The following is a 230,686-nucleotide window of genomic DNA, read 5'->3' on the forward strand; positions in this document are numbered from 1 at the left end:
CGTCGCGATCGTCCTGGCCGACCTGATGAACAGGCGCGGGCTGCGCGGCGTCCCGGTGTACCGGACCTTGTACTTCATGCCGTTCGTGACGATGCCGGCGGCCGTGGGCCTGGTGTGGAACTGGCTGTACAACGGCGACTTCGGGATGGTCAACGAGGCGCTGTCGTGGATCGGCGTCGACGGCCGCTACTGGATCTCCGATCCCTCGACCGCGGTGTACGCGATCGGCGTCGTGATGATCTGGTCCCACGTCGGCTACTACCTGATCATTTTCACCGCGGGCATCAAGGCCATACCCCGTGACTACTACGAGGCCGCCGAGATCGACGGGGCCGGGCCCGTACGGCGCTTCTTCCGGATCACGCTGCCGCTGCTGAGCCCGAGCATCTTCTTCGCGTCCGTGATCTGCGTGATCAACTCCCTTCAGCAGTTCGACCTGATCTTCGTGATGATGAGCCCCGAGAACCCGGCGCTCGGCGAGACGCAGTCGATCGTGACGCTCTTCTTCAAGTGGGCCTTCGACGAGAACTCCCAGGGGGCCGCCGCGGCGCTCGCCTTCCTGCTGATGCTGCTCATCGCGGCGCTTACGTACGTGCAGTTCCGGTTGCAGAAGAGGTGGGTGCACTATGCCTGAACCGGCCCCCGGCACACGGGACTCGGGCGCACGGGACTCGGGCGCACGGGACTCGGGCGCACGAGACCTCGCTGCGCAGGACATCGCGGCCACGCCCTCCGCCGTGCCGTCCGGCCCCGGCGCACGCCGCGGGCGGCCCCGGCCTTTCGGCGGGCGCTCCCGTCGTATCGACCCCGGTGCCCTCGCCACGCACGCGGTGCTTTCGCTGGGCGCGGTCGCCATGGTCTTCCCGTTCGTATGGCAGGTCATGACCGCGTTCAAGACGCTGCCCGAGGCTGTGCGCGTACCGCCCTCGGTGCTGCCCGAGACCTGGAACTGGGCGGGGTTCGCCCAGGTCTTCACGGCCGTGCCGTTCGGGGAGATGCTCACCAACAGCCTCCTGAACACAGCGGGCCGCACCCTGGGCCAGCTCGTCTTCTGCTCGCTGGCCGCCTACGCGTTCGCACGGCTGCGATTCCGCGGCAAGAACGTGCTGTTCGCGGTCTTCCTCTCCGTACTGATGGTGCCGCCGCAGCTCCTCGTGCTGCCGCAGCACGAGATCATGCAGAAGCTGGGGCTGCTCAACAGCGTCCCCGCGCTCTTCCTGCCGGGCATGTTCAGCGCGTTCGGCACCTTCCTGCTGCGGCAGTTCTTCCTCGCGATGCCCAGGGAGCTGGAGGAGGCCGCCCGCATCGACGGGGCCGGGCCGCTGCGGATCTTCTGGAGCATCATGCTGCCGCTCGTACGTCCCGCGCTGGCCGCGCTCGCCGTCATCACGGCCATGTGGTCGTGGAACGACCTGCTGTGGCCGCTGGTGGTCAACACCGACCCGGCGAAGGCGCCGGTGAGCGCGGGCCTGATCTCCCTTGAAGGGCAGTTCATGACGAACTGGCCGGTGCTGATGGCCGGTTCGGTGATCGCCAGTCTGCCGATGCTGCTCCTCTACGTGCTGCTTCAGCGCCACTTCGTCCAGGGCATCGCGCTCAGCGGCTCCAAGGGCTGAGCGCCGTGCGCCGAGGGGCGAGGACCGAGGGCCCGAGCACGCAGAACCCGGACCGACGACTGAGATCCAGCCACCCCTACCGGAAGGCGGTCACACATCAATGCCGGAACTCGCAGTGGGCCTGATCGGCGCGGGCGGCATCGCCCGCGCCCATCTGCCCGCCTGGCTCGCGCTGGGAGCGCGCGTCACCGTGTTCACGACCGACGACAGCGGACAGCGGCTCGCCGCCCAGTACGAGGACCGGGGCGTACGGACGGCGGGCGGCCTCGCCGAACTCCTCGACGCCGCCGAGGCCGTCGACGTCTGCACCCCCACCCACACCCACCGGGACGTCGCGCTCGCGGCGCTCCGCGCGGGCCGTCACGTCGCATGCGAGAAGCCGCTGGCGCTCACGGCCGAGGACGTGGAGGAGCTGATCGCGGCGGCGGAAAGCGCAGGTGTACTGCTCTTCCCGGCCCATGTCGTGCGCTACTTCCCGGAGTACGCGGCGATGGCGGAGGCCGTCGCCGGCGGTGCGGTGGGCGAGCCGGCGGTGCTGCGCTTCACCCGTACCGGCACCTATCCGGTGTGGTCGCCGTGGTTCGCCGATCCGGCGCTCTCCGGCGGGCTGCTCGTCGACCAGATGATCCACGACTTCGACTTCGCGAGGCTGCTCGCCGGAGAGGTGGCCCGCGTGCACGCGTGCGTACGCGGCCACCAGGAGGCGCCCGCGACAGCCGGATGCGTCGCCGCGGCCACCGCGGTGCTCACCCACGACTCCGGGGCGATCAGCCATGTGCACGGGGTGTGGGGGCTGCCGGACTCGCAGTTCCGCACGACGTTCCGCATCGCCGGGCGCGGCGGCGTGCTGCACCACGACTCCGCGCAGACGAAGGCGTTCCGGGTGATCTCCCAGGGCACGGCCGCCGAGGGCGAGGGCATTCCGTCGACGGGCCTCACCGAGAGCCCGTTCCTCACGGAGCTACGGGAGTTCGCGGAGGCGGTACGTGGCGGCCCGGCACCGCGAGTCACGGCACGGGACGGGCTCGCGGCCGTACGCATCGCGCTCGCGGCGGCCGAATCGGCCCGTACGGGGCTGGCGGTGGAACCGGAGCGCCCCGCGGGGCCCGTGGAGGCGGCAGGCGCGGCGGGGGCCCGTGGTGCCCGGCAGTCCCAGGAGGTGACCCGATGAAGGTCGGAGTGCTCTCGTTCGCCCACGTACACGCGGCGGGCTACGCGGGGCTGCTGCGCCGCATGGAGGGCGTGGAGGTCCTCACCAGCGACCCGGACGCCCACTCGGCGCCGCCGGGCGAGGAGCGGGGCGCGGAGCTGGCCGGGCGGCTCGGCGTCGAACACGTAGACAGCTACCGGGAGTTGTTCGACTGGGGCCCGGACGCGGTGGTCGTGGCCGCCGAGAACTCCCGGCACCGGCCGCTCGTCGAACTCGCCGCCAAGCACGGCGTCGACGTGCTGTGCGAGAAGCCTCTGGCCACCACGGCGGAGGACGGCGAGGCGATGGTCGCCGCCTGCCGTGAGGCGGGCGTACGGCTGGGCGTCGCCTACCCGGTGCGCTTCAGTCCGGCCTACGCGGCGCTGCGCGAGGCGGTGCGCGGCGGAGGCACCGGCCCGGTGCTGACAGTCGCCGGTGCGAACAACGGGCGGCTCCCGGCGGACGCCCGCGCCTGGTTCACGGACGCCGAACTCGCGGGCGGCGGCGCCCTGATGGACCACACGGTGCATATCGCCGACCTCCTCGACGAACTCTTCGGCGACGCGACCCGCGCCGTCGAGGTCTATGCGCAGACGAACAACCTCATGTACGGGGAGGGGAGTCCGGGCGGCGTTCCCGGCGCCGGTCCGGGCGGCGAGGGCCGGGACGACCGCCGCCCCGTGGAGGTGGAGACCGCCGGGCTCGTCACCGTCCGCTACGACAACGGCGCGGTCGCCACCATCGACTGCTCATGGAGCCACCCCGACCACCACCCCACGTGGGGCGGCCTGGAGCTCCAACTCGTGGGCGAGCGCGCCACGGTGGAGATGGACGCCTTCGGCCAGGTCGTCTCCGGCTTCGACGACAGACGCCGCGAGGGCGTGCTCCTTCCATGGGGCACGGACCTGGACGAAGCGATGATGCGGTCGTTCCTCTACGGCACCGACGACGAGAACGCGGTGCGTGTGGCCGACGGCGAGGCCGGTCTGCGCTCCCTCCGCATCGCCCTGGCGGGCTACGCCTCGGCCCGCTCGGGCCAGCCGGTACGGCTCGGGGACTGAGCCCTTGGGCCGAGGGCGTGCACGCGGTCCGGACACTGCGGGGCGACGGGGCGGCGAGCCGCATGAGGCTTGGGGGCTCGCCGCCGGTCACCAGGGGGCCGCGCCCGGCCGCCCCGTAGCGTCTTCGGCGACGACCCGCGCGACGTCCTCCGGCTGCCGTCCCGTCGTGTCCACGAGCTGCCCCGCGCCCGCCAGCCACGCCCCCAACGCGGCCTCGTACGCGGGGAGATGACGCAGGCGCCAGCCGTGGTCCGTATGAGTGCCGTCGTGCACGATCCGCCGGGTGAGCGTGTCGCGATCGGCGTGGAGCACGTAGTGGTGCACCTCGATGTCCACCGCCGCCAGGCCGGCGGCGATCTCGTCCCAGTACCGCTGCACCAGAACCGACTGGGGTACGACGAGGGTCCCGCCCACGTAGCCGAGGAGCTGGGCGGCCGTCTCGACGACGAGGTGCCGCCACGGCGGCCAGTGCTGGAAGTCACCCAGATCCGGCAGGCCCGGGATCTTGGCGAGCATCTCGCCCACAAGCTCGGTGTCGAACACCCGGGCACCCGGCACGAGCCGGGCGACCCGGACCGCGGTGGTGGTCTTCCCCGCCCCGAACGTCCCGTTCAGCCAGACGACCGCCCTGCCGACCGGACCGGGGGCCGCGCCCGGCCCCCGCCTCACTTCGCTCCGCAGGACTTCTCCTCGTACGCCTTGAACTCGCTCTCCGTCGGCTTGTAGTGCTGCTCGAAGCCCGCGTCCTCGTCCGCCAGCCTCGGGAACTGCTCGCTGAAGGCGTCGCGCCAGGTCTCGCGGAGGAACTCCTTCAGCTTGTGGTTGATCCGGCGGCAGTCCTTCTCGTGGCCCTCCGGTACGCCGACCCCGTAGAACTGGCGGTTCTCGATGTTGATGTCCTCGACCACCTCGACGTCCCCGCCGGAGTCCGACTGCGCGAAGCCCTCCAGCAGCACCCTGTCGGTCCACACCGCGTCGAACTCCCCGTCACGCAGGCCCTTGACGCATGCACCGTGGTCGCTGCGCAGTGCGATCCTCGCGTCCCGTCCGACGGCCTTGACGATCTGCTCCCGCTCCTGCCCGCCAGGGGCGCTGCCCGGGTCCGAGGTGCTGCCGACCGCCGTGCAGAGCCGCTTGCCGCCGAGGTCGTCGAGCTGCTTGATGTCCTTCTCGCCCTTGCGTACGAGGACGCCCTGGTACGTCTTGAGGTACGGCGCCGTGAAGTCGATCTTCTTGTCGCGGATGTCGGTGATGGTGTACGTGGCCACCGCGAGGTCGCCGGTGCCCTGTCTCAGCATCCGCTCACGCTCGCTGCCCGGGGCGCCCACGAGCCTTTCGCCGAAGCCGAGTTCGCGGGCGAGGAAGCGTGACAGGGCGACGTCGAAGCCCCTGTAGCCGTGCTTGCCTTCGCGGGTGCTGAAGCCGGGCTGGTCGTTCTTCACCAGCACCCTGACCTGGCCGCTCCCCAACAGCGACCCTCCGGGGGCGCCGCCTTGTGAGGAGCGCGCGGACCCGGCGTCGCCGGGGTCCGGCTTCGAATCGCCGGAGCCCGTGCACGAGGCGCAGAGTCCGAGCACCGCCGGCACTGCGAGGGCCCGCAGCACCAGCACCGAACGCCTGAACCGTGCGTTCATGTCGGCTGTCTCCTTGTGAGGTGGGTCCGCCGTGGGCGGCGCGTTCCCGCAACCCGGCGGTGTCGAGGGGGAGTTCACGGGAGTTCGGCACCCTTCAGCGTGAGCCTGACGCGGCATCCCTCGTCGCCGCTGGTGTTGAGGGTGACGTCCACCCGCAACTTCGGGCCGCCGCCCCTCAGCGGCAGGGTCGCCGACACCTCGCTGTCGAGGTTCACGTCGCTCTCGTCGGCGAGGTCGGCGCCGCTGAAGTGGAGCGAGGCCAGGGGCAGGCAGGAGGTGTGGAAGCCGTCGGCCTTGTCCTCCGCCCCGAGCTTCAACTTCAGCTCGTCGCCCTCGGATTCGGCGTTCACCGTCAGCCGCGCCACGGAACCGTCCGCCATGGCCTCGGCGTGCCGCAGCCTGGACCGGGTGGTGACGTCCTCGGACTGCGAACTCATCCAGACCACCGCGGCGGCACCGAGCAGCAGCGCGGTCACCAGAGCGCCCAGGAAGACCTTCCAGTTGCGGACCACTTCGACGCGGTCGTTCCGCTGCCCCACGGCCACCATCACGGGCACGAGCGCCAGCAGTCCGCCGACGACCGAGGCGGCGGGGCCGGGACCGTCGTCCGCGTAGACGGACCAGAGCACGACGGCCGTCGCGATGCCCAGCAGCGCCAGATAGACCGAGAAGAGAACGCAGAGGTAGCGCTTCTCCTCCGGCCCGAGCGGCGTCGCTTCTCTGCGGCCGGTTCGTCCCGCCGCGGCCATATGAGCCCCCGTTGAATCGAGTCGCGTTGAATCGGATCTCGTGCTGGAACCGGATCGGGTGCTAGAACCGGATCGGGTGCTGGAACCGGATCGCCCGGCGGCGGACGTGCTCCGCCCGGATGTCTGTCCGGTCCCCGTGCGCCGGGCTCGCACCGTCATCTGACTCCCCGCCGCCGGTCAGTCGCTGCTACAGGACTTGGCCTCGTACCGCTTGAACTCGTCCTCCGACGGCTTGTACTGCTGCTCGAAGTTCTGGTCGCTCTCGGCGAGCTTCGGAAAGTGGCTGCTGAAGGTGTTGCGCCAGGCTTCCGCGCGGAACTCCTTGAGCTTCTCGTTGATCCGGCGGCAGTCCTTCTCGTGGCCTTCCCGGATGCCGATGCCGTAGAACTGCGGGTTCTCGATCTTGATATCCCTGACCACCTTGACGTCCTTGCTGTACGGCTCGGTCTCGGCGAATCCCTCAAGCAGAACCTTGTCCGTCCATACGGCCTGGACATTGCCGTTCTGGAGTTCCTTCACGCACGTCTTGTAGTCCTTGCGCAGGCTGATCTTGGCGCTCGCGCCGAGCGCCTCCTTGAGCTGGTCCTTCTTCTTGGCGGTGTTCGGGTCGGAAGTGGAACCCGCCGCGCTGCACACGCGCCTGTCCTCCAGGTCCTCGACCTTCTCGATCGAGTTCTCGTCCCTGCGTACGAGGACTCCCTGGTACGTCTTGAGATAGGGCGCCGTGAAGTCGATCTTCTCGTCGCGTGCGTCTGTGATGGTGTACGTGGCCACCGCCAGGTCGGCGTCGTGGTCGATCAGCCGCTGCTCGCGGTCACCGGCGGGAACGTCGTGCGCGTACTTGTCGAAGTGCATCCGATTGGCGAGGAAGTCGATCAACGCGATGTCGAAACCGGCGTATTCGTATTCCGAGCTGCTGCGCGTGCTGAAGCCCGGCAGCCCCTTCATTACCTCGATGGACACCGAGGGCTGCTCGAAGATGGATTTCCGTGCGGAACCGGAACCCGAATCTCCCGGCCGGTCGCCCCCCTCTGACGAACCGCACGCAGGAGCGAGCAGACCGAGTACGGGCAGGCAGAGGACCGCCCCGAGACGTAAGCGCCGAACTCCGGCGATCATGGTTCTCCTTGGGTCGCGAACAGTGAACGGTCCTCGCAACGGGCGAGGGTGCCGCATTGGGGAGACAGGCGCGGAACAACCCCTGACGCCCGTCTTCGCGCCCGAAAGGGCAGTTGCCTCCGGCACTCACACCGGCCCGTCGCACAGGGCGCGCGCGTGCAGGGCGCCAAGAATGCCACAAAGCAACGTTGAAGCGCGTCAAAAAGGGCGCACAGCAAAGGAGTTACGTATTCGTGGCGGAGCGGTTGCATGGACGTGTCGCTACCGCCGCGTTGCTCCTTTGTCTCTTCACCCGTCCTCGGCAAGACCCGCCTCGGCTCTTCACGTGGCCCGCCCCATTCCTGAGCATTCCAAGCAGCCGGGGAGACTTCACCGGCAGACTTCATCGGGGGTTTCCCGAACGCCCGCGCTCCGGCACGCGCCCCGGAATGCCTTCACTCACTTTCGCGGCTCGTCCGGAGACGAACTCGCCGTCCCCTCCGGCCACTTGTCGCGGTAGTGCCGGATCAGCCACACGCCGGTCACTACCCCGAGCACCGCCGCGGCCCACTCGAACCAGCCCGGGTCACTCCAGTCGGCGTCGACGACGCAGATCACACAGAGCACGAAGAAGCCCGCCTCGCCCTGCCAGCGCAGCGCCTCCTTCGTGGGCCTGGGGGCGCGTCCCTCCTCCACGAGGGTCAGCGCGTACTCCTCGGCGTCGCCGAACTCCTCCTCGGGCAGCGCACCCGTCGACTCCAGATGCGCCTCCGTCTCGGCGACGATGCGCCGGGCGACCCGTCGGGAGACGCGGTGACGCCCACGCAGAAGCCCTTCGAGACGGCGAAGCCAGTCGGCGGTGTCCGTGCCGCCTCCGTCCGTGCTGCTGCCGTCCGCGTCGCCGCCGCGCCGCGACCGGCCGTGAGCGCGGCCGCCCGTCAGCAGGCGTTCGTACACCGACCCCAACCGCCCCGGTTCCGCCGGGCGTTCGGTGCGCCAGCCCAGCCAGAGCAGCAGGAACCCGCAGAGGACGACGGTCGCCGACGGCACCCGTACCAGTTCCGTACGCGGCAGATACTGCGTCGACAGGGCCACCGGAATCCCCATCGCGGCGGCACCGGCGAGCGTCGCCGTCGCCGCGCGGGGGCGGCCCGCGGTGCGCAGCGTGTAGCCCACCGCCGCGATGGAGAAGACCACGGCGAGGAGGGCCATGCCGGTAAGCCTCGCCGCGTCCACATCGACCCACAGTCCGTTGCGTATCCACACCAGGACCCCGCCGACTGCGGCGACAAGGCCGGGCGCGACGAGCGGGAGCCCCCAGTAGTCGTCGACGGAGAGGTCGTGCGGGTAGTCCCGCTGGGCACGCCGCGCGGCCGGTGTACGGGCGGCGGCCAGGCTGTCCGCGTACTGCTCCGGGGTGCCGAAGGCCTGCTCGGGACTCTCGCCGGACTCGGCGCAGTGGGCCAGGGCCTCCGCCACGGCGCTCTCGGCCGTCTCCAGCTCCACGCCCCGGTACAGCAGACACCAGGTGACCCGCTCTCCCCAGGACTCCGCTTCTTCTGTCGACGATCCGGCCTGCGGCTCGGACTGCGGCGCCGACGTCTCGGGCGGTGTCCCGGTCCGGGGTCCTGTCTGTGTCCCCGCCTGTGTCCCGGGTTCGTGCTTCGCCGTCTCACTCATCGGATGCCGCCTTCCTCGACGCTTCTCGTGGTGCGCGTGCGGTGCCTGGTGTCCGCCGCGCTCGCGGCGTTCTCGCTACGTGTGCTACGTGTCGTCGCCCCGGTGCCCACGGCGCCCGTACTGCTCAGCAGCCGGTCCATGCGCTCGGCGAACTCGCCCCAGCGGACGCCCTGTTCGGCCAGCCAGCGGGCGCCGCGCCCCGTGAGCGAATAGACCTTGCGCCCCGGGCCGCCCGCTCCCGCCGCCCATGTCGAGCTGAGAATCCCGTCCGACTCCAGCCGCGCCAGCACGGGGTAGAGCACCCCGCCCTTCAGCCGTCCGAAGCCCGCCTCGTTCAGGCGCTGCGCAACGGCGTAGCCGTGGTTGTCGCCCTCTGCCAGCACCGCGGCGGCGGCCAGTTCGATCACGCCGCGCAGCCAGGCGGCGGGCTCCTCGTTCGTCGCTCCGGTGGTCACGAGTAGAGAGTAGACCAGATTCGGCACTAGTCAATTTTCTGACTAGTGCCCGTCCGTTCAGGGTCTCCCGCGCTTCGCCCGCGAGGCATACGGCCACCCGGCCCTTCGCCCGATGCCGTACATACGCCGCGGAGCCCACAATCAGAGAGGAAGTCGGAGTGAACGGACCGGAGAGGAGAGCCCCATGTCGTACCCGGAGCCCCGCTATCTCGGCGAGGGAGGCGAGGCCACCGCACTGTTCCGCCCCGCGAGCACCGGCCCCGACCTCACGAGCGGGACGGGCAACCGAACGCACTACCTCGCCACCGGCGCCGGCACGGAAGGCGAATTCGGGCTCTACAAGGTGGAGTTGGGGCCGCGCTCACCCGGCCCGAGCACCCACTTCCACCGGGCGATCTCGGAGTCCTTCTACGTACTGTCCGGGGAGCTTCAGCTCTTCGACGGCGAACGATCGGCCACGGGCCGCGAGGGCGACTTCCTCTACGTACCGCCCGGCGGACTCCACGCGTTCAAGAACACCGCCGACGAGCCGGTGTCGATGCTGCTGCTCTTCACGCCGGGCGCGCCCCGCGAGGAGTACTTCGAGCGGATCGGCGAGATGACGCAGCGCGGCGGCAAGGAGCTGGAGGACTTCCTCGTGAAGCACGACAGCTTCTTCGTCGGCGACGACGGATGAGCTCCGCGCCCAGCGCCCAGCGCCCAGCGCACGGCCACGGCTCAGGCTCCCGGCCCCGGGGGTGAGCCACCCGGGGCCGTCATGGGGGCCCACGCGGTGACGCTCGCCGTGGAGCTGCACGCCGGGAGCGAAAGCGTGCGCCAAGTGACCGCTGCCGACGCCCGGTTGATCCCTTCGCGTCCGCGCCGGGCACGGCATCGCATCGAAGAGGCCCGCGCGTACCAGCTCGACGGAAAGCCCGAGACGGCGCTGGAGACGCTGGACAAGGCTCACGCCAACGCGCCCGAAACGATCCGGTACAACGGGTACGCGCGCCGCATCATCCTTGAGGAGACCGAGGCGAAGGCACCCGAGCGCAGGCGCCGCGCCTCCGAACTCGCAGTGAAGGTCGGTCTGTTGGCGGCCTGACCACGCAGGGGCAGAAATCCTGCCCCTGCTCCCCGGCGAGCGTTTCTACGGTCGGTGAGTGGCCTCAGGCCGCATGACCCTTCAGGTTGGCGACCTCCCGTGCCCGCTCGTTCAGCTCACGCACCGCGCGCACCCTGCCGTACGGACGGACCCGGCTCCGCATCGTGTCGAAGTGCTCGTCGCCTCTCGACGTGCTCAACTGCACGTAATCGTCGAGGAAGGCGTGCCAGGTCGCACAGGCGGCGTCCACGTGTCCGAGCTCGAACTGCCGTTGTGCGAGCAGCGCGTTGGAGTGGACGCGTCCCTGGCGCTCCTGCCTGGGCTGGACGCGCAGGCACTCCTTCATGGCCGCGATCGACCCGGCGAGGTCCTTGAACTCGTAGAGCACGTGCGAGACATGGAACTGGTACGCGCTCGCGTCGTATCCACCGACGGCTTCGCGTCGGCTGTCCGCCTTGGACAGCGCCGTCTCGGCTTCCCTCAGCCGAGCCATCGCGCGTTGCCTGCTGCCCGTCATCGACTCGGCGTGCGCCTGCTGCCCGGCGAGGAACGCCTTCAGCCGCGGGCCCGCCTTGGGCGATGCCGCGGCGGCCGAGTTCGCCAGTTCCAACGCCTTCGTGCCGTAGCCCAAGTTGGACGCCTGGAGACTCATCCCCCGGAGGGTGCGGCAGTACGTCACGTGATCCTCCGCGGCACCGGCCAGCCTCAGAGCACGCACGTAATACCGCTGCCCAAGCCCGTGGCGACGCTCGTACATCGCCATCCACCCTGTGAGGTACACGAGATCGGAGGCGGCGGCGAGCATGTCCTTGCGCACTTCCTCGCTCGCGGACGCCTTCAGATAGGGCGCTACGGTGTTCACCAGGAAGGCCGCAGCCATAGGCCGCGCGTGCCCGCCACCGAGTTCGTCGAGGATGTCGGCGATCTTCTCGGTCATCGACCGTACGGTTGCCACCTCGCCCTCACCGATGCGGGCCGCGCGCATCGTGGTCGCGGTCGCCGAACGGCCGTGCACTTCGGCGAACCCCGGGACCGGGACTGCGGCCGAATAGACCCCTGCGGCGAGCACACTTCGGCGAGACGGGTCCATGTCCTGCCTTCCGACGTCGAGGAGTTCAGAGACAGTGTCGCCGTCGCTTCCCGTGCCGTCGGACTCCTTCGAGGCGAATCCGGCTTCCCGCAGGGTCACGGGCCGTTTCAGCTTGCGCGATAACGCTTCCACGATGATGGGCCTGACCTGTGCCTTTGGCATGGTGCCCCTGACCCAGTGCGACACGGCCGTCTGGTCGTAGCGAAGTTGCAAACCTGCCTCCGCACCGGTCCGGTTCACGGCTGAGGCCATCTGCGTCCGCGACCATCCAGCCTGGTCAAGCAGGGTGGCAAGAGCGGAGTTACGGGTGCGTGCCATGGTCAACTCCCGACAGCTTTCATGGCTTTCATGCTTTGCCCACTCGCCAACGCTACCCGCCTGGTAGCGCTGTGCAGTTACCTCGTCGCAGGCAATCACGCGATCAGGACGAGGAATTCATGGCCGCCGTCACTTTGAACCGGACATCGCCGCCCGGAGGGCTCGACGTCGAGTTGCGGGACGCAGGAGCGTTCCGGGGCGCGGCCGGACTCCCGGTCGTCCCGACGTCGCCTGCCGCGACGCAGGCGCCCACTACCGAAGACCGTTCGGGGAGTGCGCGGTGATGCCCGAGGAACTCACCCAGGCGTGCGGTGGCCACAGCAGCCCGGTTCGCCGCCCCGCGATGGTGCCCTACATCACCCAGTGGAGCGGCGAAGAAGTCGCCCCGCGTCCCAAGATGGTCATGCGCAGAGGCCGTATCGCCTTCGCCGACGAGCGTCCCTACGACCGCGACTCCCGCGGCGTCCTGTGGGCCCGCACCCCGTGCCAACCGGGCAAGGGCAGGCCGCAGTTCGGCCTCGTACACCCCCTGCGGCAGCGCAACGCCGTGGAACGCCTTCTCTGCCAGGTGTGCGGCGGTCCGGCCGACCGCGACGCCGACGGCGTCCTCTGGCTCCTCACCGATGAACCCACCGATGAACCCACCGAAGAACCGGGCACCCCCGCCGACGCGGGGTCCGAAGACGTCGTCACGGAGCACCCGCCGCTCTGTCTGCCCTGCGCCCGCATCGCCGTCACCGCGTGCCCCCGACTGCGGCGCGACTTCACCGCCGTACGCGTCCGCGCCCTCGAACAAGCCGGGGTTCGCGGAGCCCTCTACCGGCCCGCCGCTCCGCGTCCGGTCCCGGTCGACGCGGTCTCCGTCGCCTTCGACGACCCCGTCGTCGACTGGGTACGCGCAGGCAAACTCCTGCTCCGCCTCACCGAGTTCCGGCCCGTGTCCCTCGATACGGCGGTCCCCGCCACCGGGACGTGAGGCCGCTTCCCCAAGGGCCGCTCGGAGCCCGGGACCGGAAACGGCACGGCGGCCCAAGTGCCCCGCCGTGCCGTTCCGTTGCGTCGCGTCACGCGTCAGCCGTCGTGCGGGCCGTCACGCGCCGACCCGCCGCGAGCGGCGGCGGTCAGCCGTCCGCCGCACCGTCCCGCAGCCACACCGTCGTCTCGCCCGGGAGCCCCTCCCCGTTCAACGGGCCGCTGCTCAGCAGCACTTCACCCTCCGGCAGCGGCCTGGTCTCCGTACCGAAGTTGGTCAGGCAGTGCCAGCCGTCGGGCCGTACGAAGTGCAGCACGCCGTCCGAGGCCGTCTCCTCGTCGCTTAGCCACGTCAGCGACTCGTCCGTGCCGACGAGCTTGTGGCGCAGCCGCAGCGCCTCCCGGTACAGCTCCAGCGTGGAGTCCTCCTCGCCCTCCTGTGCCTCGGCCGACAGCTCGCCGAAGTACGCGGGCTGCGGCAGCCAAGGGCTCTCGCCGTCCTCCGTGCCGAAGCCGAACGACGGGCCCGTACGCGTCCAGGGCAGCGGTACGCGGCAGCCGTCGCGCCCCTTGCGGGTGTGCGAGCTGCGTTCCCACACCGGGTCCTGGAGCTCGTCCTCCGTGAGGCTCGCGACCTCCGGCAGGCCCAGCTCCTCGCCCTGGTACATGTACGCGGACCCCGGCAGCGCCAGCTCCAGCATCGTCGCCGCACGGGCCCGGCGCAGGCCGCGCTCCGCGTCCGCCTCAGGGCGGGTGCCGCCGCTCAGCAGCCACTCGTCGGTGTCGGCGCCCTCGGGGAGCGCGAAGCGCGAGGCGTGCCTGATCACGTCGTGGTTGGAGAGCACCCAGGTCGCGGAGGCGCCCGCGTCCTGAGCCGTACGCAGGGATTCGTCGATCACGGAGCGCAGCTCCCGCGCGTCCCAACCGGTCTTCAGATACTCGAAGTTGAACGCCTGGCCCAGCCCCTCGGGACGTGCGTAGAGCACCAGGCGGTGCCGCTTCACCCACGCCTCGGCGATGCCGACGCGGGGCGGGTCGTACTCGTTGAAGACCTCGCGCCACTCGCGGTATATCTCGTGCACCTCGTCGCGGTCCCAGAACGGGTGGGTGCCGTCCTCGATCTCCGCCATCTGCTCGTCGTAGGAGCGGGGCCCCATGTCGCGCAGCGGTTCGTCGAGGTCCTTCATCAGGGCGTTGGCCACGTCGATGCGGTAGCCGTCCACTCCTCTGTCCGACCAGAAGCGGAGCGTCTTGCGGAAGTCGGCGCGCACCTCGGGGTTCTCCCAGTTGAGGTCCGGCTGCTCCGGGGCGAACAGATGCATGTACCACCAGCCGTCGGGAAGCCGGCTCCAGGCGGGCCCGCCGAAGGCGGACTCCCAGTCGGCGGGCGGCAGTTCGCCGTTCTCGCCCCTGCCCTGGCGGAAGATGTAGCGGTCGCGCTCGGGCGATCCGGGCTCGGCGCGCAGCGCCGCCTGGAACCACTCGTGGTCATTGGACGTGTGGTTGGGGACGATGTCGATGATGACCTTGATGCCGAAGCGGTGCGCCTCGGCGACCATCTCGTCGAAGTCGTCGAGCGTGCCGAGCCGGGGGTCGACGTCGCGGTAGTCGGCCACGTCGTAGCCCCCGTCGGCCAGTGCCGACGGGTAGAAGGGGCTCAACCAGACGGCGTCGACGCCCAGTTCGGCGAGGTAGGGCAGCCGCGAGGTGATGCCCCGGATGTCGCCGAGCCCGTCGCCGTCGGAGTCGGCGAAGCTGCGGGGGTAGATCTGGTAGACGGCGGCCTGGCGCCACCAGTCGGGGCCGTCCTGGCGGTGCGGTGCTGTGGTGTCGGTCACGTCGATTCCTCGCAGTGCGGTGCGGGTCCGGTCATGGTCGTTACTCGTTGCTGGTGTTACTCGGTCGTGCTCTCCGCATGGCTTCCGTGCGTGCCGTATGCGGAACGTGCGTTCCGCTCGCGGTGCGTACGGCTGCCGTACGGTTCTTGGGATTCGTACTCAGCGGTCCTGCTCTGTATTCGGTTGTTGTCCGGGCACGCGTGGTTCGGCATGCGGAGGCCCGGAGTCCAGGTGGCCGCGGTGGGGGACGCGGCGGCCGTACGGGCGCGCGCCGATGAGGCGCGCTCCCGGCGACTGCGGTGCGGGATGCGGCGGGACGTGGTCGTGGGTGTGGTGAGTACGGACGGCCTTCGGGGGACGGCCGCGCCTTTGCGGCCCGTCCCGGCGTCCGGGCGGCTGTGCGGTTCTGCGGTTCTGCGGTTCTGGGCTACGGGTTCTGCGGCCTTCGGACCGCGTGGCTCCCGCCGGACCCTGTCCGGCCAGGCCCGCCGCGTACCGGCCGTACAGGCAGACGCGTCAGCGGCGCGGCGGGGCGATCGAGTCTCTGCGGCGTACCGGCATGGGAATCCGGTGTACCGCCGGCACCGGTTCGGGCGACAACAGTAACGACACCGCCGCCCGGCCCATCTCCCGGTGGGGCAGTGCGACGGATGTGAGAGCGGGACGCAGCCACGACGCCAGCTCGGAGTCGTCGAACGAGAGCACCGACACATCCTGCGGCACGGACAGCCCGGACTCGTCGGCGGCCTGGTAGACGCCGAACGCCAGCCGGTCGTTGCAGCAGACGACGGCCGTCGGCCGCGGCCCGGCTGCCAGCAGCGAACGGGCCGCGCGATAGCCGTACTCGGGCGCCGACCAGTCGCATTCGGAGACGCCCGACAGCCGCACGCCCGCCTCCGCCAGGCCCCGTTCGAGACCGCGCATCCGCTCACGGCCCGCGTACACACCGTCCGGGGTGCGGCGGGTGAAGTGACGACCGCCCACGACATGGATGCCCTCGCGGTGCCCGGCCTCCAGCAGCAGCTTCGCCGCCTGCCGCCCCGCCGCCTCCTCGTCCGGCACGACGGACGTGAACTCACCGCTCTCGTCGAGGCAGTTGAGCAGCACCGACGGATGGGAGCGCACCTGGTCCGGCAGCCTGCGGACACGGGTCGACATGGCCGCATGGATCAGGCCGTCGACCTGCCGGTCGAGCATCCCCTGGAGCAGCCTGCGTTCCGCCTCCGGGTCGTCGCCGCTCTCCGCGAAGTAGAGCAGATGGTTCCGCTCCAGCGCGGCCTCCAGGGCCCCCTGGATCATCTCGCCCGCGTAGTGGGTGCTGGCGACTATGTCCGAGACCAGGCCGACGGTGTGGGTCTTGCGGGTGCGCAGGCTCTGCGCCGTGAGGTTCGGCCGGTAGCCCAACTCCTCGGCCGCGCCCAGGATTCGCTGCCGCGCCTCGATGGAGATGCGGGTGTCCTCGCGGCCGGAGAGCACGAAGGAGACCGTCGTACGCGAGACCCCGGCACGGCGTGCGACATCGGCCTGGGTGACGCGCGATGGCGACGGCGGCATGTACCCCTCCAGGTAACTCGATCTAGCTTGAGCATCACCTGGGCTTCGTCGAAGTGTCAACGGTTTTTCGAGCCGGTCGGGCCGCCTCGGCGCCGGGCCGCAGTCACGGTTCGTGCCGGAGGTCTTGACAGGGGTGCTTCAAGGGAAACATCCTCCTGCTCACTCGATTTAACCTCGCGGTTCCTCAACTGCCGCGGTTCGAGTGTGCCTTGCGGGGACCGGTGGCCGAACGGCCCTCCGTGCCCCCGGGCGGGAAGCGCGGCAGGTACTCGCAGGACCGGCTCACAGCTTCACTGCGATACGGCGACAAGGGAGTCGGCGTAGTCGGCGGCGTCACAGCGACCACAGCGAACCACACAAGGCCCCAGCGGGCCACAGCCAAGACAGCCACAGCCAAGAGGAGATCACGTGCGTGCCATTCCGCGACGACTGCTGCCGTGCACCGCCGTCACCGCCGCACTCACGCTCGTCGGCGGCTGCGGGCTCGCGTCCTCGAACGTCGAGAGCGCGGTGGACGCCGAGGAACGCGGCCCGATCACCTTCGCCACTAGCGACACCTCCGGCGTCGTACCGAGCCTGATCAAGAGGTGGAACGACAGGCACCCCGACGAGAAGGCCACCTTCATCGAGCTGCCCGAGGACGCCGACCAGCAGCGGCAGATGATGATCCAGAACGCCCAGCTCAAGACCGACACGTACACGGTGCTCAACCTCGACGTCGTGTGGACCTCCGAGTTCGCCTCGCACCGCTGGATCGACCAACTGCCCGCCGACTCCTTCCCGTTCGACCAGACCCTCGGCTCGATCAACGCCACCGCGAAGTACCGCGGCAAGTGGTTCGCGATGCCGTACGCCTCCGACGGAGGGATGCTCTACTACCGCAAGGACCTGCTGGAGAAGGCCGGCGTGGAGGACCCGCCGGAGACCTGGGACGAGATGCGCGAGATCTGCGACAAGGTCCTGGGCGAGCAGAAGTCCAAGATGTCCTGCTACGGCGGTCAGTTCGAGAAGTACGAGGGCCTGACCGTGAACTTCTCCGAGGCGATCAACTCGGCCGGCGGCGAGGTCACCGACGCCAAGGGCATACCGCACCTGGACACCCCCGAGGCCAGGCGCGGCATGGACCACCTGGTCAAGAGCTTCAAGGACGGCACGATCCCCAAGAGCGGCATCACGTACATGGAGGAGCAGGGCCGCCGCGCCTTCGAGAAGGGCGACCTGCTCTTCTACCGCAACTGGCCCTACCAGTACGCGATCTCCGACAAGAAGGCGAAGAACAACGAGGTCGCGGGCAAGTTCTCCGTAGCGCCGCTGCCAGGGGAGAAGGGGCCCGGCGCCTCCTCGCTCGGCGGGCACAACCTCGCCCTGTCCTCCTCCGCGCGCAACAAGGCCACCGCGCTGGACTTCATGCGCTTCATGACGAACGAGCAGAGCTCACGCCTGAAGCTGGAGAAGGCCTCCCTCGCACCCGTCTTCGCCAAGCTCTACGACGAGCCGGAGTACGTACGGAAGTTCCCGTATCTGCCGGTGCTGAAGAAGTCGATCCTCGGCGCCGAACCGAGGCCCCGCGTCGTGCAGTACGGAGACGCCACCAAGGCCGTGCAGAACGAGGCGTACAACGCGCTCACCGGAAAGAAGACCTCGCAAGCCGCCCTCCGGGGCCTGCAACGGCAGTTGCGCGCCCTGGCCCCGTGACGCCCGTGACCCCTCCCCGCAGCCCCCAGGCCGGGCTGCGCTCGCGGGCCGCCGCCCGCGCGCAGTGGCGCCGGCCGAGAAAGGAAGAGATCGACCCATGTCGCTGACACCTCCATGGCGCCGCGGTAGCGGGCCCACCGCGCGAGCCGGCCTGCACGGTGAGGGGCGAATGGCCGCTCTTCTCGTCTCACCGACGCTGCTGGTACTCGGTCTCGTCATCGCCTATCCGGTGCTCTCGGCGGTGCACTCCTCGCTCTACAGCGTCCCGGACATCGATCCCAAGACGGGCTTCATCGAGAAGGGCGACCCCTTCGTCGGCCTGGACAACTTCACGACGATCTTCACCGGGGCGGGCGACCGCTTCTGGAACGCCTTCTGGAACACCTCGTTCCTGACGGTCACTTCGGTGATCCTGGAGACCGTCATCGGGCTGGCCATGGCGCTGATCATGCATCAGGGGATGCGCGGACGCGCATGGGTGCGGGCCAGCATCCTCGTCCCCTGGGCGATACCCACGGCCATATCGGCGCTGCTGTGGCGCTGGATCTTCGACAGCGAGGGCATCGCCAACTCCCTGCTGAACACGAAGGTGTTGTGGACCACCGAGGGCTTCCAGGCGCAGATCGCGGTCATCATCGCCGAGGTGTGGAAGACGGCGCCGTTCGTCGGCATCCTCGTGCTCGCCGGACTCCAGATCATCTCCCAGGAGGTCTACGAGGCGGCCCGCGTCGACGGTGCGGGGCCCATACGCCGCCTGTGGAGCATCACGCTTCCGCTGGTCAAGCCCGCGCTGCTGGTGGCCGTGCTGTTCCGGCTGCTGGACGCGCTGCGGATGTTCGACCTGCCCTACATCCTCATCGGCGCCGGCAAGGAGTCCGTCGAGACGCTCTCGATGCTGGCCCAGGACGAGGCTTCCAACGTCCGCTTCGGACCGGCGTCCGCGTACTCGGTGGTGCTGTTCCTCTACGTCTTCCTCATCGCCTTCGCGTTCATCAAGCTGCTGGGCGCGGACCTGCTCGGTGCCCGTGACGAGGCGGGCGGCAAGAAGGGCAAGGGGGGCGGCGCCAGGAAGGGCCACGACGGCGGCGAGCAGGGCGCCCGTAAGAGCTTGCGTCCGGTGGCCGGCGACGACCGGAACCGGCAGAAGGAGGCCACCGCATGACCGGCACCACGCCCACGGCGACCACAAAGGCATCCCCGTCGGGGAGCGGCGCCTCGACCGCACCGGGGTCGCCGCCGGAGAGCACCGGCCGCTCCGCCCCCGCCAAGGCGCCGGGCACGCCCTGGCGTACGGCGCTGCGCACCACGGGCGTTCTGGCGGTGGCCGGGTGGTGTCTGGCGCCCTTCTACTGGATGCTCGTCTCCAGCCTGCGCCGCCCCGCGGACATCTTCGACGTCTCGCTGTGGCCCGCGCCGCTGTCCTTCACCAACTACGCGAACGTCCTCGACCCTTCGCTGGGCTTCGTACGGTCGCTGGGCAACAGCTTCGTCGTCGCCGGTACGACGACGGTGCTGGCGCTGACCGTCGGCGTCACCACCGCCTACGCCCTCGCCAGGCTCGACTTCCGCTTCAAGCGGCTGGTGCTCACCGGCATCATCGCCACGTCGATGTTCCCAGTCGTCTCGATCACGATTCCGCTGCTGAAGCTGTTCGTGGGCATCGGCTGGATCAACACCTACCAGGCGATGGTCGTGCCCAGCATGTCCTTCGCGCTGCCGCTCGCAGTGTGGAACCTGACGTCGTTCTTCCGTCAGATGCCCACACAGCTTGAGGAGTCGGCGAGGGTCGACGGCTGCACCCGCGGCCAGGCTTTCCGGAAGGTGATCCTCCCGCTGGCGGCACCCGGCCTGTTCACCACCGCGATCCTGACCTTCGTGATGGCCTGGAACGAGTTCCTCATCGCGGTCTCGATGGTCAACAAGGAATCCATGCAGACCGCTCCGGTCTCCGTCTCGAAGTTCACCGGCGCCTCGCAGTTCGTGGCACCGCACGGCAGCCAGATGGCCGCCGGGATCATCGTGACCGTGCCGCTGGTCGTCCTAGTGCTCTTCTTCCAGCGGCGCATCGTCGCCGGACTCACCGCCGGGGCGGTCAAGTAGGCCGCGCGGCAAGGGCGTTGCAGACGGCTGGGGGTGCGGGCGGAACTTCCGCCCGCACCCCCTTCGCCGTTTCCCCGTGACCCCGTCGAGTCAGTCGGCCTGACAACCGTCAGCCGCAGGCCTGTCGCGGCCCGTCAGTCGTCGTCGTTGTGGAACTTCACGCCCCGCCAGTCGGTGACGCAGTCGCGGTCCATGAAGACCCAGCCCAGGTTCGAGTCGCGCACGACGACCGCCGGGTTGGAGCCGTTCGTCGTGTACCGGTACTGCACCTGAGCGGCGGGGGTCCCGGCCGGGTCGCGCAGCGAACCGCTGCTGTAGTCGCTGGAGTCGAAGTAGTTGAGGAACGCGCCGCCCCCGCAGGCCGGGTCGACCGTGACGGCGCTGCCGTCCTCCGCGTCATGGGCCTTCGCGTTGAAGTCGGAGCCGAAGGAGCGGCGGTGGCCGATCCTTTCCTTCGTCTGGGCGCTGCACGACTCGTCGGCCTTGCCGCTGGGCGAGCCGCTGAGCGCACCCGGCGGCACCCAGGCGCAGAGGTTGTTGCCGCCGTAGTTGTGCCCGTAGTGGTAGTCGCTCTGCGCGGTCTCGTGTACGTCGAAGGCGCTGCCCGCCATGGCCGTACCGACGAAGTAGCCGCACACCTTGTTCTGGAGCCAGGAGCCGGCCGGGACGGTGCCGTGGTTGTTGCAGGCCTCCGGCTTGGGGGAGTTGGCCTGGATCGTGTAGCGGTTCACGGCGGCCTCGGCGTCCGCCGACCAGAACGTGAGCGTGCTGCCGAGGGCGGCGATGAGTGCGCCCGCGAAGGCGAGTTGGAGCTTCCTCTTCATGGTCATCGGTCTCTCTGCGAGTCGTTCGCTGGTGGGGTCGGCCCGGGTACGCCGAGGCGTTCGGGGCGCGCGGGATCTCGCGCGGGCCCGTCCGGCCCCGGGCGTACGGTTCCGGCAACGCTCCCGCCCGCCACGTGAGAACATGCGGGCGCTCCCGGAGCGCGGCGTCCGTACGGCGGTAAGCCGAAGTGCCCGGAACGCGAGCCGGATTGAATCTTCGGTCCCCGTCCCCCGCACCGCCACGGGCAGCGCGCATCGAGGGACGCCGGGAGGACCGCAGGGCGCTGACCTGCGGAGAGGGACGTCGATGAGGGAGGCAGGGACGTGTCCGAGCCAGGCAGACGCCCGCTGAAGCCGCTGCCGCAGGAGCTGAGCGGCCCCGTCAGGGAGTTCACCGAGCAGTTGCGCGCCGTCTACCGGGACAGGACGGAGCTGAACCAGCGCGAGCTGGCGCAGGCGCTGCACCTCACCAAGTCGCCCGTCTCCCGCTATCTCAACGGGCAGGAGGTCGTCCCGGCCGAGACGTTCGCGGCGCTGTGCGAGCTCACCGGGCTGACCCCGAGGGAGCGGCAGCGGCTGGGCAGGCTGCGCCAGGAGGCGGCCGAAGCGGCGGAGCGCGAGCGGAGATCCGCGGAAGGGGACGACCCACGCGGCGCCGCGCCCGCGGCGGCGCGGACGGAGGCGGGCACCCCCGGTGGCGCCGGAGCATCCGCCGCCCGTGTGCGACCGGCCGTACGGGCCCGGTCGGCCCGGCCGGTCGCGCTGCTCCGCTCGCCCACCGGGCTGGGGGCGCTGGCCGCGGCGGTCGCGGTCTGCGCGGGGGCGTTCGCGCTGGTCCCGGAGATCTCCGGGGGCTCCGCGAACACGGACACGAACATGACGGCCGACAGGCCCGACGACAAGCCGAGTTGCCGAACGACCCGTGTGTACAGGGTGATCGAGGACGGCGACATCCTCGACGGCCGCCGCAACGACATCGGCGACGTCCACGCCGACGACGTCTTCCGCCTCGACAAGGCACCCACGGGCCGCCCGTACCGCTTCCGCGACTACGGCCACGTGACCGGCAGCCGTACGAAGGGATACGTCGACCAGGCCAAGCTCAAGGCGCTGGGAAGCCGCTGCGTCGAGGAGGAAGGCTGACGGGACGCGGGCGAGCGGAGGCGCGGGCGCGGGCGCGAGGCTGCTGAGAAGCCCACGGCCGGGACCTCAACGCGCCCCGCGACCAGGCACGTTCGAAGTTCCGGCGGGCAGCGGGCGGGCAGAAAGCGCACGGACCGAAGGGCTTGAGGCCGACCGAAGAGCTTGAAGCCCGGAGGCCGGCGGACGCCCCTGCGTCCGTGACCACCGCGAAGATCGGCGATCCGGACGGGCGAAAGGCCCGGGTGTGCGGCGAGCCTGAGCGGTGCCATCGCTCCCGACCCCTTCACTCGGCCTCATGTGGCATAAGAATCACATCATTCGCAGAGCTGCCGTCTCGCTCGCCTCCCTCACCGTGCTCGCCGCGATCGTCGGCGCCGACGCCGCAAACGCGTCGGCCACCGCTGCCCAGCCGGCTGCCGAAGTCCCGTCTGCCGCAGGCGACTCGGCGGCTGGCCCCGCCGCGGGCGCCCCCTCGGGCCCCGCCTCCGGTGCCCGGGCCCGCCCGGCGGGATACGAGCGCCGGCCGTCCGGCTCCGAGACCTTCCGTGGGCAGGCGTTCGACACCTGCCACACCCCGTCGCTCTCCACGATGCGCGCCTGGGACGGCAGATCACCGTTCGGCGGCGTCGGCGTCTACATCGGCGGCCGTGCCCGCGCCTGCCCGAACGAGCCGAATCTGACGGCCTCCTGGGTGCGCGGCGTCGACCGCATGGGCTGGAAGGTGCTGCCCGTGTACGTCGGCTCGCAGTCACCCTGCGTCGAATCGCCGCGCAAGCGCCGCTACGCCATGAACCACACGGCGCCCGCACAGCGCGGCAAGCGCGAGGGACGCGACGCCGTCGCCGCAGCCAAGCGCCTCGCGATGGCGAAGCACAGCGCCGTCTATCTCGACATGGAGGCCTACGACAACTCCTCGACCCGCTGCGCCGCCACCACCCTCTCCTTCATCCAGGGCTGGAACCGCGCGGTGCGCGCCGCCGGTTACCACCCCGGCTTCTACAGCAGCGCCGACTCCGGCATCGAGCACATGGACGGCGCACGCAAGGCGGGCAGGAAAGACCTCCCCGAGGCGCTGTGGTTCGCGCGCTGGAGGACGGCGCCCTCCGTGAGGAACACCCCGTACATCAGCAGGGGCGCCTGGGAGCCGCACCGCCGCATCCACCAGTACGACGGCAACATCACCCGCACCTACGGCGGCCATCGGCTGAGCATCGACCGCAATCTGGTCGACGCCCCCGTCGCCGTCGTCCCCTGACCCTCGGCGCGGACTCCCTCACGCCCGCCGGCCCGGTCACATGCGTACGGCAGGCGGGAGACCCGGACCCGGCGCCCCGGGGTCACCCTGACCCCGGGGCGTGCCGTGTCCACCTCACGTAGGTGGGGCCCGCACCACCTCTCCCCCCACAGGGGGAGGCGCCTTCGGGACCTCGGGGCGATCCGCGGCCGTGCGCCCGCTCCTAGCGTTGAGCCATGACCACGCCTGGGACAGCCGGGAGAGCCCGCACCGCCGGTCCGGCCGTGCAGCCGCTGACGTTCACGTCGTACGTACGGGCGCGCGGGCCGGTGCTGCTGCGCACCGCGCGCTCCCTCACCGCCAACCCCTGCGACGCCGAGGACCTGCTCCAGACGGCGCTCACCAAGACGTATCTGGCCTGGGAGCGCATCGAGGACCACCGCGCGCTCGACGGCTACGTACGCAAGGCGCTGCTGAACACCCGCACCTCGCAGTGGCGCAAGCGCCGTGTCGACGAGTTCGTGTGCGACGAACTGCCCGAGCCCGAGCCGCAGCAAGGCCCGGACCCCGCGGAGGCGCAGGCCGTCCGCGACGCGCTGTGGCACGCGGTGCTGAAGCTTCCCGACCGGCAGCGCGCGATGGTCGTGCTGCGCTTCTACGAGGATCTCAGCGAGGTGCAGACCGCAGCGGTGCTCGGGGTCTCCGTGGGCACCGTCAAGAGTGCCGTCTCCAGAGCCCTGGTGAAGCTCCGCGAGGACCCGCAGCTCGCGTCCGACGTACAGGGCTCGTCCGAACTGGGCTCGGACGTACCGGACTCGGACGTACGGGGCGGCACGCAGCGCGCCCCCGCGCAGGGAGCGCCGGTGCCGGAGGGCGGCACCGTGCGAGAGGCGAGCGAGGAGCTGACCGCCGCCTGACGTCCGCCGGCGGGTGACCGCACTCCCGGCCGCGCTCGCGATCGCCCCCGCGTCCACGGTGAGCGACGCTCCGCCCCGGCCATGCCGGGCCCGTGAGCCGGCGCCGAATCGTGGACGGGGTAGTGACATACCGCCCGGTACGGAAGCAGAATCGGCGCCACGATTACCCAGGCGTAACCGGCCCCGGGAGGCATCCCCGATGCAGAGCACCATGCAGGACGTACCCCTGCTCGTTTCGCGCATCCTCCGTCATGGCTCGACCGTTCATGCGGACTCGCGGATCACCACGTGGACGGGGGAGGGCCAGCCGAGGAGGCAGAGCTTCGGGGAGACGGGCGAGCGCGCCGCCCGGCTCGCCAACGCGCTCCGCGACGAGCTGGGCGTGCGGCGCGACGACCGCATCGGCACCCTGATGTGGAACAACGCGGAGCACGTCGAGGCGTACTTCGCCGTCCCGTCGATGGGCGCGATCCTGCACACCCTCAATCTGCGGCTTCCCACCGACCAGTTGGTGTGGATCGTCAACCACGCCGCGGACCGGGTGATCCTCGTCAACGGTTCGCTGCTGCCGCTGCTAGCTCCGCTGCTGCCGTCCCTGGAAACGGTCGAGCACATCGTGGTCGTAGGCGAAGGCGACACCTCTCTTCTGGACGGCTGCCGCCAGACCGTGCACGACTACGAGCAGTTGCTCGAAGGCCGCCCCACCGCCTACGACTGGCCCGAGCTGGACGAGCGCGACGCCGCGGCCATGTGCTACACGTCCGGCACCACCGGCGACCCCAAGGGCGTGGTCTTCTCCCACCGCTCCATGTACCTGCACAGCATGCAGGTCAACATGACGCAGTCGATGGGCCTCACCGACGCGGACACGGCGCTGCCCGTGGTGCCGATGTTCCACGTCAACGCCTGGGGCCTGCCCCACGCCACCTTCATGACCGGCGTCAACCTCCTGATGCCCGACCGGTTCCTGCACCCCGGGCCCCTCGCCGAGATGATCGACGCCGAGCGCCCGACGTACGCGGCGGCCGTCCCCACCATCTGGCAGGGCCTGCTGACCGAACTCGCCGAGAAACCGCGGGACATATCGTGCCTGCGCCTGGTCACCATCGGCGGCTCCGCCTGCCCGCCCGCGATGATGCGGGCCTTCGAGGAGGACCACGGCGTACGCGTCTGCCACGCCTGGGGCATGACGGAGACCTCGCCGCTCGGCAGCTTCGCCCACCCGCCGGCCGGACTCAGCGCCGAGGACGAGTGGCCGTACCGCATCAGCCAGGGCCGCTTCCCCGCGTCCGTCGAGGCCAGGCTCGCGGCGCCGGACGGCACGTTCGCCCCGTGGGACGGACGGTCGGCGGGCGAGCTTGAGGTACGCGGCCCGTGGATCGCCAAGGCGTACTACGGGGGCTCCGACAGCGAACCCCTGTGTCCCGAGGACAAGTTCAGCCCCGACGGCTGGCTGCGCACCGGCGACGTCGGCGTGATCACCCCCGACGGCTATCTGACGCTCACCGACCGCGCCAAGGACGTCATCAAGTCCGGCGGCGAATGGATCTCCTCCGTGGAGCTGGAGAACGCGCTCATGGCACACGAGGCCGTCGCCGAGGCGGCGGTCGTGGCGGTGCCGGACGAGAAGTGGGGCGAGCGTCCGCTGGCCACCGTTGTCCTCAAGGAGGGCGCGGAAGACGTCGGTTACGAGGAGCTGCGGGCCTTCCTCGCCGAGCGGATCGCCCGCTGGCAGCTTCCCGAACGCTGGGCGGTCGTGCCCTCGGTGCCCAAGACGAGCGTGGGGAAGTTCGACAAGAAGGTGCTGCGCGGGCAGTACGCGGCGGGGGAGCTGGACGTCACCAAGCTCTGAGAAGGCCGCGCGGGGCGGCGGGGTGACCGACCGGTTCGCCGGGGGTGTCGCCCCGCCGCCCGCACAGTTCAACGCGCGGAGATCAAGTCCCCGTCCGCGAGGCTCAGTTGGCGCCGATCTTCGTCAGCATGTCCACGATGCGCTGCTGCACCTCCTGGCTCGTCGAACGCTCGGCGAGGAAGAGAACCGTCTCTCCGGTCGCCAGCCGCGGCAGGTCCGCGGGGTTCATGCCTTCGGAGGTGTAGACGACGAACGGGGTGCGGCTCAGCAGCCCGTTCACCCGCAGCCAGTCGATGATGCCCGTACGCCGAGTACGTACCTGCATCAGATCCATCACCACGAGATTCGGCCGCATCTGCGCCGCGACGTTCACCGCCGCCTCGTCCGTCGGCGCATGCGCGACCTGGATGCCGCGACGCTCCAGCGACGCCGCCATCGCGCCCGCGATCGGCGGACGCTCCTCGATCAGCAGCACACGCGGAGGGTGCTGCTCGCTGTCGCGCGGCGCCAGCGCCTTGAGGAGCACCGCCGGGTCGGCTCCGTAAGCCGCCTCACGCGTCGCCTGTCCCAGCCCCGAGGTGACCATCACCGGAACCTCGGCCGCCACGGCCGCCGAACGCAGCGACTGAAGCGCGGTGCGGGTGATCGGGCCGGTGAGCGGATCGACGAAGAGCGCCGCGGGATACGACGAGATCTGGGAGTCGACCTCCTCCCGCGAGTGCACGATGACGGGACGGTAGCCGTGCGCGGACAGCGCCTGCTGCGTGGCGGGGTCCGGTTCGGGCCACACCAGCAGCCGCCGCGGATTGTCCAGCGGCTCGGGCGGCAGCTCGTCGTCGACGGCCTGCGGCGGTACGGGCACGCCTCGGCCGTTGCTCATCTCCACCGGGCTGTTCGGTCCGTCGAGCGGCTCGGGTCCCTCGGCCGTGCCCGCCGCGGGCGCCCCGATGCTGAACTCCCGTGCGGGGGGCGGAGTCCCGGCCCCGCCGCCGGAGCCTCCACCGGTTCCAGGACCGCCGCCGGGCGCATGCCCCGGGGCCGCGGGGGCGGCGCGTCCCTGCGCCTGAGCCTTGCGGCTGCCGGGACGACCCGCCGCGGGGCCGCCGTCCTGCGCGGGCGCGGCCAGCTTGCGGCGCCTTCCGGAGCCGGGCGGCGTGGACGGAGTGGACGGTATGGCCGTCGCAGGCGCCGGAGCGTGTGCCTGACGAGGCGAGGGCGTAGGCGCATGGGTGGCCGAGTGGCCGTATGAGTGCTGACCGCCCGGCCGTTCCGTCATCCCCGGCGTGACCGGAATGCCCTGGCCGAGGGTCTGCACCCGGTGGTGGCCCGTCTCGTAGGAGGCCTGCTCCTCGGCGGTGGGGGCGCCGGGCATCGGCAGCCCGCGCGGCTGCGGCATGTTCTGCGGCAGCGGGCCGCCGCCCAGGATGGGGCTGGCGGCGACCACCGTGTGCTCCACCGCCTGGGGCTCTTCCTGCTGTTCGGCCTCCTGCGGCACCTCTTCGCTCTGCGCGGGCTGCGGGGGCTGGGCCGGCACGGGCTGTGCCGGTACGGGCTGGGCGGGCACCTGCTGGGGGTGTGCGCCGTTCTGCTGGACGGGCTGCGCGCCGGGCGCCGCGTCCTCGGCGACGGCTCCAGGGAGGGCCGCGCCGTTGCCGGTGGTGGCCGCGCCGTTCTGCACGGCCTGCGCTTCGGCCGGCTGCGGCTGACCGGGCGGTGCCGCGAACTGCACGCCCTGCGGCGTCTGTTCGCCCTCCGCCTGGCCTCCCGCCTGGCCTCCCGCCTGGCCCTGCGCCTGCGCGAGTCTGCGTGCTCTGCGCCCGCCGGGCTGCCCGCCGCCGGTGCCGTCGTCGCCCGACCCGGGCTGTGCGGACTGCGCCGCCACGGGTTCTGACTGCGCGGGCTGTCCCTGCTGGCCCTGTACGGGCCGGCGTGCTCTGCGGCCCGTACCGGGCTGCGCCTGCGGCTGCTGTCCGCCCCCGGTCTCCTCGGCCTCCGCGCCCTGCGTCGGCGACGCGAGCGCACGCCGCGACCGGCGTCCCGCGCCCGCCTGCTGGGGAACGGTCACACCGGCCGCGTCCACGTCCCCTTGCTGCTGCTCCTGCGGAACCTGCCCCGCCTGGGTCTGCCCCGCCTGACTCTGCTGGGCCTGAGCCTGCTGCGCCTCGGCCGGGCTCGGACGCCCACGACGGCGTCCCGTCGGCGCCGCCGCCTGCTCCTCCTGCCCGGACGGCGACTGCTCGGCCTGCTGCTCCTGCTGCACGGGTGTCTGCCCCTGCGCATGTGCGGCCCCCTGCGCGTGCGCGGGAGCCGGACCCCGCGCATGCCGCGCCTGGAACTGGTCCGGAATGCCCGCGGCAGGCGCCGCCCCCGACACATCGCCCGTACCGGTCCACGCCCCGGCCGCCCCCGAGCCCTGCGCCTCGGCCGCCGCCTCCGTACCGCGCACCGGCTGCGCGGGCACGGGCATCACCGTCGTCTCGTTCTCCCGGCCCTCGCGGCCCCGCTGACCGGCGGCCGTGTCACCGGCACCGCCCGCCGCGCCGCCCGAGGCACCGGCGCCGTCCGCGCCCCCGGCCGTGTCCGCCTTGAGCGGCACCTCCAGTACATACGCACTGCCGCCCGCCCCCGGCACCTCATGCGTCTGAAGCACACCGCCGTGCCGCTCCACCGTGCCGCGCACGATCGGCAGATGCACCGGGTCGCCGCCGTCGTAGGGCCCGCGCACCTCGATCCGTACGACATCGCCGCGCTGCGCCGCCGCGACCACGATCGTCGTGTCCAGGCCGGGCGCCGCCACGGGTGCGTTGCCCGTCGCGTCCACGCCCGCCACGTCCGCGATCAGATGCGCCAGCGCCGTCGTCAGGCGCTCGCCGTCGACCTCCGCCTCGATCGGCGGCGCGTGCACCGCGAACTGCGCCCGCCCGGGCCCGATCAGCTCCACCGCGCCCTCGACGCCGTTCGCCACGACCGAGTCCAGCGACGTCATCTCGCGTCGCAGCTTCTCGCGCCCCGCGTCGAGCCGTTGATAGCCGAGCACGTTGTCCACGAGCGTCGTCATACGTGTGTAACCGGCCGCCAGGTGGTGCAGGATCTGGTTGGCCTCGGGCCAGAGCTGCCCCGCCGGGTCGGCGGCCAGCCCCGACAGCTCGTCCCGCAACTGATCCAGCGGCCCGCGCAGCGAATCCTGAAGCACGGCCAGCAACTGCTCGTGCCGTGCGGCAAGCGACTCGTGCGCCCGCCGGTCGCTGAAGGTCACCACCGCGCCGACCAGTTGCTCACCGTCGCGCACCGGCGCCGTCGTGATGTCGACGGGCACCGCCTGCCCGTCCTTCGCCCACAGCACGGTGCCCGCCCGCACCCGGTGCTTGCGCCCCGACTTCAGGGTGTCGCTGAGGGTCGTCTCCTCGAACGGCAGGGCGTTGCCGTCCGGACGTGAGTGCAGCACCAGCGAGTGCAGCTCCTGACCGCCTAGCTCACCCGCCCGGTATCCGAGGATCTGCGCCGCCGCCGGATTGACGAGGACGATCACACCGTCGGTGTCCACGCCGATGACGCCCTCGGACGCGGCCCGCAGGATCATCTCCGTCTGCCGCTGCTGGCGCGCCAGTTCGGCCTCGGTGTCGAGCGTGCCCGTGAGATCCCGTACGACGAGCATCAGCAACTCGTCGCCCGTGTAGGAGTTTCCGCTGCCGGGACCGTGATCCGCGAAGGCGGCCTCGAACGCGGAGGCGTAAGGCGTGCGCCCGTCCTCCAGATTGGCGCTCGTGACCTCGACGTAGAACTCGCTGCCGTCGGTACGCCTGGCCACCATGCGGGTCGGCCGCTGGCGCTGTTCGAGCTCGGCGGCGGCCTCGTCCGGCCTGCGCATCGAACCCGGAATCCGCTTCGAATCGAACTCGGGCAGCAGATCGAGCAGCCCTCGTCCCACCAATGCGGTGCCGGGGGCCTCGAACGCTTCGAGCGCGATGGTGTTGGCGTTCACCACCGTGCCGTTGCAGTTGACCAGCAGCAACGCATCGGGCAGCGCGTCGAGTATGGCGGCGAGACGAGCAGCGCCTCGGGATGGCCTGCTCACGACGGAAATTCCTCCCTGCTAACACGATGCCGGTGACCGATCGCCCGGTCCTGTGCGTCCGGTCACGGCTGCCAGTGTGCCGCTGACCCCGGGCATGCCACCAGAGGGGAGTCTACGGTGAGCGCCCGATCCGGCGGCCTGTGCTGTGCGTAGCGCACAAGAGACGCACGGGACACCGCACGGACGACGCCCGGACGACGACGCCGGACGCCTGCCCGCCCCGGCGGCCCCCATGCCCGGCCGCCCGCTTTGCACGGCACGTCCCCTCTGTCCCTCGCGGCCGACGGACTGGCGCCGTCGGTGCGCCCCCGACGGGCGCGGGAGCCGCACGGCCGCATCGCACCGGCCATGACCCGCGGCGGAAACACCCCCGGTCATGGCCTCCCGACACCGCGAACCGCTTTGCCGGGCGCTACCGGGACCGAGTACGGTAGGGGTCGATTGGAGACAGCCCCCGAGGCTGTGCCATCATCAGCACGCACGGCTCCGTCAAGCGACGGTCGCGCGGGGAGGCTTCGCCTAGTCTGGTCTATGGCGCCGCACTGCTAATGCGGTTTGGGGATAACCCCCCATCGAGGGTTCAAATCCCTCAGCCTCCGCTCCCGGTCTTCAAGATCGCATTCGATCCGCAAGATCGCCTGAACCCCGGCTCCCGCGGCCGGGGTTTCGCATGTGTCCGCAGAGGGCTCTCCGAGGGCGTTTACGCAGCTCAGACCGGGTGCGGGTAACAGATTTCGCCTCTGGGCGCCGTTCATGTAATGTTGTTCCCGCAACATCGCAGGGTTGATCAACAGCCCCCGCGTAAAGCGCTCGTAGCTTAACGGATAGAGCATCTGACTACGGATCAGAAGGTTGCAGGTTCGAATCCTGCCGAGCGCGCAGCAGATCAGGGCCCGTTTCCCAAGTTTGGGAGACGGGCCCTTCGTTGTGCTTGCCAACGCAGTGCGACAGGTGCCCTCGTCGCCGTCGTTCAGTCGCTGCTCGAAGGCGACGCGACGGCGACAGCGCCGGTCACGGTCGTAAGCACGCGTATGGAACGCGATGGCCAGGCATGACCGGCGCCGCACTCGGCGGTCGGCCCAGCCCGCGCCCGCAGAGTCGGCGAGGAATGAAGCTCCCTGGCCTCGCTGGGTGGCGTTCGACGAGCGCTTCGCGGGGCCTGGGAATGCTGAGAGGAGTCCGCTGCAACTGCACTGAGGAGGACACAGTGAGCACGGTTCCGGAGCCTCGCATGGATCATGGGCACGAAGCGGGGGCTGACGAGACGGGGGCTGGGGCACGTCTTCGCCGCCGGTGGTTCGGCCACGTGAACTTAGCCGCGACCACGATCGCCACAATCCTTACGGCCTTGGCCACGGCCGCCACCGTCGCCGTCTCCTACTGGGTGGGGAAGGTGACCTATGTCGCCCAGGAGCACTCCAACGACATCCAGCACGAGGCCGTCAATCGCCAGGCGATGCGCGACTACTTCGACATGCGCGACCAGGCCGCCACTGTGAGCTTCGTACGGTTGGGGCCTTCCGGTCCCGACGCCGGAGCGGCGGTCATCACCAACCGCTCCGCCGATCCGCTGCCCCACTGGGGCCTCGTCTACAAGGCCGGCGGCGGCGACCGTCTTCTCTTACAGAGCCACACGGCCATCCGCCCCTGCAACTCCCTCAAGCTGAACAACACTTCGGCATCCGAGGACGCGGCTCGTGCCGCCGGCGCAGGCAACACGGGCGGTTCCGTCAAGCTCCGGGCCTTCTACTTCCAGGACCGCTACGGGCGCATCTGGGAGCGCAATACCAACGGGCGGATCATTAACCGCGACAAGAGGCTTCCCGAAGGGCGTGTGACCGACGTCGACCCGAATAGGTCGGTGACGCCGGAACCTGATGTGGCGAACTGCGGGAACGAGGAGTAGTCGCCGTCGCACCGGTCCTGCCGTCCAGATGCGGCACCGTGACCGTTTTCGCCAGGTCAGTCGCACAATGAGGGGCCCGTTCGCTCGCATCTCGATCAGGGCGTGTGCGCATCCGCGGCACGGGTTCGCGGTCGTACGCATCGGCGCCCCCCGAAATCGCAACGGCCCGCAGCGGCGGGGGAATGCACCACCGCGGGCCGTCATCCGGCGAAGTGAACACGCGGTAGAGGTGGACTCGCTCAATGTTCACCGATTCCGTGCGCGGTTCTTGAGTGCGATGACTTCGGTCACCCTTGCCGAATCTTCGCGGCGATGCCATGGCCGATGAAGAGGTAAACGACGGCGGGAAGTCCGTAATTGAGAGCGAAGCGAACGTGTTCGTTCTCCATCGTGAAGATGTCCTGCGACCAGCCGGCGAGCCAGTCCGCCATGCCTTGCACGAACTGGACGAAGACATTGGCCTGGTTGGCGCCGAGCAGGTAGAAGACGATCCACAGGCCCAGGATCGCGGCGGCGACGTCGGCGATCGTGTGGACGATCAGGGCTGTTCGCTTCGATGCCGACTCATCATCGACGTTGCTGCCGCGACGGCTTGATTGAGCAGGCTCGTGAGTGTGGCTCATGACGGTCCTATCTGTGGTGGTGCGGTTGCCGGAGGCAGAGGAAAGGCGCTGCGGCGACATTGCCGCGTCCCTGTGAGGGACTTCGAAACTGCCCTCTTGGGAACGCGTACGGGCGCCGGGCGGCGGCCCATGTCGCTCTCTGCGAAGCGTGAGAGGAAGGCGTTACGTAATTCCCGGGCAGCGCGTTCGCGGCGCCGTTTCTGAATACCCACATGCGTTTCACAAGAGCGGTGTGACGGCAGCGTCGCGAATGGCGCAGAAGGTTATGCGGCTGGCTGGTCCCGGTCGTATGCGGAGCAAGGGGGCATCTCCGTCTCCTCGTTCTGCGCCCCGCGGCGTGCGGCGGTTCAGGGCCCCAGGGCCTGGCCTGCACCCGGCCCCGTCGGCGCCGCGGGTTGCCGCAGGCTTCGAGCGAAGAAGCCCGCGCTGGAAGATCGCTCTTGCGCACACGCGGAGTCGGAGGATCGCGCGGGGCGTTGGAGGAGGTGAGTTCATGCCCGCAGCAGGGCGGTACCGGCTGCTGGAGTCGCCGGGGCGCGGCGCCATGGGAGAGATGTGGCGGGCCCAGGACACCGCCCTCGGACGCGCCGCCGCCGCCCGCTGAGAAGGAGCCGTCGCCCGACGAGGCACACCGTCCCGGCGGTGAGGGGCCGAAGGCAGCGGAGGAAGAGCGCAGGCGGCAAGAAAGCCGCCGAGAAGGTGGAAGAGGAAGCCCGCAAAGCAGCGGAAGAGAAGCGCGAGCAGCAGGAAGAGGCTGCGAAGAAGGAAGCCGGACTGCACAAGAAGCAGTGACCACGCATGAGTTCGTGCGGAGCTTTGGGCCAGCCGACCCGGGTGGCTGTGTGTGGGGGCTGCGATGAGTGGGGGCTGCGATCGTCGAGTTGGGCGGCTCATTGCGCTTCCGCTGCCGTCGCTCGCTGCTGCGTCGTGCGGCTCCGCTCCAGCTCCCGAGGGCCCAAGCGTTCCGACCCGTTCCACGGAGGCTTCGGCTTGGCCCTCCGGTGCGTTCGAGTCACGTATTCATCCCAGCGATTGGAGCTTCATGAGTCATGCCCATGAACCCGTCCCGACGAGCCATCGACAGGGCGGACCCCGCAGTGAGGCGCCGTCGAAATGGACAGCCTTCGTGCTCCACACGATCGCCGACATCGCAGCCGCCTTCGTGGGTCTGTGGATCGTGCTCTACCTGCTCGGCGTCGATCAAGACAACTTGTTCGTTCAGTATGTGCGGGACATGGCGTACTGGCTCGCCGGCTGGTCTCAGCACGTTGCGACGGTCGAGGACGAACACCTGCGCCTCGTCCTCAATTACGTACTTCCCGCCGCCGTATACCTCTTCATCGGCCACGGCGTCGCCGCGAAGATGCGGCACACGAATCGACGCGGGTCCCCGTCTACCGTCGCCGCTCGAAGAGATCCGCGACCACCGGTGCGTACGCCCGGAGCGTGACCGAGGGCGTCAGTGGTGCGCCGGTCCGGCGTCCGGGATCACGACCAGCTTGCCGAAGAAGTGCTTCTCGGCGAACTCCTCCTGTGCGGCTCGCAGTTCGTGCAGCGGGCAGGTGCATGCGAGCAGCGGACGCAGTTCGCCTGCCTGGATGTGACGGAGGACCTGGGCGAAGTCCTCGTGAGTACCGAAGGACCAGCCGATGAGTTCGAGCTGAGTTGGATCAGTGCGGAGCCCACTCCGTCTGAGGCTGGCCGCCCGTATAGATCACGGGGTCGACGAGGACCCGGTCACCGATTCGCGCCTCGGTGACCCCTGCGCCGACGAGGTCGATCCGGGCGGCGACGTCGGCGCCCTGGATACGTGGGAAGGCCAGCGGCTCTCTGCGCCAGCCCGCGCCTGAACCGGGGGAGTCGTGGGAACCGTCGGCGCCTTCCCTCGTCCAGATGTCGGTTGTTGATCGCGGTGGCGCCGACCCGCACCCGCACCTCGCCCGGGCCCGGTCGCGGGTCTGGCACGTCGTCGGTACGCGGGCTTCTCCGGACCGCCGAAGCCCGTGAGCAGTACGGCACGCATTCTTCTCTCGCCTTCTGAGGACCGTCGCCGGTACGGCCTTTGCTGACCCTGACCTGTTCCTCGCTTGAGGCAACGCAGTGAGTGGGTGTCCCCGCGGCGGATGCGGCGTGATGTCTCAGGAGCCTCGCGTTGAGCCCGTCGCCCTGGACGACACCGATACGCCCACGGCCGCCCTTAGAGCCTTGTTGGACCAGGGCAATTGTCATACAGTTTTTCTCGTTAGACAAGGGAAGGGTCTGGGGCTGTGGAGTCGTCGTCGCCTTTGCGCGCAGTGTCGGTCGTGGACGCGCTGGTGGGTGAGCTGCGGGAGCTGGTCTTCCGCGGTGACCTGGCAGCGGGTACGCGGGTGTCGGAAGCGGCGCTTGCCGAGAGGTTCCAGGTCGCGCGGCCGAGCGTGCGGGCGGCGTTGCAGGCGCTGGTCCAGAGCGGGCTGCTCTACCGGGAGCCCAACCGCAGTGTGTATGTGCCGCGACTCGGTCCCGAGGACGTACGGGACCTGTTCGCGGTGCGGACGCTGCTGGAGGTCGACGCGGTGCACACCCTCGCCCGCCGTGGGATTCGCCCGGCGCCGGCCATGCGGGCGCTGCGGCAGCTCGAAGCGCTGACCGACGACGACGGGTGGCATGAGGTCGTCGCACACGACCTGGCCCTGCATCGGGCACTCGTGGACGGCGTCGGGAGTCCGCGGATGAGCCGCGTCTACGCCGGCATCACCGATGAGATCCGCCTGTGCATCACGCAGCTTCGGTTCTCGTACCAGTCGCCGCGTCAGATCGCCGAAGAACACCGGGAACTCGTCGAAGAAGTCTGTTCCGGGGATGCCGACCGGGCGGTCGCCGCCTGCCGCGGCCACCTGGAGGCGTCCGAACGAATCCTGCTGACCGGCCATGCCTGACCCGTCCCCATGCCTGACCCGTCCCCGTGCCCGAACCGAGCTCTGACAGGTGGTCGAAGCCATGTCGTTGCGTGACGCGCGCATCCTGACGTTCGACGTCGTGGGCACTCTGATCGACTTCGAGGCCGGAATCCTCGCCTGTGTCCATGCTCTCGACCCAGCCGTGGGCGAGCGCGTGGACGACGCCGAGATCCTCGCCCGCTTCGCGCGGGCGGAAGACGCACAGCAACGACGCACGCCTGAACTGCCGTTCACGCAGATGCTGGCACCGATCTACACGGAGCTCGCCGGGGATCTCGGTCTGCCCGATCCAGGTGCCCACGGCGCCGCGCTTCGCGCCTCGATCCCGCGCTGGCCGGCCTTTCCCGACGCGGTCCGCTCGCTCGCGTGGCTGCGGGAACGGTTCCGTCTGGTGGCGTTGACCAACGCCGACAACTGGGCCACGCGACACATGGCCACCACCCTCGGCGAGCCTTTTCACGACACCGTCACCGCCGAAGACGTGGGCGTGAACAAGCCCGACTCCGATGTGTTCGCATACTGCCTCGGCCGGCAAAGCGTGCATGGCTACGTCCGTACCGACTACCTGCATGTGGCGCAGAGCCAGTACCACGACATCGGTGCCGCCAAGCGCCTCGGCTACCGGGTCTGCTGGATCGAACGCCGACGCGGCCGGGCCGGGACTGGCGCCACCCCGGCTACGGCCACGATCACCACCCCCGACTACCACTACTCGTCGTTGGCCGAACTCGCCGAGGCGGTCGCAGACGAGGCGCAGGGCCGACCTGAGCCGTAGGGGTGGACCGTCGGCCGTCACTCGCGACCCTCACCGGCTGGCCGGCGGATGCGGTGGCGGTGTGCGGCGGCGCAGGACGGCCCAGCGCCCGGTGAGGCCGACGGCGAACATGGCGACACCGACCACCACGGACTGCCACGGCAGGGTGCTCACCAGGATCAGGCAGCCGCCGAGGCCGAGCATGTTGAGCCAGCGTGGCCAGCGCCGTTGGCCCGGGGATTGCGTGAACGCGGAGGCGTTGGCGACGGCGTAGTAGATCAGCACGCCGAAGGACGAGAAGCCGATCACCCCGCGCAGGTCGACGGTGGCGACCAGCGCGCTCACCACGAACGCGAGCGCGATCTCGGCGCGGTGCGGTACGCGGAAACGAACGTGGACTCCGGCCAGCCAGCCGGGCAGGTCGCGTTGCCGGGCCATGGCCAGGCTGGTGCGGCCGATGCCCGCGAGCAGGGCGAGCAGAGCGCCGAGCGCGGCGAGCGCTCCACCGATGCGGACGACGGGAGCGACGGTATCGGCGCCTGCGGCTTGCACGGCCGCGGTCAGCGGTGCCACGGCTGTGGCGAGCCGATGGGGGCCTGCGGCCAGCAGAGCCGTGACCGCTACGACCAGGTAGACGGCGACGGTGATGAACAGAGCCAGGGGGATGGCTCGGGGGATGGTGCGCTGGGGGTCGCGGACCTCCTCGCCCATGGTGGCGATGCGGGCGTACCCGGCGAAGGCGAAGAACAGCAGGCCCGCGGCCTGAAGGATGCCGTAGGCACCGCCGGTGCCCATCGCTGACCAGCCGTCGAGATTCGCCGAACTCGCGTGCCCGCCAACGCCGATGCTCACCACCACGACGACCAGGGCTGTCAGACTCGTGGCGACCAACACCCGGGTCAGCAGCGCGGTCTTGGTCACGCCGCGGTAGTTGAGCGCGGCCAGGCCCAGCACGCACGCGACCGCCGCCGCGCGTTGCTTCCACTCCGGACCGGGCACCGCGTAGGACGCGAAGGTGAGCGCCATCGCCGCACACGAGGCGGTCTTGCCCACCACGAAGCCCCAGCCTGCCGTGAATCCCCACCAGTGCCCGAGGCGCTCCCGCCCGTAGACGTACGTGCCGCCGGAGGTCGGGTACGCCGCCGCAAGCTGGGCGGAGGCCACCGCGTTGCAGTAGGCGATCACCGCCGCGATCAGCAGCCCGATCAGCAGGCCGGTCCCGGCCGCGCGGGCCGCCGGACCGAACACCGCGAACACACCGGCTCCGATCATCGAGCCCAGCCCGATGACCACCGCGTCTGCGGTCCCCAACTGCCGTGCCAAGGGCCCTGAGCCCACCGGCGCGGACCGGTCCGGTCCCGGTCCGCCACGGGGCTGCGGCTCGGACGCCACGGGCCACCTCCTCAGCACGCGGTAATACGCATCAAATGGGCTTGATGTATTCTGCCTTTCATGGCGTCGTCGAATCAAGACACCCCGGCGTTCGTGCGGTTGGCCTCCCATCCGCTGCGATGGCGGCTGCTCGCCGAACTCGCGGAAAGCGACTATCGGGTCCGGGAGTTGGTGAGGCTGGTCGGGGAGCCGCAGAACCTGGTCTCCTACCACCTGCGGCTGCTGCGTGACGGCGGGCTGGTCACCGCCAGGCGCAGCAGCTTCGACGGCCGCGACAGCTACTACCACCTGGATCTGGACCGCTGCGCCGATGCGCTGACCGACGCCGGAGCCGCGCTGCACCCGGCTCTGCACCGGGAGTCCGCACCGCACCCACGCCCAGCGGACCTGCGGCGCTCGCCCCGCGTAGGCGTCCTGTTCGTATGCACAGGCAACAGCGCCCGCTCTCCGATGGCCGAGGCCCTGCTGAACCGCCGGACCGGTGGCCGAGTGGAGGTGGCCAGCGCCGGCAGCCGGCCGAAGTCCCGCCTCCATGCCAAGGCCGTACGGGTGCTGCACGACGAATTCGGCGTCGACATCACGGACCGGCGGCCCCGGCACTGGGAGACCCTGACCGGCCGCCGCTTCGATCACGTGATCAGCCTGTGCGACAGAGCCCGCGAGGTCTGCCCTGACTTTCGGGGCCATCCCCGGCGGGCGCACTGGAGCATCCCCGACCCCGCCGCGGCCGGTGACGCCGACCGGATCGGCTACGCCGCCTTCCAGCGCACCGCGGCCGAGATCGACACCCGCATCACACATCTGCTGCCCGTCCTCACAGCCACCCGCTCCTGAAGGAGATTCAGCCGTGCCCGCACCCGAGCAGTACGCAAGTGTCCGCTACCTCGTCGACGACGTTCAGCGGGCGGTCGACTTCTACACCGCCCATCTCGGATTCACCCTCAACACCAGCGCCGCGCCCGCCTTCGCCGACGTCGTACGCGGCCCGATGCGGCTGCTGCTGTCCGGGCCGACCAGCTCGGGCGCCCGCGCCACCCCCGAGGACGCCGCCATGGCCGGACGCAACCGCATCCATCTGACCGTCGACGACCTGGATGCCGAGATCGACCGGCTGCGCAGCGCAGGACTGTCTTTTCAGAGCGAGATGGTCGCCGGTCCGGGCGGACGCCAGGTCCTCATCGCCGACCCCGCCGGGAACCTCGTCGAACTGTTCCAGCCCGCCCACCGGCCCGGTACGCCCGCACAGGCCGCACCCTGACCCGGACTCACCACGAGAGACTCCGCCGCGACTTCGCGATCACGGGGCGAGCGCCGCGGAAGGTCGGATCGCGGCCTCGATTGGGCGAGTTGGGCCGCGAGGATCTCTTCGAACGCCTCCACGGCAGTGCGACCGCCAGGGGGCTCGCGGCCTGGGGTCCCCGGTCCCGGCGGGGGAGGCCGAGGCCGGGAACCGGGGGAAGGGCAGGAGTGGGGCGGAACCGTCGTCGTTACTTCATGAGCCAGTCGGTCTTCGCGGTCTTGTCGGCGATGTGCCAGGTGATGGACGGCATGTCACCGGGCTTGAGGGACTTGTCGGTGTTGACCTCCGTACGAAGCTCGACGCTCTGACCGGGGTCGAGATTGAGGGGTACGTCCTTGCAGAGGGAGGTGCCCGCGTCGCCGTCGACGACATGGCAGGGGGCCTCGACGAGGTTGCCGTCGCGGTCCTGGTAGACCACGTTGAAGCCCCATTTCACGCCCTCGGGGCCCAGCTTGAGGGTGATGTCCTGGTTGCCGATGCGCTTGCCGCCGGTGTTCTTGACGTTGATCCGCGGCACCGCGGTCTCGCCCGGCTTCGCCGTGATGTCCGGGACCGGCTTGAGGTCGACCTTCGCATCGCCGCTGGGCGGAGGCGGCGGGGCCGGGGTGCCGCCGTCGTTGATGCGCCACAGCACCTTGCCGGTGTTGTCGGTGACGTAGGCGGTGCCGTCCTTGTCCAGCGCGACGTCCCACATGTGTTTGCTCGTGGCCACCGTGCGCTTGGCGCGGCTGTGGAGGTCGACGTCCCACAGCTTGCCGCCCTGCTGGGCCAGGTAGGCGTGGCCGTTGCTGAGCGCGACCCCGCTCACCCCGCCGAGGCCGTCGGCGACGACCGACTTGCGGCCGGTGTTGAGGTCGACGGCGTAGAGCTTGCCTTCGTTGAAGGCGGCCACGTAGGCGGTGCCCTTTCCGTCGAGGGCGACGCCGTGGGGATTGCCGATGCCCGTGGTGACCTCGTCCTTGCGGCCGTCGGTCAGGTCGACCTCCCAGACCCGGTTGTTGACGTGGTCGGTGACGACGGCCTTGCCGTTCCCCTCCAAAGCCACGCGGTGCGGGCCGCCGAGGCCGGTGGCGACCTCCGACTTCTGGCCGGTCGAAAGGTCGACCCGATAGAGCTTCCCGGTGCTCGTGGAGGTGCTGTAGGCGTGGCCTTCGCCGTCCAGCGCGACTCCCAGGGTGTTGCCGAGACCGGTGGTGATCTCGTGCCGCGCGCCCGAGGCCAGGTCGATCTCGACCAGATTGCCGCTGCTGCCGTCGGCTACGTACGCCTTGCCATGACCGTCCAGTGCGACGCCGGACGGATTGGTGAACCCCTCCGCGACCCGACGGCAGCCTGCGGAGGGGCAGTCGAGCGGGTCCGGTGCCGGGGCGGCAGCAGGTGCGGCGGTCTGTGTCTCGGCGGCGTTGGCGGGTGTGGCGAGTGCGATGCCGCCGGAGGCGACGGCGGCCACCGTCACCGCGGCGGTAAGCCAGCGCGAACTGCGGGCACGGGTACGGGAGTTGCGTTCGATCGTGTGCATGATGCTCCTTTGCGCGCGGGCGCGTGCCGGGCAGGCGTCCGTGCCTGCCCGAGGTACGTCACACGCCCTCACACCGGGACATACGCGCCACCACGACCCGACAACCCGATCCCCCACCCGCTTACGCCACCCTGGCCAGCGGTCCGGCCGCTGCTGCTCTCCCGTCAGGCGTACGTCCAGCGCCAGGCGTTCGAGCGCTGTGCGCACTTGATCCTCGCACCGCTCTCGGTGGTGGTGACGGCTCCGTGGTCGCTGTTCCGGCAGTACTGTCCGGCCGAGTAGCAGTTCCCAGAGTTGGAGACGATCGAGCAACTGCCCGCACTGTCCTCGCCGTTGCTGCTGTCGCTGTCGCCGCCGGTGTCGCCGCTCCCGGAGGCGGCCGCCTTGGTGACCGTGACCGTGGGGCCGGGCCTCGCCTTGGCCTTGGCAGTCTCGGTCACGGTCGGGCCTGGCTCGGGCGTGGCCGTGACGGTCGTCTCCGGCCTGACCCTCGCCTCGACCGGCTCTTGCCCGTCGTTTCCGGCGGAGCCCACGACCGCACCCGCGAGGAACAGGGCCGAGCCTCCCACCCATACGAGTACGCGCTTGTGCAGCGGCCGGGCGGTCGGCGGGCGCGGTGCCGGCGGTACCGGAGTGCCGTACGGGTTGGTCATCTCAGCCCCCATGGTGTTTTCGGGTGAAGTGACCGTAGTGCCCAACTGGGCGATTTGTGAGGGGTATTGGAGAGAAGCGGCCATTCTGTGACCGTTCCCCGTACGGCGCCGGCCGGGTCGTTGCAGGGTGCCTCCAGCTCTCCGTACGTCTCCGTACGTCTCCGTACGTCGCCACGCTGCCGACCGTGGGCTACCGCTTCACGCGGCCTCGGATGGCCAGCAGGGCGAGGGCGAGGAGGACGGGTTCGGTGAGGCGGGAGGCCATTTCGGTGTAGCGCCCGGCTGTGGTGAGGCTCTGGCCGCTGGAGCGGAAGATGACGGAGTCGACGACGACGTCGGCGGCCTTGTGTGCGCGGGCGGCCGTGAAGCGTTCGGTGAAGTCGGCCTGGAGCCGGGGGTTTTGCCTGCCGACGACGCCGGCGGCGGGCGGGTAGGGCTTGGCGGGGGTGTCCGGGAGGCCGAAGCCGATCATCAGCAGGACGGTGGCGGTCATCGCGCACAGCAGCCAGCCCAGGGCGCGGGAGGCGCGTAGTCCGTAGCCGGAGGCCGCCCAGTAGAGCCACAGCAGCGCGCGTTCGGCGGCCGGGGTGTGACGGTCGTGGCGGCGCATCTCCATCTCGCCGTAGTAGAAGTCGGCGGCGCCCGGCTCGTTCTTGGAGTCCTCGAAGCCCTTGCGCAGCTCCCGGTAGACGGGCGCCAGCGCGGCGGGCTCCAGCGGGGTGCGGCCGCCGGGTTCGGGGGTCCAGCCGATCGCGGTCCGTGTGCGGGTGGCCCGCCAGTGGTGTTCCTCGGCGATGGTCTGCCGTGAGGTCCAGCGCAGCGGCACGGGGCCCCGGCGTCGCAGGCCGTCGGGTGCGGCGGGCAGTGTGCAGCGGCCGTGGAGGCGCAACTGGTCGAGGTGAATGGTGCCCGCGAAGCGGCAGTCGGTCAGGTCGACGTCGGTGAGGACGAGATGGGACGCGTCGACGCCGTGCAACGAGGCGACGCTTACCGGCACTTGGGCGATCCCGGTCTCGTCGAGCACCCGGTTTCCGTAGACGGCGAAGGGGGTTGGCCGGCGACGCTCATCGGGAACTCCAGTACCGCGTCGCTGAGGTCGAGCACCGCGTGCCGCAGGCGCAGCGCGGCCTTGGATGCCCAGTGCGTATGGCGGCAGTGCACCCGGCCCGCCGCGATCTCCAGGGTCACCGCTACGGAGAACACCGCCGCGGTGAGATCCACCGTGCCGCGGCATGCGAGCGGTCCAATTCGCGCCGCCTTCTCGAAAGCTGCCTCCTCGAATCTGGCGTCGCGCTCGAACGCCGCCTCACGGAACGTGGCGTCGCCCTTGAACGCCGCCCGCCTGAACAGCGCTTCACCGTGGAACGCCGTCTCGTAGAAGACCGCGGCGTCCCCGAACGAGGCCGCGTCGAAGTCGGCCATCTCGTCGAACCTCGCCCGGTGGAAGCGGACGGCGCGCTCGAACTTCGCCTCGCCGAAAGACGCGCCGCTCTCGAACGTCGCCCGGTCGAATGCCGCTACGCCCTCGAAGTTCGCGGTTTCGAACCAGGCGCCGCCACCGAAAGTCGCCCAGTCGAATCCGGCGACACCCTCGAACCTCACCTCGCCGAAGTCGGCGTCGCGCCGGAACCTCGCCTCTTCGAACCGGGCGTCGCCGGTGAACGTCGCGCCGCCGAGCGGCACTTCACCCTCGAAGACCGCCGCGCCGAACTCGGCGGAGCCCATACGCGGCAGACCGTCGGCGGGATCGCGTACGGCGTCCAGCAAGCGGTCCAGCAGAGCGGAGTGGAAGCGCGTACCACGGTGGTCCAGATCGCTGCCGGGGCCGAGGGACGCCAGATACGCATGACGTTCGCGGCCGTCGAGATGCGCCAGGCAGGCCCCGTAGAGCCCTCGCTCGTACAACTCCGGCTCGGACTCGTCGACTTGAAGATGCGGGGGCGGAGGACGGCGGCCCCTGCATCCCACAGGGTCCTCCGCATCGGCGCCCTGGCCGCAATACGGGTACGGGGGAGGCTCGGTCGACGTGATGGCGGTCATGCCGTGATCGACGCGACCCGGGACGGGGACGGTTGCCGACGGGGTCTCAGCCGCCCGCCGGAAGTCTCCGGCAGCAGGTGATGCGGGGCGTCAGAAGTCCACGATGGCGAGGTGATCGGCCGATCCGCCGCGCCACTCCACGAGGAGGAGCGTCGCGTCGTCGGTGGTGACTCCTCCGCGTTCCCGCTTCAGAGTCTGTGAGAGGTTGCGCACCAGGGACTGGACGCCGCCGTTGAGTGGACTGACCCGCTCCACCGTCTCGATCAAGCGGGCCTCGCCGAACTGCTCGCCACCGAGCCCGTGTTCCTCCACGAGACCGTCGGTGTAGAACAACACCTGGTCGCCGGGGCGGAGTTGCATGGACGAGACCAGCGGGGAGGCGCCTCCGAAGCCGATGGGCAGGGTGCCCGGGCTTTGCAGCGTCTGGATCACCCGGTGCCCCCGGATCAGCAACGGCTCGGGGTGACCGGCGTTGACCCAGTCCAGGTGGCCGGTGCCCACATGCAACTGCATCATCTGCGCGGTGACGAACTGGTCGGGACCGAACTGTTCGTCCATCGCCCGGTCCATGAACGAATACAGCCGTTCCAGCCCGACGTCCTGACGCCGCGCGTGCCGGTAGGTGGTGACCGCGAGGGTCGCCAGCAGGGAGGCGTTCAGGCCGTGGCCCATCGCGTCGATGACGGCCATGTTGAGGATGTCGTCGTTGAGGGCGTAGTCCAGGCTGTCACCGGCGACGTCGTAGGCCGGTTCCAGGATTCCGGCGAGCGCCACCTGCGGGGTCTCCATGGACAGCGGAGGCAGCAGCGCCCACTGGACCTCGGCCGACAGCGACATGGGCAGGCGGCGGCGCGCCTGGAAGAACCGGTCGGTGTACGAGTTCTTCGTGACCAGCAGATCCGCCACCAGGCCCGCCAGGCGCCGCAGCAGTCGCCGGTCGTCGTCCCCGACTTCGTCGAGGGTGACGGCCAGGACCCCTACCTCGTCGCTGCCGTCCAGGAGCGGCAGGTACATCTGCACGCCACCGGGCTGCACGTCCTCGACCGCGGTCTTACGGAGAAAGGCGTCACCCGCCAGCGAACCGTCGATGGGGAGGGCCTGGCCGACGACCAGTCCCCGGCCCGGCAGCGGTACCAGCTCGGCCTGCTCGTAGTCCTGGATGAAGATCGAGACGTCCCTGCCGCCGATCCTCTGGAGCTCCTCCGCGATCAGTGGGGCGATCAGTTGCGGCGGCATCTCATGAGCACGGTCCAGTAGCTGACCCAGTAGGCGTTCCCCGAATCCCTCCGACAGGTTCACCGTCACCCGGCGGCGGCCGGAGCGCTGTGCCTTCCCGTGCCGTTCCTCCTCCACAGCCTCAAGCTTCGGGCAAGGCGATCCGGGGGGCCATCGCACGGGTCGAACGGCCTAATCGCACTGGCCGAGGCGCCGCCCCGGGGCCGTGCGGCCTTACGTCTCAGGCGGCGGCGATCCCACGGGGGCCATGGGGGCCATGGGGGCCATGGCGGTCACGAGGCCAACGACGACAACGAGGCCAACGAGGACAACGAGGCCAACGAGGCCACGGAAGGTCGCGGAAGCGGACACCGCACAGTGCCCAAGGCCCACGGGCCCGGCCGCCCGCCGGACTGCCTCACTCGTTCCAGCGGTTGAAGTTGCGCCGGATCACAAGCAGCGCCACGTCGTCGTCCGTGGGGTGGCGGCCCACGAGCGAACTCATGATCGTGGCGCCGACCGCCTCGGGCATGCCCAGGAACAGCGAGTCACGCAGCAGCGCAAGACGGTCCTGGAGCGGCTCGTCCCTTCGTTCGACGAGGCCGTCGGTGTAGAGGCACATCAACGCGCCCTGAGGGAAGTCCACCGTCGTCGACCTGCGGGGCCGCGTCTGCTCGGCGCCGATCACCGGGTCCGGTTCCACTTCGAGGAAGGTCGCGGGGCTCCCGGGTGACACCATCGCCGGCGGCAGATGACCTGCGCTGGAGATGTGGACCCGCGCGAGGTCCGGTTCGCAGACCGCGTACAGCACCGTCGCCATGGCGTCGGGCTCGAAGAGCTGCACCTTGCGGTCGAGCCTGTGGAGGACTTCCGCTGGGTCGAGGGAGTCGAGGGCGTAGGCGCGCAGGGCGCTGCGCGTACGGCCCATGATCACTGCCGAGTCCAGCCCATGGCCGACGACGTCGCCCATCGCGAAGCAGAGCCGGCCGTCGGGGAGGGTGAAGACGTCGTACCAGTCGCCGCCGATGTCACCCGAGCCGGGTGCGTAGCGGACGGCGAGCTGGGCGCCGTCGACCGGCGGGGGCGCGGCGGGCAGCAGGCTCTGCTGGAGGGCCCTCGCGGCCGCGCGTTCCGAGCGGGAGGTGACCGTGCGTACGGCGAGCGCGGCGCGGCCGGCGGCGAGTTGGAGCAGTTCCACGTCGCTGCCCGTGAACCGGCGCCGGGTGAGCGAACCGACGTGGAGAACCCCGACGAGTACGCCGCCCGCGATCATCGGTACGCCCAGCAGGGAGCGGATGCCCCGCTGTTCGAGCAGGGGGTTGAACAGCCCGGCGCCCTGGGTGTTCTCGAGGATGATCGGCTGCCGCTGGGCGGCGATACGTCCGGCGAAGCCCTCTCCCACGGGGACGTGGGCGCGCTGGATGACCTCCTCCTCGATGCCCTTGGCGGCGGATGCGACGAGCTGCTGGGAGGCGCGGTCCAGCAGGAGAACGGCCGCGGTGTCGGCCTTGAGGATCTCCCGGAGCCGGTCGAGCAGCTCGTCCAGGAGTTCCTCGACGTCGGCATGGACGAGCGCGGAGTCCGTGACTGCCTGTATCTCGCTCAGCCTGGCTTCAGAACTCTTCACCTCGGGGGAAGACATATACAAATAGTAACCAAAGGGGATATATGCATGAATCGGGCAAGTGGGGCGCCGGGCGTCGCCATGGGCCAGTTCGGGACCGCCAGGCGCCAGGCGCCAAGCGCCTAGCGCCACGCGCCAAGCGGGCTCCGCATCGCCGACTCCGTAGAGGCGCACCCGTACATGCGGGTCCCGTGCAGCCGACCTCCCTACTCGCGCCCGTACGTGCCGGCCCGTAAGGCCGGGCCCGCTCAGGCCCCGACGTAAGCCGCGAGATGCTCGCCCGTCAGCGTGGAGCGGGCCGCGATCAGGTCGGCGGGTGTGCCCTCGAAGACGATCTTGCCGCCGTCGTGCCCCGCGCCCGGGCCGAGGTCGATGATCCAGTCGGCGTGCGCCATGACCGCCTGGTGGTGCTCGATGACGACGACCGACTTGCCGGAGTCGACGAGCCGGTCCAGCAGGCCGAGAAGCTGCTCCACGTCGGCGAGATGGAGACCGGTGGTCGGCTCGTCGAGCACATAGACGCCGCCCTTGCCGCCCATGTTCGTGGCCAGCTTGAGCCGCTGCCGCTCGCCGCCGGAGAGCGTGGTCAGCGGCTGGCCGAGCTTGAGATAGCCCAGCCCTACGTCGGAGAGCCGGTCGAGCACGCGGTGCGCGGCCGGGACCCGGGCCTCGCCGGAGGCGAAGAACTCCTCGGCCTCCGCGACCGACATCGCGAGCACCTCGCTGATGTCGCGCCCGCCGAGGTGGTGGTCCAGCACCGAAGCCTGGAACCGCTTCCCCTCGCACTCCTCGCAGGTCGTCGCCACCCCGGCCATCATCGCGAGATCGGTGTAGACGACGCCCGCGCCGTTGCAACCGGGGCAGGCGCCCTCGGAGTTGGCGCTGAAGAGGCCCGGCTTCACGCCGTTGGCCTTCGCGAAGGCCTTACGGACCGGGTCGAGCAGCCCCGTGTACGTCGCCGGGTTGCTGCGCCGCGAGCCGCGGATCGGGCTCTGGTCGACCTCCACCACGCCCTGTTCCGCGGCCGCGGGCCCGTCGACCAGCGATCCGTGTACGAGCGAACTCTTGCCGGAGCCCGCGACTCCGGTGACGGCGACGAGCACCCCCAGCGGAATGTCCACGTCCACGTCGCGCAGATTGTGCGCCGACGCACCGCGGATCTCCAGCGCGCCGGTGGGCTTGCGCACGGTCTCCTTGAGCGCGGCACGATCGTCGAGATGGCGGCCGGTGACGGTGCCGCCGGAGCGCAGGCCCTCGACGGTGCCCTCGAAGCAGACGGTGCCGCCCGCCGTACCGGCGCCGGGGCCGAGGTCGACGACATGGTCGGCGATGGCGATGGTCTCGGGCTTGTGCTCCACGACGAGCACCGTGTTGCCCTTGTCGCGCAGCCGCAGCAGAAGATCGTTCATCCGCTGGATGTCGTGGGGGTGGAGCCCGATGGTGGGCTCGTCGAAGACGTAGGTGGTGTCGGTCAGCGAGGACCCGAGGTGGCGGATCATCTTGGTGCGCTGCGCCTCGCCCCCGGAGAGGGTGCCGGAGGGGCGGTCGAGGCTGAGATAGCCGAGCCCGATCTCCACGAACGAGTCGAGGGTGTCGCCGAGGGCCTTCAGCAGCGGCGCCACCGTGGGGTACCGGCCCTCGCCGGCGCCCGGAGCGGGCTCGTACAGGCCGCGTATCCACCCGGCCAGATCGCTGATCTGCATGGCGCAGGCGTCGGCGATGCTGACGCCGTCGATCTTCGACGAGCGCGCCGCCTCGCTGAGCCGTGTGCCGTCGCAGTCGGGGCAGGCGGTGAAGGTCACCGCACGCTCGACGAAGGCGCGGACGTGCGGCTGCAACGCGTCGACGTCCTTGGCCAGGAAGGACTTCCTGATCCGCGGGATCAGGCCCTCGTAGGTCAGATTGATGTTGTCGACCTTGATCTTGGTGGGCTCCTTGTGGAGCAGGTCGTGGAGTTCCTTCTTGGTGAACCGGCGGATCGGCTTGTCCGGGTCGAAGAAGCCGCAGCCGCTGAAGATGCGGCCGTACCAGCCGTCGACGCTGTAGCCGGGGATCGTCAGCGCGCCCTCGTTGAGCGACTTGGAGTCGTCGTAGAGCTGGGTCAGGTCGAAGTCGGTGACCGAGCCGCGGCCCTCGCAGCGCGGGCACATGCCGCCGGTGCGGGTGAAGGTCGCCTTGACGGTCTTGCTCGTACCGCGTTCGACCGTGATGGCGCCGCTCGCACGTACCGAAGGGACGTTGAAGGAGAAGGCGTTGGGCGAGCCGATGTGCGGCTGGCCGACACGGCTGAAGACGATGCGGAGCATCGCGTTGGCGTCGGTGGCGGTGCCCACCGTGGAGCGGGCGTCGGTCCCCATCCGCTGCTGGTCGACGATGATCGCGGTCGTCAGTCCTTCGAGCACGTCGACCTCGGGCCGTGCCAGCGTCGGCATGAAGCCCTGTACGAACGCGCTGTAGGTCTCGTTGATCAGGCGCTGCGACTCGGCGGCGATCGTGTCGAACACCAGCGAGCTCTTGCCCGAGCCGGAGACACCGGTGAAAACCGTCAGCCGCCGCTTCGGGATCTCGATGCTGACGTCCCTGAGGTTGTTCTCGCGTGCTCCGCGCACGCGGATCAGATCGTGGCTGTCGGCGGCGTGCGGCGCGGGCGGCTTCGTCGGCGCCTGCGCGGCGGCTGTCGTGTCGGTGCTCATCGTGTCTCCGTCTGTTGCGCGGGGCCGACTGTGGCGCGGCGAGGGCTGTTTCCGGGAGGACCGTTCCGCGGGGCCGAGTCCGCGGTGGTCGCCGCGGGTGCCGGCGGCGCCCGGCTCATTCGACCAGTATCGAACAGTACGTCTGGTTCGCGGCCGGTGCTGCCGGTGTGGCTGATGCGGCCGGTTCGTCTGGCATGGATGGGGGCGGGCGGCGCCGGATGCCGCGCGGCTCAGCGCAGTTGCTGGATGCGGAGCAGATTGCCCGCGGGGTCGCGGACTGCACAGTCGCGCACTCCGTACGGCTGGTCCGCCGGTTCCTGTACGACATCGGCGTCGCCCTCCTGAAGCCGCGCGAATGCGCCGTCGAGATCGGCGGTGGCCAGGAGGATCCCGGCGTAGGTGCCCTTCGCCATCATCTCGGCGATGGTGCGGCGCTCGTCGTCGGTGACACCGGGGTCGACTGCCGGAGGGTGGAGGACGATCGATGTGCCGGGCTGGCCGGGCGGGCCGACCGTGATCCAGCGCATCCCGTCGTATCCGACGTCGTTACGGACCTCGAAGCCGAGGGTGTCGCGGTAGAAGGCCAGGGAGGCGGCAGGGTCGTCGTGCGGCAGGAAGCTCGCGTGAATGGTGATGTCCATGGCGCTCACGCTAGGTGCGGCTCGCGGGCCCGCGCTTCTCGATTCCTGACCGGTCTGGTCACCTGCTTCGCCATGCAGGACGGCATGCCCGCCGTGGCGAGCGCGGCCTGGCGCCGGTAGACACTCGGCGGCACACCGACCAGCTCGGTGAAGCGGGTGCTGAAGGTGCCCAGCGACGAGCAGCCGACCGCGAAGCAGACCTCGGTGACGCTGAGGTCGCCACGGCGCAGCAGCGCCATCGCGCGCTCGATGCGCCGCGTCATCAGATAGCCGTACGGCGACTCCCCGTACGCGCGCCGGAATTCGCGGCTGAGATGCCCGGCCGACATGTGGGCACCGCGGGCCAGCGCCTCCACGTCCAGCGGCTGCGCGTACTCCCGGTCGATCCGGTCGCGCACGCGGCGCAGCCGGACGAGATCGCGCAGATGCTGCGCCACCGGGGATGCCTCGCGCGGCCGGGCGGCCGAGGGGGAGGGTCTGCTGTCCACCTGCCCGATCGTGCCACGAGGGACTGACACTGCCCAGAGTCGGGCGAGGTCGCAGGGCTGTGGCCGGTCCCGCCCGGCCGCGCCGCCATCCGACCGCCCGACCGCCCGCCGCCCGTCCGCTGGTCCGCCCGATACCCGCGCCCCCTACCGGCCCGCCCGCTCCGCGAAGGTGATGATCTCGGGGCTGTCTTCGGTCAGCGGGCTGCGGTCCCAGTCGCCGTACTGTTCGGCGATCACCAGTCCGGCCTCCGACAGGAACGACGACAGCGCGTCGGCACCGAGGAAGCGCAGCGTGCTTCGCGACGTGCGGGGCTGGTCCCAGCGGGGGCTGACCAGGGTCTGGGTGAAGGTGACCGTGCCCTTGCCCGCCGCCGCCCCGGCCTCCGGCACCTCCGGCACCTCCGGTACCTCCGGCACGTGCCACGAATCCGTCACGTGCCACGAACGGAGCGGGTGTCCGTGCGGGTCGGTCGTCTCCGTCACCCGTTCCGGGGTCCACCGCTCCCACGCACGGGCCGAGGGGTTGCGGGTCTCGAAGACGAAGCGGCCGTGCTCGGCCAGGGCGGAGCGGATCGCGGTCAGGGAGGCGCGGAGTTCGTCGTCGGTCACGAGGACCTGGAAGGCGTGGCCCGTCATCACGACCAGTTCGAACTCGCCCTGCCGCGCGGCCGATCGGGCGTCGCCGAGCACCCATTCGACGTCGGGCCGCCGTGTGCGTGCGCAGGCGAGCATGGCCTCGGCGGGGTCGAGTCCGCAGAGCCTGCCCATGTGGCCTGCCCTGCGCGCGGTGTGCAGCAGTTCGCCCGTACCGCATCCGACGTCCAGCACGGAGCGCGCCGCCTTCACGAGCGGCAGATAGAAGCCGAAGTCGTCCCGGCCCGCGCAGAGGGTGTCGTACAGCTCGGCGAGGTCGGGATCGGAGAACAAGCGGTCCACCATGGGCCCTGCTTAGCGCTCCGGGCCGGGCGGACGCCACCGGATAACCGCGCGCCGCCCCCGCGACCGCCTCCACGATCCGCCCCAGCCCATGTGGTCCGCCCGGCCCTGGGAGCCCGCCGAACCGATCCTGGGAAGCGGGGCGCGGCTCCGGCCCACAGCCGAGGTGTGGGGCTGATACGGGAGCGGGGAACCCCCGGGGCTGCCAAGGAGCGATTCGTGATCGCGAGGTGATTCGGCGCCCCGGCATCGCAGATGCGCGCTGGATTCCGTCGTACGCCTTGTGAATGCGAGGCGGTGTTGGTTGTCTTGCGGGCATGCACAGCTACACGATCGGGCAGGCCGCGCGGCTGCTCGGTGTCAGTCCCGACACCGCGAGGCGCTGGGCGGACGGCGGCAGGATCGCCACGCATCGCGACGAGGCGGGGCGGCGGTTGATCCATGGGCGCGATCTCGCCGCGTTCGCAGTCGAGTCGGGGCAGGGCGCCAACGGCGGTGACGACGAGGTCTCGTACACCTCGGCGCGCAACGCGTTCCCCGGCATCGTCACCGCGGTGAAGGTCGGCGACGTCGCGGCCCAGGTCGAGATCCAGGCCGGACCGCACCGCCTGGTGTCCCTGCTGACCCGCGAGGCCGTGGAGGAGCTGGGGCTGGAGGTCGGGATGGAGGCGACGGCGCGAGTGAAGTCCACGAACGTGCACATCGACCGTCACTGAGCCGCCAACGGGCCCTCGCCCCGCCCCCGTTCGTTCCGGCCCGGTTCGTTCCCGCCCCGCCCGTCCGCCCCCGTACCGCCTCGACTTCCGCCGTTTCAGAGGAGTTTCCGGAGATGATCGCCGACTCGATCCCGCGTCGCGCCGCCGGCGTGGCCGCGGCCGTGGCTCTCGTACTGCCGCTCGCGGCGTGCGGCGGCGGCAGCGGAGACACCGGACAGGGCGGGAAGGGCGAGCCGGGAGGCGAGCTGACGGTGCTCGCCGCGTCGTCGCTCACCGACGTCTTCAAGAAGGCCGGCGCGGTCTATGAGAGGCAACACCCGGGCACCAGGCTGAAGTTCTCATTCGCAGGTTCACAGGAACTCGCAGCGCAGATCGGCCAGGGCGCCCCCGCGGACGCGGTGGTGACCGCCGACGCCAGGACCATGGACAAGATCGAGGCGGATACGGGGACCCCGGACGTCATCGCCAGGAACCGCCTCGTCATCGCTACGAGGGCTGAGAACGCCACCGGTGACGACTCCGCCGGTGACGACTCCGCCGGGAAGGACTCCGGCGAGGAGGACACCGAGACCGGCTCCGGAGCGGACGCCGCGAAGAAGCCGAACAGCCTTGAGGATCTGGCCGATCCGAGGCTGAAGGTCGTCCTCGCCGCCCCCGAGGTGCCGGTCGGCCGCTACAGCCGTCAGATCCTGCGCAAGCAGAAGGTGCACGTCGACCCCGTGTCGGAGGAACCCAACGTCCGCGCCGTGCTGAGCAAGGTCGAACTCGGCGAGGCCGATGCGGGAATCGTCTACCGCACGGACGCCGCGACCGCGCCCGGCAAGATCGACGCAGTGCCGATCCCCGATACGCAGAACGCCGTCGCCTCCTACCCGGCGGCCACCCTGAAGTCGTCCGAAAGGCCGGATGCCGCCGCGGAGTTCGTGAAGTGGCTGAGCACGCCACGCGCGCAGAAGATCCTCCGTGACGCCGGCTTTCTGAAGCCGTAGCAGTGACGCGGAAGCCGTAGCAGCGATGCGAAGGACACATACGCCCGGACGTACGGACGGCGGCAGCGGCGGGCGGACTCCGCTGACGAGCGCACGGATGCGGTCCGTGACCGGCGGACGGGCTCCGCTCGTGCTCGCCGTTCCCGCGCTGCTGGCGGTCGCGTTCCTGCTGATCCCCCTGCTCGGCATACTCGCCCGTACCGAATGGCGAAGGCTGGGCGCCCACTTGACGAGCCCCGGGGTCACCGATGCGCTGTCGCTCTCCCTGCTCGTCTCGCTCTGGGCGCTCGCCCTGTCGCTCGTGCTGGGCGTGCCGCTGGCCTGGCTGCTCGCCCGCGTCGACTTCCCCGGCAAGGCCGTGGTCCGTTCGCTCGTGCTGCTGCCGATGGTGCTGCCGCCGACCGTCGCCGGTGTCGCGCTGCTGCTCGGGCTCGGCCGCAGGGGGCTGGCCGGGCCGTGGCTGGAGAGCACGTTCGGGGTCACGCTCCCGTTCCACACCTCGGGTGCCGTGCTGGCGGCGACGTTCGTGGCGATGCCCTTCCTGGTCATCAGCCTTGAGGGCGCGCTCGCCGGAATACGGCCCGGGTACGAGGAGACGGCGGCGTCGCTCGGGGCCTCGCCGACGCGGGTGTTCTTCACCGTCACGCTGCCCATGGCCGGTCCGGGGCTGGCCGCGGGAGCGGCGCTGACATGGGCCCGGGCCCTCGGCGAGTTCGGCGCGACGATCACCTTCGCGGGCAACCTCGCGGGGGTGACACAGACGCTTCCCCTCCAGGTCTATCTGCTGCTCCAGAACTCCCCGGAGGCCGCGACCTCCGTGTCGCTGCTGCTCCTTGCCGTCGCCATGGCCGTACTGGTCGCGCTACGGGGACGGTGGACGGGCGGCGGCGCGGGCAGTCGCGCGGGCAGTCGCACGGGCGGCCACGGCCGAGACCAGGGCCGAGAGCACGTCCAGGGCCGAGACCGCGATCACGACCGGGACGGCGATCACGAGCGGGACGGCGATCACGACCAGGACGGCGACCGCGACCCCGACGCGTCCGCTCTCGACGCCGACGCCGCTCCCCACGCCGACCCCGCCGCCCCTGACTCCCCTTTCTCCGGCCGCAGTTGCTCCCTGCACGCCGACGTCACCGGTTTCGACCAGCTCACCCTCGACGCGGAGCCCGGCACGACCATCGCCGTCGTCGGGCCCAACGGAGCAGGCAAGACCACCCTTCTCCGGGCCCTGCTCGGACTCGACGGGCGCGCACGCGCCCGCGCGCTGCGGCTCGGCGACATGGACGCCACCCATCTGCCACCGCACCGCCGCGGCGTCGCATGGGTCCCCCAAGACGGCGCGCTCTTCCCGCACTTGAGCGCCCTCGCCAACACCGCCTACGGCCTGCGCGCCCAGGGAGTGCCACGGCGCGAGGCACGCCGCACCGCGCAACTCTGGCTCGACCGGCTCGGCGCCGGGCGGTTGGCGCACCGCAGACCGGCGCAGCTCTCCGGAGGGCAGGCCCAACGCGTCGCTCTGGCAAGGGCATTGGCGGTACGGCCCGGACTGCTGCTGCTGGACGAGCCGCTCGCGGCCCTCGACCGTACGGCCGGTACCCGCGTGAGGCGCACGCTGCGGACCCATCTCGCGGGTTTCGGCGGCGTATGCCTCGTCGTCACGCACAGCCCCGTCGAGGCCGTCTCCCTCGCCGACCGGATACTCGTGCTCGACGACGGCCGTACGGTCCAGGACGCCTCGCCCGCCGAGGTGACCCGGCGTCCGCGCTCGCCCTGGGTCGCGCGCATGCTCGGGCACAACGCCTGGCCCGGCGGCTTCGGTCCGGACGGGACGCTGACGCTGGACGCGGGCGGCGGCACACTCGTCGTCGCCGAACCCCTCGGCCCCGGTACGCCCGCGCTGGCCGTCATCGCGCCCGGCGCCGTGTCGGTGCACCGGCGGCGCCCGTATGGCAGCCCACGCAACGTATGGGCGGGCACGGTCCGTGAACTCACCGCCGTCGGCGGCCGGTTGCGCGTCGCCATCGAACCGGAGGGCGCCCCCGAACTCGTCGCCGAGATCACCCCGCAGGCGGCGAGCGAACTCCGGCTGGCGGAGGGCTCTTCCGTATGGGCGAGCGTCAAGGCGACCGAGATCACGGTCGTCGGCGTCTGACGCCGCGTCCGCAAGGGCCGAAGGACCCCGCGATTCGCAGGGACGACCGCCGGGCATCGCCCTGAAGGAGCCGTCCGGCGAATCGGCCGGAAGACCGACCACGGGTGGTCGGCGGAGCTTCGGGGGAGGTTCGGCGGAGGCTTGACGGGGGATCAACGGGCCCGATTTGAGGCGGATTTGAGAGTCGTCCAGACGTGCCTACGGATTTCGTACCCCAACATCCGTACAAACGCTTCACGAGTCGGTCCACGAAGTGAGACGGCCGCTTCTTCCAGAGGTCCGACCAGGGAAGAACGAGCCCGAATTCACGGGGCTGAGCCCGTTTCGTCCAGGCGGAATCCTTCACGTGACACAGAAAGTGTCACGTGTTCCCGTAACGGGGTTGTCGCGTACATGGCCCGATGCTTCTACTGGCGTCTGCACGGAATCCGTCTCGTCCGTGGAAGGAACCCCCCATGACCTTTCCCACCAGCCGACGCGCCAAGCGCGCCCTTATCGCTCTGGCCGCGGCCGGAGGCTGCGTCATCGCGGCTGCCGTCGCCGTACCGGCGAGCGCGGGCACGACCGAGGGCGCGAAGGCGGCGTACCAGGGCTCCTGCCCCGTCGCCGCCGAGATCAGCCAGGGCTACGGCGACGGCCACGACGGCGTCGACCTCGCGGCCCCCATCGGTACCCCGATCTTCGCCGCCGGGCCGGGAGAGGTCACCGAGTCGGGCCCTGCCTCGGGATACGGCCAGTGGGTGCGCATCAAGCACCCCGACGGCTCGGTCTCCGAATACGGGCACATGAACGAGCGGTTCGTGAAGGTCGGTGACGCGGTCCAGGGCGGACAGCGCATCGCCTCCGTCGGCAACGAGGGCCAGTCGACCGGGCCGCACCTGCACTTCGAGGTCCACCTCGACGGTGGTACCGGCGTCGGCGACGACCCGTTGGCCTACATGAAGGAGCGCGGCGTCTCGCTGCCATGCCAGCCCTGACCGGCGCGCTCGCCGGACCCGTGCGGCGGTGTCGACGGGGCGCCGCCGCCGGGTCCGCCTCCGTAACCCGGAAGCGGAACGGCCGAGTCCCCACCGGGCCTGGGTGCCAAGTCCCCACGGGGCACCCGCAGTCGAACACGTAGTCCCCCAAGCAGCACGCACCCCCGAGCACCACGCACCCCCAAGCACACGTAGTTCCCGAGCACCCCCGTCCCCCAGGCACTCAGGCACTCCGTCCCCCAAGCACTCAGTCACCAGGCACCGCGCCCCGACGCCCGGCACACCTCCCGGGCTGTGAGAGGCGTACGGGCGTACCACGCCAACCCCCCTGGGACCGGCCGTGATCCGGCGCGCCGGCAGGCACCAGGAGTTCGATCCCCCCACCACGCGCCGGAGTCGGAACCAGAGAGGCAACAGAGCCGATGAACACACGCAAGAGAGTCCTCGCAGCGACCCTCGGCGGTGCGCTCGTCGCAGGGCTGGCGGTGGCGGGACAGCAGGCCATGGCCACGACGTCCGCGGACGAGCCGACGATGAACGAAGCGTTCACCAAGGCGGCCGAGGAGTTCGACGTGCCGCGCGATCTGCTCGTCTCCGTGGGCTACGCCGAGACGCACCTCGACGGCCACAAGGGCAAGCCCAGCCAGGACAACGGCTTCGGCGTGATGCACCTGGTCAGCAACCCCGAGCGCAAGACCCTGGAGCAGGCCGCCGAGCTGACCGGCGAGTCGAAGGCCGACCTGAAGAAGGACAACGCCGCCAACATCCGCGGAGGCGCCGCCGTGCTCCGCGCCAAGGCCGACAAGGCCGGGCTGAAGGCGGCGGACCGCAAGCGCATCGAGGCCTGGTACCCGGCCGTCGCCGCGTACGGCGGCGCCGAGAGCGCCTCGCTCAAGCGCCTCTACGCCGACGCCGCCTACGACTTCGTCAACAAGGGCATACCGGCCAAGGGCACCAAGGTCCGTATGTCCCCGGAGAAGGTCACCCCCGAGCGCGGCAAGCTCGCCAAGGCGGCGGCCCCCGGCACGGGCACCAAGAGCGACGACTACCCGCCGGCGATCTGGAACCCCGCGGACCCCGCCAACTACAGCACCGGCCGTGAGGCTGCGATCTCTCAGGTCGTCATCCACGTGACCCAGGGCGCGTACGCAGGGACGATCAACTGGTTCAAGAACCCCGAGGCCGAGGTCAGCGCCCACTACGTCGTGCGCTCCTCCGACGGCGAGATCACGCAGATGGTGCGCGACGCCGACACCGCCTGGCACGCCCGCGGCGGCAACGCCTCCGGCATCGGCATCGAGCACGAGGGCTTCGTCGACGACCCGTCGTGGTTCACCGACGCCATGTACCGCGCCTCCGGCGCGCTCACGAAGCACCTGTGCGACAAGCACGGAATCCCCAAGGACCGTGCGCACATCGTGGGGCACAACGAGGTTCCCGGGAACGACCACACCGACCCGGGCCCGCACTGGAACTGGGACACGTACATGGGCTACGTGAACGGCTGACGGATGCGGGCGGCGCCGCGGCCATGACTGTGGACGTGGCCGCGGCGCCGATCAGGAAGTGATTCGGTGACCCGGCGACCGACCGGGCCACCGAGTCGTCCATACGAGGGCCTCCGGGCACTCCGGGAGCCGGGCCCGGAGCCCGGGGGCCCTCAGCCTCACCCGGCGGTTCTGCACGGCAGTTCTGTCCGGCCGGTTCTAGTCGGCGGTTCTGTCCGTGGCCTCCCCGGTCTCGCCGGTCTCCCCGGCCTCCCCGGTCTTCGGGCGGCGGGCCCCCTCGGGCCCCTCGCCCTCCGTCCGCTCCGGCTTACGGTGTCCCCGGCCGCTATTCCAGCTCGGGCAGTTCCTCGCCCTGCACGGCCTGCACGTCCAGCTCGATCCTCAGCGTCGTGCCGATCGCCGCGATCCCGGCCGCCAGGATCTGGTTGTAGTTCATCGCGAACTCCTCGCGCTTCAGCTCGGCCGTGGCGCGGAACGCGGCCCGGGTGCCGCCCCAGGGGTCGGGCCCGTACCCCAGATACGTGAGGTTCAGCGACACGTCGCGTACGACCCCGTGCATCGCGAGCCAGCCGTGCACCGTCCAGCGGTCGGTGCCCGCGGGCTCCACCGCGTGGCTGCGGTAGGTGAGTTGGGGGTGCCGCTCCACGTTCAGGAAGTCCTCCGAACGCAGGTGGGCGTCGCGGATCCTGTTGCCCGTCTCGATGCTCGCGGCCTCGATGACGGCCTCCACCGAGGACTTCTCCGGCTCCTCGTCGATCTCGATACGCGCGCTGAACTCGGTGAAGCGCCCGTGCACGCTGGATATCCCCAGATGCTGCGCCGTCGCCCCGACCGTCGAGTGCACGGGGTCGACCGTCCACGGGCCGGGCGGCGGCAGTTCGGTGCCCCCTTGCCGTACGAGCACGAGCGTCCCCAGGTCGGCACGTCCCGAGGCGGTGACGAGCGCTGTGGCCGCGGCGGGCGCATAGCCGAGGGCCGTGGCGATCACCGTGTACGGGCCCGAGGGCAGCGCCTCCTCGCTCACCGCGATGCCTTCTTCGTCGGCCTCCACGCGGAGCACCTGAACGCCCGTCATGTCGGTGACGGTCAGCACGGCGTGCTGTACCGGCCACCCCTCGCGGGTGTGGATCTGCGCCCGTACGCCTGCGCCTGCCATCTTCCGATTCGCTCCTTCTCGCTCAGGCCCGTTACGCACGGGCCGCCCGCGATGTGACGGACGGGCCCGCTGCCCGGGGCCGGGGCCGTCCCGCACGACGTCCCCGGGCCAGTCTTCCTTCCGCGTCCGGGGGGCGGGAAGTGCGTTGCGGGATCTTCCGGTTCCGTCTTCGCGCCCTGCGGTCCGGCGGCCGTCCCGGCCGCCCTCCGGCGCTTGCTCCCGGTGCCTGCCCGGCGATGCCGCCGCCGCTCCGCCCGCCCCCGTGACGGCCCCGGGCCTACTCGTCCGGGTGGTGCAGCTCGATGTCGTGGGAGTCCGGGCCTGCGCCCTCGACGGTGAGCCCGCTCGCCACCGGCGGATAGCCGCTGGCGATGATCGAGTAGTCGCCCGCGTCGAGGTCGGTGAAGCCGTACGCGCCGTCCTCGCCGGTCGTCGCGGTGGCCACCACGTTCCCCGCCGCGTCGACGAGCGTCACGCGAGCGTCCGGCAGCGGACTGGCGTCGACGCCGGCCCGGATGACGCCCTGCACCCGCGCGCCCGCCGCCAGTTCGACGTCGATACGCGTGATGCCCTGCCCCTCGACCTCCACGGGCCGCGCCACGGGCCGGAAGCCCGGCGCGTTCACGGCGATCGTGAAGGTGCCGGTGACGATCTCGTCGAACGAGAACTCGCCGTGCTCCCCGGTGCGTCCGGTCGCCAGCACCTCGCCGCGCTCGTCGGTGACGACGACCATCGCGCCCCGCACCGGCTGCCCGTCGGTGGTGCTGCGTACGCGTCCGGCGAGCCCGCTGGTCGCCGCCAGCCGCACGTCGTGGCTCAGCGGCTCGTCGCCGACGTTGACCGTCGTCGCCTGCGGCTGGTGCCCGTCGGCGGCGGCGATGAGGACGTAGCTGCCGGGCCCCGGGGTGTCCATGCCGTAGCGGCCGTCCTTACGCGCCACGGAACGGCCGAGCTGGCGACCGCTCAGCGAGATGAGCGTGACGGCGGCGCGCGGCACGCCCTTGCCCTCGGCGTTGCGGACGGTGCCGGTCACCGAGTGGCGTGACGTGGTCAGGGGCTCGTCGGGCTCGGGATCGTCGGCGGCCAGCCGGTACCCGGCCTGTGCGGCGTGCGCGGCGTGCTGGGCTCCGTAGCCGTCGCCCGCGGCGCCGTCCTCCGCACCGTGGGCACCGTTCTGCCGAAGGTAGGCCGCCGCCACGTCGTTCGCGGTGCTGTCCTGCTCGATGCCCGACTTCGTCTTCAGCGGCACCTCCCTTACGCACAGCACGAGCAGCAGCGCGAGCAGCGCGACGGGCGCCGCGTAGAGGTAGATGTCGCCGATGCCGTGCCCGTAGGCCGACTCGATGACGTGCCGGATGGGCACGGGCAGCTTCTCCAGGTCGGGGATGTCGCTGCCGGCGCCGCCCGTGGGACCGCCGTGCCGCACGCCGAGCTTGTCCAGGCCGTCGTCCACGTAGTCCGAGATGCGGTGTGCGAGGACCGCGCCCAGTACGGAGACGCCCACGGCGCCGCCGAGCGAGCGGAAGAAGTTCACCGAGGAGCTGGCGGCACCCAGGTCCGTGGCCTCCACCTGGTTCTGCGTGGCCAGCACCAGGTTCTGCATCATCATGCCGACGCCGACGCCGACACCCGCCATGCAGGCCGCGAGCTGCCAGTACTCGGTGTCGTGCCGCATCATGCCGAGCAGCGCGAGGCCCGCGGTGAGCAGCACGCCGCCCGCGCAGAGCCAGATCTTCCACTTGCCCGTACGGCTGATGACGAGCCCGGAGAGGGTGGTGGAGAGGAACATCCCGACGATCATCGGGATCGTCATGACACCGGCCATCGTGGGCGATTCGCCCCGCGCGAGCTGGAAGTACTGGCTGAGGTAGACCGTCGCGCCGAACATCGCGATGCCGACGAACATCGACGCCAGCGACGTCAGCGCGATCGTGCGGTTGCGGAACAGCCACAGCGGGATGATCGGCTCGGTGGCCTTCGCCTCGACGAGTACGAACAGCAGGCTCAGCAGCAGCGAACCGCCGACCATCGCGTAGCTCTGCCACGACAGCCATGCGTACTTGTCGCCCGCGAACGTCACCCAGATCAGCAGCAGCGAGGCCGCCGCGGCGACGAGGAAGGCCCCTGCCCAGTCGATCTTCACCCGGCGCTTGAGCAGCGGCAGATGCAGCGTCTGCTGAAGTAGCAGCAGCGCGATCACGGCGAAGGGGATGCCCACGTAGAAGCACCAGCGCCAGCCGAGCCAGCTCGTGTCGGTGATGACGCCGCCGAGCAGCGGCCCGCTCACCATCGCCACCGCGAACGAGGCGCCGATGTAGCCGGTGTAACGGCCGCGCTCCCGCGGGGAGATCATCGCGGCGATCACGGTCTGGGTCAGGGCGGATATGCCGCCCATGCCTATGCCCTGCACGGCCCGCGAGGCGATCAGCATGCCGGTGTTCTGCGCGAGACCCGCACTCGCCGAGGCGAGTACGAAGACGACGATGGCCGTCTGTATCAGCACCTTCTTGCTGAAGAGATCCGCCAGCTTGCCCCACAGCGGAGTCGAGGCGGTCATCGTCAGCAGCGACGCCGCCACCACCCAGGTGTAGGAGCTCTGCCCGCCTCCGAGCTCGGAGACGATCTTGGGCAGGGCGTTGGCGACGATCGTGGAGGAGAGGATGGCGACGAACATGCCGAGCAGCAGCCCGGACAGCGCCTCCATGATCTGCCGGTGCGTCATGGGTGCGGCGCCGCCCGGCCCGTAGGAAGCGGTCGCGTGGTTCTGCGACGCGTCGCCTGCGCCGCCTCCGGCGCCGGTGCCCTGCACACCGGACGGTGTGGTCGTGGCCATTCTTTCCCTAACTCTTCTTCAGTGCCGTGCGGTGTTCCCGCTGGTCCGTCGCTTCTTCTGGTCCTGCCGGTCCTGGTCCTGGTCCTGCCGGTTCCGGTGCCGGTCGTGGTGATCCCGGTGGTGCTGTCGGTGCCCGTGCAGCCTGTACGGGAGCGGTGGCGCCGTCGCCGAAGTCGTCACGCAAGCGCTCCAGCATCCCGTTCAGCCGTGCGATGTCCTCCTCGGTCCAGTCGTGAAGAAAGCCCTCCAGGGTCCTGGTCGTGGCCTCGGAGAGCGTGTCCAGTTGTCGGCCGCCCCGTTCGGTGAGGCGCAGCAGCCGGGAGCGTCCGTCCTGCGGATCGGGCTGCCGCTCGACCCACCCACGCTCCACGTTGTGGGCGACGTGGCGACTGGTGACAGACATGTCTACCGCCATCAGCTCCGCGAGACGACCCATACGCATCTCGCCGTGCTTGTGAAGGAGCGTCAACACGGCTGCCGCGGCGGGCGGACAGTCGCCCGGCAGGCCCCGCACCAACTCTCGCCGTACGGCGCCGAGTCCGCCAAGATGCCGGGCCAGTTCCTCAAATCCGCTGCGTGCGGCTCGCGGGGGCATCCCGTCTCCCGGATATCGTTGCTTTAGGCAACCATAAATCCGTTAGTTGCAGTACGCAAATTTACGTCGACCAAGCGGAGGCAAAGAATCAGTAAAGCGGAGCGGTGTGCGCGGGCGGAAGCGGGAGCCGCGTGCGCGGAAGCGGTCGTCGCTACGACCGCGGGGACGGGTCTGTCCGTGCCCCCGTGGCGTTCGCTATCGTCCTGCCCCATGGCTCACAACCCGCATGCGCCCCAAGGACCCGACCCGTCCCAGGACCCGGCAGGCAGCACGCAGATGTTCCGTGCCTTCGTAGACGAGGAGGGCGGCGGCGCGAGCGCACAGCGCGGTGCCGATCCTCAGGCCTCGTCCGGCCCCCGTATCGGCGTGATCGTCGGCGTCGTCGCACTCGTCGTGGTCGTCGCTGCGGCCGTCTGGCTCGCGATGGCCTGAGCCGGAGACGGTCAGGGGCAGAGACGACCTGAGGCCGAGACGGCTGAAGGGGTCGGAAGCCCCTGAAGGGATCGAGCGGCCCAACTCCCGGACCGGAGGCGGCACTCCACCCGGCACCCCGCCGCGATGGCTTACGCGCTCGCCCTGGGAGATCTCCACGATCCGGGGTTCGACGGGCTCGTCGCATACTTCCGTACGGAATGAGCCCGTCCCTTATGCATGTCCGGCAGCCGGCCGTTCGTCATGCCGGCGTTGTGCTGCCCGTACGCCCGTCGACGCGTACGGGCTGAGCGTCCTCGCTCACTCCTCCGCGATGAGGCCCTCGCGCAACTGCGCCAGCGTGCGCGTCAGCAGCCGGGAGACGTGCATCTGCGAGATGCCGACCTCCTCGCCGATCTGCGACTGCGTCATGTTGGCGAAGAAGCGGAGCATGATGATCTGCCGCTCACGCGGAGGCAGTTTGGCCAGCAGCGGCTTCAGCGACTCCCGGTACTCCACGCCCTCCAGCGCGCTGTCCTCGTAGCCGAGGCGGTCCGCGAGCGAGCCCTCGCCGCCGTCCTCCTCCAGCGCCGGGGAGTCGAGCGAGGAGGCGGTGTAGGCGTTGCCCACGGCCAGCCCGTCGACCACGTCCTCCTCGGACACCCCGAGGCAGTGGGCGAGTTCGGTGACGGTCGGGGAGCGGTCCAGCGTCTGCGACAGCTCGTCGCTGGCCTTCGTCAGAGCCAGACGCAGCTCCTGGAGGCGCCGCGGAACCCGCACCGACCAGGAGGTGTCGCGGAAGAAGCGCTTGATCTCACCGACCACCGTCGGCATCGCGAACGTCGGGAACTCCACGCCCCGCTCCGCGTCGAAGCGGTCGATCGCCTTGATCAGCCCGATGGTGCCGACCTGGACGATGTCCTCCATCGGCTCGTTGCGGCTGCGGAAGCGTGCCGCCGCGTACCGCACGAGGGGCAGGTTCAGCTCGATCAGCGTGTCCCGCACGTACGTGCGTTCAGCACTGTTCTTGTCGAGCGTGGCGAGCCGCAGGAAGAGGGAGCGCGAGAGGGTGCGCGTGTCGATGGCATCGTGGTCTGAGGGGGCCTGGGTGGCTCCCATGGCGTCGACGTCGTCGGTCGTGTTCTCGGTGAGCACCTTCGAGCTGCCCAGTTCTACGGACATGCCACCCCCTTGAGGTCGCGGACGGATCGCAGCGGCGCCCTCGTACGAAGGGAGCACCTCCCCCTGCATACCGGAAGCGCCGTCGCGGCAAACGCAGCTCTTGCAGAATGTCACAAGTAGGCAACGCGACGTAGCCCCATGTCGATAAAACTGCACAGTTGAGGAAGTTGAGCCGTCGTCATGGCTCACTCTGTCCGGTTATGCCTCGATTCGATTTGCGGCGCGGAGGCGGGCGAAGCTCCGCGACAGCAGCCGAGATACGTGCATTTGGGACACACCCAACTCCGCACTGATCTGTGACTGCGTCAGGTTCCGGTAGTAGCGCAGCAGCAGGATGCGCTGCTCGCGCTCGGGGAGCTGGACGAGCAGATGCCTTACCAGATCGCGGTGTTCGACCCCGTCCAGCTCCGGGTCCTCGTAGCCGAGGCGGTCGAGCAGGCCGGGCAGACCGTCCTCACGTTCCTGCGCCGCCTCCAACGACGTTGCACGGTAGGAGCGTCCGGCCTCGATGCACGCCAGCACCTCCTCCTCCGTGAGCTTCAGGCGCTCGGCGATCTCGGCGGTCGTGGGCGAGCGTCCGAAGGCCGTCGTCAGATCCTCCGTCGCGCTGCTGACCTGGACCCACATCTCGTGCAGCCGTCTCGGTACGTGCACGGTACGGACGTTGTCGCGGAAGTAGCGCCTGATCTCGCCGATGATCGTCGGCATGGCGAACGTGGGGAACTGCACGCCGCGCTCGGCGTCGAAGCGGTCGATGGCGTTGATGAGCCCGATGGTGCCGACCTGGACGACGTCCTCCATGGGCTCGTTGCGGCTGCGGAAGCGCGCCGCCACGTAGCGCACGAGCGGAAGGTTGGCCTCGATCAGCGCGGTGCGCACCCGTTCGTGGCCTGCGGTGCCGGGCTGCTGCTCGGCGAGCTGCTCGAAGAGCTCCTGGGTCAGCGCCCGGGCCTCCGCGCTGCGGCTCTCGCGGGTCTGGGTCGCCGCCACTCCAGCCACCACCTCTTCAGGTCCGGGTCGTCTCGCTCCAGGCGTCGGCCAAAAGCGGTCATAGCATCACAAGACATGTGCAACGTGTGCAAGCACCGTAAATTGCCGTGTTGGTGAGGAGTTGAGGTGTTCGCGAAGGGTGGCGTCCGTGCCGTCGCGGGCTCGTGAGGGACGGCTTCGGGAAGGGCCCGTACGGGGGCCGGAAAGGGCGCCGAGGAGCTTGAGGCCCCGGGGGTGTGCGGCCCACTCATCGGTGACGGACGACGGCCGAATGCCGTGGAGAGGGTCTGCGGATGCGCGGGAACGCGGGGGTGCGTGGCGAGTTTCCGCCAGGGAGCAGGGGAGGCGGAGCCGGGTCGGGAGCGCGGCTAGCGCACGACCTCGGTCATGAAGTGGCCCACGCCCTGCGCGGCGCTCGATATGCCTTCGAATCCGATCTGTACGAGATCGGCGGCCCTGGCGGGCGACGTGATGATCGTGTACAGCGCGAAGACGGTGAGCACGTAGATACTGATCTTCTTCGCCTGCACCATCTCGCTCCTCACGCGGCTGCCCGGGCTTCCCCTCTTCGCAGTCGGGTGAGTCTAACCATCGGCGCGGGCCGCCCGGCCCATGCGTGCGGCCGTAAAGCGGCCTCGATCAGGGCTCTTTGACCGGTACCGCACGTCTCGTCCACTGATCGTCGCAACCGCTTCACGCTTCGCTCTTCACGTCTCGCGCTTCGCGCGATCACGTCTCATGCTCAGCGGCGTACTCAGGGCGGGGCCTCAGCCGCGCGGCCTGGTGCCGCCGCCCATCGCGTCCCTCGCGCGGTCCAGGAGCGAGGCGAACGGCCCGACCGCCCACTGCGCGGCCGGCGAGCCCGCGGCGGCGGGGTGCGGATGAGTGGGAGCGGTCCGTTCCGCCCTGAGCAGCCTCTTGCCCATCTTCTGCCGCTGCTCCTGCGAGCAGCCGGTGCGTACGGCGGGGAACTCCTCCCGCTCCTCGTGGTCCGCGTGTTCACCGACGGCCTTCTCGAACTCCCCCAGCTTCGCCTCGAATTGGGAACCGTCCGGGTCCATCCGCTCCAGCTCGGCGAGGATCCGTCCGGCCTCCTCCTCTTCCTCGTTGCGGGCGACGGCCTCGCGTTCCCCGGCCTCCCGCTTCGCGACCGGCCTGAGGATCATCTCCTCGGCCGCCTCGTGCACGGCCAACAGGGCCCTCAACTCAGCGAACTTCGCCCTCTTCTCCTCGCCCAGCGATACGTGCACCTCGGCGAACAGGTCCCGCATACGGGCGTGTTGGGTCAGCAGGACGGCGATGATGTCGTCGTGCGGGAGCTTCGCGGCCTCCGCGCGTTCGAGTGCTGCGTTGCTCACGGGGCTCACTCCTCTTGCGCCGTACGTCTCGTGCCGTACGTCCTGTCGCACGCGTTCCTCACTCCGGGTGGCCCCGGGGGCGCGGGGGCAAACACGACGCGTGACGCGGCGGTACGAGGCCCGCCCGTGCGCGGAGGCCGCTGGGAGCGGGGCGAGCCGCCCCCGGCGAGCAGCCGTGCGCCGTGGAACTCGTCGGACCACATGGAGCCGCGCGCAGCACGTGGGCCGAATCGCGTCGGTCGGGTTGCGGCGAACTCGTCGAGTCGCGCCGAACTACAGGGCAGGCGGGCCCAGTTCGACGCGCCGCAGCACGGCCTCCAGCCGGTCCAGCCCTTCGCCGCCCTGGATCTGCCGTTCGTCCCACCACGTGGCCCCGGCCTCGGCCAGCGGTGCCAGCAGATCCCGCGCCGCGGCGGGCTCCGCGGGACTCGCCCCGCCGAGCACGAGCTCGAAGGCGCCGTGGCCCTCCCGGTGCTCGCGTACGTACGAGACCAGCTCGCGTACCTCCTCCACCGGTGGCGCGTGCCCGTGCCTGGCGGAGGCGAACAGCGGCACGGCACCGTCCCAGCGGGCGGCCCGCCGCATCGGCGGCCGGTTCGGCCAGAAGCCGCCGATCCAGACGGGCGGCCGGGGGCGCTGCACGGTGGCGGGCAGCAGTGTCACGTCACGGGCCTGGAAGTGCCTCCCGTCGTGGTCGACGGGCTCGCCCGACCAGTAGCGGCACAGCAGCCCGAGCCCTTCGTCCAGCCGCTCGGCCAGCACGACCGGATCGACCGGCTCACCGAAGCTGCCGTACTCGTCCTCCACGGGCCCGCCCAGCCCGGCGGCGAAGATCACCCTTCCCCCGCTGAGCACGTCGAGCGTGGCGACCTGTCGCGCGAGCTGCTGCGGGCGGCGCCGTGCGACAGGCGTTACCAGCGTGCCCAGCCTGATGCGCGAGGTCGCCAGCGCCGCGGCGGTCAGCAGCATCCACGGGTCGCCGAAGTCCCGCGGATGACGGCGGTGCAACACGTGGTCCCAGACGAACAGCCCGTCCCATCCCGCCTCCTCCGCCGCGGCGGCCACCTTCGCCACTGCCCGCGGGTCCGCGAAGTCCCCGAAGTTCGGAATGTTGACGGAGAAGCGCATCCCGGCATGCTGCGTCATCGCCCGGCGGGCGGCAAGCGGATAACCGGGGGCCGGGGGGCGGGGGTTGAGGCGCCGGAGCGGGGCTTTCCGGCGGAACGCAACTGCGGAGCGCATCAGCGGAACGCAACGAAGGAGGGGCTCGCCCTCGCGGGCTTGCCCCTCCTCGATGGCATCCGAACAAGGGATGCTCAGCACAAGACGGCTGACGCTAGATCGACTTTGCCCGAGTTCGCGTATAGCAACACCCCGAGCGGAGGGCTCGGGCTCCGGCTCGCCGTGCGGACGTCAGTCTCCGCCGCGCTAGGCTATGGCTGACGTGGAGCCTCCCGCGTACGCGATATACGGAATGCAGACGAGGGCGGACAGCAGCAGCCACGTGACGTACTTCATGGAGTGCCCTTCTAGGGAGGATCGTGGGCCCTGGGCCTTCGCACCTTGCAAGTGCGATCAGTGAGGGGGAGCGATCTTGGCACGCGTCACCCGAGATGGCAAATCGAACGTAGCCCGGTCTTGGGGGCCCGCACCCGACGTAGGCAGCACCGCCGCGTGCGCACGCATACGCGCAGGTCGGAGCGCATCGAAGCGCTCGCCGCGGCGACTCAGGCGTCGCTGCCGGGCCGGGCAGTTCCCTGGCGGGTGCGGCCGAGGGCCGCCTTCGCCCGAACCTCGTCCGGTCGTGAGCCGATCTTCCGGCTGAGAGCGAGGCCGGCTTCGAGGTGCGTCTCGGCCTGGGAGAGGCGCCCGGTGGCGGCCTCGGCTTCGCCCAGGGCGGCCAAAGCCCGGCATTCCTCAAGAGCCGCCCGGATGTCGCGCGCGATGGAGAGTGCGGCGGTATGGCGGGAGATCGCCTGCTCGCTACGGCCGGCAGCGTGGAGCGCCTGACCCATTCCCGTCAACGCGATGGCCTCGCTGCGGCGGTCGCCCGCGCTGCGCAGTGCCGGGAGCGCCTTCTCGTACAGCTCCAGGGCTTCGTTCAGCTCTCCACGCTGGCGCAGGGTGTCCGCCAGATTCATGTGGAGAGTCGCGGAGTGCCCTCTGCTTCCGAGTTCCCGCGCCAGGCTGATCGACTGCCGGAAGAAATCCTCGGCGCTATCCAAGTCGCCGCTTTCCTTGTGCAGTTCAGCGATGTTGTTGAGCGCGATGAACTGCCCCCGGCGATCGCCGACGCCGCGAAACCGCGCGAGGCCCTCCACGAAGTAGGTCAGGGCGTCCCTGTTCCGCTCCAGGGCGAGGGAGATCATTCCCAGGGCGTTGAAGCTACGGCCTTGATGGAGGGCGCTCGTCCCCGTCAGCCGGATTTGCAGCGCGCGGTGCTGATGATCGAATGCTTCCGCGAGTCGCGCCGTATGCCAGCAGGAGATGGACAGTTGGTGCAGCGCCTCCGCCGTCAGCTCTTCGTCCTCGGTGTTCTGCGCCGATTCCAGGGCCTGCCGGGCGCACAGCATCGCCCGGTCGTAGTTCCCCGCGGACGCGCAGACGATGCTCTGGTCGACGAGAGCCCGTCCGTATGCGCTCTCGTCGCCTGAGTCGCGCCAGTGCTCGGCGGCGGTCTCCAGAAGCGGAGCGGCAGTGCTGAGGTATCCCTCGCCGCCGAGGAAGCCGGCGAGCGTGTGTGTCAGCAGGGCCAGGTCGCGCGGCGACCTGTGGGCGCGCGTGTACTCCAGGGCGGCCAGGAGGGCGGGCCCTTCGGTGGTGAACCACTGCTGAGGGTCGTCGCCGTACCAGGTGAGTTCGGGGGCTCGTCCCGGTAGGTCGATTCGCTGACGGTGAGGATAGGCGTGACGGTCGGCCTGGTCCGCGGCGTGCAGATAGTAGGCGAGGACGTTTTCGAGAGACTGCTCTCTCGCTTCTGCCGCGTCGCTTCGGGCGAGAGTCGAAGCGTATTCGCGTAACAGATCGTGGAGTCGGTAGCGGTGTGGCGAAGGCTCGGAGATCAAGTGGCAGGCCAGCAGCTCTTCGAGCACCTTCTCGGCCTCGTCGAGGGAGAGCCCGGTGAGCGCGGCGGTGGCATGCGAGCCGAATTCCGAAGCGATGTGAAGACCGAGGGAGCGGAACACCCGCTGCTGTTCGGGAGTGAGCGCCTGGTACGACACCTCCAGGCTCTGCACCAATTCCCGGTGAGGGGCGCGGATTTCAGGCAGCCGCCTGCCTGCTCTGGCGAAGCGTTCCACGAGGTCGGAGAGCTGCCACGAGGGACGTGAAAGCAGCCGGCTGACGGTGATGTCCAGAGCGAGTGGCAGATGGCCGCACAGTCGCGCCACGGTGGCGGCATCGACGGCGTCCGGGGCGCGCTCCTTGCCGAGGGCGTTCCGCAGGAAGGTGACCGAGTCGCCGGGCGGAAGCACGTCCAGCGCGATGTGCCGCACTCCTGGCAGCCCCGCGAGCCGGTGGCGACTGGTGATGATGACGGCGGACGAGGAGTCCCCGGGCAGAAGAGGGGAGACCTGCTCGATGGAGGCGGCGTCGTCGAGGACGACCACCAGCCTGCGTTTTCGTGCCGTCGTACGCCACATCGCGACCAGCCCGTTGAAGTCACCGGGGATGTCGGCCCGGTCTTCGACGATGCTCAGAATCTCGCGCAGGGCTTCGGAGGGAGATTTGCGCGGCTGGTGGGGAGCCTGGCCGCGCAGGTCCACGAACAGCGTGCCGTCGGGAAAGTCCTCGCGCATCAGACGGGCGGTGTGCGAGGCGAGAGCCGTCTTGCCGGAGCCGGGCATCCCGGTGATGACGGCGGCGGTGACGCGTGAGCCTCCCCCTTCCCCTCCCCCTCTCCGTCCTCCTGCCGTCGTCTCGCCGCTCAACGCGCCCATCAGGACGTCGAGTTCGCTCTCCCGTCCGACCCAGGCCACCTCGGGAGGAAGCGTGTCCGGGCTCTCGGAGACGGTGCCTCGGGAGACGACCGCCGTCGCCGGAGGCAGCAGCTCGGCGACCGGCCTGCCGGCCAGGATGCCGCGGTGGATGTGCGCGGTCTCCTCACCCGGATCGGAACCCGACTCTCGCCGCAGGTGGTGCCGCAGGCGCTGCAACAGGCGGTTCGCCTCGTTCGTACGCCCGCAGCCGTGGAGTGCGAGAGCGAGCTGCCCGGTGAACGACTCGTCGGTCCGATGCTGTTCCGACAGCGGCCGTAGGCCGGCGACCGCCTCGGCGAAGCGGCCTGAGCGCAGAGCGATGTCGGCCTGAAGCAGCGTCGACGCCAGATGCTGCTCACCGACGAGTCGGCGCACATGGGCGGCCCATGCGCCGGGCAGCCCCGCGAGGGGCTCGCCGCTCCATAATCGTGCGGCCGACTGGAGCGCCGTCGAGGCGTCCCCGTGGCTGCCGCTGTCGGACAGTCCGCGGCCCTGTTCCACCAGTGCCAGATAGCGCCGCAGATCCACGGCGTCGGGATCGATGTCCAGCGTGTACGTGTGCGTACGGCTGATCACCGTCGGGGCCCGGGAACCCGCGAGGGCCGCGAGGGCCGCGAGCGCCTTGCGGATGCGGTGGATGTGTACGTACAGGGCCTCGCGAGGCTTGGCGGGCGGGTGTTCGTCCCATACGCGGTGAACGAGCGTGTCCAGGCTCACTGTTCGTCCGGCGTCCCAGGCGAGCGCGGCAAGGGTCGTGCGCTCCTTGGGAGTTCCCAGCCGGTCGTGCGACTCCCCGGCTTGTAGCTCGACCGCGCCGAGCAGCAGTATGCGGAGATCCACCAGCGCCCCTCCCCGCCGGTACGGCATGTCCGTGCGTTGAGGATGACACGGCCGGATATTGCCGGACCATGTGTGGGCGGCATTAGGACCGAAACCGCTTGTACGGGTGCCGGGTGGTCGGGCCGCGCCCGCGGCGGGTAAGGAGCGCCGGAGGAGACGGCTGCGGGAGAAAGCCCACAGCGTGTGCTCGAACTGCCGTCGTGGCGAAGCCGGTTCAGGGGGGATCGCACCGTGTGGGACGCAGACATGTCCGCAGCACTGTTATCGGCCATGATTTCGCACAGCCCGATGCACAGTTCTCCGGCCGGGGAGGCACTGGGCGAGCTGATTCACAAGGCCCGCCACCAAGATGATCTCGCCCGGCTGTGGGCGGAGGCCGCAGGGATCGCCGACGGCTCTCTGCCCGCGCTTCTGCGGCTGTCGGACCGACTGGCCGAACGTGCGTCTGACGACGACGAGTTGAGAGCGGGGCTGGAGACCTGGCTGCGGCGCCACAGACATAGGCAGCCCCCTCCGGAGACTCGGAACACCATCGGCGGCTCCGCCAGCCTCCACGGTCCGACCCTTCAAGTCGGCTCGCTGCACGGAGGCGTTCACCTGCACAGCGAGCCACCGGCGCCTTCTCCCGTTCCACTGGTGCCCCGCCAACTCAGGCCCGCGCCCGCGCACTTCACCAACCGAAGCTCGGAACTGCGCGAACTGCACCGCATCGCCGACGATCCGAGAGAGCGGGGACCCGCACTGGCGGTGGTGAGCGGCCCAGGCGGGGTGGGCAAGACCGCGCTGGCGCTGAAGTGGCTGCACGAGGTCGCCGACCGCTACCCGGACGGCCAGCTCTACGCCGACCTGTCGGAAGGCCCCGAGGGAGAGCCCGCGCTGCCCGGCCCCGTACTCGAAGGGTTCCTGCGGGCGCTCGGCCTGGAGGCGGACCGCATTCCCCTGCGAGCGCAGGAAGCAGCCGGTCTCTTCCGCTCGGTCACCGCCGACGCGCGCATAGCGGTCCTCATGGACAACGCTGTCTCCGCGGCCCAGGTGAGAGCGCTGCTGCCGTCCTCCGCGAGCAGCCTGGTGGTCGTGACGACCCGGTGGCGTCTCGGTGGCCTGATAGCGGACGGCGCGCGGTTCGTGCCGGTCGCCCCCCTGCCTCAGCGGGACGGCACACGGATGTTGGCGAGCACCGTGGGGGAGCGCCGTGCGGCGGCGGAAGCGGACGCGCTGGCAGGTCTTGTCGGACTGTGCGCTGGGCTTCCCCTCGCGCTGTCCATCGCGGCGGCACGGCTCGTCATGCGACCGGAGTGGCCCATCGCCCGCGTCGTGCGGGAACTGAAGGACGAGCAGCGACGGCTACAGGCCCTCGCCGTGGAAGAGGTCTCCGTCATGAGCGTTTTCGACGTCTCCTACGAAGGGCTCCCGCCGGAGGAGGCCCGCGCCTACCGGCGGGCCGGTCTCCACCCCGGCCCCGAGTTCTCCGGCCAGGCGGCCGCCGCCATGCTCCAGTCGCCCGTGCGGCACACGACGGAACTGCTGGAGAGGCTGGTCGACGCCAGCATTCTGGAGGTACGCGGCCCCGACCGGTACGGCTTCCACGACCTCGTGCGTCTCCACGCCCGGCAGCGTGCCGAATCCGAGGACGCAGCCGAGGTGCGCGACGGCGTTCTGCGGCGGCTCATGGAGCACTATCTGGCCTTCGCCGCCGCGGCGGACCGGGTGGTGACACCGCTGGAGTGGAGCCTGGGCGGCCCCGTCCGGCCGGCCGCTCAGGACCCGCCTCCGGCTTTCGAGTCCGGCAGGGAGGCCCTGGAGGCGATGGAAGCCGAACTGCCCAACCTGATGGCGGTGCTGCGGGCCGGTCACGAGCACCGATTCGACGCCCTTGTCTGGCAGTTGGCGGAGGCGATGTGGTCGCTGTTCCTGCACCGCAAGCACTTCTCCGACTGGATCGCCGCCTACCGCCTGGGCGTGGAGTCCTCCGCCCGCTGCGGCCATCCCGCCGCCCGCTCGCGTATGCATCACCATCTCGGCTTCGCCTTCCACAATCTGTCCCGTAGCGACGAGGCTCTTGAGCAGGGGCTGGCCTCACTGGACGCGGCACGCGAGGCGGGCCACGGCCAGGCCGAAGCCGAAGCGCTCGGCCTCGTCGGCATGGCGCACCGCACTCAGAGGCGCTTCGACGAAGCCGCCGAAGTGCTGCGCCAAGCCGTCGCTCTGGACCACGAGGCAGGGAGAGTGAGAGCCGAAGCGCTCGGCAGGCGCAGACTGGGCCAGAACTTCCTCGCGGCACAACGGTTCGACGAGGCCATCGAGGAACTCGACGAAGGCCGCCTCCTCGCCCGGTCGTTGCAGGACGAGAAGGTCACGGCCATGACCACGGTCTGGCTCGCCGACGCGCTCACCCGCGCCGGCCGCCCAGGCGAGGCCGTCGAGTTCATACGGGGGGCGTGGTCCATGCTGGCCGAGTCGGGGTCCAGCCAGTACCGCGCCCAGGCGTCGATGGTCTGGGGCGAAGCCGCCGAGGCGCTTGAAGACCTGACGGCCGCCCGCGACCTCTTCCGTAAGTCCAAGGCGCTCTACGTGGAAGCCGGAGCGCCCGACCTGGAGCGGGTGAACGGTGGGATCGCCAGAGTGGACGCGAGACTCACCGAGCAACGGACCTCCCGACGTGACGGCTCCCAGGGCCCGTTGGACGAGTGAGCCACGCGGCTTCGACGTTCGTGGGACATGCGACGTTCGTCAGACGTGCCCGGGGACCCGGGCGCACAGTCCGGCGAGTTCGGTGAGGCTGTGTCCTACGGCGAGCCACGGATAGGCGCACGCTGCGCACACGCGATCCGTCGGCGCCGTCCGGCTCACCACGACCTGTTCGGCAGGGGTCCGGAACACGGCTCCCGACTCCCCCGCCGGAACAACCGCGAGAGCACAGCCCGGAGCCCCGTACAGCAGGGACCCGGCCCTTCTCTCGGCCTGCGCCACGGTCGGGCGGGAGCGACCGACGATCACGTCGGCGTTCTCCCGCCACCGCGCCTCGCCGTGCTCCGACGCGACGAGGAACCGGTCGAAGGTCCCGCATGGACAGCCCTCCCGCGGCATCCCGGCCGAACCCCAGACCCACATCGACGCGCCCTTCCCGTCCCGGCTGTGGTGAGGACAGCGCCGGATGCTCAACGGGGCGGCGGCGTGCGGCCCCGCCGTGGGGACGAGTGCGTGCCGGCAACGGGAGCGGCTCATCCCGCCTCCTCCAGAGGTAGATCGTTCCGGGCGCCCACCGGATCCGGCAGCGGCACCGCGGCGTTACGAAGGGGCCTGTCCGGCTCCTCGATGTCCAGCAGGCGGTACATCGTCCGCCGCAGGATGCCTGCCGCGCGACCCGGCTCCGAGGTGATCAGCCGCGTGATGCGATTGCGCCGCTCCCAGCAGTGCCGGCCTGCCGCCTGACGCAACTGCCTCTCCAGCGGCCTGTCCATCCGCAGGCTCACGGCCTCCCGGCTCACCATGTCCGCGAGGCTCCCCGGACGGATGAAACCCGCGCAGCGAGAAGGAGTCAGCATGATCGGCGCACCGACGGCCGCCCCGTAACTGGTGACCGACCCGTGGTCCCCGACGATCACATCGCACGCGGCCAGCGCGGCCCTCCACCCCTCCTGGGGCGGCAGCAGTATCAGCCCCGCACGCAGACAGTCGGCGAACCAGGCCTGCACCGTCCACGCACCGTTGACGCCCCAGATGTTCGGGTGCAGAACCGCGGCCACCCGGTACTCCTCGGGCGGCAGCTCGCTCAACAGCCGCTCCAGCAGATCCGGATGGGACCCAAGGGCCGACTCCGGTTGCCACGACGTAGTCACAACCACGAGCTTCTGATCCGGCTCCAGCCCGAACGCCCGCCGGTAGCGATTCCGCATCGGAAGGCTGGCCACCAGCCGGTCGAAGCAGACGTCGCCCGCCACGACCGCCACCGGCTCCGCCTCGGGGCACGACTCACGCAGCACCGTCAGCTCGTCCACATGCGTAAGGGGGAGCGCGGCCGGCACCAACCGCCCCCGGTGCACGAGCGTGTTCCGATCCAGGCCATGAGTGGGAAGCGCGGCGGAACCGGCACTCCGTGCTCGCAGCCTGGACGGCAGCGCACCCGCCCCGTGAGGAAGCAGCATCACCTTTCCGTGCAGTTGCTCCACTGCCGTGTCGCTGGCCGCGAGCACCAGGTCGAACTCGCACTGAACGGCTTGCTGCCACGGCAGCAGCAGTCCCCCCTGTGCCCTGACGAACTCCTCAGCGCCGTGGCACACAGCACCGTTGGGCGTCGGTGCCACGGTGAACATCACCACGAGACGGTGATCCGCCTCCAGCAACGCAAGTACGTCCATCAGCCGGATGCCCGCCACCATGAACGGAACCACGACAAGAACCGTGCGATATCCCTGACGCAGCACCCGGCTGTCGGCCCCCAGCCCGACCGGGCCGTTGAGCCACGCAACACTCCCCGTCATCGCACACCCCCCGCGCCATGAGCGGTCCGAAGACACCTATCGCCTGCCAACACGACATCCCCCCGAGCGTCGGCCTGTCTGTCCATGTCCCGGAACTGCCCTATGGGCGCCCCGGATTGCTTGTTCAGACCTTGCGAAAAGCTTGCTGCGGTGGCCACCGGCGGCCGGGCGACGCCCTCGGCGTTCCCGGGCCGCTCGGCACGACAGCCGAACGGCGGGCGCCAGGGGACGCGCTCGCGGCATTTCCCGATCTTCGGCATCGCCCTCGGGCGCGCGGCTTCACGCTCATGTCCGCCTCCCCTGCCGGTGTCGAATTCGCCGCCGGTTCGACCCCGATTCGATGGTGACTCGCCGGATGCCGCTTCTGAACCAGCGGCCGCGGACCTTTTCTCCGCCCTGCGCACGCCTTCGACCTGCGTGTACGAGCTTTATCCGGGACGTTTCCCCGCTCCGCTGGGAACGGGGTTCCGTGTGCCTGAATCGGTCGTTACCTTGAAATCCGGGGGAGGGGGACACAATGCCGAGCAGCATCAGGGGAAAGCCGGGCAGCAAGCCCCAAAGGGAGCGGTTACGCCGGGAGTTACAGGCCGACGGATGCGGTACGAGGCAGATCGTCGACGAGATGGTCCGACGCTGGCACTTCCGCCCACGGCTCGCATGGCGCTTCGCGCACGGGCTGACGCAGGACGAGGCGGCAGAGCGCTGCAACGCTCTCATCGGCAGCGAAGGCGCTCCGTTGACGGGCAAGCGCATAAGCGAGTACGAGCTGTGGCCTATGGGGGGTTCGAGGCCGAGTCCGCGCATTCTGGCGCTTCTCGGCCGTGTCTACGCGGTACGCCCGCTGGAGCTGACGGATCATCTGGACAGGAAGCACCTGGCCGCCGCGGACATCGATCTCCTACGGGAGCGCGGCGACTTGGATCAGTCTGAAATACAGGGCATGTCCAGTGTGCCGAGTCGGTCAGACTGGGCGGGTGGCGGTTCGCGCGTTGCAACTGCTCGGCGTACGAATGCTGCCGCAGGGAATCACAGCGGTAACGTCGAGGAGGCAGTCATCATGTCTGCTGCACAGGAATCCAGCGATCACGCCGGACAGGCCGAGACCACCAATGTCGGGACTGCGACTCTCGAGACGCTGCGCGATGACGTGACCCGCCTGTCACGCGGCTTAGTGCATCTGGACCCGCTGCCGCTCTTCCAGGAGATGGTCAGTACGAGGGACCGGATCTACCGGATACTGGAGGGCCATCAACGACCGGACCAGACGCGGGATTTGTACTTTCTGGTCAGTGTGGTCTGCTGTCTGCTCGCCGATGCGAGCCAGATGTTCGGTCACCGGGCCGCCGCGTTACAGCAGACGCGTTCCGCGTGGGCGTACGCCGAGATCATCGGCCATGATTCGATCCGGGCGTGGTGCAGGTCGGCCCAGTCCTTTTACGCGTATCGCGATAAGCGTCCCGAGACCGCCGCGCGGCTCGCTGCCTCAGGACAGCGCTTCGCAGGGCAGAACGAGGCGTCGAAGCAGCGCTTGTACAGCATGGAGGCCAACGCCCTGGCCGCCGTCGGCGACAAGGAAGGGGCGCTTCGTGTCTTCCGGCTCGCCGATGAGGCAAGGGAGAGGATCTCCCGCCCGGACGACTTCTTCGACGAGATGGGCGGAGTCTTCACCGCGGACGCGGCCAAGCATCTGCACAACACGGCGAGTGGAATGATCAGCCTCGGCCTGGCGACGGAAGCAGCGGACGCGGCCCGGGGCGCCATCGATCTCTATGAGCAGAGCCCGGAGAGCCAACGGGACATCTCGCTGGAAGCCGGTGCCCGGATCACCCTCGCGACCTCGCACCTGCTGCGCTCGGACATCGACGGGGCCAAGGCAGAGCTGCGACCCGTATTCGACATCCCGCCTTCGCTGCGAAGCGAGCCGGTGCAGGCGAGGCTGCGGGAATTCGCCCAGTCGCTGCGCACCCCCGCGCTGCACAGCGCATCGCAGGCGGTCGACTTACGTGAGCAGATCGACGAATTCCATGTCCCCAGCCTGCCTGGAGCCACGTACTGACAGAAGCGGCGGCCTACGGCGCGCAGCCCCCCGTCGCCGCCGTCGCCGTTGCTGTCGCACTTGTGCCGGATCACGACAGGCGGGCGGCCGGTCACCCGAGGGTCGAAGGCCGCCCGGATCTCTTTTCGCACGTCGTGCAGCCGACGGTCTTTCACGAGCGTGGCGAGGGGCTCTTCGCGGACATTGCCGACGGTCAGCCAACGGCCCATGATGCAAGGGAAAACCGATCCGCGCGGGTCGACCGCCAGCAGATGCCCCGAGCACTGGCCGCATAAATCCGACATCGTCGGCGAACTTCCGTACGCAGCGCGTCCCACGGCCTGTAGCGAGGCCACCCTCGCCCGCGGGACCCCTATGCCGGACAGCGCGTCTCTCGTCGGCCCGGGATCGACGCGCGCATCGGCAGTCGTGATCAGACCTCCTACACGGACACCCAGCCGTGCGGCTCTCTCCATATTGGCAGTCGTACGACGGTGGCTGCCGCGGCGGAGAGTCACCGCGTCGTGCACGTCCGGATCGTCCGAGTAGTAACTGGCCCAGACTGCGACGCCCGGCCGTTGCAGTACGTCCCACATATCCTCGGGGACGTGTACCAGATTGCTGATCACCCGTACCAGCAGGCCGAGTTCAAGGGCATATTCGATGAAATCCCCGAGTCCTGGGTGAAGTGTGGGCTCGCCGCCGATGAACGCAACGGTCTCCACGCCGATGTCACGTGCCTGACTGATGACGGAGAACCAGTCGTCGTGCGACATGGAACCGTGATCGCCCTGCGGGCCGCTGTCGGCGTAGCAATGCACGCAGGCGAGTTGACACTTGCCGGTGATTTCGAGCCATATGAATGAGACGCGCTCCGCGTCCGTATCCGCGTCTTCGGCAGTTCCAGTAACCGACACTGCCCCTCCCAGCTTGAGGCCACGTCTGCACTGGTTCGAGCCGTAAATCCCGTTCGTACCCTCAGCTCCAAGCAGTACAGGCGCTCGCGACTGTAGGACCTTCCCAGCAAGACACCTTCGCGTGATTCGCGCTGCCGTCAAGACATGCGTTTCGGCCTGCCGTTGGCCAAGTGGCCTTCAGAAATCACCGATCAGCGTGGGAAGTCCGCTGGAATCGCCTTGCATGGACGAGGGCTCTCCCGTCCGGCGAACTTGACCCGGGCCTATTCGGAGCCGGGGAACCACGTCGGATGTCGCGCGGGAAACCGGTGCCGGGTGTGCCGGCGGCACATCCGCAAGCGGCGTTCATCACGCCTGTAGAGGTGGGATTGAAGCCTCGCACCCCGAGAGCCGAAGCCACCGGGCTTCACCAGTCGGTCGCGTCTGGATCGTCTTCCCCGGGGCCGTCCGTCGGCCTGAGGCTAGGGAAGGGGCTCGTAGCAGTCGTAATTGCGCTGAGCGATGATCTTTCCGTCCCGGAATTCGAGGAAGGCCGCGATGTGCGCGCGCATCACGTGGCCTGCCGGCATGTTCCCGAGGGGAACGGCCAGCGTGCCGGACCACTTGGCCTCCAGTGCGACCTGGTCGCCGGAGGCCACTGCGTTGATCACTTCGAAGTGCTGGCCGGTCAGCAGCGTGCGGGCTTGCGTCGATGCGGCGAGAGACTCGGTGAGGTCACGGTCTACGCCCGCCGGGAAGAGCGCGTTGGGGAGTTGGGCATGGACCATGTCCGGGTGCAGGAACTGCTTGAGTTCCTCTGGTGCCGCCAGCCTTGCCACTGCTTCGTGGTAGCGCAGCGCGGTGCGGACGTTGGGGTGGTCGTCGAATCGGCTCATGTGCACAACCATAGTTGCACAACTATGGTTGTCAAATGCAGGCTGGAGGCATGCAGGAATCAGTTGATCCATCCAGCCTCGACATCGGCAGCCTCGCTCTCTTCGTCGGCTTCGCCGCCACCGGCGCGATCCAGGCAGACCTCGCCTCCAGGGGCTTCGGCGACCTTCGGATGTCCCACGGGTACGTGTTCCAGCACCTGATCGATGCGCGCCCGACCGTGAGCGACCTGTCGGCGAAGCTCGACATGACACAGCAGGGAGCCTCCAAGGCCGTCGCAGAACTGGAGCGGCTCGGCTATGTCGAACGCCTGCCGAGCTCTCATGACGCCCGCATCCGCCATGTCGTCCTCACACCCCGGGGCGAGGAGGCCGTCAGCGCCGCTCGCCGCGCGCGGAAACGACTCGAGGCACGTCTGCGTAAGAGCTCCGATCCGGCGGCTTTCGATGCGGCCCGTTCGGTACTCGTCGGCCTCCTCGACGAACTGGGCGGCGCAGCGGCGATCCACCGCCGCGATGTCAGGCCGCCGCGCTGATGGGGATGCCGCGGCGCAGTCGACGCTCAACGTGACGTTAGGCGCGGGCACTCCGGAATCGGTCGCGGTCGCCTGCGACCGACCGCGGACGGCCGATGCCGAGAGGTGCGTCGGTCGCTGACCAGCGACGACTGACAGATACGAGACTCAGGGCTTATGAACGCTGGGCCCGGCCGGGACCAGGAGGTCGGGAGCATCATGGAAGTAGAGGCATCGGCTATTGCTGATGCGAGTGCTCGTGCCGCATGCGAGGACGTCATGGAACAGGTACAGGCGGTGCAGCGGGTTGATCGTTACGTACATGAACGCCGTTTCACTGATCAGAGTCTGACCAGTTGGGCGCTCTGCTTCTTCCTGCTCTCGTGGATCACGCTGGGAATCTATCCGGTATACCTCTTCTACCGCCGGTGTGATCGTGCGGACAGGTTCAGAATTCGGCGCCTGCATTACTATGACGCGGTCGTTGAAGCTACGCGTCAATATGCGGAGTTGACCGGTCGGTACGAGACCTGTCAGGAAGAGCTGGGTGATCTTCAACGCTTTGTGAAAGAGCGCTTCGTCGACGAACACAAGCCCATCAGGGCGGGTCTCTCCTTGTTCCTTGCCTTCATCACGCTGGGAATCTACGGATTCTATGCTGTCTACCGGATGATGCGATTCTGGTGGCAGATCCAATTCACCGAGCAAGACTTCGACGAAAAATTGAGTCGGCTCTGGGCTGATCTCGGGGTGGTGAGGTACCCCGTCACCTTTGAGGTGGACGAGGAGGTAGACCGGAGTTTTGGACTCTATCTATTCCTCACCATTGTGACGCTCGGCATCTTCGGAATCGTGTGGGACTACCATCTGCACACCGACCCTGACAGGATCTTCCCGGAGTTCCACTCGGCGGAGGACGCCGTTCTCGGTGCTCTCCGCATGCCTCCACCGATCCCTGCCTACAGGCCCCAGGCCGCCTGAGCCGATACACGTGTATGCGGGGATAGGGCACGGATGTCAGCGCCGACAGTCTGGACGCATCGGCCCCACGACAACGGTGGACGGACACGCGGCTCGCCGAACTCGCGAATCTCACCGGGTGCGGAGAAGAGCTCCGGCACTTCCGCCGCAACGCGTGCGAACGAGCGCTCACGCACGCCGCCGTACTCCGCTAGCTTGAAATCAATACGCGTGCCTGCGAATTGAGTCGTCAGAGCCACCGCGAGAGCCAGCACGGCGAACTGAGGCGCGTGGGATCATGACGCCGGCGAACTCGTACTCGTCGACGGACACCCCTCCCGAGGCGGCACTCAGAGCCACAGTGCCCCCGGAGTAGTCCGTTCCGCAGCCCGAGGATTGCGGCGCCCTGCGTCACCAACTCGGATGCGCCAGGTACGGATTGACACCACAGCATCAGCCCGGAGGGACGCCGAAGGGCCGGACCCCCACCGGGGTCCGGCCCTTCCGACCTGCGGTAGCGGTGGGATTTGAACCCACGGAGGGTTGCCCCTCACTCGCTTTCGAGGCGAGCTCCTTCGGCCGCTCGGACACGCTACCGAGAGGCACTCTAGCCCACGGGGTGCCGTGTGCCGAAATCCGTTCCGGGGGCGGCTGCGGGAGGTGGGCGGCGGTGGTCGCGGGCGGCCCATCAGGGCGGTGGCGCCCGGGGGTTCGGGGTCAGCCGGGGTTCGGGGAGGCGCGGAAGAAGTCGGTGAGGAGGGCGCCGCATTCGTCGGCGAGGACGCCGTGGATGACCTCGGGGCGGTGGTTGAGGCGCCGGTCACGAACGACGTCCCACAGGGAGCCCGCCGCGCCCGCCTTGGGGTCGACCGCGCCGTAGACGACCCGCTCCAGCCGGGAGAGCACCGCCGCGCCGGCGCACATCGTGCACGGTTCCAGCGTGACCAGGAGGGTGCAGCCCTCCAGGCGCCACTCGCCGCGCAGGGTGCCGGCCGCCGCGCGGATGGCGACGATCTCGGCGTGGGCGGTGGGGTCCCCCCAGGCTTCGCGTGCGTTGTGCCCGCTTCCGATGACCTCGCCGCCGGGGCCGAGCACGAGCGCCCCCACCGGTACGTCGCCGTTCTCGCGTGCCCTTACGGCCTCGTCGAGGGCGCGGCGCATCGGTTCGCGCCAGCGGTCGCGCACGGGGTCGGGCACCTGACCGTGCGCACGAGCAGGCGCGGGGCCGGGCGCCGGGTCGGGCACTTGGCCGGGCACTTGGCCAGGCGTGGGATCGGGTGCGGGAGCGGGGTCGGTCATGCAGCCAGTGTCCTACCGTCCGGCGCCCGCCACCGGCGGCCCGGCATCCGGGCGCCGCCGCCTCCGCCCCACCGCGGCCTCGCGCGGCGTCGGCCGCCGCCCGCCGCAAGACGTACGCCTGACGTGTGACCTCATGACGTAACGCCTCACGGCGTACGGCCTCCGGCTAGCGCACCGCCTCCAGCACGTCGGTGCAGCCCAGCGCGTCCGCGATCTCGCTCAGTGCGTCCTCGGGAGCGAGGGAGAGCAGGGCCTTGTCCTCCATTCCGAGGTCTGCGAGCAGACTCGCGTCGCCCAGCGGGCCGATGGGCGCGCTCTCCGAGGCGCCCGAGGGGTCGGCGTCGGCGCTGTCCTTGGACTCCGGTTCACCGTCCTCGGTGCCGTCCAGGTCCACGAGCTGGTCGAGCGCGTCGGGGTTCTCCGGCTCGCGGCCCAGCAGCTCGTCGGACAGCAGGATCTCGCCGTACGAGCTGCGCATGGCAGCCGCGGCGTCCGAGACGAAGACGCGCGGGTCGTCCTCGCCCTCGACCCTTACGACACCGAACCACTCGCCCTCCTGCTCGATGCAGGCCAGCACAGGTTCGTCGTCGGTAGCGGTCTCCCGGGCCAGGTCGGCCAGGTCGGCCAGGGTCTCCACATCGTCGAGCTCCGTGTCGCTCGCTTCCCACCCGTCTTCGGTGCGCGCGAGCAGTGCGGCGAAATACACCGTGACTCTCCCACTGGTTTCTGAGGTGCCCGATGGCTGCTGACGAGGACTTCGCCCCGCCCCAATCGGAATCGTGGCAGAAACCGCGGCTGCGCGAAGGGTCTTCGGCAGTGCGTCGTGAGGGTGTTTGCGCAGATCTCTTGTGCGGACACTGTGACGGGAACACAGGGTGACCGTTTCTTGACCAGGTGTTGCGATTTGACGATGTCTGTCCCCTGCCGGTTTCACCGGTGGCACATCAACGCGTCACCAACGGAACGTCCGCATCCGCATCGCCTGGCGCATGCGTGCCGTGCGGGTACGGCGGGGCTGCACCCGGTCACGCAGTTCCCGGGCCTCGCTGCGCTCGCGCAGGAAGCGGGCACGTCGGCGCAGTCGCTCGGCGTCGCCGCCGTCACGGCTCGTGCCGCCGCCGCCACCGCTGCCGCCCCCGGCACCGCTTCCGCCGCCGCTGCCATGGGACTTGGCCGTGTTGCGGGCCGCGCTCACCTCGCGGGCGCGCGCATGACCGGGGTCTCCGGGTGACGGGGCGTGCTCTCCGGCGGGGCCGTCGGCGCCGGTGTGCCGGGACGGCTCCGGCTGCCGCGTGCTCTCCGCCTTGCCCGCCCTGCTCGCCTTCGGCGGCTCGGCCGGCTTGCTCTCCAGGCTGCGCCTGCTCGGCTTTCGCGAGTCGGACATCTGTACACCTCCGGGATACCTGACCGCTTTCCCCGGTCGCGCGGGGGTACGCCAGTACGAGCCGTACACATGCCTCCGCTAGTGTCGAGGACATGCGGATCCACGCCGTCGACCACCCGCTGGTGGCGCACAAGCTGTCCACGTTGCGCGACGAGCGCACCGACTCACCGACGTTCCGGCGTCTCGCCGACGAGTTGGTGACACTGCTCGCCTACGAGGCGACGAGGGACGTACGCATCGACGCGGTGGAGATCCGCACCCCGGTCGCCGCGACCACCGGCGTGCGTCTGTCCCATCCGCGGCCCCTCGTCGTACCGATCCTGCGTGCGGGACTGGGGATGCTCGACGGCATGGTGCGGCTGCTGCCCACCGCGGAGGTCGGATTCCTCGGCATGATCCGCGACGAGGAGACCCTTCAGGCCTCCACCTACGCCAATCGCATGCCCGACGACCTCTCCGGGCGCCAGGCGTACGTGCTGGACCCGATGCTGGCGACGGGCGGCACCCTCGTGGCCGCGATCGACGAGCTGATCCGGCGCGGCGCCGACGACGTGACCGCGATCTGCCTGCTGGCGGCGCCCGAGGGCGTACGCCTGATGGAGCGTGAACTGGAAGGTGCGCCCGTGACCGTCGTGACGGCGTCGATCGACGAACGCCTCAACGAGCACGGCTACATCGTGCCGGGACTGGGCGACGCGGGCGATCGGATGTACGGCACCGCGGGCTAGGCGCGGGCTAGGTACAGGCGGGCGGAGCGGCGCTCCGCGTTCGCGGTCGCGCGCTCCGCCGGGTCTCGGTCCTCCGGCCGGTCTCGGTCCTTCGCCCGGTCTCGGCCCCTCGGCCGTCGTCAGTCCTTGCAGTGGCCGCGGGACGGGCCCGAGTGCTTCGGATCGCTCAGCGCCGTAAGGGCCTTGTCGGCTTCCTTCTCCTTGGCGAGCTTGTCGTACGCCTTGCCGATGACGAAGTCGACGTCGTCGCCCTTGCGGTCGTCGAAGCGGGTGTCGACGTCCTTGAAGTGGGCGCCCAGGACCTTCAGTCGGGCGTCGCCCTCCTTGCCGGGAGCGCCCAGCAGCACGCCGGTGTTGTCGACCTTCTTGTCGAACTCGTCGGGTGCGTTCGCCACATCGCCGATCTTGAATCCCCGCTTCTTCAGCTCGTCGGCGATGGACTTGGCGAGTCCGCTGCGGTCCGTGGCGTTGAGTACGTTGACTTCGATCGAGTCCGGCTCGGGCAGATCGAGCTTCTTGCCGCCCGCGGGGCCGGACTTCGCGTCGGTCGCGCAACCGGCGCCGTCCTTGGCCTTCGAGTTGCTGCCGGCGGCGTTCGCGGAGGTGCCGCCGCCCGAGAAGATGTCGATGAGTTGGAGGGTTCCCCACCCGCCGACGGAGAGCGCGACGACGGCGGCGGTTGAGGCGAGCACGATCCTGCGACGGTTGCGGGGGCGGCGCATGCGGGGGTAGCGATTTCCCGTGATGCGGTACTTTCCGCCCATGCCGGGGGGAGTCAGCATGCTCATGGGCGCAGAGTAGTGCGGGATGAAGGCGATGCCTACTAGATGATCAATGGTTGTGACGTGGCGGCCCTGAAAGGGCTAGCGCCGCAAGAGGCGTTTCAGTCAAGCTCCAACACGCGTGCGTGGAGCACCTGTCGCTGCTGAAGTGCCGCACGTACCGCGCGGTGCAGACCGTCCTCCAGATAGAGGTCGCCGTTCCACTTCACGACGTGGGCGAAGAGATCTCCGTAGAAGGTCGAGTCCTCCGCCAGCAGGGTCTCGAGGTCGAGCTGGCCCTTCGTCGTGACGAGCTGGTCCAGGCGCACCGGGCGTGGGGCCACATCTGCCCACTGACGGGTGCTTTCCCGGCCGTGGTCGGGGTACGGCCGCCCGTTTCCGATTCGCTTGAAGATCACACGGAAAGCCTACCGGGCCACCGGCGCCGGGCGCAGCTTCCTGTGGTTCTTACAGGTGCGTGGCAGCGGCGGGACGGCCCGGCGGGGGCCGTGGCACCTGCCTCGGCCGCCCGCCGCGCGCTTCATGATTCACCGTGTGTCCGGCGCGCGAGCCGGCTCGGTCAGGGGAGGTCGCTGACGTCCCGTGAGTAGTGGCCGACCGCGTCGGCGATCACCTTGACGTTGAGGTCGAGCGCCTTCTTGTCGATGTTGTCCAGGTCGTCGCACTTCTGGTGGTAGCAGCCGTCGTACGCGGCACCGGCCTCGCCGCCCCACAGCTTCTGCTCCGCCTCCGACTTGATGCCCTCGGCGCCCGTCTTCGAGCCGCCCGCCGGGATGCCCGCGTCGATGAACGGGCCGTAGTCGGAGCGTCCGTCGAAGTCGGCGCCCCGTGTCTTCTCGCCCTGCGACTCCATGAAGTCGACTATGTCGCGCTCCAGTCGGCCCGAGCCCTCGGGGCCGGGGCCGGAGCCCTCGCCGTCGGAGTCGTCGCCGTCGTGTACGAACAGGCCGTAGTTGGGCGAGGCGATCATGTCGAAGTTGAGGTAGAGGGAGATCTTCTCGCGTTCGGCGTCGGAGAGTTCGGATACGTAGTGGTCGGCGCCTCTGAGGCCGACCTCCTCGGCCGTCCACAGGGCGAAGCGGACCTTGTTGTGCGGGGCTCCCCCGCCGCGGCCCTCGCGGGTGCCGCCCGCCGCCGCGAACTGGAGGGCGGTTTCGAGGATTCCGGCCGAGCCCGAGGCGTTGTCGTTGATGCCGGGGCCCTCGGTCACCGAGTCGAGATGCGCGCCGAACATCGCGACGTGGTCCTCGTCGCCGCCCGGGGTCTCCGCGACGACGTTGGGGGTGCTGCGCTCCTCCTGGAACTCACGCAGCTCCACGTTCGCCGTGACCTCGTCCGACTCGGCCTCGGCGGCGAGGGCTTCGCCGTCCTTCCGGCTGATGCCGCCCGTCGGGATGCGGCCCTTGGACGGGTCCTCGAGGGTGCCGCTCAGTTCGCCCTCGGTGTTGTTGTAGACGACCGCGGCGACGGCGCCCGCGTCGGCTGCCGCCGCCTGCTTCTCGGCGAAGGAGCAGCCGCCGCGCCGGATCAGGGCGATCGTGCCGTCGTAGTCGCCGGACTCGTAGTCGGCGGCGGTGCAGCCGGAGGTCTCGTCCTCGTCCTCCGGGACGGGGGCGATCCGGGCCTCGGAGCCCCCCTCGGGGGTGCTCTTGGTGTACGTCATCAGCTTGACCGGCACGTCGCGTTCGCCGGGGGAGGTCACCGTCATCTTCTCCGCGAGCGTCTCGCGGTAGACGAAGTCGAAGCTCTGGTACGTCACTTCGTAGCCGGCGGCCTTGAGCAGGGTGCCCGCGTACTTCGCGGAGAGTTCATGGCCGCGTGAACCGGCGGCGCGATTGCCGTCGTTGCGGCTCGCGATGGCCTGAAGTGCCTTGAGGTGTCTCATCGCGCCCTTGGCGCCCGTACGCCGTACGAGCTTCTTCGCGAACTCGTCGGCGGGCTGGCCGGATTGCCGCTGTGCGGCGGAGGGCACGGCCGTCCCTGCCTTCGCTGACGGGTCCGCCGCCGCGGGTGAGGCGGCGGCGGTCAGCAGCAGCGGTGTGGCGAGCGCGGTGGCGGCCAGCGCGGCGAGGGTGCGGTGCCCGGGGCCGCGCCCGACGCGACTCGCCAGGCGGGCTGATGCGGTCGCCGGCGGAGGCGCGGACGCGGGCGCGGGTCTCCCGGACGAGTCCGCCTTGCGGGAGGGTTCGGGCGCTGTGGACGCTGTGGGCACTGTCGGGGTCCTTCCGGTGCGAACGGCGGCAGTCGGCGCATCACGGCCGGGCCGAGTCGTCCGGCTTGATGCGCACCATGTCCGGGTTACGGACGTGTCGTACCGGAAAGCTAGCGGGCCCGGCGCCAACAAGGAACGTACGTACGGAAGTTGGGCCCGAAGTTGGGGCCGTTCGCGCTCCCTGGGCGAGCCGGGGGAGGGACGGGCGACCGCCTCCGGTCTCCGGCCCGGCCCGGCCCGGTCTGGCTCGGCGCCGCCTAGCTCAGCGCCTCGCGCGCTCGCCGCCCCGGACGTTGCCGGTCGCGTGCCGCCTCCGACGGGTCCTGACGGAACGCCCAGTCCATCTCCGGCTCCATCGAGAAGCGGAACACCCGCTGCACGGGCGGCGTACACAGCACGGTGATCAGTGCGGCGGCGGCGAACGTCACGGCGACGGCGCCCAACGGCGTGTGCACCCAGTCGACTTCGTACCAGTCCCAGAAGCGGGAGCCCTTGGCGAAGAAGCCGTGCAGCAGATAGCCGTAGAGGGTGCCCGCGCCGAGGGCCGTGAACCACATGCGGCGGCCCGGGACCCAGGCGAGGAAGCAGGCCGTCAGCACCATCGAGCAGCCGAAGAGCGCGAAGGTCATGATGACGCCGATCCACCATGGAGCGCCCATCTCCTGGGCGCTGTTGTAGTGGTAGAACCACGCGGCGTTCATCCGGTTCACCGCCCAGTAGGCGAACAGCGAGGCGACGAGGACGACGGGGACGGACAGCAGCCGGGCCCTGCGGGTGCGCACCAGCCGGAAGTGCTCGGGCTTGAGGTGCAGCCCGATGACGAAGAACGGCAGGAACTGGAGGACGCGTTGAAGGTCGAGGTCGTCCCCGATGTCGGGTGAGATCGAGGCCAGCACGGCCACCCCGAGCGAGAGCGCGACGGGCCAGCGCACGGTCTTCCACAGGGGAGCCGTAAGCCGCCAGATGAACAACGCGCCCAGGAACCACGTCAGATACCAGGGGTCGAGCAGGCTGATGGGGTAGGCGGGGTCGTCGTCGGCCCAGCGTTTGAAGAGGGTGTAGGCCGCCTCGAAGAGGACGTAAGGCACGGCCACACCCGTCAACAGCCGCTTGAGCTGGTGCGGTTTGCCCTGGAAGCTCCGTGAGAAGTAGCCGGAGATCACCATGAACGCCGGCATGTGGAACGTGTAGACGAGGATGTAGAGCGCGCCCGCGGCCCGTGAGCCGTCGCGCAGCGGCTCCCATGAATGACCGAGCGCCACGAGCACGATCGCCAGATACTTGGCGTTGTCGAAGTACGGGTCGCGCTGCTTCTGCCCTTGTGTGGGCTTGTGTTGGGCGGTCGCGCGTGGCTTCTGCCGGGGTTTGCGGTGTGCGCCCGGCCCGGAGTCCTGCCGGTGGCGCGAACGTACGGGCGCGGCGGGCTCGGCCGGGGGGAGGGGGAGGCGGGTCGCGGTGCTCGTCGTCGACTCCGGTGTCACGGGACCTCCTTCGGAGGCCGGGACATACGGGAGTCGGGTGTACGGGGGTCGGGTGTACGGAGGTGTGCTGAACGGAGGTTCGCCGTCCGGGAGTCCGCTGAACTGGAACCCGGCGGGTGCAGCGCCGGTGGGCACATCGGCCGCGGACGGAAGGCCGCGGCGCGTAGCGGAGCAGGGGAAAGCGGAGGGGAGAGCGGGGAGGGGAGGAGCATCGGCTTCACTGTAATGGTGTCGCCGATGCTCGCAAGTCGGCCCCGTCCGCAGCACTTTGACCGAACGTCAGGTCATCCCTCCTCGGTCCCTCGGGGGAGGGATCAGACGGCGGCCATCGCCTCGATCCCCAACTCCGCCCGTGCGTCGCGGATGAGGCGCCCGGCGTGGCGCAGCCCGATGGCGTCCAGTGCGCGGTGCAGTCCGTCGAGATCGGCCGCCGTGCGGGCGGGCTCACGGCCGAGACGCGCATGCGACTTTACGAGGCCGAGGCGGGCGAGCGCCTCGCCCCGTGGCTCGCCCATCGCGCTGAACTGCGAGCGCGCCTTGTCGTACATCGTCCGCGCTTCGGCGTAGCGGCCGGCGCGGTAGAGGACGTTGCCGCGCATCTTGTGGTTGTAGGCGAGCGCGCCGGTGAGGTTCATGCTGCGGCAGAGCCCGGCGGCCTCGGTGAGCAGGGCGAGCGCGCGTTCCGTGTCGCCGTCGCGTGCGGAGACGAGGTCGGCGACGCCGCGCAGGGCCCATGCGCGGCCCCGGTGGTCCTCCGCCCTCTCGGCGATCGCCGCGGCCTCCTCGAACATCGCGAGCGCGGAGTCGAAGTCGCCCGTGTTGCGGCGCATCTGCGCTATGCCTTCGAGCGCCCACACCATGTGGCGGGCCTCGCCGCGCTCGCGGGCCTCGGCCAGCAGTTGTCCGTGCAGGGCGTCGACGGCCTCGTAGTCGCCCTGGATGCGGCCGGTCTCGGCGAGCCCGGCGAGGGCGTAGCCGCGGGCGAGTACATCGCCGTCGCGTTCGCCCAACTCCGCGGCGAGCGCGAGCAGTCGGCGGGCGAGCGCCATCGCGCCGCGCTGCCGGGCGAGGGTGCCTCCGCTCCATGCCGCCCAGGCCATCGTGCCGGGGTCGTCGGCGCCTCGGGCCGTGCGGTAGCTCGCCTTCCAGGCGCGGTCGGCCTCGCGGTTGTTGCCGAGCCGCCGGTGTGCCTCCGCGACGGCGAGGGAGCAGCGGGCGGCCTCGCGGGGAGTGCCGTCGCGCTCGGCCGCGCGCAACTGCTCGGTCGCACGGACGAGGACGTCGGCGAGCGAGGAGTTCACCGACAACGAGCCGAGTGCGCCCTGGTATTCGGGCGCGAATGCCTTGCCGTACATGCCCTTCCTTCCGCGTTCACAGGGGGCGCCTTGACGGGCGCCCATCTATACACAGCATGTATACGTCGCGTGCATAGACGTCGCGTGGGGCGTACGGGTTGAGTGGGGCGTGTGGTGAATTCCCTTGCGGGTGCCGGAAGTTGGCAGCGGGGGAGTGCGCGGGGTGCGCGGCGGCGCGCCTGCGCGCGGCAATGCGATGCGTATGGGCACACGTCCGCCCGCCCGTGTGGAACGGGCGGGCGGACGGCGGCTCCCCCCGGGTGTGCCGCGTCGTGGGGCCCGATGTCGTGGAGCCCTGATGCAGAGCCCCGGTGCCGTGGAGCCCTGATGTTGCAGAACCCGGAGTCGTCGAGCCCCGGAGTCGTCGAGCCCAGAAGTCGTAAGGCGGGGGCCCGGGTCGGGCCGGGCCGGGCCGGGTCAGCCCTGTGTGGTCTCGCTGCTCTGGCTCTGGCCTTCGCCGCTGTCCTGGCTCTCGCCGCCGTTCTTCTCGCTCTTGCCGTCGTCCTGCGTCGCGCACCATGCACGGACCTTCTTCAGGCCCTCCTCGCGGTCCTTGAGGCGGACCTTCAGCGCGCGGCGGTCGTCGAGGCGGTCGTTGAGGAAGTCCGCGACGACCTCGTGTCCGGCCTTCTTCGCGTTGTCGATGCGCTTCTCCAGGCGGTCGAGGGACCCGCGCGTGCGTACGCCGCCGTCAAGGCGCTTCTGGAGCCTGTCGATGCGCTTGTCGATCTTCGGTGCCCGCTTGCACAGCACCTTCGCACCGTCGCCCTTCGGCGCGTGCTTCGCCAGCCTCTTGTGCTTGCCGTGCCCGCGCTTTCCGTGCCCGCGCCTGTCCTTGTGCTTCTGCGTCTGCGACTGGGCCTGTGTGGCCTCGGTGGACGACGCGGGGCTGAGGTCGCCGCCCGTGGTCGCGACCGCGGCTGCGGCGCCGCCCGTGGCGAGCAGCGCTGCGACGGTGGACAGGGCGACGACGGTGCTCTTCGTTTTCCTCACGGCGTTCTCCTCCTGGTCGGGACGGCACGAGTACGGATCGCCCGCGCGGCTTCCGGACGCTAGAGGCCCTCTTTGTGAATTCCTTGTGAGCCGGGGACGGTTGTGGATGTGCGGGCGTCCCTCGGAATCGGGGCCGTGGCCCGGGCGGGTGCCGGAGCCATGGGCGCCATGTCCCCGGCACCGGCTCCCGGGGCCGTGCCGATCAGCCAGTCGCGCTGCGCGGGCAGCCCTGGGTCCGGAACGGTCTCCTCGGGCGGCGCGAGCGGAACGCGTACCTCGACGCGGGTCCCTGGCAGCCCGTCCGGCCGGTCCCTGATCTCGACCGTGGCACGGTGCAGCGCCGCCTGCTGTGCCACGAGCGTGAGGCCCAGCCCCGAACCGCTGCTGTCCGGGCCGCGCTTGAACCGCTGGAAGACGGCGGCACGCTGCTCCTCCGGTATGCCCGGACCGTCGTCGTCGACCGTGAGCACCGCGACCGGACCCGCGGGCGAGGCGTAGGGCCGCACCGCGACCTCCACCGGCGCCAACGGGCCGCCACCGCCCGCCACTTGGGCGTGCCCGAGTCCGCCGCCTCCGGGCCCGTCACGGCCATGCGCGTCACGGCCATGCGCGTCACGTCCGTGTCCGTCATGTGCGCGGCCGCGTCCATGTGCGAGCGCGTTGCCGATGAGGTTGTCCAGCATCGAACGCAGGCCCGGCTCCCAGCCGTGCACCGTGAGCCCCGGCTCGGCCGCGGTCAGCCGCACCGCCGCGCTGCGGTCACGGCGCCGCGCGTCCGCGACCGCCGCCTCGGCGATCTCGCCCAGGTCGAGCGGCCCGAACGCGTCCGCCTCGACCAGGTCGCCCTGCCCCAACTCCCGCAGCATGACCAGCAGTCCCAGCAGCCGCGAGTGCTCGCGCCGCAGATCCTCCAGCACCTCGTCGCGGTCCTCGCCCGCCAACTCCGGGTGGGCGGAGAGGATTTCGAGGTTGGTCTGCATGCTCATCAGCGGCGTGCGCAGTTCGTGGGCCGCCGCCGAGGAGAAGGAACGGGCCGTGGCGAGCGCCTGCGCCGTGCGCGCGGCCTGCTCGTCATAGCGTGCCAGCACCGTACGCAGGGTCTCGGCGAGGTCGTCGACCTCGGTGATCCGGGTGGGGGTGTGCTCGAAACGCGACGTCGCCTGCGCGGCGCCCCCGCCCGTTTCCGTGCCCCCATCGGACCTCGAAGCCGTACTCGTCGCCGTAGCGGTCCCGGACCGCGGATCGAGTCCGCTCGTACGCTGCTGAAGCCGCCGCAGCGGCAGGCTCGCCCGCGATGCCGCCGCCCACGCCAGCAGCGCCGACACCGGCGCGGCGACGAGCGCGACCACGGTCACCCGCCGCCGTACGAAGGCGAGTTGGGCCCTGCCGGTGGTGTCCGGGGCGAACAGCCACAACGTCCCCTCGACGCCCGGCTGCTTGCCGTGCACCGGCACCGACAGCACACGCCAACTGTCCACCCTGCGCTTTCGCGGCATGCCCTCCGGGGCGCCCTTGCCGCGCTCGCGCACCGTGACGGGGCGCGGTGCGGACTCGGGCAGCGTCGTACGGGCGTCGGGCTGCGGTCCGCCTGAGAAGGTGCCGTACGGTCCGACGACGCGGATGCCGACGTCGAGTGCCGCCGCGTACAGCCGCCGCTCACGGACCTGTTCCGCACGCGGCCGGTCCGACGCGGTCACACGCAGCAGCCGGCGCGCGTCCTTCTTCACCACTGCCGCACGCTCGCGCAGATGCGCGTCCTGCTCGGCGTGCACGTCCTTCGCGACCAGTGCGAACAGCAGCCATCCGGCGGCGAGTACGAGCAGCGGCACGGTCAGCCCGACCGCCAGCGCGATGCGCGTGGAGAGCTTCATCCTCACGGCGCCGCCCTGCCTCTCACTTCTCCCTTCACTTCCCCTCGCCTCACTTCCTGCCGTCTCACTTCTCCTCGCGCAGTACGAAGCCGACGCCCCGCACGGTGTGCAGCAGCCGTGGACGGCCCCCGCTCTCGGTCTTGCGCCGCAGATAGCTGATGAACGTGTCGACGGCGTCGGTGCGTACCTCGAAGTCGTAGCCCCATACGCGTTCCAGTAGCTGGTCCCGGGTGAGGACGATGCCGGCGTTGCGGGCGAGTACGAGGAGCAGTTCGAACTCGCGGCGGGTGAGGGGCAGCGGCTCGCCGTCCCGGTGGGCCTCGCGGGTCGCGGGATTGATCACGAGTCCGCCGACGCGTATGGCTTCCGAGGCGCCCGGCGCGGGCGCGGGTACCGGGGCGGAGGCGGTCGGGGCGGCGTGGCCGGTCGGCGTACCGGGGTCGGCGGTCGCGGAGGGCGCGCGCCTGCGGCAGCAGCGCCTCCAGCCGCAGCACCAGCTCCTGCAACGCGAACGGCTTGACCAGGTAGTCGTCACCCCCGGCCTGTAGCCCGGCGATGCGGTCGGCGGTCTCGTCCAGCGCGGAGAGCATCAGCACGGGCACGTCGTCGCCGTCGTCGCGTATCGCCTGGCACACCTGGATGCCGTCGACGTCGGGCATCGAGATGTCGAGCACGACCACGTCGGCGGGCTGCTCCCGCATCAGGGACAGCGCACGGCGTCCGCCCTCGGCCAGTTCGACGGCGAACCCGTTCAGGCGGAGGCCGCGGCGAAGGGAGCGGCGGATCGCGGCGTCGTCGTCGACGACCAGTACCCGGCCGCGATCGCCGCCGCCGCTCCCGCCGCTGCCGCCGCCGGGCGCCCCGCCCGCGCTGCCTGCCCCGTACCCGCTCATCTCTACTCGCCTCCTGCCTCCTGCCCGCCGCTCGCCTGCCGGTCCGCTGCCGCCCACGTCGGCCGCCGTCCGGCGCCGGTCCGTGCAGTCTGGCGTGCGTACGTCGTGCCCGCGAGCCCCCGGCCGCCCCCGGCTCGCACACTCCCGGCACTCATCGCCGGTCGCCTCGTCGGTCGCCGTCCCGCCGTTGATCGACGTTTGCCGCACCACGATCGTGCGTACAACGGGTTTACTGGGGGCCACGGGACCCGTCGGCGGACTCGGCTAGCACCTCGGACGAGCGGCCTCGGGGACGTGACCCGGGGCGGCAGCACCACCGGCGGGCCTGCGGACCGGCGGACGGCGGCGGTGGCGGCCGACGACGACAGGCGGCGGAGGTTACGGGATGGCAGCAGGACCGCGCGTACTGGGCATCGTGCTGGCGGGCGGCGAGGGCAAGCGGCTGATGCCGCTCACGGCGGACCGCGCCAAGCCCGCGGTGCCCTTCGGCGGCGTGTACCGGCTGGTCGACTTCGTACTGTCGAACCTCGTCAACGGCGGGATCACCCGGATCTGCGTGCTCACCCAGTACAAGTCGCACTCCCTCGACCGGCATGTGTCGACCACCTGGCGGCTCACCGGTCTCCAGGGCGACTACGTCACCCCCGTCCCCGCCCAACAGCGCCTGGGGCCACGCTGGTTCCTCGGCAGCGCCGACGCGATCTACCAGTCGCTCAACCTCATCCACGACGAACAGCCCGACTACGTCGTGGTCTTCGGCGCCGACCACGTCTACCGCATGGACCCGCGCCAGATGCTCCGACAGCACATCTCGGGCGGCGCCGGCGTGACGGTCGCGGGCATCAAGGTGCCGCGGGATCAGGCGAGTTCGTTCGGCGTCATCAACACCGAACAGGGCGGCACACGCGTCAGCCAGTTCCTGGAGAAGCCCGAGGACCCGCCCGTGCTGGCCTCCGACCCCGACCGCGTCTTCGCCTCGATGGGCAACTACATCTTCTCCACCGACGTACTCCTCGACGCACTGCGCCGCGACGCCGACGACGAGGACTCCGTGCACGACATGGGCGGCAGCATCCTGCCGCTGCTCACCGAGCGCGGGCAGGCCCAGGTCTACGACTTCGACGAGAACGAGGTCCCGGGCGAGAGCGAACGCGACCACGGCTACTGGCGGGACGTGGGAACCCTCGACGCGTACTACGACGCGCACATGGACCTCATCTCACCCGAGCCCGTCTTCAATCTCTACAACCGCTCCTGGCCCATCTTCACCAACCAGGCGCAGCTTCCCCCGGCGAAGTTCGTGGCGGGCGGCATCGCGAGCGAGTCCATGGTCAGCACGGGCGCGATCATCGCGGGCCAGGTCACCGGCTCCGTGCTGGCCCCGGGGGTCGTCGTGGAGGAGGGCGCGGTGGTGCAGGGCGCGGTGCTGCTCCCCGGGGTACGGGTGGGACGCGGCGCGGTGGTGCGGCACTCGATCCTCGACAAGAACGTCGTCGTCCCCGAGAACGCGACGGTCGGCGTCAACAGCGAGCACGACGCGGAGTACTGCACCGTGTCGGAGGAGGGCGTCGTCGCGCTGGGGAAGGGGCAGCACGTGCGGCTGTGACGCCCGGAACGTGCGACTGGCCGCGGCGTCGTCCGCAGGCAGCGGCCACCCCCGCAGCCGTCGGCCACCCATGGAAATACAACCCCAACTTCCCTCGTACGAAAGCGAGTCGAGAGACGGCGCGGGCGCCACCCGGGACGGCGCTCACCTGTGAGGACCCCGGCACGTTACCTTCACCGACCCCCTTCACCGACGCCCTTTCACGCTGCACGCCCGCCGCTCTACAGTCGGTCAATTCCCGGTGGGTTACCGGGAGTTCTCGCAGCCCTCCCGTCTCCCGGTGTTCCAGGCTGCCTTCGCTCATTCGCTGGAGAACCCTTTGACTGAACTCCGTCGTCTCGGCATGCCCCGGCGTCCCTCCCGCCCGGTGCCGCAGAATCGCCGTAACAACCCTGCCGCTCAGGGAAGTTCGGGATTTCTCCGACGGGAGTTCATGAGGCCGGCGTATCGCACGGGGTCTTCCAGCGAGGCGCTCGCCGCGGCACGCCGCACACAGCTCCACAGGGGACTCGGCCTGGTGCTCGGCGTCTTCACGCTGTACGCGCTGGTCTCCTCCTTCGTACCGGAGTGGCTCGCCGCCCCCGTCGGCGGCGGCCTCCAGGTCGGCGAACTGGCCGCCGTGGCACAGGTGCTGGCCGTCGCCTTCGGTGTCTTCCGCCACGACCGGCATGCGCGACGGCACATCGAACCGCTCGCCCAGCGCGTCTCCACCCGCGAACCGGGCCGCTACGGCGAGCGGTTCACGGCACCGGCGGCCAAGCCCGCAACGGGGCTCGCCACGGCCACGCCGCCGGCCCGTCGCGCCGAACCGGCCGTGGACACGACCGCCGCCGAGCCCGCAGCAGCCGCATACGCCGCCTACGCCGCCGACCCCTCCGCATTCGCAGACGAGGCCGCGCCCACCTTCAACGCCTTCGACTCCTCAAGGGCGTTCGCCGGACGGACCCCCGGCACGCTCGGCTCGGTCCGTACTGCGAGGGCCACCTCATGAGCCAGCTCACCGACGAACGCGTCATCGCGATCTCCGTCTTCCTCGTCTTCCTCGCGGGCTCCCTCTTCCTGTCCATGCTGACGAGCCCCGACCTCCAGGACGGCGCCGACGACTTCTACGCCTGGCACAGCAGCCTCCCCGGCACCGGGAACCAGATCGCGCCGCCCTCGGCCATGCGCCAAGGCCTCGCCCTGACGGCCGACTTCCTCTCCGCGGCCGGTGTGCTCTACCTCTGCGGGGTCGTCGCCACGGCGAGCTACGACGGCGTGCTGCTCGTCGCGGCCACCGCCCTCTCACCGCTTCTGCTGAAGGTCTGGCTGGCCGAACGCCTCCCGGCCGGACCCGGCTGGTCCCTCGGCGACATACTCGCCCGCTACCTCACACCGGGCCCGGCCCGCCTGGCCGCCGGCGTAGCGACGCTCGTGGTCTCCCTGCCGCTGCTCGTCGCACAGCTCATCCCGATCGGCCAGATCACCGCCGCGCTGATGGGACTGCCCGAAGACCAGGGCGAGATGGCGGGCATCGCCCTCGTCGGCGTCCTGATCCTCTCCTGCGCGGCGATAGGGGGCGTACGCGGTTCCACGCTGCTCCAGATCGTCAAGACCGCCGTACTCGTGCTGATCGGGCCGCTGCTCGCCATGGCGGTGCTCGCCTCCTTCGACTGGGACTACGGAGCCGTGCTCGCCCGCGCCGCACAGGGCAGCGGCACCGGCGAGGGCTACCTCGCCCACGGCCACCTCTTCGGCACCGGCCTCACCGGCCGCCTCGACACCCTCAGCCTCGCCGTCACCCTGCTGCTGGGCACGGCGTTCCTGCCGCATCTGCTCATGCGCCTGTCCACGAGCCGTACGGCCGAGACCGCACGCCGCGCGGGCAGTTGGGCCGTCTCCACGATCTGCGTGCTGTGCGCCGCGGCAGTCGTCGTCGGCTACGGAATCCAGGCGCTCGTCGGCGCCGAGGGCCTGCGCGGGGCGGGCCCGCACGGCGGCGACAACCTGCTGCTGGTGGCCGCCGCCCTCAACGGAGGCGACCCCGGCAGCCCCGACAACCCCGGCACGCTGCTGACGTTCGTCTGCTGCACGGCGTTCCTCGCCGTACTGGCCTCCGCGTCGGTGCTGCTGCTGTCCGGCTCCGCCGCGATCGTCCACGACATGGGCCGCAGGCGGAACTCGCCCTCCGGGCAGAGCGTCACGCACCGGCCGCGGCAGGCGCGGCTCGCGATGACGGCGGTGGGCGCCGTCTGCATCAGCCTCGCCGTCCTCGGCCGCCACGCCGGCGCCCAGTTCTGGCTGACCGTCGCCTACACCGAGGCCGCAACGGTCGTGCTTCCCGCCCTCGCCTACAGCCTGCTGTGGCGGGACTTCACCGTCCGCGGGCTGCGCTGGTGCGTCTACGGGGGCACGCTCGTCGCGCTCACGCTGCTCGCCCTGTCACCGGCGGTCTCCGGCGGCCCGCACGCCCTCTGGCCCGACGCCGACTGGAACCTCGTACCGCTGCACTCCCCGGGCCTCATCACCGTCCCGGCGGCCTTCCTCCTCGGCTGGGCGGGCACCCGCCTCCCCACCCCGCTCCTCCAACGCCGATCGGCCGCCGAACCCCAGGCCGGACCCCAACAGGCCGCCGAGCACGAGGACTTGCTGGCGGGAAGCGGGAGCGGTCGCGCGCGCGGCAGCGCGAGCGGGCCCGGCAGCGGCGCCGGGACGCGGCGCGACTGAGGGGCACCGGCCCGGGGCCCCTCCGAGTCGAGCCTTTGACCTGGGCGGTGTTCTGCGGGACAGTAGCTGTATGACACCTGTAAGACAGAGCGACGAGTCCGGGACGGCGTCCGGGTCCTCGAAGTCCCCCAAGGGGTCCCAAGGGGGGCGTGCAGAGCGCCATCGCCGTTCCTCGTCTCAGGCCGCCCTCGGCCGCAGCAGGCTTGCGCAGGTCCGTCTCCGTACGGACGAACTCGAAGCGCTTCGTGACGTCATGCGCACTCTCAACATCGACTCCACGTCTGACGCCCTGCGGGAGGGCCTGCACCTTCTCGCTCGCGAGGCAGGCGAGGTACGGGCCGCCGAGGAGATCCGCGCCTTCTACGGCGACCGGTCCGCACCTCTCCCCGAGGGAGTCCTGCCGCCGACGGACGCCGAACTCGAAGAGGCAGACCGATCGGAGTGGTAGACGCGGGGACGGCGGCGGCAATGCGCGGCGAGGTCTGGGGATGTGCCCTGCCCCAGCCCCTCGGCCCGCATCCCGTGATCGTCCTGACCTCCGACAAGATCGCTGCACCGCTGGCCGCTGTCACCGTCGTCCTGATCACCGGCACATCGGGACCGGCCTCCACGCACATCCCCCTAGGCCCGGACGCCGGACTCACGAAGTACGAAGAGTCGTATGCCAATTGCGCCGACCTGCACACGGTCGCCAAGTCCCGGCTGCGCCGCAGGCTCGGACTGCTGGCACCCGGAGAACTGAGAGCGGTGGAGGCTGCGGTACGGCTGATCCTCGGCCTTCAGCACTGAGCCGCGGGGTCCGCTGAGCCGCTCCGGAGACCGCGCCCGGCCCGTAGCACCGGGGCTCTGACAGGTCCCTTTTCGCCCCTTCGTGCACATGTTGCACCGAAAATCCCCCCTGCATACGCTGCCTGAAGTGACCCCTGACGGAAGCGGTGACCCCGCGCCTCACAGCGCGTACGGGACCGGCGCGGCGCGAGACGGTGACGAGGGACCGCCGAGGGCCGCCCCTCCGGGACGTACCGGCGGGCCGCAGGCCGAGGAGCCCCACGCGCCATCCGAAGGGATTCCCCACGGAGCATCCGAAGGCCCACTCCTCACGGAGTCCGTACGTCTCGGCGACGGAGGATACGAGCACGTACGGACGCGGACCGTCTGGAACGGCCTGACCCCCGCCCGCTTTCCCGAGCTGATCGTGCGGCCCGCCTCCGAGCACGAGATCCCCGAAGTCCTCGCATACGCAAGGGAGAAGGGCCTGCGCGTATCGGTCCGCTCCGGCGGTCACAACTGGACCGGCGCCCCGCTCCGCGACGGCGCGCTCCTGCTCGACCTCTGCCGCCTGACGCGCTGCGACGTAGACCCCGACTCGTCCACCGCGACCGTCGGCCCGGCCGTCACGGGCGGCATGCTCGCCGCCGAACTGGCCCGCCACAGGCTGTCGTTCCCCACCGGGCACTGCCCGGACGTGGCCCTCGGCGGCTATCTGCTCGGCGGCGGACTCGGCTGGAACGGCCGCGAACTCGGCCCCGCCTGCCGCTACGTGGAGGAGATCCAGGCCGTCACGGCCGACGGCCGCACCCTCACATGCAGCGAGAGCGAGCACGCGGATCTCTTCTGGGCGTCCCGTGGCGCCGGACCCGGGCTCTTCGCCGTCGTCACACGCTTCCGGCTGCGCCTCCTCCCGCAGCCCGGCTCGATCATGACGGCGTCCCTCACCTTCCCCCTCACGGAAGCGGAACGCGCAGGAGCCTGGGCGCTGCGCACGGCGCGGGAGTCGCCGCCGAACGTCGAGTTCAGCCTCGTAGTGAAGGCGTCCGGGCCGCCCGCGGGCGCCACCGGTGCCACCGGCCCCCGGCTGAGGCTGGAGGCGAGCGTCTTCGCCGAGACGCGGAAGGCAGCGGCGGCAGCGCTCGCACCCGTGGACGCCTGCCCCTTCGCCGGACACGCCCTCGAACTCCGGCCCGTGGAGCCGACGTCGTTCAGAAGTCTCTACGAGGGCACGGGCGAGAGGTGGCCGTCCGAGCACCGCTACGTCGTGGACACCCTCTGGTCCACGGACTCCTACGAGACCCAACTCGCCCGCGCCACAAGACTGATCGCCCACGCCCCCTCGCAGCACTCCCTCGCGCTCGTCCCCTTCGAGCCCGTCACCCCCGACCCGGACGGCACGCGCCACGGGGACATGGCCTTCTCGGCGCTCGGCCGCTCCTACGCGGCCGTGTTCGCGGTATGGGACGAACCGGAGGCCGACGACGCGAACATCCGCTGGCTGCGTGAGGGCATGGACGTACTCGATCCGTACGGCACGGGCAGCCACTACGTGGGGGAGGCGGATCTGACGGCAGGGCGCTCGCGGTCCCGTCGTTCGTACGCCCCCGCCGACTGGGAGAGGCTCCGGCGCCTGAGGCGACGCTGGGACCCGGCGGGCCTCTTCCACGGCTACCTCACCCCCTGAGGCCCAAGCGGACCGCTGAGGCCAAAGCGGACCGCTGAGAGCCAAGCGGGCCGCTGAGAGCCAAGCGGGCCGCTGAGCCCCAGGCCGCGAGATCCGTTCCGGCGAACCCCCAACCCATGTTTCGGTCAGGCCCGAAAGAGGTGCAACAAGAGCGCCCGGCAGTGCACCCTCGACGACGGGCAGCGGTGCTCCGGACGTGGTCCGGGGAGGGCCGGAGCACCGCACCACCCGCGCGCCCGCGGGCCAGTTCGCGGTTACGCTCGTGAACCGGGAGGCGGTTCCACAGGACCCGTCCCCGCGCACGGACCGCGAGCCCGCAAGCCCACGAGCCCGCGAATCGCCCCGGCGGATCGGTGGTGTACGGCATGCCTGAACTGCCCGATGTCGAAGGCTTCCGCAAGGTCCTCGACTCCTGCGCCCGCAACCGCCGCATCGAGCACGTGGACGTGTACGACGCGGGCGTCCTCCACGACGTGGGCGAGCAGCGCTTCCGGTGTGAACTGGAAGGGCGCCGCTTCACCAGGCCCGAGCGCCACGGCAAATGGCTTCTCGCCCCCACCGGCGGTCCCACCGTCATGCTGCACTTCGGCATGACCGGCCAACTGCTGTGCTGCCGCCCCGAGGACGAGCGCCACGCGCACGACCGCGTCGCCTTCACCGTCGGCCGCGACCGCCAGCTCCGCTACCGCGACCAGCGCAAACTCAAGGGCCTCTGGCTCGCAGACGAGGCCGGGGTCGCCCGTACCCTCGACGCCCAGGGCCCGGACGCCGCCGCCGTCGGACGCGAGGACTTCGAGCCGCTGCTCCGCCGCCGCAGAGGCGCCGTCAAGTCGGCACTCACCGACCAGTCCGTCATCGCCGGCATCGGCAACCTCCTCGCCGACGAGATCCTCTGGCGCACCCGCCTTCATCCGTCCCGCCGCGCCGACCGCCTCACCGACGGCGAACTCGCGCGCCTGCACCGGGACATGCACTCCGTGCTGCGCTCCTCGATGCGCGCCGACCGCATACCGCCCCGCGACTCCTGGCTCACCGGCCACCGTGACGACCCCGACGGCACGTGCCCCCGCTGCGGTACGAGCCTCGAACACGGCCGTACGTCGGGCCGCAGCACGGTGTGGTGCCCGCACTGCCAGCCGAAGCAGCAGAGCTGACACCCGCCGTGCCCACCCGGGCGCACTCCGTACGCACTCACGCGCACCCCGCACGCACCCGCCCTGCCCCGGCATCCCCCCAGGTCAGGCGCCCTCTCCACCTCCGACTGGCCGACCCGTACAAGCTGCCGCAAACTGCCACAAGGGGGACGGACAGCAGAGCACGGCAACGACCCAGCAACAGCCCGTCAAGTGGGACGAACAGTGCCCGCGCGTGCCCGGAGGGACAGTTCATGAGTGGAAACAGGGCGGTCGCCTACATAGAACCCGGCGTCGTCGAGGTCCAGACGATCGACTATCCCGACCTGGAGGTGCACGACGGTCCCGGAGTGGACCCCCAGAACGTGGGCCGGGAGTGCCGTCACGGAGTGATCGTCAAGGTCCTCGCGAGCAACATCTGCGGCAGCGACCAGCACATGGTCCGCGGCCGCACCACCGCACCCTCGGACCTCGTACTCGGCCACGAGATCACCGGCGAGGTGATCGAGACCGGGCCGGACGTCGAATACATCCACACCGGAGACATCGTCTCCGTCCCCTTCAACATCGCCTGCGGACGCTGCCGCAACTGCAAGGAACGCAAGACCGGCATCTGCCTCAACGTCAATCCCGCCCGCCCCGGATCCGCCTACGGATACGTGGACATGGGCGGCTGGGTAGGCGGCCAGGCCGAATACGTGATGGTGCCCTACGCGGACTTCAACCTTCTGCGCTTCCGCGACCGCGACCAGGCCCTGGACAAGCTCCTCGACCTGACGATGCTCTCCGACATCTTCCCCACGGGCTATCACGGCTGCATCAGCGCGGGCGTCGGCCCCGGCAGCACCGTCTACATCGCGGGCGCGGGCCCCGTGGGCCTCGCCGCGGCGGCCTCGGCCCAGCTGCTGGGCGCCGCAGTCGTCATCGTCGGCGACCTCAACGACCAGCGCCTCGCCCAGGCCCGCAGCTTCGGCTGCGAGACGATCGACCTCAAGCGCGGTGCCCCCGGGGAGCAGATCGAGGACATCGTCGGCGAGCCCGAGGTCGACGCGGCGGTCGACGCCGTCGGCTTCGAGGCGAGGGGCCACGCCAAGGACGCGGGCGAGGCCCCGGCCAAGGTCCTCAACACCCTTATGGAGGTGGCCAGAGCAGGCGCTTCCCTTGGCATCCCCGGCCTCTACGTCACCGAGGACCCCGGCGGCGTCGACTCCGACGCGCAGACCGGCTCGCTGAAGATGCGCCTCGGCCTCGGCTGGGCGAAGAGCCACAGCTTCACCACGGGCCAGTGCCCCGTCATGCGCTACCACCGCCAACTGGCCATGGCGATCCTCCACGACCGCGTCCAGATCGCGAAGGCGGTCAACGCCCAGGTCATCTCCCTGGAGGACGCCCCGCGCGGCTACGCGGAGTTCGACAAGGGCGCCAGCCGCAAGTACGTGCTCAACCCGCACGGCGCGCTCGACCGCTTCAAGATGGCCGCGTAGTCCGCTTCCTGACGCCTCGTCCGGTCCGCACCACGGGGCCGCCGCGCCCGTGAACCGGACGGCTTCGGAGACGCGACAAAGGGCAGCTCCTGGCCCACGCTTGTGGGTCCAGGAGCTGCCCTTTGCGGCTTCAGCGGCTCAGAGGCCGATGGCGCCGATTACGCCACCCTCGCCGCCTTCGCCTTCGCCGGCGGTGTTCTCGGCGTCCTCGTTCTGGAGGCCGCAGAGCTGCTGGTTGGCGGCAGCGTCCGCGCGTCCACCGCCCAGGAGCGGGCCGTTGATGTTGACGAGGCCCACCTGCTCGACGCTGGAGTTGTCGTTGACGTTCTGAGTGCAGTGGATGTGGACGGGCCCGCGCGGTGCGTCGTCACCGTGGGCGGACGCGGTGCCGGCGCCGATCATGCCGACGCTGCCGACCATGGCCGCCACAATTGCGGCTTCGCGAAGCTTGGCCATTTCTTCTCCCCTTCCGAGAGGGCTTACCACGATCACTTACTGATCGTGAGTACACGGTCACAGACGGTATTCCTGAAGCGGTCGTACGGCCTTGCAACACGCCGCATCGCGCCGCTCGTCGAAGTCGTGCGGCCGCAGACGCAGTTCAGGGACCGAGTTGGAGAACCCGGTCCCTGAACTGCTCGATCGTTCAGCGCTGTTGATCGGTGTCTCCGATCAGAGGCCGATGCCGATGTCGCCGATGCTGCCGCCGTCGCCGCCTTCGGCGTCGCCGGCGGTGTTCTCGGCGTCCTCGTTGTCGAGGCCGCAGAGCTGCTGGTTGGCGCTGGCGTCGGCGTCGCCGCCGTTGAGGGCGTCGTTCACGTTCACGGTGCCGGTCTGGTTGACGACGGTGTTGTCGCCGGTGTCCTGCTCGCAGTTGATGCTGACGGACGGGGGCGTGGGCTCGTGGTGCTCGTCGCCGCACGCGGCCGCTGCACCGACGCCGACCATGCTGACGCTGCCGACCATGGCGACTACGGCAGCAGCTTCGCGAAGCTTGCGCATTTTCGTCTCCACTTTCATGAGGGGGGTGTGATGCGATCAGTGATCGCTTGACTGCACACTCGATTACAGAAGGTATCGACGCAGTACCTATTTGTCCTGTAACACGCCGCATCGCCCCACATGTCGAGGTGTGCCGTCCGTCAGATGTCAGGGGGCTGAGATCGATACCGCCCCGCGGAATCTGCGGGGATGTTCCGGCGGTCAGGCGCCGACGGTGATGCCGCCGATGACCCCGCCGGCGCCGCCGCCCGTCGGGGGCGTGGTGGTGCCGTCGGTGGGCGGAGCCGTGGGCGAGGTGTTCTCGGCGTTCTCGTTGTCGAGTCCGCAGAGCTGCTGGTTGGCGCGCTGGTCGGCGTCGCCGCCGCTGAGGAGGTCGTTGGCGTTGGCGAGCCCGCCCTCCTGGTTCGTGAGGGTGTTGTCGCCGGTGTCCTGCTCGCACTTGATGGAGGTGAGCGGCGGCTCGCCGTCTCCCTGGGCGACCGCGATGCCGGCGCCGATCATGCCGATGCTGCCGACAACGGCGACTGCGGCCGCAGCTTCGCGAAGCTTACGCATTTCATCTCCACTTCCAATGAGGGTTTGTGTGCGACGACTTACTCAAAGTGCACAGGGAGTGACAGATGGTATTCACGAGTCGGTCGCTATATGTCGAACAACACACGGTTCGGGTTGGTGTTTTCGCCTCTCGTTGCTGCTCCGCGGGACGCCCCGGCTTGCCCTATTGCGATTTCCGGCAGAAGCCGGATGGCCGTGATGCTGGGAAGTCGTGGACATGACTCGGGGACCGAGCCGTTGCCCGGTCCCCGAGTTCTTCTAGCCGTCAGTGCCGATCAGGCAGCGCCGCCGATGGTGATGCCGCCGATGACCCCGCCGTCGCCGCCGTCGGCCTCGCCGGCGGTGTTCTCGGCGTCCTCGTTGTCGAGGCCGCAGAGCTGCTGGTTGGCGCTGGCGTCGGCGTCTCCGCCGTTGAGGAGGCCGTTGACGTTGGCGGTGCCGCCCTCCTGGTTCGTGAGGGTGTTGTCGCCGGTGTCCTGGTCGCAGTCGATGCTCACGGGGGCCGACGGCGGCTCGCCGTGAGCGGCCGCGGCGCCCGCGCCGATCATGCCGACGCTGCCGACCATGGCGACTACGACTGCAGCTTCGCGAAGCTTGCGCATTTCATCTCCACTTTCTGAGGGCTTGACACGATCAGTTACTGATCGCATGTAGGCAGTCACCGACAGTATTCCCGAGAGCCCGGTCTTCCCGTGTAACACGCCGTGATGGGCGTGCCGGGCATCTGACGCAGTACGCGTTCGGTTCCGTCCGGCCGGTCTTCGAGGTCTCGGGGGAATGTGAACGAAAGGGGGTCGGCTCCGCGACGGAAGGCTGAGCCTCGCCGACGGGTGCGGGGAAGGTGGACGCCTCTCGACGGCGACGGCGTTCTGCGCGGTGAGCTGGCGTTTTGCCCGGGTGGCTTGTCGTCGGGCTGTCCGGGCAGGCGCGGAGCGCGTCCGCCGCCGTGCGCCTCGATGGAGGCGGACAACGCCGCGCGGTTGACGGGGAGTTGACTGCGGCCGGTCCGGTGCCGCCTTCGCCGTAGCTCTCTGCTGTGGTGACGCTCTGTGTCGGAACTAAGACGACGTGGCTGCTGCGAAGTCGCGTGTGCCGACGGTCCGTCGAGTTCGTCAGTTTCCGTACGGATCGCGTGGAGCCGGGACTTGGCGGACCTTGTCGACCTTGATGTAGGGGATGACGCCGTCGTTGACGGGATCTTTCTTCTTCTTGCCCGTGTAGGCGCCGGTGACCTCGATCCAGCTGTCGGGAGGCAGCGCGGTCGTCGGCGTATGACCCGTCAGGCCGATCTTCACCGGACGGGCGTCTGCGGCACAGCAGTTGAGGACCATGCGCGTCAGATACGGGGTGCCGCCGCGGTCGAGGGCCACGAAACCGGTGATCTTGATGCGGCGGTCGTCGAGGGCGCGTCCGTGGTCGTATGCCGCGCGGCTCGCGTAGTCGACGAGGTCGAGGCGTAGCGGATCGTCCGCGGGAAGCCTGGCGAACTCCCAGGTCGGCTGGAGGGCGGTGCCCGCGCGCATGGCGCTGTAGGAACCGGGCGCGGGCGGGGCGACCAGGATGAGCGCGAAGAAGGGGAGGACGAGGAGCCAGGAGACGCGGGGCTCGCGGTGGGGCTCGCCATGGCCGTGGGTGTGGACGTGGCCCTGCCCATGCCCCTGCCCCGGTCCCCGGTCGGTTTCGTGGCCTTGCCGCGCGGCGTTCTCCGCTACGGGGTCCGGTCGGCGGGCGCTGCGGGAGCCTCGTATCTCGTACCAGACCGTGGCGAGTGCCGCGGCGATCAGTACGAAGCCGGCAGCCAGAAGCAGCGGGCGCAACCCGGCCTTGACGTACCGCAGATAGAGGTCGGTGAAGCCCGCGCGCAGTACCGCGCCGCCGATGAGGAAGAGCACGACCGCCTGTGCCGTCCGGTTCACAGCAGCACCGCCCCCGTCAGCGCCGACACGACGACGGCCAGCGCGAACGTGGCCGGGGCGAAGCGCAGCGCGAAGCCCCGGCCGAACGTGGCGGTCTGCATCGCGAAGAGCTTCAGATCGATCATCGGCCCCACGACGAGGAACGCCAGTCGGGCGGTGAGCGAGAACTGGGTCAGCGAGGCGGCCACGAACGCGTCGGCCTCCGAGCAGATCGACAGCAGCACCGCGAGTACCGCCAGCGCGAGGACCGAGACCGCCGGATTGTCGGCGGCGGCACGCAGCCAACTCGCAGGCACGGCCGCCTTGAGCGTGGCCGCGGCCATCGCCCCGACGACGAGGAAGCCGCCCGCGTGCATGACGTCGTGCCGTACGGAATCCCAGAAGGCCGCACCCTTGCCGAGGCCCTCGGAGGACGGGTGGGCCGGTGGACGCAGCCAGTCGGCGCGGCCCAGCCGCTGCCACAGCCAGCCCATCGCGCACGCCACCACGAGGCTGGCCACGAAGCGGGCGAGCACCATCTCCGGCTGCCCCGGGAACGCGACGGCGGTGGCGGTCAGCACGATGGGGTTGATCGCGGGGGCGGAGAGCAGGAAGGCGAGGGCCGCCGCGGGCGTGACGCCCCTGCGTACGAGCGCACCGGCCACCGGCACGGACGCGCACTCGCATCCGGGGAGCGCCGCACCGGCCGCCCCCGCGACCGGTACCGCCAGCGCGGGCCTGCTGGGCAGCGCGCGTGCGAAGAACGACGGGGGCACGAACACCGCGATCACCGCGGAGAGCAGCACGCCGAGCACGAGGAACGGCAGGGCCTGCACGACGACCGCGACGAACACCGTCATCCAGTCCTGCACCCCGGGCGAGGACACCGCCCGGCGTATCGGCCCCTGCATGGCGACCACCGAGAGCAGCAACAGGATGAGCAGATGCGACGAGTTGAACCGCCGCTCCGTGGGCTCCTCCACCGGAGCGCCGCCCTCGCCGCTCCCCCCGGCGTCGCGGGGGCCGGACGCGGAGGAGGCTGCTCTGGTCGTCGTGGTCACGGCGCGCGGTACCTCCGGTACGGAAGGGGGCCCTTCCGGGACGGTTCTCCTCCAGCTCAGAGCCGGTTCCGGTCAGTCTGCTTCGCGGGTCGCCGCGGGTGAGGGGCGTTGTACGGATGTGATGAAAGCGGGGCGGGGTGCCCGGGTTCGGGCGGGTTCGGGCGGGAGCGGGAGCGGTCCGGCGGGGCCCGGGGGCAGTTGGCGGTGGACGGTCACTGGCCGGGAAGTGATCGGAGTTCGTCGCCCAGTTCGGGGGAGGTGATCTCATGTCCCCGGCCGAAGCTCTTGAAGACTGCGACGTTCTTGCTCTGTACGTACCTGTACGCATAAGAGACTTCGATCTGCCGGCATCGAGGGCAGAGGAGATTCGCCACGAACGGGGACAGGGGGACGGGCCCCTCCGGTCCCAGCAGGTAGAAGATCTCGTTGCCGACGGGACGGTCCCAGGAGAATGTCCGGCGTTCGAAGTCCGGGTGGTCGCCCATCGCATGGTCGGCGACGATGTCGAACGATCGTGACCTCGGCTGGTAGACGCAGGAGACGGTGAACAGCCATGGGACGTCCCTGAGGAACTGAGCCCGGTCCAGGACGCATTCAAGATGAGGTGCGCACTCGCTGACGCGCAGGGCGAACTCGGGCCCGCTCTTGGGCTTGTCGCCGTGGGCGGCCCGATTGCGCTCCTCTCTCAGGGCGTTGAGGTGTTCGACGACCCCCGGGGTGCCAGGCGTGCCTTGAAGGGCTCCCTGGAGTCCAGCCATCAGATCCGGGTGGGCAGTTGCCAAGGAGCGGAGGCCGTCCAGCCACGTCGTCCACGCTCCGAACATGGCGCCTCGTAGATAGGCCTTTCGGAGCTGGGACAAGTTGCGTCGACCGGACGCTTGCGAGTCATGCGGACCGTCCGACCGGGCTTCGCTCTGTTCGAGGAGCAGTGCCGCTGCGGTGACGGAGATCGTGACGGCGAGCGTTTCGGCTGCGTCGAGCAGTGCCTCGTACTGGTCTCTGGGAGTGTGGGCTTGTTGCAGCGTCCGGACGGCACGGGCGACGGGGTGCGGCAGGGTGCTCCTGGCCTGAGTCAGTAACTCGGCGTTCCACGTAGGCCGGTTGACGCTGTTGCCCCGGGACACTCCCTCTCGCGCGTTCGGTCCCGGGCGCTGATCCGGCCCCGTAGGAGGAGAGTCGGAGTTCGGTAAGACCCCGCGGGACGACGGTACGGATGCGATCACTTGTGGCTGTGGCTGTGGCTGTGACGAGGACGCGCGTTGCGCCGGATCCTCCGATTGCGGCTGCCGATCAGGCGGGTGGGTACGTGATGCCGTAACGGAACCGCTCGATTGTGCCGGGGACCCTGACGGGGCGGCCGGTTGGCTCCGGAGTGGCCGTTGCCGCCTGTGCCATCGCCAACGCCTGAGGAGCAGTCGGAGCCATGCGGGGACGACACCGAACGTGACGACCATCGTGACGATGGCGAGGAAGGTGTCCAGCCAGAGCGGCAGGGGGCTGGGCTCGGCGGGCGGAGTCGTGGGGATGGAGATCCCGGCGATCAGGCCCCATCCGATCGTGTGCCAGAACGCCCAATCACGGTAGAGGGGCGCGTCATACAGCCTGAAGACAGCGTTTCGCCGCTTGGGCAGCGGTGGCGGCGGGCCGGTTCGGTACGTTGCGTCATGCTGCATGCGCATATGGTGCCCGGCTGCGCCGACTGATGACTACGGTTGTATGTGGAATTGTTCTATATCGGTTGCGTAGCGGCACTACCCCTCACGCGAATTTCCACAGGCGGTGGACAACTATCCGCGTGCAGCCCCCTGTTGGGCGGTCGCCCCTCAGCGCCCCGGCCCAACTGCCCACGCACAGCCCGGATTCCGGCGCCTGCCGACGCCGTCGGGACGGAGAACTACGAAGGCCCCGGCCGGTCTCCCGGTCGGGGCCTTCGTTCAGCCCGGTGAGGCTGGGCGGAGGATACGAGATTCGAACTCGTGAGGGGTTGCCCCCAACACGCTTTCCAAGCGTGCGCCCTAGGCCACTAGGCGAATCCTCCGCCGCAAACACTACAAGACGCCGGGGCGTGCTTGCGAACTCGATCCCTCGTGCGGGCATCGGGTACTGTTGGGCGCAGCCCCTCACGTGGCGCTATCTCTCTGAACTCCCCCAGGGCCGGAAGGCAGCAAGGGTAGGAGGGCTCTGGCGGGTGCGTGAGGGGCGTTCGCGTTCCGTAGCGGCGGCGAGGCGGGCGATTCTCGGTGTGCCAGGGGATCGGCCGAGATCGTCGCGGGGCGTGTGTGACGGCCTCGTGCCGGAGCGGGGCCAGGGCGGCGCGGCTTGTCGGTCCGCACCTATATCGTCGGGGGTGTGTCGTCCCTCGCCCTGTACCGCCGGTATCGCCCCGAGACCTTCGCGGAGGTCATCGGGCAAGAGCACGTGACCGATCCGTTGCAGCAGGCCCTGCGCAACAACCGCGTCAATCACGCCTATCTCTTCAGCGGCCCCCGCGGCTGCGGCAAGACGACCAGTGCGCGCATCCTCGCGCGTTGTCTCAACTGCGAGCAGGGGCCTACGCCTTCGCCCTGCGGTGAGTGCCGCTCGTGCCGTGATCTCGCCCGTAACGGGCCCGGTTCGATCGATGTGATCGAGATCGACGCGGCGTCGCACGGCGGTGTGGACGACGCACGGGAGTTGAGGGAGAAGGCGTTCTTCGGGCCCGCGTCGAGCCGTTACAAGATCTATATCGTCGACGAGGCGCACATGGTCACGTCGGCGGGCTTCAACGCGCTGCTGAAGGTGGTCGAAGAGCCGCCTGAGCACCTGAAGTTCATCTTCGCGACGACCGAGCCGGAGAAGGTCATCGGGACGATCCGGTCGCGTACGCACCACTATCCGTTCCGGCTCGTGCCGCCGGGGACGCTGCGTGACCATCTGGCCGAGGTGTGTGAACGGGAGTCGATCGCCGTCGAGGAGGCCGTGCTGCCGCTGGCCGTACGTGCGGGGGCGGGCTCGGTGCGGGACGCGATGTCGGTGATGGACCAGTTGCTGGCGGGCGCGGGCGAGGACGGCGTGACGTACGCCATGGCCACGGCCCTGCTCGGCTACACCGACAGCGCGCTGCTGGACGAGGTCGTGGAGTCCTTCGCGACGGGGGACGGGGCGCGGGCGTTCGAGATCGTGGACCGGGTCGTAGAGGGCGGCCATGATCCGCGGCGGTTCGTGACCGATCTGCTGGAGCGGCTGCGGGATCTCGTGATCATCGCTGCCGTACCGGAGGCCGTGGAGAAGGGCCTGATCGACGCACCGGCCGACGTGGTCGAGGGGATGCGGGCGCAGGCCGCGGCGTTCGGGCCCGCGGAGTTGAGCCGTGCCGCGGACGTCGTCAACGACGGTCTTACGGAGATGCGGGGGGCGACGTCGCCGCGGCTTCAGCTTGAGTTGATCTGTGCGCGGGTGCTGCTGCCTGCCGCGTACGGGGACGAGCGGTCGGTGCAGGCGCGGCTGGACAGGCTGGAGCGGGGCGCGGCGTTCGCGGGGGGCGGTACGGCCGCACTGCCGACTGCCTCGGCGGGCCCGTCCGCCTCGGCGGCACCGTCCGCCTCGGCGGGGTCTGCGACGGCTGCGGCGCCTCCGGCACAGGCCGCCGCACCGGGCGCCCCTGAGCAGCCTCCAGCCCCTGGTCCGGCGCCGGCGGCCCCCCAGGCTCCGGCCGCTTCGGGCACTCCGGGCGCTCCTGCGGCTCCCGCCGCTCCCGCTGCTTCCGGCACTACCGATGGGGCTTCCGCCGAGTCCGCTTCCGCGTCGTCCGGGGGCGCTTCCGGCAGGCGGCCCGGTGCTTGGCCGACCGGGCCCGGAGCCGGAGCGGCCGGTGGCGGAGCGGACGATCAGGGCTCCGGTACGGAAAAGGCCGGGCCGGATGCGCAGGGCGAGGCGCCGGGCGGGCAGCAGGGCCGTACGCCCGGGGCGTGGCCGGGCAGTTCCGGCGCGGGTTCCGGCGCCGCTGCCGGTGGCGGCCGTGGCGCTCCCGGAGCGTCCGTGCCCGCGCCCACGGAGCGGGAGTCGGCGGCGGCGCCCGCGCCCGCCGGGCCCTCCGCGACCGCGCATCACGACGCGGAGTCCGCGCCCGCGCCCGCCGCCCAGGACCCGGCCCAGGGCGCCGCGCAGGTGCGGCAGATGTGGCCGCAGATCCTGGAGGCCGTGAAGAACAGGCGCCGCTTCACCTGGATTCTGCTGAGTCAGAACGCGCAGATCGTGGGCTTCGACGGTTCCACCCTCCAGCTCGGCTTCTCCAACCCGGGTGCGCGCGACAGCTTCGTGGGCGGCGGCAGCGAGGACGTACTGCTGGGGGCGCTGAACGACGCGCTGGGCGTGCAGTGGAAGATCGAGGCGATCGTCGATCCGTCCGGAGGCACGGGTGCGCGGGGTGCAGGCGGGCCGCCCGGGGGCGGGGCTCCCGGAGGCGGCTTCGGCGGCACGGGCGGACCGGGCGGACCGGGCGGACCGGGTCCCGGTGGCTCCGCCGGACCCTCCGCTTCTCCGGCATTCTCTTCGGCGTCCACCGCGTCATCGGCGGGCTCGACGCCGGGCGGTGCGGGTACGGGAGGCGGCGGTGCGCCCCCACAGGCCCGGGCCCGATCGCAGGCTTACGCACCCAACCAGGCCCAGGGAGCGGCGAGTACGGGCCCGCGGCAGGCGCTGGCCACGGCGCAGGCGGATGCGCGAGGGGCGGTGCGTGGCGACGGTTCGTATGGCGCCGCGACGGTCCCCGGGCCCTCGGGAGCGGTGCCGCCGGGCGCCCAGGCCGGGCACGCGCCCTCCCCGTACGACGGTGCGCTGGCGGACGACATGCCCGCCGAGGACGATCCCGATCTCGATGAATCGGCCCTGTCCGGCCATGACTTGATCATGCGTGAGCTGGGGGCCACGGTGATCGAGGAGTTCGAGCACGAGTGACCGGCGCCGTGTCCGTCGCGGGCGGGTCGCGGGCAGGATGAGAGCAGGCTCGGCGGCCTCGCCACGGAGCACGTAGGCTCGTCCACGAGCGCAGAAAGCACGCGCAGAAAGCACGATCGGAGAGCACGCACACGAAGCGTGCGCGAGACGCACGCAACGAGTGCGGGCAGCGAGTGCTCGACGAGCATGCACAGTGCGTACGCGCAGCGAGTACGCGCAGGACCAAGACGTCTACGAGCCAGGAGCCAAGTCGTGATTCCCGGTGGTGGGGGCCAGCCCGACATGCAGCAGTTGTTGCAGCAGGCCCAGAAGATGCAGCAGGACCTCGCCGAGGCCCAGCAGGAGCTGGCCGACACCTCCGTCGAGGGGTCCTCGGGAGGTGGCCTGGTCAAGGCGACCGTGAACGGTACGGGCGAACTCCAGGGCCTCGTCATCGATCCGAAGGCGGTGGACCCGGAGGACACGGAGACCCTCGCCGACCTCGTTCTCGCGGCGGTGCGGGACGCGGTGGGCAGCGCCGAGGAGCTCCAGCAGCAGAAGCTCGGTCCGCTCGCCCAGGGGCTCGGCGGCGGTGGCGGGATGCCGGGTCTGCCCTTCTGACGACGGCGACCGGCGACCCTGCCCGGCGCTCCGCGGCCGATGCCCGGCGCCCTGCGAAAGCCCTGCCCAAAGGAACGCCCGCGGGGTCCGGGCTCGTTCACGTCGTAAGAGCCGCAACGGAAGCCGTAACGAAGAGTCGTAACGAAAAGCCGTAACGGAAGCATTGACGAAAGAGGCGCACGTCGGCACCGCCGGTCCCCAGGCCGGAGGTCGGCGCGAGCCGTCAGCGAGCGAGCCACAGCGAGTAGCGAGTATCGAGTCGAGCCGCAGGCAGAACGGGAGAATCCGTGTACGAAGGCGTGGTTCAGGACCTCATCGACGAACTCGGCAGACTGCCGGGCGTGGGTCCCAAGAGCGCGCAGCGGATAGCCTTCCACGTCCTCCAGGCCGAGCCCGCCGACGTTCGACGCCTCGCGCACGCCCTGACCGAGGTGAAGGAGAAGGTCCGCTTCTGCGTGGTGTGCGGCAACGTCGCACAGGAGGAGAAGTGCCGCGTCTGCGCGGACACTCGCCGTGACGGCAGCGTCATCTGCGTGGTCGAGGAGCCCAAGGACGTGGTCGCGATCGAGCGGACGCGGGAGTTCCGTGGCCGGTACCACGTGCTGGGCGGCGCGATCAGCCCCATCGAGGGCGTAGGCCCCGACGATCTGCGTATTCGCGAGCTGATGGCACGGCTCGCGGACGGTGCCGTCACCGAGTTGATCCTCGCCACAGACCCCAATCTCGAAGGGGAGGCGACGGCCACGTACCTCGCGCGTATGGTCTCAAGCATGGGGCTGAAAGTGACGCGCCTGGCAAGCGGCCTCCCCGTCGGGGGAGACCTGGAGTACGCGGACGAGGTCACGCTGGGGCGGGCCTTCGAGGGAAGAAGGTTGCTGGATGTCTGAGGCCACACTGAATGCGATCAAGGACAATCCCGACGACTTCGCCGTCCAGATCTCCGACCAGATCGAGAGCTTCATCGTCTCCGTGACCGAGGTGGCGAAGGGCGACGACCCGGACAGCGCGATCCCCTACCTTCTGCTGGAGCTGTCCCAACTCCTGCTCGCCGGCGGCCGGTTGGGCGCACATGAGGACTTCGTTCCCGTCGACAGGTACGAGCCGGACACCGGGCCCGAGCCGGACGTGGACGAGATGCGGCTCAAGCTGGCCACGCTGCTCGACCCGGTGGACGTCTACTCCGAGGTCTTCGACCCGTACGAGCCGCGCACCGCTCCCGTCGCCTGCCGTATCTCCGACGCGCTCGCCGATGTGATCACCGATCTGCGCCACGGGATGGCGCACTACAGCGAGGGCAGGGTGAGCGAGGCCCTGTGGTGGTGGCAGTTCTCGTATCTGTCGAACTGGGGCCCGACGGCCTCGGCGGCGCTGCGCGCGCTCCAGTCGCTGGTGGCGCACGTACGTCTGGACACCCCGCTCGACGCGCTCGACGGGCTGGACACGGACAGCGAGGCCGACGAGGACGACAGCGCGCTGGAGAAGGAGGCAGGCGCGGTGATGGCCGCCGAGATCGGCGTACCGCTGGGCATGCAGCCGGACGGCCGCCGTAGCTGAGCGGAGTCAGGGCCTCCGTAGACCGAGAACGTCTCCCGACTCCGCGGAACCCACTGCGGCTGCTTGAACCCACTGCGGCTGTGGAACTCACTGTGACCGCGGAACCACCGCGACCGCGGAACCCACCGCGACCGGGGGCGCACCGCAAGCCCCCACCCGCCCTGCGAGTCCGGTGCCATCCCTCACAGTGCACCGCGGGCGATGAGTCTTCCCGCCGCCACCGGTCCCCACTGGCAGGACCGGTGAAGCGACGCGAGGGAGGCGACGAGATGGGCAAGCGGTTCACGGCCACACTGCGCAAGGGCCCCGACGTGGGCGGCTGGACGTATGTCGTCTGGCCGGACTCCGTCGAGTACTTCGGTACTCGCGGCCTGGTGAAGGTGCGGGGCACCATCGACGGCCATCCGTTCCGCAGCTCGTTCATGGCGCTGGGCGACGGCCGGCACAAGCTGCCCGTGAGGGCCGAGGTGCGCAGGGCGATCGGCAAGGAGGCGGGGGAGAGCGTGACCGTGCACCTGGAGGAGCGGATCCAAGGAGCCGGGGAGCAGGTGCCGGGAAGGGACTGAGACTTCGCCCCGCTGCCGTTATCGTGGCTGGTTGTTGCGTTGCCGAGCGTGAGGGGCGTCTTTACACTCCGTTACGAGTGGCACGAAGCGACGGCGGAGGTAGCGGAGGTACTCGTATGGCCCGGGTGTGGGAAGCGGACCCTTCCGCGTTATTCACGCGGCGGCTGGGGAAGTCCGCGGCGGAGCTGGGCAAGACCGAGGACGACGACGGCTGTCCCGACATCTGGGAGCTGGACAACGGCGACATCGCCGTCATCGGCCGTGATCTGACCGCGGATTACGAATCGCGTCTGCCCGCTGACGCCTCCATCGCCGCCGACGAACGGCTCGTCGTCATCCCCGGCGTCACGCTGCGCGCCGCGAAACCGGACATCGCCGATGACTGAGGAGCCAGGCGGCCTCGCGCTCGATCCGTCGCTCGGCGTCCGGCTCGAACTGGCCGCGTACAGAAGCGACTTCCGCCTGCGGCGGACGGCGGTGCCGCCCGGACGCGCGGGATGGAAGTTCGAACGGCGGCAGCACTTCGAGGAGCGCTCCTCGCCGAGCTGGGAGGCGTTCACCAGAGGCGAGTGGCAGGAGGCGCTGCGCCTGACCGGCGAACGGCGCCACCACTGGCGGAACAGGGCCAAGGAGGATCTGGGGCGTGCCACTCCCTTCCACCGGGTGCGGGTCGTCGAGGAGCCGCTGACGCCGTATATGCAGTGGGAGTTGCACGCTCTGCGGGTCCAGGGCGAGAGCGGCATGCCGGTGCGGGTCGTCGGCGGCGACAGGCTGAGTCCCTTGGAGAGCGCGGGCCCGCTGCCGGAGGTCGTGGTGCTGGGCGGCCAGGTGCTCTACGAGATCCTCTACACGGACGAGGGGCTTCTGCACGGCGGCGTCCGCTACACCGATCCCGGGCTGATCGCGCGCTGGGAGAGGTTCATCAAGCAGCTCTTCGAGGAAGGCGAGGAGGTCGTCTCCTACGTCGACAGGTACGTGTCACACTTGCCCGCCCCGATGACGATCCAGGTAGCAGACCATCAGTAACAGCAGTGGAAACGACCCGAACTCCGGCGGTACCCACTCGGACCTGTCGGGGTCCTCGCGTGACGTGGTGCAGGCCGGGCAGGTCAGCGGCGGCGTCCACTTCCACGGCCGCCAAGACGACCCGGGCCAGGTTTCCCGCCAGCCGCCACCGCGCCAACTGCCCGGCGACTTACGCCACTTCGTCAATCGCACCGCCGAACTCCAGAGCCTCGACGCGACGTTGACCACCGGAGGCGACCCGTTCGTACCGCCCGTGTGCGTCATCGCCGGTACGGCGGGCGCGGGCAAGACGGCGCTGGCGCTGCGCTGGGCGCACCAGGTCAAGGACCGCTTCCCCGACGGCCAGCTCTACGTCAACCTCCGCGGCTACGACCCCGGTGAGCCCGTCGCCGCGGAGGAGGTGCTGCCGCGGTTCCTCACCGCCCTCGGCGTCGCGGCGAGCGCGGTCCCCACCGACCCCGACAGCGCCGCCGCGCTCTACCGGACGCTGCTCGCCGACCGCCGGATGCTGGTCTTCCTCGACAACGCCGCGACGGTCGCCCAGGTGCGTCCGCTGCTGCCCGGCAACGCCCACTGCCTCACCATCGTCACCAGCCGCAGCAGGCTCTCCCCCCTCGCCGTCCGCGACGGCGCCGACCGGCTGACCCTGGGCACCCTGGACGAACCGGAGGCGGTGGCCCTGCTGCGTACCGTCACGGCCGGGCACCGCGCCGACGACGACTCGGAGAAGCTCGCCGAACTCGCCCGTCTGTGCGCCCACTTGCCGCTGGCGCTGCGTATAGCCGCCGAACGTGCCGCCACGCACCCCCATATGAGCCTCGACGAGCTGATCAGCGACCTGTGCGACGAGTCGGCGCTGTGGGACGCGCTCAGCACGGGCGACGAGGAGGAGGCCGAGGCCGTCAGGGCGGTCTTCGCCTGGTCCTACCGTGCGCTGTCGCCGGACGCCGCCCGGCTGTTCCGGCTGCTGGGGCTGCACCCGGGGCCGGAGTTCGGGCTGCACGCGGTGGCGGCGCTGGCCGGAGTGAGCGTACGAAGGGCACGGCAGCTCCTCGATGTGCTGGTCGGCGCGCATCTGCTGGAGCAGACGGCACCTGACCGCTTCGAGTTCCACGATCTGCTGCGTGCCTACGCGGGCGACCAGGCGCAGCGCGAGGAGTCCGGCGAGGAGCGGGAGGCCGCGCTGCGCAGGGTGCTCGACTGGTATCTGCACACGGCCGACTCCGCGCAGGGATGGATCAAGCCGCATGGGAAGCGCCTGCCGTCGCAGCCGCCGGCCGAGGGCGTCACGCCTGTCTCCTTCGCCGACTACGACCAGGCCGTGGACTGGGCGGAGCGGGAGCACGCCAACTTCCTGCCCGCCGTGAGAGCGGCGGTGAACGACGGACTCGACGTGTACGCCTGGCAGTTGGCGGCCGTGCTGTGGAACGCGAAGGCGCCGTCCTCGCTGACCGCCGACTGGCTGCCCATGGGTCAGGCGGGGCTGGAGGCCGCCCGCCGGACCGGTGACCGTGCGGCGCAGGCGCTGCTGCTGGAGAGTTTCGGATTCGGATATACGAAGCTGAACCGGCCCGCGGAGGCGCTCGAAGCGCACGCGGAGGCGCTGGAGATCCGGCGCGAGATCGGCGACCGTGCGGGCGAGGCCGATTCGCTGAACGCGCTCGGCCTCGTCCATCTGCGTAAGCGGGAGCTGGGCCGGGCAGAGGCCAGGCTGGAGGAGGCCGCGGCGCTCTTCGCCGAGCTGGGCGAGGCACGGCGGCAGACGGTGACACAGGCCAACCTCGCGCTGGTGCGCTTCCGCGCGGGCGAGTCGGAGCGAGCCGCGGAGGACATCGAGGAGGCCCTCGCGGCCCACCGCGCACGCAACGACGCACGGAGCACGGGCAACGCCCTGTGGGTGCTCAGCGGCATCCGGCTCGAACTCGGTGAGGCGAGGGACGCGCTCAACACCGCGGAGGAAGCGGTGAAGATCGCCCTCGATCTGCGCAGCCATGTGGCGGAGGGCTGCTGGCTGCTGGCGCTCGGCGACGCTCAGCAGGCCCTCGGCGAACACGGCGAGGCGCTCACGGCGTACGGGCGTTCCGCGACGCTGCACCGGCGGCTCGGCGACCGCAGCCGTGAGGCGCTGGCATGGCAGGGCACTGGCGAGACGTACCACCGGCTCGGCCGCGACGAGGAGGCCGCCGCCTTCCACCGCAGGGCGGCGACGGCGCATCGCGAACTGGGCGACGCCTGGAGCGAGGCGGTGGCACTGGACGGGCTCGCGCGGGCGCTGCACGGGGAGGACCCGGAGGCGGCGAGGGCGCAGTGGACGGAGTGCCTGCGGCTGCTCGGCGGCTACGAGGACGCGCGTGCCCGGCGGTTGAGGGCGGAGGTCCGTGAGCGGCTGGGCGAGGGTCCGGCGGACGGCGCGGACGGCGCGGACGGCGCGGACGGCCCGGGGGACGCGGGGGACGCCTGAAGTCTGTTCCGTCCGACTCATCCCAACTTGCGCCTATACCATGCGCGATCGACCACGAGTGAAGCGTCTGCTGCGGATCGTCACGGATGACTGGCGTTCGCCGCACGGCACTTCGCCCTCACACCGCCGTAAGGCACCCGCCCGCCCTGAGTCCGTGGGCCGCGGCGGGCCGCTATTTCGCCGGCTCCAGCGACGACGCGATGTCCTCCAGGTCCTTCGTCAGCGCCCTCTCCACGGTCTTGGCGCCTATGCCGCCGAAGAGCTTGCCGATCACTCCGCCGAAGCCGTTCTTCTTCTCCGTACGGGAGCCGCCGAAGACCAGCCGTACGGAGGTCGCGCCGTCGCCGTCGGGGTGGAGGGTGTACTCCGAGGTGTAGTGCACGCCGCGGGAGTCGGCCTCCACGACGAAGCGCTCCGGGGACTCGCAGGCGGTCACCCACATCTCCTCGGTGGCCTCCTTGCCGAACATCAGCCGGGTCTCCCGCCACCGGGTGCCGACGCCGAAGGGCGCCTCGCTGAGCACCTCGACGCGTTCGATGCCGCTGATCACGCGCGGGGAGTTCTCGATGTCGGTCATCCTCTCCCACACCCGCATTGGTGGCGCTGCCATTCGGTGTTCGACGGTCAGCTGCCACGTGCTCATGTGAGTGCCCTTCTGCTGGAGGCCGCGTCGTCATCCGGATCGTTGGCCGGAATCCGATCAGCAGTGTCCGACAACTGACCCCATGCGTCGAGGGGCTGACATCGGAGTCTGCGCATGTTGTGTGCGGAATCGGCAGTCTGTGACGCCGGGTGCGGAGGGCCGGTGTTCGGCTGCGAGCGTTCGCCCGGGACTCGGGCTCGCAGTCAACTCATGTGCAGGGGGCGGTAGTTGGAGAGTCCGACGGATGCGGCCGGCTCCGTTGCGGGCTTCCGCGTCCGGTGCGCCGGCCGTACTCCGTCCGTCATGAGGTCAGTTGTCGCCTTCCTCGCGCGGAGGAACGTAGAACGCCGTCGTGCCGCGCACGGCCGACGCCACCACGTCCTCGGGCGCACCCGAGGCCGCGTACGCCTCGCCCCAGGCGTCGCTGCTGCGCGTCATGCACTCGCGCGCCTCGTCGGAGGTCTCCCACTCCCTGGGGTCGCCGATGGATACGCCCGCGAGATGGAGGCCGAGGCCGAGCACCGTGAGATCCCAGCCGACGCCGACCGCCCCGGGCCCGAACTGGTCCCAGAACTCCGGCGGAACGACCGCCACATGCTCCAGCTCGAAGAGCGTCTCCTCCTCGCCCTCGGGCGTCAGCCGCACCTCGACCTCGCTGAAGCCGGGGTTCTCGCCCATCTCCCAGCTCACCTTCAGCAGCCGGGGCGGCTCGCAGGTCAGGATCTCGCCGCCCGCGTTGCCGTGGAGCTGATATCGCCCGCCGAGCTTGAGGTCGCCGCTCACGGGCAGGAACCAGCGCCTGACGCGCTCGGGGTCCGTGCAGGCGTCCCAGACGTCCTCGACGGCGGCGTCGTACTTGCGGCGCAGCAGGACCGTGCGGGCCTCCTGCCCCTCCACGTCCCGGGTGCCCACCTTGCGGTGGATGTCGTTGATCTGCTCGACGAAGTCGCTCATCACTGCTCCTCGCTGCCGGTGGTGTCCGCACCGGCGTCCTTCCTGCGGCGCTCGCGCTTGCCGCGCGCCAGTTCCGTGCCGAGCGCGTCGAGCCGCTGCTCCCAGAAGCCGCGGAAGCGCTCCAGCCATGTGTCGATCTCGCGCAGGGGAGCGGCCTCGACGGCGTAGAGCCGCCGGGTGCCCTCTGCCCGTACGGAGGTGAAGCCCGCCTCGCGCAGCACCCGCAGATGCTGGGAGACGGCGGGCTGGGAGATGCCGAACTCGGCCTGGATCGCGCCCGAGACGGCGCCGGAGGTCTGCTCACCGTCGGCGAGCAGCTCCAGGATTCGGCGGCGTACCGGGTCTCCCAGGACATCCAATGCGTGCACGGAGACAACATATACAGCCGTCGCTTATATAAGCCAGTGCTGAATCAAAGTCCGGTCCTGGGGCAAAGCCGGTCCTGGATCGAAGCCGGTGTTGAAGGGGCCCGGCGACGCGCGGGATGCTGCGTACGTACGCGGGCGGGAACGGCGGGGACGTCCGCGAGGCGTCGGGTGAGCTGCGGGGGCGGGGTCGGCCGGGATGGAGCAGAGAGGCGTTCACAACTCCTTCTCGGGCAGCGCGACTTATGTGATCCAGGCCGGGAACATCTTCGGCGACGTACGGTTCCACGGTGCCCCGGCGGAGACCGCGCAGGACGCCGCGGCGCGTGAGCTGGCCCGTGCCGTCCACGCCCGTTGGCGGGACGAGGCCGCGGCACGCGGCCTGGCCGACCGGGCGCGCCCGGCGGTGCGCTGGACCGCGGAGCGGGCGGCGGCCGATCACGAGGCGAACGTGGGCGCAGCCGTGCCCGAGCGGGGCGACGGGCTCTCCGCACTGACCGGCGCCTACCGTGCGCTCCCCGCGCGGCGGTTGGTGATCCTCGGCGGGCCCGGAGCGGGAAAGACCTCGCTCGCGGTGCTGCTGATGCTGGAGCTGCTGCGGGCCTGGACGTCCGATGCGCCGGTGCCCGTCATCGTCCCGGCGGGGTCCTGGGACCCGGAGCGCGAGCATCTGCACACCTGGTTCGCCCGCCGGGTCCACCAGGACTACGGAACGCGGCGGCTGGACCGGCGGGCCGTACGGGAGCTCGTAAGGGATCTGCGGGTGCTTCCCGTGATCGACGGCTTCGACGAACTGCCCGCCCCCGCACGGACGAAGGCGCTGGCCGGTCTCAACCGGGCGCTGGGCGACGACGCTCCGCTGATCCTCACCTCGCGGACCGCCGAGTACGCACAGGCGGCGGGGACCGAGGAGGTGCTGGCGTCGGCGGCCGTCGTACGGGCGGAGCCGGTGACCGCGTCCGCCGCCGCGGACTATCTCAGGCGTACGAGCCACCCCGAACGCCTCGGACGCTGGGAGGAGTTGCTGGCGACACTGGCCGCCGACGACGGTCATCCCGTGGTGCGCGCACTGTCCTCGCCGCTGATGCTGTGGCTGACGCGCACCGTGTACGCGGGGCCGGGGGCGGCGCCCGGCGAGCTGCTGGACCGTTCGCGCTTTCCCGACGCGGCGGCGGTCGAGCGCCATCTGCTGGACTCGCTGGTACCGGCGGTGTTCCCGGCCGGGCCCGCATCGCCCGACGGGCCGCGCGGCGCGCGTAGTCGGGGGCCGGCGCGTGCGGAGCGCTGGCTGCGGTTCCTGGCCGCGCATCTCACGCGGCTGGGCACCCGGGAGTTCGCCTGGTGGCAGTTGCACCGAGCCAGGCTGCCCGCGCTGCTCGGCGTACCGGCGCTCTTCGCGGGTGTCGGACTGCTGCTCTTCGGGATGGCGGGGCTGACGGCGTGGGTCACCGGGGGCGCGGCTCAGCGGGAAGCCGTGGCCGAGGGGGCTTCGGGGTCGCTCGTCCTGGCTCTCTTGGGCGCCGTAGTGCACCGGGTGCTGCTGGCCACGCGAGGGGATATGCCGCAGCGCCCGGTGAACCTGCTCCGCAGGCGGCGTCCGCAACTGGCGGCGCTGCTGGCCGTGGTGGTGGGTTTCGCTGCGGCGGTGCAGTTCCTGCTTCGGGACGGGCCGCTGGCGGTGCTCGCGATCGTTCTGCCCGGACTGCTGATGCTCGTACTCGGTGTTCCCGCGGACCCGGAGCGGGCGTTCGGGCCCGTGGAACTCCTGGACGAGCAGCGCCGGAGCACGGTGCTGACGCTGTCGCTGGTGAGCCCGGCGCTCGGCGCCGTGGGCGCGGCCGTGGCGGGCGGCGACGCGACGACCCTCACCGCGGCGTGGGTGGTCGGCAGCGTCGGGGCGGCGGGCACGCTCGTGGTGCTCAGCCCGTGGAGCCACTGGCTGCTCACCCGTGCTCTGCTCGCCTCGGTAGGGCGCTGCCCTGGCGGCTGGTGGCGTTCCTCGGCGAGGCGCACCGGGTGGGCGTGCTGCGGCAGACGGCCGGTACGTACGAGTTCCGGCACGCGCTGTTGCAGGAACGGCTCGCCGTACAAGTACGCGGGGGCGTGGCCCGGAGGGGCGCGGTGCCGCGGACGGGCCGGGCGGAACGCGACGGCGGACCGGCCGCTGCAACAGGGGGCGGACCGGCCGCCGCAACAGGCGATGTGCGGGTCTTCCGGTCGCCGCCGGCACGGCGGCCCTGGGCGAGGGCCGCGGGCTACGCACTGCCGTGGACCCTCGCCGCGCTGCGTGTCGTCCAGATGAGCGTGGAGCACGACTGGGACGCGGGCGGAGCGTGGCTGCTCGTGGCGTTCCTGGCCGCGCTGCCCGTCGTGCTGGACCTGAGCGAACCGCCGGCGGCGCGCCACGGGGCCGAACTGCGCCTGTCCGCCGAGTACATCGAGACCGTCACGTCCCGGGGGCGCACGGTGTCCCTGCCCTGGGCCGACGTCGCGGAGGTGGCCGTACGGGGCGAGGAGCCCGCCGGTGCGCCGGGGCGTGCGGCGCTGCACGTCCGGCTGCGGCCGGAGGTGACACCGGCGCCCGCGCCCGGTCCGCGCCCGGACGGGGCGGGCTGGATCGCGCTGTGGCCGCTCGGCGGCGGTACCGCGGGCTCGGGGGCCGGGGGTTCGGGGGCCGTGGGAGAGATCCCGCCGGGACTGCGGGAGGCGCTCGACAGGTTCGCGGGGGAGCGCTGGACCGGGGCGCGGCCCTAGCCACGTCCGGCCGGACCCGTACGGCCCCGCCGCTCCTGGTGACGGCTCCGGTCCGTCCCGTAGCCCTGCTGCCGGGCCGGCCGCCGCGCACGTGCCGTGCCGCTGCCGCGCCGTGCCGGGCGAGGCATCGTGAAAGCCGCTGTTTCAGCCGTCGTGTGAGCTGTCTTACGTTCCCGTGTGGACGCTTCGTGAACGGGCAGGTTTGCCCGCTGGACGAGAGGGTGGGACGCCTTCTCGGTAAAATGAGCCGACCCGCGGATTTCCCTACGGAACTCCCCCCGGCCGCTGAGAGCAGGCAGGGGAAGGGCGCGAGGACTTGAGAATCGAGGAGCGAGCACACGTGGGCCTTGTCGTGCAGAAGTACGGCGGCTCCTCCGTTGCCGATGCCGAGGGCATCAAGCGCGTTGCCAAGCGGATCGTCGAAGCCAAGAAGAACGGCAACCAGGTTGTCGTCGTGGTTTCGGCGATGGGTGACACGACGGACGAGCTGATCGATCTCGCGAAGGAAGTCTCTCCCGTGCAGACGGGACGCGAGTTCGACATGCTGCTGACCGCCGGAGAGCGCATCTCCATGGCACTGCTGGCGATGGCGATCAAATCCCTCGGACACGAGGCGCAGTCGTTCACCGGAAGCCAGGCGGGCCTGATCACCGACTCCGCGCACAACAAGGCGCGGATCATCGACGTCACACCGGGCCGTATCCAGACCTCCGTCGACGAGGGCAACATCGCGATCGTCGCCGGTTTCCAGGGCGTCTCCCAGGACAGCAAGGACATCACCACCCTGGGGCGCGGCGGATCGGACACCACCGCCGTCGCGTTGGCCGCGGCGCTGAACGCGGACGTCTGTGAGATCTACACCGACGTCGACGGCGTCTTCACCGCCGACCCGCGGGTGGTGAAGAAGGCACGGAAGATCGACTGGATCTCCTTCGAGGACATGCTGGAGCTGGCCAGTTCCGGTTCGAAGGTCCTGCTGCACCGCTGCGTCGAGTACGCCCGCCGCTACAACATCCCGATCCACGTCCGGTCGTCCTTCTCCGGACTCCAGGGCACCTGGGTGAGCAGCGAGCCCCCCGGCGGTCACGAGGGGCACGGTGAGAACGTCCCCGGTGCGCAGGCCGCGTTGAAGAGCGGGCAGAGCAAGAAGAACGGGCAAGGGGAAGAAGAGTCGATGGAGCAGGCCATCATCTCGGGTGTCGCACACGACACTTCGGAGGCGAAGATCACGGTTGTCGGTGTGCCGGACAAGCCGGGCGAGGCCGCGGTGATCTTCCGCGCGATCGCGGACGCCGAGGTCAACATCGACATGGTCGTCCAGAACGTGTCGGCGGCCTCGACCGGCCTTACGGACATCTCCTTCACCCTGCCCAAGAGCGAGGGCCGCAAGGCGATCGCCGCCCTGGAGAAGGCGCAGGGCGCGATCGGCTTCGACTCGCTGCGCTACGACGACCAGATCGCGAAGATCTCGCTCGTCGGCGCCGGGATGAAGACCAACCCGGGCGTGACGGCGACCTTCTTCGAGGCGCTGTCGCAGGCCGAGGTCAACATCGAGCTGATCTCCACCTCCGAGATCCGCATCTCCGTCGTCACGCGTGAGGACGACGTCAACGAGTCGGTGCGCGCCGTGCATTCGGCGTTCGGGCTCGACAGCGAGAGCGACGAGGCCGTCGTCTACGGAGGCACAGGGCGGTGACGCCCGCCGCCCGTGCGGCCGGCCCCGGAGAGGGGCCCCGCGGCGGGTCCGGCGAGTGGTCCGGCGGCGGGGCCGGTGAGGGGTCCCGCGGCGGACCGCGCGACCGGTCCCGCGGCGGGCCCGCGGGAAGCGGCGGGCGCACGGGCAGGCCGGTCCTGGCGGTCGTCGGCGCGACGGGGGCCGTCGGGACGGTGCTCCGCGCTCTGCTTTCCGAACGGGCCGACGTCTGGGGCGAGATCAGGCTGATCGCCTCGCCTCGCTCGACCGGGCGGGTACGGGAGGTACGCGGCGAGGACATCGCGGTGCGGGCGCTCGGCGAGGAGGCGCTCGGCGGCGTCGACGTCGCCCTGTTCGCCGTGCCGGAGGAGACAGCCGCACGCTGGGCGCCGGTCGCGGCCGGGCTCGGGGCGGTCGTGGTGGACGCCTCTCGTGCGTTCCGTATGGCGGGCGATGTGCCGCTGGTCGCCGCGGAGTTCAACGCGGGCGCCGCGCGGGAGAGGCCGCGCGGCATCGTCGCGAGCCCCGGCTGCACAGCGCTGTCGACGGCCGTGGCCGTGGGGGCGCTGCACCGCGAGTGGGGGCTGACGGAGCTGGTGCTCTCCTCCTACGAGGCGGCCTCGGGCGTAGGGCGCTTCGGAGTCGAGGCGCTGCGCGGCCAGTTGGCGGCCGTGACCACGGCGGAGGCGTCGGGCGCCGAACTGGGCAGACATCCCGGGGACATCCGGCGCGCGGTGGCGGAGGGCCGGGGCAACGCGGCCGTCGCCGCGGGCGAGGAGGCCGGTCCCGGCGATCCGCACCGCATTCCCGTGGCGCTCAACGTCGTGCCGTTCGCGGGGGAGCTGGGCGAGGGCGGCTGGACGACGGAGGAGCTGGCCGCGAGGGACGAGACGCGGAGACTGCTGGAACTGCCCCGTCTGCGGGTGGCGGCGACATGTGTGCGCGTACCGGTGCTGACGGCCCACTCGACGTCCGTGCACGCGCGGTTCGGCAGCGAGGTGTGCGTACGGCGGGCGCGGGAGATCCTGGCGGGCGCGCCCGGGGTGGTGCTCTGCGACGACCCGGCGCAGGGCGACTTCCCCACGCCCGCGGACGTGGCGGGCACAGATCCCACGTGGGCGGGACGCATACGGCGGCCGGAGGACGATCCTTGCGCGCTGGAGCTGTTCGTCTGCGCGGACAATCTGCGCGGGGGGACGGCGCTCAATCTGGTGCGGATCGCCGAACTGGTCGCGCGGGAGCGGGAGTCGGGCTGAGTGCGGGTCTGAGCCGAGCGCGGGCTTGAGCCGTGCGGGCGCCGGGCCCGGTACGGATGCTGGGCGTGCACGGTGCGGTTCGAGGCCGCCGCTGCGCGGTTCGAGGCCGCCGCTGCGCGTGCCCGTGGTCGTGCGGCTAGTCGGCGAGTATCTCTTCCAGTACGTATGACGCCGCCGCACGGTCGGCCTCGCTGTCGGCCCAGGCGAGGGTGATCAGCGACTTCCACAGCGCCCAGCCGCGCCCGCGCGCCCACGCCCCCGGATCGAGTGACCCTTCCTCGTACACCGCCTCCTTGAAGATCTCGCGGCTGCCGCCCGTCAACAGCGTCCAGGCGACGGTCAGATCGCACGCGGGATCGCCGACGCCCGAGCATCCGAAGTCGATCACGGCGCTGAGGCGTCCTTCCCGCAACAGCAGATCGCCCTGGGCGACGTCGCCGTGGAACCAGGCCGGGCGGGCGTCCTCTCCGGCGTGCAGTGCCTCCTCCCAGAGGGCCTCCAGGGCGGAGGCCGCCGCCCGTGGGAGGCGGTGCGGGTGCCGGGAGCCGGTGAGTGCGTCCAGGGCGCGGCGGGTCTGGGTGTCGAAGTCGGCCCTCGCCCTCCGGCCGTCGGCCGCTGCCCGCGAGGGGGACACCGCGGAAGGAGTTGTCCGGGCCGCCGGGCGGACCGCCGTCGGTGTCGATCCTCCGCAGCGCCACCAGGAACGCCGCGAGCTCGGCTGCGAACCGGTCGGCGTCGCCGATGAGTTCGGCGCTCGCGGTCTCGCCCTCGATCCACCGGTTGACCGTCCAGTGGAACGGATAGCCCTCAGCGGGCTCGCCCTTGGCGATCGGAGACGGCACGGGCAGCGGCAGACGCGGGGCGAGCACCGGCAGCCACCGGTACTCCTTGGCCGCCTGCGCCGCGTACTCCCCGGCGCTGGGGAGGCGTACGGACATGGTCTCGCCGAGGTGGAACGTACGGTTGTCGACGCCGCCCGCCGCGACCGGTGTCACCGCGAGCCCTTCCCACTGCGGGAACTGCGCGGCGATCAGCTTCCTCACCAGGACTGCGTCGATGTGCGGACGAACTTCGGTATCGCTCACCGGCACAGGTTCGCGGCGCGGACAGGGGAGCGGAAAACGGATTTCCTCCGGCGCCCGCCGGGCCCGGGAGCGGTGGCGGCGCGGGCCCCGCGTAACGTCGCACGGGCGGTGCGCGCCGACTGTCGACGGTCCGCTGTATCCACCCCGGCATGCGAACTTCTCAGTCAAGGAAGGGTCTTGGCACTGGCGAGCGAGGAGCGCAAGGACGAGAATTTCACTCCTGGCCGCTGCAACCGGCGGTGGGGCGCGAGGCGTCTCTGTGTCCACTGCCTGGATTCGAGAGGCGCTGTGACTGTAGGGGCATCCGGGAAGAGCTGGTACGCATGAGCGCGTTCGAACGATCGTCGACGGCGATGCCAGACGCGTACAACCCTCCAAGGGGAGTGTGTGTCCAACAAGCGTGGTGGAAGCATTCGCATCCGTACTCGCGACAGCTCCCGGCACCTCCGGCACCGGCACCGGAGGCATGCCGGTGATTTCGCCGTGGTCCGCCACCCGTCCCACCCGTGTACCGGCCCAAGGCGCGGAATCTGACGACGTCATGGCCGCGGGCACGACAGTCGACCATCTGACCGAGACCTACCGCGTCCACTACAAGTCGCTGCTCGGACTCGCCGCCCTGCTGCTGGACGACACCGCCTCCTGCGAGGACGTCGTGCAGGAGGCGTTCATACGTGTCCACTCCGCGCGCAAGCGCGTGCGCGACCCGGAGAAGACCCTCGCTTATCTGCGGCAGACCGTCGTCAACCTCTCGCGGTCCGCGCTGCGGCGGCGCATCGTCGGCCTCAAGCTGCTGTCGAAGCCCATGCCGGACATGGCCAGCGCCGAGGAAGGCGCTTACGAGCAGCTCGAACGCGACGAGTTGATCCACGCGATGCGCGGTCTTCAGCGGCGCCAGCGCGAGGTGCTGGTGCTGCGCTACTTCGCGGACATGACCGAGGCGCAGGTCGCCGATGTGCTGGGGCTGTCGCTGGGCTCTGTGAAGGCATACGGCTCGCGTGGCATCGCCGCGCTCAGGGTCGCGATGGAGGCGGCTTCATGAGTGCCTACGACGATCCGGACAAGGTCCTCAGCGAGCGCTTGCGCGAACTCGTACGGCTCGCGGGCGCGGGCGAGTTGGCGGACGTGGAGTGCGAGCCTGGCGGCCCGTTCGAGCAGGGGCTGCGGCTGACGGGGCGGTCGGCCGGCGGTGCGCGCGACCAGGACGGCCAGTACAGCCATGACGGCCAGGGCGCCCAGCACGGCCACGACGCCCAGTACGACCAGGGCGCGTCGGACGACGCGGACTGGGACGAATGGGACGGCTGGGACGCCACGGCGGACTCCGCGGCGGGGCAGTCGGGCGCTGCCGGTGCGGGTGGTTCAGGCGGCAAGAGCGGGGCGGGCGGCGACCAGCTCGCGCCCGTCGCCTCTCACGAGCCGTACGGACAAGGGGGCAGGAGCAGCAGCGGCCCCCAGGAGCCCGATCTGCCCGACGGGCCGCACGCCCCCGAGACCCCCAGCGCGCCCGGTGCCCCGGACGTGCCCGAGAACCCGGACCTCCCCGGGCATTCCGCCCCCGCGACGCCGGACCTGCCGAATCTTCCCGGTGCTCCGGAACTGCCGGACGTACCGGGACCGGCGGAGCCGCCCGTGATCCCCGAGGCGCCGGACATCCTGGAGAGCCCGGAGATCCCGCCGGCGCCTGACATTCCTCCTGCGCCCGAGTTCCCCGGCATGCCCGAGGTCCCGGAGGCTCCCGAGATTCCGGAGAGCCCCGGCATCTACGACCAGCCGGAGATTCCGGACCCTCCCCAGATCGACGATCCGGTGCTTCCGGAAGTCGACCGACCTGTCGAACTCCCGGGTCCGCCCGGCGATCCCGCGTCCCCCGTGGCGCCGGATCTGCCGCGCCCGCCGGAGTTCCCTGACGCACCGCCTCCGGCCCCGGGTGGGCAGGACGCGGTCCGAGACGCGGTTACAGCCATGCATTCGAACGACCACGACGATTCGCAACTCCCGGACGGCCAGGGGCGGTTCGGGCATGAGGAGACCGCCGGGCCCATGCGCCGGGGCGCGCCCGCCCGAGGCGGGAACGGCAGGCGGCGGGCGGCCGAAGGCACCGCCGCGCTACGGCCGGTACGGAGCGGCGGCGCCGGTACGGACGGCTCAGGCGGCGGGCCCGCAGGCGCGGGCGGCGGCCGGGGCGGCCATGGTCCCGGCGGTTCCGGGGGCTCCAACGGCCCCGGCGGCTCGGGCGGTTCCGGTGGTTCCGGCGGCGGTCCCGCTTACCAGGCGGTTCCGGTGGCGGCGAGGGCGACAGCGAAGTCGAGGCCGCCCTGCGCCGGATGCTGCATCAGAGCGTGAGCCGGATCGAGCCCGCCCCCGAGTCGCTGGCCTACCTCCAGCACGCCGTGCCCGCACGGCGTGCGCACCGGCGCCGCGTACTCGTGGGCGCCGCAGCCGCCGTGGTGCTCGCCGGCGTGGGAGTCCCCGGCCTGGTGGGCAGCGGCATAGTGCCGGGCCTGCCCGGAGACTCGTCGTACAACGCGGGCGGCAACCACGACCGGTCGCAGAGCGTCGACGGCGGTGGCGGCTTCGGCGACACCCAGGGCTCCGGCAACACCGTCGGGGGCGTGGGCGCCGACGGCAGCAGGTCGGGCGGCGGCCACGGCTCGGCCTCACCGTCCCCCACGCAGGGCAGAGACGGCGGCGCCGACTCCAGCGACAATCTCGCGACGAGCGCGCCGAGTTGCGGGCGCCAGCAGCTCGGGCACGGCACCGCCTCGGAAGGCCGCCCCTCCTCCGACGGCAAGGTCTACGGCAGCTTCCGCGTCGTCAACACCTCCGCCGAGGCCTGCACCGTCGAGGGCGAGGGCGTCGTCGGCGCCTCCGCGCAGGGCCGTGCCGACATCGAGCGCATAAACGTCGTCGACCACACCCCCGGCGACGACGCGCCCGGACTTCCCGACCCGGCCCTCGCCGAGAGCGAACTGGTGCTGAAGCCGGGCGAGGCGTACGAGGTCAAGTGGGCCTGGGTGCCCAGCGAGTGCGGTCCTCCCGGGAAGCCCGACGCGGAGCCCAAGGCCGAGACGGGCAACGGACCCGAGGGCAGCCAGGGCGGCAACAACGGCAACTCCGGGGGTAACGAGGGCGATTCGGGCGGCGAGGGCGACGCCGGCGGCCACACCGACGGCGGCGGCTCGGGGGCACCGGGCGGTGACTCCGGTGGCGACACCGACAAGCAGGCCAGCGTCGTACTGAGCCACACCCCGGACGTGGGCGACCCCGCGGCGGCCGACACCGAACTCGAAGGTGCCTGCGCGGGCACGCTGTATCGCACGGGGGTCCTCGCCGTCGACGAGTGACCTCGGGGCGGGCGATGACCGGGTCGTCGGAAGAGGAGCCACCGAAGAGGGGTCCCGAAACAAGGGGGCCATGAAGGAGAGGACTGCCGGAAGACCAGGGCCGCCGACTGGCTCGGGCCGATGTACGGCCGCCGTACGGGTGCCGTTCGGGGCCCGGGGGCCGCTCCGGCCGGCGGCCTGCCCCCGGACCCGGGCCCATCGCCGGGCCCGTGCCGCAACCGCCGGATGCTCGGGGTCGTTCCGCGTGCCCCCGCACCCGCGGGCGACCGCCGTCGCGGCTCCCCGTACCGTGGAGTCGTGTACCGGTTCCTGCTGACCCCTCGGTGGTGGGGGATCAACCTCTTCTCCGTGCTGGCGATCCCGGTCTGCCTCCTGATGGGCGGCTGGCAGCTTTCACGCTTCGAGGCGCGGGTGGAGAGCCACGAACAGCAGCAGCGGACCGTCTCGGCCGCCGGTCACGCCCGCCCCGAGCCGCTGTCCCGGCTGCTGCCGGTCGACGCGGAGACCAGCGGCCGTACCGCCGAGGCCGTCGGACGCTACGACACCTCCCGGCCGCTGCTGGTGCCCGACCGGCGACTGGACGGAAAGCGCGGCTTCTACGTGCTGTCCCTGCTGCGTACGGACGCAGCACACGGCGACGACGGCAAGGCGCACGGCAAGACCCCCGGCAAGACTCACGGCCGGGAACACGACGAAGTCCCCGGCGGGAGCGGCGAGTCCGGCACCGGACGGCACGGCAAGGCGCTGCCCGTCGTACGCGGCTGGCTTCCCGGCGACGCCGACCCGTCCCGTGTGCCGCCGCCCCCGCGCGGCCTGGTGCGCGTGACCGGTGCGCTACAGGCGTCGGAGTCCCAGGGCAGCCCCGGCGTGGAGACAGGCGGCGGGCTGCCGAAGGGCCAGCTCGGCGTGATCAGCGCCGCCGCGCTCGTCAACGTGGTCCCGTACGACGTGCACGACGCCTGGATCACGGTGCAGGACATCCCCGCCGACTCGAAGCTGAGGCCGGTGCCGCCGGTACGTCCCGACAACACCGGCCTCGATATGAAGGCGTTCCAGAACCTCGGCTACACCGCCGAGTGGTTCGTCTTCGCGGGCTTCGTGGTCTTCATGTGGTTCCGGCTCTTCCGCCGGGACAGGGAGCTGGCCCAGGACGCCGCGCTCGGCATCACTCCCGGCCGTGATCCGGGGCCGGGGCAGGACCCGTCTTCGGAGCCTGACTCGGATACCGGCTCGAATCCGGAAGATGCCTCAGGGCGAAGTCGATCTCCAGCCTCAACTGCTTGATCCGCTCCTCGACCACGAGCGAGCCGTGCCCCGCGTCGTAGCGGTACACCTCGTGCGGCGCGCCCCGGCGCTCCAGTCTCCGCACGTAGTTCTCGACCTGGCGGATGGGGCAGCGCGGGTCGTTGACGCCCGCGGAGATGAAGACCGGTGCCCGTACGTCGTCGACGTAGGTGAGCGGTGAGGAGACCTCGTACCGTTCCGGCACCTCCTCGGGGGAGCCGCCGAGCAGCGTGCGGTCCAGGGACTTCAGGGCCTCCATCTCGTCGTGGTACGCGGTGACGTAGTCCGCGACCGGCACCGCCGCGAGGCCGACCGCCCAGGCGTCGGGCTGTGTGCCCAGGCCGAGCAGCGTCAGATAGCCGCCCCACGAACCGCCCCCCAGCACCAGCCGCCGGGGGTCGGCGAGCCCGGAGTCGACGGCCCACTCACGCACCGCCGCGATGTCCTCCAGCTCGATGAGGCCGACGCGGTGCTTGAGGGCGTCGGTCCACTCGCGTCCGTAGCCGGTGGAGCCTCGGTAGTTGACGCGTACGACCGCGAAGCCGTGGTCGATCCAGGCGGCGGGCTGACCGGCGAAGGCGTCGCTGTCGTGCCACGTCGGACCGCCGTGCACGTCGAAGACGGTCGGGAAGGGACCCTCGCCCTCCGGCTTCTGCACCAGGGCGTGCACCGTGCCGCCGGGGCCCTCCACCCAGGCGTCCTCGACCGGTACGGACGGCGGGGCCGCCATGCCGGGCGGGTCGAGCACGACGTCTCCGGCGGCGGAGCGCACACGGGGAGGCTGCGCGGCCGACGACCACAGGTACTCGATGCTGACCTCCCGGCCCTGCCGGGCACGGTCCGCGGCGGCGTCGGCGGACCCGGCGCCGCCGGACCCAGCGCCCGGCGCGGGCCGTACCGTCGCGTCGGCCACCGAGCCGGGCGGCGTCTCGACCCGGGTCAGGGCGCGGGACGCGATGTCGTAGCGCCACAGGTCGCTGCGGGCCTGGTGGCTGTGGGAGACCAGCAGCGCGGTGCCGTCCGGGTACCAGTCGGCGCTGACGTCCCCGGGCAGATCGATGGAGAGTTCGGTGGTGCCGCCGGTCATCGGCTCCCAGATCATCGGCTCCCAGCGGCCGCTGCGCTGGTGTGCCACGAGCAGCCGCGAGTCGTCCGCCACGGGCGCGAACCCGAGGGCGGTCAGGCCGAGTTCCTTCGTGCCGCCCTCGCTGTCGTCGAGTTCGGCGACGGTGGTGCCGTCGAGCCTCATCACCCGCAGCGCGGAGTGCATGGCGTCGCCGTGCTCGGTGTGCTCGACGACCAGCAGCGTCCCGTCGTGGGACAGGTCGGCCACCCCCGCCGACTCGCGGTGCCGGTAGATCTCGACGGGCTCCTCGCCGGGGCGGCACAGATGGATGGTCGTGCCGTCCTCGTCGGTCGAACGCCCGACGACGGCGGTGCCGTCCCTCCCGATGGCCAGTCCCGCGGGGAAGGAGGGTTCGAGACCGGGGACCACCGGCTCGTCGTCTCCGCCCTCGAAGGGCTGGCGCATCCAGATCCCGAACTCGTCACCGTCGGTGTCCGAGAACCACCAGATCTCCTCCCCGTCGGGCGTGAGCACCCCGTCGGTCGTACCGTTCGGGCGGTCCGTCACCTGGCGGTGCTCGCCCGTGGCCCGGTCCCACGCGTAAAGCTCGAACGTGCCGGTGACGTTGGAGACGTAAAGCGAGCGGTCCGGTGCGTCCTCGGCCCAGTCGGGCAGCGACACCCGGGGCGCCCGGAAGCGCTTCTCCCAGTCCGGCATGGCCGGGTCCGGCGTGACATCCGTGTTCTGCGTCATGGGTTCATTCTGCGCCGCGGGTCGGGACGGCGGAGGCGGGGGCGGAGGTACGGGAAGGACGGCCCGCATACGGCGGGAACCGGCACGGCGCCGGGGCGGGTGCGGCACCTGTTCCGGGCCCGTCCCCGCACCGGTTCCGGTCCTCTCCCCGTACCTGTTCCGGTCCATGGCCCGTTACTGGTTCCGGCATTGGTTCCGGTACTGGGACCCGGCACTGGTGCCCGGCGGGTGCCGGACCATGGCGGACCGCCCACCCTGGCCGTAGCGTCTGCACATGCCGATGAACCGAGCACACCGCAGGCTGTGCAGCTCCGAGAAGTGGGCACGCGGCGTCCGCGACCGCCTGCTGCCCTGGGCGCTGGAGGAGGTCGAACTGGGCGACGACGTACTGGAACTCGGCCCCGGATACGGCGCGAACCTACGGGTGCTGGTCGAGCAGGTGCCCCGCCTGACCGCCGTCGAGATCGACGAGGACACCACGCGGCTGCTTCAGGAACGCTGGGGCGACCGTGCCCGCGTCATCCACGGCGACGCCTCCGCACTGCCGCTGCCCGACCGCAGCTTCTCGTCCGTCGTGTGCTTCACGATGCTCCACCACGTGCCCGAGGTGGCGACGCAGGACGAGATCTTCCGCGAAGCGTTCCGTGTGCTGCGCCCCGGCGGGGTCTTCGCGGGCAGCGACAGCCAGCCGAGCCTCCGCTTCCGGCTGCTGCACATCGGCGACACGATGAACACGCTGCCGCCGGCGACCCTTCCGTCACGGCTGGAGGCGGCGGGCTTCACCGGCGTCGCGGTGGACAGGCACCCGGAGACCGGCGGCCTGCGCTTCCGCGGGCGCCGCCCGGACTGAGGCTACGGACCCCGGACCTGACGCGAGGCCCCGCCCGTCGCCCCGGGCGGCGCGAGGCCGTGCGCATAGGCCCGGGGGCCACAACTCCCGCCGCCCGGGCCCTCGTTGACGTACTCGTACACGCAGGCCGTCGCAGACCGTCGGCGCAGGCACGCGCAAGCGCGGCTCGCACCGCGCCCGTTCACCCCTCCCTCGGCACCACCGTCATCGGCAGGCTGTCCGGGTGCGCCACCGCCGAGGCGACCTCGCGGACGTTGTGGCCCGGCACCCGCTCGAACCTCCAGCGCCGCAGCACCGTCGCCAGCGTGATGACGATCTCCGTCCAGGCGAAGCCGTCGCCGATGCACTTGCGGGCCCCCGCCCCGAACGGGATGTATCCCTCGCGCGGAATCCTCGTGCCCGGCTCCTCCAGCCAGCGGTCCGGGTCGAAGCGCTCCGGCTCGTCGTAGAGGCGGCCGTCACGGTGCAGCGCGTAGAGACTGAAGGCCAGTTCGGTGCCGACGGGCACCTCCCAGCCGCCGAGTTCGACGGGCGCGGTGGCCTGCCGCATCAGCAGCGGCACCGAGTGCATACGGGAGATCTCGTGCAGCACGCGGTCCATGTAGACGAGCTTCGGTACGTCCTCGAAGGTGACCGCTCGGTCGCCTGCCACCGCGGCGATCTCGGCCAGCAGCTTCTCCTCGACCTCGGGGTGCGCCGCGAGTTCGTGGAAGGTCCAGCACAGCGTCGACGCCGTGGTCTCGGTGCCCGCGAACATGATCGCGACCAGCTCGTCCCGTACCTCGCGGTCGCTCAGCTTGTCGCCGCTGTCGGAGTCGCGTGCGGCCATCAGCAGCGAGAGCAGGTCCTCGTGGTCCTGGTCGCCCTGCTGGTGCGAGAGGGCGATGACCTCGTCGATGACGGTGCGCAGCCGCTTCGCGGCGGTGTCGAAGCGCCGGTTGGCGGGGACCGGGATGCGGTCGAGGAGTCTCGGCGTGACGGTTCTCACCAGTGCGTTCTTCAGCAGGATCGGTACGTCGCGGATCACCGCGTCCGCGGCGGGGCGGCTGATCTCCGCCGAGAACATCGTCTCGGCGAGTGTGGCGACGGAGAACTGCGCCAACTCCTCGTCCACGGCGACCGTTTGGCCCGGCCGCCACGAGTCGGCCATGGCCTGCGCACGAGTCGCCATGACCTCGGCGTAGCGGGCGATGCGCTGCTGGTGGAACATCGGCTGCATCAGCCGCCGGTGGCGCTTGTGTATGCCGGAGGGCGCGGTGGGCAGCGCGTCGCCTACGAGGTTGCGCGCCCGTATGAAGAAGCGGCCCTTGTCGAAGTTGCGGGCCTTGGTGACCAGCAACTCATGGGTGAGGTCCGCGCTGGTGACGAAGTAGACGGGCAGGGTGCCGACGTCCACGCGCACCAGATCGCCGGTGTCCCGCAGCGACTTCATGAAGTCGAGGGGGCGGCGCAGCAGGGGCAGCGCATGACCTATCAGGGGTGTGTGTCCGGGGGCTCGTGGTACGGCCTTCAGTGCAGCACTCACTTACGCAGCTCCTTACGGCGAGAGGTGGGGGGTCCGGGGGAGGTGCAGCCGGTCTGGTGTTGTCGGGTCGTGCGGGAGCCCGGCGTCGGCCGGGTGGAGCGATGGGGAGCAGTCGTCGCCGGTGCCTGCCGGGACGAAGTGCCAGGCAGACACGCGTAGTCGAGGAAGGGGCCGGGTGTCGGGGATCTGTCGGGTCAGGGCGGACGGCGCCGTGTGCGGAGCCGCCGTCCGGCGGTCTCAGACCGCTGCGGACCTGTGGATTTCGCCACGTACCGGCTGAAACGTTTCCCTCTCCGGAAGTACGTCCCACCACCACGCGACGGCCGGGATGTCCAGTGCCTCGTCGCTGTCGTCGGTCGGGGTGTCGCGGAAGGTCGAGGGCAGTTCTGCGGGGTCGTCGGGCGTCGTGTAGCGGAGCGAGCTGATGCCCCAGTCCTGGGCGCCGCGGATGAACGTCCCCAGGTTCTCCAGGTATTGGCGCAGTTGCGGGCTTCCCGTGGCGGCGAGCCCGTCACGCAGGCGCAGGAACAGGCACATGACGCGGTCGCGTTGGGCGACCGCCTCGGTCAACGCCTCGGCGGGGGTGAGCTGTTGCTCGTGCTCCAGTACGCGGAGCACGTTGAGGTAATACTGCTGGGTCCTGCTCTCCTTGTGGTACGAGAAGAGGTCGTTGTCCCAGGTGATGATGAAGTACGCCATCTCGGCGACGGCTCTGACCGCGGTGCTGTCCCGTTCGCTGGGGTGCAGTTCGTAGCCGTGGCCCATCTCCAGCAGCGGCAGTACGACCGAGGTGGCGCCGTCGTAGAGGCGCATCAGGGTGTAGTCGTTGAGGCCGGGGACGGTCTCGTTGCTGCGGTGGGACGCCTCCCACACCACGGAGAGGAAGTACTCGCGGAGGGCGTCGACCCAGCGGGCCTCCTGGCCCGGTGTCGCGTAGCGGGAGACTCTGTGGCGCAGGTCTCTCAGGCCCGTGGCGAGGGGGTTGCCGGCGAGCATGGGGACGTCGGGGTTCTGGGCGACGCGCAGCATTCGGGAGAGCACGCCCACCAACTCCGCCGGGTCCTTGCCGAGTTCGCCCTCCTCGCAGAGTCCGTCGTCGACGCCGAAGAGCCAGATGATGAAGTCCGCGAGTATGGACACGACCTCCTCGCGGCCCTCGGGGAGGACCCGGGCGGCGAAGGTGCCGATGTCGTGTGCGACGAGCCTCTCGCGCAGCTCGCGTGAACCGATGGCGTAGTCGTTCGCCCAGGCCGTCGTGCTTTCGTTGATCGCCTCGTGACGGGGATGGATCGCTGGCGGGATGGGAGAAAAAACGGGTGGAACGATCAACCCGTGCTCCACTGTCGATCACCTCGGTAATCCGGCGGCGTCGCGCCGCCATCCACTCGACCTCTCGGCAGCCGGCCGCCTCTTCGGGCCCGCTGCACCGGGTAGAACCGGCCAATACCACGTACTGCCTGCGGCGACGGCGCACTTCCGCACCTGCGGAGGCCCGACCGTCGCCGGCTGCTACATGGACGACTCCCCCATGGCAAGGGGACGTCCGGCCACAGGGAGCAGGCGTGGCACGCTGCGGACCCGGCACGGCCACAGGGAGCCTTCCCCCAGGTCACCGACGATTACACGTTCAACTACCGTCGCGGCGGGGCGAGTTGACGCCAGTGGGTGCATGGGCCCGGGGCATAGCCGGCCTCCCGGGCGGGTGCGGTCAGGGGTCCCGGCCTCACCGACCCCTCAGCCACTGCTTGAACGACGTCCACCAGGACGGGTGCTCGGCGGACGGCGCCTCGGGAGGCAACGGCACGGAGGCGGGCTCCGGCGTCTGGAGCGGCGGGAGTTCGACGGACGGTGCGCCCGCTCCCGGGCCCGTGCCGCCGTCGCGGCGGCGTGGCGCGAACTCCACGGGAAGCGAGACCAGTCGGCGGGACATCAGCGCGGTCTCCCAGCTCAGCTTCTCCTCGGGCACTGCGAGCCGAAGATCGGGGAGCCGGGTGAGGAGGGTGTCGATGCCGGTGTCGACGATGGCCCTGCCGAGATCCTGTCCGGGGCACTCGTGGGGGCCGCCGCTGAAGGCGAGATGCGAGCGGTTGCCGTGCATGGGCGTCGACTTGTCGGGGCGGATCTGCGGATCGGCGTTGCCCGCGGCGAGGCCGAGCAGCAGCAGATCCCCTGACTTGATGGTCTTGCCCGCGAGTTGGGCGTCGCCCGTCGCCCAGCGGCCGATATTGGTCGTCATCGGGGGCTCGTCCCACAGCACCTGTTCGAGAGCGTCGGGCAGCGTCATGTGCCCACCGGCCAGAGTGGCGCGGAAGCGCTGGTCGGTCAGTACGAGGCGAAGAGTGTTCGCGATGAGATTGACGGTCGGCTCGTTGGCCGAGACGAGCACGACGCGAAGGTGCTCGCGTACTTCGTCATTGGACAGCTTCGCCGGGTGCTCCAGCAGCTTCGACGCCACGTCGTGGCCCGGCTCGGCACGCTTGCGGTCCACCAGATCCTGAAGCGCGTCGGTGATGTAGTCGTTGCTCGCCACGGCGGTCTCCGAGCCGCGGATCATGTCCTTGGCGGCGTCGGTCAGCCGGGGCCCGTAGTGCTCGGGCATGCCGAAGAGCTGGGTGATCACCCGCAGCGGAAGCTGGTCGGCGAACTGCTCGACGAGATCGGCCTTCCCCTCCGGTTCGAACTCGTCGATGAGCTGGTGCGCGAAGCGCGTCACATAGCGGCGGATGCCGCGTGCTTCGAAGCGCGACAGGCTCTCGGTGACGGCTTTGCGCAGCCTTGCGTGCTCCTCGCCGTCGGCGAAGACGCACAGCGGCTGCCACATCGTCAGCGGCGCCAGCGGGTGGTCCGGGGGGACCTTGCCCTGCTGCATGTCGCGCCACAGGCGGGAGTCGCGGGAGAAGAGCGAAGGCGTGCGTGCGACCTCCAGGTTCTCCCGGTGCCCCAGTACGAGCCACGCGGGACGGTCGCCGGGCAGCAACACCGGGGCTACGGCGCCGTGTTCGCGGCGCAGGCGCTCGTACAGGGCGAGCGGGTCGGCGTCGGCCTCGGGCCCGTACAGGCGGCGCACCCCGTCGGGGCCGAGTCCGTGGGCCGGGCAGCCGGGGGGAGGGGAACCGGCGGGCGGGGAGCCGGTGCTCTCGGCGGTGCCCGCGGCGGCGCCTGCGGAGGTGTCCGTGTGGGCGCCCGAAGGGCCGTCCGTGGCACGGTCGTCGGCGCCCCGGGCGGTGCCGTGCCCGGTGCGCCCGGCGTGGTCCGCGGTGTCGTCCGTGGCGTGATCCGTCGTACGGCCCGGGGTGCTGTCCGTCGTGCTGTCCGGGACCGAGCCGGGTGGTGGAGAGGTCACTTCGCCTCCGGGGTCAGTGCGAGGGAGCGCAGGTAGTGCATGAGTCCCAGCAGGACGTCCTGGCTGGAGGAGCGCTGGCGGGCGTCGCACACGATGATCGGGACACCGGGGTCCAGATCCAGGGCGCCGCGCAGCTCCTCCACGGGGTAAGTGGGCGCCTCCGGGAAGGCGTTGACGGCGACGACGAACGGGACGGCCGACTCCTCCAGCCGTCCGATCACGTCGAAGCTCACTTCGAGGCGGCGGGTGTCGACGAGGACCACGGCTCCCAGAGCGCCCTCGAACAGGCCGTTCCACAGGAACCAGAAGCGCTGCTGTCCGGGCGTCCCGAACAGGTAGAGCACCAGCTCCTCGTTGAGGCTGATGCGTCCGAAGTCCATCGCGACGGTCGTGGCGGTCTTGCGTTCCACGCCGGCCGTGTCGTCGACGTTCTCGCTCGCCTGCGTCATCGTCTCTTCCGTCGTCAGCGGACGGATCTCGCTGACGGAACGGACCAGCGTCGTCTTGCCGACACCGAAACCGCCGACGATGACGATCTTGACCGCGGAGCTGGCGGAGGAGGGGAGTCTGTCCTCGCTCCGAGGCCCCGTCGCCGTGCCAGCCGTGTCAGAGATTCCGGAGTCCATGGATCACCGCCTCAATCAGTTCGATGTCGGGAAGGGACGGGGCCGGCGACCGCGCCTCGACCCGTTCCTCGTTCAGCAGGTCCGCCAGCAGAACGGTGATCACGCTCACGGGGAGTCCCAGGTACGCGGAGATCTCAGCGACGGAGAGCGGCGAACTGCACACGCGTAGAATCGAAGCCTGCTCGGGCTGCATCCCGACTCTCGGGGCCTCCCTCGCCACGATCAGCGTGACCAGGTCGAGGCCGCGTAATTCAGCCGGGTCGCTGCGGCCACCGGTGATCACATAGAGCCGCTCGGGCCCGCTCTCGTCCCACCCCTGAGACTCCTGGCTCATGGGGCCAATCCGCCGTCGCGCGGGGGACTGGTCAAGTGTTCGCCGATGCGGGCCACCAGGTCCCTCATGCGCCCACCGACCAGTCCTGCGTCGACGCCCTCGTCCGCGAGTACGGCGAGGTGCGCGCCCGCGCCTGCGGCCATCAAGTACATGAAGCCGCCGTTGACTTCGATGACCACCATCCGCATCCGCCCGTCGCTGTGGGGGAATTCGGCCGCGACGGCGGAGGAGAGGCTTTGCAGGCCGGAGCCGATCGCCGCCAGCCGGTCGGCCGTGTCGGTGTCGGTGTCGTGCTTGGCCATGCACAGGCCGTCCGAGGAGAGCACCACCACATGGCGGGTCTGGGGGACGGTCTCCGCGAGGTCCTTCAGCATCCAGTCCATGTCGGCACGCCGTTCCATCGCTCACTCACCCTCATCTGACGACGTGTCTCCGTCGCGGTCCGCCGCCATGGCGTTGTCGTCCGTCGTGTTCGCCTTGTCGGCCTTCTCGGCCCCCGATTTGCCGGAGTCGCCCGAGAGGCCGCTCTGCAAGTCGGCCATCCACAGGCCGGGCGCCGGTTCGTCCGCCGCGGGGCGCGACGGCGGCTGTGGCGTCGCGGAGTTACGGGCGGGAATGCCGCCGGGGCGGGCGTCCGGGCTCGGGGTACGGCGGCGGCGCTGGGGAAGCCCGTTGGCGTTCCGCTCGATCACTGGCGGTTTCTCGTCCTGCACTTCGTCTTCCTGCCGTGCGGGGCCGGTTTCCGGAAGCCAGGGTTCGTGGCGCGGCGGCGTCCGGTGGCCGTCGCCCTGCGCGGCCGGTGACGCGGCGGGCGGAGCCGCGTACCGCGATGCGGCGGAGGCGGATGCGGGCTCCGTGCGGGCGGCTGCGGGCGCCGAGGCCCCCGCGGCGGAGGCCGCCGTGGCGGATGTCCCCGCCGTGGAAGCGCCCGTGGCGGAGGCCGCCGGGGCCGCCGGCGTCTCCCGGCGCGTGGGCTCCTGCCCCGGGCCGGCGCCGATGCCGTGTGCGCGTCCCGTAGCGGGTGCGGTGGTGATCAGCTTCTTCGGTACGACCAGGACGGCACGTACGCCTCCGTACGCCGACGGCGGCAGCGAGACCTGGAAGTCGTAGGCCTGCGCAAGCCGTCCGACCACCGCGAGACCGAGGCGCGGCGACTCGCCGAGGTCGTTGAGGTCGATGCCCGCCTGGGCCTCCTTGAGCCTCAACTCGGCGCGTTCACGGGCCTCTTCGCTCAGCCCGACGCCACCGTCCTCGATCTCGATGGCGATGCCGGCGTGCACCTCGCCCGCGGTCAGATGGACGCGGGCCTTGGGCGGCGAGTAGCGCGTGGCGTTGTCGAGCAGTTCGGCGAGCGCATGGATCAGCGGCTCCACCGCGGGACCCACCACCGCGACGTCCGCCACCGAGTGCAACTCGACGCGCTGGTAGTCCAGTACCCGCGACATCGCGCCGCGCAGCACGCTGTAGACAGGGACGGCCTTGCTCCACTGCCTGCCCGGACGTGCGCCGCCGAGCACGGCGATGCTGTCCGCGAGACGGCCGATGAGGGCCGTTCCGTGGTCGAGCCGCAGCAGATCGGCGAAGAAGTCCGGCTGGCTGCCGTGCCGGTCCTCCATGCCCCGAAGGTCCGTGGCCTGCCTGTGGACGATGGCCTGCACCCGGCGCGCGATGTTGACGACGCCTCGCTGCGCCGAGTCGCGGAGGGTCTCCTCCGCCTGCACGGCGTCGATGACGGACCGCATCAACTCCTGGTGCGCGGCCTGGAATTCGCTGCTGAGGCCCTCCGACTGCGGCGTCATCGACCGCAGCACGTCCTCGGCGAACTCGCCCTCCTGAAGGCGTTCCACGGCCTCCGGCAGGCTCTGCTTGGCCAACTGGACGGTGGCGCGCTCCTGTTGGTGCAGCCGTGTCCGGAGTACGGAGAGCTGCTGAGCGTGCTGGGCCCGCAGCGCCGTCAACGCCCGTCCCCGGCGGGCCACTTCGGCCGCGACGGCAGCCACGGCCACCGTCGCTACCAGGCCGCATACGAGGACGGCAGTACGGGCGCCCCCGGGTACGAGGGGGACTGCGATGCCTGCGGCGGCTGCCGTCACGACGGCGGGCAGCAGCCAGACGAGTACCGGGCCGGACCCTTGATTTCCGGGTGACGATCCAGCACGAACCATCAGGATCCTCAAATCGGTCGAAGTGCCGGGTGAGCAGAGCGTGCGCGGGGAGCAGCGGAACGTCCGTGAAGGGGGCGCCCAAACGGCACAGGTGGTCTCAAGTCGGCGCCTGGGCGGGGGAGTTGGTCCGGTCCACTGAGCCCTTCGAAAGCATAGCCGGAAGCGATCACTGGTGACGCGGAGCATCCGGTCGGGCGCTCTTGACGGTTCATTTCGGTGCTGAAACTGAGCAGGTCAGGATAGTTTCCGCTGCAACGCAACAAATCGCCTTGAGGCGGGCAAGCGGTCGGTCAGACCGTAAGCGGAATGTGGCGAGCCGGGACGGATGCACGGTACGGGTGCCTCGCCGGGAAGCGGTGGGGTCAAGTGCAATTGAGCGCGCGGCCGCGGAACGTACGGACGGGCCCCACAGGCCGTGGATGGCGCGGTGACGCCACGCGGGCCCCCGATGGTAAAGATCAGGTGAAGATTTCACGTGGTGGGCCTGGCCGTGATGAGAACTGACGGAGCGTCACATATGGGGGGAGGCGCCGAGTCGTTGAACGGCCGTACGGCGGCAGGGATTCGGGGAGGTCAGGGCGGGGCTGCGGCAGGAGGGAGCGGTGGCGCGGTGACGCCGGGCGGGCTGCCCGGCGCGCGCTGGACGCGCAGGGCGGGCAGGCACATGGAACGCCGGACGTCGACCTACAGGACCCGTACGGGTCTCCAGTGGCGGGACCGGCGACCGCCACTGGAGACCCGTACCGGCGTGCCCCGCGATCCCGCTTCGGCGCCAGTTACTGAGGGAACGGGACCGGGGCCGGGGGCCGGACGTATGGCACGACGGATGGACCGCTGGACCGTCCCGGCGCCGGTCCCTCACTCCTCCGGACATGCGAGAGATGCGGACCCGGGTTAACCATGGAAGTGCGTCCGCGACAGCGCATGCACAAGCGCACGCGGATAAGCGCCGAGACGGCGCAGTGGGCCCGCCCCTGCTCGGCCGTGGCCGCCGACGACGATGTGCGGCCGGGGGATCACGGCCCGGAATCACGACCGGGGATCACGACCGGGGATCACGACCCCGGATTCTCGGCGGGATTCACGGGGCGACTCGTAGCGACGCCGCAGGCGCCGTCCCGGGCGCCCTTCGAAGACATCCTGCTCCCCCACGGGAGGACCCCATGACCACACTGCGCTTGGCCACATTCAACGTCGAGAACCTCTTCGCGCGCTGGCGGTTCAGGGACGCCGTCGATCCGTCGCAGGCCAACTCCCGCGGCTGGATAGTCGACGAGACGCGCTTCCAAGAGCTGGGAATGGACGACAAGGCGATCACCGGCGCGGCCGTACGGGAGATCCAGGCGGACGTGCTGTGCATGCAGGAGGTCGAGAACGTCGACACGCTCAAGAGGTTCCGCAGCCAGGCCCTCGGAGGCCGCTCCGCGTACCCCTATGTGGCGGGAGTCGACGGAAACGATCCGCGGCTGATCGACGTGGCCGTCCTCTCCAAGTTCCCGATCACGCGCATACGTTCGCACCAGCACTTCCTGGACCCCGCGAGCCCGACGGCACCCCTGTTCTCCCGTGACTGCCTCGAAGTGGACGTGGAGATCGAGACCGGCGAGACCACGAGCCGCACGGTCACGCTCTACGTCAACCACTTCAAGTCCATGATCGGCGGACGCAACCAGACCCGGGGCAAGCGGGAGCGCCAGGCCACGCAGGTCATGGATCTGGTCACCGAGCGCTTCGGCCACCAGGCCCCCGGCGAGCACCCGTTCGTGATCCTCGGCGACCTCAACGACTACCTCGAACCGAACGGCGACGGCAGCTCCGGCATCGACCAGCTCGTCACCTGGGACCAGGTCGAGAACGTCGTACGACGTCTCCCCGAGGACGAGCAGTGGACCCACTTCTGGGCAGGCGGCAACGAGTACCGCCAGCTCGACTACCTGCTCCCCTCCGCCTCCCTCGCCCAGGCCGCCCCGGCCTCCGAGACGGCCCCCGAGATCTTCCGCAAGGGCACGGCCCTACGGGCCGACCGCTACAAGGGCCCTCGCTTCCCGGGCATCGGCCTGGACAGGCCGAAGGCGTCCGACCACTGCCCGGTCGTCTTCGAACTCGACGTCACGTAGAGGGAGTTGAACGGTCCGAACGTTGGGGCGCACGTCTCGCCGGTACGGCCACCCCGGCAACCCCCGGGGGCCCGGCCCGCACCGCGGACCGGGACCCTGAGCCGGACCCCTGAGCCGGGACCCTTCAACTGAGCCCCGGGCGGCGGCCGTACGGGACGGCTGCCGCCCAGGCAGGGGCCCTTACGTGCGGTCCGCCGCGATCAGCAGATAGTGGAAGCTGCCTTCCTTGTACGCCGTCAGGAAGGACTCCTCGATCCCCGTGGCCAGCGAGGACTTCGCCCGCATCTCCCAGTACGGGATGGTCGCCTCCGTCAGGTCGACGACGCTGATCGGTGTGAGCTTGTTGGCGGCCATGGCCTTGAAGTAGTGGCTGCGCGGATGGATGTTGCAGGTGTAGTGCTCGTCGATACGGCTGACGGCCTTGGAGCGCAGGCCGGTGACGTCGTTGGAGCAGCCGGTGACGCAGACGTAGCGGCCCCCCGGTTTCAGCAGGCGGGAGTGGGCGTCGAAGAGTTCCATGAGGTCGACGTACATCGTGGACTCGTTGTTCCAGATGCCGCGGAAGGCGCCCTCCTCGAAGCCGGTGTCGAGCATGTTGCGGAAGTGGAAGCGCACCTTCCCGCTGACGCCGCGTTCCTCGGCCTGGCGGCGGGCGAAGCCGACCTGGTACTCGGAGATCGAGACGCCGTCGACCTCGCAGCCGAAGCGTTCGTGAGCCATGAAGCTCGTGCCGCCGCGGCCCGAACCGGCGTCCATCAGGCGGTCGTCGGGCCCGACATCGCCCAGGTGATCGAGGAGGAAGTCGGCCTGGGCGGTCTCCAGCCGGTGCAACTCCTCGGTGATGCGCTTCTCCCGCGTCTCCTCCGGGCCCTCCAGGACGGACGCGTCGTAGTCGCCGATGCCGTAGTGATGGTGGTAGAGGCCGTCGACCTCGCCGAGGCGCAGATTGACGGGGTCGTGCTGGTTGGTGTTCCAGTACTCCGCGACGGAACGCTGGTACGGGGTCCGCAGAACGTCCGCGGACGGCTGCGTGCGCGTGCGCGTATTCGTGCTGATGCTCGTGCTCATCGTGGTGACTCCATGATCATGTCGAGAGGGCGCCGGGCCGGTCGGGCCGTGGGCGCCGGGCGGCTTCGATCACTGGTCCGGTGTCTCCGTACGGGCACACCGGACAGGCGCCACCGGACGGGCGTCGCCTGGCAGGCTCCGCCGGACCGACGGCACCGGGCAGGTGCTACCGGGCGGGTGTCACTGAACGGGTGCGCCGTGGTACCGGCCTGTCGTGCTGTGCCATTCGCGGCTTCCGCCGAGCCAGGCCCATACGCCCGCCAGGAAGCGGGCCAGGGCGGGCGAGCCGTTCACGGCGAGGACGGCGGCTTCCTCCTCGAAGGTGTGCATGAGCTCGTCGTGGATCCGCGCGCTGGCCTCGATCGCCTCCCGCAGGGAGCACTTCTCCTCCGCGGCGATCACCCGTGGCAGGTTGGTGTCCTCGGGGTCTTCCTTGGCCATCGAGTACAGGTCGTTGAGCAGCACGCTCGCGCTCCCCGCCATGGTGAAGGCTCTTCTCACCCGCGGATCGGCGAACTCCCACGGCGGAAGCTCGTATCCGGCGAGCACGTCGATCAGCACCATGCACGGCACGAAGCTGTTCTCGTGCCGGTGCATCAGGTACTCCCACACCGACGGCATCTGCCCCGTGGTGCGCCAGACCGCCTCCTGGTTGTACGCCACGAACATGATGGACAGCGCATGCTGAAGCCGTGCCGACTGTGCCGTCGAGGCGTAGCGGGAGAGGTTGTCGAGACTGTCGCTCAGCGCGGTCATGACCGGGTCGTCGCGCAGGGTCTCCGCGAGCTGCGGGGCGTAGCGTCTGGGCAGATGCGCAGGGTCGATGGCCGCGAAGGCGATCGCCAGGCGCTGACCGAGGCGTTCCGGGTCGGCCTCCTCGGCCTCCCCGTCGACGTAGTGGTCGTCGACTGACCATTCCGCCAGCGCGCACTTCGCCGCCGCGAGCAGCCGGTCGGCGTCGTCGGTCTCGGGATGCGCGAGCATGATCAGCCGGCCGAAGCCCGCGGCGCGGACCCGGTCGAGCTGGCCCGGGTAGACGCCGACCTCCTCGGCCCATGCGACCAGCCGCTCGTTGACCTCCTCGCCGAGGGCCGGATCGTCGCGGATCGCCGGAGGGCAGTACAACTCCGGGACGGAGGACGGCTTTTCGTCTCTACGGGCTGAATCGTCGTCGGTACGTGCCGACTCGGCGGGCGGCGCGGCGGCGATTCTCAGGCCGGAACTGCCGAGCCCGGTCGGGCCGGAGGGCAGTCGGCGGCCCGGCCGGGCGGTCCGGCCGGTGAGAAGGGACGCGGCGTCGGGGGGCGCGGTGATCGCATGCCCGGCCGGACGCGCGGCAGCCGGTGGTGGGGCGCTTGGTGGTGCCGTGAGGCGGGCCGCCGAAGTGCCCAGCCCCCGGGGCCCGATGGGCACCCTCCGTACCGCGCCGCCCTGCCTCGTCGGCAGGGCACGAGCGTGGGCACCATGACCGTTCGGCCCTCTCCCGGCGCCCGGACGGTGGAGGCTCCGCGGCGCGGGCCGTTCCGGATCGGACAGCATGGCGGTCACGAGACTCGCCATCTCATGACTGGTCGACGGGGCGAATAGACGGGAAAGCAACGACACTCTCCACTCTCCTCAACTGATCGTGGTCTGCCGGGCTACGGCGTGAGGGAGGGGAGGGGATCAGTCGCTGGCGCGAGAGACCTCGACGTTCTCGAGGATGCCGATGGCGTCCGGGACGAGGACCGCCGCGGAGTAGTAGGTGCTCACCAGGTAGGAGATGACGGCGCGGTCGTCGATGCCCATGAACCGTACGTTCAGGCCCGGTTCGTATTCGTCGGGCAGCCCCGTCTGATGCAGGGCCACCACGCCCTGGTCCTCCTCGCCGGTGCGCACGGCGATGATCGAGGAGGTCTGTCCGCCCACCACGGGGATCTTGCCGCAGGGGAGGAGCGGCACGCCCCGCCAGGCGGGGATCTGGTTCCCGCCGAGATCGGTGCTTCCGAAGTAGATCCCCCGCTTGTTGCACTCACGGCCGAAGGCGGCGATCGCCTTGGGATGTGCGAACAGATAGCGGGTCTTGCGGCGCATGCTCAGCAGCTCGTCCAGATCGTCCGGCGTGGGCGGCCCGGAGAGCGTCTGGATGCGCTGGTCGTAGTCGGCGTTGTGCAGCAGCCCGAACTCCTTGTTGTTGACCATCTCGTTCTCCTGGCGCTCGCGGAGCGCCTCGATGGTCAGCCGAAGCTGCTGTTCCGTCTGGTTCATCGGCTCGTTGTAGAGGTCGGCGACGCGGCTGTGAATCCGCAACACGGTCTGCGCGACGCTCAGTTCGTACTCGCGGGGCGACAACTCGTAGTCGACGAACGTGCCGGGCAGCCGCTGCTCGCCGACATGGCCCGCGGCCAGATCGATGTCCGCCTCGCCGCGGTTGTTGGTCCGGTGACCCCCGTCGGACAGCGCCCGCTGTACGTGCTCGTCCAGGTGCCCATGTTGGTCGGCCACCGCCCTGTACGCCTGCTGCGGCAGCGCCAGCACGACACACGAGGTCGCGGCACGCGCCGTGAACTCCCACTTGCTGTCGTCGCCGGCCAGCACCTGCCCGCCGAAGAACTGACCGTCCGCCAGCACATCCGTCACGGTGTCGCTGTCGTACTTGCCGGGCGTGACCTTCTCGACCTTGCCGTGCACGATCAGGAACACGTGGTCCGCGTCCTGGCCGGCCTCCGCGATGACCTGACCGGGCTCGTAGTCCTGCTGCTGGAACCTGTCGGCCAGCACGCCCAGCGCCGTGGGCTCGTCGAACCCACGCAGCAACGGCAGTTCACCCAGCTCGGCCGGGACGACCTGCACCCTGGAGCCGGTCTTGACGAACGTTATACGCCCGTCGCCCACGGCGTAGCTCAGCCGGCGGTTGACCCGGTAGACACCGCCCGCCACCTCGACCCAGGGCAGCGACCGCAGCAGCCACCGCGAGCTGATGCCCTGCATCTGTGGCTGGGTCTTGGTTGTGGTCGCAAGATTCCGTGCGGCCCCCGTGGTGAGGCTGAGCTGCTGCTCCGACCCGCCGCCGTCCGCTGCGGGAGTCAAGCTTGTCTCGACCGACATAGTCCTCACTTTCTGCGCGCTCGTCGCCGCATGGCAAAGCAGAGGTCCCTTGAGACCTCATACCGCCAAACGGGTTACGTCCAGCAACCATGTGTAGCGCGGAGTGACCCTCGTTGGCTCTAGTTGTACAAGGCGACCGGTTGCACCAAATTCCGCGCACGCCCCGCGAACAACCCTTCACACCTTCGCGATCAAGGAAAGGAGGGGTCGGACGTTTACTGACGTCGGGATTCGTCGACTGGCCGAGTCAGCCGTCGCGCGACCGATCCGTCGCCCCCTCGTCACCGGCCTTTGCAGGAAATCGACAAAGGCTCGGCAACTCGGCAACTCGGCAACTCGGCAAGTCGGCAACTAGGCCATGCGGAACGGGAGTTGGGGGGCGCGTGCCCCGTATGGAGCGCCGTCCGCCGACGTGCGGGGCGCGTACAGGGTGCGTGCGGCGTGCGTGCGGGGTGCGGACACCGGGACGACGAGCCCGTGTGCCGCCTGGCAATTCGGCGGCCCGGGGCGGGAGTTGACCGATGCGACCAGACGGTTGCCGGGTCTGTGAGGGGGTCGCTCGTTCGTAGGAAACAACGCTGCTGCGGCCCTTAGTCGGCGTGGCGCTCGTGCTGCCGGGCAGCACCAGACCGCGCCGGCTGTGGCCCGCCGGCCGTCGGGGACGTACGGCGACGGGCCGCAGCGGCCGATGCCGGATCACTACCGAAGGAGGACTTGATGCGACGGGTCGTCACCAATGCGCTCGGAGTCGGGGCCGCGGCGGCATTTCTCATCCTGGGAGGCTCGCAGACCGCCCAGGCAGCGACGGGCGATCTCGTGATCAACGGGCAGCACTACCAGAACCCCAGCGGCTGCTACCCGGTCAACGGCTCGGCTTCGATCCAGAACGACACCGACGCCCGCGTCACCGTGCACCCTGACCCCGGCTGCACCGGCCCGGAGACCGGATGGATCAGCCCGGGGGGAGGCGGCACGCTGATGCCTGTCTACGGGGTCAAGGTGCCGTGACGGGTTACATGAGCTGAAAGCCGTTTCCCGAGAGCTCCGCTCTGCGGGGGCCGCTACTCCACCAGAGCCCGCGCCGCGTCGAGCGCCAGCGCCCACGGGTACGCCCGCCGGTCCCCCTGGCCCGGCGGGTGCGGCCGGAAGCCGCCTTCCCCGTACAGGACTTGGACGCCGACGCCGCGCAAGGTCTCGATGCTGCGGTCGAATTGGGGATGCGTGGCGTACGCCGAGTTGACGCACGGCATCACCACGAGCGGGCGGCGCTTGCCGATGGCCTCGGTGACGTAGGCGGTGACGAAGTCGGGCGTCAGCCCGAGGGCCACCGTGTTGACCTTGTTCAGCGTGGCCGGGGCCAGCATCGCCGCGTCCGCGGGTGGCCAGACTTCGCCCTCGTCGACGCGGCGCGGCATGCTACGTACCGGATGCCCGGACTTTCGTTCCAGCGTGGGGAGTTCGTCGGCGAGCCAGTCGGCCGCGGTCGGTGTCAGCCCCGCGCATACCGTCCAGCCGTCGGCCTGTGCACGCTCGACGACGTCGGGGAGATCCAGCACGGGCGGGGCAGCGCAGGCGAGGAGATGCAGCACGCGAGAAGCCATGCTGGACATCCCACCATCTCGCCCGCCGCGAGACCTCGCCGGTGGAGATCGCGCGCCGACTCCAGGAGAGGGTGACGAGAGGGCCGAGGGCCGTCACGCCAGGAGGGAACGCCAGCGTTCGGCCGACTCCAGCATGTCCAGGATGACCCGCTCCAGGAACGTCCCAGCCCTGTTCAGCCGTTGCCCCACGGGACTGTCGGGCCCGAGAGCCCCGGCCGCCTCGATCGCGGCCCGTGCCGAATCGAGCGTCAGACGGGAGCTGACCACGATCGAGTGGTACCAGGCGTCGTCGTCGATCACGTAGATGTCGCGACGCCGCTGCGGATCGCGCTCGCGCCGGACATAACCCTGCTGGACAAGGAAGTTCACGGCCACGGAGACGGAGGCCGGGCTGACCTTCAGTCTGCGCGTCAGCTCGGCCGCGGTACGCCTGCCGTCCTCGGACAGCAACAGGTCGACGTGGACGCGCGCCGTCATCCTCGGCATCCCCGACCTGACGGCCAACTCGATGATCTCCTCTTCCATTTCCGACGTGCCGCCCGGCGGTCCGGACGTCCGCGGGGGCGCCGGCGTGCCACGCCGCGCCCGCTGGACCGTATCCGCGTGCGCCTGCCGGGGCCGGTAGCCGCCGGGGCCGCCGTTGCGTCCGACCTCACGGCTGATCGTGGAGGTCGGCCGGTCGAGCCGCCTGGCGATCTCGGCGTAGGAGAGCCCTTCGCCGAGTCCGGCCGCGATGCGATGCCGCTCCTGCTGGGTCAGTCGTCCTCCTGGCATGCCCGCCAGTATTGCCTTCGCCGTCATTCATTGCAACGGCGCGTTGCGTTCGATGCCAGCGTCATCGCATCAGTTTTCCGCCTCTGAACTGCGTAAATGATTCGTGGTCGATTGACCGTGCCTTGAATGCAACGTAGCTTTCACATTCTATTGAACGCCAACGAATGCCGACTATCGCGAGTGAGGACGGCGAACGACCATGGGCGAATCCCTGCATGAACCCCTCCACGCCGTCACGGCGATGCCGACCGAGCGCCTGTCCGGCTGCCCCTTCGACCCGCCGGCCGAGTTGACCGACGCCCGCCGGCACGGCCCCATCAGCCGCTTCACCCACTCCGGCGGAAAACCAGGCTGGCTGATCACCGGATACGACCTCGTCAGGTCGGTCCTGGCCGACTCCCGATTCAGCTCGCGCAAAGAGCTGCTGAACGTGGTCGACTTCGAGGTTCCTCCGGCGCCGCCCGGCGAGTTCCTCCTCATGGACGAGCCACAGCACGGGCGCTACCGCAAGCCGCTGGCGGGCAAGTTCACCGTGCGGCGGATGCGAATGCTCACCGAGCGCGTCGAGCAGATCACCGCCGAACGCCTGGACGCCATGGAGAATGCCGGACCTCCGGCGGACCTGGTGACCGCGTTCGCCAAGCCGGTCCCCGCCATCGTCATCTGCGAACTCCTCGGCGTGCCATACGAGGACCGGGGCTCCTTCCAGGAGCAGATCGAGACGTTCCTCAGCGGGGAGACAAGCGACGAGGAACTGATCGCGGCCTACACCGCGACTCAGGAATACCTCGCGGAGCTGGTGGCCGCCAAGCGCGCGAACCCCTCCGACGACGTACTCAGCGACCTCACCGACAGCGATCTGAACGATGAGGAGCTGAAGGGGATCAGCCTGATTCTGCTGGCGGCCGGGTTCGACACCACCGCGAACATGCTGGCCCTCGGCACCTTCGCGCTGTTGCAGAACCCGGCGCAACTGGCGGCGCTGCGCGCCGATTCCACGCTCACCGACCAGGCCGTCGAGGAACTGCTGCGGTATCTGAGCGTCGCCAAGACGTTCATGAGGACGGCGCTGGAGGACGTCGAGCTGGGAGGCCAGACCATCGAGGCAGGCACGACGGTGGTCCTGTCGTACAACACCGCCAACCGCGACCCGGAGCGCTTCCCCGACCCCCACGCGCTCGACCTCCACCGACGGCAAGGAGGGCACCTGGCCTTCGGCCACGGCATACACCAGTGCCTGGGCCAGCAGTTGGCGCGCGTCGAGATGCGGGTCGCGTTCCGCGCGCTGATCGACCGCTTCCCCACGCTGCGCCTGGCCGTACCGGCAGAGGAGGTCGCCCTGCGCCCGGAGACCGCGGACGTCTACGGGGTGAAGAGCCTGCCGGTCACATGGGAGACGGAGGAGCGATGAGTACCGGGGAGACGGAGGAGCCATGAGTACGACGCCCCTGCGCGCCGACCGAGAACGCTGCATCAGCGCCGGAATGTGCGCACTGACCGCCCCCGAGGTCTTCGACCAGGACCCCGACGACGGCCGCGTTCTCCTGCTGCAAACGGAGCCGCCCACCGCCCATCGCGCGGCCGTACGGATGGCGGTCGGCGTCTGCCCTTCAGGGGCGATCGCATTCGATGAGCCGGGGACCGGCGGGAGCTAGTCGGCTGGGGCCGCGCCGCGGACGGGGGCGGGGCGTTCCGAGCCGAGAGCGTCGAGAGCGGCCTGCCAACGGGTCTAGTTTGCGGGGGCGTTGAGGCGACGGTCCGCCTCGACCACTCCGTCGGGCTGCTGCCCTGATGTCTGCTGAGAAGGGCCCGATGAACGCCTCAGGGGCCGACCCGCACCGCGGATCAGGCCCCTGAGTTGATGTTCTTCCCGGCGACACACCATCACCGGCGAGGACGGATCAGTGACCGGCACCGTGGACGACTTCCGCTGACCCTGGCGCGCTGAACCCCGGCTGCCTCGGAGGGCTCCATTCCTCCGGGACAACCGGCCACCCCGGCTCCCGGCCCTGGTCACTCAGGGGCGGGAAATTCGTCCGCGGCCTCGGCCTTGTCCTCGGCTTCGTCAGGAGTGCCTACCGCTTGCCGCATCTGCCCGGAGCCCTTGCACGTGCGGCACGCCTCGACGTAGCTGCCGTAGCCGATTATCACCCTCTCCCCGTCGCCCGAGCCCTTGCAGGATGTACACCGAAGGGGCATTGAGTCCGCGGTCATGCGGAAGCACCTCCCAGGCACTTCCGTTTTCCCACCGCATGGGAGGAACACTCACGCCACCACTCGCAGGAGCACGGGGCCCGTTTTGCGAGTTGACGCCCCTCCTCGACTGCATCACCTGCGGGCCACGCACCGCGGCCGAACGCGTCGAGACGGCGCCGGACATGACCCGACGGCAGCGCCCGTCCACGAGCCACGCCCGCACTGCCGGGGCACGCTCATCATCGAAGGAGGCGATGGCGCGCAGCGCGCCCGACCCGGCAGCCCCGCGTGTAGAGTCCCCGCCGCTACAGGGCCCACCCGGACCCACGCACGACAGCGCCCCTGTGCACCACGACGGCACAGGGGCGCTGTTGCGTGTCCGACCGCTCTCCGCTCCAAGCCTCTAGCTGGTGCAGCCGCGGGCAGGATGAGTCTTGAATGAGATGTCTGTGCCTAATAGAGGGTCCTTCGTCCATCCCTTCTTGAGGCGGCCAGGGGTAAGGGAATCGAGCTTGCGACTCCATTTTCGCCCTTGGGTATCGAGGAACTGAATGCTGTGAACGATCAATTGGTGTTCGGATCGACGATCCGTACTCAAAAACCGGAGACTCTTGTACGACACGACCACCTCCGTACACGGAGGTATGGGTTCGGAGAAGCCAATGACCTCTACGCTCGACGGAGGCTCTGGATCATCGGCGGTGTTGCTGTAGATGAAACCCCACTCGGTCACAGGGTCCCGGGAACGGTTCAGGATGTGGATCGTTGAAAGGCGGCTCGGAGACTCGTCTTTTTCCCAAGCAGATACCCGTGACGCCTGCGAGACAGCACGTAACCTGTCCTGCTGCTTGGAATCCGCCCGCTGTTCCTCCACGGAGTCAACAGATGCCTGAGTAGCAACCGCTGTAAAAATCAAGCCCATTGCTGCGGCCCCACCAGCGACTACCGAAGCCCAGGCTGCCAAGCGGTCTACAAACGAGCGGCCCTGTTCCTCTCGCCGATCCGTACTGGACGCTGTTCTCTCGGGTGTTCCTCGCAGCCGGACTTGCTGCGGCCTCGGGCGGCGCTGCGCCATCCGGACCTGCCTCGGTGAACGCGGCCTGTGCATCCCCCTGTCCCCCTAAGTTGGCCTGCTTCAGGGAGAGTTCAGGTTATTGATCACGCGTGGTTCCCGACAACCGCACATTTCGCTGCGTCCATGCAGATGCCGGTCAGTCGCGGCGCGTCCGTGATTGGCCCGGGTGTCCTAATCGGTGACGAGACCGGGTTGTTCGGTCTGCGCGGTGCGCATCCCCTCGACGAGGCGCGTGACGTACCTCGGGCAGGAACGGTGCCTGCCTCGTGCGCGCCCGTCGAAGGAGCATCATGCACACGATCGACCGTAACTCCCGTGCCCGCAACCGACGTTCGCGCTGGGTGGCCGTCGCTGTCACGTGGCCGCCATCACCTCCGGCGGCCTGACCGTCGCCACACCGGCGTACGCAGATGCCCCCTCCTCGGCTGGGGTCGAGGCGTCTGTGTCGTATCCGTCGGAGGATTGCCGCGTCGTCTTCGACCGTGCGAGTAAGGGCGCTACCGACGCCGTCGTCGACAGCACGGGCAAGAACCTGTATGTCACGGATGCCGCAAGCAACGGTGTGGGAGCCGACGGCACGCTCTACAGGAAGAACCTCGCTACCGGGGTGGCGAAGGAGGTGGCCGACGGCCTGGGTCATACCCTGTCCATGCGTTCTGATCACGCCGGTGGGGTGTTCGTCTCCGGTGGCAAGGACGGCGACGTCTGGCACCTCCGCAACCTGGAAGCCCGGGACACGAAGGTCGATCTTGCCCCGTCAGTGATGTCACGGCCGTGCCCGGCGGGACCGCTTGGCCGCGGCTGAAGGTCACCAACAGCGGCAGTGCCCGTATCGGCAACCGGGACGTCACTCTCAAGCTCGGTCCGGCGGGCGTGAGTTGGGGCTTCAACGTCGTCTACCAGGACCGTAACGGGAACCTTGTCGAAACCCCCTGCCGGGTGGCCGACACCGACCCGAACACCTCGGTGTGCAAGGACGTGCCTTGAACCTCGACCCCGGTCAGAACGTCGAGCTGCGTACCGAGGTCAACACCGACAAGTCGCTCAAGCCCGGTGACATGCCCTCCATCACCTGGCAGATCGCCGACAGGACCGCCAAGACCGACTGGCTCATGAAGTGACCCCCGGAGGCAGCCCGGCCTTCCCAGGTTGACGCCCAACTGTCGCCTGCCGAGGGCCTGATGCCCCGCCGAACACCCGTCGTACGGTCGCGGACCAGCACCCCAGACCCTCCCGCCCGGCTCGCCTGGGTAGCAGCAGAGGGAACCGACCGCAGTGCCCCGGGCGCTCAGGCACCGGGGGCACTGCGCCGTCAGCTGCCACCCGGAGGCTCAGCTCACCGGGCTGATGGTGACCGTTGACGGAGGTCCAGTAGGTCACGTAGCGGCAGGCAACGGAGTCCCCAGCGGCGTCCACTGCGCGGAGTCCTTGTCGGCCTTCTGCCTGTTCGAGCGAGCCGTCACGGCCTCCAAGTGCCGCTGGTCGTCAGGTAGCCGGCGTAGCGGACACGGCGCTCCTGGCTCTAATTCGAGGCGCCAGGCCGTGTGGAAGCATGCTGGCTGCCGATCGCACGGAGCCTCACTCCGCATGGGCTCAGGCACTCCACAAGACGGTCATGGAGGAGGTCGGGACCCCGCCCAAGCTCATGGATGAACGCATGGGGCACGAGGACGGCTCAGTGCAGGCGCGTTACTCACACATCACCGGGCGGATGAGGAATCGGCTCATGAATGAGCTGCCCGAGCAGTGGGAGGAGGCGTTGAACGCACGGCTGGCCGTGCACCCCGCACTCCCCGGTGCGGGCGCTCGATGAATTGCTGAGAGCGCGTCAGGGATGACGACTTCGGGAGTGAATTTCCTTGATCCACTCCCAGCTCACTTCTCAGAGGCGCCAGACTACGAGTGAGGCGCCGCTAATCCCGGGATTAGCGGCGCCTCATCTGCGTTTTCATTTGTCGGGGTGGCGGGATTTGAACCCACGACCTCTTCGCCCCGAAGCAACTCGGGCGGGGGAGGTTTCTTGGGGTGATGCGGCTCTGAGCTGTTGGGATAGTCCGTGGATGTTCGTGAGCGCCCGCCGTTGTTCGTCGGCGTTGTCACGCAGTTAGACACTCGAAGCTGCTGCGTTCTGCGCCCCCATGCCGCGATGCGCACCGCAGGCAGGCGCTGGCCGGCTCGATTGCTCCAGCCCTTCGCAGGACCAGAATTGGCCGGTCAATCGAATCAGCGGAGGTCTGTGGCTCTCGACTCGAAGGTTGCTCGCCGACTAGCAACCTTCGTGATCGGCGTGTTGCTGGCGATCCTTCTGGTCACGCCGTACATGTTGCTCAGCGACCTCAGCCGGGCGTGCAGCGCGCTCCCCTACTGGGGTTCTAGCAATTTCCGGTCCTCAACTTCACGTTCTCCGAGGTGCGTCAGCATGTAAAGATCCCGCTGGAAGTGAATGAAGTCCTTTCCGTCCAAACCATCAAGAGTGCGCCTGACATTGGTGCGCATCGGCGGGCGAGCCCATTTACGCAACTCATCCAGCGTTGCACCATCTGGACCGCGCCAATACAGCAACACGAGAAAATGGTCCGATGCTCGCAACTGCTTCAAAATGCGTGGAAAACCATCGAAAACCTGAATGAGCGGTACATCCTTGGAGACCAGGTCCACGATGATTCTATGCGCTTCAACCGGAGGCACATTATGGAAAAGTCTAACCAGTTCCGCTACCACCCACTCCATGTTCCTGATAACCAGGGAAGTGTCCTGCACGTTCGGGTCAATTCCATCTGCAAGGTGGGCGACGTCCCGCTTGTTCCTTACGTCGTAGATCAGTCGAAGCGTTCGGGGGATATGCAGACGGACACTTTCTGAGCCTTGCGCATTTTGGAGGGTAGCGAGCATCCGATCCACCGAGGGGAGCGTCTTGCCAATAGCGGTGTAATTCTGCATGGTTGTCCATTGCAGAATCCGGAATACTGCCTCTGAGAACCTCCCGCCTTCAATCATGGAAGGTCGAAGATCATCACGGTAGAACCGACGTTTAGCTTGGGCAAACGAGTCTAGCAATTCTTCCACTAGCTCATTTGGCAAACCTGCAGATTTGAATCCCTGCCGGACCTGTAGGTCGAGAGAATTCACACGCCACCTAGTCGTTAGTCAGTCAGCAGACTATCAACGAAACCGGAAAATGACTGGACGGCTGCGCTCTTTGCCCGCACTCGCCGATTCTGTCCGGAACCGGTGACGACGTAGCCGTTCAAGGCTCTCACTTGGCTGGAGAAGTTGGCCGAGTCATACACTTTCAGACGTTCGCATTCGGCTCGGATTACCTCAAGCGGAGTTTCGTTTTCGCCGATCCCGAAGCTCCGGACCATGATTATGATTTGAGCGACTGCACGAGCGCGTTCTGCATTGCTCTTCCCGAGCTTCAACCCGGGGACGCTCATATGCGGACCGTCATCGTCCATGTGGACAAGATGCTCCAGTTTTGCGCGGTCCACACCGGTGTGCTCAACTACGCGGTCGTAAATCTCGCGCTCAGCGATAGGCGCATGCGCAGCACTACCCTCCGGCTCAACGGTGCCTGGTGCTGAATCAGTGGAATGTCCAGACGTGAGCATGGCGGAAGTCGTTGCGCTTGACGCGGGGGACAGCAGGCGAACCGCTTCCCGGAAAGCCACGGGTTGGATCTCGCCGGGTAGATCAGCTGCTTCTACCGCCGCCCAAGCGTCCTTAAGTACATCGCTTACTTCCATCACGGCGCCCCTCCCCCTAACGTGGACAAATAAGCCTACATGCGCGAAAGGAGGCTAGCAAGCAAGGTGGCGCACCTGTCCATGCCATTAAGCGATGCGGATCTTGAATCCCATGCGCAGGAGGGCGAATTTACGCAGTTCAGACCGGTCAAGGAGTAAGGGAATGGCCCACTGGCCGCTGCCTCCATGAGGGCAGTGGCCATACGAGAACATGGATTCTTCGAAGCCCTGTGCACATTCGTAAGATCATCTCGGGGGTCTCCCCGGTGTAAATATTGAAACAGAGGTTCGAGTAAATCTCGCCGCTTCGATGTTGGGTGCGGCGAGGGTTGACCGCAGAAGGATATGTGCGCAACTGTTCGATTCGAATTCTGCCCCAGAAACAGAGTGCAATTTTCCTGGGATAGGGTGCCACTTTCACCGAGGCGTAGCCAGTATGGCTGTGACGATCAGGGCCTCGCCAGACGAAGTCCGAGGCTGGTGGAGTCTCAATGAGCGTTTTCCATCTTCAGTCTGAGCTGGCCAGATGGAGGCAGAGGACGGCCTGAACGAGGCTGATGATGCGGGTGGTTGAGCAGCGGACCTTGCGCAGGAATCGCCAGGTCTTGAGGGTGGCCATGGCCTGCTCTACGAGCGCGCGGATCTTCACGGGTGAGCGGTTGACGGCCTGCTGACCTGCGGACAGCGTCTCCCAACGCCCCCAGTAGGGAACGCGCACTGCGCCGCCGGCGCCCCGGTACCCCTCATCGGCCCAGCACTCTGCGCCTTTTCCCTCCAAAACGTCGATGACGCCGTGGGCCCGCGCGGCCTTGATGTCGCGAACTGCCCCTGGCAACGCGGGCGATGCCCACAGCAGTCGTCCCGCCGGGATCGGTGATCACCCGCAGTTCATGCCGTGCTTCTTGTGCTTCCCAGAGCAGCAGGGGCGGTCGGTCGCGACGCGGTCGATCGGCAGCAGCGTGCCGTCCAGGATCACGAACACCTCGTGGAGGCGGACTTCATCGCTTCGGCGAGCGTCGGCGCGAGGGATCGACGGCCTCGGCGATGTACCGGTAGGCGGTGGTGGTGCCCACGCCGAACCCGGCAGCGAGCTGGGTGTAGGTATGACCGGAGGGCAGGTGGGCAGGAACGAGCAGGGACTGGCGGCCCACGCTCTGGCGGCGCCACTGTGTTCCGCGTTCCTGCCTGCGGGTCCGCAGACAGGCGGACAGGTACCGCAGGGTGAAGTGGACACATCGAGACCGGACGGGTAGACGAGCACGCGGGAGCTCCTGGTTGGCCCAGTGATCTTGGTCGTGAACACGGCTACCAGGAGCTTCTTAACGCCCGGCCACCGCCCCAACTACCCACCCAACCGGCCAGGTTAGACAAAGCTGAATGCGTCCGTGGATCCTTCGCGATCAGCGAGCCAGCCTCGCCCTAAACGAACTGCTCGGTTGCCTCAAGCCGCAAGTCCTCGGGGAACTGCTGCCGGTGGGGGGCATCTGGCCCCGTTGTGGATACCGCATGCCCAGGTCATGCCGCAGGAGGCGACAGGCCGTCAGCCCACGACACTACTAGTTCAACCTCAGGAGTCGATGAGATGAGGGTTGTCGTCCGCACCGGACGTAGGCTTGGTAAGTGTTGACGACAAGCCGAGGCTGAAAAGAGACGACCGGTGGAGGACGGACCGCCAATGTCAAGTCCGGGGGGACGAAGGAGTCGCTGACACGGTCGCTGAATGCGCTCGATGCGTTCTTGAGGGTGCGCCTCAGGAGCGACGACTTGAGGAGTGAGTTTCCTTGATCCACTCCCCGTTTACTCCTCGGGGAGTCAGATGACGAGTCAGGGCCGGTTCTCCCATGAAGGGGAACCGGCCCTGAACTGCTACTTCCTCTGTCGGGGTGGCGGGATTTGAACCCACGACCTCTTCGTCCCGAACGAAGCGCGCTGCCAAGCTGCGCCACACCCCGAAGCAACGCGCACCACTCTAGCCCAGGGGGACGCTGACGCGAAATCCGGATTCCGGGGGATGAGCGACCCGAAGAGGGTGCGGGCAGGGCGGCGGTGGCGGGCCTTCGGGCGGGCGGCGCGGCGCAGTGTGCGGGGTCAGTCGCGGACGGTGAGCGTCAGCAGTGTCGCCTCCGGGGGGCAGGCGAAGCGGACCGGGGTGTAGCGGTTGGCGCCGCAGCCGGCGGAGACGTGGAGGTAGGAGCGGTTCCCGCCCGCGATGTGGGTGGAGAGGCCCTTGACGCGGTCGGTGTCCAGGTCGCAGTTGGTGACGAGGGCGCCGTAGAAGGGGACGCAGAGCTGGCCGCCGTGGGTGTGCCCGGCGAGGATCAGCGGGTAGCCGTCGGCGGTGAAGGCGTCGAGGGAGCGCAGATACGGGGCGTGTACGACCGCGAGTGAGAAGTCCGCGTCGCGTTCGGGGCCGCCGATGACGGCGCTGTAGCGGTCCCGTTTGATGTGCGGGTCGTCGAGGCCGGTGAGGGCGATCTCCTGGCCGCCGTCGAGCTTGAGCCGGCCGCGGGTGTTGCTGAGCCCGGCCCAGCCTGCCGCGTCGAAGGCGTCGCGCAGGCCCTCCCAGGGGTTGTGCACGGCGCCTACGGCGGGTGCGTTGCCGTTGAGGCCGTGGCGCCCCGAGGCCTTCTCCAGCAGATAGCGGGCGGGGTTGCGCAGCTTCGGGCCGTAGTAGTCGTTGGAGCCGAAGACGTAGGCGCCGGGGAACTCCATCAGCGGGGCCAAGGCGTCGAGCACCTCGGGCACGGCCTCGGGGTCGGAGAGGTTGTCGCCGGTGTTGATCACGAAGTCGGGGCGGAGGCCCGCCAGCGACCTCAGCCAGCGCTGCTTCTTGCGCTGCCCGCTGACCATGTGGATGTCCGAGACGTGCAGTAGGCGCAGGGACTGCATGCCCGGCGGGAGTACGGGAATTGTGATGCGCCGCAGGCGGAATGAGCGGGGTTCGACGAGCGTGGCATAGCCGACGCAGGCCGCACCGAGTGCCGTCAGGGTGAGGGGGATTCCGTATCGCGGGCGCATGCGTCCATGCTCGCAGACGGTGCGTCGTCCCCGCACTCCGTGCCGGGTCGCCGACGGCCCGGGATTCCGGGTCCGGCGGGGCCTCCGGGCGTAGTGGCCGCAGCGTCCTCGTGGGCTCCCGCGTCCGTACAAGCGCACGCGAGATCGCATGAGAGATGATGTGCACCGGAATCTCTGGAGGACACGGAAACCCTATGACTACGCTCAAGTCCCGTTTGCAGGACGACCTTACGGCAGCGATCAAGGAACGCGACGAGCTGCGCTCCGCCACTCTCCGCATGACCCTCGCGGCGATCTCCAAGGAGGAGGTCGCGGGCAAGTCCGCACGTGAACTCACGGACGACGAGGTGCAGAAGGTGATCACGCGGGAGGCGAAGAAGCGGCGTGAGGCGGCCGAGGCGTTCGCCGACGGCGGCCGGGCCGCGCAGGCCGAACGGGAGCGCGCCGAAGGCGAGGTGCTGTCCGGCTATCTGCCCGCGCAGCTCACGGACGAGGAGTTGGACGCGCTGGTCGGTGAGGCCGTCGCGGAGGCGCAGGCCGGGGGAGCGGAGGGCCCGCGTGCGATGGGCGCCGTGATGAAGATCGTCAACCCGAAGGTGCAGGGCCGGGCCGACGGCGGACGGGTCGCGGCGGCGGTCAAGAGACGGCTCGCAGAGGGCTGACAGGACAGCGGGCGGCGGGCGGCCGGAAGGCCCCAGTGGACCGGGGCTGGACCCCTAGGCAGGAGGGCCCGGGGCACGCCTCTCAACTGCGCGTCCAGCGCCCTGAGTTCGCGGAGGTCGCGGGTTCCATGGCCCGGCTCCGGTAGATACCTGCGCCCAACTGCGCACGCACGGCGGACAACTCCGCACGCCCGGTGGACAACCCCGCGCCTCCGGCGACGAGTTCGCCTGGTGACCGTTGCCCGTGCCGGCCGTCGCCCGCAGGCAGCCCGCCTTGCGGCGCTCGCCTTCGGCGGGGCCTCGCACCGCGAACCAGCCTCGCACCGCAACCCGGCCCCCCGCCGAGCCCCCGCGCCCGACTCCCCGACGCTAGAACCCCGTCCCGCCGAAGCGCCCGCCCGTGCCGCCGCCACGGCCGCCGTTGCCGTTGCCGCCGAGGTCGCCGCCGATGGTGCCGCCGTCCTGGCCTGTGGTCGTGCCGCCGTCCGGGCCGCCGTTGCCTCCGCCGCCGATGAAGTCAGGCGGCAGCGTGATGTCCGGCCACGGGTCGTCGTCCGGCGGCTTCGGCTTGTCGCGGCCCTTGTCCTTGTCGTCGTCGATGGGGATGAGGTTGAAGCGCGGCGCCGGCTTGCCGTCCAGCGCGCCCGCCATCGCGTCCCGCCAGATGGGGCCCGGGACTTCGCCGCCGAAGACCTTGTCGTGGTAGACGCCGCCGATGGAGATGTTCGTCATCTGCGTCTTGTGCGTGGGGTCGCCGACCCATACGGCGCCCGACATGTTCGGCGTGTAGCCCACGAACCATGCCGCGTAACGCTGGTCCGTCGTACCGGTCTTGCCCGCGCTGTCGCGTCCGTCGAGCCCGGCCTGCTTGCCCGTACCGTCCTCGACGACGCCCCGCAGCAGCGAGTTGACCGTATCGGCGGTGCGCTCGCTCATGGCTCGCCGGCACGAAGTCTTCGGCACGGGAAGCTTCTTGCCGCGGGCGTCGGTGATGGACTCCACCGCGACGGGCGTGCAGTGCATGCCGCGGGCGGCGAAGGTGGCGTACCCCTCGGCCATGGTCAGCGGCGACATCTCCTGCGTCCCGAGGGTGATGGAGGGGACCTGGTCGATCTCCTTGCCGTCGGCCCGCTGTATGCCCATCTTCTTCGCCATCTGTGTGACGGGGCAGATGCCGGTCTCGCCGATGAGGGAGACGAAGTAGGTGTTCACCGACTTCGCGGTGGCCTCCTTCATCTCGTAGGGGCCGACCTCGCGCTTGTTCTCGTTCTCCACCGGGGCGCTGCCGCTCCACTGGCCGCCGCAGGTGTTCACCGGGGACGGATAGCGCATCTTGTACGGCGACGGGTACTTCTTGTACACGCTCATGCCGCGTTCCAGCGCCGCCGCCGCGATCACCGGCTTGAAGGTGGAGCCCGGCTGGTATCCGGCGCCGCCGCCCATGTCGTCGTCCACGGACAGGTTGATCTGCGTCTCGTTCTCACCGAAGCCGTACGGACGTGACTGGCCCATGCCCAGGATGCGTCCCGTACCCGGCTCGACGATCGACGCGGCCGTCGCCACCTTGTCCGACTTGCGTACGTGGCGCTCGACGGACGCCTCGACCGACTTCTGCGCCTGCGGGTCCAGGGTGGTCTTGATCGTCAGCCCGCCCCTGTTCCAGCGCTTGGCGCGAGCCTTGCGCGAGTCCCCGAACGCCGGGTCGTTGAGGAAGACTTCGCGTACGTAGTCGCAGAAGAAGCCCGCGCCGTGCGAGGCGGTGATGCAGCCGTTCTCCGGCTTGCTCATGTCGAGGTCGAGGGGCTTCTCACGGGCTTCCCGCGCCGTCTTCGCGGAGATGTGGCCGAGGGCCTCCATGCGCGAGATCACGGTGTCGCGGCGCTTCCTGGCCGTGTCCTCGTGCTGTACGGGGTCGTAGCGGGCCGGTGACTGGACGATGCCCGCCAGCAGCGCGGACTCCGCGACGTCGAGGTCACGTGCGGACTTGGAGAAGTAGCGCTGGGCCGCGGCCTCGACGCCGTACGCCTGCTGCCCGAAGAAGGTGATGTTGAGGTAGTTCTCGAGGATCTTCTTCTTGCCGAGGGTCTCCTCGACCTGGATCGCGTACTTGAGTTCCTTGATCTTCCGGCCGACGGTCTGCTGTGTGGCCTGGGCGACCTTGTCGGGGTCGTCCCCGGCCTCCTCCACGAAGACGTTCTTCACATACTGCTGTGTCAGTGACGAAGCGCCCTCCTCGACCTGGCCGTTCTGGGCGTTGCGGTTGAGCGCGCGCAGGATGCCCTTGAGGTCGACGGCGCCGTGTCTGTAGAAGCGGGCGTCCTCGATGGCGACGATCGCCTTGCGCATGTGCGGCGATATGTCGGCGAGGTCGACGACCGTGCGGTCGCGGGAGTAGACCTTGGCGATCTCACCGCCGCCGGAGTCGAGGATGGTGGTGCGCTGACTCAGCGGCGGGCGCTTGAGGTTGGCGGGCAGCTCGTCGAAGCCCTGGACGGTGTTCTTCGTGACGAGGCCGAGACCACCGGCCGCGGGGAGCGCGAGTCCGGCCAGCACGGCGCCCGCCAGCACGCTGACGCCCAGGAATTTGGCGCCTTGCTGGAAGGGCGTCTCTCCCTCTCCGCCGCCCGAACGCTTCTTCACCATGTCCGTCAGCCTACGTTCTCAATCGCCGGACAGGGGAGCCTCAGTTCGCCTAAGCTGACGTACGCATCGAACCTCACACCGCCACTGTGGCCTCGCTCCACCGCGGCCTTCCCGCTCACTTCGAGTGAGTGACCAGGCTTGTCCGGAACAGCGCCAAGTGTCGTGATGCGTCCGGCAAGTTCTTCCCCATCGCACCGCCGTGATCCCCTGTTTTGCCGCAAAGGCGCAGGTTGTCGTCGGCTCACTCCGGTGGGTGATTTGTCGCGCACACATAGTCCGTTCGGGCCATCCAATATTGGGCCCGCAGGGGGTGTTGCACCCTGCCTGCCTTCCGTAACGTCACCAACTGGCAACGGCGAATATGCCGTTCGCCGCCGTGGGGGAGCCTCGATTCGGGAGAGGACGGCGCCGGCTATGGGCTGGGTAACCGACTGGAGTGCGCAGGCAGCCTGTCGCACTACCGATCCGGATGAACTGTTCGTGCAAGGCGCGGCACAGAACCGCGCCAAGGCCGTTTGCACAGGGTGCCCCGTGCGCACCGAGTGCCTGGCGGACGCCTTGGACAACCGAGTTGAGTTCGGTGTCTGGGGCGGTATGACCGAGCGGGAGCGCAGAGCGCTCCTGCGCCGCCGTCCCACGGTCACTTCCTGGCGCCGCCTGCTTGAGACGGCACGCCTGGAGTACGAGCGTGGTACGGGCGGAGTTCTGCCCCTGGACCTCGAGGAGGCCAAGGACTACGCCGTCAACGCGGTGAAGGACTACGCGGCTGCGGGCTGAGTCGACTTCCGTTCCGCTTCCCGCAGTTCCCCACTCCCGCACACGCACGACATGCCGCGACGCACCGCTCGTACCGCCGGGGGTCGGCAGGCCCTGGGCGGGAGGTGCGGCGCGCGGCTGTGCGACGGGGGTTCGCGGCGGCGCCGTGAGCCCCCGTCGCGTCGGCGTGCTGTGAACGGCGTGCTGGGGACGGGTGCGTGGTGACTCGTGGGCCGCGATCGGTCCTACGGGGGCGTTGTGTGGTCGCGCCGCACGCCGGGCCGTATCTGTGGGCTCGCGCCCTGATCACCTCGTTACATACGCGGCCCCCGCACATGTTGCGAGTTCGTAGCCCGTGGGCATCGAGTCCGTAACAGCAGCCGCGGGCATACGGGCCGACTCCCGTACGCCTGCACAGAGTTCGAGCACCCTCACCGGCTCGGCGCGCGGCGGGCCACTGCCCGCGGTCCGCCGTCGGCGCGCCTGATCAGGCCGCAGGCCGCCCCGTCGCGAGCAGTCCGCCGATCGTGCGCAGACCGTCGAGGTCGTGCACGTCGCCCGCCAGCGCACCCACTTCCGCCACGGGCACCTCGGGGTGCAGCGCGGCGAAGCGGTCGCGGGTGCGGCGCTCGCGCGTGAGCAGCCGCATGCGTTCGGCGTGCAACCTCAGCAGCGCGGCAGCGAGTTGCCCCGTCTGACCGTTTTGTTCCGTACGTCCCGTCGGCTCCGCCGCGGATTCGGGCCGCATGGCGGAGTCCGGGACGGGGACGTGGCCGTCCTCTCGTGTGTCCCGTCGCTCGCCGGCGGTCTCGGGGCCGGGCGAGCCGTCGCGCCCGGGGGAGTGGGCGCCGTGTTCATCTCCATTCCCGTGCCCTCGATCGACAATGCCGCCCTCTTCAAGATTTTCCGCGAGGGCCAGCGCCCGCTCCGCGCCGATCTCCGAAGCGCCGCTGCGGTGCACGCGGTTGAGCACGAGCCCGGCGAGCGGCATCCGCTCCTCCGCCAGCCGTTCCACGAAGTACGCGGCTTCGCGGAGCGCGTCCCGCTCGGGCGCCGCTACCACGAGGAAGGCCGTGCCCGGCGCCTGAAGCAGCCGGTAGGTGGCGTCCGCGCGCTTGCGGAATCCGCCGAACATCGTGTCCATCGCCGCGACGAACGTCTGCACGTCACGCAACAGGCCCGTACCCAGCAGCTTGTTGAGCGCGCCGGTGAACATCGACAGACCGGCCACCCCGAGGTTGACGAACTTCATCCCCGCCCGGCCTCCGGCCTTCGCCGGTGCCATGAGCAGCTTGATGAACCGCCCGTCCAGGAAGGAGCCCAGGCGTTTCGGCGCGTCCAGGAAGTCCAGCGCCGAGCGCGACGGAGGGGTGTCGACGACGATCAGGTCCCAACTGCCGTCCCCGCCCTGCGAGCCGGGGGCGGCGCCGTGGGCGCTGAGCTGGCCGAGCTTCTCCATCGCCATGTACTCCTGCGTCCCCGCGAAGCCCGCCGACAGCGACTCGTAGAACGGGTTGGACATGATGGCGCGGGCACGCTCGGGTTCGGCGTGCGCCTCGACGATCTCGTCGAAGGTCCGCTTCATGTCGAGCATCATGGCGTGCAGTTCGCCGCCGGCGGACCTGTCGACGCCGGGTACGGGGCGCGGGGTGTTGTCCAGTTCGGTGAGGCCCATCGACTGGGCGAGGCGGCGTGCGGGGTCGATGGTGAGGACGACGGCCCTGCGTCCGCGCTCTGCCGCGCGCAGGCCGATCGCGGCGGCCGTGGTGGTCTTGCCGACGCCGCCCGCACCGCAGCAGACGACGATCCGGGTATCGGGGTCGTCGATCAACGGGTCTACGTGCAGGGGCAGTTCGGAGGCGAGAGGACTGCGCGGGTCCCCCCGCGATTCCCGTGCTTCCCGCGACTCCCGCGCGTCACTTGGGTTTCCGGCGCCGCCCGTCCTGGTCCCGTTCGTCATGCCCTCTCCTGCCGTGCCGGCAACTGATCGCGCAGATCCGCCGCGAGCTGGTACAGCCCGGCGAGTTCGACACCCTCGGAGAGCAGGTCGAGTTCGTAGACCGGCATGTCCAGCTTCGCCAGTGTGGAGCGCTGCTCCTGCTCCAGCGCGACGCGTTCCGCGTGCTCGTGTGCCTGCTCCAGCAGCGGCCCTACGAAGCGCCCTGCGCGGGAGAGTCCCGCGCGCTTCAGCGCCTCCGCCAACTCGCCGCCGGGGCCGCGGTCGACCTGGTGCAGCAGGTCCTCGTCCACGAGCCGGGGCCGCACCATGTTCACCAGCGCCGCGCCCACGGGCAGGCCCGCCTCGCGCAGTTCGGCCACACCGTCCGCCGTCTCCTGTACGGGCATCTCCTCCAGCAGCGTCACCAAGTGCACTGCCGTCTCGGGGGACTTGAGCACCCGCATCACCGCCTGCGCCTGGTTGTGCACGGGCCCGACCCGGGCCAGCCCGGCGACCTCCTCGTTGACGCCGAGGAAGCGTGTGATGCGGCCGGTGGGCGGCGCGTCCATCACCACGGCGTCGTACACGCGCCGTTCGCGGGAGTCGCGGCGGCGTACCGCCTCGCACGCCTTGCCCGTGAGCAGCACGTCCCGCAGGCCCGGTGCGATGGTCGTCGCGAAGTCGATCGCGCCGAGCTTCTTCAGCGCGCGGCCCGCGCTGCCGAGCTTGTAGAACATCTGGAGGTAGTCCAGCAGCGCCCGTTCGGGATCGATCGCGAGCGCGTACACCTCGCCGCCGTCGTGTGCGACGGCGATCTTGCGTTCCTCATACGGAAGCGGCTCCGTCTCGAAGAGTTGCGCGATGCCCTGCCGCCCCTCGACCTCGACGAGGAGCGTGCGCCTCCCTCCCGCGGCCAGGGCCAGCGCGAGTGCCGCGGCGACCGTCGTCTTGCCGGTGCCGCCCTTGCCCGTGACAACATGCAGCCTGCTCACTCCCGGGAGCCTAACCAGCAAGGCGACGGACTACGCTCGGCCCCATGACGAAGTGGGAATACGCGACCGTGCCGCTGCTCGTGCACGCGACCAAGCAGATTCTGGACACCTGGGGCGAGGACGGCTGGGAGCTGGTCCAGGTCGTACCCGGCCCGACGGGCTCCGAGCAGTTGGTGGCATACCTCAAGCGGGAGAAGCAGTGAGCCGCGTCGCCTCCCGGCTCGCCGAACTCGGCATCACGCTGCCCGAAGTGGCCACCCCCGCGGGCGCGTACGTGCCTGCGGTCCGCAGCGGACGGTACGTCTACACCGCGGGCCAGGTCCCGCTCGTAGAGGGCAGGCTGCCGCTCACAGGGAAGGTCGGCGCGGAGGTCACGCCGGAGGAGGCCAAGGACCTGGCGCGTACGTGTGCGCTCAACGCGCTGGCGGCCGTCGACTCGGTCGCGGGCGGCCTGGAGCGGGTCGTACGCGTGGTGAAGGTCACCGGATTCGTCGCCTCCGCCCCGGACTTCACCGCTCAGCCCGCCGTGATCAACGGTGCCAGCGAACTGCTGGGCGAGGTCTTCGAGGACGCGGGGGTGCACGCGCGAAGCGCCGTCGGCGTCGCCGTGCTGCCGCTGGACGCACCCGTCGAGGTCGAGATCCAGGTCGAGTTGGCCGACTGGGCGGAGTGATCCACCTCACCGCGGCTGTGACCTGCGACTCCGTGGACGACCGCGGTGCGACCAGGCGACTCGGGGCGGAGTCGGCCCGTAGCATCCGCCCATGTCGTCCTCCACGAACGGTCAGTGGTATCCACCGGAGTGGCCGGAGCGCATCCGCGCCCTCGCCGCGGGCGAACTCACGCCCGTGACCCCGCGTCTGGCCGCCACGGTCATGCTGCTGCGTGACGGCGGTGGCGCGGGCGGTGGCCCCGAGGTGCACATGCTGCGCAGGCGTACGTCGATGGCCTTCGCCGGGGGTGCTTACGCGTATCCCGGCGGCGGCGTCGACCCGCGCGACGAGCACTGGGGCCCGGCGGAGACCCGGGACGGCGGCGGCGAACCTCGCCCGGAGGCGGGCGACCCGCGGCCGGGCGACGGCTGGGCCGGGCCGTCGCGCAAGGAGTGGGCGGAACGGTTCGGCACGGACGAGGCGACCGCCCAGGCCGTCGTATGCGCGGCCGTACGCGAGACCTTCGAGGAGGCGGGCGTACTTCTCGCGGGCCCGGACGCGACGAGCGTCGTGGACGACACCACCGGCGACGACTGGGAGCGCGACCGCGCCGCGCTCGCCGCACACGAACTCTCCTTCGCCGACTTCCTCCAGCGCCGCGGACTGGTCCTGCGCAGCGATCTGCTCGGCGCGTGGGCGCACTGGATCACGCCGGAGTTCGAGAAGCGCCGCTACGACACCTGGTTCTTCGTGGCCGCGCTGCCCGAGGGCCAGCGGACGCGCAACGCATCCACCGAGGCGGACCGCACCGTCTGGATGCGGCCCGCCGAGGCCGCCGAGGGCTACGACCGCGGCGAACTGCTGATGATGCCGCCGACGATCGCCATGCTGCGCCAGCTCGCGCCGTACGGAAGCGCCGCCGCCACGCTCGCGGCGAGCACTGAGCGGGACCTGACGGCGGTGCTCGCCGAGGCACGGCTGGAGGACGGGCAGGTCGTGCTGAGCTGGCCGGGATACGACGAGTTCACGAAGCGGGTGCCGACGAGCGTGCCGCGCGGCGGGGGCGAGACCGAGGGCGCGGATACGGACAACGGCGGCGTGGGCGGCGCTGACGTGAGCGACGACGGCGGGAGCGACGGCGGCAAGAGCGAGGGCCGAGTCGGCGGTGGCGACGGCCGTGAGCCCGGAGGGACCCCGGAATGACCCACGCCGCATCCCTCCCCGGCCAGCCGCGCGGCGGAGCGCTCGGCGGCCAGGCCACGGCACGCGCCCACTGCGTACTCGCGCCCAACCCGTCCCCCATGACCCTGGACGGCACCAACACCTGGATCGTCGCCGAACCCGGCTCCGACCAGGCCGTCGTCATCGACCCAGGGCCGCTCGACGAGGGGCATCTGCGCCATGTGCTCGCCATCGCCGAACGTTCGGGCAAGCGCGTGGCACTGACGCTCCTCACCCACGGCCATCCCGATCACGCCGAGGGCGCCGTGCGCTTCGCCGAGCTGTCGGGCACATCCGTACGCGCACTCGACCCCGCGCTGCGCCTCGGCGACGAGGGCCTGGCCGAGGGCGACGTCGTGGAGACGGGGGGCCTGGAGCTGCGCGTCGTGCCCACGCCGGGCCACACCGCGGACTCGCTCTCGTTCCATCTGCCCGCCGAGGGCGCGGTGCTGACGGGCGACACCGTCCTCGGCCGCGGTACGACCGTCGTCGCGCACCCCGACGGACGGCTCGGCGACTACCTCGACTCGCTGCGCCGCCTGCGCTCGCTCACGGCCGACGACGGTGTCTCCACCGTGCTGCCGGGCCACGGGCCCGTGCTGGAGGACGCTCAGGGCGTCATCGACTTCTATCTGGCGCATCGTGCCGACCGCCTCGCCCAGGTCGAGCAGGCGGTGGGGCAGGGGTTCCGCACGGCGCAGCAGGTCGTCGCCCACGTGTACGCGGACGTCGACCGTTCCCTGTGGCCCGCGGCGGAGTTGTCCGTACGCGCGCAGCTCGTATATCTGCGGGAGCGGGGCGCGGCGTAGGCGCCGGAGGCCCGTACGACGGCGCAGCCCGTACGACGGCGGGAACCACCCCCGCGGAACGACACGACAAGGGCGCCCTCCCGGACGGAAGGGCGCCCCTCGTGTCGTTCCGCAGGCCGGCGACCCTGCGGCGGGCCTGTCCTCAGCGGCTCCGCTTGGCCAGCCGCTCGATGTCGAGCAGGATCACCGCACGTGCTTCGAGCCGCAGCCAGCCGCGGCCCGCGAAGTCCGCGAGCGCCTTGTTCACGGTCTCGCGCGAGGCGCCGACGAGCTGCGCCAGCTCCTCCTGCGTGAGGTCGTGCACCACGTGGATGCCTTCCTCCGACTGCACGCCGAAGCGCCGCGAGAGGTCGAGAAGCTGCTTCGCCACCCGGCCGGGGACGTCGGAGAAGACGAGGTCGGACATCGAGTCGTTGGTACGGCGCAGCCTGCGCGCGATGGCCCGCAGAAGCGCCGAGGCCACCTCGGGGCGCACGTTCAGCCAGGGCTGGAGGTCGCCGTGACCCAGGCCGAGCAGCTTGACCTCGGTCAGGGCCGAGGCCGTCGCCGTACGCGGGCCGGGGTCGAAGAGGGAAAGCTCGCCGATGAGCTCGCCGGGGCCGAGTACGGCCAGCATGTTCTCCCGGCCGTCAGGGGAGGTGCGGTGGAGCTTGACCTTCCCTTCGGTGACTACATAGAGACGGTCGCCCGGGTCGCCCTCGTGAAAGAGGGCCTCACTGCGCGCGAGCGTGGTCTCCGACATGGAGGCGCGCAGCTCAGCGGCTTGCTCCTCATCGAGCGCCGCGAAGAGCGGTGCGCGCCGCAGAACGTCGTCCACGAGTTCTCTCCTTGTCGACCTAGCCCAATGGGGTCCCCAGGGGCCTCATAAGGCTCCCATGGGCCGAGGGACGGCGTCTCCCCTGGCCCCGGGGCCGCTTCAGGTCCGTAGGGCCGAGGGTCGGGACTTCCCCAGGCCCGCAGGGCCGAGGGGACCCCGAACCCCATGATGCCGGACGGTGAAACAGTGCGATCAGTCACAAGTTTGACGCACGGCCCCCCGCCGCCCGAAGGCAGGGGGCCGATTGGGCCGGGAATTGCCTTCGTGCGGGGCGGATGTCAGCGGGCCCCTCTACGCTGGCCGAGTGCCAGTTACCCCGTGAATCCCCGGTGAGCGCACGCAGGGCGGGGCCGGGCGGGTGACCGCGATGGGAGAGGTTCCGCTGTGGGCGAACAGGAGCCCCTGAAGAGGGCAGGCCGGACAAAGGGGGCGAGTGAGGACCTCGATGCGGGGTCGAGCGCCGGACCGAGTGCCGGGTCGGTTGGCGGTTCGGGCGCCGGGTCGGCGAGGAAGCCCGCCGCGAAGGCGGCGCCCGCGAAGGCCGCGAAAGGCACGAAAGCAGTGACACCGGTGAAAACCGCTAAAGCCGTGAAGAAGACCGCGCCCGCGAAGCCGGAGTCCCGGCTCGCCATGGTCCGCCGTGCCCGCCGCATCAACCGCGAGCTCGGCGAGGTCTACTACTACGCCCACCCCGAGCTCGACTTCGAGAACCCGTTCCAGCTCCTCGTCGCCACGGTCCTCTCCGCCCAGACCACTGACCTGCGGGTCAACCAGACGACGCCCGCCGTCTTCGCCGCCTATCCGACCCCCGAGGACATGGCCGCCGCCGACCCGGAGAAGCTGGAGGAACTGCTGCGTCCCACGGGTTTCTTCCGCGCCAAGGCCAAGTCCCTGCTGGGGCTGTCGGCCGGTATCCGCGACCGCTTCGGCGGCGAGGTGCCGGGCAACATAGAGGATCTGGTGTCGCTGCCCGGCGTCGGCCGCAAGACCGCGTTCGTCGTGCTGGGCAACGCCTTCGGCGTCCCCGGGCTGACGGTCGACACCCACTTCGGCCGCCTCGTACGGCGCTGGAGGCTCACCGAGCAGACCGACGCGGAGAAGGTCGAGGCCGAGATCGCGGAGATCATCCCGAAGAGCGAGTGGACGATGTTCTCGCACCGGACGATCTTCCATGGCCGCCGCATCTGCCACTCACGCAAACCGGCCTGCGGTGCCTGCCCCATCGCACAGCTCTGCCCCTCGTACGGCGAGGGCGAACTCGACCCGGAGAAGGCGAAGAAGCTGCTGAAGTACGAGATGGGCGGGCTGCCGGGGCAGCGGCTGAAGCCCCCGGCGGACTATCCGGGGCGTCCGGCGCCCCCGCTCGGCGGCAACGGTGCCGAGACCGGCGCGGACGGTGGGAGCACCGCCGGGGCCGCCCGGTGAGCCGTCCCCGTACGAACGCGGGCCCTGGCACCGGCCCGGACCCGGCGGCAGACCCGGGCCGTGCCGCGGACCGCGAAGCAGGCCGGGACGGTTCCTCCCGTTCCTCCCCTTCGTCTCCTTCCTCCCGTGCTCCGTCCCGCGTCCCGCCCCGCGTCGAGTTCAGCACCCGTGGCCTGCCGGACTGGCTCAGGCCCGTGCTCCATGTCGCGGGCACGGTCGAGCCGCGCCAGCTCAGCCGCTTCCTGCCGCCGCCCGACGGCGCCGGCCGCCCCTCGGCCGTGCTCGTGCTCTTCGGAGAGGGCGCCGACGGCCCCGAACTGCTGCTCATGGAACGGGCGTCGAGCCTCCGCTCCCACGCCGGTCAGCCCTCCTTCCCCGGTGGCGCCATCGACCCGGAGGACGGCGATCCGGAGGGCGAGGGGCGGCTGCGGGCGGCCCTGCGTGAAGCAGAGGAGGAGACGGGTCTCGACCCGTCCGGGGTGCAGATCTTCGGGACGCTGCCCGCGCTCTACATCCCCGTCAGCGGCTTCGTCGTCACGCCGGTGCTCGGCTGGTGGCACCGCCCCACGCCCGTCTCGGCCATCGACCCCGCCGAGACGGCTCATGTCTTCACCGTCCCCGTGTCCGAGCTGACGGACCCGGCGAACCGCGCTATGGCCGTCCACCCCTCCGGCTACACGGGCCCGGCCTTCTGCCTGGGTCCGGCGCTGGTGTGGGGCTTCACCGCCGGTGTGATCGACCGCCTTCTGCACTACGCGGGCTGGGAGCGCCCATGGGACCGCGAGAGGCGCGTGACGATCGACCGCAAGACGTGACCCGGACCATGGCCGGGGATATGAGTACGTGCCGGGCCCGCGCCGCCGCGCCCGTACCGGCGCCCGCGCTGCCGCCCATGAGGTCCGCGGCCGCGGGTTGCGTACGATCCGACCGCGGCGGAGGCCGCCCATGACCCCCATGAGACGGTGGCTCCCGTGAACGCGCTGGACTTCCTGCTTCTCCTCGCCGCGATCTGGTTCGCCGTCATCGGCTATCGGCAGGGCTTCGTCGTCGGGATTCTCTCCGTGACCGGTTTCCTGGGCGGCGGGCTGGTGGCGATCTGGGTTCTGCCCCCGCTGTGGGACGCCGTGACGGACGGCTCCCCTCCGGGCACGTTCGGCGTGGTGGGGGCCGTCGTCATCGTCATCGTCTGCGCCTCCGTCGGGCAGGCGTTCACCACCCACATGGGCAACAAGCTGCGGCAGCACATCACTTGGTCGCCCGCCCGCGCCGTGGACGCCACGGGCGGTGCGCTGGTGAACGTACTGGCCATGCTGCTCGTGGCATGGCTGATCGGCTCGGCGCTCGCGGGCACTTCGCTGCCGACGCTCAGCAAGCAGGTACGCGACTCCAGTGTGCTGCTGGGGGTTTCACGTGTCCTGCCGGCCGAGGCGGACAACTGGTTCAACGACTTCTCCTCGACCCTCGCGCAGAACGGCCTGCCGCAGGTCTTCTCGCCGTTCTCCAACGAGCCGATCAGGGCGGTGCCCGCGCCCGATCCGAAGCTGGCGAAGAGCCCCGTCGCCGCCAGGGCGAGGCACAGCATCGCGAAGGTCGTGGGCAGCGCGACCCGTTGCGGAAAGGTGCTGGAGGGCACGGGCTTCGTCTACGCCAGGCACCGTGTGATGACCAACGCGCACGTCGTCGGCGGCGTCAGGGAGCCCACGGTGCAGATCGGCGGCGTCGGCCGGATCCATGACGCCCGCGTCGTCCTCTACGACCCGCGGCGCGATGTGGCCGTACTGGACGTGCCGACGCTCGACGCCCCCGCGCTGCGGTTCGCGCCGAAGGACGCGGGACGCGGCGACGGCGCCATCGTCGCGGGCTTCCCTGAGAACGGCGGATTCGACGTGCGCCCGGCACGCGTACGCGACCGCGTCGACGCCGACGGCCCGGACATCTACCGTCGCGACCGGGTCCGCCGCGACATCTACTCCCTCTACACGACCATCCGCCAGGGCAACTCCGGCGGCCCGCTGCTCACGCCCGAAGGCCGCGTCTACGGCGTCGTCTTCGCCAAGTCGCTCGACAACTCCCGTACGGGATACGCCCTCACGGCGGACGAGGTGCGCAGCGACGCACAGCGTGGCCGGGTGACGCAGCGGCAGGCCGACAGCCAGGGTTGTGCGATGTGAACCAGGTGAATTAGCCCGCCGTACACGGAAGTCGGCGTCACCGCGGTCTGCGAGCCCGGGGCTTCGCACCAGGCGTCGGCAGCCGAGCGTCAGCCGCGCGGGTGCCTCAGCCGTGCACCGAACCAGCGTGCTCTGCGGCCGAGCAACTGGGGAATTCCGGGCTCGACGCCCTCGCCGAGTCTGTCGGGCAGTAAGCGCCACATGCGCTGTCCGGGGAGCAGTCCCCTCCGCCCGCTGCGGTCACGTGCCAGGTCACGGTAGTCGTGCGTCCAGCCCATACAGCGCACTCTGCCCCGTAGCGAGGCGCGTAACCGTCTGACGGGCCATCAAACGCCACCTTCGAACGCCGAGTCAGTGGCGGGTGTTGCCGGTGCCTACGGCTGCATACGCGAGCGGCGGCCCGGCCGTTCGTACGAGGTCGAACAGCGGTCGTTCGGCGGTCGTACGGCAGTCGTAAGAGGGCGAACGAGGGCGAACGGGCGGTGGGCGGGCGGCACTTCGGGCATTCGCAAACGTCCCCGACGCCTGAAGCGAAACCCCGGGGAGCGCGGCCGGGTCAGCGATCCGGCTCGGGGTCCTTCAGCCAGCCGATCAGCTCCGAGGAGAACCCGGCCGGGTCCTCCTCGTGCGGCCAGTGGCCGATTCCGTCCAACAGACGCCAGCGGTACGGGGCTTCGACGTACTGGCCCGACCCGGCCGAACTGCGTGTGCGCAGCACCGGATCGAGCGCGCCGTGCACCTGCATCGTCGGCACCCGTACGGGCCGCTTCATGCGCCGGTTGAACTGGAAGCCGTCCGGCCGCGCCATCGAACGCACCAGCCAGCGATAGGGCTCGACCGAGCAGTGCGCCGTAGACGGCACACACATGGCCTGCTCATAGCGTGCGACCGCCTCCTCAACGCCGGGCTGTTCCAGCAGCCTCGGACCGGCCCAGTCCCGTACCAGCCTCCCCACCAACTCACCGCCGTTCGCAGTGAGTTGACGCTCGGGCACGAACGGCCGCTGGAAGCCCCACACATAGGAACCGGCCTTCGTCTGGCGCACGTCCTTGAGCATCGCCGCGCGCCAGCGCCGGGGATGCGGCATCGCGGAGACCGCCAGGCGCCGGATGAGCTTGGGCCGCATCACGGCGGCAGTCCACGCCAGATAGCCGCCCAAGTCGTGCCCCACCAGGGCCGCGTCGGGCTCGCCGAGGGAGCGGATGACGCCGGTGACGTCGAGGGCGAGGTTCGCCGGGTCGTAGCCGCGCGGCGTGCGGTCGCTGCCGCCCACGCCGCGCAGATCCATGGCGACGGCGCGGAAACCGGCGTCCGCCAGCGCCGTGAGCTGATGCCGCCAAGTCCACCAGTACTGCGGGAAGCCGTGCAGCAGCAGCACAAGAGGTCCGTCACCCGTCTCGGCGATGTGGAACCGGGCACCGTTCGCCGCCACGTCCCGGTGCGTCCAGGGGCCTTCGGGCCGGATCAGATTGGCCGGACCTGCTGGGTGGGTCATGTGGACGAGCCTGTCACACTTCGCCCGGCATCCATGACGCGCTCATGGGTCGCGGCACCCTGCGAAAGGGCGTGCGGTGGAGGGCAGGCCCGACCCAAGTGCGCGGTGCGCACGCGGAGTTCGCCGCCGAGTGCGTACGGGCCGGGTCCGTACGGCAGTTCGCGGGGAAGCCGTCTACGCGGCGGAAGAAGCGACGGGCGTCACGCCGCCGACGTGCTCTCCTGCCGCTTGTCGAGCGAAGCGCCGTTCCGCCCCGCGGTCGCTCCCGCGCCGCCCTTACGGGGATGCGGCTTGGCCCGCGACAGCACCGAGGCGGTCTCCTTCGCCGACGCGATCGACTTCTCCGGGGGCTTGATCCGCTTGAACTTCCGCAGCGCGACGAGCAGCAGGATCAACGCCAGCACGATGTAGGCGCCGCCCACGATCAGGAACGACCAGGCCAGCCCGAGGCCCAGATTGTGAATCCCGTACGCGGCGGCGAAGCTCAGCACCGGCAGTGAGAAGAGCAGCAGCACACCCGCGACCGTGGCCGCGCCTCCGCCCACGATGCCGCGCTTGACGTCCTGCCGGATCTCGGCCTTGGCCAGCGCGATCTCGTCGTGCACCAGACCGGACAACTCGGCGGTGGCCGAAGCCACCAACTGGCCGAGGCTGCGGCCGTCGTCGGCAGAACTCATCGGTGTTCCCCTCTTTCTTTCCGTCTTGCGTCGATCTCCATCGATCCTCGTCGATCCCGGCCGGACGTCGAACCCGTAGGCTCCGGCCGGCCGTCGACGCGTCGAACCCGAGCCGTAGAGCCCGTAGAACGCGTAGAGCCCGTCGAACCGTACCTACTCACCGGTCCGATCATGCCGGACCATCGTGCGGCACGTTCGGCCAGGAGGCCACTAGGGCAAGCACCCTCGGGCGCCCCGGTGTTGACGAAGCGTACGGCCGTACGGACAGGGGGAGGGGCACCCGGCGTCGCCGGATGCCCCTCACTCGTGCCGCGACTCGGCCGCCCCCGCGTGCGCGGACCCGGCGGTCAGTCCTCGCTCGCGGCCGTAGGCAGCTTGTCCTGGATGAGTTCCATGACGGACGAGTCGGTCAACGTGCTGACGTCGCCCAGCGCCCGGTTCTCCGCGACGTCCCGCAGCAGCCGCCGCATGATCTTGCCGGAGCGGGTCTTCGGAAGCTCCGCGACCGGAAGGATCTTCTTCGGCTTGGCGATCGGACCGAGCTGCTTGGACACATGCGCCCGCAGCTCCTCCACCAGCCCCTCGTCCTCGGCGGCCGAGCCCCGCAGGATGACGAACGCACAGATGGCCTGGGTGGTCTGAGGGTCCGTCGCACCGACGACGGCCGCCTCGGCGACCTTCGGATGCGACACGAGCGACGACTCGACCTCGGTGGTCGAGATGTTGTGCCCGGAGACGAGCATGACGTCGTCGACGCGGCCCAGCAGCCAGATGTCGCCGTCGTCGTCCTTCTTCGCGCCGTCGCCCGCGAAGTACTTGCCCTCGAAGCGCGACCAATAGGTGTCCAGGAACCTCTGGTCGTCGCCCCAGATGGTGCGCAGCATCGACGGCCAGGGCTCGGTCAGCACCATGTATCCGCCGCCGCCGTCCGGGACTTCGTTGGCCTCGTCGTCCACGACGGTCGCGGAGATCCCGGGCAGCGGCTGCTGTGCCGAGCCGGGCTTGGTCTCGGTGACGCCGGGCAGCGGGCTGACCATGACGCCGCCGGTCTCCGTCTGCCACCAGGTGTCGACGATGGGCGTACGGTCGCCGCCGATGTGGTGGCGATACCAGATCCACGCCTCCGGGTTGATCGGCTCGCCCACGGAGCCGAGGATGCGCAGCGACGACAGGTCGAACTTCGCCGGGATGTCGTCGCCCCACTTCATGCAGGCGCGGATCGCGGTCGGCGCGGTGTAGAGCAGCGACACCTTGTACTTCTGTACGACCTCCCACCAGCGGCCCTTGTGCGGGGTGTCCGGGGTGCCCTCGTAGAGCACCTCCGTGGCGCCGTTGGCGAGCGGCCCGTAGACGATGTACGAGTGCCCGGTGACCCAGCCGACGTCGGCCGTGCACCAGTAGACGTCCTTCTCGGGCTTCAGGTCGAAGACGGCGTGGTGGGTGTAGGCGACCTGCGTCAGATAGCCGCCGGTGGTGTGCAGGATGCCCTTCGGCTTACCGGTCGTGCCGGAGGTGTAGAGGATGAACAGCGGGTGCTCGGCGTCGAAGTCCTGCGGAGTGTGCTGGTCGCTCTGCCGCTCGACGACGTCGTGCCACCACACGTCACGGTCGTCGTTCCACTCGATGTCCTCCTGGCCGGTGCGCCTGACGACCAGTACGTTGCGTACCTTCTCGGTGCCGGGCCTGGTCAGCGCCTCGTCGACGGCGGGCTTGAGCGCGCTGGCGCCGCCCTTGCGGTAGCCGCCGTCGGCGGTGATGACGACGCGGGCGTCGGCGTCCTCGATGCGGGTGGCCAGCGCGTCCGCGGAGAAGCCGCCGAAGACCACGGAGTGCGGGGCGCCGATGCGGGCGCAGGCCAGCATCGCCACGACGGTCTCCGGGATCATCGGCAGGTAGACGGCGACGCGGTCGCCGGCCTGTACGCCGAGTTCGGTCAGCGCGTTCGCGGCCTTTGAGACCTCGCGCTGGAGGTCGGCGTAGGTGAGGGTGCGGGAGTCGCCGGGCTCGCCCTCGAAGTACAGGGCCACCCGGTCGCCGTTGCCCGCCTCGACGTGCCGGTCGACGCAGTTGTAGGCGACGTTGAGTTTGCCGTCCTTGAACCACTTCGCGAACGGCGGGTTCGACCAGTCGAGGGTCTCGGTCGGCTCCTTGCCCCAGCTCAGGCGGCGTGCCTGCTCGGCCCAGAAGCCCAGCCGATCCGCCTTCGCCTGCTCGTACGCCTGGGCAGTGACGTTGGCTTCGGCAGCCAGATCGGCGGGCGGCGCGAACCTCCGCTCTTCCTTGAGCAGATTGGCCAGGCTTTCGTTGCTCACGACATCTCCCTTTCCCAGGGTGTCCGCTGTGTCCCGGTCTCAAGGTCCCCTTTCTCGCCGGGCCTTGGACCTCCGGCCCAGCACATCAGCCCTTGCGCCCATGTGACAAGGGCTGTCGACGAAATTGGTTTAGACCTGTCAGGTACGCATCCATTCTGCCCGGTGGCGGGGCCGTGCGGTGCGTCGCCGGACCCCGCGCCGCCGCCGGCCGCAGACCACCGATTCGTGGGCTCAACGAGTGAAGAAGTCACCCTGAGACCCCGCCCAGGTTGCCCGTTTCGCCCGAGATGCAACGTTTGAGTCACGTACCGGAGTTGATCCGCTACGGAGAGACATCGACAAGGGCGAGGTGATCCGATGACGGCCACACGACGGTGGCTCGCGGGCATATCGGCGGGAATGGCGCTCACCGTGGTGATGAGCGGCTGCGCCGGCGACACCACGGCAAGCCCGGAAGGGCAGGGACGCTCGGCCCCCGAGGAGAAGCCCGAGCAGCAGGCGCGAGTCATCGGGGACGGGTCGACCTCCATAACCGGCCGCCAGCCGAGCCAGCCGATACCGAGAGCACTGCGCAAGGGCAAGAAGCCGCCGCAGTTCGTGGTCTTCTCCTGGGACGGGGCCGGCGAGGACGGGAAGAAGCTCTTCTCCCGCTTCCGCAAGGCCGGTAAGCGCTACGGCGCCTCCCAGTCGTTCTTCCTGAGCGGCATATACACCCTCCCCGAGGCCAAGTCCCGGCGCTACGCGCCTCCCGGCCACCCCTCCGGCGCCTCCGACATCGGCTACCTCAAGGACGAGAACATACGGGCCACCCTTCGCGAAGTACGCAAGGCATGGCTCCAGGGCAACGAGATAGGCACCCACTTCAACGGCCACTTCTGCGGCCCCAAGGGTGTCGGGAGCTGGTCCGCGGACCAGTGGAAGAGCGAGATACGCCAGGCCAAGTGGTTCGTGAAGAACTGGAAGACGAACACCGGCTTCCGGCGTGAGGATCCTCTTCCGTTCGACTACGACAAGGAACTCATCGGGGGGCGCACCCCCTGCCTCCAGGGCCAGGAGAATCTGCTCCGCGCGGCCCGGGAGATGGGCTTCCGCTACGACTCCAGCGGCAACGGGACCCAGGTCTGGCCGAAGAAGAAGAGCGGCCTGTGGGACGTGCCGTTGCAGGAAGTCCCCATGCCGGGGCGGAAGTTCGAGACCCTCTCCATGGACTACAACTTCCTGGCGAACCAGTCGGGGACGGTCCGGGGTCCCGCCGCTGAGCACGCGGCGTACGGGCGTCAGATGCGCGAGGGCCTGATGAAGGGCTTCGAGCGCGCCTACAAGGGCAATCGCGCGCCCCTGATCATCGGCAACCACTTCGAGAAGTGGAACGGCGGCGTGTACATGGACGCCGTGGAACACGTGATGAAGTCGGTCTGCCGCAAGCACGAGGTCCGCTGCGTCTCGTTCAGGCAGCTCGTCGAATGGCTCGACGCACAGGACCCGAAGGTGCTCTCCAAGCTGCGTTCGCTGGGCGTCGGTGAACGGCCCGAGCGCGGATGGAAGTCGTTCCTCGAGGCCAAGGCCAAGGACGAAGCCGAGGCCAAGGCCAAGGACGAAGCCGAGGCCAAGGCCAAGGACGAAGCCGAGGCCAAGGCCAAAGCCGAGGCCAAGGCCAAGGCCGAGGAAAAAGCCAAGGACGCTGGGACGACGAAGCCGGTCTCCGACCGACGGTCCGACTGAACGGCCCGGTGAGCGGCGGGCGGAGGCTGCTGCCGGCCTCCGCCCGCCGCCGCCGCGCCGGCGTCGCGGCTCGGCCGCGACCGCCCCTCACGCGGGCTGCGGCGCCACCCGATGTCCGCGGTGGTGCTCGCCGAGTACGAAGCCGGGGTCGACCTGGGCGGCCAGGTCGGCGCCTGTCTTCGCGTTCCCCCAGCTCTCGGCGTTGCGCAGATGGAAGTGCACCATCTGCCGCGTGTACCGCTCCCAGTCACGCTGCTCGTACGCCCCGTCCGCGGCCTGCCGAATCACGCTCAGGGCACGGACGTTGGGCTCCTCCAGCTCCGTGAGCGGGCGCGGACGGCCCTTCTCCATGGCGCGGACCCAGTCGGAGTGCCCGAAGGAGACGAGCAGGTCGTCACCGGTCTCCTCGCGGAGGAAGTCGAGGTCGTCGCTGTTGTGCACCTTGTTGCCCACCACGCGCAGCGGCACCCCGAAGTCCCGTGCGTACTCCTTGTACTGGCGGTAGACGGACACGCCCTTACGGGTCGGCTCGGCGACGAGGAAGGTCATGTCGAAGCGCGTGAACATCCCCGACGCGAACGAATCGCTGCCCGCAGTCATGTCGACGACCACGAACTCCTCGCGCCCGTCGACGAGATGGTTCAGGAACAGCTCCACCGCGCCGGTCTTGGAGTGGTAGCAGGCGACGCCCAGATCGGCCTCCGTGAAGGGCCCGGTGGCCAGCAGCCGCACCTTGCCGCCCTCGACGGAGAGGGTGCGTGCGCAGGCCTCGTAGACGGGGTTGTCCTCGGTGATCGTCAGCAGTCGCGAACCCTCGCCGGGCGGCGTCGTCTTGATCATCGTCTCGGCCGACGCGATACGGGGATTCGAACCGCGCAGCCACTCCTTGATCAGGGGGAGCTGCGCGCCCATGGAGGGGAGCGCTTCGGCCTCGGCCTCGTCCATCCCCAGCGCCGCGGGGAGATGCTGATTGATGTCCGCGTCCACCGCGACCAACGGGACGTGCGCCGCGGCCAGTTGACGGATGAACAGTGAGGACAGCGTGGTCTTGCCGCTGCCGCCCTTCCCAACGAAAGCGATTTTCATGAACAGGAGCGTAGACATGTGAGCGGCGACAGCGCGAAGACGGGGTGAGAAGGACCACTCGTTCGTGGGACGCCGGTGGCCGCTCGGCCTGCGCGTAGGGTCATACGCATGAGTAGCAGCACCGCTGACCCCCTGGCCCCACTGGGCGCGCTGCCCGGTGTCCCCGAGGCCGTCGACTCCGTACGGCGGTCGGTCGACCGGATCTACGGGCACCGAGTGATGCGCCGCCGCAGCAGCGAGGTGAGCGCGGAGGCGGCCCTTCGCGGCGCCCGTGCCTCGGCCGCACTCGAAGGCGCCGACTGGGCCCTGGAGGAGCTGCGCCGCCGCACGGACTTCGGCGCGGAGGGCGAGCCCCGCGCGGTCGGCGCGGCGCTGCGGCTGACCGCCGAGGCGGGCCAACTCCTCGACGTATGGCGGCAGTCGCCGATGCGCGTGCTGGCGCGGCTGCATCTCGTCGCAGCCGGCGGAAACGGGACCGACGAGGCAGTGGGCCGTCCCCGCCTGGCAGGCGAGACGGTGACGGCGACCGGCAGCGAGCCGGCGGGTACGGCGGCGGCGTCCGGCCCCGGCAGCGGGACCGTACCGGAGCGGCAGGCGCCGGACGCCGATGAGGTGGCGGCGCGACTCGACGCGCTCGCCCGGATCGTGGTGGACGGCACCGAGGCCCCGGCACTGGTGCTCGCCGCGGTCGTACACGGTGAACTGGCCACGCTGCGGCCCTTCGTCTCGTACAACGGCGTCGTGGCGCGGGCCGCCGAGCGCATCGTCCTCGTGGGCGGCGGGCTGGACCCCAAGTCGATCTGCCCGGCGGAGGTCGGCCACGCGGAAGCGGGCCGCGACGCCTACGAACGTGCCCTGGACGGCTACGCCTCCGGGACTCCCGAGGGCCTGGCCGCATGGCTCGTGCACTGCGGAAAGGCCCTGGAGCTGGGTGCCCGAGAGACGACGGCGGTGTGCGAGGCGCTACAGCGCGGGGCGGCATAGTCCGTCACGGCTGCGCCGAGGGACGAGCGCGCGGCGTCACCCGCGTACAGGGCACATTGGGCCGGGAGTTCACGGCCCTCCGCACAGGATTGCGGCGGCACCGCCGTCGACAGTGCCGCCGCTGGCACGGATACCGGGTTACCAGTGCGTGCTTTTCGTATTGCCCGTCAGGCCCGGGTCTCTGCCGGTCTCCTGGCGGGTTCGCCCGTTACGCGGGCTCAGCGTCGCGTGGGTGCCCGGTATTCATGCAAGGCGGTCCGTGGGGCCTTGTGCGTACCGGCGAACTCTGCTTCGCCGCTGGTCTCGCGGGCCGTCAATTCCTTTGTACTGCGCTCTGCCCCGATGTGGAACCCCTGGCCTGGCATCTTTACCTTTGCCCTCAAAGCTGCTCGAACCGGGCACTCCTGCGCTGACTCGTGTACCAGACCAGACCCGCGGTGGCGACCGCCGCTCCCACCGCCGCAGCGGCGATCGCCAGCGCGGGCCGTGAAGGCATCGACAGGCCGGGGACGCGCTCCTTGAGCCGCACCGGCCGGGAGAAGGAGAGGACGGGCCAGTCACGGGAGAGCGCCTCCTTGCGCAGTGCCCGGTCGGGATTGACCGCGTAGGGATGCCCGACGGCCTCCAGCATCGGTACGTCCGTGATGGAGTCGCTGTAGGCATAGCACCTGCTGAGGTCGTACCCCTCGGACTCGGCGAGCGAGGCGATCGCCTCCGCCTTCGCCGGGCCGTATGCGTAGTACTCGATCTCGCCCGAGTAGCAGCCGTCCTCGACGACCATGCGGGTCGCCACCACGCGGTCCGCCCCGATCAACTCCCCGATCGGCTCGACGACTTCGGACCCCGACGTCGAGACGATGACCACGTCACGCCCGGCGAGGTGGTGCTCCTCGATGAGGGACGCCGCCTCGTCGTAGATGATGGGGTCGATGAGGTCGTGGATCGTCTCGGCGACGATCTCCTTCACCTGCTCGACGTTCCATCCGCGGCACAGCGCCGAGAGATACTCGCGCATCCGCTCCATCTGATCGTGGTCGGCTCCTCCGAGGAGATATACGAACTGGGCGTACGCGGTGCGGAGTACGGCACGGCGATTGATCAGGCCACCTTGGTAGAAGGATCTGCCGAAGGCGAGCGTGCTCGACTTCGCAATGACCGTCTTGTCCAGATCGAAGAACGCGGCTGTGCGGCGCATCGCTAGGTTTTCCACGAAGCCGAGCATAGGCGCCAACCATTCGGCGTAAGCTGGGGCGCGTGGGTTTGCCTGAGAAGGCCCTCGGGTACACCATGGAAGTCACGGATCGTTCGCGACCGTGCTAACCCGGCCCGACTCCTCCCCCCCGAGTCGGCCCTGGGGACGACCCCCGCTCTCCCCCCGGCGGGGGTCGTCGCATGTCCAAGGCCGTTTCGGTCGCTCAGTGATCGTTTCCACCTCCCTTGGCGATCTTCGGCCGTCCATCGACCGGGCACTCAGAGTCGTAACTGAGTGTAATCGATGGACTGCTCTCCGGGAGTCGCCAGGATGGGTGACGGACTTATTCACAAGCTGAGGCATGTCCACAGTTTTGGACCATGATCACTGCGCTTTTCGCGTTCCCCGCACAGTGATTCCCGACAGGGCCCGCGGGTGTTTGCGGGAGTGAGCCTGTGAACCGCGATGGGGGTCTGGAACGTGGCCGAAACCATTCTGATTGTCACCGAGGACGAAGAACTCCTTGACGATCTCCTGAGGTTGTGTGCGGCGGCCGGTGCTGAGGCGGAAGTGGTGCATGGTGCGCCTCCCGACCGGATGTCGTGGGCGGGGTGGGGCGGTGCGAAGTCCTGGGAAAAGGCACCGCTGGTCCTCGTGGGAGACGACTGCGCGGGCGCCCAGTGGCTGGGCGGCGCTGCCGGAGGGGAGCCCTCCGGGATGCTGCGCAGGCCGGGAGTCCTCCTTGTCGGCAAGGACCTCGACGATCCGGGGGTCTGGGAGCGCGGAGCCCGTATCGGGGCGGAGGGCGTCGTGATGCTGCCCGACGCCGAGAGCTGGCTGACGGGACGGATCGCCGACGCGTCGGAGTGCGTGGGCCGACCGGCCCTGACCGTCGGGGTCCTCGGCGGGCGCGGCGGAGCGGGAGCGTCGACTCTGGCCTGCGCCCTGGCCGTTACGGCGGCGAGGGAGGGGCAGCGCACGATGCTCGTCGACGGGGACGCCCTCGGCGGCGGTCTCGACGTGCTGCTCGGCGGAGAACGTACGGAGGGGCTGCGATGGCCGGCGTTCGCGGAGTCTCGGGGCCGGGTCGCAGGCGGCGCACTGGAGGAATCGCTGCCGAGGCTGCACGACTTGAGCGTGCTGAGCTGGGACCGGGGCGACTCCGTGCTGATCCCGGCGGACGCGATGAAGTCGGTGCTCTCCGCCGCGCGTCGGCGCGGCGGTGTGGTCGTGGTGGATCTGCCGCGACGAGTGGACGAGACGGTGGCGGAGGCGCTGGCGCAGACGGATCTCGGACTGCTGCTGGTGCCCGCCGAGTTGCGTGCGGTCGCAGCGGCGCACCGTGTCGCCTCTCGTACTCAGATGGTGCTGCGCGATCTGAGGGCCGTGGTGCGTACTCCGGGCGGTCCCGGCGGTTCGCGGGGGTACGGACCGGGGCTGGACGAGGGCGAGGTGGCGCGGCTGCTTCGACTGCCGCTCGCCGGTGAACTTCCTTGGGAGCCGGGGCTGTCGGAGGCGGCGGAGCGCGGCGTGCCGCCGGGCGCCCGTACGAGTGGAGTGCTCGCCCGCTTCTGCCATGACTTCTGGGCGCGGGCGCTGAGCGGCGGAGTGAGCGGCGGGAGTGTCTCCGCATGAGCGCCAGGAGGGTCGAGCAGCACAGGCAGGCCGGACAGTTCGGGCACGTCGGAGGCAGAACGGCGGTGCGGGGCACGGGAGTTGGGGCCGGGCGCGGTGGGGCGGCGGAGAGCGCCCCTTCTCCGTCCTCCTCGGCGGCTGACGGGAGTACGGCACTCGTACCGGAGAAGCGGACGCTGCTCGACGCCGTACGCACAAGGCTCGCCGAGACGGGGGACGAGCCGACACCGGCGCGGGTGGCGGCGGCCCTGCGCGCCCATGGGCGGCTGCTCGGCGACAGCGCGGTGCTCGGCGTCGTGGAGGCACTGCGCTCGGAGATGGTGGGCACCGGCCCGCTGGAGCCGCTGCTGGCCGATCCGGACGTCACGGATGTGCTGGTGACCCGCCCCGACGAGGTGTGGGTGGACCGTGGCGGAGGTCTGGAGCGTACCGGTGTGCGCTTTGCCGACGCCGCGTCCGTACGGCGGCTGGCGCAGCGCCTGGCCACATCGGCGGGGCGTCGTCTGGATGACGCCAGACCGTGGGTGGACGCGCGGCTTCCGGACGGCACCCGGCTGCATGCGGTTCTTCCGCCCGTGGCCGTCGGGTCGACGTGTCTGTCGTTGCGGGTGGTGCGCCACAAGGCGTTCAGCTTGGGGGAGTTGGTGGCTGCGGGCACTGTGCCGCCGGGCGGGGAGCGGCTTCTGCGAGCGGTGCTGGACGCGAGGCTCTCCTTCCTGATCAGCGGTGGTACGGGATCGGGCAAGACGACGCTGCTGAGTTCGCTGCTGGGGCTGGTCGGCCCGGAGGAGCGGATCGTGCTCGCCGAGGACTCGGCGGAGCTGCGCCCCGACCATCCCCATGTCGTACGGCTGGAGGCGCGACCAGCCAACCAGGAGGGCGCCGGGCGTGTGGCGTTGGACGACCTGGTGCGGCAGGCGCTGCGGATGCGGCCCGACAGGCTGGTCGTCGGCGAGGTCCGAGGGGCCGAAGTGACGGACCTGCTGGCCGCGTTGAACACGGGACACGAGGGCGGCTGCGGCACTCTGCATGCCAACGCCGCCGGGGACGTGCCCGCGCGGCTGGAGGCCCTGGGCACGACAGCGGGGCTCGGCAGGGCTGCTCTGCACAGCCAACTGGCCGCTGCGCTCGACGTGTTGGTGCATCTGGTGCGGGACGCTGGTGCGGGACGCCTCGGGGAAGCGGCGCATCGCGGAGATCCATGTTCTGACGCGGGACGGCGACGGCCTCGTCACGACCGTTCCGGCAGTGGTGTGGGGCGAGCGCGGCTTCCGGGAGGAGCGCGGCGCACGGCAGTTGTGGGCGATGTGCGGGCGGCAGCGCGGGCGCCGGGGCGGCGGCCCGGCGGATCGGCCGCATGGCCGAGCTGAAGGTAGTGGGCTTCCAGCGTGGGCTGGGGCGGGCCTCGGCACCGGACATGAGGGGGACTGAGATGACGGATCTGACGGGTGCCGTGGGGCATGGAGCTGTGGCCGTACAGGCCGCGCCGATGTACGCGGCGATGGTGTGCGCGGGAGCGGCGGCCTGGCTGATGAGCGGGAGCGACGACCGTGGCAGACGCGCACGACTGCTGCTCGCTGGGGAGGTACGGCCCGTTGCGCCGCAGCCTCGACTACCGCTGCGCGTAGAGGAGTTGGCCGCCTTCTTACGCCGTCGGCTGGGCGGGCCCGCCGCCCATGCGTGGTGGTGCGCGCTGGGCGGCGCGGTGCTGGGGCTGCTGTGCGAGTCCTGGCTTCCGCTGGCGGCGGGTGTCGCTGCCGTACCGCTCGTACGGAGGGCGCTGCGGGAACGGGAGCGTGAGAAGGCGAAGGAGCGCAGGGCCGCGGCCGTGGTGGAACTCTGCGGTGCCGTCTCCGGCGAACTGCGCGCCGGGCGCCAGCCGGACCGCGCTCTGCTCTCCGCGGGAGGCATCGCGCTGCGAGAGCTGGGGGACAGCGGCGCTGCCGTGCTTGCGGCGGCTCGTTTCGGCGGTGATGTGCCGGGGGCGCTGCGGGAGGCGGCGCGAAGTCCCGGTGCGGAAGGGCTGCGCGGCGTGGGGGCCTGCTGGCAGGTGGCCGTCGAGGGCGGGGCGGGCCTGGCCGCCGGTCTCGACAAGATCGCCGATGCCCTGCGCGCGGAACGGGACCAACACGAGGAACTGCGGGCGCTGTTGGCGGGCCCTCGGTCCACGGCCGTGGTGCTGGCGCTGCTTCCCGTCTTCGGGTTGCTGCTCGGTACGGCGATGGGTGCGGCGCCCATGGAGGTGCTGCTGCACAGCCCGCCGGGGCTGGCGTGCCTCGTCGTGGGCGGGCTTCTGGAGTGGGCGGGCATCGCCTGGGTGGCCCGGCTCGTACGGAGCGCGGAACGGCCCGTAGCAGTGGGCGGGGAGGAGCGGAGATGAACGGGGGCGGTTCCTTCGGTCTGGCGGAGGCACTGATGTGGGCGGCGCTGCTCGCCGGTGCTGGGTGGGCCATGGCTTCCGGATGGGACGGGTGGCGTGGCCACAGGGTGCGGCAGCGGACGCGGAGGCTCCTTGGGGGGTTCGGCGACGGCGCGGGGGCCGATCCCGGACGGGCGTCGCCCTCGGAACCCTCATGCAACGTAGGCAAGTTCGCGGAGTCCGGGCTGGGCAGATGTGTCGGTTCTGACCGTCGCGTAGCCCGAATCCAGGAGAAGTGGCGGCGAGCATCCAGGGGGATAGGGTCCGGGCGGCTGCGTGAGGCCGGTGCGGCCCTCGGCGTTGCCGCGTTCGTGGTGGTCGTGGTCGGCGGCGTCGCCGGATGGATTCTGGCCTGCGTGGGTGCGTACGGCGTCCGCTGGTGGATGCGCCGACGCCGGTCCCAGGAGGAAGCGGCTGGATCGCAACAGCCGGGGAACGCCCGTGCGGCGGCCGAACAGTTGCCGCTGGCCGCCGAGTTGATGGCCGCTTGCCTTGCGGCGGGCTCCACTCCCGCGCCGGCGGCCGACGCCGTAGGGCGGTCACTGGGCGGCCCGCTAGGGGCACTTCTGATCCGTACCGCTACCGAATTGCGGCTTGGGGCCGAACCGGCCGTCGCCTGGGCGCACTTCGCCTTGTTGCCGGGCAGCGACGGCTTCGTACGCAGCATGGAACGGGCTGGTACGGCCGGGGCGCCGGCCGTCGATCAGATGGCACGGCTGACGGCAGAACTGCGCATACGGCGTGTACGCGAGGCCTCCGCGCGAGCGCGGCGGGCGGCGGTCTTGGTGACCGGCCCGCTGGGGCTGTGCTTCCTGCCTGCGTTCCTCGCCGTGGGGGTCGCCCCGGTGGTGATGGGACTGGCCGGATCACTGCTTTGAACACCGAGCCGCGGTGCGGGAATCCGCCGGGAATCCGGCGGTTGGGTTTCAACGCCCGTATTCAGTACGCGAGTTGAGCGCACCCTGCGCAGCCCCACGCGCGAAGCAGCAACGACCGAGGCGCGACGCAGCAGACGCAGAGGACACAAGCCAGAGGACACAAGCCAGAGGACACAAGCCGGGGACACGAGCCAGAAGACACGAGCCAGAAGACACGAGCCAGAGACACGCGAAGTAGTCACCAGGAAGAAGACACAAGGGGGAACCATGGTCAGGAGATTCCGTCGTGCCCTGCGCGCTTCGTGCAAGCGGACCGCGAGTGCGATCCGGAGCCAAGTGCGCGACATGAACGGCAAGTTGGGCTCGGAAGCCGGGATGAGCACGGCGGAGTACGCGGTGGGCACCATCGCGGCGTGCGGCTTCGCCGCGGTGCTGTACAAGGTCGTCACGAGCGGCGCCGTCAGCGGTGAGATGCAGCAGCTCATCGAGAGGGCGCTCCATGCCAAGTTCTGACGACGGCTATGTGACGGCGGAGACCGCGGTCGTGATTCCCGCCCTCGTGCTGCTCTTCGGAATGCTGCTGTGGGGAGTGATGGCTGCCGCCGCACATATCCAGTGCGTCGACGCCGCGCGGGCGGGCGCCCGTGCGGCGGCTCGCGGGGAGCCGGAGCAAGGGGTGCGTTCCGCCGTACGTTCGGCGGCGCCGGATGGCGCGACCGTGGAGACGGCGCGGGAAGACCGGCTGGTTCGGGTGGGTGTACGGGCACGCACCGCCGGACCGGGCCCGCTGTCCCTCGGTCTTGATGCCGAGGCCGTGGCCATGGCGGAGGAGCGAGTTGGGGCGGTCGGCCGTGCGGGGGGATGAGCGTGGGTCGGCCACGGTGTGGGCCGCCCTCAGCGGCGTGGTGCTGTGCACGGTCCTGGCGGTGGTGCTGGGGCTCGGCCAGGTCGTCGCCGCGCGTCACCGAGCGGCTGGCGCTGCCGATCTGTCGGCACTTGCCGCTGCCGACCACGCCCTCGAAGGACGGGCGCGGGCGTGCGCTGCCGCCAGGGAGGTCGCCCGTGCCCAGGACGCCCGGCTGGTGAGGTGTGCCGTCACCGGGGAGGTCGCTGACGTCTCGGCCCGGGTCTCGGCCGGACCGTACGCCCCGGTCGTAAGGTCCCGAGCGGGGCCGCCCGGACCACCAGGCGCCCTGCCGCCGGGCCAGGCTCATGGCGCCGCTGACGCCCCCGACTCCGCCTCCACCACCTGTCACCGCGCCTCAGCCGTTACGCCCAACGTCTCCTGTATCGGCGGGAGTTCGGAGGTCTCCGATGGACGGACCGGGCTATGGCGCGGCCTCCGTTCAGACAGCGGAGGCCAGCAACTCGGTGAGCAGACGGACGGCGCCGCGCTTGTGCAGCGGTTCGTTCCCGTTGCCGCACTTGGGCGACTGGATGCACGAGGGGCATCCGGACTCGCACTCGCAGGCGGCGATCGCGTCACGGGTCGCGGTGAGCCAGCCGCGTGCCGTACGGAATGCCCGCTCGGCGAAGCCGGCGCCGCCCGGCTGCCCGTCGTATACGAAGACGGTGGGGAGCAGAGTGTCGGGATGCAGGGCGATCGAGACTCCGCCGATGTCCCAGCGGTCGCAGGTGGCGAACAGCGGCAGCAGACCGATGGCGGCGTGCTCGGCGGCGTGCAGAGCACCGGGAAGCACCGAGTGCGCGATCCCGGCGGCCTCCAACTGGTCCTCGGTGAGCGTCCACCACACGGCCCGCGTGCGGAGGGTGCGCGGAGGGAGGTCGAGTTTCGTCTCGCCCATGACCTCACCCGTGATGAGGCGGCGGCGCAGATAGGAGACGACCTGATTGGTCACCTCGACGGTGCCATAGCACAACCTCGCGTCGCCCCAGGGGACTTCCTGGTCCGTTTCGAGCACGGAGACGCTGGTGGTGTCCCTGGCCATCGTGGTCCAGGGCGGTGCGGCCTCCTCCACCAGGGCGGCGGAGTCCTCCAGGTCGAGCTGCCGCACCACATAGGTGCGGCCCTGATGCAGATGCACTGCACCTTCGTGGACGGTGGTGTGTGCCGCCCCGGCGTCGACGGTGCCGAGGAGCCGCCCCGTACCGTCCTCCACGACTTGGACCGGGGTGCCTCCGGAACCGCGGATGTCGGCGAGGTCACAGGCCCGCTCCTTCAGCGTCCAATACCAGGAGGACCCACGCCGTCGCAGAAGCCTGCGCTCTTCCAACTGGCCCAGCAGATCGGCGAAGCCGGGACCGAAGAGCGCGGAGTCGGCCTCCGTGAGCGGGGCCTCCGAGGCGGCGGCACACAGATGGGGAGCCAGTACATAGGGGTTGTCGGGGTCGAGGACGGTCGATTCGACAGGCGCGCGGAACAGCGAATCGGGGTGGTGTACGAGATAGGTGTCGAGCGGATCGTCGCGGGCGACCAGCACCGCGAGGGCTCCCTCTCCCGTACGTCCGGCGCGTCCGGCCTGCTGCCATACGGAGGCACGCGTGCCCGGATATCCGGTGATGAGCACGGCGTCCAGGCCGGATACGTCGACGCCCAGTTCGAGGGCGTTGGTGGCGGCGAGGCCGAGGAGGTCACCGGTGTGGAGGCTGCGTTCGAGCGCGCGACGTTCCTCCGGGAGATAGCCGCCGCGATAAGCGGCGACCCGTTCGCTCAGGGAACGGTCCACGGCGGCGAGGCGGTCCTGTGCGATGAGCGAGATGAGTTCGGCGCCTCGCCGTGAGCGTACGAACGCGACGGTCCGTACGCCCTGGACGGCGAGGTCGGTGAGGAGCTCCGCGGACTCGGCGGTGGCGGTGCGTCTGACGGGGGCACCGCGTTCGCCCTCCAGCTCGGTCAGCGGCGGCTCCCACAGCGCGAAGACCAACTCGCCCCGGGGAGAGGTGTCTTCGGTCACCTCCTTCACGGGCACGCCGGTCAGTCGCGTGGCGGCCTCGCCGGGTTCGGCGGCCGTCGCGGAGGCGAGGAGGAAGACGGGGGAGGAGCCGTAGCGGGCGCATACGCGGCGCAGCCTGCGTATGACCTGTGCGACATGGGAGCCGAACACCCCGCGATACGTGTGGCATTCGTCGACGACGACATAGCGCAGCGAGCGCAGAAAGGAGGCCCAGCGGGCGTGGGCGGGGAGTATCCCGCGGTGCAGCATGTCCGGGTTGGTGAGTACGTAGTTGGCGAAGACCCGTACCCACTCGCGCTCTTCGACGGGGGTGTCACCGTCGAAGACGGCGGGGCGCACGGAGGTGCCCAGCGGCGCGGCCAGTTCGGAGACCGCTCTGCGCTGGTCGGCGGCGAGCGCCTTGGTCGGCGCCAGATAGAGGGCGGTGCTCCCGCGTCCGCCTCCGCGTGCCGTTCCGCCTGGCACACCGCCGGTGCCGGCCGTGCGGTCCGGGCGCTCCGCACTGTCCGCACTGTCCGTGCGGTCCGTCCCGTCCGTACTCCTCTCACCGGTCCTGCCGGTCTCGGCACCCTTGGCGGTGCCCGCGGCCCCGCTCTCCGTACCGTCGAGAAGCGTGCTGAGGACAGGGAGAAGATAGGCGAGGGACTTGCCGGAGGCGGTGCCTGTGGCAATGATCACTGACTCGCCCAGGAGCGCGTGACGGGCTGCGCGCGCCTGGTGCTCCCAGAGTCGTTCGATGCCGAATTCCCTTACGACATCGATCACTTCGGGTCGGATCTGCTCGGGCCAGTCGGCATGGCGACCGATCCGCGGGGGCAAGTGCTCCGTATGAGTGATACGCGCAGCCCTGCCGGCCCCGGCGGTGAGTCGGGCGAGCACCGCGCGGGGATCGCTGTCCGGGACCTTGCGGGAGGGCACAGCAGGTGAGCGTACGCTCGTGCCGACCAGATGCGGTCGGCCGGCCGTGGACACCGGCTGTGTCACCGGCGCGACGCACAATGACAGCAAGGCGTCGTGCGTGCACGCCGGTAAGTGATTGAATGCTTCTGCGGCTGCCGATCCGCCTGCTGTCCCGGCCTTTCCTCGGCCGGGATGTCTCAGTTGGTGGACGACTCGATAGCAAGGTGCTGGAGGATCCGTGGACCTGTCCCTGTCGACCCGGACCGTAGGCGATCGGACGATCGTCGAGGTCGGTGGCGAGATTGATGTATACACCGCGCCCAAGCTGCGCGAGCAGCTGGTCGAGCTTGTGAACGACGGGAGCTACCACCTCGTCGTGGACATGGAAGGCGTCGACTTCCTGGACTCCACCGGGCTGGGTGTGCTCGTCGGCGGGCTCAAGCGGGTGCGTGCCCATGAGGGCTCGCTGCGCCTGGTGTGCAACCAGGAGCGCATTCTCAAGATCTTCCGTATCACCGGTCTGACGAAGGTCTTCCCGATCCACGGTTCTGTGGACGAGGCCGTGGCGGCGACCGACTGAGGTCCGCCGGAAGCGGACCGGGTACCGGAACGTCGTTGGAGGTGCCGGGCTCTTGGAGCCCGGTACCCGGGAATGTGATCAAGGCAAGTTCAAGGGGGATGGCATGGCCATCGTGGAACTCCGATTCAGCGCGCTGCCGGAGCATGTGCGTACGGCGAGGCTGGTGGCCGCCGCGGTCGCGCGGCGAGCAGGGGTGGACGAGGCCGTGCTCGACGAGGTCCGGCTCGCGGTCGGCGAGGCGTGTTCGCGTGCGGTCGGGCTCCATGTGCTCCACGGTCTTGAGAGCCCAGTGCGTGTGGCGCTGATCGAGGAAGAGAAGAAGTTCTCCATCGAGGTCGGTGACTCGACCTCCACAGCCGCTGCTTCCTCCCGTGGCGTCTCGGCATCCGACGCCGCTTCCCCGGCGCCCGCCGGCTCGTCCGACGACGACGAGGCGGAGAGCGACATGGGCCTGGCGGTCATCAGCGGTCTCGTCGACGACGTCGAGGTGACCGCCGACGACGACGGCGGTCTGATCCGCATGAGCTGGCCGGTCGCTCCGGAGCCGGTGCTGCCCTGACCTTCCGGTCCGCCGGCTGCCGCGTCTGCGGAACTTCAACTGCCGTTTCAGGGCGGCACATTGCGGCCTGACGCAGCACCGTCACGTAGGGCCTCGTAGCCGCCCGATCCGGGACGGCTTCGCCGGGCGGGCGTCCTGCCGGGTGGCTTCTTCACCGTTGGAACATGAGTCCCCAGGAGCGGCCCCCGTACCGCGGAGTGGACCCGATCGGGAACCGACGGACAGCGGGGACGACCGCAGAGACGACGACGGCACGACAGCCGGGATCTTGCCCACGGGGCCGGGCTCCGCGAAGCGGGCTCGACTGCACCCGCCCAAGCCTTGGGTCCACTTCGTGCCGCATCCCCGAACTCGGCCCCGGCGTCGGCCCGTTGAGCGTCCCGGGCAGGCTCGGCGTACCGGGCTCGTACCCTCGTCGCCGGTGCCGTGAGCAGGCGTGCAAGGCTGTCCCAGGAGTGCCACTGCCGAAGCGGTAGCAAGATGTTGCGGGATCTTCATCAAGCGAGTCCGGATCACCTCACACGCCACATGCGTCTCATCTGACCCATGGCCGCGACGTGTCCGCGCTCCCGGTCAGGCCGCTTCCGGAAACGGATCACTGAGCTACTTTGATGTGAAAAATGGGGCCTGCCGGGGCGCCGAAGCGATCATTTTTTACAGTGTCAGCTCTTTTGTAAAGCTACCTCGTACGGGCGAATTCCTTACAGGAACTCCATTTGATCTCCGCCGTCGCAGGCGGATCGCCGAAACGGTGCACTGTTTTGTTCTGGAGCTGATCCCTACAATCCGTCCACATCTTTGCAAGCAGGAGCCGGCCACCGAACCGCGCGCCCCTGCGCCAAGCGTCAAGGAGGACGAATGGCGGGGCACCTCAGCCCAACTCAGAACCACCTGCACCTCGCTGATGCCATGCTGACCACTGGCAATCGCGGTCTCGTCATCGTGATCGCGCTGGTCGCCCTGGCAGCTCTCGGCGTCGCCGTCGTGCTGGTCCGTCAAGTACTCGCCGCGAGCGAGGGCACCGACAGCATGAAGAAGATCGCTGCTGCCGTGCAGGAAGGCGCGAACGCCTATCTTGCCCGTCAGTTGCGCACGCTCGGCATTTTCGCCGTCGTGGTCTTCTTCTTGTTGTTCCTGTTGCCTGCCGATGACATGAGCCAGCGTGTAGGACGATCGTTGTTCTTCCTGGTGGGCGCGGCATTCTCCGCGGCCACCGGCTATATCGGCATGTGGCTCGCGGTGCGAAGCAACGTACGGGTGGCAGCAGCCGCCCGTGAGGCCACGCCCGCAGAGGGCGAGCCCGCCGCGGACCTGACTCAGGTCTCGCACAAGGCCATGAAGATCGCCTTCCGTACGGGCGGCGTCGTCGGCATGTTCACCGTCGGCCTCGGCCTGCTGGGCGCGGCCTGCGTCGTGCTCGTCTACGCCGCGGACGCCCCCAAGGTGCTGGAGGGCTTCGGCCTCGGCGCCGCGCTGATCGCGATGTTCATGCGTGTCGGCGGCGGCATCTTCACCAAGGCCGCCGACGTCGGCGCCGACCTCGTAGGCAAGGTCGAGCAGGGCATCCCCGAGGACGACCCGCGTAACGCCGCGACCATCGCGGACAACGTCGGCGACAACGTCGGCGACTGCGCGGGCATGGCCGCGGACCTCTTCGAGTCGTACGCCGTGACCCTGGTCGCCGCGCTCATCCTGGGCACCGCGGTCTTCGGCAACGACGGCCTGGCGTTCCCGCTGATGGTCCCGGCCATCGGCGTGATCACCGCCGTGATCGGCGTCTTCGTGGTGGCTCCGCGCACCAACGACCGCAGCGGCATGACGGCGATCAACCGCGGTTTCTTCATCTCCGCGCTGATCTCCCTCGTACTGGTCGCCATCGTGGCGTTCACGTATCTCCCGTCCAGCTACGCCGACTTGAAGGGCGTCGGCGGCGATGCGCAGGAGATCCTCGGCCACAGCGGCGACCCGCGGGTGCTGGCCATCGTCTCCGTAGCCATCGGCATCGTGCTCGCCGCGGTGATCCAGCAGCTCACGGGGTACTTCACCGAGACCAACCGCAAGCCCGTGATGGACATCGGCCGTACGTCGCTGACCGGCCCGGCCACCGTCATCCTCTCGGGCATCTCCATCGGTCTGGAGTCGGCCGTCTACACGGCGCTGCTGATCGGCCTGAGCGTCTACGGCGCCTTCCTCCTCGGAGGCGGCACCGTGATGCTGGCGCTCTTCGCCGTTGCCCTCGCGGGCACCGGTCTGCTGACCACGGTCGGCGTCATCGTCGCCATGGACACCTTCGGTCCGGTCTCCGACAACGCTCAGGGCATCGCCGAGATGTCCGGCGACGTCGAGGGCGACGGCGCCCAGGTCCTCACCGACCTCGACGCCGTGGGCAACACCACCAAGGCCATCACCAAGGGCATCGCCATCGCCACGGCCGTGCTGGCCGCGGCGGCGCTCTTCGGCTCGTACCGTACGGAACTCGTCAGCGCGCTCAGCGAGGCCGGGGAGGGCAGCGGCAAGATGCTGCAACTCCTCGACATCGCGCAGCCCAGCACGCTGGTCGGGCTGATGCTCGGTGCCGCGGTCGTCTTCCTCTTCTCGGGGCTGGCGATCAACGCGGTGTCGCGTTCCGCGGGTGCGGTGGTCTACGAGGTCCGCCGTCAGTTCCGGGAGAAGCCCGGGATCATGGACTACACCGAGAAGCCGGAGTACGGCCGTGTCGTCGACATCTGCACCAAGGACGCCCTGCGTGAGCTGACGACGCCGGGTCTGCTGGCCGTGCTGTCGCCGATCCTGGTGGGCTTCACCTTCGGTGCCGGTGCGCTGGCGGCGTTCCTGGCCGGCGCGATCGGCGCGGGCACGCTGATGGCGGTCTTCCTGGCCAACTCCGGTGGTGCCTGGGACAACGCCAAGAAGCTCGTCGAGGACGGCAACCACGGCGGCAAGGGCAGCGAGGCCCACGAGGCGACCATCATCGGCGACACGGTCGGCGACCCGTTCAAGGACACCGCGGGCCCGGCGATCAACCCGCTGCTGAAGGTCATGAACCTGGTGGCGCTGCTCATCGGTCCCGCCGTGATCCAGTTCTCCTACGGCGACGACGCGAGCGTGGGCGTGCGCGCGATGGTGGCGCTGCTGGCCGCGGCGGTCATCGTCGGCGCGGTCTACGTGTCGAAGCGTCGCGGCATCGCGATGAGCGACACCGACGGCGACGGCGACACCGGCTCGGGCTCCGAGAGCGGTGGCGGCGACGCAGGGAAGGACGCGGAGCGCACGGCGAAGCCGGGCGACCCCGTGGCGGCTTCCTGAGTGACTGACGGGACCTGACAGGTCACGTCACATTGCATCAACAGACAGGCGGGCAGGGCGTGTTGGCGCCCTGCCCGCCTCACTGTTGTCTCTGTGGGGCACCACACAAGGTCGACTGCGTGGTGCAAAGCACCAGAAAACTGCGCAATCTTCTCGGCCGGGTCCCCGCCCTCGCCCCAGGGGCGTGTATGTTCCGGGCCGAACAGCCACGGAAGGGACCGATCCGGTGAAGAAAAAACTTGCGGCTGCACTCTCCGGGGGTGCGGCGATCGCACTCACGCTGACCGGTTGCAGCGACAACAGCGGCGCTCAGGCGGACGAGTGGGCCAAGAAGGTCTGCGACCAGGTGCAGCCTCAGGTCAAGAAGATCCAGGAGGCCAACGCGTCCATCAACGACGCGTCGAAGGAGAAGAACTCCTCCGAGGACGTCAAGAAGACGGACGCCGCCGCGTTCGAGAAGATCTCCGGCGCCTACAAGTCCCTGGGCACCGCGGTCGACAACGCGGGCCCGCCGCCCGTCGACGACGGCGAGAAGCTGCACGCGGACGCAGTGAAGGAACTGCGCGGCATCTCGACCAAGTACGGCCAGCTCCGTAAGACCGTCGACGGCCTGAACACCAAGGACCAGGCGAAGTTCGCCGAGGGGCTGCAAGGCATCGCCACCCAGCTCGACGCTCTGGGCAAGAGCGGCGACAAGGCGCTGAGCAAGCTTCAGTCCGGCGACATCGGCAAGGCGATGGCCAACCAGAAGGGGTGCAAGCGGTCCGGGGGTTCGCCGGGGGCGTAGGCCGAGGCGCGCAGCCGGTACGGCGGCCGCGCAGTCGGGGCGGACCCGGCACGCCCCGCACGTGACCGCGCACCCGCGCACCCGCGCACCCCGGACCGCAGACCCGTGGACCGCGCACCCGCGGACCGCGACCTGCGGACCGCAGACCCGCGGACTTCCGGCCCCCGCCTCCCCGCGCTGCTCACGCCCGTACGCCACCCGCTCACGCCCCTGCGCCGCACCACGTCCCCGGCACCCGGGGCGGCGCCCGCGTGCACACCGGGCGTCACAATGGGCTGCGTGAGTACGAGCGAGCGCCTTCCCCAAGCAGACCCCGATCGCACCGCCAGGCTGAGGGAGGCGTTGCGCGCCGCGGACTTCACCGCCGACGGGCTGCTCGACCTGCTCGGCGGCCCCGCGTACGCGGCACTCGCGCGCAGCGAGGCGGTCCCGGCACTGCGCGCGACCCGGGGTGCGAGCCCGCTGGAGACGCTGGTCCGGCTGTTCCTGCTTCAGCAGAGCGTCCCGCGCGAGCACGCACGGGAGGCGCTGCCGCTGGACGAGGCGCTGGCCGACGGCTGGCTGGTGCCCGCGGAGGCGTCCGAAGCCGAGGCGTCCGAAGGCGAGGTGTCCGACGCGGTCACGACGGAGGCGGAAGCGGAGGCGTCCGAAGCGGTCGCGACCGATGCCGAGGCGGGAGCGCACTCGCCGGTGCGGGCGACCGTCGACGTACGGCCCTACGCCGGACCCCACGGCCAGGACTGGTGGATCGTCGCCGACCTCGGCTGCGCCGTCGGCGGCGCCTCAGGCGTCGGCACGCAGGACGGTCCCCGTGGAAGGGACGTCGTCCTCGGCGTCGGCGGAGCATCGACGACGCTGGCCGGGATCACCGTGCGCGTGCCCGCTGCCCGAGCCCTCGACATCGGAACCGGTTCGGGCGTACAGGCCCTGCACGCCGCAGAGCACGCCACCCATGTCACCGCGACCGACCTCAACCCGCGTGCGCTCGCCGTCGCCAGGCTGACCCTGGCGCTCTCCGGAGCGTCCGGCGTGGAACTGCGCGAGGGCACTCTCTTCGAGCCGGTCGCCGGTGACGAGCCGTACGACCTGATCGTCTCCAATCCGCCCTTCGTGATCTCGCCGGGTGCCCGGCTGACGTACCGGGACGGCGGCATGACCGGCGACGACCTGTGCCGCACCCTCGTCGAGCAGTCCGCGGACCGCCTCGCGCCGGGCGGCTACTGCCAGCTCCTCGCCAACTGGGAGCACACGCAGGGCGAGGACTGGCGCGACCGCCTGCGTTCATGGGTGCCGCCCGGCTGCGACGCGTGGATCGTGCAGCGCGAGGTGCAGGACGTCATGCAGTACGCGGAGCTGTGGCTGCGGGACGCGGGCGATCACCGTGCGGGGCGGGCGGCGTACGCGGCCCGGTACGGCGAGTGGCTGGACGAGTTCGAGCGCAGGGGCACCACGGGGGTCGGCTTCGGGTGGATCACGTTGCGCAAGAGCGGCGCGGAGGACCCCGCGATCGTGGTGGAGGAGTGGCCGCACCCGGTCGAACAGCCGCTGGGAGACGAGGTGGTTCAGCACTTCGAGCGTCAGGACTTCCTGCGCGCCACCGACGACGCCGCGCTGCTGGACTGCCACTTCCGGCTGGCCGACGGAGTCGTACAGGAGCAGGTCGGGATGCCTGGCGCGGAGGACCCGGAGCATGTGGTGCTGCGGCAGCAGCGGGGGATGCGGCGGGCGACCAAGGTCGACACCGTCGGGGCCGGGTTCGCCGGGGTGTGCGACGGGTCGCTGCCGGCATGGCGGATCCTGGACGCGATCGCGCAGCTCGTGGGGGAGGACCCGGTGATGCTGCGCGACCGTACGCCGGGGGCGATCCGTCTGCTGGTGGAGCAGGGGTTCCTGCTGCCGACCGAGGCAGTCGCGTAGCGGGGCCGCCGCGTGGGTCGCGCAGCCGAAGCCGTGGCGTAACCCGGAAGTCGGTCTCGTACGCCGGGCCGGACACAGCCGAGGGCCGGTGCTCGGCGAAGTCGCCGAATCGGATACTCCCGCAAACTCGGCAGTGATCGTATTTTCGGCGTGATTTCGCTCATCACCGGCGGTCCCGTGCTCTCCTCGGCATGGGGATCGGGCCGCATCGGGCGGCAGGACCGCCGGATGTCGGGTTACCGTTCGAGTTGCGTTGCGGAGTTTTCCCGTTTGACACGCAGCCGGGATGTACCGTCACACTCCGCAGCGACACCGATGCCGAACGCCGACCGGAGAGAAGAGCGAGAAGTTGTCCCCGACCCGCGAGCCCGCAAACGGCGGGCGCCGACTCGTGATCGTCGAGTCGCCCGCCAAGGCCAAAACGATCAAGGGGTACCTCGGCCCTGGCTACGTGGTCGAGGCGAGCGTGGGGCATGTGCGCGACCTTCCCAACGGCGCCGCCGAGGTGCCCGCGAAGTACAAGGGCGAGTCCTGGGCGCGGCTGGGTGTGAACGTCAACCACGACTTCGAGCCGCTGTACGTGGTGAACACGGACAAGAAGGAGCAGGTCAAGAAGCTCAAGCAGCTTCTCGCCGAATCCGACGAACTCCTGCTCGCCACCGATGAGGACCGCGAGGGCGAGGCCATCGCCTGGCATCTGCGCGAGGTGCTCAAGCCCAAGGTGCCGGTGCGCCGCATGGTCTTCCACGAGATCACGCAGGACGCCATCCAGGACGCCGTCCGCAATCCGCGCGACCTCAACCAGCGCCTCGTGGACGCCCAGGAGACCCGCCGCATCCTCGACCGGCTCTACGGCTACGAGGTCTCGCCGGTGCTGTGGAAGAAGGTCATGCCGCGGCTCTCGGCGGGCCGTGTGCAGTCGGTCGCGACCCGCCTCGTCGTGGAGCGCGAGCGGGAGCGCATGGCGTTCCGCTCCGCCGAGTACTGGGACCTGACGGGCACCTTCGCCACGGAGCGTGGCGCCGGTGACGCCGAGCCGGGCACCTTCGGCGCGCGGCTCAACACCGTCGACGGCCGCCGGGTGGCCCAGGGCCGCGACTTCGGCGCAGACGGGCAGCTCAAGAACCCGGACCAGGTGCTTCACCTCGACGAGGAGAACGCCCGCGCGCTCGCCGCCGCTCTCGCGGAGACGCGCTTCTCGGTGCGTTCCGTCGAGTCCAAGCCGTACCGGCGCTCGCCGTACGCACCGTTCCGTACGACCACGCTTCAGCAGGAGGCCAGCCGCAAGCTCGGCTTCGGCGCGAAGCTGACGATGCAGGTGGCGCAGAAGCTGTACGAGAACGGCTTCATCACCTATATGCGTACGGACTCCACGACGCTCTCCGACACCGCGGTGAACGCCGCACGCGTGCAGGTCACCCAGCTCTACGGCGCCGAGTATCTGCCGGAGCGTCCCCGGGTCTACGCGGGCAAGGTCAAGAACGCCCAGGAGGCGCACGAGGCGATCCGCCCCTCCGGCGACCGCTTCCGTACGCCTGCCGAAACGGGCCTGACGGGCGAGCAGTTCAGGCTCTACGAGCTGATCTGGAAGCGGACCGTCGCCTCCCAGATGAAGGACGCCACCGGTCAGTCCGTGACCGTGAAGGTCGGCGGGCAGGCCGCCGACGGGCGGGACGCCGAGTTCACCGCCACCGGCAAGATCATCAACTTCCACGGCTTCCTCAAGGCGTACGTCGAGGGCTCCGACGACCCCAACGCCGAGCTGGACGACCGTGAGCGCCGCCTGCCGCAGGTCGGCGAGGGCGACCCGCTCACCGCCGACGAGCTGTCGGTCGACGGCCACGCCACCAAGCCGCCGGCGCGCTACACCGAGGCCACGCTCGTCAAGGAGCTGGAGGAGCGGGAGATCGGCCGCCCCTCCACATACGCCTCGATCATCAGCACCATCCTCGACCGGCGCTACGTCTTCAAGAAGGGGACGGCCCTGGTGCCCTCCTTCCTGAGCTTCGCCGTCGTGGGGCTGCTGGAGAAGCACTTCGGCCGCCTCGTCGACTACGACTTCACGGCCAAGATGGAGGACGACCTCGACCGTATCGCTGCGGGCAGCGCGGCCTCCGTGCCGTGGCTGCGCCGCTTCTATTTCGGCGAGGACGGCAATGCGGACGGGGGCGCGGACGGCTCCGTCGGTGCGCCGGGCTCGGCGGCCGACTCCGGCAACGGCGACGGCGACCACCTGGGCGGACTCAAGGAACTCGTCTCCGACCTGGGCGCGATCGACGCCAAGGGCGTCTCGTCCTTCCCCGTCGGCGAGGGCATCACGCTGCGCGTCGGCCGCTACGGCCCGTACGTCGAAGGCCCGCCGCCCTCACCGGACGAGCCGGGCCAGCGCGCCGACGTCCCGGACGACCTGCCGCCGGACGAGCTGACCGTGGAGCTGGCCAAGGAGCTGCTGGCCAAGCCGAGCGGCGACTTCGAGCTGGGCACCGACCCGGAGACCGGCCGCCCGATCGTGGCCAGAGACGGGCGTTACGGCCCGTACGTCACGGAGGTGCTCCCCGAGGGCACCCCGAAGACGGGCAAGAACGCGGTCAAGCCGCGCACCGCGTCGCTGCTGAAGTCGATGTCGCTGGACACGATCACGCTGGACGACGCGCTCAGGCTGCTGTCGCTGCCGCGGGTCGTCGGCACCGACCCGCAGACCGGCGAGGAGATCACCGCGCAGAACGGCCGGTACGGGCCGTATATGAAGCGCGGCACCGACTCGCGTTCGCTGGAGACCGAGGAGCAGATCTTCACGATCACGCTCGACGAGGCCCTGGCGATCTACGCACAGCCGAAGCAGCGCGGCCGGGCCGCCGCCAAGCCCCCGCTGAAGGAGCTGGGCACCGATCCGCAGAGCGAGCGTCCCGTCGTCGTGAAGGACGGCCGCTTCGGCCCGTATGTGACGGACGGCGAGACGAACGCGACGCTGCGCCGGGACGACGACCCGGAGACCATCACCGCGGAGCGCGGCTTCGAACTGCTCGCCGAGAAGCGGGCGAAGGGCCCCGCGAAGAAGGCCACCAAGAAGAAGGCGACGAAGAAGAAGGCCACGGCGAAGAAGGCGACGGAGAAGACCACCACCGCCAAGAGCACCTCCGCCAAGACCACCGCGAAGAAGACGGCAGCGAAGAAGACCACGACGAAGAAGGCCGCCGCGAAGAAGACGGCGTCGGCGTCGAAGACGTCCGCGTCGGAGAAGGACGGCTCGGGGGAGTAAGACCCGGGCCAGGCCAGGGGAGAGGGCCGATGGGCGGGGTACGCGAACGGGGTGGAAGAACGGCCCGGGAGAACGGCTCGTCGCGCGGGCCGGAGCACGACCGGAGAACGACCGGGGAGCGGGCCCGACGAGCCGGGAAGCGGCCGGGACGCCGCAGAGCCTTTCGTGGGCCTTCGGAGGGCTCGTGAAGAGTAAACCCCAGGTCCCGCCCGTTTGTTCGGGCTGGGACACACGGCCTGCACGGCTCCCTATACCCTGACCGCCATGACGCGAGCAGATCAGCCAATGGGCGTAACCCCCACCCCTGACGCCCCCGACGACGCACTCGCCGCGGAGTCGCGCGAGCGCGCCGTGGGTGCGCTGTTGCGCTTCGGTCCGCTGCGGCGACTCTGGAGCGCCCATCTGACCAGCGGCATCGGCGACGCACTGGCCTTGCTGGTGCTGTTGCTGCTTGCCCTTCAGGCAGCGACCGTACGGGCGGCCGGCGCCGACGCGGTCTTCGGCGGCGGATACCGGGGCATGGCCCTGGTCATCACCGCGGTCTTCGGCGCACGACTGCTCGCCACGATCCTCTTCGGGGCCGTGCTCCTCGGTCCGGTCTCGGCGCTGCTCGCACCCGGCAAGGGCGTGCTCGACCGCCGGTGGACGATGTTCACCGCCGACGCGCTGCGTGCGCTCGCGCTGATCGTCGCGCCCATGTGGATCGACTGGATGCCGCGCAACGCCTTCGTGCTCGTACTGAGCACCGTCTTCGTGCTCGGCGTCGCCGAACGCTTCTGGACCGTCGCCAAGGACAGCGCCGCACCCGCGCTGCTGCCCGCGCCGCCGCCGGAGGGCGCGGCGGTGCGACCGCTGCCCGACCGCCAGGAGGCGCTGCGGCGGCTGTGGCTGCGCAGCACCTTCGTCGCGCTCCCGGTCGCCGCCATCGGGCTCGTCGCGGTCACGCTCGTCAGCAACGCGCTCAGCTCGGCCTTCGCCTGGTTCCACACGCATCAGGCGGCCCTGGGCTCGTATGTCGCGGCCGGGCTGTTCGCCGCCGCGCTGTCCGTCGTCTACTTCCTGGAGCTGCCCGACGGCGGAACTCCCCGCCCCCGCTCGCCACTTCAGGGTCTGCGGCGGCCGAGGACCGGGTCCCCCGCCGGCGGTGGTTCCGGCTCCGCTTCGGCATCCGGCGACGGCAAGGGCCGTACGGGCGCGGTGCCGCTGCTGGTGCTCGCCGGTTCCGCGACCGCGTGGGCCATCGCCTCCGCCGTCGCACTCGCCGCCCTGCACGCCGCTGACCTCGGCGGCGGTCCCATCAGCTTCGGGTTGCAGGTCTTCGCGCTCGCCGGGGGCACGGCCGCGGGCATCCGCCTCGCGCCCCGCACGCTTCCGCTGCTGTCGCGGCGGCGGCTGCTCGCCATCGCCATAGGCGTCGCCGGTCTCGCCCTGCTCGTAGCGGGTCTGGTGACGGACGCCACGACCGGCCTCGTACTGATGACGGTCGCCGGGCTCTCCTCGGGCGTGGCCGCACAGGCCGGGCACGTGCTGCTCGACCAGGAGATCGAGGACGCCCAACGTGCCCGTATGACGGAGCACTTGCAGGCCGTCGTACGCATCGCGATCGGGCTCGGGGCACTGGCCGCGCCGGTGGCGGCCGGATTCATCGGGCCGCACCGCGTCGCGGCCGGGGACTTCGTCTTCGACCACGGCGGCGCCGCCTTCACGCTGATGCTGGTGGGCGCGCTGCTGCTGCCGGTGGCGGCCCTCGTGCTCGGACGTACGGACGACCGCCAGGGCGTCACCCTGCGCCGCGACCTGCTCGACGCGCTCGGCGGCGGCCACCCCAAGGAGGCACCGGCAGGCAACGGCTTCTTCATCGCCCTGGAGGGCGGCGACGGCTCCGGCAAGACCACGCAGGTCGAGACGCTGGCCGAGTGGATCCGGGCCAAGGGCCACGAGGTCGTCGTCACCAAGGAGCCCGGTGCGACGCCCGTCGGCAAGCGGCTGCGCTCGATACTGCTCGACGTGTCGTCGGCAGGGCTGTCGCACCGCTCGGAGGCACTGCTGTACGCGGCGGACCGCGCGGAGCACGTCGACACGGTCATCCGTCCCGCGTTGGAGCGCGGCGCCATCGTCATCTCCGACCGTTACATCGACTCGTCCGTCGCCTACCAGGGCGCCGGACGAGATCTGTCGCCGACGGAGATCGCGCGCATCTCGCGCTGGGCGACCGCCGGGCTCGTGCCGCATCTGACGGTGCTGCTGGACATCTCGCCCGAGACGGCGCGTGAGCGCTTCACCGAGGCGCCGGACCGGCTGGAGTCGGAGCCCGCGGAGTTCCACGACAAGGTGCGTGCCGGGTTCCTGACCCTGGCCGCTGCCGACCCCGCCCGCTATCTCGTCGTGGACGCCGGGCAGGAGCCGGAGGCGGTCACCACGGCCGTACGGCACCGCCTCGACGAGGTGCTGCCGCTGTCGGACGCGGAGATCCAGGCACGCGAGGACGCCCGTAAGGCCGCCGAGGCCGAAGCCCGCCGCAAGGCCGAAGAAGAGGCCGCGCGCAAGGCGGAGGAGGAGCGTCAGGAGCGCGAACGGCAGGAGAAGATGGCCCGCGTACGGGCCGAGGAGGAGGACCGCAAGCGTCGCGCCGAGGAGCTGGAGCGGCAGCAGGCGGAGGCACGCCGCGCGGAGGAGGCCCGGCGCAGGGCCGAGGAGGCGCGCCGTATCGCCGAGGAGGAGCGCCAGCGCCGGGAGGCGGAGGAGCGTGCCCGCGAGGAGGAGATCGCACGCCAGCGGCGCCTCGCCGAGGAGGAGGCCAGGCTGCGTGCGCAGGCCGAGGAGCGTCGCCTGGAGAAGCAGCGCCGGGCGGAGGAAGCGCTTCAGCGTGCCGAGCAGGCCCGTAACCGTACGAGCGGCTCCGGCGGTACGGACGCCGTGAACCCGGACGGCTCCGACGGCGACACCGCCAAGCTGCCCCAGCCGGAAGACGAGCAGGGCGGAGGCGAGGCGGCCCACGGCGGCTACGACGCCGAGCGCACGCACGTCATGCCGCGGACCGGGCCGTCCGAGGGCTACGGGGACGACTCCGGGCAGGCGGGCCGGTCCGGCCAGGCGGCGCGGCAGGACGAGGAGACGACGCTGCTGCCGCGGGTCCCGGCGGAGGAGCCCGCGCAGGAGCAGGGACGCGGACAGGACCGGCAGGAACGTACGCGTGAGATCCCGCAGGTCGACGCCGAGAACGGGCGCGGCGGACGGCCCCGTCCGGATTGGGCGGAGGAGACGCCGCTCGACGACGTGCCGTCGCTCGCGGACGAACTGCTGGGCTCCGGTGAGGACGACGAAGAGGAGCGCGGGGGCCGCAGGCGCCGCCGCGGCAAGTGACCTCCGCCGCGTCGTAAGGGGAGCCGCCGCTGCGGGGTTCCCCGCCTGCCGGGCTCGTGTGTCCTGACTGTCGGTGCCGTGGACCACAATGGTCGGCGTACGGATGTCGTACGCGCGAAGTCGCGTGAGCGCCGATCGAGCATGCGCCGGCCAAGTCGGGCCGGATCGGCGTGGGCGTCCGGCGTGCGCGGCGCGAGACGTCCGCGGCGCCAGGCGTACGACTGGACGGGCCGAGGCCCGAGCGGCGAGGAAGGGGGCGGGCAGCGGTGGCTGTATGGGACGACGTGGTCGGTCAGGAGAGAGTGACGGCACAGCTCAGTGCCGCCGCCCGTGACGCCGACGCATATGTCACCGCCGAGGCCCAGGGGCGCGGCTCGGCCGCGCTGTCCGGTTCCGCCATGACTCATGCGTGGCTCTTCACGGGACCGCCCGGCTCCGGCCGTTCCACCGCGGCGCGCGCCTTCGCCGCGGCGCTCCAGTGCGTGAGTCCGGACCGTGCGCTCGGCGGCGCACCGGGCTGCGGCTTCTGCGACGGCTGCCATACGGCGATGGTCGGCACCCACGCCGACGTCGAGGTGATCCGTACGGACCTGCTCACGATCGGCGTCAAGGAGACCCGGGAGCAGGTGCGCAGAGCGCAGATGTCGCCCTCGGGCGGCCGTTGGCAGGTGATCGTCCTGGAGGACGCCGACCGGATGACCGAGGGCGCGGGCAACGTGCTGCTCAAGGCCGTCGAAGAGCCCGCGCCGCGCACCGTATGGCTGCTCTGCGCGCCCTCGACGGAGGACGTGCTGCCCACGATCCGCTCCCGCTGCCGCCATCTCGCGCTGCGCACGCCTCCGGTGGACGCCGTCGCGGACCTGCTGATGCGGCGCGACGGCATCGAACCGGACATGGCGGCCTACGCGGCGCGCGCCACCCAGGGGCACATCGGCCGGGCCCGGCGGCTCGCCACCGACGAGCGGGCGCGCAGGCGCAGGGCGGCGGTCCTGACGCTGCCGCAGCGGGTCGCGGACGTGGGCGGGGCGCTGCGTGCCGCGCAGGAGCTGATCGACACGGCGGCCGAGGACGCCAAGGAGGTCGCCGAGGAGCACGACGAGCGGGAGACCGAGGAGCTGCGTACCGCGCTCGGCGCCTCCGAGGGCAAGGGCAGCCGGCTGCCGCGCGGCACCGCGGGTGCGATGAAGGAGCTCCAGGACAAGCAGAAGCGGCGTGCCACCCGCACTCAGCGCGACTCTCTGGACCTGGCGCTGAGCGATCTCACCGGGTTCTACCGGGACGTGCTGGCAAGGCAGTTGGGCTCCGGAGTGGCCCTCGCGAACGAGGAGGCGGGGGACGCGGTCGCCCGTCTCGCCGCCGAGTCGGGACCGGAGCAGACCCTGCGCCGGATAGAGGCCGTACTGGAGTGCAGGGAGGCGCTCGACCGCAATGTCGCGCCCCTGCTGGCGGTCGAGGCGATGACGATGACACTCCGCGCGGGCTGACGGCGCCTCACGTGCAACTGATATCTGACGACTGGCAACTGACGAGTGACGACTGACGACTGACTGTGGCTGACTGCGCCTGCCGGGCGGATGTCCCGGACGGGCTCGCGGGGTTGATGCTCCGTCGGCTGACGGGATGTCGTGCCGCGGGCGTCTACCGGCGGTCGGGAGCGCATGGACGAATGTCGGGCGCCCCGTGGGCCGACTGCCCCGCCCCCTCACCCTTATGAGGAGCCGCACCCGTCACGGGAACATCTGTGGTACTCGGGGCGGATACGCTCCACCTCGATTGCCGTGCCCGCCCCGACGGCCCGAACGGTCCGACGCGAACCGAGGGATGGTCCATGCACATCAGGCACACCAGCCGCCTGCCCCGCACCGCACTCGCCGTACTCGCGACGGCCGCACTGCTCACGGCGACGGGCTGTTCGGGCAGCTCGGGCGGCTCCGGCTCGCCCGAGGGCGCCCCTTCGTCCGCCAGCAGCGACCGTGCGGCGGGCCGTACCGACGCACAGCCGCTCAAGCCGCTGCCCGCCGCCGTGCCCGCCGAGCTCGAGCGCTACTACGAACAGAAGCTCTCCTGGCGCGACTGCGGCGACGAGGGCTTCCAATGCGCCCGTATGAAGGCCCCGTTGGACTACGACCACCCGGACCGCGACAAGGACCTCTCCCTCGCTGTCGCCCGTAAGAAGGCGTCCGGCAAGGGCAAGCCGATCGGCTCGCTGCTCGTCAACCCAGGCGGTCCCGGCGGCTCCGCCGTCGACTACGTGCAGCAGGCGGCGGCCGTCGGCTACCCGCCGCAGGTGCGCCGCAGCTACGACCTGGTGGGCCTCGACCCGCGCGGCGTCGCCCGCAGCGAGCCGGTGCGGTGCCTGACGGACAAGCAGATGGACAGCTTCACGCAGACCGACCAGACACCCGACGACCAGCGGGAGACGGGCCGACTGGTCAGCGCGTACAAGAAGTTCGCGGCGGGCTGCGACAAGAAGGCGGGAGACCTGCTCGGCCATCTCTCGACCGTCGACGCGGCCCGCGACATGGACATGCTGCGCGCCCTGCTAGGCGACAAGAAGCTCAACTACGTCGGCGCCTCCTACGGCACCTACCTCGGCGCCTTCTACGCCGGGCTCTTCCCCCAGCGCTCCGGCAGGCTCGTACTCGACGGCGCGTTGGACCCGTCCCTGACGATGCTGCGCCTCAACCGCGACCAGACGGGCGGCTTCGACACCGCCTTCCGCGAGTTCGCCAAGGACTGCGTCTCCAGGTCCGACTGCCCGCTCGGCCGCAAGAGCACCAAGGACGCGGGCCGCCGGCTCAGCGCCTTCTTCGCGAAGACCGACAAGAAGCCGCTTCGCACCGGCGACCCCCGCGAACTCACCGAGTCACTCGCCACTACGGGCGTCATCCGCGCCATGTACGACGAGAGCTCCTGGCCGCAGCTCCGCGACGCCCTCACGACGGCGATGGACGGCAACGGCGCGGACCTGCTCGCCCTCGCCGACGAGTACTACGAGCGCGACCCCGACGGCCACTACGGCAACATCATGTTCGCCAACCCTGCCGTCAACTGCCTCGACCTCCCGCCCGCCTTCTCGTCTCCCGACGCCGTGAAGAAGGCGCTGCCCTCCTTCGAGAAGGCCTCCCCGGTCTTCGGCCGCGGCTTCGCATGGGCCGCCCTCAACTGCGGCTACTGGCCCGAGAAACCGACCGGCCGCCCCCGCAGCATCGACGCCAAGGGCGCCGACCCCATCCTGGTCGTCGGCACCACGCGGGACCCGGCCACCCCGTACGCCTGGGCCCAGTCCCTGGCGGGCCAACTCGCCGCGGCCCGCCTGCTGACGTACGAGGGCGACGGACACACGGCGTACCTGCGCGGCGGTGCCTGCATCAACGACACGGTCGACCGGTACCTCCTCAAGGGCGAGGCGCCGAAGGACGACAAGACGTGCTCATAGGCGCGGTGACGGCGGGCGGCGGGGCCGCCTCCGGGACAGTCTCCGGCGGTGCTCGCCGCCAGCCGTTTACCCCGTACGGAGCACCGCCTGGAACTGTGTAGACTTGTCCGCGCTGCGCTCGCCGTAAGGCGCGGGCAGCCTGCCGCCTTAGCTCAGTCGGCCAGAGCGACGCACTCGTAATGCGTAGGTCGGGGGTTCGACTCCCCCAGGCGGCTCCGGTATCGGCCCAGGCCAATGACGTTATCGTCAGTGGCCTGGGCTTTTTCCGTAGCAAGTTCCGTAGCAGTAGCGTCGGCGGGAGCGGAATCGGCCGGGCTACCAGGGAACGCCACCACGGAGCTGCTGTCGCTCGGAGTGGACCCGAAGACCGTTGGCCGATGGCTCGGCGGTCGTGTGCCGCACGCACGAAACCGTGCCCGAGTCAGTGAACTCGTCGGCGCATCCGAAGCGGAGCTGTGGCCGCACATACGTCGCCGGCACGGGTGGAGCAGCGGAAACCCAGAAGTCAACGCGGTCTACGCTCATCGCTCGCTCGTGCCAACTGACCTGTGGCGTGGGTTCTTTGGGTGCGTTGCGAACGAGATCAGCATCCTCGTCTACTGCGGGCTGTTCCTCGTAGAGGACGCTGCTATCTTGCGCATCTTCGCCGACAAGGCCGCGTCCGGTGTGAGGGTGCGCTTGCTACTCGGAGACCTGACAGCAAGTACGTGGCCCAGCGCGGTGGTGACGAGGGCATCGGTGACGCAATGGCGGCGCGCATCCGCAACTCCGTGGTGTTGCTGCGTCCGCTGACATCGATTCCAGGTGTCGACGTTCGCTTGCACGGCACGACGCTCTACAACTCGATCTACCGGGTGGACGATGAGTTGTTGATCAACATGCACGTGTATGGGCAACCAGCCAACCAAATACCCGTGCTCCACCTGCACTCGACGGGCGAGCCCGCGATGGTGAGCACGTACGTGGAGAGCTTCGAACGAGTGTGGACTGGAGCGCGAACGCAGTCGCAAGATCAGTAGCACTGCCCCGCCATGCGCCGGTGGCCTCGTGGAATCGATGGCGGCGGTCGAGGTCCGAACGTAGTCCCGGTCTAGTCTGGTCAACTGCCAACGACGGCAGACCTGTTCGCTGAAGTCCACGGAAGCCGTGGTTGGCGAGAGCGCGAATGGCGTGATGCGTCGCTTACCGATCTCGGACCAGGAGCCGCTGAGGGCCGTCCGGGCGATGGCGTCACGATTTGCGACGTCGTACTACCGGCTCGCGAAAGCGAGTCATTGCGGCGGGGCGCACATGGGAGAGGAGCGGGGAGAGGCGCTCAGTCCCCTTTGGGAGTCAGGTACGAGCGGCCTTGCGTGCTGCGGCAAGGACCGAGCGGGCCTGATCCTCGAGTGTGCTTTCGTCTAGCGCTTGGAAGATGTCGATAGCTTGGCTCAGGGTTTCAGCCGCTGGTGCGTACATGTCCGATCCGAGTTGAGCGGCGCCGAGGTTCAATAGTGCGTGGCCCTCGCTCAGGCGGTCCTCGGCTGCACGCAGCAGGTCTACCGCTTGGCGGTAGGTTGGTATTGCCAACGATGGTTGGTTCAGGGCGAGTTGGGCCACGCCCAGGTTATGCAGTGTGCGCCCTTCGAGGCGTGGCTCGTCGAGTGCGCGGAAAATGCTGGCGGCGCGCTCGGTGGCTTCTGCGGACTGCGTCCAATGTTCGTCGGCGGCCAGAAACCCTCCGAGATTCTGGAGTGCTTCTCCCTCACTGAGGTGTTCGCCTGCGGTATGAAACGCATCCACGGCCCGCGCGCAGGCCTCGACCGCCCCTTCGAGCCTGTCCAACAGCGCAAGTGACTCTGCAAGGTCCCTCAGTGCATTACCCTCTCGCGTCCGGTCATCGGCTTCTCGGAAGAGTTCGGCGGCCCGGGTCTGAGCCTTCACCGAATCCTCAGGCGCTCCCAACCTCGTGAGTAGCCAGCCGAGTGTTTGACGCGCTATGCCCTCGGAAACGGGTTGGTTGCCGAGGGAGTGGAAAACATCGGCAGCATCCGCGTAGGCGGCGGCGCCGCACTCCACCTGGTCCGTAGCGATGAAGAGTGCTCCGAGCCTGGAAATGGCCCGGGCCTTGGCTTCGGGATCGCTGTATGTGTGACGGAGTTCGTACGCCTCGAAAGCCGCTCTGATGGCCTCCTCGAAGCGCTCTGCGCTTTTCAGGGCATCGCTCAGAGCGATCAGGGTTTTTTCCAAAGCGATCTGTCGACCAGAGCCGCGTGCCGCGTCGGCCGCTCGGTACAGGGTCTCGATGGCTTCGGTCGGGCGGTCGATCCGTAAGTACAGCGACCCGAGTTCCAACAATGCTCCGCTTGCCAAGAAATCGTCATTCAAGGAGAAATAGAGCTCGGCCGCCTGAGTCAGTTCGTCGGCTGCCTCGTTGGCGGGTCCTGTGCGCACAAGCGCGCGGCCACGATTGCACAGAGCCAAGGCCTTAACGTGGGTATCCCCCAGTTCATCTGCCAGGCGTAGGGATGCACGGCAGACGGTAATGGCCTCCTCCTCGCGCCCCGATTCGACCAGAGCGCGCCCCAAGTTTGCCTGTGCCATGGCAGCACCGCGCACGTCCCCGAGAACATTGAAGCCATCGAACGCCGCGCTCAACGCCTCGACAGCTTCCGGAGCACGTCCCGCCTGACACAGGGTATTGCCTAGATTGCTGCGAATCGCAGGTGCCTTTTCCACTTGGCCGATCTCGCTTCGGATCCGCAAGGCTTGTGTGTGGGCCTTGATCGCATCGTCCAATCTGCCCAGATGCCGGTGTACGAGCCCCAGACTGTCCAGGGCAACGCTCTCGCCAAACCTGTCACGAGTTTCGCGGTACAACTTGAGGGCAAGCTCGTGTGCCTCCTGCGCCCTCTCAAGCTGCCCGACCTCTCTCATGGCGAGGCCGTGGATCTGTAGCGCATGCGTCGCCTCGGATAGGTCTTCGAGTCGAAGAGCGGCAGCAACCGCGAGGTCCGCCACGGCGTTCCAGTCATCGAGGTACCGGTAGTGGTCTAGGAATCGTGTAAGCCTGTGGGCGAGCCAGCAAGTGATCTCCGGTGCGACCTCCAGGGCCGCTCCGCATGCGGCGACCAGCCCCTCACGCTCGTCCTTCAGCCAGCTCACCGCCTCCTCACGGGAGCGAAAAGAGGACGAGCTGTCCTCTGTACGCACAGATCTGAGCCACGTGTCGGCGTCCCGAACGCGGGTCATGAAGTGCTGGTAGAGGCGTTCCAGAGCCGCTCCGCTCTCGTTCCCGGCGTCATGGGCCCGATCGCGTTCGCTGGCGTACAACCGCAACAGGTCGTGCATCCGCCAGCGGCCCCAGGCCATTCCAGCGTCGATGAGGTGAGCTCTGGCCAACTGCTGAAGCAGATTCTCCGCATCTAGGAAGGACGTGTCAGCTACGACAGCAGCAGTTTCGGTTGACAGGCCGTTACCGGGGACGAGTGCAAGGAGACGGAATAGAAGAGCTTGGTGTTTCGTCAGACGCCGGTAGGACAGCTCGAAGGCGGCCCGTACCGACCGCTCTTCCCGTTGCAATCCGTCGAGCCTTCGGTGTACATCGGTCAAGGCACGTACGAGGGAGGACAGCGGTCGGGCCGGCGAATCTGCTAGCAGAGCGGCACAGATGTGCAAGGCCAGTGGAAGATTTCCGCAGAGTTCTGCGATCCTCTCAGCGTCGGTGAGTTGCTCGTCAATACGCGTATCTGTGGTGCGTGCCTGTCGCAGGATTCCGTGTAGCATATCCACGGATTCCTTCGCTTCTAAGACTTCCAATTCGCGTAAATAACCGCCCACATGAAGAGTGTTTCGGGAAGTGATCAGCGCAGCCGTCGCACTGTCACCGGGCAGTAGCGGTCGGACCTGTTCCTCGGACGCAGCGTTGTCCACAATGACGAGAAGGCGCTCCCCGCGTTCCGAATACGTGGCCAGCAGAGATCGGAACAGCCGAGTGCGGGCCTGAAGACCCGAGGGTATCTGTTCCCCGGTCACCCCGAGTGCTCGCAGGAATTCTTCCAACGCGCGCTCCGGCGGTACAGTTCGATCTTCGTCATAGCCGAAGATATCGATGAAGAGAACGCCGCCTGGGAACCAGCCGGAATTCCCCATGGCTTGCCGAGCCACCTGCAGGACCAGCTCTGTCTTGCCAACCCCGGCTAGTCCTGTGACTACTGCCACCGAAGACTGTTCCACTGCTGCTTCTCGGGGGGCGAGCTCCCGTAACAGTGCGTCAATCTCCCCTTGGCGCCCAATGAAGGCAGTGCTCGGCTGTGGCAACCCAGCGAGTGAGGTATGGCGAGCGGGAGTGGGGAGGTGCAGGTGGGCCGTTCCGGCCTGGATGACCGTGTCGGACCTTCCGCCACTGAACGTGTTCGCGACATTCCGGTCCTGGGTACTAGCCATTGGCGAACGTCCGAGGCTGTGCATGCTGAGCGCGGACCGCAGCAGCGGCCGTGTCACCCGCAATGTGTCGATGCGCGCCGCGTCCTGTCACGCGTACGGCCTTCGCAACCAACACTCCCCCCTGCATCTTGACGCGATCCTACCTCGTAGGTGTGGGCCCTACCTGACGGCGATCACGTTTGCCCCATGACTCCGCAACTCAAGTGCAGGAGCGCATCTCCAGTTGCAAGATCAGTAGCAGTACATCGCTGTCCGGTGGTGGCCGCCGTGTCCGTTCCGTTGGCTGACCAGCGGTGACAGACACCGGCGGACCCCAACGGATCAGGGCTCAGGTTGCTCGTAATGCGTAGGTCGGGGGTTCGACTCCCCCAGGCGGCTCCGGTGAAGCCCAGGTCACTTGCTCCGTGACCTGGGCTTTTTGTTGTGCCCTGGCGGGGGCTTCTCCGAGAAGGCGCGTGCCCGGCGGCTATCGGGCTGGTTGTGCGCGCGGGCCTGCCCAGAGCCGTGGGCGGATGGGCGCTTTCCCACGTTCGGGCAGGGGACCCGTGTGTGTCCGGCGGTCGGATTCGTACCGGGTCGCGTGTCATGGCGGGGACGGATGGGGGTCGAGGCCGTCGAGGTTCGGTGGATCGGCGACGAGCGGTAGGAGCTGGGCATGAGCGAAGGCGTGAGGACCGTCATCTTTCCCGTTGCGCATCCGCATCTCGGGAGCACCAGGGATCTCTTCAGGGCGCTCCTGAGGGTGGAGCCCTATATCGACGAGGAGTACTACGTCGGGTTCAGGACCGGTGGGCAGGAGATCGGGCTGGATCCCAACGGGCACAGCAAGGGCATGACGGGACCCGTCGACTACTGGCACGTGGAGGATGTCGAGGAGTCGGTGGCGACGCTCACCGACGCGGGGGCGGAGTTGTTCCAGGAGGTGCAGGACGTGGGGGAGGGGAAGCGGATCGCTGCCGTGCAGGATGCGGACGGCAACGTAATCGGACTGCTTCAGGAAGCCGCCTGATGACCTGATGCGGCGGGGGTGCCGAAGCCGAACGGGTCGCTCGTACGGGCGAGTTGAGGCCCTGTTGCCGGGGGCGAGCGTCCCCGTGCGGGGGCCCGGTACGTACTGAAAGAGGGGTGCCGGCTTCCGTTGCCGCCCGTCCCGGCTGCTGTCAGCCTTCGTGTACGGGCCATGACGCAGAGTCCCCGGGAGTGGTCGCCGGATGGAGAGCACGCACTGGATCTACGCCGTGCTGGTGCTCGCCACCATGCCGCCGATGGTTCCGAACTCCGCGCTCGTGGCCGGGGCGGGCGCCATGGCCGCGGCGGGACGGCTGAGCCTTCCGTTGCTGGTGGCCGTGCTGCTGGTAAGCACCGTCACCGGCGACATCGGTACGTTCTGGGCCGGTCGCAGATCGCGTGGGCGGGCGCTCGGCTGGCTGTGCCGCACGGACGCACGGCGGACGACGCTGGAGTGGACGGCCGCGCGGTTCCAGCGGTACGGGGTCGCCTCGGTGATCGCCGTGCGGTTCGTACCCGGTGGGCGGGGTGTGGGCGGGCTGACCGCCGGGGTCGTCGGCTATCCGCTGCGCGGATACCTGCTCGGTGCGGCCGTCGCCGAGGCGATCTTCGTCTCGTACACGGTCGGGCTGGGGTATCTGGGGGGACGGTTCGCACTGGACGGCGTGGCGCGCTGGCTGGTGGGGCCCGCGGTGTCGCTGCTCGTCGCGGGGCTCGTGCTGGGCGGGCAGCGGGTCCGCGGGCGCGGGAGGCGGGGTTCCACGAGCGTCGATTCCGCGGGTCCCGCTTCCGGCATCGCCGGTTCCGGTAACTCGGCCTCCGGTCGTCCGGAGCCTGACGGCCCTGCCTCCGGTCGTCCGGAGCCTGACGGCCCTGCCTCCCGTCGTCAGGAGCCCGACAGCTACGCCTCCCGCCGCGCGGATCGCGGCAGTTCCCAGGACCTCCGCTCGTCCGACGACCTCCGCTCGCCCCTCCGTCCCGCCGACGAACTCCGTCCCTCCGACGACCCCGAACCCTCCGAGGACCCCCGCCCCGCCCCCGGCGCCCCTCGCCCCGGTCCCGCCCCGGAGCCGCCCGGTCCCGACTTCCCCGACCCCGTCACATAGAGGCAGGCGTAGGGCCGAGGTCTCACTCGAACGGATACGGTCACCTGTGCGAGGCAGCGAAGCGCGCGCACCGTTTCAGCTATGCGGCACCGAAAGCCCAAGCGCAGGCGCCCCTGCCGGATCGTGTACGCGGCACTCGTGCCGCTCGCGTTCGCCATGGCCTGGGAGGAGCCGGTCGAGAAGGCGCTGTCGCCGGTCGCGCACCGGGCGCACCGCGACCGCGGTCCGGCCGAGGCCGGTGCCCGGCCCGTCGCGCCGCGGCCCGACATCGTCCCGCGCGGCGCCTGGCACGCCGACGAGAGTCTGGTCCGCGAGCGCGCGTCGACGATGGAGAACGTGAGGGCCGTCTTCGTCCACCACACCAGCCAGCCGAACGACTACGACTGCGGCGATGTGCCGCGCCTGCTGCGGCAGTTGGAGGAGGAGCACGTCGAGCGCGGCTGGGACGACCTCGGCTACAACTTCGTCGTCGACCACTGCGGAAGGATCTACGAGGGGCGTGCCGGTGCCCTGGACCGTTCCGTCGAGGGCGCGCACACCAAGGGGTTCAACGCCCGCACGCTGGGCATAGCGGCGCTCGGCACCTTCGGTCCGGGGGCCCGGGTGCCGCGGGCGATGCTCGACTCGATCGCCGCCCTCGCCGCCTGGAAGCTGCGGCCGGGCGCGGACCCGCGGGGCACGACGCGGCTCGTCTCCTCAAGCGGCGAGAGCCGCGTCGAGAAGGGCGACCACGCGCGGTTCCATGTCATAACCGGGCACCGCGACGCCTACGAGACCTCCTGTCCGGGCAAGGCGCTCTACGACGAACTCGGGCGCGTACGGGAGGAGACGGCACGGTTGCGCGAACGTGCCCGGTCCCATCGGCCCGGAAAGCCCCCGGCCGAGGCGGGTGGACGATGACGGGCCGCGGCTGGACGGCGACGGGGCGCACGGCGACGGGCGGCACGGTGACCGGCCGCATGGTCACCGCCGCAGTCCCCCGCGGCCACCGCCGCGGCCGGCCCGTCCGCTCCCGCTCAGGCGGACTTCAGGAAGTCCAGCAGATCGTTGTTGAACGTGTCGTGACGCGTCCCGTACAGGCCGTGCGGGGCGCCCGGGTAGATCTTGAGCGTCGGGTCCTTGACCAGCTCGGCGGTCTTCGGGGCGGCCGCCTGGATCGGGACGATCTGGTCGTCGTCGCCGTGCGCGATGAAGACGGGTACGTCGATCCGCGTCAGGTCGTCGGTGAAGTCGGTCTCCGAGAAGGCCTTGACGCAGTCGTACGACGCCTTCAGCGCGACGCTCATCGCCATCAGCCAGAACGCGTCACGCGTGCCCTCCGAGACCTCCGAGCCGGGCCGGTTCGCGCCGTAGAAGGGCGCGGTGAGGTCCTGGTAGTACTGCGAGCGGTCCTTGCGGATGCCTTCGCGTATGTCGTCGAACGCGGAGATGGGCAGGCCCTCCGGGTTCGCCTCGGTCTGAAGCATCAGCGGCGGTATGGCGCTCAGCAGCACGGCCTGCGCCACGCGTGCCGTGCCGTGCCTGCCGAGGTAGCGGGTCACCTCGCCGCCTCCCGTCGAGTGGCCGACCAGGGTGGCGTTGTTGAGGTTGAGCGTGTCCATGAGCTGGGCGAGGTCGTCGGCGTAGGTGTCCATGTCGTGCCCGGTCCAGGGCTGGCTGGAGCGGCCGTGTCCGCGCCGGTCGTGTGCGACGACCCGGTAGCCGTGGGATGCGAGGAAGAAGAGCTGCGGGTCCCAGACGTCCGCGGTCAGCGGCCAGCCGTGGCTGAGGACGACCGGGCGTCCGGAGCCCCAGTCCTTGTAGAAGATCTCGGTGCCGTCGGCGGTGGTGATGGTGCCCATGGCTGGGCTCCTTCCTTCCGTCGGTTCTTCCCGTGCTTACGGTCCGGTTGTGCTTCTCCGGTCCGGTTCTGTGCTTCCGGTACGGCCGGTGCTGCTCGGTGCCGGCCGTGGAAGGGGACACAGTCCCCACCGTCGCTCGCCCGGCTCCGTCTCGCGAACGCGAACGCATCAGCCCCGGTCGGGGCGGTGGCCGGGCCCGGGTGTGTTCGCGTGGTGACCAGTCGCGGACCGCGCGTATGTGTACGAGGCGATGTGCCTCCCAGGGGCGGGCAGCCCGTGCGGTGCCGGTCATGGAGCGTTCGACTTGGGCTTCCCGTACGGCAGTTGGGCCGTCTCGGGTTCTGCGGGCGGTCGCCGGGGCGTGCGATGCGGGGCGCGCGAGCCGGTTGGCACACCCCTGGCGGGCTTCCGTACGCCTCGTGGTCGCCTTGCCGCAGAAGTCTCCTCCGCGTACGGCGGGTACTTCCATCGGGCGACACGTACGCGGTCGGTGAGCACCGCGAGGCGGCCGTGGCGGAAGTGCTCTCGCCGCGCGCTGGGACCCGGCCGGGACCGTACGGGCGTTCCCTTACGGCCTTCTTGGCGGCGCTCACGCGACATCGGTCCGACTGCCGCCTCTCATAGGGGAGATGGGCCCGCAGCCGCGTCACGAACGGCCGGAGAGGTCCTGCCGAGTTTCCAACTGCCGCCGCAGGCACGGGAGTCGGGACCTGGCCGCAGATGCCTTACGCCCGCGACGGGGCCCGGCGGAGGCCGCGGGGAGCGCAGGACCTGTGGAGCCCCTACGAGCGGAAGGCCCGGAAGTGACGGTCTGACTGCCGCTCGTCGGGCCGCACTTGTGTACCCAGGGGGAATCCTGGGGAAACGCGCCGCACGCGCGAGCGGCACCGCGGATCACGTCGTCAGCGCCACTAGATTGAGGGCTACGAAGATACGGATTGCATGATTTGAACTGTGAATTCAGGACATAGGGACCGAGAGGACACGGGGTCTGCATGGAGCCTCGGGAGCTGTGGGAACGGCACACGGTGCTGGCGAGAGCCTTCTGCCAGAGCGACGAGGAGGTGCGTTCGGCGCAGACGACGCTCGACGACGCCCAGGCGAGCCGGGCCCGTTCCCTGGCGGCGTTCGCCGTGGTGGTCGGCAACGACAAGGCGGTCGCGGAGATGCTGGGCCTTCCGGAGCGGGAGGTGCGGATCGCGAGGCGGACCGTAGGGCGTGAGGACGCCCGTTCACTCGCGGACGACCTGCTGATGCCGCCGCCGATCCATCAGCAGGCCATGGCCGCACCGCACGACGAGAACGCACGGCAGGGCGACGCCGCGCACTCGCAGACGCACTCGCAGAACAAGGGACAGGCGCAAGCTCAGTCCCCGGCCCAAGTGCCGGGCGGCGGCGAGCACTTGCAGGCCCCGGAGCAGGCGCCTGCCCAGTACCAGTCGGCGCAGGCCCAGCAGGCGCAGCAGCAGTCGGCTGCCCATGGCCAGGCACACGCTCAGCCCCAGGCTCAGCAGGCGCAGGCCCAGCAGCAGTCGCATCCTCAGCCCCAGAGCCAGCCGCAACCTCAGCCTTCGGCCCACTCCGCCCCGTACCAGACTCAGGCTCAGACCCAGGTCCAGGGTCAGGGCCAGTTGCACGGTCAGTACCACGGTCAGTCGCAGCACCTCGCGGCGCAGTCGTACTACCAGCAGGAGCAGTACCAGCAGCCGCAGGAGCACTACCAGACCTACGACCACGCGCAGTTGCCCGACCACATGGGCTGGTCGCCGGTGCAGGACGCGGTGCTCGTCGACGGCTGGCAGTCCGGCGTGGACCTGGAGATCCTCGCCCTCGAACTCGGCACCGATCTGCGGAGGTTGACGGCGCGGGCGCAGTATCTCTCCGCGCAGGGACGGCTGTTCGTCGCGCCGGAGGAGACGGGCCGGCAGGGCGGCAAGCACCGCAGGGAGACGGTCGCGCACCACTCGGGCATCCCCGCGCAGCAGATGAGTTCGCCCGGCGACATGCTGCTGCCGGACGGCCTGGTGCCGGACGGATACGGCGGGTACTGGGCGAACTGGAACGAGATGCTGCCCGCGCCGCAGGGCTGACAGGCCCGGCGCCGCGCGGGGAGGCCGCGGGCCATACGTGTCGCTGGGGCCGTAGGCGGAATCGGACCGGGGAGGCGGGCGGCACGTCCCGGCCTCCCCGGGCGTTGATAGCGTGTACCACCCCCCGACGACCGCCGCCGGCGCGGTGCGCCTGATGAGGAGCCTGTGACGTGACCGTCCAAGCGCTGGGCCCGAGTTGGCTCGACCCGGACTATCTGATCCAGACGTTCGGTCTGATCGGCATCCTGGTGATCGTCTTCGCGGAATCCGGCCTGCTGATCGGCTTCTTCCTGCCCGGTGACTCGCTGCTGTTCACCGCCGGACTGCTCGTCGCGACGGACCAGTATCTGCACTATCCGCTGTGGCTGGTCTGCATGCTGGTGGTGATCTCCGCCGTGCTCGGCGACCAGGCGGGCTATCTCTTCGGGCGCAAGGTCGGCCCGGCTCTGTTCAAGCGGCCCGACTCGCGGCTGTTCAAGCAGGAGAACGTGGAGAAGGCCCACGAGTTCTTCGAGAAGCACGGGCCGAAGTCGCTGGTGCTGGCGCGGTTCGTGCCCATCGTGCGGACGTTCACGCCGATCATCGCGGGCGTGAGCCGCATGCGGTACCGCTCCTTCCTGATCTTCAACGTCGTCGGCGGTGTGCTGTGGGGGGCGGGCGTCACCCTGCTCGGCGCTCTGCTGGGCCAGATCGCGGCCGTACGGGAGAACATCGAGGCGATGCTCGTCGGCATCGTGCTGCTGTCCGTGACGCCGATCGCGGTGGAGTATCTGCGGGCCCGCAGGCGTAAGTCGCGCGAGCAGGCGGGGAACGGCGGGGACGGGCCGGGGCCGGTGCCGCCCGCGGGCGCCCCGGCGGAGGACGGCGGCCAGCGCGGTCGCCACGCGCGCCGCTGAGGCGTACTGCTTTACGCCCTTCTTGGCCTTCTTGGCCTTCTCGGCCTTCTCGGCCTTCTGTGCGGGCTCTCCCTGCCCCGTGGGTCCGTGACTCCGCATACGGAGCCAGACGACGCGTAGGACTCGCATACGACCAAGCGCCCCGTCCGTCCGGTGTGAACCGGCGGACGGGGCGCGGGCGTTGTGCCTCCGATCAGGGGGCGGCGCAGGGGAGGCGGGCGGACCCGCCCCCCGCTCAGACCTTGGCGTCCTCCTTGCCCGGAGTACCGCTGTCCCCGCCCTCGTCGCCACCGTCGCTGTCACGGCCGCTGTCACCGTCCGGGCCTGCGGCCACCGCCGCTCCCCGCCCTTCCTCCCGTCCGCGTCCGGCCATGCGCCGCAGCCACGGCCATGCCAGCAGCAGCGCGATCACCACGTAGACGGTGACGGCGAACGGCGTGTTCACCAGGCCCGACACATGGCCGTCGCTGATCTGGAGCGCACGGCGCAACTGCTGCTCGGCGTTGGGCCCGAGGATGACGCCGATGATGGCCGGCAGCACCGGCAGTCCGAAGCGGCGCATCATCAGGCCGATGACGCCGATCACCAGCAGGATCACCATGTCGACGGCTTCGCCGCCCACCGCGTACGCGCCGACCGCGGCGAAGAAGAGAATCCCCGCGTAGAGGTACGGCTGCGGAATGCGCAGCAGCTTCGCCCACACCGGCGCCAGCGGCAGGTTGAGCACGAGCAGCAGCACCATGCCGACGAAGAGGGAGGCGATCAGGCCCCACACCAGGTCCGGTTCGCGCTCGAAGAGCAGCGGGCCGGGCTGAATCCCGTACTGCTGGAACGCGGCGAGCATCACGGCCGCCACCGCGGTCGTGGGCAGGCCGAGCGTGAGCAGCGAGACCAGCGTTCCGGCGGCGGAGGCCGACGACGCCGACTCCGGGCCCGCTACGCCTTCGATGGCGCCCTTGCCGAACTCCTTCTTATGCCGGGACAGCCGCTTCTCGGTGACGTACGAGAGGAAGGTGGGGATCTCCGCGCCGCCGGCCGGTACCGCTCCGAAGGGGAAGCCGATGACCGGCCCCCGCAGCCACGGCTTCCAGGTGCGCCGCAGGTCGGAGCCGTCGAGCCAGGGACGTCCGACCGGTATCGACTCGCCAGCGGCGCGGTGCGCGTGCGCGGCGACCCACAGCGCCTCGCCGATGGCGAAGAGGCCCACGGCGACGATGACCACGTCGATGCCGTCGGAGAGCTGGAGGCTGCCGAAGGTGAGGCGCTGCTGGCCCGTCATCTGGTCGAGTCCTACGAGGCCGATCGTCAGGCCGATCAGCAGTGCCGCGAAGCCGCGCACCCGGGAGCGCCCGAGTACGGACGTCACTGCGATGAAGGCCAGCACCATGATCGCGAAGTAGTCCGGGGCGCCGATGTCGACGGCGAGGGAGGCGACCGTCGGTGCCAGCGCCACCAGCAGGATCGTGCCGATCATGCCGCCCGCGAAGTGGCCGATGGCCGCCGCCGCGAGGGCCTGCGCGCCACGGCCGGACTTCGCCATCGGATGGCCCTCGATCGCGGTGACGACGGCCGCGCTCTCACCGGGGGTGTTGAGCAGGATCGAGGTGGTGGAGCCGCCGAACATCCCGCCGTAGTAGATCCCGGCGAACATGATGAACGCGCCGACCGGGTCCAGCCCGTAGGTCACCGGCAGCAGCAGCGCCACGGCCATGGCCGGGCCGATGCCGGGCAGCACGCCGATCGCGGTGCCCAGCAGCACGCCGACCGCGGCCCACAGCAGATTGAGCGGCGTCAGCGCGGTGCCGAAGCCGTCGAGCAGGGAGGAGAGGGATTCCATCGTCACAGCACCCCCATCAGCGGTCCGCCGGGCAGGGGCACGCCCAGCAGGGTGTTGAAGGCCGCGAAGGTGGCCATGGACAGTACGGCCGCGATCAGCGGATCGCGGGCGGCGTTTCGGCTGCCGAGCGCGTACGCGGAGCCCCAGAAGAGCAGCGCGCCCGTGATCGGGAAGCCGAGGGGCTCGATGAGGGCCGCCGAGGCGAGGAAGATCCCGGCAAGCAGGGCGACGGTGCGCCAGTCGGCGGGCTCGGCTCCGGCATCCGCGCCGTCGTCGCCTTCGCCGCGTCCGCCGCGCAGTACGTCGACGGCGAGCGCGACCGCGACGAGGAGCAGCGCGACACCGACGACGAGCGGCACGGTCCTGGGGCCGACGGGGCCGCGCTGGCCCGCGACGGTCTCCATGGTGAGCGTGTCGCTCAGTACCAGCACGCCCACGACCAACAGCAGGACGCTGACGCCGAGTTCGGAGCGACCGCGCAGCCGCTCGCGCCAACTGCCCGGCGACGGCGAGGGATCGGGGGAGGCGCCGGTCGTGCCGCCGGTCGTGCCGCCCGATGCGGCGGAGGCTCCGGAGGCGTCCGTCGTGGGTTCGGTGCTCACTTGCCCACCTCCTTCAGGACGGACTCGACACGGTCGTCCTGCGCTTCGAGGAACCGCCCGTACTTCTCACCGGTGAGATAGGCGTCGTCCCAGCCGTTGCGCTTGAGGGACTTCTTCCACTGGGGGCTGCGGTGCAGCTCGTCGAAGAAGTGGACGAGCTTGGCGCGCTTCGCCTCGGAGAGGCCGGGCGGCGCCATGATGCCGCGCCAGTTGGTGAACTCCACGTTCATGCCCGCCTCCTTGAGGGTCGGGGCGTCGAAGCCCTCGATGCGCTTCTTGCCGGTGACGGCGAGCAGGCGCAGTTCTCCGGACTTGATCTGGTCGCGGTACTCGCTGATGCCGGAGATGCCGAAGGCGACCTTGCCGCCGAGCACCGAGGCGAGCAGTTCGCCGCCGCCGTCGAAGGGCACGTAGTTGACGGACTTGGGCTCGATGCCCGCGTCCCTCGCCATCAGCATCGGTGCCAGATGGTCGGGGCCGCCCGCCGAGGAGCCGCCGCCCACGGGCAGCGAGCCGGGCTTCTTCTTCCAGTCCTTAAGAAGCTGCTCGAACGTCTTGTACTTGGACTTCTTGGAGACCACCACGATGTCCGGCTCCTCCACCGTGCGTGCGATCGGCGTCGCGTCCGCGAGCGTGGAGGGCGAGTCGTTGGTACGTACGGCACCGACCACGCCGAGGCCCATCGACATCGCGAGCTTGCCGTTGCCGCGCTCGTTGACCAGGCGGGTCAGGCCGACGGTGCCGCCCGCGCCGGGCAGGTTGTACACCTCGATGTTGTGGTTGAGCCCGGCGTCCTCGGCGTCCTTGGCGGCGGTACGCGCGGTGATGTCGTAGCCGCCGCCCGGGGTGTTGGGAACCATGAACTTCAGCCCGGGGATGTTCGTCCCCGTCGCGGCGCCGCTGCCCGTGGTGATCAGCGGGGGGCCGATCAGTACGAGCAGCGTCGCCCCGAGAAGTGACAGAAGGGTGCGCTGGCGCACGCGGGGCACCGCCTTTCGTTGAGTGAGCTGAGCGTGAGTGAGCTGAGCGTGAGTGAGCTGAGCGGGGGTCGAAGTCGGCGTGAGTGAGGTCAGGCTGGGGGGGACGGGCCACATGGTGCACGGGGTACGCGGCGGTTTCGCCCCCTGTGCGCGAATGAACTTAATGGTCGTTGTGTTCGTTGTGTTCACAAGGCCACATAGGGGTGGGCGGGGAGGCCGTCGGCGGTGCGGTGGTCGCCGAACGAGCCGCCGCCGACGGGTAGTCGGGGTGCGCCTGGCGCGCAGGGCGCCCAAGGCGGGCGGCCCGAGCGCGGGCCGCGCGACGGCACGTCTAGTCTTTCGCCATGCTTCATCTGCGGCTGATCGTCCCGTCGTCGCGTACCGGCGAGGTCACGACCCTCCTGGACTCCACCGTCGGCACCGCCCATCTCGTAGTGCTGCCTGGAGCGGCCCGCGACCCGGAGGGCGACGTGGTGATGTGCGACGTCGCGAGGGAGGCCGCCGACGAGCTGATCTCGGGGCTGCGCGGCCTCGGCCTCGACGAGCACGGTGCGATCTCCGTGGAGGACATCGACCTCTCGCTGTCGGACCGCGGCCACCAGGCCGAGGTCGACGCCCCCGGTGAGGGCGTCGACGCGGTGCTGTGGGAGTCGCTGGCCGACGCCACACACGAGGAGTCGCGGCTGTCGGTCACGTATCTGGCGTTCCTCGTGGTGGCGACGATGCTCGCCGCGTGCGGCGTGATGCTCGACAGCGCGATCCTCATCGTCGGGGCGATGGCCGTGGGGCCGGAGTTCGGGCCGCTCGCCGGGGTTTGCACCGCGCTCGTACACCGGGTGCCGCGTCTCGCGCTGCGGTCGCTGACCGCGCTGGTGATCGGCTTCCCGCTGGCGATGCTCGCGACGGGCGGCTTCACCGTACTGATGGACGCACTGGGCCTGTTCAGCAAGAAGATGTACGAACAGCCGCACCCCGTCAGCGAGTTCGTATGGCAGCCGGACCTGATGTCGTTCGTGGTGGCCGCGCTGGCGGGCATCGCGGGGATGCTCTCGCTGACGTCCTCGAAGTCCGGTGCGCTGGTGGGCGTGGCGATCTCGGTGACGACGGTGCCCGCGGCGGCCGACGCGGCGATGGCCCTGAGCTACGGCGATTTCCACGCGACGTCGGGATCGGCGCAGCAGCTCGGTGTGAACCTGCTCGGCATCCTCGTCGCGGGCACGCTGACGCTGCTGGGGCAGAAGGCGTTCTGGAGCTGGAAGCGGCGGCGTCCGGCGCGTGCGGCGAAGGCGTAAGACCCGCAAGGTGTAAGGCCGTTCGCACAGGGCCGTTCCAAGGCCGCTTTCGCGCAGGGCCGTTCTGGCGGAGGTCCGTTCTGCACAGGGCGGTCTCCGCGCTGGGCCGCTTTCGCCCAAGGCCGCTTTCGCGCAGGGCCGTTCGGTGCTCGCGGCGGGCCGCTCATACGGAAAGCCGTTCCCACGGGGCGAGTTGACGCCCGGTCCGGATCAGCGGCGGCCATGGACCGGACACGACAGCGCCCCGCCACGGCGATGCCGTGACGGGGCGCTGCCTCCAAGTGCCCTGCCGGACCGGCTCGGGGGCTCGGCCCGTGCATGTCGCACGTCGGCTGGATCGTACGGGCCCCGATGGGTCGCCGTACGGTGCCGGGCTCAGTCCCTGTACAGGCTGTCTGTGCCCTCCCCGTCGGAGCCCTTGGCCGAACCGCCGTTCGTCGAGGCGCCGTTGGTGGGACCGATGAGGATCTCGTACTCGCCGCCGTACTGCTCGTGACCGGCGATGACGGCCGACTCGATGGCCTCGTCGCCGCGTTCGCCGACGACGATGAGCCGGTCGCGGCGGAGATCCCTCGTCATCGCGATGCACATGCCGACCATCACGATCGTGAACGGCACCGCCACCAGAATCGTCAGATTCTTCAGGCCATTGAGCGCCGTCGCCCCTCCGCCGCCGATCAGCAGCATGATCGCGGCGACCGCACCCGTCAGCACACCCCAGACGATGACGACGTTGCGGCTCGGCTCCAGGGTGCCCTTCTGCGAGAGCGTCCCCATCACGATGGACGCGGCGTCGGCGCCCGAGACGAAGAAGATCCCGACGAGGATCATCACGATCAGGCTGGTGACGGACGCGATCGGGTACTCGCGCAGCACCGCGAAGAGCTGCCCCTCCGCCGTCGACTCGTCCGTGATCTTGGCTCCGCCGCGCTCCAGGCTGATGGCCGCGCCACCGAAGATCGCGAACCAGATGAGGCTCACGACGCTCGGCACGAGGATCACTCCGCCGACGAACTGACGGATCGTACGGCCGCGGCTGATGCGCGCGATGAACATGCCGACGAAGGGCGTCCAGGAGATCCACCACGCCCAGTAGAAGACCGTCCACGCCGACAGCCAGTCGGCCACGCCCTTGCCCGCGGTGTCGTCCGTACGGGCGGCCATCTGCGGCAGGTCGCCGATGAACGAACCGACCGATGTGGGCAGCAGGTTGAGCATCAGGATCGTCGGACCGACGACGAAGACGAAGACGACCAGCAGACCGGCCAGCACCATGTTGATGTTGGACAGCCACTGGATGCCCTTCTCGACACCCGAGACCGCGGACGCCACGAACGCGGCGGTCAGCACCGCGATGATGACCACCAGGATCGGAGTACCCACGTCGGAGGCCCAGTCGACCTCCTTGACGCCGCTGCCGATCTGGAGGGCGCCGAGGCCCAGCGAGGCAGCGGACCCGAAGAGAGTCGCGAAGATGGCCAGGATGTCGATGACGCGTCCGAACGCGCCGTTGGCGTTCTTCTCACCGATGAGCGGCGTGAAGACCGCGCTGATGGTCTGACGACGGCCGCGCCTGAAGCAGCTGTAGGCGATGGCGAGTCCGACGACCGCGTAGATCGCCCACGGATACAGGGTCCAGTGGAAGAGCGTCGTCGCCATCGCCGTCTCCATGCGCTCCGGCGCGCTGCCGCCGGTACCGGGCGGCGGGTCGGCGAAGTGCGTGAGCGGCTCGTTCACGCCGTAGAACATCAGGCCGATGCCCATGCCCGCGCTGAACATCATCGCGACCCAGGACACGGTCCGGAACTCGGGCTCCTCGCCCTCCTTGCCGAGGGTGATCTTCCCGTAACGGCTGAAGGCCAGCCAGAGCGAGAAGACGACGAAACCCGAGGCGGCGAGCACGAAGGCCCAACCGCCGTTGTGCATGGTGCTGTTGAGCATCGTGGTCGCGACGCTGTCGAGCGAGTCGGTGGCCACCGCCCCCCAGACCACGAAGGCCAGGGTCAGCAGGGCCGTGACTCCGAAGACCACCTTGTCGGTCTGAGGCGTAAGCGCCGCCTTCGGACCGCCGGAACCGCCGCCTGGCGGCTCGCCTGTGTCGTTCTGTTCCACCCGTTTATCCGGCACGCTGTGGACCTTTCATTCTGGTTCAGATCGGGAAGCAGCTACCCGACATCCTGATCAGCATGCCGTTCGCGTATCCGTTTGTCTTCAGCTCCGTACGACCAGTGACGCCAGCAGTTCCCCGGTGGCCGCGGCCACCCGGTCCACTGCCTTCTCGAAGGCCTCTGCGTTGTGTGCCGCGGGGTGCCGGAAGCCGGACACCTTGCGTACGTACTGGAGGGCCGCGGCCCTCATGTCGTCCTCGGTGACGTCGTCGGAGTAGGGCGGCCTGAGTGTCTTGATGTTTCTGCACATACTCCGACGCTACGTCGGCACGGGCCGCGGGGGCACTGCGCTGACGGCGGGAGCTGAGCGAAGCCACATGGGGCCTGCGGTCGCGGGGCTCGCGGTCGCGGGACCCGGAGGCACGGGCTCGGAGGCGCGGGCGTCAGTGCACCTGGACGTTCAGCGGTGTGACCTGCCCCTCGATCATGGCCGCGAGGCCGTTGACCGCGCTGAGCGAGGGCTGCTCGGCGATGTGCACGGGCATCCCCGTACCGGTGCGCAGCCGCTCGTCCAGTCCCGGAAGCAGCGCGCTGCCGCCCGCGAGCATCATGCCCCGGTCCGCGAGGTCGGCGACCAGGTCGGGCGGGCAGTCGTGCAGGACGCTGCGGATCGCGTCGGAGAGCCCGGTCAACGGGGCCTGTATGGCCGCCCGCACGTCGTCGGGGTCGATGCGTACCGTGCGTGCCGTGCCGGTGGCGACGTCGCGGCCCCACACCTCGGGCGCCTCGCCGGGGTCGCCCTCACCCGTGAGCGCCAGGTGCAGCGGGCGTACGGCCTGGCTCGGCAGGATCAACTCGTGGTGGTTGCGCAGGTGTTGGACGACCGCGTGGTGGATGGTGTCGCCGCCCATCGGCACGGTGGTCGCGGAGACGATCGCGCCCAGCGAGAGCACTGCGATCTGAGTGGTGGTCGCCCCGCAGACCAGGATCATGGTGGCCTCGGGGTGCTCCACGGGCAGCCCGCAGCCGACGCCGGCGGCGGTGGGGGTGTCGACGAGTTCCACCTGCTTCGCGCCCACCCCGGTCAGCGTCTCGACCGCGGCGGTACGGGCCAGCGGATCGGCGTTGTGCGGGATGGTCACGGCCGCGCGCTGCATGGCGCCGCGGCGCCGCCACGCCCGCCGTACGGACGTGCCGACCAGCGCCCGCAGCATCCGCTGTGCCATCTCGATGTCGATCACCGTGCCGTTGCTGACGGGCCGTACGACCCGGATGTGGCCGGGGGTGCGGCCGTCCATGCGCTCGGCCGTGGTACCGACGGCGATCAAGGCTCCGGAGTACGTGTTCACGGCGACGACGGAGGGCTCGTCCACGACGAGCCCCGCCTCCTTGATGTGGACACGGGTGCGGGCTGAGCCGACGTCGACGGCGACCGAGCAGCGGCGGAGCTGGTCAAGAGGCTTGCTCACGGTGATCCCCATCCTTGCCGGTGCCTTGGAGGGGTCCGCCCGCGCGTGGCGACCCTTTCCTCAGGGTGCACTCGGGCCGTGGGGGCCGCCTGCCGGGCTGGTCCGGCCGGGTGAGCCGCCGAGGGGCTCCGCGAGGCCGCCCTCCGGTACGTCCCGTGCATCCGGCACGTCGGACCCGTCGGGCGCATCGACTCCGGCCGGCGCATCGACTCCGGCCGGCGCATCGACTCCGTCCGGCACATCTGCCGCGCCCGGCAGACCGGATTCCTCCGGCATGCCAGACGCCCCGGGTGCGGCGGCCTCGTCGGGCCCGACTGCCAAGTCCCGCACGTCAGTTGGGTCCGGCAGCGGTGGCCGTTCGCTGAACTGCGTCCGGTAGAGCTGCTCGTAGC

The 230,686-nt window shown here is 70.1% G+C and carries 186 protein-coding genes, 6 tRNA genes, 1 other RNA gene and 11 pseudogenes (2 of these 204 running past the window's edge); 104 read left to right on the forward strand and 100 right to left on the reverse strand.

Going from position 1 to position 230,686, the window contains the following annotated elements; translation table 11 throughout:
- The 4 genes from MMA15_RS14830 to MMA15_RS14845 form a co-directional block, all read left to right on the forward strand.
- A protein-coding gene (locus MMA15_RS14830) for a carbohydrate ABC transporter permease (RefSeq protein ID WP_241060180.1) crosses the window boundary here: on the forward strand, positions 1–634 show its 3' portion. Its footprint begins 359 nt before the window's first position; 634 of the gene's 993 nt are visible here — the last part of the coding sequence; its start codon lies off the left edge, out of view; it ends in the stop codon at positions 632–634.
- Positions 627–1,616, forward strand: coding sequence for a carbohydrate ABC transporter permease (locus MMA15_RS14835; protein ID WP_241060182.1), 990 nt, complete (start codon positions 627–629; stop codon positions 1,614–1,616). The genes MMA15_RS14830 and MMA15_RS14835 overlap by 8 nt, the downstream gene beginning before the upstream one ends.
- Positions 1,617–1,716: 100 nt before the next feature.
- On the forward strand, positions 1,717–2,787 hold the full coding sequence (locus MMA15_RS14840; RefSeq protein WP_277400279.1) for a Gfo/Idh/MocA family protein: 1,071 nt from the start codon (positions 1,717–1,719) through the stop codon (positions 2,785–2,787).
- Positions 2,784–3,866: a Gfo/Idh/MocA family protein gene (locus MMA15_RS14845; RefSeq protein WP_241060184.1), complete on the forward strand. Its 1,083-nt coding sequence runs from the start codon at positions 2,784–2,786 to the stop codon at positions 3,864–3,866. Before MMA15_RS14840 ends, MMA15_RS14845 begins: the two co-directional genes overlap by 4 nt.
- 87 nt (positions 3,867–3,953) lie before the next feature.
- Here the strand turns inward: MMA15_RS14845 and MMA15_RS14850 are convergent, their stop codons facing one another.
- The 6 genes from MMA15_RS14850 to MMA15_RS14875 form a co-directional block, all read right to left on the reverse strand.
- The gene (locus tag MMA15_RS14850; protein ID WP_241060186.1) at positions 3,954–4,535 is read right to left on the reverse strand and encodes a nucleoside/nucleotide kinase family protein; all 582 of its coding nucleotides are present in this window, start codon (positions 4,533–4,535) and stop codon (positions 3,954–3,956) included.
- Positions 4,532–5,500 (reverse strand): transporter substrate-binding domain-containing protein, encoded by a 969-nt coding sequence (locus MMA15_RS14855; RefSeq protein WP_241060187.1) that lies wholly within the window; start codon positions 5,498–5,500, stop codon positions 4,532–4,534. The genes MMA15_RS14850 and MMA15_RS14855 overlap by 4 nt, the downstream gene beginning before the upstream one ends.
- Positions 5,501–5,574: 74 nt before the next feature.
- On the reverse strand, positions 5,575–6,249 hold the full coding sequence (locus tag MMA15_RS14860; RefSeq protein ID WP_241060189.1) for a hypothetical protein: 675 nt from the start codon (positions 6,247–6,249) through the stop codon (positions 5,575–5,577).
- Between the two features lie 177 nt (positions 6,250–6,426).
- Positions 6,427–7,212, reverse strand: coding sequence for a transporter substrate-binding domain-containing protein (locus MMA15_RS14865; RefSeq protein ID WP_241060191.1), 786 nt, complete (start codon positions 7,210–7,212; stop codon positions 6,427–6,429).
- A 594-nt stretch (positions 7,213–7,806) separates the two neighbouring features.
- Entirely contained in the window at positions 7,807–9,027 is a 1,221-nt protein-coding gene (locus tag MMA15_RS14870) for a hypothetical protein (protein WP_241060193.1), read from the reverse strand.
- Entirely contained in the window at positions 9,024–9,482 is a 459-nt protein-coding gene (locus tag MMA15_RS14875; RefSeq protein ID WP_241060195.1) for a PadR family transcriptional regulator, read from the reverse strand. The genes MMA15_RS14870 and MMA15_RS14875 overlap by 4 nt, the downstream gene beginning before the upstream one ends.
- A gap of 184 nt (positions 9,483–9,666) precedes the next feature.
- Here MMA15_RS14875 and MMA15_RS14880 point away from each other — a divergent pair, with 184 nt between their 5' ends.
- Both MMA15_RS14880 and MMA15_RS14885 read left to right on the forward strand, forming a co-directional pair.
- Positions 9,667–10,158: a cupin domain-containing protein gene (locus MMA15_RS14880; protein ID WP_241060197.1), complete on the forward strand. Its 492-nt coding sequence runs from the start codon at positions 9,667–9,669 to the stop codon at positions 10,156–10,158.
- Between the two features lie 75 nt (positions 10,159–10,233).
- Positions 10,234–10,566 (forward strand): annotated as a pseudogene (locus MMA15_RS14885) (XRE family transcriptional regulator); the annotation flags it as partial.
- Between the two features lie 64 nt (positions 10,567–10,630).
- Here the strand turns inward: MMA15_RS14885 and MMA15_RS14890 are convergent.
- Positions 10,631–11,974, reverse strand: coding sequence for an NsdA family TPR-like regulatory protein (locus MMA15_RS14890; RefSeq protein ID WP_241063200.1), 1,344 nt, complete (start codon positions 11,972–11,974; stop codon positions 10,631–10,633).
- Between the two features lie 283 nt (positions 11,975–12,257).
- Between MMA15_RS14890 and MMA15_RS14895 the strand changes: the two genes are divergently transcribed.
- Positions 12,258–12,950, forward strand: a complete 693-nt coding sequence (locus tag MMA15_RS14895; protein WP_241060199.1) for a hypothetical protein — start codon at positions 12,258–12,260, stop codon at positions 12,948–12,950.
- Positions 12,951–13,095: 145 nt separating this feature from the next.
- Here MMA15_RS14895 and MMA15_RS14900 read toward each other — a convergent pair whose 3' ends face one another.
- Together MMA15_RS14900 and MMA15_RS14905 are read right to left on the reverse strand one after the other, a co-directional pair.
- Complete coding sequence (locus MMA15_RS14900; protein ID WP_372498241.1) at positions 13,096–14,784, reverse strand: glycoside hydrolase family 13 protein; 1,689 nt, start codon at positions 14,782–14,784, stop codon at positions 13,096–13,098.
- A gap of 516 nt (positions 14,785–15,300) precedes the next feature.
- Positions 15,301–16,338 carry a LacI family DNA-binding transcriptional regulator gene (locus tag MMA15_RS14905; protein ID WP_241060201.1) on the reverse strand — a complete coding sequence of 346 codons (1,038 nt, stop codon included), beginning with the start codon at positions 16,336–16,338 and terminating at the stop codon, positions 15,301–15,303.
- Between the two features lie 408 nt (positions 16,339–16,746).
- Here MMA15_RS14905 and MMA15_RS14910 point away from each other — a divergent pair, with 408 nt between their 5' ends.
- The 3 genes from MMA15_RS14910 (at position 16,747) to MMA15_RS14920 (ending at position 20,133) form a co-directional block, all read left to right on the forward strand.
- Positions 16,747–18,033: an ABC transporter substrate-binding protein gene (locus MMA15_RS14910; RefSeq protein WP_241060203.1), complete on the forward strand. Its 1,287-nt coding sequence runs from the start codon at positions 16,747–16,749 to the stop codon at positions 18,031–18,033.
- Positions 18,034–18,202: 169 nt separating this feature from the next.
- Positions 18,203–19,195, forward strand: a complete 993-nt coding sequence (locus MMA15_RS14915; RefSeq protein ID WP_241060205.1) for a carbohydrate ABC transporter permease — start codon at positions 18,203–18,205, stop codon at positions 19,193–19,195.
- Positions 19,192–20,133 (forward strand): carbohydrate ABC transporter permease, encoded by a 942-nt coding sequence (locus tag MMA15_RS14920; RefSeq protein ID WP_241060207.1) that lies wholly within the window; start codon positions 19,192–19,194, stop codon positions 20,131–20,133. The genes MMA15_RS14915 and MMA15_RS14920 overlap by 4 nt, the downstream gene beginning before the upstream one ends.
- A 134-nt stretch (positions 20,134–20,267) precedes the next feature.
- Here MMA15_RS14920 and MMA15_RS14925 read toward each other — a convergent pair whose 3' ends face one another.
- Positions 20,268–20,963, reverse strand: coding sequence for a hypothetical protein (locus MMA15_RS14925; RefSeq protein ID WP_241060209.1), 696 nt, complete (start codon positions 20,961–20,963; stop codon positions 20,268–20,270).
- A 318-nt stretch (positions 20,964–21,281) separates the two neighbouring features.
- Between MMA15_RS14925 and MMA15_RS14930 the strand changes: the two genes are divergently transcribed.
- The 4 genes and pseudogenes from MMA15_RS14930 to MMA15_RS14945 all read left to right on the forward strand — a co-directional run bounded on the left by MMA15_RS14930 (position 21,282) and on the right by MMA15_RS14945 (position 26,103).
- Positions 21,282–22,100 (forward strand): helix-turn-helix domain-containing protein, encoded by an 819-nt coding sequence (locus tag MMA15_RS14930; protein WP_241060211.1) that lies wholly within the window; start codon positions 21,282–21,284, stop codon positions 22,098–22,100.
- Between the two features lie 295 nt (positions 22,101–22,395).
- Positions 22,396–23,355, forward strand: coding sequence for a glycoside hydrolase domain-containing protein (locus tag MMA15_RS14935; RefSeq protein ID WP_241060213.1), 960 nt, complete (start codon positions 22,396–22,398; stop codon positions 23,353–23,355).
- 215 nt (positions 23,356–23,570) lie between these two features.
- Positions 23,571–24,101, forward strand: a pseudogene (locus tag MMA15_RS14940) (SigE family RNA polymerase sigma factor); the annotation flags it as partial.
- Between the two features lie 349 nt (positions 24,102–24,450).
- Entirely contained in the window at positions 24,451–26,103 is a 1,653-nt protein-coding gene (locus MMA15_RS14945) for a long-chain fatty acid--CoA ligase (RefSeq protein WP_241060215.1), read from the forward strand.
- A 103-nt stretch (positions 26,104–26,206) separates the two neighbouring features.
- Here MMA15_RS14945 and MMA15_RS14950 read toward each other — a convergent pair whose 3' ends face one another.
- On the reverse strand, positions 26,207–30,178 hold the full coding sequence (locus MMA15_RS14950) for a PAS domain-containing protein (protein ID WP_241060217.1): 3,972 nt from the start codon (positions 30,176–30,178) through the stop codon (positions 26,207–26,209).
- A 508-nt stretch (positions 30,179–30,686) separates the two neighbouring features.
- Between MMA15_RS14950 and MMA15_RS14955 the strand changes: the two genes are divergently transcribed.
- The 3 genes from MMA15_RS14955 (at position 30,687) to MMA15_RS14965 (ending at position 32,084) form a co-directional block, all read left to right on the forward strand.
- Positions 30,687–30,777, forward strand: a tRNA-Ser gene (locus tag MMA15_RS14955).
- A gap of 207 nt (positions 30,778–30,984) precedes the next feature.
- Positions 30,985–31,057: transfer RNA gene (locus MMA15_RS14960), tRNA-Arg, on the forward strand.
- Positions 31,058–31,526: 469 nt separating this feature from the next.
- A complete protein-coding gene (locus MMA15_RS14965; protein ID WP_241060219.1) occupies positions 31,527–32,084 on the forward strand; it encodes a hypothetical protein in 558 nt (185 codons plus the stop codon).
- Positions 32,085–32,371: 287 nt separating this feature from the next.
- On the opposite strand, the gene MMA15_RS14970 is transcribed toward MMA15_RS14965, so the two are convergent.
- Complete coding sequence (locus MMA15_RS14970; protein ID WP_372498242.1) at positions 32,372–32,767, reverse strand: hypothetical protein; 396 nt, start codon at positions 32,765–32,767, stop codon at positions 32,372–32,374.
- A 582-nt stretch (positions 32,768–33,349) separates the two neighbouring features.
- On the opposite strand from MMA15_RS14970, the gene MMA15_RS14975 reads away from it, so the two are divergent.
- Positions 33,350–33,499 carry a hypothetical protein gene (locus MMA15_RS14975; protein WP_241060221.1) on the forward strand — a complete coding sequence of 50 codons (150 nt, stop codon included), beginning with the start codon at positions 33,350–33,352 and terminating at the stop codon, positions 33,497–33,499.
- Positions 33,500–33,833: 334 nt separating this feature from the next.
- Complete coding sequence (locus MMA15_RS14980) at positions 33,834–34,157, forward strand: hypothetical protein (protein ID WP_241060223.1); 324 nt, start codon at positions 33,834–33,836, stop codon at positions 34,155–34,157.
- 9 nt (positions 34,158–34,166) lie between these two features.
- Here MMA15_RS14980 and MMA15_RS28485 read toward each other — a convergent pair whose 3' ends face one another.
- The gene (locus MMA15_RS28485) at positions 34,167–34,418 is read right to left on the reverse strand and encodes a zinc-binding dehydrogenase (RefSeq protein ID WP_372498345.1); all 252 of its coding nucleotides are present in this window, start codon (positions 34,416–34,418) and stop codon (positions 34,167–34,169) included.
- Between the two features lie 583 nt (positions 34,419–35,001).
- Here MMA15_RS28485 and MMA15_RS14990 point away from each other — a divergent pair.
- Both MMA15_RS14990 and MMA15_RS14995 read left to right on the forward strand, forming a co-directional pair.
- The gene (locus MMA15_RS14990) at positions 35,002–35,625 is read left to right on the forward strand and encodes a GntR family transcriptional regulator (protein WP_241063203.1); all 624 of its coding nucleotides are present in this window, start codon (positions 35,002–35,004) and stop codon (positions 35,623–35,625) included.
- A gap of 49 nt (positions 35,626–35,674) precedes the next feature.
- Complete coding sequence (locus MMA15_RS14995) at positions 35,675–36,421, forward strand: HAD-IA family hydrolase (RefSeq protein WP_241060226.1); 747 nt, start codon at positions 35,675–35,677, stop codon at positions 36,419–36,421.
- A 30-nt stretch (positions 36,422–36,451) separates the two neighbouring features.
- On the opposite strand, the gene MMA15_RS15000 is transcribed toward MMA15_RS14995, so the two are convergent.
- A complete protein-coding gene (locus MMA15_RS15000; RefSeq protein WP_241063204.1) occupies positions 36,452–37,738 on the reverse strand; it encodes an APC family permease in 1,287 nt (428 codons plus the stop codon).
- 114 nt (positions 37,739–37,852) lie between these two features.
- Between MMA15_RS15000 and MMA15_RS15005 the strand changes: the two genes are divergently transcribed.
- On the forward strand, positions 37,853–38,626 hold the full coding sequence (locus tag MMA15_RS15005) for an arsenate reductase/protein-tyrosine-phosphatase family protein (RefSeq protein WP_241060228.1): 774 nt from the start codon (positions 37,853–37,855) through the stop codon (positions 38,624–38,626).
- Positions 38,627–38,639: 13 nt separating this feature from the next.
- On the forward strand, positions 38,640–39,050 hold the full coding sequence (locus tag MMA15_RS15010) for a VOC family protein (RefSeq protein WP_241060230.1): 411 nt from the start codon (positions 38,640–38,642) through the stop codon (positions 39,048–39,050).
- A gap of 229 nt (positions 39,051–39,279) precedes the next feature.
- On the opposite strand, the gene MMA15_RS15015 is transcribed toward MMA15_RS15010, so the two are convergent.
- From MMA15_RS15015 to MMA15_RS15060, 10 genes are all read right to left on the reverse strand, one after another.
- Positions 39,280–40,611: a Vgb family protein gene (locus MMA15_RS15015; protein WP_241060232.1), complete on the reverse strand. Its 1,332-nt coding sequence runs from the start codon at positions 40,609–40,611 to the stop codon at positions 39,280–39,282.
- A gap of 164 nt (positions 40,612–40,775) precedes the next feature.
- On the reverse strand, positions 40,776–41,264 hold the full coding sequence (locus MMA15_RS15020; protein WP_241060233.1) for a hypothetical protein: 489 nt from the start codon (positions 41,262–41,264) through the stop codon (positions 40,776–40,778).
- A gap of 190 nt (positions 41,265–41,454) precedes the next feature.
- A complete protein-coding gene (locus MMA15_RS15025; protein ID WP_241060234.1) occupies positions 41,455–42,288 on the reverse strand; it encodes a hypothetical protein in 834 nt (277 codons plus the stop codon).
- Positions 42,252–43,304 (reverse strand): pentapeptide repeat-containing protein, encoded by a 1,053-nt coding sequence (locus MMA15_RS15030; protein WP_241060236.1) that lies wholly within the window; start codon positions 43,302–43,304, stop codon positions 42,252–42,254. Before MMA15_RS15030 ends, MMA15_RS15025 begins: the two co-directional genes overlap by 37 nt.
- Before the next feature lie 90 nt (positions 43,305–43,394).
- Positions 43,395–44,657: a PP2C family protein-serine/threonine phosphatase gene (locus tag MMA15_RS15035; RefSeq protein ID WP_241060238.1), complete on the reverse strand. Its 1,263-nt coding sequence runs from the start codon at positions 44,655–44,657 to the stop codon at positions 43,395–43,397.
- Between the two features lie 280 nt (positions 44,658–44,937).
- Positions 44,938–46,161, reverse strand: a complete 1,224-nt coding sequence (locus tag MMA15_RS15040) for a PP2C family protein-serine/threonine phosphatase (protein ID WP_241060240.1) — start codon at positions 46,159–46,161, stop codon at positions 44,938–44,940.
- A gap of 230 nt (positions 46,162–46,391) precedes the next feature.
- Positions 46,392–48,836, reverse strand: a complete 2,445-nt coding sequence (locus tag MMA15_RS15045) for an ATP-binding cassette domain-containing protein (RefSeq protein ID WP_241060242.1) — start codon at positions 48,834–48,836, stop codon at positions 46,392–46,394.
- A gap of 230 nt (positions 48,837–49,066) precedes the next feature.
- Positions 49,067–49,477, reverse strand: coding sequence for a VOC family protein (locus MMA15_RS15050; protein ID WP_241060244.1), 411 nt, complete (start codon positions 49,475–49,477; stop codon positions 49,067–49,069).
- A gap of 5 nt (positions 49,478–49,482) precedes the next feature.
- Complete coding sequence (locus tag MMA15_RS15055; protein WP_372498243.1) at positions 49,483–49,965, reverse strand: helix-turn-helix transcriptional regulator; 483 nt, start codon at positions 49,963–49,965, stop codon at positions 49,483–49,485.
- A gap of 144 nt (positions 49,966–50,109) precedes the next feature.
- Positions 50,110–50,904, reverse strand: a complete 795-nt coding sequence (locus MMA15_RS15060; RefSeq protein ID WP_241060246.1) for a class I SAM-dependent methyltransferase — start codon at positions 50,902–50,904, stop codon at positions 50,110–50,112.
- A gap of 314 nt (positions 50,905–51,218) precedes the next feature.
- Between MMA15_RS15060 and MMA15_RS15065 the strand changes: the two genes are divergently transcribed.
- The 5 genes and pseudogenes from MMA15_RS15065 to MMA15_RS15085 form a co-directional block, all read left to right on the forward strand.
- Positions 51,219–51,617, forward strand: a complete 399-nt coding sequence (locus MMA15_RS15065) for a TOBE domain-containing protein (RefSeq protein WP_241060247.1) — start codon at positions 51,219–51,221, stop codon at positions 51,615–51,617.
- 113 nt (positions 51,618–51,730) lie between these two features.
- Positions 51,731–52,606 carry a molybdate ABC transporter substrate-binding protein gene (gene modA / locus MMA15_RS15070; protein ID WP_241060249.1) on the forward strand — a complete coding sequence of 292 codons (876 nt, stop codon included), beginning with the start codon at positions 51,731–51,733 and terminating at the stop codon, positions 52,604–52,606.
- 97 nt (positions 52,607–52,703) lie between these two features.
- Positions 52,704–54,758 (forward strand): ABC transporter permease, encoded by a 2,055-nt coding sequence (locus MMA15_RS15075; protein WP_241063206.1) that lies wholly within the window; start codon positions 52,704–52,706, stop codon positions 54,756–54,758.
- Between the two features lie 455 nt (positions 54,759–55,213).
- Entirely contained in the window at positions 55,214–55,735 is a 522-nt protein-coding gene (locus tag MMA15_RS15080; RefSeq protein WP_241060251.1) for a M23 family metallopeptidase, read from the forward strand.
- Between the two features lie 422 nt (positions 55,736–56,157).
- Positions 56,158–57,240, forward strand: a pseudogene (locus tag MMA15_RS15085) (N-acetylmuramoyl-L-alanine amidase); the annotation flags it as partial.
- Between the two features lie 328 nt (positions 57,241–57,568).
- On the opposite strand, the gene MMA15_RS15090 reads toward MMA15_RS15085, so the two are convergent.
- The 3 genes from MMA15_RS15090 to MMA15_RS15100 form a co-directional block, all read right to left on the reverse strand.
- On the reverse strand, positions 57,569–58,399 hold the full coding sequence (locus tag MMA15_RS15090) for a YceI family protein (RefSeq protein ID WP_241060253.1): 831 nt from the start codon (positions 58,397–58,399) through the stop codon (positions 57,569–57,571).
- A gap of 277 nt (positions 58,400–58,676) precedes the next feature.
- Positions 58,677–61,121, reverse strand: coding sequence for an MFS transporter (locus tag MMA15_RS15095; RefSeq protein ID WP_505016619.1), 2,445 nt, complete (start codon positions 61,119–61,121; stop codon positions 58,677–58,679).
- Positions 61,122–61,239: 118 nt separating this feature from the next.
- Complete coding sequence (locus MMA15_RS15100) at positions 61,240–61,827, reverse strand: MarR family winged helix-turn-helix transcriptional regulator (RefSeq protein ID WP_372498244.1); 588 nt, start codon at positions 61,825–61,827, stop codon at positions 61,240–61,242.
- A 210-nt stretch (positions 61,828–62,037) separates the two neighbouring features.
- On the opposite strand from MMA15_RS15100, the gene MMA15_RS15105 reads away from it, so the two are divergent.
- The gene (locus MMA15_RS15105; RefSeq protein ID WP_241060257.1) at positions 62,038–62,259 is read left to right on the forward strand and encodes a hypothetical protein; all 222 of its coding nucleotides are present in this window, start codon (positions 62,038–62,040) and stop codon (positions 62,257–62,259) included.
- Between the two features lie 300 nt (positions 62,260–62,559).
- Here the strand turns inward: MMA15_RS15105 and MMA15_RS15110 are convergent, their stop codons facing one another.
- The 6 genes from MMA15_RS15110 to MMA15_RS15135 all read right to left on the reverse strand — a co-directional run bounded on the left by MMA15_RS15110 (position 62,560) and on the right by MMA15_RS15135 (position 70,585).
- The gene (locus MMA15_RS15110; protein ID WP_241060259.1) at positions 62,560–63,420 is read right to left on the reverse strand and encodes an RNA polymerase sigma factor SigF; all 861 of its coding nucleotides are present in this window, start codon (positions 63,418–63,420) and stop codon (positions 62,560–62,562) included.
- Between the two features lie 198 nt (positions 63,421–63,618).
- Positions 63,619–64,422: an RNA polymerase sigma factor SigF gene (locus MMA15_RS15115; protein WP_372498245.1), complete on the reverse strand. Its 804-nt coding sequence runs from the start codon at positions 64,420–64,422 to the stop codon at positions 63,619–63,621.
- Between the two features lie 356 nt (positions 64,423–64,778).
- Positions 64,779–64,943 (reverse strand): hypothetical protein, encoded by a 165-nt coding sequence (locus MMA15_RS15120; protein ID WP_241060263.1) that lies wholly within the window; start codon positions 64,941–64,943, stop codon positions 64,779–64,781.
- A gap of 234 nt (positions 64,944–65,177) precedes the next feature.
- Entirely contained in the window at positions 65,178–65,768 is a 591-nt protein-coding gene (locus MMA15_RS15125) for a hemerythrin domain-containing protein (protein WP_241060264.1), read from the reverse strand.
- Positions 65,769–66,041: 273 nt separating this feature from the next.
- A complete protein-coding gene (locus MMA15_RS15130) occupies positions 66,042–66,896 on the reverse strand; it encodes an LLM class flavin-dependent oxidoreductase (protein ID WP_241060266.1) in 855 nt (284 codons plus the stop codon).
- A gap of 599 nt (positions 66,897–67,495) precedes the next feature.
- A complete protein-coding gene (locus MMA15_RS15135; RefSeq protein ID WP_241060268.1) occupies positions 67,496–70,585 on the reverse strand; it encodes an AfsR/SARP family transcriptional regulator in 3,090 nt (1,029 codons plus the stop codon).
- Positions 70,586–70,855: 270 nt separating this feature from the next.
- On the opposite strand from MMA15_RS15135, the gene MMA15_RS15140 reads away from it, so the two are divergent.
- Complete coding sequence (locus MMA15_RS15140; RefSeq protein WP_241060270.1) at positions 70,856–73,276, forward strand: ATP-binding protein; 2,421 nt, start codon at positions 70,856–70,858, stop codon at positions 73,274–73,276.
- A gap of 39 nt (positions 73,277–73,315) precedes the next feature.
- Here MMA15_RS15140 and MMA15_RS15145 read toward each other — a convergent pair whose 3' ends face one another.
- Both MMA15_RS15145 and MMA15_RS15150 read right to left on the reverse strand, forming a co-directional pair.
- A complete protein-coding gene (locus tag MMA15_RS15145; protein ID WP_241060272.1) occupies positions 73,316–73,810 on the reverse strand; it encodes a hypothetical protein in 495 nt (164 codons plus the stop codon).
- A complete protein-coding gene (locus MMA15_RS15150; protein WP_241060273.1) occupies positions 73,807–75,066 on the reverse strand; it encodes a hypothetical protein in 1,260 nt (419 codons plus the stop codon). Before MMA15_RS15150 ends, MMA15_RS15145 begins: the two co-directional genes overlap by 4 nt.
- 517 nt (positions 75,067–75,583) lie before the next feature.
- Here MMA15_RS15150 and MMA15_RS15155 point away from each other — a divergent pair.
- A complete protein-coding gene (locus MMA15_RS15155) occupies positions 75,584–77,122 on the forward strand; it encodes an NsdA family TPR-like regulatory protein (protein WP_241060275.1) in 1,539 nt (512 codons plus the stop codon).
- Between the two features lie 134 nt (positions 77,123–77,256).
- On the opposite strand, the pseudogene MMA15_RS28490 reads toward MMA15_RS15155, so the two are convergent.
- Positions 77,257–78,018: pseudogene (locus MMA15_RS28490) on the reverse strand (radical SAM/SPASM domain-containing protein); the annotation flags it as partial.
- A gap of 461 nt (positions 78,019–78,479) precedes the next feature.
- Positions 78,480–78,893 (reverse strand): nuclear transport factor 2 family protein, encoded by a 414-nt coding sequence (locus MMA15_RS15165; protein WP_241060279.1) that lies wholly within the window; start codon positions 78,891–78,893, stop codon positions 78,480–78,482.
- Between the two features lie 35 nt (positions 78,894–78,928).
- Here MMA15_RS15165 and MMA15_RS15170 point away from each other — a divergent pair, with 35 nt between their 5' ends.
- The gene (locus MMA15_RS15170; protein WP_241060281.1) at positions 78,929–79,426 is read left to right on the forward strand and encodes a MarR family winged helix-turn-helix transcriptional regulator; all 498 of its coding nucleotides are present in this window, start codon (positions 78,929–78,931) and stop codon (positions 79,424–79,426) included.
- Positions 79,427–79,624: 198 nt separating this feature from the next.
- Positions 79,625–80,386, forward strand: a complete 762-nt coding sequence (locus MMA15_RS15175; protein WP_241060283.1) for a DUF4234 domain-containing protein — start codon at positions 79,625–79,627, stop codon at positions 80,384–80,386.
- Positions 80,387–80,877: 491 nt separating this feature from the next.
- Here MMA15_RS15175 and MMA15_RS15180 read toward each other — a convergent pair.
- The 4 genes from MMA15_RS15180 to MMA15_RS28240 all read right to left on the reverse strand — a co-directional run bounded on the left by MMA15_RS15180 (position 80,878) and on the right by MMA15_RS28240 (position 82,859).
- A tRNA-Ser gene (locus MMA15_RS15180) sits at positions 80,878–80,962 on the reverse strand.
- 120 nt (positions 80,963–81,082) lie between these two features.
- Positions 81,083–81,664, reverse strand: a complete 582-nt coding sequence (gene tadA / locus MMA15_RS15185) for a tRNA adenosine(34) deaminase TadA (protein ID WP_241060284.1) — start codon at positions 81,662–81,664, stop codon at positions 81,083–81,085.
- A gap of 166 nt (positions 81,665–81,830) precedes the next feature.
- Complete coding sequence (locus tag MMA15_RS15190) at positions 81,831–82,370, reverse strand: tRNA adenosine deaminase-associated protein (protein ID WP_241060286.1); 540 nt, start codon at positions 82,368–82,370, stop codon at positions 81,831–81,833.
- A 246-nt stretch (positions 82,371–82,616) separates the two neighbouring features.
- Positions 82,617–82,859 (reverse strand): hypothetical protein, encoded by a 243-nt coding sequence (locus MMA15_RS28240; protein ID WP_241063207.1) that lies wholly within the window; start codon positions 82,857–82,859, stop codon positions 82,617–82,619.
- Positions 82,860–83,140: 281 nt separating this feature from the next.
- Here MMA15_RS28240 and upp point away from each other — a divergent pair, with 281 nt between their 5' ends.
- The gene (gene upp, locus MMA15_RS15200; protein WP_241060288.1) at positions 83,141–83,776 is read left to right on the forward strand and encodes a uracil phosphoribosyltransferase; all 636 of its coding nucleotides are present in this window, start codon (positions 83,141–83,143) and stop codon (positions 83,774–83,776) included.
- A 119-nt stretch (positions 83,777–83,895) separates the two neighbouring features.
- On the opposite strand, the gene MMA15_RS15205 is transcribed toward upp, so the two are convergent.
- The 8 genes and pseudogenes from MMA15_RS15205 to MMA15_RS15240 all read right to left on the reverse strand — a co-directional run bounded on the left by MMA15_RS15205 (position 83,896) and on the right by MMA15_RS15240 (position 93,363).
- Positions 83,896–84,564 carry a LytR C-terminal domain-containing protein gene (locus MMA15_RS15205; RefSeq protein WP_241060290.1) on the reverse strand — a complete coding sequence of 223 codons (669 nt, stop codon included), beginning with the start codon at positions 84,562–84,564 and terminating at the stop codon, positions 83,896–83,898.
- Between the two features lie 95 nt (positions 84,565–84,659).
- A complete protein-coding gene (locus MMA15_RS15210; protein ID WP_031508611.1) occupies positions 84,660–84,956 on the reverse strand; it encodes a type II toxin-antitoxin system VapB family antitoxin in 297 nt (98 codons plus the stop codon).
- Between the two features lie 161 nt (positions 84,957–85,117).
- On the reverse strand, positions 85,118–86,770 hold the full coding sequence (locus MMA15_RS15215; RefSeq protein WP_241060292.1) for a M28 family peptidase: 1,653 nt from the start codon (positions 86,768–86,770) through the stop codon (positions 85,118–85,120).
- Between the two features lie 257 nt (positions 86,771–87,027).
- Entirely contained in the window at positions 87,028–88,251 is a 1,224-nt protein-coding gene (locus MMA15_RS15220; RefSeq protein WP_241060294.1) for an acyltransferase family protein, read from the reverse strand.
- Positions 88,252–88,565: 314 nt separating this feature from the next.
- A complete protein-coding gene (locus MMA15_RS15225; protein WP_241060296.1) occupies positions 88,566–89,606 on the reverse strand; it encodes a tetratricopeptide repeat protein in 1,041 nt (346 codons plus the stop codon).
- A 417-nt stretch (positions 89,607–90,023) separates the two neighbouring features.
- Positions 90,024–90,599: a hypothetical protein gene (locus MMA15_RS15230; RefSeq protein ID WP_241060298.1), complete on the reverse strand. Its 576-nt coding sequence runs from the start codon at positions 90,597–90,599 to the stop codon at positions 90,024–90,026.
- A gap of 59 nt (positions 90,600–90,658) precedes the next feature.
- Positions 90,659–92,470, reverse strand: coding sequence for a sensor histidine kinase (locus tag MMA15_RS15235; RefSeq protein WP_241063208.1), 1,812 nt, complete (start codon positions 92,468–92,470; stop codon positions 90,659–90,661).
- A 64-nt stretch (positions 92,471–92,534) separates the two neighbouring features.
- Positions 92,535–93,363 (reverse strand): annotated as a pseudogene (locus MMA15_RS15240) (response regulator transcription factor).
- A gap of 385 nt (positions 93,364–93,748) precedes the next feature.
- On the opposite strand from MMA15_RS15240, the gene glgC reads away from it, so the two are divergent.
- The 8 genes from glgC to fdhA all read left to right on the forward strand — a co-directional run bounded on the left by glgC (position 93,749) and on the right by fdhA (position 102,747).
- Complete coding sequence (gene glgC / locus MMA15_RS15245; RefSeq protein ID WP_241060300.1) at positions 93,749–94,969, forward strand: glucose-1-phosphate adenylyltransferase; 1,221 nt, start codon at positions 93,749–93,751, stop codon at positions 94,967–94,969.
- A 433-nt stretch (positions 94,970–95,402) separates the two neighbouring features.
- Positions 95,403–95,960: a DUF485 domain-containing protein gene (locus MMA15_RS15250; protein WP_241060302.1), complete on the forward strand. Its 558-nt coding sequence runs from the start codon at positions 95,403–95,405 to the stop codon at positions 95,958–95,960.
- The gene (locus tag MMA15_RS15255) at positions 95,957–97,675 is read left to right on the forward strand and encodes a sodium:solute symporter family transporter (RefSeq protein ID WP_241060303.1); all 1,719 of its coding nucleotides are present in this window, start codon (positions 95,957–95,959) and stop codon (positions 97,673–97,675) included. Before MMA15_RS15250 ends, MMA15_RS15255 begins: the two co-directional genes overlap by 4 nt.
- 70 nt (positions 97,676–97,745) lie before the next feature.
- Entirely contained in the window at positions 97,746–98,123 is a 378-nt protein-coding gene (locus MMA15_RS15260) for a hypothetical protein (protein ID WP_241060304.1), read from the forward strand.
- A 20-nt stretch (positions 98,124–98,143) separates the two neighbouring features.
- Positions 98,144–98,464 (forward strand): type II toxin-antitoxin system PemK/MazF family toxin, encoded by a 321-nt coding sequence (locus MMA15_RS15265; RefSeq protein ID WP_241060305.1) that lies wholly within the window; start codon positions 98,144–98,146, stop codon positions 98,462–98,464.
- A 127-nt stretch (positions 98,465–98,591) separates the two neighbouring features.
- Positions 98,592–100,130 (forward strand): FAD-binding oxidoreductase, encoded by a 1,539-nt coding sequence (locus tag MMA15_RS15270; RefSeq protein ID WP_241060306.1) that lies wholly within the window; start codon positions 98,592–98,594, stop codon positions 100,128–100,130.
- Positions 100,131–100,495: 365 nt separating this feature from the next.
- Positions 100,496–101,284 (forward strand): Fpg/Nei family DNA glycosylase, encoded by a 789-nt coding sequence (locus tag MMA15_RS15275; protein ID WP_241060307.1) that lies wholly within the window; start codon positions 100,496–100,498, stop codon positions 101,282–101,284.
- A gap of 233 nt (positions 101,285–101,517) precedes the next feature.
- The gene (fdhA, locus tag MMA15_RS15280; RefSeq protein ID WP_241060308.1) at positions 101,518–102,747 is read left to right on the forward strand and encodes a formaldehyde dehydrogenase, glutathione-independent; all 1,230 of its coding nucleotides are present in this window, start codon (positions 101,518–101,520) and stop codon (positions 102,745–102,747) included.
- Positions 102,748–102,885: 138 nt separating this feature from the next.
- Here fdhA and MMA15_RS15285 read toward each other — a convergent pair whose 3' ends face one another.
- The 7 genes from MMA15_RS15285 to MMA15_RS15315 form a co-directional block, all read right to left on the reverse strand.
- The gene (locus MMA15_RS15285; RefSeq protein ID WP_241060309.1) at positions 102,886–103,203 is read right to left on the reverse strand and encodes a hypothetical protein; all 318 of its coding nucleotides are present in this window, start codon (positions 103,201–103,203) and stop codon (positions 102,886–102,888) included.
- A 216-nt stretch (positions 103,204–103,419) separates the two neighbouring features.
- Positions 103,420–103,749, reverse strand: a complete 330-nt coding sequence (locus MMA15_RS15290; RefSeq protein ID WP_241060310.1) for a hypothetical protein — start codon at positions 103,747–103,749, stop codon at positions 103,420–103,422.
- A 201-nt stretch (positions 103,750–103,950) separates the two neighbouring features.
- Positions 103,951–104,304, reverse strand: a complete 354-nt coding sequence (locus tag MMA15_RS15295) for a hypothetical protein (protein WP_241060312.1) — start codon at positions 104,302–104,304, stop codon at positions 103,951–103,953.
- Between the two features lie 275 nt (positions 104,305–104,579).
- Positions 104,580–104,906, reverse strand: coding sequence for a hypothetical protein (locus MMA15_RS15300; protein WP_241060314.1), 327 nt, complete (start codon positions 104,904–104,906; stop codon positions 104,580–104,582).
- Between the two features lie 510 nt (positions 104,907–105,416).
- On the reverse strand, positions 105,417–106,220 hold the full coding sequence (locus MMA15_RS15305) for a TIGR03943 family putative permease subunit (protein WP_241060316.1): 804 nt from the start codon (positions 106,218–106,220) through the stop codon (positions 105,417–105,419).
- The gene (locus MMA15_RS15310; protein WP_372498246.1) at positions 106,217–107,260 is read right to left on the reverse strand and encodes a permease; all 1,044 of its coding nucleotides are present in this window, start codon (positions 107,258–107,260) and stop codon (positions 106,217–106,219) included. The genes MMA15_RS15305 and MMA15_RS15310 overlap by 4 nt, the downstream gene beginning before the upstream one ends.
- Positions 107,261–107,472: 212 nt before the next feature.
- The gene (locus tag MMA15_RS15315) at positions 107,473–108,018 is read right to left on the reverse strand and encodes a hypothetical protein (RefSeq protein WP_241060318.1); all 546 of its coding nucleotides are present in this window, start codon (positions 108,016–108,018) and stop codon (positions 107,473–107,475) included.
- A 685-nt stretch (positions 108,019–108,703) separates the two neighbouring features.
- On the opposite strand from MMA15_RS15315, the gene MMA15_RS15320 reads away from it, so the two are divergent.
- On the forward strand, positions 108,704–108,844 hold the full coding sequence (locus MMA15_RS15320; protein WP_241060320.1) for a hypothetical protein: 141 nt from the start codon (positions 108,704–108,706) through the stop codon (positions 108,842–108,844).
- 369 nt (positions 108,845–109,213) lie between these two features.
- Here the strand turns inward: MMA15_RS15320 and MMA15_RS15325 are convergent.
- A tRNA-Ser gene (locus MMA15_RS15325) sits at positions 109,214–109,298 on the reverse strand.
- 73 nt (positions 109,299–109,371) lie between these two features.
- On the opposite strand from MMA15_RS15325, the gene ffs reads away from it, so the two are divergent.
- The 9 genes from ffs to MMA15_RS15370 all read left to right on the forward strand — a co-directional run bounded on the left by ffs (position 109,372) and on the right by MMA15_RS15370 (position 118,402).
- Positions 109,372–109,470, forward strand: an RNA gene (gene ffs / locus MMA15_RS15330) — signal recognition particle sRNA small type.
- Between the two features lie 139 nt (positions 109,471–109,609).
- The gene (locus tag MMA15_RS15335; RefSeq protein WP_241060322.1) at positions 109,610–112,195 is read left to right on the forward strand and encodes a DNA polymerase III subunit gamma and tau; all 2,586 of its coding nucleotides are present in this window, start codon (positions 109,610–109,612) and stop codon (positions 112,193–112,195) included.
- A gap of 252 nt (positions 112,196–112,447) precedes the next feature.
- The gene (locus MMA15_RS15340) at positions 112,448–112,795 is read left to right on the forward strand and encodes a YbaB/EbfC family nucleoid-associated protein (protein ID WP_241060323.1); all 348 of its coding nucleotides are present in this window, start codon (positions 112,448–112,450) and stop codon (positions 112,793–112,795) included.
- 287 nt (positions 112,796–113,082) lie between these two features.
- Positions 113,083–113,682, forward strand: coding sequence for a recombination mediator RecR (gene recR, locus MMA15_RS15345; protein ID WP_241060325.1), 600 nt, complete (start codon positions 113,083–113,085; stop codon positions 113,680–113,682).
- The gene (locus MMA15_RS15350; RefSeq protein WP_241060327.1) at positions 113,675–114,349 is read left to right on the forward strand and encodes a DUF5063 domain-containing protein; all 675 of its coding nucleotides are present in this window, start codon (positions 113,675–113,677) and stop codon (positions 114,347–114,349) included. Before recR ends, MMA15_RS15350 begins: the two co-directional genes overlap by 8 nt.
- 269 nt (positions 114,350–114,618) lie before the next feature.
- A complete protein-coding gene (locus MMA15_RS15355; RefSeq protein WP_241063210.1) occupies positions 114,619–114,915 on the forward strand; it encodes a DUF1905 domain-containing protein in 297 nt (98 codons plus the stop codon).
- 116 nt (positions 114,916–115,031) lie between these two features.
- The gene (locus tag MMA15_RS15360) at positions 115,032–115,301 is read left to right on the forward strand and encodes a hypothetical protein (RefSeq protein ID WP_241060329.1); all 270 of its coding nucleotides are present in this window, start codon (positions 115,032–115,034) and stop codon (positions 115,299–115,301) included.
- The gene (locus tag MMA15_RS15365) at positions 115,294–115,941 is read left to right on the forward strand and encodes a DUF6879 family protein (RefSeq protein ID WP_241060331.1); all 648 of its coding nucleotides are present in this window, start codon (positions 115,294–115,296) and stop codon (positions 115,939–115,941) included. The genes MMA15_RS15360 and MMA15_RS15365 overlap by 8 nt, the downstream gene beginning before the upstream one ends.
- 64 nt (positions 115,942–116,005) lie before the next feature.
- Positions 116,006–118,402, forward strand: coding sequence for an ATP-binding protein (locus MMA15_RS15370; RefSeq protein WP_241060333.1), 2,397 nt, complete (start codon positions 116,006–116,008; stop codon positions 118,400–118,402).
- Between the two features lie 172 nt (positions 118,403–118,574).
- On the opposite strand, the gene MMA15_RS15375 is transcribed toward MMA15_RS15370, so the two are convergent.
- The 3 genes from MMA15_RS15375 to MMA15_RS15385 all read right to left on the reverse strand — a co-directional run bounded on the left by MMA15_RS15375 (position 118,575) and on the right by MMA15_RS15385 (position 120,367).
- On the reverse strand, positions 118,575–119,045 hold the full coding sequence (locus MMA15_RS15375) for an SRPBCC family protein (protein ID WP_241060335.1): 471 nt from the start codon (positions 119,043–119,045) through the stop codon (positions 118,575–118,577).
- 309 nt (positions 119,046–119,354) lie between these two features.
- Positions 119,355–119,999 (reverse strand): SRPBCC family protein, encoded by a 645-nt coding sequence (locus tag MMA15_RS15380; RefSeq protein WP_241060337.1) that lies wholly within the window; start codon positions 119,997–119,999, stop codon positions 119,355–119,357.
- Positions 119,999–120,367 carry an ArsR/SmtB family transcription factor gene (locus tag MMA15_RS15385; protein WP_241060339.1) on the reverse strand — a complete coding sequence of 123 codons (369 nt, stop codon included), beginning with the start codon at positions 120,365–120,367 and terminating at the stop codon, positions 119,999–120,001. Before MMA15_RS15385 ends, MMA15_RS15380 begins: the two co-directional genes overlap by 1 nt.
- A gap of 196 nt (positions 120,368–120,563) precedes the next feature.
- On the opposite strand from MMA15_RS15385, the gene MMA15_RS15390 reads away from it, so the two are divergent.
- The 4 genes from MMA15_RS15390 to MMA15_RS15405 all read left to right on the forward strand — a co-directional run bounded on the left by MMA15_RS15390 (position 120,564) and on the right by MMA15_RS15405 (position 126,067).
- Positions 120,564–122,666, forward strand: coding sequence for an NACHT domain-containing protein (locus tag MMA15_RS15390; RefSeq protein ID WP_241060341.1), 2,103 nt, complete (start codon positions 120,564–120,566; stop codon positions 122,664–122,666).
- Entirely contained in the window at positions 122,663–123,118 is a 456-nt protein-coding gene (locus MMA15_RS15395; protein WP_241060343.1) for a hypothetical protein, read from the forward strand. Before MMA15_RS15390 ends, MMA15_RS15395 begins: the two co-directional genes overlap by 4 nt.
- A 340-nt stretch (positions 123,119–123,458) precedes the next feature.
- Positions 123,459–124,814: an aspartate kinase gene (locus tag MMA15_RS15400; RefSeq protein ID WP_241060344.1), complete on the forward strand. Its 1,356-nt coding sequence runs from the start codon at positions 123,459–123,461 to the stop codon at positions 124,812–124,814.
- 155 nt (positions 124,815–124,969) lie between these two features.
- On the forward strand, positions 124,970–126,067 hold the full coding sequence (locus MMA15_RS15405) for an aspartate-semialdehyde dehydrogenase (protein WP_241063211.1): 1,098 nt from the start codon (positions 124,970–124,972) through the stop codon (positions 126,065–126,067).
- Positions 126,068–126,203: 136 nt separating this feature from the next.
- Here MMA15_RS15405 and MMA15_RS28245 read toward each other — a convergent pair whose 3' ends face one another.
- Positions 126,204–126,701: a phosphotransferase gene (locus tag MMA15_RS28245; RefSeq protein WP_308290546.1), complete on the reverse strand. Its 498-nt coding sequence runs from the start codon at positions 126,699–126,701 to the stop codon at positions 126,204–126,206.
- 76 nt (positions 126,702–126,777) lie between these two features.
- Positions 126,778–127,695, reverse strand: a pseudogene (locus tag MMA15_RS28250) (phosphotransferase); the annotation flags it as partial.
- Between MMA15_RS28250 and MMA15_RS15415 the strand changes: the two are divergent.
- From MMA15_RS15415 to MMA15_RS15430, 4 genes are all read left to right on the forward strand, one after another.
- Positions 127,619–128,194, forward strand: coding sequence for a SigE family RNA polymerase sigma factor (locus MMA15_RS15415; RefSeq protein ID WP_241063212.1), 576 nt, complete (start codon positions 127,619–127,621; stop codon positions 128,192–128,194). The pseudogene MMA15_RS28250 and the gene MMA15_RS15415 overlap by 77 nt on opposite strands.
- Positions 128,191–129,498: a hypothetical protein gene (locus tag MMA15_RS27935; protein ID WP_277400292.1), complete on the forward strand. Its 1,308-nt coding sequence runs from the start codon at positions 128,191–128,193 to the stop codon at positions 129,496–129,498. Before MMA15_RS15415 ends, MMA15_RS27935 begins: the two co-directional genes overlap by 4 nt.
- Entirely contained in the window at positions 129,480–130,499 is a 1,020-nt protein-coding gene (locus MMA15_RS15425; protein WP_241060346.1) for a hypothetical protein, read from the forward strand. Before MMA15_RS27935 ends, MMA15_RS15425 begins: the two co-directional genes overlap by 19 nt.
- A 297-nt stretch (positions 130,500–130,796) precedes the next feature.
- Positions 130,797–131,783: an SURF1 family protein gene (locus MMA15_RS15430; RefSeq protein ID WP_241060348.1), complete on the forward strand. Its 987-nt coding sequence runs from the start codon at positions 130,797–130,799 to the stop codon at positions 131,781–131,783.
- Here the strand turns inward: MMA15_RS15430 and MMA15_RS15435 are convergent.
- A complete protein-coding gene (locus MMA15_RS15435; RefSeq protein ID WP_241060350.1) occupies positions 131,665–133,602 on the reverse strand; it encodes a S9 family peptidase in 1,938 nt (645 codons plus the stop codon). The two genes, MMA15_RS15430 and MMA15_RS15435, sit on opposite strands and share 119 nt — an antisense overlap.
- A 274-nt stretch (positions 133,603–133,876) precedes the next feature.
- Here MMA15_RS15435 and MMA15_RS15440 point away from each other — a divergent pair, with 274 nt between their 5' ends.
- Positions 133,877–134,452: a class I SAM-dependent methyltransferase gene (locus MMA15_RS15440; protein ID WP_241060352.1), complete on the forward strand. Its 576-nt coding sequence runs from the start codon at positions 133,877–133,879 to the stop codon at positions 134,450–134,452.
- A gap of 181 nt (positions 134,453–134,633) precedes the next feature.
- Here MMA15_RS15440 and MMA15_RS15445 read toward each other — a convergent pair whose 3' ends face one another.
- The 7 genes from MMA15_RS15445 to MMA15_RS15475 all read right to left on the reverse strand — a co-directional run bounded on the left by MMA15_RS15445 (position 134,634) and on the right by MMA15_RS15475 (position 142,445).
- Positions 134,634–135,977, reverse strand: a complete 1,344-nt coding sequence (locus MMA15_RS15445; protein WP_241060354.1) for a cytochrome P450 — start codon at positions 135,975–135,977, stop codon at positions 134,634–134,636.
- Positions 135,978–136,214: 237 nt separating this feature from the next.
- A complete protein-coding gene (locus tag MMA15_RS15450; protein ID WP_241060355.1) occupies positions 136,215–137,318 on the reverse strand; it encodes a selina-4(15),7(11)-diene synthase in 1,104 nt (367 codons plus the stop codon).
- Between the two features lie 382 nt (positions 137,319–137,700).
- On the reverse strand, positions 137,701–139,320 hold the full coding sequence (locus tag MMA15_RS15455) for a cytochrome P450 (RefSeq protein WP_372498247.1): 1,620 nt from the start codon (positions 139,318–139,320) through the stop codon (positions 137,701–137,703).
- Positions 139,317–139,946 (reverse strand): GTP-binding protein, encoded by a 630-nt coding sequence (locus MMA15_RS15460; RefSeq protein WP_241060357.1) that lies wholly within the window; start codon positions 139,944–139,946, stop codon positions 139,317–139,319. The genes MMA15_RS15455 and MMA15_RS15460 overlap by 4 nt, the downstream gene beginning before the upstream one ends.
- Positions 139,927–140,280, reverse strand: coding sequence for a DUF742 domain-containing protein (locus tag MMA15_RS15465; protein ID WP_241060359.1), 354 nt, complete (start codon positions 140,278–140,280; stop codon positions 139,927–139,929). Before MMA15_RS15465 ends, MMA15_RS15460 begins: the two co-directional genes overlap by 20 nt.
- On the reverse strand, positions 140,277–140,681 hold the full coding sequence (locus MMA15_RS15470) for a roadblock/LC7 domain-containing protein (protein ID WP_241060361.1): 405 nt from the start codon (positions 140,679–140,681) through the stop codon (positions 140,277–140,279). The genes MMA15_RS15465 and MMA15_RS15470 overlap by 4 nt, the downstream gene beginning before the upstream one ends.
- A gap of 3 nt (positions 140,682–140,684) precedes the next feature.
- Positions 140,685–142,445, reverse strand: a complete 1,761-nt coding sequence (locus MMA15_RS15475; protein ID WP_241060363.1) for a sensor histidine kinase — start codon at positions 142,443–142,445, stop codon at positions 140,685–140,687.
- Positions 142,446–143,608: 1,163 nt separating this feature from the next.
- Here MMA15_RS15475 and MMA15_RS15480 point away from each other — a divergent pair.
- The gene (locus MMA15_RS15480; protein ID WP_241060365.1) at positions 143,609–144,562 is read left to right on the forward strand and encodes an endonuclease/exonuclease/phosphatase family protein; all 954 of its coding nucleotides are present in this window, start codon (positions 143,609–143,611) and stop codon (positions 144,560–144,562) included.
- 180 nt (positions 144,563–144,742) lie between these two features.
- On the opposite strand, the gene MMA15_RS15485 is transcribed toward MMA15_RS15480, so the two are convergent.
- From MMA15_RS15485 to MMA15_RS15495, 3 genes are all read right to left on the reverse strand, one after another.
- Entirely contained in the window at positions 144,743–145,630 is an 888-nt protein-coding gene (locus MMA15_RS15485) for a geranyl diphosphate 2-C-methyltransferase (protein WP_241060366.1), read from the reverse strand.
- Between the two features lie 180 nt (positions 145,631–145,810).
- A complete protein-coding gene (locus MMA15_RS15490) occupies positions 145,811–147,190 on the reverse strand; it encodes a family 2 encapsulin nanocompartment cargo protein terpene cyclase (protein ID WP_308290547.1) in 1,380 nt (459 codons plus the stop codon).
- 105 nt (positions 147,191–147,295) lie between these two features.
- The gene (locus MMA15_RS15495) at positions 147,296–148,717 is read right to left on the reverse strand and encodes a family 2B encapsulin nanocompartment shell protein (protein WP_241060368.1); all 1,422 of its coding nucleotides are present in this window, start codon (positions 148,715–148,717) and stop codon (positions 147,296–147,298) included.
- Between the two features lie 717 nt (positions 148,718–149,434).
- Here MMA15_RS15495 and MMA15_RS15500 point away from each other — a divergent pair.
- Positions 149,435–149,725 (forward strand): hypothetical protein, encoded by a 291-nt coding sequence (locus tag MMA15_RS15500; RefSeq protein ID WP_241060369.1) that lies wholly within the window; start codon positions 149,435–149,437, stop codon positions 149,723–149,725.
- Between the two features lie 53 nt (positions 149,726–149,778).
- On the opposite strand, the gene MMA15_RS15505 is transcribed toward MMA15_RS15500, so the two are convergent.
- Entirely contained in the window at positions 149,779–150,318 is a 540-nt protein-coding gene (locus MMA15_RS15505) for a flavoprotein (RefSeq protein WP_241060371.1), read from the reverse strand.
- A 93-nt stretch (positions 150,319–150,411) separates the two neighbouring features.
- A complete protein-coding gene (locus MMA15_RS15510) occupies positions 150,412–151,092 on the reverse strand; it encodes a helix-turn-helix domain-containing protein (RefSeq protein ID WP_241060372.1) in 681 nt (226 codons plus the stop codon).
- 199 nt (positions 151,093–151,291) lie between these two features.
- On the opposite strand from MMA15_RS15510, the gene MMA15_RS15515 reads away from it, so the two are divergent.
- The 6 genes and pseudogenes from MMA15_RS15515 to MMA15_RS15540 form a co-directional block, all read left to right on the forward strand.
- On the forward strand, positions 151,292–152,503 hold the full coding sequence (locus MMA15_RS15515; protein WP_241060373.1) for a cytochrome P450: 1,212 nt from the start codon (positions 151,292–151,294) through the stop codon (positions 152,501–152,503).
- A gap of 22 nt (positions 152,504–152,525) precedes the next feature.
- Complete coding sequence (locus MMA15_RS15520) at positions 152,526–152,747, forward strand: ferredoxin (RefSeq protein WP_241060374.1); 222 nt, start codon at positions 152,526–152,528, stop codon at positions 152,745–152,747.
- Between the two features lie 1,974 nt (positions 152,748–154,721).
- Positions 154,722–155,168 carry a hypothetical protein gene (locus MMA15_RS15525; protein ID WP_241060375.1) on the forward strand — a complete coding sequence of 149 codons (447 nt, stop codon included), beginning with the start codon at positions 154,722–154,724 and terminating at the stop codon, positions 155,166–155,168.
- Positions 155,138–155,350, forward strand: a complete 213-nt coding sequence (locus MMA15_RS15530) for a hypothetical protein (RefSeq protein ID WP_241060377.1) — start codon at positions 155,138–155,140, stop codon at positions 155,348–155,350. Before MMA15_RS15525 ends, MMA15_RS15530 begins: the two co-directional genes overlap by 31 nt.
- Positions 155,347–155,484 (forward strand): hypothetical protein, encoded by a 138-nt coding sequence (locus tag MMA15_RS15535; RefSeq protein ID WP_241060378.1) that lies wholly within the window; start codon positions 155,347–155,349, stop codon positions 155,482–155,484. Before MMA15_RS15530 ends, MMA15_RS15535 begins: the two co-directional genes overlap by 4 nt.
- 411 nt (positions 155,485–155,895) lie before the next feature.
- Positions 155,896–156,201, forward strand: a pseudogene (locus MMA15_RS15540) (tyrosine-type recombinase/integrase); the annotation flags it as partial.
- Positions 156,202–156,724: 523 nt separating this feature from the next.
- On the opposite strand, the gene MMA15_RS15545 reads toward MMA15_RS15540, so the two are convergent.
- The 5 genes and pseudogenes from MMA15_RS15545 to MMA15_RS15565 form a co-directional block, all read right to left on the reverse strand.
- Positions 156,725–157,492: a hypothetical protein gene (locus tag MMA15_RS15545; RefSeq protein WP_241060379.1), complete on the reverse strand. Its 768-nt coding sequence runs from the start codon at positions 157,490–157,492 to the stop codon at positions 156,725–156,727.
- A gap of 14 nt (positions 157,493–157,506) precedes the next feature.
- Entirely contained in the window at positions 157,507–158,109 is a 603-nt protein-coding gene (locus tag MMA15_RS15550) for a hypothetical protein (protein ID WP_241060380.1), read from the reverse strand.
- 508 nt (positions 158,110–158,617) lie between these two features.
- Positions 158,618–159,370, reverse strand: a pseudogene (locus tag MMA15_RS15555) (transposase family protein).
- A 617-nt stretch (positions 159,371–159,987) separates the two neighbouring features.
- Positions 159,988–160,061, reverse strand: a tRNA-Pro gene (locus tag MMA15_RS15560).
- Between the two features lie 136 nt (positions 160,062–160,197).
- A complete protein-coding gene (locus MMA15_RS15565; RefSeq protein WP_241060381.1) occupies positions 160,198–161,127 on the reverse strand; it encodes a metallophosphoesterase in 930 nt (309 codons plus the stop codon).
- Positions 161,128–161,321: 194 nt separating this feature from the next.
- Between MMA15_RS15565 and MMA15_RS15570 the strand changes: the two genes are divergently transcribed.
- Positions 161,322–161,789: a GatB/YqeY domain-containing protein gene (locus tag MMA15_RS15570; RefSeq protein WP_241060382.1), complete on the forward strand. Its 468-nt coding sequence runs from the start codon at positions 161,322–161,324 to the stop codon at positions 161,787–161,789.
- A gap of 369 nt (positions 161,790–162,158) precedes the next feature.
- Here the strand turns inward: MMA15_RS15570 and MMA15_RS15575 are convergent, their stop codons facing one another.
- Complete coding sequence (locus MMA15_RS15575) at positions 162,159–164,432, reverse strand: transglycosylase domain-containing protein (RefSeq protein WP_241060383.1); 2,274 nt, start codon at positions 164,430–164,432, stop codon at positions 162,159–162,161.
- A gap of 414 nt (positions 164,433–164,846) precedes the next feature.
- On the opposite strand from MMA15_RS15575, the gene MMA15_RS15580 reads away from it, so the two are divergent.
- The gene (locus MMA15_RS15580; RefSeq protein ID WP_241060384.1) at positions 164,847–165,209 is read left to right on the forward strand and encodes a WhiB family transcriptional regulator; all 363 of its coding nucleotides are present in this window, start codon (positions 164,847–164,849) and stop codon (positions 165,207–165,209) included.
- Between the two features lie 466 nt (positions 165,210–165,675).
- On the opposite strand, the gene bagB is transcribed toward MMA15_RS15580, so the two are convergent.
- Positions 165,676–167,148 (reverse strand): ArsA family ATPase, encoded by a 1,473-nt coding sequence (bagB, locus tag MMA15_RS15585; protein WP_241060385.1) that lies wholly within the window; start codon positions 167,146–167,148, stop codon positions 165,676–165,678.
- Entirely contained in the window at positions 167,145–168,119 is a 975-nt protein-coding gene (bagA, locus tag MMA15_RS15590) for an ATPase BagA (protein ID WP_241060386.1), read from the reverse strand. Before bagA ends, bagB begins: the two co-directional genes overlap by 4 nt.
- Before the next feature lie 44 nt (positions 168,120–168,163).
- Between bagA and sp36 the strand changes: the two genes are divergently transcribed.
- The 4 genes from sp36 to MMA15_RS15610 all read left to right on the forward strand — a co-directional run bounded on the left by sp36 (position 168,164) and on the right by MMA15_RS15610 (position 170,802).
- On the forward strand, positions 168,164–168,322 hold the full coding sequence (gene sp36, locus MMA15_RS15595) for a Sp36 family protein (protein WP_107374329.1): 159 nt from the start codon (positions 168,164–168,166) through the stop codon (positions 168,320–168,322).
- Positions 168,319–168,792, forward strand: a complete 474-nt coding sequence (locus MMA15_RS15600; RefSeq protein ID WP_241060387.1) for a RidA family protein — start codon at positions 168,319–168,321, stop codon at positions 168,790–168,792. The genes sp36 and MMA15_RS15600 overlap by 4 nt, the downstream gene beginning before the upstream one ends.
- Positions 168,793–168,883: 91 nt before the next feature.
- On the forward strand, positions 168,884–169,975 hold the full coding sequence (locus MMA15_RS15605) for an NUDIX hydrolase (protein ID WP_241060388.1): 1,092 nt from the start codon (positions 168,884–168,886) through the stop codon (positions 169,973–169,975).
- Positions 169,972–170,802, forward strand: a complete 831-nt coding sequence (locus tag MMA15_RS15610) for an MBL fold metallo-hydrolase (RefSeq protein WP_241060389.1) — start codon at positions 169,972–169,974, stop codon at positions 170,800–170,802. The genes MMA15_RS15605 and MMA15_RS15610 overlap by 4 nt, the downstream gene beginning before the upstream one ends.
- A gap of 142 nt (positions 170,803–170,944) precedes the next feature.
- Here the strand turns inward: MMA15_RS15610 and MMA15_RS15615 are convergent, their stop codons facing one another.
- The gene (locus tag MMA15_RS15615; protein ID WP_028438501.1) at positions 170,945–171,619 is read right to left on the reverse strand and encodes a Crp/Fnr family transcriptional regulator; all 675 of its coding nucleotides are present in this window, start codon (positions 171,617–171,619) and stop codon (positions 170,945–170,947) included.
- Between the two features lie 561 nt (positions 171,620–172,180).
- Between MMA15_RS15615 and nth the strand changes: the two genes are divergently transcribed.
- The 3 genes from nth to MMA15_RS15630 all read left to right on the forward strand — a co-directional run bounded on the left by nth (position 172,181) and on the right by MMA15_RS15630 (position 175,215).
- The gene (gene nth, locus MMA15_RS15620) at positions 172,181–173,044 is read left to right on the forward strand and encodes an endonuclease III (protein ID WP_241060390.1); all 864 of its coding nucleotides are present in this window, start codon (positions 172,181–172,183) and stop codon (positions 173,042–173,044) included.
- Between the two features lie 173 nt (positions 173,045–173,217).
- Positions 173,218–173,859: an NUDIX hydrolase gene (locus MMA15_RS15625; protein ID WP_241063214.1), complete on the forward strand. Its 642-nt coding sequence runs from the start codon at positions 173,218–173,220 to the stop codon at positions 173,857–173,859.
- Between the two features lie 156 nt (positions 173,860–174,015).
- On the forward strand, positions 174,016–175,215 hold the full coding sequence (locus tag MMA15_RS15630) for a MarP family serine protease (protein ID WP_241060391.1): 1,200 nt from the start codon (positions 174,016–174,018) through the stop codon (positions 175,213–175,215).
- An 89-nt stretch (positions 175,216–175,304) separates the two neighbouring features.
- Here the strand turns inward: MMA15_RS15630 and MMA15_RS15635 are convergent, their stop codons facing one another.
- From MMA15_RS15635 to acs, 4 genes are all read right to left on the reverse strand, one after another.
- The gene (locus MMA15_RS15635; RefSeq protein ID WP_241060393.1) at positions 175,305–175,493 is read right to left on the reverse strand and encodes a hypothetical protein; all 189 of its coding nucleotides are present in this window, start codon (positions 175,491–175,493) and stop codon (positions 175,305–175,307) included.
- A gap of 278 nt (positions 175,494–175,771) precedes the next feature.
- On the reverse strand, positions 175,772–176,710 hold the full coding sequence (locus MMA15_RS15640) for an alpha/beta fold hydrolase (RefSeq protein ID WP_241060394.1): 939 nt from the start codon (positions 176,708–176,710) through the stop codon (positions 175,772–175,774).
- 200 nt (positions 176,711–176,910) lie between these two features.
- Positions 176,911–177,387 (reverse strand): phage holin family protein, encoded by a 477-nt coding sequence (locus MMA15_RS15645; protein WP_241060395.1) that lies wholly within the window; start codon positions 177,385–177,387, stop codon positions 176,911–176,913.
- A gap of 347 nt (positions 177,388–177,734) precedes the next feature.
- A complete protein-coding gene (gene acs / locus MMA15_RS15650) occupies positions 177,735–179,699 on the reverse strand; it encodes an acetate--CoA ligase (protein WP_241060396.1) in 1,965 nt (654 codons plus the stop codon).
- A 357-nt stretch (positions 179,700–180,056) separates the two neighbouring features.
- Between acs and MMA15_RS15655 the strand changes: the two genes are divergently transcribed.
- Positions 180,057–181,421 carry a polysaccharide deacetylase family protein gene (locus MMA15_RS15655; protein ID WP_241060398.1) on the forward strand — a complete coding sequence of 455 codons (1,365 nt, stop codon included), beginning with the start codon at positions 180,057–180,059 and terminating at the stop codon, positions 181,419–181,421.
- An 87-nt stretch (positions 181,422–181,508) separates the two neighbouring features.
- On the opposite strand, the gene MMA15_RS15660 is transcribed toward MMA15_RS15655, so the two are convergent.
- Positions 181,509–182,507, reverse strand: a complete 999-nt coding sequence (locus MMA15_RS15660) for an ATP-binding protein (protein WP_241060399.1) — start codon at positions 182,505–182,507, stop codon at positions 181,509–181,511.
- Between the two features lie 108 nt (positions 182,508–182,615).
- Here MMA15_RS15660 and MMA15_RS15665 point away from each other — a divergent pair, with 108 nt between their 5' ends.
- Positions 182,616–183,491, forward strand: coding sequence for a Fic family protein (locus tag MMA15_RS15665; RefSeq protein ID WP_241060400.1), 876 nt, complete (start codon positions 182,616–182,618; stop codon positions 183,489–183,491).
- Positions 183,492–183,870: 379 nt separating this feature from the next.
- Here MMA15_RS15665 and MMA15_RS15670 read toward each other — a convergent pair whose 3' ends face one another.
- Positions 183,871–184,713 (reverse strand): HAD family hydrolase, encoded by an 843-nt coding sequence (locus tag MMA15_RS15670; protein WP_241060401.1) that lies wholly within the window; start codon positions 184,711–184,713, stop codon positions 183,871–183,873.
- 450 nt (positions 184,714–185,163) lie between these two features.
- On the opposite strand from MMA15_RS15670, the gene ssd reads away from it, so the two are divergent.
- The 7 genes and pseudogenes from ssd to MMA15_RS15705 all read left to right on the forward strand — a co-directional run.
- Positions 185,164–186,318 (forward strand): septum site-determining protein Ssd, encoded by a 1,155-nt coding sequence (ssd, locus tag MMA15_RS15675; protein ID WP_241060402.1) that lies wholly within the window; start codon positions 185,164–185,166, stop codon positions 186,316–186,318.
- Positions 186,315–187,749: pseudogene (locus MMA15_RS15680) on the forward strand (TadA family conjugal transfer-associated ATPase). The gene ssd and the pseudogene MMA15_RS15680 overlap by 4 nt, the downstream one beginning before the upstream one ends.
- Positions 187,750–187,807: 58 nt before the next feature.
- On the forward strand, positions 187,808–188,698 hold the full coding sequence (locus tag MMA15_RS15685; protein ID WP_241063215.1) for a type II secretion system F family protein: 891 nt from the start codon (positions 187,808–187,810) through the stop codon (positions 188,696–188,698).
- On the forward strand, positions 188,695–189,615 hold the full coding sequence (locus MMA15_RS15690) for a type II secretion system F family protein (protein ID WP_241060404.1): 921 nt from the start codon (positions 188,695–188,697) through the stop codon (positions 189,613–189,615). The genes MMA15_RS15685 and MMA15_RS15690 overlap by 4 nt, the downstream gene beginning before the upstream one ends.
- A 345-nt stretch (positions 189,616–189,960) precedes the next feature.
- Positions 189,961–190,128 carry a DUF4244 domain-containing protein gene (locus MMA15_RS15695; RefSeq protein WP_241063216.1) on the forward strand — a complete coding sequence of 56 codons (168 nt, stop codon included), beginning with the start codon at positions 189,961–189,963 and terminating at the stop codon, positions 190,126–190,128.
- A complete protein-coding gene (locus tag MMA15_RS15700; protein ID WP_241060405.1) occupies positions 190,115–190,480 on the forward strand; it encodes a TadE family type IV pilus minor pilin in 366 nt (121 codons plus the stop codon). The genes MMA15_RS15695 and MMA15_RS15700 overlap by 14 nt, the downstream gene beginning before the upstream one ends.
- Positions 190,419–190,727: pseudogene (locus MMA15_RS15705) on the forward strand (Rv3654c family TadE-like protein); the annotation flags it as partial. The gene MMA15_RS15700 and the pseudogene MMA15_RS15705, both read left to right, overlap by 62 nt.
- A 234-nt stretch (positions 190,728–190,961) precedes the next feature.
- Here the strand turns inward: MMA15_RS15705 and sftH are convergent.
- Entirely contained in the window at positions 190,962–193,448 is a 2,487-nt protein-coding gene (gene sftH / locus MMA15_RS15710) for a DEAD/DEAH box helicase (protein ID WP_241060406.1), read from the reverse strand.
- 220 nt (positions 193,449–193,668) lie between these two features.
- On the opposite strand from sftH, the gene bldG reads away from it, so the two are divergent.
- The 11 genes from bldG (at position 193,669) to MMA15_RS15765 (ending at position 211,659) form a co-directional block, all read left to right on the forward strand.
- Entirely contained in the window at positions 193,669–194,010 is a 342-nt protein-coding gene (gene bldG / locus MMA15_RS15715; protein ID WP_019547857.1) for an anti-sigma factor antagonist BldG, read from the forward strand.
- 103 nt (positions 194,011–194,113) lie between these two features.
- On the forward strand, positions 194,114–194,569 hold the full coding sequence (locus MMA15_RS15720; protein ID WP_241060407.1) for an ATP-binding protein: 456 nt from the start codon (positions 194,114–194,116) through the stop codon (positions 194,567–194,569).
- 858 nt (positions 194,570–195,427) lie between these two features.
- Positions 195,428–197,875 carry a sodium-translocating pyrophosphatase gene (locus tag MMA15_RS15725; protein WP_241060408.1) on the forward strand — a complete coding sequence of 816 codons (2,448 nt, stop codon included), beginning with the start codon at positions 195,428–195,430 and terminating at the stop codon, positions 197,873–197,875.
- A 226-nt stretch (positions 197,876–198,101) separates the two neighbouring features.
- Positions 198,102–198,662 (forward strand): small secreted protein, encoded by a 561-nt coding sequence (locus MMA15_RS15730; protein ID WP_241060409.1) that lies wholly within the window; start codon positions 198,102–198,104, stop codon positions 198,660–198,662.
- A gap of 270 nt (positions 198,663–198,932) precedes the next feature.
- On the forward strand, positions 198,933–200,579 hold the full coding sequence (locus MMA15_RS15735) for a DUF7059 domain-containing protein (RefSeq protein WP_241063217.1): 1,647 nt from the start codon (positions 198,933–198,935) through the stop codon (positions 200,577–200,579).
- Positions 200,580–200,928: 349 nt separating this feature from the next.
- Positions 200,929–203,838 carry a type I DNA topoisomerase gene (gene topA / locus MMA15_RS15740; RefSeq protein WP_241060410.1) on the forward strand — a complete coding sequence of 970 codons (2,910 nt, stop codon included), beginning with the start codon at positions 200,929–200,931 and terminating at the stop codon, positions 203,836–203,838.
- A 264-nt stretch (positions 203,839–204,102) separates the two neighbouring features.
- Positions 204,103–207,201 (forward strand): dTMP kinase, encoded by a 3,099-nt coding sequence (tmk, locus tag MMA15_RS15745; protein ID WP_241060411.1) that lies wholly within the window; start codon positions 204,103–204,105, stop codon positions 207,199–207,201.
- A 266-nt stretch (positions 207,202–207,467) separates the two neighbouring features.
- Positions 207,468–208,685 (forward strand): DNA polymerase III subunit delta', encoded by a 1,218-nt coding sequence (locus MMA15_RS15750; protein ID WP_241060412.1) that lies wholly within the window; start codon positions 207,468–207,470, stop codon positions 208,683–208,685.
- A gap of 344 nt (positions 208,686–209,029) precedes the next feature.
- Positions 209,030–210,640 carry an alpha/beta hydrolase gene (locus tag MMA15_RS15755; RefSeq protein ID WP_241060413.1) on the forward strand — a complete coding sequence of 537 codons (1,611 nt, stop codon included), beginning with the start codon at positions 209,030–209,032 and terminating at the stop codon, positions 210,638–210,640.
- A gap of 141 nt (positions 210,641–210,781) precedes the next feature.
- A tRNA-Thr gene (locus MMA15_RS15760) sits at positions 210,782–210,855 on the forward strand.
- A 492-nt stretch (positions 210,856–211,347) separates the two neighbouring features.
- Entirely contained in the window at positions 211,348–211,659 is a 312-nt protein-coding gene (locus tag MMA15_RS15765; protein WP_241060414.1) for a hypothetical protein, read from the forward strand.
- A 313-nt stretch (positions 211,660–211,972) separates the two neighbouring features.
- Here the strand turns inward: MMA15_RS15765 and MMA15_RS15770 are convergent, their stop codons facing one another.
- The gene (locus MMA15_RS15770; RefSeq protein ID WP_241060415.1) at positions 211,973–214,855 is read right to left on the reverse strand and encodes a tetratricopeptide repeat protein; all 2,883 of its coding nucleotides are present in this window, start codon (positions 214,853–214,855) and stop codon (positions 211,973–211,975) included.
- A gap of 865 nt (positions 214,856–215,720) precedes the next feature.
- Between MMA15_RS15770 and MMA15_RS15775 the strand changes: the two genes are divergently transcribed.
- The 3 genes from MMA15_RS15775 to MMA15_RS15785 all read left to right on the forward strand — a co-directional run bounded on the left by MMA15_RS15775 (position 215,721) and on the right by MMA15_RS15785 (position 218,079).
- Positions 215,721–216,074 carry a VOC family protein gene (locus MMA15_RS15775; protein ID WP_241060416.1) on the forward strand — a complete coding sequence of 118 codons (354 nt, stop codon included), beginning with the start codon at positions 215,721–215,723 and terminating at the stop codon, positions 216,072–216,074.
- Between the two features lie 202 nt (positions 216,075–216,276).
- Positions 216,277–217,179: a DedA family protein gene (locus tag MMA15_RS15780; protein WP_241060418.1), complete on the forward strand. Its 903-nt coding sequence runs from the start codon at positions 216,277–216,279 to the stop codon at positions 217,177–217,179.
- Positions 217,180–217,260: 81 nt separating this feature from the next.
- Positions 217,261–218,079: an N-acetylmuramoyl-L-alanine amidase gene (locus MMA15_RS15785; RefSeq protein WP_241060420.1), complete on the forward strand. Its 819-nt coding sequence runs from the start codon at positions 217,261–217,263 to the stop codon at positions 218,077–218,079.
- A gap of 116 nt (positions 218,080–218,195) precedes the next feature.
- Here the strand turns inward: MMA15_RS15785 and MMA15_RS15790 are convergent, their stop codons facing one another.
- On the reverse strand, positions 218,196–219,020 hold the full coding sequence (locus tag MMA15_RS15790; protein WP_241060422.1) for an alpha/beta fold hydrolase: 825 nt from the start codon (positions 219,018–219,020) through the stop codon (positions 218,196–218,198).
- A 995-nt stretch (positions 219,021–220,015) separates the two neighbouring features.
- Here MMA15_RS15790 and MMA15_RS15795 point away from each other — a divergent pair.
- Together MMA15_RS15795 and MMA15_RS15800 are read left to right on the forward strand one after the other, a co-directional pair.
- A complete protein-coding gene (locus MMA15_RS15795) occupies positions 220,016–221,110 on the forward strand; it encodes a hypothetical protein (protein WP_241060424.1) in 1,095 nt (364 codons plus the stop codon).
- Positions 221,111–221,280: 170 nt separating this feature from the next.
- Complete coding sequence (locus tag MMA15_RS15800) at positions 221,281–222,006, forward strand: DedA family protein (protein ID WP_241060425.1); 726 nt, start codon at positions 221,281–221,283, stop codon at positions 222,004–222,006.
- Positions 222,007–222,241: 235 nt separating this feature from the next.
- Here MMA15_RS15800 and MMA15_RS15805 read toward each other — a convergent pair whose 3' ends face one another.
- From MMA15_RS15805 to MMA15_RS15815, 3 genes are read right to left on the reverse strand one after another with little or no spacing between them, the layout of a single operon-like run.
- Positions 222,242–223,843, reverse strand: coding sequence for a tripartite tricarboxylate transporter permease (locus tag MMA15_RS15805; protein WP_241063218.1), 1,602 nt, complete (start codon positions 223,841–223,843; stop codon positions 222,242–222,244).
- A 2-nt stretch (positions 223,844–223,845) separates the two neighbouring features.
- Complete coding sequence (locus MMA15_RS15810) at positions 223,846–224,445, reverse strand: tripartite tricarboxylate transporter TctB family protein (protein WP_372498248.1); 600 nt, start codon at positions 224,443–224,445, stop codon at positions 223,846–223,848.
- The gene (locus MMA15_RS15815) at positions 224,442–225,425 is read right to left on the reverse strand and encodes a Bug family tripartite tricarboxylate transporter substrate binding protein (protein WP_241060427.1); all 984 of its coding nucleotides are present in this window, start codon (positions 225,423–225,425) and stop codon (positions 224,442–224,444) included. Before MMA15_RS15815 ends, MMA15_RS15810 begins: the two co-directional genes overlap by 4 nt.
- A 344-nt stretch (positions 225,426–225,769) precedes the next feature.
- Between MMA15_RS15815 and MMA15_RS15820 the strand changes: the two genes are divergently transcribed.
- Positions 225,770–226,717: a DUF389 domain-containing protein gene (locus MMA15_RS15820; RefSeq protein WP_241060429.1), complete on the forward strand. Its 948-nt coding sequence runs from the start codon at positions 225,770–225,772 to the stop codon at positions 226,715–226,717.
- A gap of 375 nt (positions 226,718–227,092) precedes the next feature.
- On the opposite strand, the gene MMA15_RS15825 is transcribed toward MMA15_RS15820, so the two are convergent.
- The 4 genes and pseudogenes from MMA15_RS15825 to MMA15_RS15840 form a co-directional block, all read right to left on the reverse strand.
- Positions 227,093–228,829 (reverse strand): BCCT family transporter, encoded by a 1,737-nt coding sequence (locus MMA15_RS15825; RefSeq protein WP_241060431.1) that lies wholly within the window; start codon positions 228,827–228,829, stop codon positions 227,093–227,095.
- Between the two features lie 99 nt (positions 228,830–228,928).
- The gene (locus MMA15_RS15830; RefSeq protein ID WP_241060433.1) at positions 228,929–229,135 is read right to left on the reverse strand and encodes a DUF2277 domain-containing protein; all 207 of its coding nucleotides are present in this window, start codon (positions 229,133–229,135) and stop codon (positions 228,929–228,931) included.
- Between the two features lie 133 nt (positions 229,136–229,268).
- A complete protein-coding gene (locus MMA15_RS15835; RefSeq protein ID WP_241063220.1) occupies positions 229,269–230,300 on the reverse strand; it encodes a rod shape-determining protein in 1,032 nt (343 codons plus the stop codon).
- A 345-nt stretch (positions 230,301–230,645) separates the two neighbouring features.
- A pseudogene (locus tag MMA15_RS15840) lies at positions 230,646–230,686 on the reverse strand (ABC transporter ATP-binding protein); its annotated part runs 1,822 nt beyond the window's last position; the annotation flags it as partial.

It is taken from the genome of Streptomyces marispadix (assembly GCF_022524345.1).
In the GTDB taxonomy this organism is placed as follows: domain Bacteria; phylum Actinomycetota; class Actinomycetes; order Streptomycetales; family Streptomycetaceae; genus Streptomyces; species Streptomyces marispadix.

What these genes read in the sequence shown, in the direction of transcription:
- MMA15_RS15395 (WP_241060343.1), top strand. Translation starts at nt 122,663, where the DNA reads ATGAGCGTGGAGCACGACTGGGACGCGGGCGGAGCGTGGCTGCTCGTG.
- MMA15_RS15695 (WP_241063216.1), top strand. Translation starts at nt 189,961, where the DNA reads ATGAACGGCAAGTTGGGCTCGGAAGCCGGGATGAGCACGGCGGAGTAC.
- MMA15_RS15655 (WP_241060398.1), top strand. Translation starts at nt 180,057, where the DNA reads ATGACGGCCACACGACGGTGGCTCGCGGGCATATCGGCGGGAATGGCG.
- sp36 (WP_107374329.1), top strand. Translation starts at nt 168,164, where the DNA reads ATGACGAAGTGGGAATACGCGACCGTGCCGCTGCTCGTGCACGCGACC.
- MMA15_RS15645 (WP_241060395.1), bottom strand. Translation starts at nt 177,387, where the DNA reads ATGAGTTCTGCCGACGACGGCCGCAGCCTCGGCCAGTTGGTGGCTTCG.
- MMA15_RS14880 (WP_241060197.1), top strand. Translation starts at nt 9,667, where the DNA reads ATGTCGTACCCGGAGCCCCGCTATCTCGGCGAGGGAGGCGAGGCCACC.
- MMA15_RS15475 (WP_241060363.1), bottom strand. Translation starts at nt 142,445, where the DNA reads ATGGTTCGTGCTGGATCGTCACCCGGAAATCAAGGGTCCGGCCCGGTA.
- MMA15_RS15205 (WP_241060290.1), bottom strand. Translation starts at nt 84,564, where the DNA reads ATGAGCATGCTGACTCCCCCCGGCATGGGCGGAAAGTACCGCATCACG.
- MMA15_RS15375 (WP_241060335.1), bottom strand. Translation starts at nt 119,045, where the DNA reads ATGAGCACGTGGCAGCTGACCGTCGAACACCGAATGGCAGCGCCACCA.
- MMA15_RS15720 (WP_241060407.1), top strand. Translation starts at nt 194,114, where the DNA reads ATGGCCATCGTGGAACTCCGATTCAGCGCGCTGCCGGAGCATGTGCGT.
- MMA15_RS15440 (WP_241060352.1), top strand. Translation starts at nt 133,877, where the DNA reads ATGCCGATGAACCGAGCACACCGCAGGCTGTGCAGCTCCGAGAAGTGG.
- MMA15_RS14920 (WP_241060207.1), top strand. Translation starts at nt 19,192, where the DNA reads ATGACCGGCACCACGCCCACGGCGACCACAAAGGCATCCCCGTCGGGG.
- MMA15_RS15265 (WP_241060305.1), top strand. Translation starts at nt 98,144, where the DNA reads ATGCGCGGCGAGGTCTGGGGATGTGCCCTGCCCCAGCCCCTCGGCCCG.
- modA (WP_241060249.1), top strand. Translation starts at nt 51,731, where the DNA reads ATGATCGCCGACTCGATCCCGCGTCGCGCCGCCGGCGTGGCCGCGGCC.
- MMA15_RS15820 (WP_241060429.1), top strand. Translation starts at nt 225,770, where the DNA reads ATGCTTCATCTGCGGCTGATCGTCCCGTCGTCGCGTACCGGCGAGGTC.
- MMA15_RS15780 (WP_241060418.1), top strand. Translation starts at nt 216,277, where the DNA reads ATGGAGAGCACGCACTGGATCTACGCCGTGCTGGTGCTCGCCACCATG.
- MMA15_RS15105 (WP_241060257.1), top strand. Translation starts at nt 62,038, where the DNA reads ATGGCTCACAACCCGCATGCGCCCCAAGGACCCGACCCGTCCCAGGAC.
- MMA15_RS15390 (WP_241060341.1), top strand. Translation starts at nt 120,564, where the DNA reads ATGGAGCAGAGAGGCGTTCACAACTCCTTCTCGGGCAGCGCGACTTAT.
- MMA15_RS15155 (WP_241060275.1), top strand. Translation starts at nt 75,584, where the DNA reads ATGCCGAGCAGCATCAGGGGAAAGCCGGGCAGCAAGCCCCAAAGGGAG.
- MMA15_RS15285 (WP_241060309.1), bottom strand. Translation starts at nt 103,203, where the DNA reads ATGGCCAAGCTTCGCGAAGCCGCAATTGTGGCGGCCATGGTCGGCAGC.
- MMA15_RS15355 (WP_241063210.1), top strand. Translation starts at nt 114,619, where the DNA reads ATGGGCAAGCGGTTCACGGCCACACTGCGCAAGGGCCCCGACGTGGGC.
- MMA15_RS15290 (WP_241060310.1), bottom strand. Translation starts at nt 103,749, where the DNA reads ATGCGCAAGCTTCGCGAAGCTGCTGCCGTAGTCGCCATGGTCGGCAGC.
- MMA15_RS27935 (WP_277400292.1), top strand. Translation starts at nt 128,191, where the DNA reads ATGAGTGCCTACGACGATCCGGACAAGGTCCTCAGCGAGCGCTTGCGC.
- MMA15_RS14970 (WP_372498242.1), bottom strand. Translation starts at nt 32,767, where the DNA reads ATGTCGCCGCAGCGCCTTTCCTCTGCCTCCGGCAACCGCACCACCACA.
- MMA15_RS15830 (WP_241060433.1), bottom strand. Translation starts at nt 229,135, where the DNA reads ATGTGCAGAAACATCAAGACACTCAGGCCGCCCTACTCCGACGACGTC.
- MMA15_RS15690 (WP_241060404.1), top strand. Translation starts at nt 188,695, where the DNA reads ATGAACGGGGGCGGTTCCTTCGGTCTGGCGGAGGCACTGATGTGGGCG.
- MMA15_RS15315 (WP_241060318.1), bottom strand. Translation starts at nt 108,018, where the DNA reads ATGGCTGGACTCCAGGGAGCCCTTCAAGGCACGCCTGGCACCCCGGGG.
- MMA15_RS15100 (WP_372498244.1), bottom strand. Translation starts at nt 61,827, where the DNA reads ATGCCCCCGCGAGCCGCACGCAGCGGATTTGAGGAACTGGCCCGGCAT.
- MMA15_RS15485 (WP_241060366.1), bottom strand. Translation starts at nt 145,630, where the DNA reads ATGAGCACGAGCATCAGCACGAATACGCGCACGCGCACGCAGCCGTCC.
- MMA15_RS15775 (WP_241060416.1), top strand. Translation starts at nt 215,721, where the DNA reads ATGAGCGAAGGCGTGAGGACCGTCATCTTTCCCGTTGCGCATCCGCAT.
- MMA15_RS15300 (WP_241060314.1), bottom strand. Translation starts at nt 104,906, where the DNA reads ATGCGCAAGCTTCGCGAAGCTGCAGTCGTAGTCGCCATGGTCGGCAGC.
- fdhA (WP_241060308.1), top strand. Translation starts at nt 101,518, where the DNA reads ATGAGTGGAAACAGGGCGGTCGCCTACATAGAACCCGGCGTCGTCGAG.
- tadA (WP_241060284.1), bottom strand. Translation starts at nt 81,664, where the DNA reads ATGACCGACCCCGCTCCCGCACCCGATCCCACGCCTGGCCAAGTGCCC.
- MMA15_RS15075 (WP_241063206.1), top strand. Translation starts at nt 52,704, where the DNA reads ATGCGGTCCGTGACCGGCGGACGGGCTCCGCTCGTGCTCGCCGTTCCC.
- MMA15_RS15090 (WP_241060253.1), bottom strand. Translation starts at nt 58,399, where the DNA reads ATGGCAGGCGCAGGCGTACGGGCGCAGATCCACACCCGCGAGGGGTGG.
- MMA15_RS14835 (WP_241060182.1), top strand. Translation starts at nt 627, where the DNA reads ATGCCTGAACCGGCCCCCGGCACACGGGACTCGGGCGCACGGGACTCG.
- MMA15_RS15480 (WP_241060365.1), top strand. Translation starts at nt 143,609, where the DNA reads ATGACCACACTGCGCTTGGCCACATTCAACGTCGAGAACCTCTTCGCG.
- MMA15_RS14915 (WP_241060205.1), top strand. Translation starts at nt 18,203, where the DNA reads ATGGCCGCTCTTCTCGTCTCACCGACGCTGCTGGTACTCGGTCTCGTC.
- MMA15_RS15165 (WP_241060279.1), bottom strand. Translation starts at nt 78,893, where the DNA reads ATGAGCCGATTCGACGACCACCCCAACGTCCGCACCGCGCTGCGCTAC.
- MMA15_RS14925 (WP_241060209.1), bottom strand. Translation starts at nt 20,963, where the DNA reads ATGACCATGAAGAGGAAGCTCCAACTCGCCTTCGCGGGCGCACTCATC.
- MMA15_RS15505 (WP_241060371.1), bottom strand. Translation starts at nt 150,318, where the DNA reads ATGGCTTCTCGCGTGCTGCATCTCCTCGCCTGCGCTGCCCCGCCCGTG.
- MMA15_RS15570 (WP_241060382.1), top strand. Translation starts at nt 161,322, where the DNA reads ATGACTACGCTCAAGTCCCGTTTGCAGGACGACCTTACGGCAGCGATC.
- MMA15_RS15095 (WP_505016619.1), bottom strand. Translation starts at nt 61,121, where the DNA reads ATGACGCACCGGCAGATCATGGAGGCGCTGTCCGGGCTGCTGCTCGGC.
- MMA15_RS15065 (WP_241060247.1), top strand. Translation starts at nt 51,219, where the DNA reads ATGCACAGCTACACGATCGGGCAGGCCGCGCGGCTGCTCGGTGTCAGT.
- MMA15_RS15260 (WP_241060304.1), top strand. Translation starts at nt 97,746, where the DNA reads ATGACACCTGTAAGACAGAGCGACGAGTCCGGGACGGCGTCCGGGTCC.
- MMA15_RS15610 (WP_241060389.1), top strand. Translation starts at nt 169,972, where the DNA reads ATGACCCACGCCGCATCCCTCCCCGGCCAGCCGCGCGGCGGAGCGCTC.
- MMA15_RS15550 (WP_241060380.1), bottom strand. Translation starts at nt 158,109, where the DNA reads ATGGAAGTAAGCGATGTACTTAAGGACGCTTGGGCGGCGGTAGAAGCA.
- MMA15_RS15725 (WP_241060408.1), top strand. Translation starts at nt 195,428, where the DNA reads ATGGCGGGGCACCTCAGCCCAACTCAGAACCACCTGCACCTCGCTGAT.
- MMA15_RS15030 (WP_241060236.1), bottom strand. Translation starts at nt 43,304, where the DNA reads ATGACCGCCATCACGTCGACCGAGCCTCCCCCGTACCCGTATTGCGGC.
- MMA15_RS15255 (WP_241060303.1), top strand. Translation starts at nt 95,957, where the DNA reads ATGAGCCAGCTCACCGACGAACGCGTCATCGCGATCTCCGTCTTCCTC.
- MMA15_RS15660 (WP_241060399.1), bottom strand. Translation starts at nt 182,507, where the DNA reads ATGAAAATCGCTTTCGTTGGGAAGGGCGGCAGCGGCAAGACCACGCTG.
- MMA15_RS15790 (WP_241060422.1), bottom strand. Translation starts at nt 219,020, where the DNA reads ATGGGCACCATCACCACCGCCGACGGCACCGAGATCTTCTACAAGGAC.
- MMA15_RS15670 (WP_241060401.1), bottom strand. Translation starts at nt 184,713, where the DNA reads ATGCTCGGCTTCGTGGAAAACCTAGCGATGCGCCGCACAGCCGCGTTC.
- MMA15_RS15755 (WP_241060413.1), top strand. Translation starts at nt 209,030, where the DNA reads ATGCACATCAGGCACACCAGCCGCCTGCCCCGCACCGCACTCGCCGTA.
- MMA15_RS15500 (WP_241060369.1), top strand. Translation starts at nt 149,435, where the DNA reads ATGCGACGGGTCGTCACCAATGCGCTCGGAGTCGGGGCCGCGGCGGCA.
- MMA15_RS15060 (WP_241060246.1), bottom strand. Translation starts at nt 50,904, where the DNA reads ATGGTGGACCGCTTGTTCTCCGATCCCGACCTCGCCGAGCTGTACGAC.
- MMA15_RS15700 (WP_241060405.1), top strand. Translation starts at nt 190,115, where the DNA reads ATGCCAAGTTCTGACGACGGCTATGTGACGGCGGAGACCGCGGTCGTG.
- MMA15_RS15350 (WP_241060327.1), top strand. Translation starts at nt 113,675, where the DNA reads ATGTCTGAGGCCACACTGAATGCGATCAAGGACAATCCCGACGACTTC.
- MMA15_RS15380 (WP_241060337.1), bottom strand. Translation starts at nt 119,999, where the DNA reads ATGAGCGACTTCGTCGAGCAGATCAACGACATCCACCGCAAGGTGGGC.
- MMA15_RS15735 (WP_241063217.1), top strand. Translation starts at nt 198,933, where the DNA reads ATGGGCTGCGTGAGTACGAGCGAGCGCCTTCCCCAAGCAGACCCCGAT.
- upp (WP_241060288.1), top strand. Translation starts at nt 83,141, where the DNA reads ATGCGGATCCACGCCGTCGACCACCCGCTGGTGGCGCACAAGCTGTCC.
- MMA15_RS15515 (WP_241060373.1), top strand. Translation starts at nt 151,292, where the DNA reads ATGGGCGAATCCCTGCATGAACCCCTCCACGCCGTCACGGCGATGCCG.
- glgC (WP_241060300.1), top strand. Translation starts at nt 93,749, where the DNA reads ATGGCAGCAGGACCGCGCGTACTGGGCATCGTGCTGGCGGGCGGCGAG.
- MMA15_RS15580 (WP_241060384.1), top strand. Translation starts at nt 164,847, where the DNA reads ATGGGCTGGGTAACCGACTGGAGTGCGCAGGCAGCCTGTCGCACTACC.
- MMA15_RS15235 (WP_241063208.1), bottom strand. Translation starts at nt 92,470, where the DNA reads ATGAAGCTCTCCACGCGCATCGCGCTGGCGGTCGGGCTGACCGTGCCG.
- MMA15_RS15250 (WP_241060302.1), top strand. Translation starts at nt 95,403, where the DNA reads ATGAGGCCGGCGTATCGCACGGGGTCTTCCAGCGAGGCGCTCGCCGCG.
- MMA15_RS14870 (WP_241060193.1), bottom strand. Translation starts at nt 9,027, where the DNA reads ATGAGTGAGACGGCGAAGCACGAACCCGGGACACAGGCGGGGACACAG.
- MMA15_RS15470 (WP_241060361.1), bottom strand. Translation starts at nt 140,681, where the DNA reads ATGGAACGGCGTGCCGACATGGACTGGATGCTGAAGGACCTCGCGGAG.
- MMA15_RS15665 (WP_241060400.1), top strand. Translation starts at nt 182,616, where the DNA reads ATGAGTAGCAGCACCGCTGACCCCCTGGCCCCACTGGGCGCGCTGCCC.
- bagB (WP_241060385.1), bottom strand. Translation starts at nt 167,148, where the DNA reads ATGACGAACGGGACCAGGACGGGCGGCGCCGGAAACCCAAGTGACGCG.
- MMA15_RS14860 (WP_241060189.1), bottom strand. Translation starts at nt 6,249, where the DNA reads ATGGCCGCGGCGGGACGAACCGGCCGCAGAGAAGCGACGCCGCTCGGG.
- MMA15_RS15495 (WP_241060368.1), bottom strand. Translation starts at nt 148,717, where the DNA reads ATGTCGGTCGAGACAAGCTTGACTCCCGCAGCGGACGGCGGCGGGTCG.
- MMA15_RS15785 (WP_241060420.1), top strand. Translation starts at nt 217,261, where the DNA reads ATGCGGCACCGAAAGCCCAAGCGCAGGCGCCCCTGCCGGATCGTGTAC.
- MMA15_RS15565 (WP_241060381.1), bottom strand. Translation starts at nt 161,127, where the DNA reads ATGCGCCCGCGATACGGAATCCCCCTCACCCTGACGGCACTCGGTGCG.
- MMA15_RS15510 (WP_241060372.1), bottom strand. Translation starts at nt 151,092, where the DNA reads ATGCCAGGAGGACGACTGACCCAGCAGGAGCGGCATCGCATCGCGGCC.
- MMA15_RS15145 (WP_241060272.1), bottom strand. Translation starts at nt 73,810, where the DNA reads ATGAGCCGCTCCCGTTGCCGGCACGCACTCGTCCCCACGGCGGGGCCG.
- MMA15_RS15275 (WP_241060307.1), top strand. Translation starts at nt 100,496, where the DNA reads ATGCCTGAACTGCCCGATGTCGAAGGCTTCCGCAAGGTCCTCGACTCC.
- MMA15_RS15465 (WP_241060359.1), bottom strand. Translation starts at nt 140,280, where the DNA reads ATGAGCCAGGAGTCTCAGGGGTGGGACGAGAGCGGGCCCGAGCGGCTC.
- MMA15_RS15050 (WP_241060244.1), bottom strand. Translation starts at nt 49,477, where the DNA reads ATGGACATCACCATTCACGCGAGCTTCCTGCCGCACGACGACCCTGCC.
- MMA15_RS14895 (WP_241060199.1), top strand. Translation starts at nt 12,258, where the DNA reads ATGCCCGAGGAACTCACCCAGGCGTGCGGTGGCCACAGCAGCCCGGTT.
- MMA15_RS14855 (WP_241060187.1), bottom strand. Translation starts at nt 5,500, where the DNA reads ATGAACGCACGGTTCAGGCGTTCGGTGCTGGTGCTGCGGGCCCTCGCA.
- MMA15_RS14905 (WP_241060201.1), bottom strand. Translation starts at nt 16,338, where the DNA reads ATGCCGCCGTCGCCATCGCGCGTCACCCAGGCCGATGTCGCACGCCGT.
- tmk (WP_241060411.1), top strand. Translation starts at nt 204,103, where the DNA reads ATGACGCGAGCAGATCAGCCAATGGGCGTAACCCCCACCCCTGACGCC.
- MMA15_RS15015 (WP_241060232.1), bottom strand. Translation starts at nt 40,611, where the DNA reads ATGCACACGATCGAACGCAACTCCCGTACCCGTGCCCGCAGTTCGCGC.
- MMA15_RS15110 (WP_241060259.1), bottom strand. Translation starts at nt 63,420, where the DNA reads ATGTCCGTAGAACTGGGCAGCTCGAAGGTGCTCACCGAGAACACGACC.
- MMA15_RS15005 (WP_241060228.1), top strand. Translation starts at nt 37,853, where the DNA reads ATGGCGTCGTCGAATCAAGACACCCCGGCGTTCGTGCGGTTGGCCTCC.
- MMA15_RS15605 (WP_241060388.1), top strand. Translation starts at nt 168,884, where the DNA reads ATGTCGTCCTCCACGAACGGTCAGTGGTATCCACCGGAGTGGCCGGAG.
- MMA15_RS15150 (WP_241060273.1), bottom strand. Translation starts at nt 75,066, where the DNA reads ATGACGGGGAGTGTTGCGTGGCTCAACGGCCCGGTCGGGCTGGGGGCC.
- MMA15_RS15575 (WP_241060383.1), bottom strand. Translation starts at nt 164,432, where the DNA reads ATGGTGAAGAAGCGTTCGGGCGGCGGAGAGGGAGAGACGCCCTTCCAG.
- MMA15_RS15795 (WP_241060424.1), top strand. Translation starts at nt 220,016, where the DNA reads ATGGAGCCTCGGGAGCTGTGGGAACGGCACACGGTGCTGGCGAGAGCC.
- MMA15_RS15020 (WP_241060233.1), bottom strand. Translation starts at nt 41,264, where the DNA reads ATGACCAACCCGTACGGCACTCCGGTACCGCCGGCACCGCGCCCGCCG.
- MMA15_RS15490 (WP_308290547.1), bottom strand. Translation starts at nt 147,190, where the DNA reads ATGGCGAGTCTCGTGACCGCCATGCTGTCCGATCCGGAACGGCCCGCG.
- MMA15_RS15040 (WP_241060240.1), bottom strand. Translation starts at nt 46,161, where the DNA reads ATGTCTTCCCCCGAGGTGAAGAGTTCTGAAGCCAGGCTGAGCGAGATA.
- MMA15_RS15225 (WP_241060296.1), bottom strand. Translation starts at nt 89,606, where the DNA reads ATGTACGGCAAGGCATTCGCGCCCGAATACCAGGGCGCACTCGGCTCG.
- MMA15_RS15365 (WP_241060331.1), top strand. Translation starts at nt 115,294, where the DNA reads ATGACTGAGGAGCCAGGCGGCCTCGCGCTCGATCCGTCGCTCGGCGTC.
- MMA15_RS15045 (WP_241060242.1), bottom strand. Translation starts at nt 48,836, where the DNA reads ATGAGCACCGACACGACAGCCGCCGCGCAGGCGCCGACGAAGCCGCCC.
- MMA15_RS15435 (WP_241060350.1), bottom strand. Translation starts at nt 133,602, where the DNA reads ATGACGCAGAACACGGATGTCACGCCGGACCCGGCCATGCCGGACTGG.
- MMA15_RS15520 (WP_241060374.1), top strand. Translation starts at nt 152,526, where the DNA reads ATGAGTACGACGCCCCTGCGCGCCGACCGAGAACGCTGCATCAGCGCC.
- MMA15_RS15425 (WP_241060346.1), top strand. Translation starts at nt 129,480, where the DNA reads ATGCTGCATCAGAGCGTGAGCCGGATCGAGCCCGCCCCCGAGTCGCTG.
- MMA15_RS14890 (WP_241063200.1), bottom strand. Translation starts at nt 11,974, where the DNA reads ATGGCACGCACCCGTAACTCCGCTCTTGCCACCCTGCTTGACCAGGCT.
- MMA15_RS15415 (WP_241063212.1), top strand. Translation starts at nt 127,619, where the DNA reads ATGCCGGTGATTTCGCCGTGGTCCGCCACCCGTCCCACCCGTGTACCG.
- MMA15_RS15295 (WP_241060312.1), bottom strand. Translation starts at nt 104,304, where the DNA reads ATGCGTAAGCTTCGCGAAGCTGCGGCCGCAGTCGCCGTTGTCGGCAGC.
- MMA15_RS14945 (WP_241060215.1), top strand. Translation starts at nt 24,451, where the DNA reads ATGCAGAGCACCATGCAGGACGTACCCCTGCTCGTTTCGCGCATCCTC.
- MMA15_RS15640 (WP_241060394.1), bottom strand. Translation starts at nt 176,710, where the DNA reads ATGACCCACCCAGCAGGTCCGGCCAATCTGATCCGGCCCGAAGGCCCC.
- MMA15_RS14845 (WP_241060184.1), top strand. Translation starts at nt 2,784, where the DNA reads ATGAAGGTCGGAGTGCTCTCGTTCGCCCACGTACACGCGGCGGGCTAC.
- MMA15_RS15460 (WP_241060357.1), bottom strand. Translation starts at nt 139,946, where the DNA reads ATGGACTCCGGAATCTCTGACACGGCTGGCACGGCGACGGGGCCTCGG.
- MMA15_RS14935 (WP_241060213.1), top strand. Translation starts at nt 22,396, where the DNA reads ATGTGGCATAAGAATCACATCATTCGCAGAGCTGCCGTCTCGCTCGCC.
- MMA15_RS15140 (WP_241060270.1), top strand. Translation starts at nt 70,856, where the DNA reads ATGATTTCGCACAGCCCGATGCACAGTTCTCCGGCCGGGGAGGCACTG.
- MMA15_RS15360 (WP_241060329.1), top strand. Translation starts at nt 115,032, where the DNA reads ATGGCCCGGGTGTGGGAAGCGGACCCTTCCGCGTTATTCACGCGGCGG.
- MMA15_RS15175 (WP_241060283.1), top strand. Translation starts at nt 79,625, where the DNA reads ATGGAAGTAGAGGCATCGGCTATTGCTGATGCGAGTGCTCGTGCCGCA.
- MMA15_RS14840 (WP_277400279.1), top strand. Translation starts at nt 1,717, where the DNA reads ATGCCGGAACTCGCAGTGGGCCTGATCGGCGCGGGCGGCATCGCCCGC.
- MMA15_RS15805 (WP_241063218.1), bottom strand. Translation starts at nt 223,843, where the DNA reads ATGGAATCCCTCTCCTCCCTGCTCGACGGCTTCGGCACCGCGCTGACG.
- MMA15_RS15170 (WP_241060281.1), top strand. Translation starts at nt 78,929, where the DNA reads ATGCAGGCTGGAGGCATGCAGGAATCAGTTGATCCATCCAGCCTCGAC.
- MMA15_RS15130 (WP_241060266.1), bottom strand. Translation starts at nt 66,896, where the DNA reads ATGCGCTTCTCCGTCAACATTCCGAACTTCGGGGACTTCGCGGACCCG.
- MMA15_RS15120 (WP_241060263.1), bottom strand. Translation starts at nt 64,943, where the DNA reads ATGGTGCAGGCGAAGAAGATCAGTATCTACGTGCTCACCGTCTTCGCG.
- MMA15_RS15080 (WP_241060251.1), top strand. Translation starts at nt 55,214, where the DNA reads ATGACCTTTCCCACCAGCCGACGCGCCAAGCGCGCCCTTATCGCTCTG.
- MMA15_RS15685 (WP_241063215.1), top strand. Translation starts at nt 187,808, where the DNA reads ATGTACGCGGCGATGGTGTGCGCGGGAGCGGCGGCCTGGCTGATGAGC.
- MMA15_RS15635 (WP_241060393.1), bottom strand. Translation starts at nt 175,493, where the DNA reads ATGGGCTGGACGCACGACTACCGTGACCTGGCACGTGACCGCAGCGGG.